The sequence below is a fragment of the Pseudolabrys taiwanensis genome (assembly GCF_003367395.1).
Taxonomy (GTDB): Bacteria; Pseudomonadota; Alphaproteobacteria; order Rhizobiales; family Xanthobacteraceae; genus Pseudolabrys; species Pseudolabrys taiwanensis.
This window is the reverse complement of the sequence record NZ_CP031417.1, coordinates 5,358,227-5,588,912: the sequence shown is the minus strand read 5'-3', so window position 1 is coordinate 5,588,912 and position 230,686 is coordinate 5,358,227. Positions and strand designations below refer to the sequence as shown.

Sequence of the window (230,686 nt, the reverse complement as noted above, 5' to 3'; positions counted from 1 at the left end):
CAGATTGCCGCCACCGACCGAGAAAATGAGAACCGCATCTTTGGCGTTGGCACGACTGACTTTGAGCCATTCGGAGAAAACGGTCGGCCAGCCTTCATCGTTTGTGCGCGCAGTCAATTCGGAGACGTTGTCCGTCGGCGCATAGGCTTCGATGCCGCACAATTTACGAAAGTCATTAACGGCGTGACCGCAGTTTCCCGCGCTACCGCCGACGCCAAGGATAAACAGGCGCCCTTCCTGTTCCCGCAATTGCACCAGTTCGTTGCACAGTGCCTCAATTTCGTCGGGCACAAGCTGGTCGGCAATCTGGGATACTTCCTGCAGGAACGTAGCGGCGTGCGTCATCAACATAGCCCCTTAGTCTTCGACACTATTGGCATGGCGGAGTATAAGCGCCCCGTGGTGCCTTAAAATTAGGCTCCCGTGTCTGCCCCGCCCGGCAAGCGCTATTAGCACACGCGATACCGCGTGCCGAGTTGTATTTGGCGGCGTTTTGCGATTTCTGAGAGATGTTAAGGCGGATTTGGTCGCCACTAACCCTCCGGGGGCCGCGTCGCCGGACCGTCGCTTTCTCACCCAATGTCGCAAAAGCATCATAGACCCGCTCGACCAATCAAGGTCAAACCGCCGCGAAGGTATCGGGTTGCATTTGGCGGACAAACCCGAAAAGTCGAAGCAGCATTGAATACCTATTTTAGGCTTATACCGATTACGACACGTGCCAGACGATGATCCTCACTTACCCCCAACTTGCATTGGTTTCCGTCGTCGGCGCGGCGATGTCCGCAGCACTTATCGTCGCTCTCCGTCCTATCCTGGTTCGCTACGCCCTCGCCCGCCCTAACGCGCGCTCCTCACACAAGGTGCCCACGCCACAAGGCGGCGGCATCGCGGTGATCGCATCGGTCGTCCTGGCGACAAGCATCTTTACCCTCGTGGCGCCGGGAGCGCCGGACCCTTCGCTGGTCGTCATCTGCATCGCAACCATCGTGCTCGCCGTCACCGGCGCGGCAGACGACATTCGTCCTCTCACGCCGCTGTCGCGGCTCATCATCCAGTCGGCGGCGGTGCTCGCCATGCTGTATGCCCTGCCTGCCGACCTGCACATCGTTCCCGCATTGCCGTGGTGGCTGGAACGCGCCGCGCTGTTCGTGGGCAGCCTTTGGCTCGTCAATCTCACCAATTTCATGGATGGCATCGACTGGATGACCGTCGCCGAGGTCGTGCCGGTCGCCATGGCGCTCGCGCTCTTCGGCTTCTTCGGCGCACTACCGGCAGCGGCAACGCTCGTCGCGCTGGCGCTGTGCGGTGCCATGCTCGGCTTTGCGCCCTTCAACATGCCCGTCGCCAGGCTGTTTCTGGGCGATGTCGGTAGCCTGCCTATCGGCCTCTTGCTCGCCTGGCTGCTGATCCTTCTCGCGCAGGACCATCTCGCCGCGGCGATCCTCTTGCCGCTTTACTACGCGGCGGACGCGACCATCACACTCGCCCGCCGCGCCGCGACGGGGGCCCAACTCACGCAGGCGCACCGCGACCATTTCTATCAGCACGCGCTCGACGGCGGCATGACCGTCATGGCGATCGTAAGCCGCGTATTCTGGCTCAACGTCGCGCTGGCTTTGCTGGCCGCGGCAACCTTGGTGAATACGTCGCTTGCGCTGCACGTCGGCGCGATCATCTTGGGCTGCGTTCTGGTCGGCCTGACGCTGCTGCGTTTCGAGCGCGCGAAAACCTAGCCCTCATCGCCGCGCAATCAGCGCCCTCATAACCGCCTCGGCCACCCGCTCCACGCCCAGCGCATCCAAACACGCGCTGTAGCTCGTGAGCCGCCGCTCGCAGCCTTCGAGCTGGCAGGGCGTGCACGGGAACGCGTGCTGCACCAGGAACACGTTGCCGCGCTGCTGGATCGTTCCGGCCGCTTCGAAGGGGCTTTCGAGCCCGCCGGCCGGCCACGGCGCCCACAGGCGCGGATCGGTCGGCCCAAAGAGGGCCACGGTCGGGCACCCAGTCGCCGCGGCAAGATGCGTCACCGAAGTGTCGGGACCGATGAATACCTTCGCGCCCGCGAGCAGGCCCGTGAGTTGCGCCCATGAGAGCCGGCCGTCGAACCGGGTGACCGGCGCTCCGGCCCAGAGATCGTCCAGATAGCGCCGCTCGTCTTCGGCCGGGCCGCCGGTGGCGACGACCGTCAGACCGTCCGCCGCGAGCTTGCCGGCCAGCGCTCGCCAGCCCTCTTTGGTCCACTGCTTGTAGCGGAACATCGGTGCGGCATGGATCACCGCATAGCCCCCCGCCGGCGCCCCCTCGAACGGTTCGGGCTTGGGCGGCACCAGTTCGGCCACCCGCGCGATGCCGAGCGCATCGGCCAGCCGCAGCATCTCCTCGACCCGGTGCAGGCCGCGCTGGACCGGCACGCTGCGCGTCAGGAGGGCACGCTTGAGGATCCCCGAGAGGCGCTGCTCGACCGGCGCCAGCGTCGCGCGCCCGGCGGCTACGGCAAAGCCAGTCGGACGGTCCCCGCTCTGCGTCGATATGGCAAGGTCGTAGCGGCGGAGCAACCGGGCCCCGAGGGCCAGACTTTGCGGGACGGACGGCCGCGACGGCATCGTCAGCACGGCGTCGACATCCGGGTTGCCGGCGAGAATTCCCGCGGTGTCGGCGAAGACCAAGGCCTCGATCCGCGCCTGCGGCCAGGCCCGCCGCAGGCTGCGGATCAGCGGCGTCGTCAGCAGCACGTCGCCCAGGCGGCGCAACGCGATGACCAGAATGCGCGGCCGCTCGCCGATCTCGATGCGGCCGGTCATGGCGTCCGTTGCGTGTCCGCCGCGCGACGTTTCAAGGCCGCGCCGCCCGCGACCCCGACGCCGATCACGTAGATCCACCCCTGCAGGAAATCGAACAGATGCGAGTTGAGTAGCGAGCCGACGATGTTCTGCACCACCAGCACGAGTCCGATCCATTCGATCAAACCACCGCTGCGGAACAGCCACAGATGCGCCAGCCACATCGCCCACAGCACCAGGGCGCCAAGCAAGCCGAGCTGAATGGCCACCGCGAAGGTCTGATTGTGCGGGTTGGTCGTCATCGACCCCATGGCGCCGTCCTGCCCCGCCGTCGCCTTGGCGAACAGCGACGGGATCGTGCCGGTGCCGTGGCCGATGAACGGCGCCTCCTTGATGAACGCGATCGAGCGTTTGGCGAACTCGATCCGCTCGCCGGACGAGTTGCGCGCGTCGCTCGCGACGTAGCTCTGGTAATCGGTCCAGGCCTGCGTCGTGCGCTCGCGCAGGTAAGGCGAGGAGAACCAGGCGACGACCAGCAGCGCGGCCGTGGCCGCGAACAGGATGAGCGTGTCGCGCCACCGCAATTGCTTCAGCGCGAACAGCGCCAGCAACACGAAAATGATGAGGAGCGCCGTGCGGCTCGTCGCCACGAATAGAATGTTGGCGAGCATCGCCAGCATGACGAATGCGAGCGCGAACATCCACCGCCATTGCCGACGCACGACGGCATCATAAGCAAGGTACGTGAAGCCGAAGATGCAGGTGACGAATTCGCCGCTCTGGCTCGGTCCGCTCTTCACCGGCACGCCGAAGTCGTTCGAGAACAGCCGCACCGGATGCGGCCACAGCACCATCACGTATGAAGCGACGAGCAGCACCACACAGGACAAGGCGAAGCCGCCGAGCACGCGCTCCGCATTGTCGCTGCGGCGGAACTGAATGAACAACAGCGGGATGACGAGCAGCTTGAGGAAGGAGTCGAGCCCCTTCCAGCGCTCGTGGAGCGACACGTCGGCCCACAACATGCCCGCGACACCGAGCACGACCAGCAGCACCGGCAGGCCGCCGGCCGGCGTGAGCAATTCGCGCCGCACCTCCGCCCAGCTCAGCGTGGGGATCAGCGCGATCAGCCACAGTGCCATCAGGATCAGCGTGGCGGAGGTCGACCACGGCACGGAAATCGCCGTCGCGACCGCGAGGCCGTCGGCCAGCCGCATCAGCTTGGCCGGTTCGAACCGGCGGGACAGGGACACGCTCGCCATCGCCTACTCCACCATCCGCTTTGCCGGCACCAACGCCGACAGGCCGCGCTTGGCGCGCACGTCATCGCTCGAGATGATGTCGGAGAGCTTCTGCTCGTTGACGGAAAGCCGGTCGCGATCGGCCTCCTTGTGCCAGAGATGGATGACGCCCGTTGCGAAGGTGCCGTCCTTCCGTTGCACCCCGGCATGCAGGAGGCGCACGATCAGGTCCGAGTCCTCTTTGCCCCAGCCGCTGTAGTCGGCATCGAAGCCGTCGATCTTGTCGAGGTCGGCGCGCCAGATGCCCATGTTGCACGAACGCGCCCCCCGCCATGCGTTGCGCCGCAGGCGGCGCAACGGCCCGAGGGGCAAATGAAACAGTGCCGACAGCCGGTTGACGCCGCCGCGGAAGCGCTCGGCGAGCCAGCGGCCAAGCGGCCAGCCCTCCGGCGCGTCGTCCGCACGCAGCACCTTTTCGGTGAGCGCCGGCGACAGCAGCACCCGGTTGCCGGTGACGAACCAGCCGCGTTCGGCGAGTTGGCGATGGGTAGCGATGAAATCGGGCCGAACGATGCAATCGCCGTCGAGAAACACGCAGTAGCGGCCACGCGCGGCCAGGATGGCGCGGTTGCGGATCTCGGCGGCGCGGAAGCCTTTGTCCTCGTGCCAGACATGTTCGACGCGGTGGCCGGCCTTGGCTTTCCAGGCCTCGACCAGCGCCGCAGTCGCCGGCCCGGAGCCGTCGTCGGCGACCAGCACCTCGAAATCCGGATCGGTCTGCCGCGCGAGCGAGCGCAGCACCGCCGCGAGCGCGTCCTCGCGGTTGTAGGTGGTGACGATCACGGAAATCAGCTCGGCCACGGGCCCCTGCTTTCTTCAGTCGGGAAAGAGGCTTAGCCGAAGTCGCCGAAGCGGACAAACCCCTAGGGCGCGCGCGGCACGCGGGGTATGGTGCCGCCGCAAAACGCCTCTCCTCACGCCCCCCGACGCCGATGCCAAAGATCACCGCCTACATCCTCAGCTACAACGAAGCCGAAAAGATCGAGGCCGCCGTGTCCACCGTGCTGTGGGCCGACGAGGTGGTGGTGGTCGATTCCTTCAGCACCGACCGCACGGCCGAACTCGCCACCGCGCTCGGCGCGCGCGTGGTGCAGGTCGAGTTCAAGGGCTTCGGCGACCTGCGCAACAAGGCGCTGGAGGCCTGTACGCACGAATGGATCTTCAGCCTGGATTCGGACGAGCGCTGCACCGAGGAGGTTCGCGACGAAATCCTTGCGCTCATCAATGGCCATGCGGCGCACGACGTCTATCTGGTGCCGCGCCGCAGCTACATGATGGGCCGCTGGATCAAGGGCTCGGGCTGGTATCCGAACTTCCGCCAGCCGCAGCTCTTCAAGAAGGGCGCCATGCGCTACACGCTCGAGCCGGTGCACGAGGGCTACGAGAACCTCTCCGGCAAACCGCTCGGCGTTCTGAAAAACGCCGTCTGGCAATTCCCCTTCCGCAATCTGGAAGAGGTCATCAAGAAGATGAACCGCTATTCCTCGCTCGGGGTGCCCAAGCTCGAGGGCAAGCGCGTGACGATGGCCAGCGCCTTCGGGCACGGCCTATGGTCGTTCATCAAGCACTACATCTTCAAGCGCGGCTTCCTCGACGGCTGGGCCGGCTTCGTCATCGCCTTCGGCAATTTCGAGGGCACGTTCTATCGCTACGCCAAGCGCTATGAGGAGACGCAAGGCTGGCAGCCGCCGCCGGCGAAGGTGATCCGGAGAAAATAGCTATTTGACATTCTAAAAACGGCGAAGCGAACATACCAACGCTCAATTGAGAGCCATTTCTAAAAGAGACTAAACTACGCTGCGCTCCGCCTCGTCGTTCAATCTTCAGCCGTCGAACGGGGCCCTTGATTCTAGCACAGGCTATAGGCATTTTCGGCCAGTCACAAGTTCCAGGTATGAGCATGGCGGCGAGCGACCTGTTACGTCAGGGTCTTGTATCACTTCAGACTGGCAATCTGGCGGACGCCGAACGCCAATTTCAAAAGCTCCTGCGCCTCGAACCTCGGAGCATTCCGGGCCTAAATCTCTACAGTGTCGTCCTGAGTCAGCTCGGCAGGTTTGAAGAGGCGGAGATCTATTTGCGCAAGGTGATCAACCTCGCGCCGCCTTCTGATGCTAGCCTCTACAATTATGCGACGATCTTGAAAGCGCTTGGCAGGCCGAGCGAGGCTATCGAGCACTTCACGCACGCACTTGCGCTGAATCCGGGCGCTGCCGACATTCTAATTAACAGAGCCGCAACATTAACCGAATTACGCCGCTTCGAGGATGCCCTCATCGACTGTGATAAGGCTCTGTCGATGGCGCCCGGACACCCCGGCGCCTTGCACAATAAGGGTAACGCCCTCGCCAAGCTTGGTCGGCTCTCCCACGCACTCGACGCCTTTGAAGATGCATTGAAAGCCGCCCCAAGGGCTCACGAAACCTTGACAAGCTATGCGATGACCCTCGTTGCGCTAAAGCGTAGCGCTGAAGCTCTCGCATGCTGCGATCGCGCACTCGCCTTGATGCCGGATTACGCTGAGGCCCTTGCTGTGCGGGCAGATATCCTCAGTGAGAACAAGCACTACGAGGAAGCCTTACGTGACTACGAAATCGCCTTCAGATCGAGACCCAAACTGCGCAGTCTTGCCGGTCACCGCCTGCACACCAAGATGCTTGTATGCGATTGGTCGCAATTGGACCAGAATGCGGCGGCAGTTATCGCTCAGATACGAAATGGAAGCACCACCTGCACACCTTTTGTCTGCGCCAGCTTAGCAACTTCGTCCGACGATCAATTGCAATGCGTGCACGCGTGGCAGGCGGACGACCCTGTCTTTAAGCCCGTCTGGAATGGCGAGCGTTATCGCCACGATCGTATTCGCCTCGCCTATTTATCTTCCGATTTTCATGAGCATCCAGTCGCGTATTTGACTGCAGGAGTCTTCGAACATCATGATCTGAATCTATTTGAGACTACAGCAATCTCATTTGGACCAAACTCCAACTCTCCTATGCAAAGGCGCCTAAAACGCTCATTCGAACACTTCATCGATGCGCGCGACAAAAGCGACGCTGAAGCAGCCGAACTGTTACATAAATTGGAAATCGATATAGCAGTAGACCTCAATGGCCTCACGAGCGGGGCAAGGCCACACGTACTCAAGCGTCGCCCCGCACCAATCCTGGTCAACTATCTCGGATACCCCGGCACTTGCGGGCCGAGCCATGACTATATTCTCGCCGACCACACCGTCATTCCCGAGCAGCAATTCGGGGCGTATAGCGAGGAGGTCGTATGGCTGCCGGATAGCTACTTACCGACCGACAACAAACGGCCAATAGCAGCATACCCTCACACACGATCTGAGTGCGGCTTGCCGGACTCGGCATTTGTGTTTTGTTGTTTCAACAATACTTTCAAAATTACTCCCAACGTCTTCGACATATGGATGCGCCTCCTACGCACGATCGATAATAGCGTTCTGTGGCTGGGCGGGGTCAATGGAATAGCGGCAAACAATCTCCGAACCGAGGCAGAGCGGCGCGGCATCTCCTCCAGTCGCCTAATCTTCGCAGACCGGGTACAACAAATTGCCCATCATCTCGCCCGACAACGGATGGCAGACCTGTTTCTGGACACCTGGCCCTATAACGCGCACACAACGGCAGCTGACGCCCTATGGTCAGGCCTTCCTGTGCTCACTTGCATTGGCAATACTTTTCCGGGCCGTGTCGCGACGAGCCTCTTGCATGCAGTCGGCCTGCCCGAATTAGTGACCACGTCGCCAGCTGACTACGAAGCATTAGCGCTGAAACTTGCACTAAATCCCGCTATGCTGGCGGACTTGCGGACAAAGCTTAAGGCGAATCGGGACACAACGGCCCTATTCGACACGGCTCGATTCACACGCAATATCGAAGCGGCTTATCTGGAAATGATGCGCCGCCTTCGTGCCGGCCTACCGCCGGCGGCCTTCAGCGTGCCTTCGTCGGAACAACTGTGCAGATAAGGCCCAGGCATACGCTCGGCCGCCCATCGACGCCGGAATAGCGAATCAAATCTAAACTGTATTGGAATTACGCGAGCGCTGGACGATCGACGTCGTCGAATGCCCCGGCACGAGGTCGACCAGGATCACCTCGCCGCCGAGCGCCTCGACGAGTTCGTGGCCGACCACGGTCTCGCGGGTGTAGTCGCCGCCCTTCACCAACACCGTCGGCTTCACCTGCGCGATCAAATCGAGCGGTGTGTCCTGATCGAACACGACGACCAGATCGACCGCCTCCAGCGCGGCCAATACCTCCGCGCGCGCCTGCGCCGGCTGCACCGGGCGCCCCTCGCCCTTCAGGCGCGTCACCGACGCGTCGCTGTTGAGGCCGAGCACGAGGCGGTCGCAGGCGGCGCGCGCAGCGGCCAACAGGCGCACATGGCCCGGATGGAGCAGATCGAAGCAGCCATTGGTGAAGCCGATGCGCAGGCCGCTGCGGCGCCACGGATCGAGATGCCGGTCGAGATCGGCCCAGTCGAACACGATCTTCTCTTCCGGCGCGAGCGAGGCCGCCGGCAGGATGCGCGCGCGCAGTTCGGCGACGCTCAAAGTGGCAGTGCCGCGCTTGCCGACGACCACCGAGGCCGCTGCGTTCGCTGCCCGCATCGCCGCCTCGAAATCGGCTTCCATGGCCAACATCGCCGAGACGACCGCGACCACCGTATCGCCGGCACCGGAGACGTCGCGGACGCGCACCGGATAGGCAGGGATGTGCACCGGCGCGCCGTCATTGACCAGGGTCATGCCGTCTTCGCTGCGCGTCACCAGGACGGCTTCGGCTTCGAGGGCGTCGCGCAGTTCGTCCGCAGCGATCGCGATCTCGTCATCGGTCTTGGCCGGGCTGTGGGTCGCCTCCGCCAGTTCCTGCCGGTTCGGCGTAATAATGGTGGCGCCGCGATAGATGCTGTAGTCGCGGCCCTTGGGATCGACCACCACGGGCTTGCCGGCGATGTTCGCGGCATCGATCACGGCGCGGATGACGCGCGGCGTCAGCGCGCCCTTGGCATAGTCGGACAACACCACCGCGCCCGCGCGCGGCAGCGCGGCAATTGCGTGACCGATCAATGCATCCTCTGCCGCCGTGTCGATCGGGCCGGCGCTCTCCCAATCCGCACGCAACAGATGCGTCGAATGGTGCTCGGAGACGAAACGCACCTTGCGGGTGGTCGTGCGCGCGGCGTCGACCACAAGCTCGAATTCGATCAACGGATGCTCGGTCAGCGCCTCGGTGAGCGCGCGCCCGGCCTCGTCATTGCCGACGACCCCGACAAAGATGCAGCGTGTGCCGAGTGAGACGAGGTTGCGCGCGACATTGCCGGCGCCGCCGACCATGAGCTCCGAGCGCTTGCACGCGATCACCGGAGTCGGCGCTTCCGGCGAGATGCGCGAGACTTCGCCATAGACGAACTCGTCGAGCATCAGGTCGCCGATGCAGAGCACCGTCTGGTCGGCCAGGTCGGAAAGATGCTTATCGAAATCGTACATTAGCCCATCCACCGTTCATTCCCGCGCAAGCGGGAATCCAGAGCCACAATTACTCGCGTCTGCATAAATGGCCCCTGGGTCGCCGCTTTCGCGGGGACGAACGGAGACAGGGGTACGCACAATTGACGGGACATTTTTAACGGAAACGGTCTTTCTGATCGAGATAGCCGGTGACGTAGCGCGCGACGGCGGTCTCGAGCGGCGTGAACGACGCATTGTACCCGGCGCGGCGCAGGTTCTCGACCGAGCTCTGCGTGAAATACTGATACTGGCCGCGAATGGAGTCGGGCATATCGACATACTCGATGTTCGGCGCGCGGCCGAGCGCCTTGAACATCGCGGTGATCATGTCGCGGAAGCTTTCCGCCTTGCCGGTGCCGACGTTGAAGATGCCGTTGACCGAGGTCGTGTCGGTAAGCCAGCGCAGCACGGCCACCGCGTCTTCGACATAGATGAAATCGCGGCGCTGGTCGCCGTCGGCGATGCCGTCCTTGTGCGACTTGAACAGTTTGACCGGCTGGCCGGCCTTGGCGCCGTCGAACACCTTGGCGAGCACGCTTGCCATGCCGCCCTTATGGTACTCGTTCGGGCCGTAGACGTTGAAGAATTTAAGGCCGGCCCAGTGCGGCGGCAGGTTGTCGTTCCTAACGTAACGGTCGACCACGACCTTATCGAACAGGTGCTTGCTCCAGCCGTAGAGGTTCATCGGCCGCAGCTTCTGCAGGGCCTCGGGCGACCAATCGTCCTCGAAGCCTTGATCGCCGTCGCCATAGGTCGCCGCCGACGAGGCATAGACGAACGGCGTGCGCGTCGTGGTGCACCAATCGAGCAGGCGCAGCGAGAGCTTGAAATTGCTCTCCATCACCAGATCGCCGTCGGTGGCGGTGGTATCGGAGATGGCGCCGAGATGAATGACGGCGTCGAGCTTGCGCCCTTCGAGCCAGCGCATCAGATCGGCGGGCGGCACGAAATCGGCGATCCGATGCTTGGCGAGGTTGCGCCATTTTACATCACCGACGCCAAGGAGATCGTTCACAACAACGTCGGCCGACCCGCTCTCGTTGAGGCTGGCGACCACGTTCGAACCGATGAACCCGGCCCCGCCGGTGACCAAATACATGGAAGTCCCTGCCCGACCCTTGAGAGGACGGCCTCCTTTGCCTCAGTCCGTCCGCCCGCGCAAATGATCGGGGCCAGCCGGCCGCATTTGGCGTTGGATATGGTCAAAAAATGCGGCTGGACAGCCCCGCCCGACGCGGGCTAACCGCTGGGCGCCGGTCCGCAGAGGCGCCGGCCGGGCGAGCCCCTCCAAGGAATGAACCAGAATTCAACCACGGCCGAGCGGCCGGTCCTGATCGTCCCGTTCGTCTGGATCGGCGATTTCGTCCGCTGCCATTCGGTGGTGCGCCTGCTGAAAGCGCAGAACCCCGCCCGGCCTGTGGATATCGTCGCCAGCAGCCTGTGCGCGCCCCTGGCCGATTACATGCCGGGCGTGCGGCGCGCGATCGTCGCCGACCTGCCGCGGCGCCGGCTCGGCCTCAAGCTCCAGCTCGACCTCGCCCGGCGGCTGCGCCAGGGCGGCTACGGCCAGGCCCTGGTGATGTCGCGCAAGTGGAAAGCGGCGCTGGCTCCCTTCCTGGCCGGCGTTGCGCGGCGCACCGGTTTCTGGGGCGAGGTCCGCATCGGCCTCCTGAACGACCTGCGGCAGGGCGAGAAGAAGCTGCCGCGCATGATCGACCAGATGGGCGCGCTGGCCCTACCGAAGGGCGCCGCTTTGCCGCCGGACTGGCCCCTGCCGGAGCTGAAAGTCCCGGCGGACGAGCTCCAGGCCTGGCTGACGGCCCGGGGCCTCGCCGGCGCGGCCCGGCCCATCGTCACGCTCTCCCCCGGGGCCGTGGGCGCCGGCAAAGCCTGGCCGCCCGAGCACTATGCCGCGCTGGCCAAAGCGCTCGCCGAGGACGGCGGCTCGGTCTGGGTGCTGGGCGGCCCCGGCGAGACCGCCATCGCGCAAGCGATCGCGACGGCCGGCGGTCCCCGCGTGCGCGACCTCACCAGCAACGATCTGCGCAATGCCATCCTCGCCCTCGCCGCCGCCGACGTCTCCGTCACCAACGATTCCGGCCTGATGCACGTATCCGCGGCGATTGGCACGCCGACCGTGGCGATCTTCGGGCCGACCAGCCCGTGGCACTGGAAACCGCTCAACCCGGTGTCCGCCATCCTGGAGCCGCCGGGCGACCAACTCGCACGCCAACGCGCGCGGCTCGAAGGCAACGACGCGGTCAGCCATCGCCGCACCGCGGATGTCGCGGTCGATACGGTGCTCGCCGCCGTGCGCCAAACGCTCACGCAAGCCAGGTAGCCGGAAGAATTAACAGGCCCGCGGGCCAAACCTGACGCGATGCGCCAAGCGTGCTATCAAGCGTCTCAAGTCGATTGGAACTGTAATGGGTATGGGAAAACTGAAGCCCGCCGACACCAGCCACGAACGCGCCGATGCCGCGATCGAGTCCGCTTTGCGGACGCTGGAAGCAGAAGGCAGTGGCATCGATGCGTTGACGTCGGCGTTACGGAACGGTCTCGGCGCCCCGTTTGCGGCGGCTGTCGAACTGATCCGTTCGGCGCAGGGCCGCGTGATCGTCACCGGTATGGGCAAATCCGGCCATGTCGGCCGCAAGATCGCGTCGACGCTCGCCTCGACCGGCACGCCGGCCTTCTTCGTGCATCCGGCGGAAGCCGGCCACGGCGATCTCGGCATGGTCGGCGCCAATGATGTGATCATCGCGCTGTCCTGGTCGGGCGAGACCGCCGAACTGAAGAACATCACCGACTATTCGCGGCGCCACAACATCGCGCTGATCGCGATGACGGCCAATGCGGAAAGCACCTTGGCCAAGAACGCCGATGTCGTGCTGTCGCTGCCGCAAGCGCGCGAAGCCTGTCCGCACAATCTGGCGCCGACCACCTCGGCGCTGATGCAGCTCGCGCTCGGCGACGCGCTCGCCATCGCGCTGCTCGAGAGCCACGGCTTCACCGCCGTCGACTTCGGTCTCTTGCATCCGGGCGGCAAGCTCGGCGCGCTGCTCAAGACCGTGCGCGACTTCATGCATGCGGGCGACGCCGTGCCGCTGGCGCCGCTCGGCACGCGCATGTCGAACGCCATCATCGTCATGACCACCAAGGGCCTCGGCTGCGTCGGCATCACCGACGCCGCCGGCAAACTGGTCGGCATCATCACCGACGGCGACTTGCGCCGGCACATGCGCAACGACCTGCTGGACGCCAAGGTCGACGACGTGATGACGCACAAGCCGAAGAGCGTGCATCCGGATCAGCTCATCAGCGAGACGCTGGAGCTGCTCAACTCCACCAAGGTGACGGCCCTGTTCGCGGTGGAAGACGGCTGCCCGGTCGGCATCATTCACGTGCACGATTTGCTGCGCGCCGGCGCGGCGTAGCCGTCATCCCGAGGTGCGAGCGTAGCGAGCCTCGAAGGATGGCGGCTTGCGAGCTTATGTCCGCTATCCTTCGAGGGCCGCCTACGGCGGCCACCTCAGGATGACGGATCACTTCTGCGGCAGCACGCGCTCGATACGGCGGTCGGGCACCAGCCACGTCAACGCCACGCACACGTAGATCGCCTGGGCGACCGACGGAAGATAGAACGCCAGAGGAATGGCGATCGCATAGGCCAAGGCGGAGATCGTGCCTTTAACGTCGCGGCCAACCGCCTTGTGCAGCAGCGAATCCCGCCCCTCCTCACGGATGATCGTCCAGGTCAGAATCGAATACGCGATCGCCGCCATCAGCAGCACGACGCCGTAGATTGCCGTCGGCAACTTGTCGAAATGATTTTCGCCCATCCAGCCGGTGGCGAAGGGCAACAGCGACAGCCAGAACAACAGATGCAGATTGGCCCAGAGCACGCCGCCGGTGACGCGGCGGCAGATGCTCATCATGTGATGATGATTGTTCCAGTAGATGCCGACATAAACGAAGCTCAGCACGTAGCTTAGGAACGCCGGTAGCAGAGGCTGCAGTGCCGCGAGATCCTCCCCGTGCGGGACCTTCAGCTCCAGCACCATGATGGTGATGATGATCGCGAGCACGCCGTCGCTGAACGCCTCAAGCCTCGTCGCCTTCATGGGGCCCTACCCTCTGGATATGATCGTCATGGCGGCCTCTTCGACCGCTTCTGCCGATGGCGGCACGCCATAGGCGCCTAGTACTTTGAGCGGTCCGCTGCCGACCGGCGCGGTCAGCTTCGGCTCGCTGCCGAGGAAGATCGCCACCAGCGGCACACCGAATGCCGCGGCGAGATGCAAAAGCCCGGTATCCACGCCGACGACAAGATCCGCCCCCGCGATCAGTTTCGCAACATCGTCGAGCGGCGCCCGCGGCGGCACCCGCGCGCGATCGAGCCGCGCCGCGATCTGCTCACTGCGCACGCGCTCTTCATCCGTGCCCCAGGGCAACACGAAGTCGAGCCCTTGCCCCGCGAGCGCCTTGCCGAGCGCGATCCAGTTTTCCGCCGACCACTGCTTCTCCGGACGGGCCGTCGCGTGGAGGAATACGGCGTAACGCGCGCCGGCCTGACGGAAGCGCGCACGGTCGAGCCCGAAGTCCGGCGCGCCCTGCGGCGTGTAGCCGAGCGCGAGACCGGTGAGGATGCGGTTGCGGTCGACGGCGTGCAGCTCGCGGCTGACACGATGACGCACGTCGTAAAACATCGAGGCGAGCGGCTCGCGAATGCTCTGGCGATCGTAGCCGTGACGGCGTCCGTGCGCGAGACGCGCGATCACGCCGGTGCGCGCGAGACCTTGCGTGTCGATAACGAGATCGTACCGACGGGCGCGCATCGCGCAGATGTTCGTGCGGATTTCGGACAGTGTCGGACCGGCAAGCCACGATTTACGCCAGCGCCGCCACGCCACGCTCACCACGTCGTCGACCGCCGGATGGAGTCTGACCAATGGCGCGTAAGCTTCCTCGACCAGCCAGGTGAAACGAGCCGTCGGCAAAGCACGCCGGGCATCGGTCAGGGCGGGCATGTGATGGATCACATCCCCGAGGGAGGATGTCTTGATGAAAAGAACGTCGGACATGAGGGCTCGCGGAACCGACATATATCGTTACCGCCCGAAGTCCGCCATAACGATTTATTAACGATGGCAGGCGGAGCAGCGCACATTAACGCTGGAGTCTAACCACTCTTTCGCGCGAAACCGCTAAGAGTGTGCGCACATTAGCAAGGGGGCGTTAACATGACGATCCTGGTCACCGGCGGTGCCGGTTATATCGGCAGCCATATGGTGCATGAACTCGTCGACTCCGGCGAGCAGGTCGTCGTGCTCGACAACCTCTCGACAGGGTTCCGCTTTCTGCTGCCGACCAGCGTGCCCTTCGTGGCCGGCTCGACCGGCGACCGCGAGCTGGTCGCCAAGACGCTGCGCGAGCACAAGATCGAAGCGATCATCCATTTCGCCGCCTCCATCGTCGTGCCCGACTCGGTGCGCGATCCGCTCGGCTATTACCGCAACAACACGATGAACACCTGCAACCTGCTGCAGACCGCCGTCGAGCACGGCGTCGGCAAGTTCATCTTCTCTTCCACCGCAGCCGTCTACGGCAACGCATCCGACGCGCCGGTGCGCGAGGATTCGCCGACCGTACCGATCTCGCCCTACGGCACATCGAAGCTGATGTCGGAGATCATGCTGCACGACACGTCGAAGGCGCACGATCTGCGCTTCGTCGTGCTGCGCTACTTCAATGTCGCCGGCGCGGACCCCAAGGGCCGCACCGGACAATCGACACCTGCCGCAACGCACGTCATCAAGGTCGCCTGCGAGACCGCGCTCGGCAAGCGCGCGAAGATGACCGTGTTCGGCACGGACTACCCGACGCCCGACGGCACCTGCATCCGCGACTACATCCATGTCAGCGATCTGGCAAAGGCGCACTCCGCAGCGCTCGGCTATCTGCGCCGGGGCGGCTCCAGCGCGACCTTCAATTGCGGTTACGGCCGCGGCTCCTCGGTGCTGGAAGTCATCGAGGCGGTGCGGCGTGCTTGCGGCCACGATTTCCCGGTCGAGATCGGCGGCCGCCGGCCCGGCGATCCAGCCTCGCTGGTCGCGAATGTCGAACGCATCCGCAAGACGCTCGATTGGCACCCGCAGTTCCAGGATCTCAGCACGATCGTCTCGCACGCGCTTGCCTGGGAGAAGCGCCTGCCCGGAAAGCGCGAAAGCGCCGCGAGCTGACACGGGGCACGGCCATCCACCGTTATTTTGAGCGGTTTGGCTTGATACGGCTTTAGACTTGAAAAATTCCCGGCGGGGGGGCAAGGAGACCTGCGTGCTTGCCGCGGCGCAGCATGCCTATGGCTTGGGCAATGGTCCAAGTGTGGCCAAAGTAGCCCGCCAAGCGAGGGTGGATGAAAGACCCCATGCCTTCAGCCGACGCTGACGAGCGCTACAGCACCTATGCCATGGTCCGGCGGCTGCTGCTCGAGCAGGGCCTCGCGCGCTGGCCGCAATACGCGATCGCCTTCACCTTGATGGCCGTCGCCGCGGGCTGCACGGCGCTGCCCGCCTACCTCATCAGCGACTTCGTCAACGAGGCCTATCTCGATCGCCGGTTCGAGACGATCGTCTGGCTCGGCGCGGTCACCATGATCATCTTCCTGGTCAAGGGGATCACCGATTACAGCCACCAGGTGATCCTGGCGCGCATCGGCAACAGCATCATTGCCGAGAACCAGCGAAAGCTCTTCGACAAGCTTTTGAGCGAGCGCATCAGCTTCTATGCGGACCGGCACTCGTCCGAATTCGCCGCGCGTCTCAGCATGGGCGCGAATGCCGCCAATCAGGTTCTCAACCAGCTCGTCACCGCGCTCGGCCGCGATTTCTTCACGGTCGTCGGCCTGGTCACGGTCATGGCGGTGCAAGACCCGAAGCTGACGCTCATCATCTTCGTCGTCGTGCCACCGGCGATGCTGTTGCTGCGCAATATGATCCGCCGGATCCGCGCCATCACCAAGGCGCAATTCACCGGCGGCACGCGCATCCTCGAGACGATGCAGGAGACGATCCAAGGGATCTCCGTCGTCAAGGCGTTCACGCTCGAAGATCAGATGCACAAGCGTTTCGACGCCAATGTCCGGGCCGTCGAATACGAATCGAATAAGTTCGCGCGCGTTGCCACCCGCTCCAGTCCGATCATGGAGGCGCTCGGCGGGATCGCCGTTTCAATCGGTCTCGTTTACGGCGGCTATCGTACCATTGTGCTCGGCGGCACGCCGGGCGAGCTGGTGTCGTTCATCACCGCCTTCCTGCTGGCCACCCAGCCGGCCAAGCGGCTGGCCCGGCTCAACATCGAGCTCAACAGCCAGTTGGTGAACGTGCGCCAGCTGTTCGACGTCATCGACTCGCCGGAGACGGAGCCGCGCGAGGACGAGAAGCCCGCGCTCAAGGTCGACCGCGCCAATATCGAGTTCTCCAATGTCGCATTCGCCTACCGGCCCGACGAGCCGGTGTTGCGCGGCCTGACGTTGACCGCCGAAGCCGGCAAGGTCACCGCCCTCGTCGGCCCGTCCGGCGGCGGCAAGTCGACGACGCTCAATCTGCTGCTGCGCTTCTACGAAGTCGGCAGCGGCACGATCACCATCGACGGGCAGAACATTGCCGATGTCTCGCGCCGCTCGCTGCGCAGCGCCATCGCCTATGTCGGGCAGAACGTGTTCCTGTTCCGCGGCACCATTCGCGACAACATCGCCTTCGGCAAGGAGAACGCCACCGACGAGGAGATCGTCGCGGCGGCGAAGGCGGCCTATGCGCACGACTTCATCCTGTCGTTCCCGAAGGGCTACGACACGCCGGTCGGCGAGCACGGTTTGCAATTGTCTGGCGGTCAGCGCCAGCGCATCGCCATCGCCCGTGCCTTGATCCGCAATGCGTCGATCATCCTGCTCGACGAGGCGACGGCGGCGCTGGATTCGGAATCGGAGCGGCAGGTACAGGACGCGATCACGCACCTGACCGAAGGACGCACGTCGATCGTGATCGCGCACCGGCTGCACACCGTGACGCATGCAGACTGCATCTACGTGATCGAGAACGGCGCGGTGGTCGAAGCGGGCGAGCACTACGACCTGTTGCGCCGCGGCGGCCGCTACACCTCGTTCTACCGCCTGCAGTTCAAGAACCAGGAATTGGCCGACCAGGTCATCGCCATGTCGTCGGCGGGCTGAGCGCTTACTGCCGCTCGTCCCCGCGAAAGCGGGGACCCGGCACGAGGGTTCAATCCTGTGAGGTCCTGCTGGATTCCCGCTTTCGCGGGAATGAGCGGTCTATGTCACCGCACCGCTGAAACGACGATGAGCGCCAAGCCGCCGACCATCGCGCTGTATTTCAGCGCATAGTAGACCCTGCGGTTCCAGTCCTTCAGCTTCCGCGCGGCGTGGTGAAGCTCGTAGAGATAGCTGAACGCCACGTTCAGCCCGCCGACCTTCTCGCCTTCGGTGTTCGGCGACTGCGATATCTTCACGACGTGCTTGTTCACCCAGCGATTAACGCGGCTCATGACGCGGTTGCTCATCGGCCGCTCGACATCGCAGAAGAAGATGATGCGGCTCTTGTCGGTCTTGTTTTCGGCCCAGTGAATGAAGGTCTCGTCGAAGACGAAGCCCTGGCCGTCATAATAGGAGCACTGCACGCCGTCGACGAAGATGCGGCAGTCTTCCGAATTGGGCGTCACCAGGCCGAGGTGATAGCGCAACGATCCGGCGAAAGGATCGCGATGGCCGCCGAGCTTCGCGCCGGCCGGCAGCACGGTGAACATCGCGCCTTTGATCGAGGGGATCGACTGCACCAGCGCGACGGTGCGCGGACAGAGCGCTTGCGCCGACGGCAGCGGGTCGTCGTACCATTTCAGATAGAAGCGCTTCCAGCCGCTGCGGAAGAACGAGTAGAAGCCCCAGTCGTTGTTCGCCGTGGCGGCGCGGATCCGGCCCTCGTCGAACAGCCGCACGGCCTCCTCGCGGATCGCCTCCCAGTTGTCGCTGATGGTCTTCAACTCGGGAAACGTCTCGACCGGCAATACCGGCTTATTGGGCACGCCGGAGAAGGCGTACATCAACACGTTGTAGGGGGCGAGGAAGGTCGAGTGATCGACGATCTGGCGGCCGAGCCGCAGCTTCTCGCGACCACGGAAATGCACGTAACCAGCCGACCCGACCAAGGCGTAAAGCGTGAGCAATTGCGGCGCCAGGAGACTCGTAAACATCGTACGGACCCGTCGATAACCAGCCTGCACGATCACCAGTGTCGCAGCGTAAATTGCAACCAACAAGAGTATTTTGTTACTGCTCTACCCTACGCGACCACCGTCGTCCGCGAGGCCGTTGACGGCCCTGCATCCGGCTGTTACCCACAGCGCGCCTTACCGGCCCGGCCATCCACACCGGGCTTTTCATCAACGAAAACAATGGCCTATTTCACATGACCGACGCCAGCCGCTACGTCATTACGCCGCCGCCGCAAGCGGCCATCGCCGTCGCCGGGACGGATAAGCAATTTCCTGTCCGCCGCATCTGGTGCGTCGGCCGCAACTATGTCGAGCACATCCGCGAGATGGGCCAGGACGAGCGTCTGCCGCCGTTCTATTTCGCCAAGCCGGCCGACGCAGTCGTGCCCGATGGCGCTACCGTGCCGTATCCGTCGCTGACCAAGGACATGCACCACGAAGTCGAACTCGTGGTCTGCCTCAAGAGCGGCGGCCGCAACATCCCCGTCGCCAAGGCCAATGACACGATCTACGGCTACTGCGTCGGTATCGACCTCACCCGCCGCGACCTGCAGATCGCCTCGCGCGACCTGAAGCGTCCGTGGGAAGTCGGCAAGGCCTTCGACTTCTCGGCGCCCTGCGGCCCGATCAAGCCGGTGAGCGAGACCGGCTATCTGACCAGCGGCAAGATCGTGCTGAAGTGCAACGGCGAGGTCCGTCAGGACGGCGACCTCAACCAGCTCATCTGGAACGTGCCGGAAATCATCTCCAACCTCTCGGAGATCGTGGAGCTGGCCGCCGGCGACATCATCATGACCGGTACCCCCGCCGGGGTCGCGGCCACGGTGGCCGGCGACACGCTGGAGTGCGAAATCGAGAAGGTCGGCAAGCTGACCGTCAAGATCGGCCCGCCGCTCAAGTAATTTCCGCCAGATTCGGCGAATCACCTACAAAAAGACGGCCGGTGGTAGGGAACCACCGGCCGTTTTGCGTATTGAGCACTTGCCTTGAGCCGGATCAGAGCTGTCGGTTTTGATTAACGGTTTGCTAACGCGTACGCAGCACACTGAGGGTGCCGGGGACTCTTCAGACTGCGGTGAGACCATCGCAGAGGAATTGAGACATGGGCGCCGCCTTCACCTCCGACCGGTATTCAGCGTCTTTCGCGTCAGATCCCGAACATATGGCGGCGCTGGTCATGCAGTATTCGCCTGCCAGCGACGCCGAGGCACTGCGCCTCCTGCGCGCCAGCTTCCCGGACTGCCCGCTGAGCGCGCGGGTCGCCGCCCTCGACTTCCTGATGCGCCGTAAGCGCGGCTTCGGCGGCTCCTACAGCCCCAAATAGGCCTGCCGCACCCTATCGTCGCCGAGCAGGGCCTCGCCCGAGCCCGACAGCGTGATGCGGCCGTTTTCCAGCACGTAAGCGTGGCTCGCCAGTTTAAGCGACACGGCGACATTCTGCTCGACCAGCACGCAGGTCATCCCCTCGCCGTTCAGGGTCTGCACGATCTTCAGCACGTTGTGCACGATCGCCGGCGCCAGGCCGAGCGAGGGCTCGTCGAACATGATCAGATCCGGCGCGCCCATCAGGCAGCGGCCGATGGCGAGCATCTGCTGCTCGCCACCCGACAAGGTGCCGGCGGCCTGGTTGCGGCGCTCGGTCAGCACCGGAAACATCGCGTAGACCTTGTCGAGGTTGCGGTCGCGCTGCGCACGGGCGCGCGGCAGCATCGCGCCCATCGCGAGGTTCTCGGCGACCGACAAGGTCGGAAACACCTGACGCCCCTCGGCGACCTGCCCGATGCCGAGGTCGCAGACCTTATGGCTCGGCCAGCCCGCGATATCCTGGCCACGATAAAGGATCTTGCCGCGCGCCGGCCGATGCATGCCGGCGATGGTGCGGATCAGCGAGGTCTTGCCGGCGCCATTGGCGCCGACGATGGCGACGATCGCTCGCTCGGGAATGTCGAGCGAGACGTCGTCGAGCGCCTGCGCGTCGCCATGGAAGACGTCGAGGTTTTCGATCTTCAGCATCGCAGAGCCTTTCCCGCTCGTCCCCGCGGAAGCGGGGACCCAGCGCTTAAGGCCAAAAGGTAAGAACTGGATTCCCGCTTACGCGGGAATGAACGGAGGATGGATCGGCGCGAGAGCATCACAGATCCTCCGCGCCGAGATAGGAGTGGATCACCGCCGGATCGCGCACCACTTCCGCCGGCAGGCCTTCGGCGATCGGCGCGCCGTGATGCATCACCAGGATGCGCGCCGCGAGCGCCATCACCGCGCGCATGACGTGCTCGATCAGCAGGATGGTGATGCCGGTCTCGCGGTTGAGCTCCTTGAGGATCGACACCATCCGATCGGTCTCGGTGGGCCTCAAACCCGCCATCACCTCGTCGAGCAGCAGCAGCTTCGGATCGGTGGCGAGCGCGCGCGCGACTTCCAGCCGCTTGCGGTCCGGCAAGGTCAGCGCCGAGGCGCGCTGGCCGCGCTTGTCGTAGAGATCGAGGCGGCGCAACACGTCGCGCGCATGCGCCTGCGCATCCTTGACCTGATGCCGGCGCTGCAGCGCGCCGACGATAACGTTGTCTTCGACGGACAGCGCCGGGAACGGACGCACGATCTGGAAGGTACGGCCGACGCCGCGCCGGCTGACCTTGTCCGGCGACAGGCCGTCGATGCGTTGGCCGTCGAACGTGATGGTGCCGTTGTCGGGCGCATAAACGCCGGCAATCATGTTGAACAAGGTCGTCTTGCCGGCGCCGTTCGGGCCGATGACCGCATAGATGCGGCCCTCCGGCACTTCGAAAGACAGTTTGTCCACGGCGAGCAGGCCGCGGAAGCGCTTGCTGATGCTGTCGACGGTGAGGAGCGCGGTCATTCGCGGCGCTCCGTCAGCTTCAGGCGCCGGGCGAGCCACGGCCACACGCCATCGGGCAGCGCCACGATCACGAACAAAAGGCAAATGCCGTAGAAGACTTGTTTCGCGCCGGGAATATCGACGCCGATCACGGCGAGCGCGCCGGTCAGCAGCTCGGCAAGACCCGTCAGGATGAAGGCGCCCAGCACCGGACCGAACAAGGTGCCGACACCGCCCACGATCGGCGCCAGGATGATCTCGATCGAGCGCGAGATATGGAAGACCTGCTCGGGAAACAGATTGTTGTAATAGAAGGCATAGACGACACCGGCGAAGGCGGTCATGCCGGCCGAGATCACCACCGCGATCATCTTGTAGCGGAAGGTGTCGATGCCGGCCGCACGCGCGGCCTGTTCGTCCTCGCGGATCGCCAGCCAGAAATAACCGATGCGGCTCTTGAGCAGCATGCGACACGCGATGAAGGCGGCGACCGTCGCGGCGAGCAGCAGATAATAGAACATCACCGGCAGACCGCGCAGCATCCAAAGATCGTTGCCGGAATACTGCTTCACCGGCAGGAACAAGCCCGACGATCCCGCCGTCCAACCGAGATGATCGAAGCCAACGCGAGCGAACTCCGCCACCGCGATGGTCAGGATGGCGAAATAGACGCCGCCGACGCGAAAGCGGAAGGCCAGAAAGCCGATGAAGGCGCCGGCGACAACCGCGATCGGCACGCCGACAAGCAGTCCGATCCACGGGCCGATGCCGAAGTGTACGAACAAGGCCGCCGCCGTATAGGCACCGAGACCGACATAGAGCGCATGGCCGAGCGATAGCTGGCCGGCAAAGCCCATCATGATGTTCCACGCCTGGCCGACATAGGCGAAGTAGAAGATCAGAATGAGCACCGTGAGCAGGTAGTCGCTGGCGAACAGCGGTGCGGCGATGGCCAGCACCAGCAGCACACCGAGCAGGATGAGCGCGCGCGCCGGCACGCCGTCGAGAAGCCGCCCGATCATGCCGTCCTCTTGCCCATGATGCCCTGCGGGCGGAACAGCAACACCAGGACGAGGATCGCGAAGGCGAACATGCTCTTGGCCGAGGGCGTGAACAGCAGACCCGCCATCGCCTCGGTGAAGCCGATAAGCACGCCACCGATGAGCGCGCCCGGCATGGAGCCGAGGCCGCCGGTGATGACGATGACGAAGGCAAGCAACGTGAAGGCCGGTCCGAGCGGCGGCGTCACATCGATGATCAGCACCAGCATGGCGCCCGCCGCGCCGACGCAGGCGGCGCCCAAGCCGAAGGTGAGCGCATAGAGATGCTTGACGTCGAGGCCGACGACGAGAGCGCCGGTGTAATTGTCGGCGCAGGCGCGGATCGCCGTGCCGATCCGCGTATATTGGAAAAAGCAGAACAGCAGCCCCGTGACGATCACGGCAGCGATGCCGGCATAGAGCTTGGTCGCATCGACGATCAGCGGGCCGACCTGAAAGCTGTCATAGGCATAGGAGGTCTGGACGTTCTTCGCGTCCGGCCCGAACACAATCAAGAGCAGGTTGACCATGATGATCGCGACGGCGACCAGCAGCAGGAACTGGGTGTGCTCCGGCCGCGTGATGAAGGGATTGATCAGGCCCTTCTGCAGCACGTAGCCGAATGCGAACAGCGCCATCGCGATCGGCACCATCATCACCAGCGGATCGAGATGGAAAGCCGAGAACAACGTCACCGCGATGTACATGGCGATGGTCATCATCTCGCCATGCGCGAAATTGACGACCCGCACGACGCCGAAGATGACCGAGAGGCCGAGCGCCATGAGGCCGTAGACGAGGCCGGTCAGGATGCCCGCGACGGCAACGTTGAGGTAGATGTCTAAAGGCACGCAACAGTCCTAGACGGTAAGTACGATCTTCTCAAAGCGCGCCCCAACCTCTCTCCGTCATCCGGAAGTGCGAGCGAGCGCAGCACGCGACTCCAAGGATGATCGGCCGGCGGCCTTAGCCAATTTTCGCCGTTCGTCAGCAGGCGTGGAACCCAACGCCCGAACCGTCTCCCTTCGGGGGCCGCGCCGTGCGCGGCCACCTGGGGGGGGAAGGCTCGGTGCTGAGCCGTTGGTACGCCTGCCTTACGCCCGCTTGTCGTACGGCTTGAGCGGCCATTCAACCTTGCCGTTGGCCGCTTCCTTCGGCGCAACGGTCAGCAGTTTGCCGCCGCGGTTCTGGATGCCGCCGCCGATGATCTTGGAGTTCTGGCCCTTGGCGTCGAAGCTGATGCCGGGACCGATGCTCGCGTTATTGGTGATGTTGGTGGTGCGGACCGCGTCGGCGAGCGCCTTCGGATCGGTCGAGCCGGCGCGCTTGTAGGCATCGGCGGCGACCAGCAGGGCTTCGAAGGTGTAGACGTGATTGGTGTTGAGGTTGACGCCGGCGAACGACTTCGCGAGCGCCGCCTCGAGCTGCTTCGAGAGCTTCTTGTTCGGGTCGTACCAGGGCGCGAAGCTCAGCGGACCGTCGGACAGCTTGCCCAGGGTCTTGAGATACTGATCTTCGTACCAGCCGGGGCCCATGCTCATGATCGCCATCGGCGACCACCGCTGCTTGACCATCTCGCGGGTCAACAGGATGGCGTCGTTGAGGCGGCTGACCATCAGCACGACTTCCGCACCGGTCGCCTTGGCCTTCGAGACTTCGACCGACAGGTCGCGCGCGGCCGGATCGTACGCGATGGTCTGCACGATCTTGTACGGCATATCGGCTTTCGCCATCACGGCATTGATGCCGCCGGCCATCGCCGTGCCGAAGGTGTCGTTGACGTGCATGAACACGGCCGTCTTCGGCGAGGCGTTGACGGCCGCAAAGATTTCCTTCTGATCGACAAAGGCGTCGCGCAGGATCATCGGCGCGGTCGGGAAGTTACGGAAGACGAACTTGTAGCCCTGCTCGGTGATCGGCGGCGCCGCCGCGATGTTGATGATGAAGGGAATGCCCTTCTGCTCGGCGACCTGGGCGATGGCGCTCGACTGGCCGGAGTCGAACGCGCCGACCAGAATCTGCGCGCCCTCGCCGATCAGCTTCTCGGCGCGGGAACGCGCGACGTCGACGTTGGTTTCGGTGTCGGCATTGATGATCTGCAGATCGGGCAGACCGAGATCCTTCAGGATAGGCGCGGCAATATCGACGCCGCGCTGGCAATCCTGGCCGATGCCGGCCTGATAGCCCGAGCGCGGCAGCAGCACGCCGACTTTCAGCGGTCCGCCTTGCGCGCGGACGATGTTGAAGGGCGCGGTGCCGGCGACGATGCCCGCAGCGCCGAGACCGGCAGCGAAGGTACGGCGATCAACGCCGCTCGAATGCGATTTGCGCTTCATCTCATGTCCTCCCTGGGGCGGCACAAAGAGCCGTTGTTTTCATGATGCCGTATTCAAGCCAGCCCTCTCAAGCCTGAAGGCGAACTGGCACGCCGGCGGGAAATAGCGAGCCCCGGCCATTTCCCCCTTTGACCGGACGCCCGTTTCTGTAACACATTGTTGACGGGGACAACAATTTTCGTCAACACCGTTGTTGCCGCGGCTGCGCCATTGGTCCCGGCGCGGTGGATTTAGAGGTCACCTGTGGCTGTCAGCAAGCGCACGCCGAACCGGCCCAAAGACGCGCCGATGCCGCTGCGCAAAAAGGATGCGCAACGCGCCAGCGCACCGGTTATCGAACTCGCCGATCTCAAGGATCGTCTCGGCTATTTCGTGCGGCGACTGCAGGTCGCGATCTTCCAGGACTTCATTCGACGGCTCGCGCGCATCGATGTCAGCCCGGCGCAGTTTTCGGTGCTGGTGGTGATCGCCGCCAATCCCGGTCTGTCGCAGTCGGAGCTGGCCAAGACTCTCGGCATCGAGCGGGCACGGCTGGTGCGCATGTTGCACGGGCTCGAGTTGCGCAAGCTCACCGTGCGGCTGCCGTCGTCGGCCGATGGACGGTGGCATGCGCTCGAACTCACGCGCGAGGGCGAAAAGCTCCTGGCGCGCGCCAAGGTGCTGGCGGCCGAACACGAGGAAGCGATGCGCGAGAAACTCGGCCCCGAGCGCCACCGGCAGATGCTCGAGCTCGCGCGCGGGTTCGACGGTTAGCGCGCGAACAGCTTCTCCACCGCGGCGGCGATCCTGAACAGACGCTTGTCGTGGCCGTTGCGCACGATCAGCATCAGGCCAGTGTTGTGACCGCTCTCGCGCGGCAATGGCAGCGAGATCGCGCAACAGTCGAAGAAATTCCAGATCGACGTGTTGCGCAGCAACAGCGCGTTCTTGCGGCCGAAGGTGGCGCGATCCTCCACCTCGGCGATGGTCGGCGCGACGATGGGCGTCGTCGGCGACACCAGCACATCGACATCGGCGAGCCGCGCATCCATCGCGGCAACCAGCGCGATGCGCGCCTGCTGCATCTCGACATAGTCGGCGGCGCCGATCTTGGCGGCACGCTCGATGCGCGCGGCGACATTGGGATCGATGGCGTCGGCGCGGCGCGCCAGACGGTCGCGATGGATCATCAAGGCTTCGGGCGGCGCCAGCCCGCCTTTGGCATTGACCGCAACCATGTCGTCGATGAGCGGCAGCTTCTCCTCCGACAGACGCACGCCGGCGGCTTCAAGGCGTTTGAGCGCGGCCGGAAATGTCTTCGCGACCGTGTCGTCGAGGCCTTCGAGCGGCAGGCCCTGCGCGATGCCGACGCGCAGGCCGGCGAGCGGCGCGGCATCGATGCCGGCATAGTCCTCACCGGCCAGGACAGCGTCGGCCTTGGCGCAATCGGCGACGGTGTTCGCCATCGGCCCGATCGAATCGAGCGAGAACGACAACGGGAAGGCGCCACCCGTCGGGATACGCTGGCGGCTCGGCTTGAAACCGACGATGCCGCAGAGCGCGGCCGGGATGCGCAGCGAGCCGCCGGTGTCCGAGCCGATGGCGATCTCGCACATGCCGTCGGCGACCGCCACGGCGCCGCCCGAGCTCGAACCGCCGGGCACGCGCGTGCGGTCGGCCGGATTGGCCGGCGTGCCGTAATGCGGATTGGTGCCGACGCCGGAGAAGGCGAATTCGCTCATATTGGTCTTGGCGACGATGACGGCACCGGCGCGGCGCAGGCGGCGCACCGTCGGCGCATCCTCGCGGGCGGGCTTGCCTTCCTCCGCGACGAGCTTGGAGGCCGCACGGGTGATCTCGCCTTTGACGTCGAGCAGATCCTTGATCGAGACGATGGCGCCATCGAGCGGCCCGAGCGAGATGCCGGCCTTCGCCCGCGCGTCGGCGGCCTCGGCGGCCATTTTCGCCTCGTCGCGATAGACCGTGAGACAGGCGCGCGCGCCCTCGCCCTTCGGATCGTCGATGCGTGCGAGCGCGGCCTGGAGCCGATCGGAAGATGAACTCATTACGTCAATCCACCCTTCTTCACGATGAAGTTCGCGATGTCATCGACGCCCTCGCCTTCGCGCATATTGGTGAAGACGAACGGGCGTTGACCGCGCATCTTCTTGGCGTCGCGGTCCATCACCCCGAGCGAAGCGCCGACATAAGGCGCGAGGTCGGTCTTGTTGATGACGAGCAGATCCGAGCGCGTGATGCCCGGCCCGCCTTTGGACGGGATCTTGTCGCCGGCCGCGACGTCGATCACGTAAATCGTCAGGTCCGCGAGCTCCGGCGAGAACGTCGCGGCGAGATTGTCGCCACCGGATTCGATCAACACCAGATCGAGATCGGGAAACTTCTGCCGCATCTCGGCGACCGCGGCGAGGTTGATCGAGGCGTCCTCGCGGATCGCCGTGTGCGGACAGCCACCGGTTTCGACACCGGCAATGCGCTCGGGCGCCAGCGCGCCGGAGCGCACCAGATATTCGGCGTCCCACTTGGTGTAGATGTCGTTGGTGATCGCCGCGATCTCGTACTTGCCGCGCAGCGCCTTGCAGAGCGCGTCCATCAGCGCGGTCTTGCCGGAGCCGACCGGGCCGCCGACACCGACGCGCAAGGGACCATTGGGATTTTTCATTGCTGAAGCTTCCTTTGCCGGCCTCACCTTTCGGGTATTCCTCCGGGCGGTGCAAGCGCTCCTTCCGGTTGAGTTAGCCAACGCTCCGCCGTCCCTGTCTTTGTTTTGGGCCCGGGATAAGCCCTCCTTCGTGATCCCCCAAATAGATGAGGGCGACGGCGCGCCAAGCGACGCGACGTTTTCTTCGTAATGCCGTGCTTCGTCGCCGAAGCACGGGCGCCTCTCGGCGCGCCATCGCGGCGTCTTCCAACGGCGGGCCGCGCTTTCAACGGAGGCCCATCGCAAGTGGTGTGGGTCCTCGGTGTCAGCGAGCTCCTCGCAGGGGGTCCTAGTGCCCCCGGGCGGGATCCGCCGCCGCTCGAGAGCTTGGGAGGTGCGTTCGTCTCCCGCCCGCGAGCGCCGCGTCCCGCTCCGCTTTATGACGCCTCATGAAGCGCCCTCAGATGAGCGGGACGATACGCATTTTAAGGCCGCGTCGGTCAGTGGGGATAAATTCTTTTTAGAAAATATAAGCAGCTGTGTTCACGAGCGATTTTCGCAAAGAGATGCGACACTCACGAGCGGAACAGACGCGTGTATTGCGTCTCGTGACGGGCGCTGGCGAGATCGGCGCGGAAGGCCGAGGAGCCGAGATCGTCGAGCGTTGCGCTGAGTGCGCGTTCGGCGGTCGCAGCGACGACCAGCTCGAGTGCGGCGAGGACGCGCTGGCCGTCGGTCTGGCCGAGCGGCACCAGCCGCACGCCGGCCGACACCCAATTGGCGGCGACGGCCTGAAGATAAGCGGACAGCGCGGCCTCCAGCGAAACGCCATGACCAGCCGCCGAGACGGCGACCGCGACCGGATAGGCCACCGGCCCGTCCCAACCCGCCTTCAGGTGATCAATCGCGGCACACGGCCATGCCGCGCGTGTCGCCTCGATGAAGGCATTGCCTTGCGCCGTCGTTTCGAGGTGACGTTCCTTTGTCGGCGCGAAGGCCGCGGCGAGTTCGGCGACATCGCGCAAGGCCTTGTCGTCGCCGGCCGCAGCGGCGCGATGCGCGTGCGCGAACAGCACGGCGTCGCAATAGCCGCCGCCTTGCGCAAGCATCACCGACAGCCACGCCTTCAGGCTCGCGGCGTCGGCAATGTCACCCTGCTCCACCGCCCATTCGATGCCGCTCGAATAAGAGAATGCGCCGACCGGATAAGCCGGCGACAGCCACGCCATCAAGCGATAGAGCGCGGGAGCTTGCGGCGCCTCAGTCATGCGCGTGCCCGTGATGCGTTCCGTGCGGCGCGCCCTCTTCCGGATCGAACGGCGCTTCGAGCGCCGTCACGTGCGCCCCGAGACCGCGCAGCATGTCTTCCAGCACGTGGTCGCGGCGAATACGAATCCTGTCGCCGACGATCTGCACGTCGGTGTGCCGGTTGCCGAGATGCCACGCGAGGCGGACGGACTCGAGCGGCGTATGCGCGGCAATTTCGATGAGCGCTTCGGGCTGTCCGGCGACCCGCACGATGGAACCGTCGTCGAGCACGATGCCGTCGCCGTCGCGCAACGCGGCCGCGTGCGGCAGATCGAGCAGGAACTCGGTTCCGCGCTCTCCTGTGAGCGCGATGCGGCGGCGATGACGGTCACCGGCGTCGAGCACGACGCTATCGATGGCGGTGCTCGCATCCCACGAACCGCCACTGCGGATTGCCGTACCTCGCTTCATCGCCACCCCGTCGACATCGTCACGGGAACATAATCACGCATTCGAATACCAGCCAAGCTGCGTTCCCTCAGGTTTCGTAGGCGAGATGTGGCCCGCCAACAAAGGCCCGACCGATTGTCGCGATCGCGCTCATTCCATGTTTGACCTGCGCGCGTGAGCAAGTAGGAATGCGCGCGGCAGATTCGTCCGGTGATTGGAACTTCATGAGCATCTCGTTCGTCCGTGCGGCGGCCGTCGCGCTTTGCGTCACTTTCGTGAACGTCCTGACGGCGTCGGCTGCCGAACCGACCGGGACGTGGCTGACGAAGAACGGCGACGCGCAGATCCGCATCGCCAAATGCGGCGCGGCCATGTGCGGGACGATCGCGTGGCTGCTCGACCCGACCGACCGCGCGACGGGACAGCCGCAGACCGACACCAACAATCCCGACCCGACCAAACGCGGCCGCAAGGTTCTCGGGCTGACGATCTTTGCGATGCAGCCGGACAGCGACGGCAACTATGCCGGCGACATCTATAATGTCGACGACGGGCAGTCCTATCGCGGCAAGATGATCCGCCGCAGCGCCACCCAGCTCGAAGTGCAGGGTTGCCTCGGCCTGATCTGCGGCTCCGAAATGTGGAGCCTGGCGGGCCGCTGATTGCGGCTGCCAAGCGACCGCCGTCACGGAACTCAAAAGAGAAAATAGCGCTGTGCCATCGGCAAGGTCTCGGCCGGCGCGCAGGTGAGCAGTTCGCCGTCGGCGCGCACCTCGTAGGTCTCCGGATCGACCTCGATATCGGGCGTCGCGTCGTTGTGGATCATGCTCTTCTTGGTCGCCTTGCGCGTGCCCTCGACGGCGACGAACTGCTTCTCGACGCCGAGCTTATTGCGCAGGCCGCCGCGCACCGCCGCCTTCGATACGAACACCAGCGACGAGGCGGTCAACGCCTTGCCGAAGGCGCCGAACATCGGCCGGTAATGCACCGGCTGCGGCGTCGGGATCGAGGCGTTGGGATCGCCCATCTGCGCCGCGATGATCGAGCCGCCCTTGATGATCATCTCGGGTTTGACGCCGAAGAAGGCCGGCGCCCACAGCACGAGATCGGCAAGCTTGCCCTTCTCGATCGAGCCGATGTGCTTCGACACGCCGTGCGCGATCGCGGGGTTGATCGTATATTTGGCGATGTAACGCTTGGCGCGGAAATTATCGTTGTCGCCATTCTCCTGTTTGAGCCGGCCGCGCTGCTTCTTCATCTTGTCGGCGGTCTGCCAGGTGCGGATGATGACTTCGCCCAGGCGGCCCATGGCCTGCGAGTCCGACGACATCATCGACAGCGCGCCGATGTCATGCAGGATATCCTCGGCGGCGATGGTCTCCTTGCGGATGCGGCTTTCGGCGAACGCGAGATCCTCGGCGATCGACGGATCGAGATGGTGGCACACCATCAGCATGTCGAGATGCTCGTCGATGGTGTTGCGCGTGAACGGCCGCGTCGGATTGGTCGAGGACGGCAGCACGTTCTTGAGCCCCGCGACCTTGATGATGTCGGGCGCATGGCCGCCGCCGGCGCCTTCGGTGTGGAAGGCGTGAATGGTGCGGCCTTTGAAGGCCTTGATGGTGTCCTCGACGAAGCCCGACTCGTTGAGCGTATCGGTGTGGATCATCACCTGGATATCGTAGTCGTCGGCGACCGACAGACAGCAGTCGATGGCGGCCGGCGTCGTGCCCCAATCCTCGTGCAGCTTGAGCGCACAAGCGCCGCCTTTGACCATCTCTTCGAGCGCGGCCGGACGCGAGGCATTGCCCTTGCCGGCGAAACCGAGATTCACCGGAAAGGCATCCGCCGCCTGGATCATGCGGCCGATGTGCCAGGGGCCCGGCGTGCACGTCGTCGCAAAGGTGCCGTGCGCGGGCCCGGTACCGCCGCCCAGCATCGAGGTGACGCCGGACATCAGCGCCTCCTCCACCTGCTGCGGGCAGATGAAGTGAATATGCGTGTCGAAGCCGCCCGCCGTGAGGATCTTACCTTCGCCGGCGATGATCTCGGTACCCGGACCGATGACGATGGTGACGCCCGGCTGAATGTCGGGATTGCCGGCCTTGCCGATGGCGGCGATGCGGCCCTCCTTCAAGCCGACGTCGGCTTTGACGATGCCCCAGTGATCGAGGATGAGCGCATTGGTGATGACGGTGTCCATGGCGCCCTGCTTGTTGGTCGCCTGGCTCTGGCCCATGCCGTCGCGGATCACCTTGCCGCCGCCGAACTTCACCTCTTCGCCGTAGACGGTGAAGTCTTTCTCGACCTCGATGATGAGATCGGTGTCCGCGAGCCGCACTTTGTCGCCCACCGTGGGGCCGAACATATCGGCATAGGCCGCGCGCTTCATTTTGACGGACATGACATTATCCCCGATCTTATCAACCGGCCCTAGAAGCCTCTTGAAACCTAAACCGACAGGCGTACGCTTTCTCGCAGATCAACCACCTTCGGCTCAGGTCGGACTTGGATGGTCGCCATGGCCGAGCAGGCGTGGAACGTGGACGTGCGGTGGCGGTAAAACGACGTCGAGCGTTTGTGGTCCATGATTGCCGGTCCTGGCTCTCAGTAGCGCGTATTCCGTATGCTGAGCCTCGCGCTCGCGTCGGTGTATGGATCCCGAGAGCTTGTGACGGGCAGACGACGGTCTGCCCGTTATGGCTTTTGGGGGTACCGCAATCATCCCATCGTCATTCCGGGACGCGCTGAAAGCACGGACCCGGAATCCAGACGCAGGCACATTGCTTGTTTCTGGATTCCGGGTTCGCCCCGCCTTCGCCCTTACGGGCTTCGGCGCGGCGCCCCGGAATGACAAATTCGATCTCACAGCTTCCCCATCACTTCTTGACGGAAACCGTAGACGGTGCGCTTGCCGGCGAGCGCGACGAGCGTGACCTCGCGCGACTGCCCCGGCTCGAACCGCACCGCCGTGCCGGCGGCGATGTCGAGCCGCATGCCGCGTGCCTTCTTGCGATCGAACTTCAAGGCCGGGTTGGTTTCGAAGAAATGATAATGCGAGCCGACCTGGATCGGCCGGTCGCCGGCATTCGCGACGGTGAGCGTCACCGTCTTGCGTCCGGCGTTGAGCTCGATCTCGCCGTCTTTGATGAACAGCTCGCCGGGAATCATGAATTTTTCTCCGTCATTCCGGGACGCGCTGAAAGCGCGGACCCGGAATCCAGACGCAAGCTCTGAAGTCGTTTCTGGATTCCGGGTTTGCCGCTTCGCGGCACCCCGGAATGACAGAGGACAGTAAACAGCTCGCCGGGAACCATCACAGCACCCCGGCGACCATGCCCGCGCCGACCAGCACGCAGGCGACGCCGGCAATGCGGATCGCCGGGCGTAGCGCGTTGCGCTGCATCAGCATCGCGAAGGCGATGCCGATCGCATGCAGCGACGCGGTCGCTACCGCGAAGCCCGCCATGTATTCGACGCCGCTCATGGTCTCCGCGACTTCGGTGCCGTGCGCATGACCGTGGAATAGCGCAAAGGCCCCGACAAGAACCGCGCCGGCCGCGACCGGCACATCCAGCGCCAGCGCGACGCAGAGGCCGAGCGCCACCACGGAGGCAAGGATCGCCGGCTCGACGAAGGGCAGCGCGACGTGCGCCAAAGAACCTGACATGCCGAGCGCGCCGCCGACCAGCATCACCCCGACGAAGACCGCCGGCCACAGCCATAGCGCGCGGCCGCCCTTGAGCGCGGCCCAGAGGCCGACCGCGATCATCACCGCGATGTGGTCGAGGCCGCCGAACGGATGGGCGAGACCGGCCGCGAAGGACGATGTCTCGCCGTGGCCGACATGGGCGAAGGCTGACGTCGGCGCCATAAGCAGAAGTAAGGCGCACAAGACTCGCAACATCCTCCGTTCACCTCCCCCCTTGCGGGGGAGGTCGACCGGCCGCAGGCCGGTCGGGAGGGGGGTAAGCCGCACGCTCTGGCGCTTGTTTCCACCCCCCTCCCCATCCCTCCCCCGCAAGGGGGGAGGGAGGAGAGAAACTGCGAGCGTGTGCGCCAGATTGCTTCTCATTGTTCTTTCCTCTTCAGCGGATCGGATTGTGCACGGTGACGAGCTTGGTGCCGTCGGGAAACGTCGCCTCGACCTGGATGTCGTGAATCATCTCGGGGATGCCGTCCATGACCTGCGCGCGGGTGAGCACATGCGCGCCGGCCTGCATCAGCTCGGCGACGGTCTTGCCGTCGCGCGCGCCTTCCATGATGAAATCGGTGATCAGCGCGACCGACTCGGGATGGTTGAGCTTGACGCCGCGCTCCAGGCGTTTGCGCGCGACGATCGCGGCCATGGCGATCAGGAGCTTGTCTTTTTCCCGGGGCGTCAGGTTCATCTCTGCCTCAGACCTTTCTCAACGCAACTTAGCAACTTATTGCAGCCAGAGCCGCGGCACGCTCGTGCCGAGCGCGGCGAGGATGGCGATCAGATCGTGCCGCAGTCGGGCGCCATCCTCCGCACAAAGCCGCGCGACCGCAATGCCATTCCAGGCGGAGATGCCGACCTCTCCCAAAAATTGTTCGTCGAGCGCACGCACGGCTTCGAGCGCGCGCTCGTCGCCGGGCGCGAGCAGCACGGTGGCCACCGCGATGCCGCCTTTGGCGACGGCGCGCTGCGCCAGCGTCTCGGAGATAGGACCGTCGAGGCGCAGCGTATCGGCATAGACAAGCTTGCCGCCGCGCCGCAGCCGCCAGCGGTCGGCGAGGAAGCCGCCGACCACCGCTTCACCCATCGCCAGACGGCCGAACACCACGGCCTCCGCCATGATCAGCGACGCGCCATCGGCGAGATCGATGTCGATATGCCGCGACAGCCGTGCCCGGTCGAACAGGATCGTCTCCTGCGGCAGCCACGCGAGATGGCCGCCGCGCGCCACCTTGAGCGACACATCCATCGCCACGTCCGGGCCCGTCGAGCGGTAGATCTTCTCGGCCGCCGTCGTCCCCGCGACGAGATGCGCGCCGTCGCCGACGGCAATGTCGACGGTGAAACGGTCGCCGCCGGTCATGCCGCCGCCGGTGTTGACGATGACGGCCTCGAGCGCGCCGGCAGTGACATTGGGAAAGCGCACGCGCAGCGACCCGGCCTCGTGCACGGTCTGGCGATGCGTGCCGCCGTCGCGCGCGGTCACCGACAGCGCGATGGTGCCGGTGGCGCGGTTGGCAAGGAAGATGTCCGAGCTTTGAGTTGTCGCGAGCACTGCCAACCCTCAGGTGTCATGCCCCGCGCACCCACATCGGGTGTACCCGATGTGGGTCCTTTGAAGTGCGGGGCATCCAGTAAACACGAACGCCGCGACCGAAGCGATAGGCTGCGGCGTACTGGGTCCCCCGCTTTCGCGGGGGACGACGGCAGAGTGTAAGGCGCGTGCAAGACATCAAATCGCCAGCGCGCGCTTGAGCGCGCTTTCGTCCAGGTTTTCCTTGTCGCTGGCATAGACGATCGCACCGCGGTCCATGACCACGAGATAGTCGCCGAGCTCCTGCGCGAAGTCGAGATACTGCTCGACCAGGACAATGGCCATCTCCTTCAAGCCCCGCAGATAGGAAATGGCGCGGCCGATGTCCTTGATGATGGACGGCTGGATGCCTTCGGTCGGCTCGTCGAGCAGCAGCAGCTTCGGCCGCATCACCAAAGCGCGGCCGATGGCGAGTTGCTGTTGCTGGCCGCCGGAGAGATCGCCGCCGCGGCGCTTGAGCATCGTGTTCAGCACCGGAAACAGCGAGAACACATCGTCCGGCACCGTGCGCTGGTCGCGCTTGAGTGGCGCGAAGCCGGTTTCGAGGTTTTCCTCGACCGTCAGCAGCGGGAAGATTTCGCGCCCCTGCGGCACGATGGCGACGCCATTGCGCGCGCGCTGCACTGTGGGCATGCGGGTCAGATCCGTGCCGTCGAGAGCGATCGTACCGCGGCTGACGGGATGCTGACCGGCGATGGCACGCAACAGGCTCGTTTTGCCGACGCCGTTGCGGCCGAGCACGCAGGTGACCTTGCCGACTTCGGCCTTGAGCGAGATGCCGCGCAACGCCTGCGCCGCGCCGTAATGGAGGTCGATGTTGGAGACTTCGAGCATTCTTTTCACCCGTCATTCCGGGGCGCGTGCGCAGCACGCGAACCCGGAATCCAGACACAAGCACAATATTCGCCGCTGGATTCCGGGTTCGCGCCTTCGACGCGCCCCGGAATGACCAGAGTGAAACTCATGCCCATCCTCACCTTCCCAAATACACTTCGACCACGCGATCATTGGTCGAGACCTGATCGATGGTGCCCTCGGCCAGCACCGAGCCTTCGTGCAGGCACGTGACCTTCACGCCCAGTTCGCGCACGAACGCCATGTCGTGCTCGACCACGACCACGGTCTTGGTCTGGTTGATCTCCTTGAGCAGGAGCGCCGTCTGCATCGTCTCGGCGTCGGTCATGCCGGCGACCGGCTCGTCGACCAGCAGCAGCTTCGGCTCCTGCGCCAGCAGCATGCCGATCTCCAGCCATTGCTTCTGGCCATGCGACAGGCTACCGGCCACACGCGAGCGCAGATGCTTGAGGCGGATGGTGTCGAGGATTTCGTCAATGCGCTTTTCCTGCGGCGCCGAGGTGGACCACAACAACGTCGCGCGCACGCCGCGGTCGTTCTTGAGCGCCAGCAGCAGATTGTCCTCGACCGTGTGCATCTCGAACACCGTCGGCTTCTGAAACTTGCGGCCGATGCCGAGCTCGGCGATCTCGGTCTCGTCCAGTTTCGACAGATCGTAAGCCCCCTGGCCGAAATAGACGTCACCCGTGTCCGGCCGCGTCTTGCCGGTGACGACGTCCATCATCGTCGTCTTGCCAGCGCCGTTCGGGCCGATGATCGCCCGCATCTCGCCGGGCTCGACCATGAAAGACAGTTCGTTGAGCGCCTTGAAGCCGTCGAACGACACCGAGATGCCGTCGAGATAAAGAAGCGCCGAAGTGGTCTTGTTCGCGTCCATCATCGCCCCTACTCCGCCGCCCGCGGCGCCGGTTCGGCCGGCGCATCGGCACCGTCTTCGGCCGCGGCGGATTTGGCGGCCGCGCGCTTGTCGAAGCCGTATTTGATGGTGCCGATGATGCCGCGCGGCAAGAGCAGCGTGACCAGCACGAACAGCGCGCCAAGCATGAACAGCCAGTACGGCGCGAGGAAGCCGGAGGTGAAGAAGGTCTTGGCGTAGTTGACGACGAAGGCGCCGAGCACCGCGCCGGTGAGCGTACCGCGACCGCCGACGGCGACCCAGATCACCGCCTCGATCGAATTGCCCGGCGCGAACTCGCCCGGGTTGATGATGCCGACCTGCGGCACATAAAGCGCACCGGCAAGGCCCGCCATGGCGGCGGACAAGGTGAACACGAACAGCTTGTAGGCCTCGACCCGGTAGCCGAGGAAGCGCGTGCGCGCCTCGGCATCGCGGATCGCCACTAGCACCTTGCCGAACTTCGAGGTGACGATGGCGCGGCAGACGAGGAAGCACAGCGCGAGTGCCAGACACGAGATGAAGAACAGCGCATTGCGCGTGCCCTCGGCCTGCACGTTGAAGCCGAGGATGTCCTTGAAGTCGGTCAGGCCGTTATTGCCGCCGAAGCCGAAATTGTTGCGGAAGAAGCCGAGCATCAAGGCGTAGGTCATCGCCTGGGTGATGATCGACAGATAAACGCCGGTGACGCGACTCCGGAAGGCAAACCAGCCGAAGACGAAGGCCAGGAGACCCGGCGCCAGGAAGATCATCAGCGCCGCATAGGCGAAGTGGTTGAAGCCGTACCAGTAGAACGGCAGCTCCTGCCAGTTCAGGAACACCATGAAGTCGGGCAGGATCGGGTTGGCATAGACGCCACGCGTGCCGATCTGCCGCATCAGATACATGCCCATCGCATAGCCGCCGAGCGCGAAGAACGCGCCGTGGCCGAGCGAGAGGATGCCGGCATAGCCCCAAATGAGATCGATCGACAGCGCGAGGATGGCGTAACAGATGTATTTGCCGAACAGCGCGACCAGATAAGTCGAGACGTGCAGGGTCGAGCCGGAGGGGACCAGCAGATTAAGCGCCGGGATCGCGATGGCGAAGGCCGCGACCAGCACGAGGAAGAGCGTGGCGCCGCGATCGAGGATGCGGATGAGCGGATGGGAGGTCATGATGCGGCCCCTCTGCTCCCCTCCCCCCGCGATGCGCAGCATCGTGGTGGGGAGGGGTCGGGGGTGGGGGGAAAAGCAATCGCGATGGTGAGAGCCTGGAAGAAAGAGCCCCCCACCCCTAACCCCTCCCCGCCGCTCGCAAGAGCTCGCGGGTGGAGGGGAACAGCGCCGCGTGTGCCGAACATTCTCATGCTTCGATCGCCAATCACGCCTCCACCGCCCGGCCCTTGAGCGCGAACATGCCGCGCGGGCGCTTCTGGATGAACAGGATGATGAAGACGAGGATCGCGATCTTGCCCAGCACGGCGCCGGCGTATGGCTCCAGGAATTTGTTGGCGATGCCGAGGGTGAAGGCGCCGACCAATGTGCCCCACAGATTGCCGACGCCGCCGAACACCACGACCATGAAGCTGTCGATGATGTAGCCCTGCCCTAGGTTCGGCGAGACGTTGTCGATCTGCGACAGCGCGACGCCGGCGATACCGGCAATGCCGGAGCCGAGGCCGAAGGTGAGCGCGTCGATGCGGGCCGTGCGGATGCCCATGGCCGCCGCCATCGAACGGTTCTGCGTCACGGCGCGCATCTCGAGGCCGAGCCGCGTGAAGCGCAGCATGCCGAGCAGCGCGACGAACACGGCCAACGTGAAGCAGATGATCCAGAGCCGGTTGTAGGTGATGAGAAGGCCGCCGAGGTCGAAGGCGCCGCTCATCCACGACGGGTTGCCGACGTCCTTGTTGGTCGGTCCGAACGCGGTGCGCACGACCTGCTGCAGGATCAGCGACAGGCCCCAGGTGGCCAGCAAAGTCTCGAGGGGCCTGCCATAAAGGAAGCGGATGATCGAGCGCTCGATGACGACACCGACAGCGCCGGCTACGAGAAAGGCGAGCGGCACGGCGATCACCAGCGAATAGTCGAACAGCGCCGGATTATGCGCGCGGATGAACTCCTGCACGACGAAGGTGGTGTAGGCGCCCAGCATCACCATCTCGCCATGCGCCATGTTGATGACACCCATGACGCCGAAGGTGATGGCGAGGCCGATCGCGGCGAGCAGCAATACCGAGCCGAGCGACAGGCCGTACCAGGTATTTTGCACCGCGCTCCAGACCGCGAGCATGCCCTGGATCTTCGACTTCGCCGCAGCCGCGGCTTGCGCCACCTGCGGCGGCGCGTCGCCGGGAATGCCGTCGAGCAGGGCCAGCGCATCCTGATCGCCGCGGGCGCCGATGACGGCGATGGCCGCTACCTTGTCCTCCGCTGACGCATCGGCCGACGTGAGAATGATAGCGGCACGCGCCTCGCTCAGCGCTTTCTTCACGCGCGCATCGGTCTCGGCGGCGAGCGCCTTGTCGAGCGCCGGCAGCGCGGCCGCATCGCGGGACTTGAACACGGCCTGCGCGGCGTCGAAACGGCGTTGCGGCTCCTTGGCCATCAAAGTGAGCGAACCGAGCGCGGCTTCGAGCGCGCCGCGCACGCGGTTGTTGAGACGGACGTTATCGGCATCGGCCGGCGGCGATGCCACCGCTTCGCCGCTGGCGGCGTCGGTCAGCTTGTCGCTCTTGTCCTTGATGAAGACTTTCTTGGCCTCGGCCGAGTACATCAGGCGCTGGTCCTGCAGCGCCTGCAGCACGGCGGCGGCGCGCGGATCGCCGCTCGCGGTCAATGCTTCGATGGAGTCGACCGTGTCGCCGAACGAGTCGGCGGTGAAGCCGACGAGCGCATCTTCATAAGCACCCGCATGGGCACTGGTGACGACGGCGGCCATGAGGCCGACAGCCACGAAGAGCGCCACGATGTGGTCGTAGACACTGCGCATTTCATTCCGCCCCGGCACGCATTTGCTTTTCTTTGAAATGGAGGCGGCGGCAGCCGCCGCCTCCGGTCGCGTCATCACACAGCCCGTCGGATCAGGAGCCCTGACCGCCGCACTTCTTGGTGACCTTGTTGTAGTTGCCGCACTTCAGCGTCACCCAGTCGGCCTCGAGATCCTTCGAGCCCGGCAGGAAGTCGGACCAGGCATCGCCCGGCACCAGACCCTTGGTCTTCCACACCACGTCGAACTGACCGTCGCCGCGGATTTCGCCGATGAAGACCGGCTTGGTGATGTGGTGGTTCGGCAGCATCTTGGACACGCCGCCCGTCAGGTTCGGCGCTTCGATGCCCGGCAGCGCGTCGATCACCTTGTCCGGATCGGTCGACTTCGCCTTTTCCACCGCCTTCACCCACATGTTGAAGCCGATCACGTGGGCTTCCATCGGGTCGTTGGTGACGCGCTTCGGGTTCTTGGTGAAGGCCTGCCACTTCTTGATGAACTCGGCGTTGGCCGGGTTCTTGATCGACTCGAAGTAGTTCCAGGCGGCGAGATGGCCAACCAGCGGCTTGGTGTCGAGACCGGCGAGTTCTTCTTCGCCGACCGAGAACGCCACCACCGGGATGTCGGTGGCCTTGATGCCCTGGTTGCCGAGCTCCTTGTAGAACGGCACGTTGGCGTCGCCGTTGATGGTCGAGACCACCGCCGTCTTCTTGCCGGCCGAGCCGAACTTCTTGATGTCGGCCACGATCGTCTGCCAGTCGGAATGACCGAACGGCGTGTAGTTGATCATGATGTCTTCGTCCTTGACGCCCTTCGACTTCAGATAGGCCTCGAGGATCTTGTTGGTGGTGCGCGGATAGACGTAGTCGGTGCCCGCCAGCACCCAACGCTTCACCGAGCCGCCGTCCTTCGACATCAGGTAGTCGACGGCCGGGATCGCCTGCTGGTTCGGCGCGGCGCCCGTGTAGAACACGTTGCGCTCGGACTCTTCGCCCTCGTACTGCACCGGATAGAAGAGGATCGAGTCGAGCTCCTTGAACACCGGCAGCACCGACTTGCGCGACACCGAGGTCCAGCAGCCGAACACGACGGAGACCTTGTCCTTCGAAATCAGCTCGCGCGCCTTCTCGGCGAACAGCGGCCAGTTCGACGCCGGGTCGACGACCACCGCCTCGAGCTTCTTGCCGAGCAGACCGCCCTTCTTGTTCTGCTCATCGATCAGGAAGAGCATGGTGTCCTTCAGCGTCGTCTCGGAAATGGCCATGGTGCCCGAGAGCGAATGAAGGATGCCGACCTTAATCGTGTCCTCGGCCTTGGCCGACTGGACAGCCCCCGAAACGGCGAATGCGAGACCCGCCGCGGCGGCGAGCCAGCGGCGAGGTGACGGTCGACCGGCGACCGCATTTCCTGCTTTCAACATGAGCGAAATCCCCTGCATTTTACGCGCACGCCGTCTCGAGACGGCTTTTGACGCAGGAGAGAAGTCGCAAAGGCTGTGCCAAGGCGTCACAAAGGCATAAGCCCCTGTTTTGCCTTATGAATCAGCAATCGGTATCGTGCTGCCTAGTTTTCGGTCAAGCGTCATTGCCTAAAATATTAGCAGACACCATTTCCGATGCCCGGCGGGTATACTCGGTGGCGACAGCGCCTAACGGACGTCCATCGCACCAAATCGGCAAAGGTGTAGTGGCCGCCACCGACTACCAGAGCTCATCCACCGTTAGGGCATGCGGGATTTGCTTCTGCTGGACCGCATAAGAAATGAGCAGTTCGAGGCAGCGACGGTTTGCCTCCTTGCCAAAGGGCGCCGTGTCGAGCCCGCCCGGCGGCACCCCGGCCGCCTGCTTCGCCGCCTCCAGCATCCGATACAGCTCGGCGACCGCCGCAGGGTTCGAGCGCTTCAGTTCGTCGGTGACGACCACCATGTGGTTGACCGGCACCAGGCCGTGCTTGGCGTACCACTTCTTGGCCTCGGCCTCCGGATCGACGATGACGCTCTTGAGGCGCTCGTCGTCCGGCATCGCCGCGCCGTAAATCGCCGCGTCCAGCTCGCCGTCGATCAGCATCTTGGTGATGTCCTTGTCGGCGCCGGCGCGGATGACGCCGGGCGGATCCCCAGCCTCGGCGACGTGACCGTCCTCGAACGTCACCCACTGCACCGAAGAGAGATCGACGCCGTAGTCGTTTTGCAAAATTCCGCGAATCCAGACGCCGGTCGTCTGGCTGTAGGATCGCACGCCGATGCGCTTGCCGGGCAGCTTGTCGGGCGTCAGCACACCGCGCGCACTGTTGTAGAGCATCGTGTGATGCTGGAAGCGCGACAGCATCGCCGCCGGCAATAATGTCAGGCCCTTGTTGTAGGCCTTGGCCTGGAGATAGCTCGTCAAAGCGAGTTCGCTGGCATCGAAAGCATGCTCGCGGATCATCGGCTTGAACGCCGTGTGCATCGCCTTCACCTCGACGAAGTCGAGCTTCAGCGTCGGCGACGTGATCTCGCCGCGCTTGAGCGGCAGCGTGTGCGGATAATTGCCGAGGCAAATGCGCAAAGTCGTGACGTCGGCCATCTGAAACCTGTCCTTTGAACCCGTGTCGGGGCCTGCCCCGGAACGCGCCGCGTCTATCCACCGGCGGCCCGGCAAGCTTGACCCGCGCGCCCAAATTGTCAACAATCTGGATAACCAAATTGTGGACCCCGATGCCCCGCCCCGCCCGCACAGCTCCTGCCGACGTGACCGCGCGCCTGCGCGACGCGATCACGCGCGGGCAGTTGATGCCGAACGAGCGGCTGGTGGAGGCCGACCTCGCCGCGACCTACGGCGTCAACCGCGCGCATATCCGCACCGCTCTCGCCATGCTCGACCAGGAAGGCCTGGTGGTACGTGAGAAGAACCGCGGCGCCCGCGTGCGCGCGATCAGCGATGCCGAGGCGATAGAGATCGCCGAGACGCGGCTCGCCATCGAAGTGATGGTGGCGCGGCAGGCCGCCGAGCGGATCACCGACGCCGGCAAGAAAGCGCTGCGCGCGATCGAAGCGGACCTCAAGCGCGCGGTGAAGGACGCCGACGACCTTGCTTATTCGCGCTGCAACGGCGCGCTGCACCGGGAAATCCAGCGCATCGCCGGCAACGGCACGGCGACGCGCATTCTCTCGACCTTGCGCACGCATCTCCTGCGGCTGCAGTTCCGGGTCATCCTGTTTCCCGGGCGGCCACAATCCTCGCTCGCCGAGCATCACGCCATCGTCGATGCCATCTGCCGCGGCGACGGCGCGCGCGCCGAGGCGGCCATGCGCAAGCACCTCACCAGTTTCATGGCCCTGCTGAAGCAGGCCATCGAATCCAGCCGCCACGGCGGCTTCTAACGGTTCACCAACGGAGTACGTAATGTCGGAGCAGAAGACCGGGCTCGTCGTCACAGCCCATCCGGGCGATTTCGTCTGGCGCGCGGGCGGCGCGATCGCGCTGCATGCCAAGCAGGGCTACAAGATGAAAATCGTCTGCATGTCCTTCGGCGAGCGGGGCGAAAGCCAGTTCGCCTGGAAGGAGCCGGGCGCGACGATGGAAAAGGTGAAGGCCGGCCGCAAGGACGAAGCCGAACGCGCGGCGGCGCTCCTCGGCGCCGAGATCGAGTTCTTCGATTGCGGCGACTATCCGCTCATGCTCACCGAAGAGCATTTCGACCGCATGGTCGACATCTACCGCGAGACCAATCCGGCCTTCGTGCTCACGCATGCGCTGAAGGACCCGTATAACTTCGACCATCCGAACGCCGCGCATTTCGCGCAGGAGACGCGCGTCGTCGCGCAAGCCATGGGCCACAAGCCGGGCGCCAAGTACAAGTATTCGGCGCCGCCGGTTTATCTGTTCGAGCCGCACCAGCCCGAGCAGTGCGATTACAAGCCCGATCTTATCCTCAAGATCGACGATGTCTGGGAGACCAAGTACAAGGCGTTCCAGATCCTCGCCGCGCAGAAGCACCTCTGGCACTACTACGAACGCGTCGCGCTCAACCGCGGCATCCAGGGCTCGCGCAACACCGGCATTCCGATGACCTACGGCGAGGCGTACCAGACGCTGTTCCCGCGCGTCGTCACGGATACGCTGGGCTGAGCCGTAGCCTCGCACGACTGCCGTCATTGCCCGCGAAAGCGGGCAATCCAGTAGTCCGAGACGTCAATGAGTACTGGTGTCATGCCCCGCTTTCGCGGGGCATGACACCGAATAGAATTGCATAGTTATGCCTGCAGGAGTGACACCATGAGAAACGTCGTCGTCCGCAACATCAAGCGCGCCGATGCGGCCGCCATTGCCACGTTCGAGAAGCTCGGCGCCTCGACCGTGCATGAAGCGCTCGGCCGCTATCAGCTGATGAAGCCGTACATCCGTCCGATCTGGTCCGGCGCTACGATCGCGGGCCCCGCCGTGACCATCCTGGCGCAGCCCGGCGATAACTGGATGCTGCATGTCGCCATCGAGCAATGCCAGCCCGGCGATATCGTTGTGCTCGGCTGCACCGCCGACAACACCGACGGCATGATCGGCGATCTGATCGCCACCTCGCTGAAGGCGCGTGGCGTGAAGGGCGTCATCATCGATGCCGGCTGCCGCGACGTCGCAACGCTCAAGGAAATGGGATTCCCGATCTGGTCGAAGGCGATCTCGTCCAAGGGCACCGTCAAGGCGACCCTCGGCTCCGTGAACATTCCGGTCGTCTGCGCAGGCGTCTATGTCGAGCCCGGCGACGCCGTGGTCGCTGACGACGACGGCGTCGTCGTGGTGCCGAAGAAATATGTCACGGAGACCGCGGCGAAGGCGCAGAAGCGTTTCGACGACGAAGACGCCAAGCGTCAGAAGCTGGCGTCCGGCGTGCTCGGCCTCGACATGTACAATATGCGCGAGCCGCTGGCGAAGGCCGGCCTCGTCTACGTCGACAATCCGGAAGACGTCTAATCGCCTAATCGCCCTCCTGCCGGCCGCGTCGCTTCAGTGCGGCCGGCCGGTGAGGACGTCGAGCGTGTAGGCGTTGGGGCAGTATTCGCGGTAGTGTTCCTTGGCCGCGCCAACCTCGAGTTCGTGGGCGCATCGCGCCTTGTGGTCGCACGCAAAGCAAAGCCGCTCGAGATCGCGGATCATGCGCGGATCGTTGAGGTTCTTGTTCTCGCGGTCGACCCCCAGGGCCGAAAGCATCTTGTAAAGCAGATCGACGGACCCGGTCGTCTTGCTGGTGAGATTCGCAAGCTCACCCGGCGTGACGTTGAGGTCGTGGGCGATACGCGCGACTTCGTCGCTACCCACTTGCGCAAGCTCCGAACGAGTCTTGGCGGCGCGGCGGTAATTGTTGATCCAGCCGGCGATCGTGTCGAGGATCGGCTCAAGCCCTGGATAATGCGATTGCGGGGTCTGTTGCGTTTGCATGGCGCTCCATCCTTTGGAACGCAGGGTCGCCGACAGCCGCCGATTCGACCTTGATCTGGGTCAAGCCAAAGCGTGCGAAAAGCGCAGGTCTTCTACGCGCCGAGGGCTTGACCCACGGCAGGAGCAATATCCAGCGCGCGCTCGTAGCAGGACAGAACGCCGTCCACCATCGTCTCGACCGAAAACGACGCGGCAATGCGCGCGCGCAGCTTCCGAGAACGCTCGGCCATGACGGCCGGCTCGTCCTGACTGATCTTCACGGCATCGGCGAGCGCCTTAACGTCGCCGGGCGGTATGAGCGCATCCGACAGCGGGCCGTAGATCTCCGGGATACCGCCGACGCGCGTCGTGATCATCGGCCGTTCGGCCGCCGCGGTCTCCAGCACCACATAAGGCAGCGACTCCGCCCGCGACGGCAGCACCACCAATTTGCCGAGCGCGAGCGCCCGGCGCATCGGCATTGCCGGAGCCAAGCGCACGGCCTCGCCGAGACCAAGCCGCGCCACCTGCTCCTGAAGACTATCCCGCTCCGGGCCGCTGCCGACCAAGGTCGCCGTGAGCGGACGCCCCTCGCCGCGCAGCGTGGCGATCGCATCGATTAACGTGTCGATACCCTTCACGTGCCGGTATTCACCGACGAAGACAATATCGGACGCATCCGGCGCGAGCGGCACCGGCGCGAACTCCGCCTGGCTGACGCCGTTGTGGATGACGCGCATGAGCCCGCGCGGCTCACCGACCTTGGCACGAAACACATCCGCGCTGTAGGCGCTCTCGAACAGATACGCGTCGCCGCGCGGCATCAGCAGCTTCTCGAGCAGGAGATAGGCCTTACCGTTCAGCGTCGCGTGATCGAGCAGCAGGCTGCCGCCGTGCGGCGTATAGGCTCGGACGATCGGCCGGCCCGCAAAAGCCAGCCGCGCATAGGCACCGCCCTTGGCGCCGTGGCCGTGCACGACATCCGCGTGCGACTCCCAAAGGCGCTTGCTCACGTGCACAACGGCACTGAGGTCGCGGGGACTCAACTGCCGCGGCATTGGTATCTGCGTGATCCCGAACTTAAGCGCGGGAGCCAGTCGCCCCAAGGTTTCGCGAGCGCGTTCGTTGCCGGTGAGGCTGTCGACGACGATGCCCACATTATGGCCGCGCGCGATCTGTCCGCTCACCAGATCGACAACGTGACGAAACAACCCGCCCAGCGGGGCGCGAAGAACGTGAATGATATTGAGTGCACGCATGTACGACAGATAGTCGCAGCCGCCCGCATTGGAAACCGGAAACGCCGTTAACAATTAATACGCGGACAACGTCAAATCATAAACACAGGCCCGATGGTAACCCCGTATGATCGCTGCAACTGCATGCGAACGACGACACCTCGGACGCAGACGTCGGCTACGCGCGCGGTGACGGTTCGCCGCACCGGCACGATAGGCAATCGCCGAACGTCGATAATGCGCGGTTAACGGCAGCGAGGCCTTTTCACGCACGCGAAGGCCGGTATTCCCAACCGCAAAATGTATAAAAAGTGCAGTTAAATTCGACGTTTCCCGCCGCTGTCTCGCACATCGGCGCGGACGCGTACCGCAACGGCACGCCATGCCGGAGCCGCAAAAGTTAGGCAAATCCTATGTCCTGCAACAAAACCTTGACCAATTGCGAAGGGCATTTTTAACGCCGCGGCGCCATGTTGCGCGCATCGAACCTCCTGGAGCCAAGACATGTCCAAGATTGTTGCGTTTCTCAAGAACGAGTCGGGTGCGACTGCGATCGAGTACGGTCTCATTGCCGCAGGCATCTCGGTGGCGATCATCGCCATCGTTCAGACCATCGGCACGAACCTGACGACGAAGTTCACGGCTGTTTCGAACGGCCTGAAGTAATTCAGAACTTCGTTTCGCTGTAAGCAAGAAGCCGCCGGCAACGGCGGCTTCTTCTTTTTTGGCTGCCGTCAGCGCCGAGGCGCACATGCTTGCCAATGAGTAACCTCGGTGCATCCAAATTCGACGATCGTCTTCATCTTCTCTTAATGCGATTTTACAGGTTCCCATAGGCAATCTTTAACGGCCGGGACCCTACGGTCCGCACGCACAAGTACAGGGAGCGTGCATCTAAATGTCCAAAATCGTTGCGTTTTTGAAGAATGAGTCCGGTGCTACGGCCATCGAGTACGGCCTCATCGCCGCCGGCATCGCGGTCGCGATCATCGCGATCGTGCAGACCGTCGGTACCAACCTCACGACCAAGTTCACCGCCGTCTCGGATGGCCTGAAGTAAGCCTTCCTGCGTCAAGCTCGAAGCAGAAGCCGCCGGCAACGGCGGCTTCTTTTTTTGGCGGTGGGTCGCCCCCGACGCTTCCAACCTTCTTCGAAATTATTCGCGGTTCGCGGCCACTTCTTTACCGCGCCTTAACGGTCTTTAAGTTGGGGATCGCAGGTATTTATTAACCCCCCGGCTCCTAGCATGTTCCCGCGTGCACAAAGGGAGCGTGCTTCAAATGTCCAAACTTGTTGCGTTTCTGAAGAATGAATCCGGCGCCACGGCCATCGAATACGGCCTCATCGCCGCCGGCATCGCGGTCGCGATCATCTCGATCGTGCAGACGGTCGGTACCAATCTCACGACCAAGTTCACCGCCGTCTCGGATGGCCTGAAGTAAACCTTCTTGCCTCAAGCTCGATGCAAGGAGCCGCCGGCAACGGCGGCTTCTTTCGTTTCAGGCGCCGTTAGGTCAGCGCGACCCGCCCCAGCAACGGGCGGAACCGCATCACAGCGAGCGCGCCGAGAACGACGAAAGCTCCCAAGACGACGGCCTGGGCAATAAGAAAGGGCGGCTCCGATCCGTTTGGCGCCAGCGCATTGAGCGCACCGATCTTCTGGAACGCCTGCACCACCAGCACGAATACGTTGAGATAGAACGCGAACAAGGCCGTCACGACATAGATCCATCGCCAGGCGCCGGCGAGCTTCCGTCCGTAAAGCGCAAAGAGCGCGACGATCAGGATCAGCGACGACAAAATGCCGACGCCCAAGGCCGGCGTGAAGGCGGTGATCGGAAACAGAAAGCCGGTCACCGTGGTGAGCACCGTCGTGATCAGGAACACCGCCGTCCAGCCGGGACTCGCATTGGCTCGCAGCATCGCGAACAGCACGACGAAGCCGGCTGCAATGGCAATCAAACTGATGACGACATGCAGCAAGGTGAAGTTCTGGATCGATAGACCGAGGACCATGGCACAAGCTCCCCCCGAGAAATGGCCGGAGGCAGCCTACGCCAATACCGCGCGGTGGGCCATGTGCCGGTGGTCATACTTTAGCGACCCGGCGGAAGCCTAACGGCCAGACGGACCAAACCGCTCGGTCTTGATCAGATTGGCGGCATGACCCAACGCCCGGAGGCTCGATGCCGCCGCTTCGACCATCGGCGTCGGCCCGCACACGAAAATACGCGGCCGCGTGTCCGGCGCGAACCCTACCTCCTCAAGCATGGCGCGATCGACACGGCGGGAAAACCCGTTCCATCCTGACGGCTGCGCGCGCGTGAGCGTATGAACGACCTTCAGCGCAGCGTCCTCCGCAGCGAGCCGCTCGAGTTCTGCGCGATAGATGATGTCCGCCTCGCTGCGCGATGAATAAAGCAGCACGGCCGGGGTCCTCACGGCGGCGTCGGCGCGGGCGCGCAACATCGCCATCAACGGCACCACGCCGGATCCGCCGGCGACCAGAAACAAGGGCCCCTCGAGCGCCGCCGTCCACACAAAGTAGCCGCCGATCGGTCCGCGCAACTCGAACCGGTCGCCGACGCGCAGGTCGCCGGCGAGATAGAACGACACTTCGCCATCCTCCAGCCGCTCGACGGTCAACGCCAACGCGGCACCTGGAGCGGAGGCAATCGAATAGCTACGTTGGGCCTGGTAGCCGTCATCCGCCGTCAACCGCACATCGACGTGTTGTCCGGCTTTGTGGCCAGGCCACTCCGGCACGTCGAGCACAAGCGTACGCACGCGCGGCGTCTCGTCGATAATGTCGCGCGCCGTTGCCGTCATCCAGCGCAGCCGCGCCGGGGCCGGCGCGTCAGTCGCCGTCATAACGCTGCTCGCGCCACGGATCGCCGTAGATGTGGTAGCCGTTCTCTTCCCAGAACCCCGGCTGCTCCTCGTCAAGGAACTGGATGCGGCGAACCCACTTGGCGCTCTTCCAGAAATAGAGGTGCGGCACCAGGAGCCGCGCCGGCCCGCCGTGCTCGGGATGCAAGGCCTCGCCGTCATACAGGGTCGCGACCATCGCCTTGCCGTCGACCAGATCCTCGGACGGCACGTTGGTCGTGTAGCCGCCGTCGCAGTGGATCAGCGTGAATGGGCCCGGCGGCTCGCTCAGCCCCGCCGCTTCGAGCAGTGTGTCAAAAGAGACTCCGCGCCATTCGGTGTCGAGTTTGGACCAGGTCGTGACGCAGTGGATATCAACCACCACGTCCGTCTGCGGCAACGCATTGAACTCGGCCCAGCTCCACGCGCCAAGCGGGGTGTCGCCATCCTCCAGCGTGAACCGCCAGCCGGAGAGATCTGGTTCCGGCGTCGGCCCCGCCGAAAGCACCGGAAAGTCCGTCACCAGATGTTGGCCCGGCGGCACGCGCGCACTTTGATCGCCGCGCCCGCGGCCGCGAAAGCCGCGCGAAATGGGAGGTTCGGTCATGGTCGTCATCCAAAGGTCCGGCCGCGATCACTGTTGCCCGGCTTTGTGGCAAAGACAATATGATAAGAAGGAACGAGTATCGTGACGCGCGCAACCATGTCGAAATTCGTCGTTGAATTCGGGAAATCGGGGACGCCGGAGCCAACGCCCGACGGCCGGCTGGACGCGCCGGCTTTCCACCGCAACGCCGCGCCGATCTGGGGCACGATCGGCGGCTTCCTGGCGGAACGTTCGGGCGACCTGCTCGAGATCGGCAGTGGCACGGGTCAACACGCGGCGACCTATACCGCGCGCACCAAGCTCCGCTGGTGGCCGAGCGACATCTACGACTCGCACCTCGCGAGCATCGCCGCCTGGCGCGCGCAGGCCGGCCTCGCCAACCTCCAGGCACCGCAACGTCTCGACTTGACCGATCCGGACTGGACCTGGACGCCCGGTGGGACGCTCGCCGCGATGCTCTGCATCAACGTGCTGCACATCTCGCCCTGGCGCGTTTCGGAAAACCTTCTGTCCGGGGCGGCGCGCTTTCTCGCGCCCGATGGGCGGCTTTTCGTTTACGGGCCCTTCATGCGCGATGGGCGACATACCGCGCCGAGCAACGCCGCCTTCGATGCCTCGTTGCGCGCAGAGAACCCCGAGTGGGGCGTGCGCGACCTGGGCGCGCTGACGGACCTCGCCCACGCGGTGGGCCTAACACTCGCGGACACGATTGCCTTGCCGGCGAACAATCTCGTGCTGGTCTTCGCACGCGCCGAACGGCACAATTGAACGCACAACAAGAAGCAAGAAGGACATCAATGCAAGCCGAACCCATCATGGATATCGCCCACCTCGGCCATCTCGAACTGCTGACGCCGGTGTTCGACAAGAGCGTGCGCTTTTTCGTCGACGTCCTGGGGCTGACCATCAGCGGCGAAAAGGGCGACAGCGTCTATCTGCGCGCCTATGACGACTACGAGCGCTACTCGCTCAAGCTCACCGCGTCCGACACCAACGGCATGAAGCACGTCGCCTTCCGCACGCGCTCGCCGCAGGCGCTGGAGCGGCGCGCCGCAGCGCTCAAAGGGTCCGGCTTCGATGTCGGCTGGACCGACGGCGATCTCGGCCACGGCAAGACCTTCGTCTGCAAGGACCCTGACGGCCATGTGTTCGAGCTCTATTACGAAACGGAATGGTACGAGGCGCCGCCGGAGCTCAAGCCCTCGTTGAAGAACCAGGCGCAGCGCTTTCCCGCGCGCGGCTGCAATGTGCGCCGGCTCGACCATTTCAACGGCCTTGCCGCCGACATCTCGGCCTGCCGCAAGTTCTTCGAGGACTATCTCGGTTTCCGCCTGACCGAGCGCATCGTCATGAACGACGGCTCCGAAGCGGGCATCTGGCTCACCGCCACCAACAAGACCTACGACTTTGCCTATACGCGCGATCACACCGGCACCAAGGGCCGCTTCCATCACGTCACCTACGCGATGAATTCGCGCGAGGAGATCCTGCTCGCCGCCGACGTGTTCCTGGAGAACGGCGTGTTCATCGAGACCGGGCCGCACAAGCACGCGGTGCAGCAGACGTTCTTCCTCTATGTCTACGAGCCGGGCGGCAACCGCGTCGAGGTGGCCAACGCCGGCGCGCGGCTGATCCTGGCGCCCGACTGGAAGCCGATCACCTGGACCGAGGACGAGCGCAGGAAGGGCCAGGCCTGGGGTCTCAAGACCATCGAGTCGTTTCACACGCACGGCACGCCGGTCGTGCCGCATAAATAGCCGAGCGCACACGCCGCGTGCACCGGCGCGCGGCGTGTGCCGGTCAAAGACGCTTTACATTTAAAATAGTCGGGCTCCTAATTGGCGAGGTTGCTTTCGCTCAACGGAGACCTGCGATGAAGCGCCTTCGTTTCCGGCTGATAGCCGGTTTGGCCATTGCCTTTCTGACAGCCAGTGTCGTACCCAGCTTCTCCGGCGGCATTCCGACTGCTGCCGGCGTCGACCATATCGGCCTCACCGTTCCCGATCTCAAGCAAGGCATCGCCTTCTTCACAGACGTACTGGGTTGCGAGCACGTCTACACGGCCGGCCCCTTCAGCGATCCGAAGGGCGACTGGATGAAGGACAGCCTCGACGTCGACGCGCGCGCCGTCACGACTCTTGCCATGATGCGCTGCGGTCCCTCACAGAATATCGAGCTGTTCGAATACAGCGCCAAGGACCAGGTCAAGACGCCGCCGAAGAACAGCGACGTCGGCGGCATGCACATCGCCTTCTATGTCGAGGACTTGCCGAAGGCGGTCGAGTATCTGAAGTCGGTGCAGGGCGTGAAGGTTCTGGGCACCCCCACGCCCGTCTCGGGCCAGCCGAACGGCGGCGAGACGATCATCTACTTTCAGACCCCGTGGGGGCAGGCGATGGAACTGCTAACCTATCCCAAGGGCCTCGATTACGAGAAGACCACGAAGGCGCGCCTTTACAGCGTGCACAAGCACTGAGGGTGATGGCGCCGGCAGATGGGTTATACGCAAGCCCCGGTTTGCGTATAATCCGGTCATGCCCGCATCCATCCCCCACACCACCCTTCCCTCCGGCGCCAAGATCCCGACCTTCGGGCTCGGCACCTGGCGCATGGGCGAAGACGCGCGCCGGCGCAAGGACGAGCTCGCCGCTCTGCGCCACGGGCTCGACAGCGGCATCACGCTGATCGACACCGCCGAGATGTACGGTGACGCCGAGAGCATCGTTGGCGAGGCCATTCGGGGCCGCCGCGACGACCTGTTCATCGTCAGCAAGGTGCTGCCGGAGAACGCCACTCGCAAAGGCACGATCACCGCCTGCGAGCGCAGCCTCAAGAAGCTCAAGACCGACCGTATCGATCTTTATCTCCTGCACTGGCGCGGCTCGGTGCCGCTCGAGGAAACGATCGAAGCGTTTGCGCATCTGGTCGAGACCGGCAAGATCTGCGACTGGGGCGTCAGCAATTTCGACATCTCCGACATGGGCGAGATCTGGAAGACGCCGCAGGGCAATGGCGTCGCCGCCAACCAAGTGCTGTACAATCTCAGTCGGCGCGGCATCGAGTTCGACCTGATGCCGTGGTGCCGGAAGCACAAGGTCCCGGTGATGGCCTATTCGCCTATCGAGCAGGGTCGATTGCTCGGCAGTCCGGCCTTGCGCGACGTCGCGGAGCGCCATGGCGCAACGCCGGCGCAGGTGGCGCTGGCGTGGCTGATGCGCCACGACGATGTGGTCGTCATCCCGAAGGCGGGAACGGTCGCGCATGTCGACGAGAATCTCGCCTCGCTCGACGTCATCCTCACGCAGGACGACTTCGCTTTGCTTGACCGCGCCTTCCCGCCGCCCAGGAAGGCGCAACCGCTCGAAATGTTGTGAGCCCTGACCCGCGCCGCAAAATCATCTAATCTGCCGCGCATAAGAACACGTCGAACATCGAAGGTTAGCCCATGTCCCGTCGCAATACGCCGCGCGTTTCGTTCATCGGTTTCGGCGAGGCCGGCCAGGCCATTGCTTCGGGCCTGCGCGAGGCCGGCATCGAGCAGATCGCGGCGTGGGACATCCTGTTTCCGGAAGCGGCCGGCGCCGCGCTGAAGGCGGCCGGCGACAAGTTCGGCGTGCGGCTCGCGGCATCGGCCGCCGACGCCGTGGCTGAGACCGACATGGTCATCGCGGCGGTGACGGCGGCTTCCAGCCTCGAGGCGGCGCGGTCGGTCGCGCCACATCTGAAGGGCAACCCCTGGTATCTCGACATCAATTCGGTCTCGCCGGGCCGCAAGCAGGCGACCGCCGCCCTGCTGGAAGGCAAGGCGCGCTATATCGACGTCGCCGTGGTCGCGCCGATCCATCCGCTCAAGCACAAGACGCCGCTTCTGATCGCCGGCCCGCAGGCCGAAGAGGTGGCGCCGGTCTTGACCGAGATGGAGATGAAGCTGTCGATCGTACCCGGCCCCACCGGCCAGGCCGCCGCGATCAAGATGGTCCGTAGCGTGATGATCAAGGGCATGGAGGCGCTCGCGCTCGAATGCTTCCTGGCCGCGCAGCGCGCCGGCCTCCTGGAAGAGGTCACCGCCTCGCTCAAGAACAATTATCCCGCACTCGATTTCAAGCAGATGGCGACCTACAACATTGAGCGCATGGCGAGCCATGGCGAGCGCCGTGCCGCCGAGATGGAGGAATCGTCGGTGACCTTGCGCGAGCTCGGCCTCGAGCCGCTCATGGTCGATGCGACGGTCAAACGCCAGCGCGAGATGGGCGCGATCGGCAAGAACGAAAAGGTGCGCGCGACGCTTCACGACGACCGCGCCGTCATGCTCGAAGCCATCAGCGCCGTCGCCAAATCGCAGCTGTGATTGCCGAAGCGCCGCTTATTCCACCGCGACGAAGCCCGACGCTTTCACGACCGAGCCCCAGCGCTCGAGATCCGAACGCACGGTCGCGGTGAAGGCCTCGCTTGTCTGGACCGCCGGCTCGTTGCCGAACTTCGCCAGGCTCTCCGCATAGTCCGCCGAGCGGGCGACGTCGCTGATCGCGGCGCCGAGCGTGCGCACCGTCTCGGCCGGCGTCCGGGCCGGCGCAAAAAAGCCGAGCCACGGCTCGACGACGACGTCGAAGCCCTGCTCCTTCATCGTCGGCACGTCCGGCAGGAACCGCGAGCGCTTCTCGCCCGTGACCGCCAGGATGCGCAGTCCGCCGGATTGCGCCTGGGCCATGCTCTCGCTGATCGGGTTGATGCTCGCCGGCACATGGCCGCCGATGAGATCCTGCAAGGCCGGCGCGCCGCCGCGATAATGCACCGGCGTCATCGGAATGCCGGCCGCGTTGGCGAACATCACACCGACAAAATGCGGCGTGCCGCCGGCGGCCGTCGTTGCATAATTGGCGCTCTTCGGATTGTCGCGGCACCACTTCACGAACGCGGCAAGCGTAGTGACGTTCGCGGGCACGGCTGGCCCCACGCTGTATGACAGCATCGACTTCGCCGCCGGCGCGACCGGAACGAGGTCGCGCAGCGGGTCGTAACTCAGCGAGCGGAAGCTGTGCGGATAAAGCGTGATCGGAAAATCGGGCGTGAACAGCAGCGTGCTGCCATCGGGCTCGGCGTTCTTGACGTAGTCGACGGAGGCGCGCGCGGCCGCACCCGGCCGGTTCTCGACGATCACCGAGGACGCGAAGGGCACGCGGACCCGTTCAGCGACCAGGCGCGCGAGAACGTCCGTGCCGCCGCCGGCCGGGAAGCCGACGATGAAGCGAACGAGCCGCTTGGCATCCTCGGCCCTTGCGGCGGTTCGTCCGAACGACGCGGCCCCGGCGGCGGCCAGCATGTGTGTGAGCAACCGACGGCGGTTTTGCATCGCGGCATCTCCTCCCTTGCGCTCCCCTCGCTCATAGGCGGCGAGAGTTGAGCCCGATCCTTGGGGATCGTTATTGTTTGCAAATAATAGCATTTGCCGTCGCCGAGTCGAAGGACGAAAAAAGAAATCCTCGACGCGCAAAAAAAGGGGCCGCTGCGTGGCAGCGGCCCTTAAGTTTCAACGTGCGCCTTTTGGACGGCGCTACTTCCCCAAAGCGGGGAACGGATAGAACTCGGCCAACTGCTCTTTGGTCAGCGGCTTATCGAGGAACTTGTTGGTAACGGCGTCGCGCATGATGCCGTCGGCGTCGGACAACGCATCCGCCTGCAGCGCGGATCGCGGATGCGACTCAGGCAGCGCCTTCTTGATGAGCGCGACCGGCACTTTCATCTTTGCCGCATACATCTCGATCGCCTTCGGATCCGAATACATCCACTCGATCGCCTCGCGATAGGCCTTCATGAAGCGCTCGATGACGTCCTTCTTCTCCCTCAGCAGGTTCGCGTTGACGATCTGCACGCGCACCGTCTGATTGCGCGTCGACGGCACGGCGCTGCCGCGTGCCAGCACGCGAATCTTGCCCTCGTCGATCTCTTTCAGGCCGAACGGCGGCGAGGCCCAGCCGATATCGATCTGTCCCGACATCACCAATGTCAGCGTCGCCGGCGGGCCACCGGTCGCCGTCGGCTTAGCCTTCAGCCCAAGCTCCTTGCCGAAGCCGATGACCAGGCTGTGGGTCGACGAGCCATTGGTGGAATAGGCGATCGTCTGGCTTTCGGTCGTGTCGGCCAGCGATTTGATCGGCGAATCCGCCTTGACGTACCAATAGAGGTCGTTGCTGCCGGTGAAGGCCGGCGCCAGCATACGCACCGGCGCGCCGCGCACGAACGCGCGCATGGCGCCCGAGGTGCCCATGCCGATGCCGATATCGGCGGAGCCCGAGATCACCGCCTGCAATGTTTCTCCGGCGCCGTTGGTGCCGAAGTTCTCGAGCACGATTCCGTGCTTCTTGAAGATGCCGGCATCCTGCCCGATCAGCGTCATCTGGTTTTCCCAGGTGGTGAGCTGCCCGACCGCGACCTTCAACGTGTCGTCGGCCAGGACCGGAGCATTCAGCGCGGCCAGCGTCGCCATGGCGGCGAGGATCCGGCGCATTGGGTCAATCTCCTATCCCTTTGACCCAAGCGGCATACGCAAGCGGGCCGCCCCGCGTCAAGGGCGGCCCGTCGCTGCATTGCAATAGAGAACTTACTTCTCCGCGCGAAGAACGATCTATTTCTTGCGCGGCGGCGTGACGATGAGCTCCGAGAGCTGCTCTTTGGTGAGCGGCTGGTCCAGGTATTTGAGCTTCACCGCATCGCGCACCGCACCGTCGAGGTCGGCGAATTTGTCGCTCTGGATGGCTTGGCGCGGCTGGAACTTCTCCATCGACTCCTTGAGGACCTCGACCGGCTGATTGACCTTTTTGGAGTACATCTCGAGCGCCTTCGGGTCGTCGTACATCCAATCAACGGCCTCGCGGTAGGCCTCCATGAAGCGCAGGATGGCGTCGCGCTTCGTGTTCCAGGCATTCAAGTTGACGATCAGCGTCCGCACCGTCTGACCGCGCAGCGACGGCACTTCATTGCCGCGCGCCAGGATGCGGATCTTGCCTTCCTTCAGCTCGCGCAGACCGAACGGGGGCGACGCCCAGCCGATATCGACCTGACCGGACATGACAGCCGTCAGCGTGCCCGGCGGGCTGCCTGTCGCCACAGGCTTGGCCTTGGAGCCGAGTTCCTCGCCGAAGGCGACGACGATGTTGTGCGACGACGAGCCGTTGGTCGAATAGGCGATCGTGTTGCTCGAGGTCGTGTCCTTCAGCGATTGCAGCTTGGAATCCGCCTTCACGTACCAATAGAGGTCGCTCGTGCCGGTGAAGGCCGGAGCGAGGATGCGGATCGGCGCGCCTTTCGAGAAGGCGCGCATGACGCCGGCCGCGCCGGCGCCGCCGCCGATGTCGGCCGAACCCGAGATGACTGCCTGGATCGTCTCGCCAGCGCCGGCTGTGCCGACCACCTCGAGCGTGAGGCCGTGCTTCTTGAAGATGCCGGCATCCTGGCCGAGCGTCGGCGGCTGGTTCTCCCAGTTGTTGATCTGGCCCATCGCCACCTTGAGCGTGTCCTCGGCCGCGGCCGGATGGGCGAAGGCGACGGGTAGCGCGACAACGAATGCTGCCGCCAACGATGTAAATGTCTTCATTGCGTTCCTCCGTAGTATCTTTTCTTTTATTGAAGCTATTAAAGCGCCCCACGAGCGGCGGCATTGAACACCGCGCGCCGCCCGTGGGGAAAGCTTAAATTAGCGGCGCTTCTTCTTGGACTTCACCGGCGCCGCCTTCTTGGCCGCCGGCTTGGCGCGCGCAGCGGCCTTCGCAGGCGGCAATCCGCCACCGGCGTTTTCGACGCGCATCGACCAGTATTCCCAGGCGCGAGCGAGACCCGTGGTCGAGGTCCCGATCTTGCTGGAGATTTCCGTTTCACCCGGTGAAAGCGTGTCGATCCGGTCACCGATGGTCATCGACTGGACCTGATAGGCGGCGTTGCGATCGGAGTAGATGGTGCGGAAGACGCAGTCGCCGACGGTGGTGCCGACAGCGGTCACGCCGTGCCGGTTCATCAGCACCATCCAGTGCTGACCGAGCGCGCGCGCCAGCGAGGCGCCCTCCTCCGGCTTCACCACCAGCATGTTGGTGTCGCCGAATTCGTCATGCTGGTCCCAATACGGCGGCTTGATGCCCCCGACCGCGCCGAGATGGAAGACGGGCATGTAGTCCGTCCGCGTCGCCAGCAGCGGCATGAAGGCGGGCGAATGGTGATGGCACACCGACATCACGTCGGGACGCGCCTTGTAGATTTCACCGTGGATGACGCGCTCCGAATACTGCGAAACCGACGGCGGCTTGATCGGCTGCGAGTCGAGATCGTACTCGATAAGATCTTCCGGCCGCACCAATTGCGGCGCGCGCGAGCGCGACAGGAAGTAGCGGTTCGGATTGTCGGGATGCCGCATGCTGACGTGCCCGAAAGCGTCGAGCACGCCCTCGTTGGCGACAATGCGGTTCGCAAGCGCGAGTTCGCGGAGGGCTTCGGCGAGCGACGGGGCCACTATGTTTTCCTCTTCCTGGTAAAAATGACAGTATACGGTAGAAGCCAAGCGACCATTAGAACCGCCCGTGCTCCCATTCAAGCCCTCCGAAGCGCCGCCGCCTCGGTTCGCAGTGCAGCAACAAAGCGCGCCGCCAGCGGCGATAATGGCTGAGCCCGCCGCGTGCGCAGCACGATTTCACGCACGAAGTGCGGCTTTGCCAGCGGAATGCCGATCAGCCGTCCCGACGCCAGTTCCAGCTTCATCAAATGCGGCGACGAGATTGTGACGCTGTCGGTGCGCAGCACCAGCGATCGCAGTGCAAGCACCGAATTGGTCGTCACATAGCTCGCCGGCCAAGCGATATCCCAGGCGGTGAATAACGCCTCGATGTGGCGCCACATCGCCGTATGGGCGCTCGGAAACACCCATCGCACATCGCTGAGTTCCTTGAGCGTGACCCGACGCCGCCGCGCCAGCGGATGGCCGCGCCGCACCATGACGACCGGGACATCGCTGAGCAGCGTTTCGCACACGACGTCGGGCGCATCCGTCTCGGCACCGGCGGGGCTGACGATGACGTCAAAGGCCCCCGTGCGCAGGCCGTGCATGAGCTGGTCGTCCGGACGTTCCTCGACTTGAACACGCACATTCGGGCTCTTGCGCTCGACCGTGGCGATCGCGTTCGGCACGAGATCGACACACGCGAGCGGCGACGCACCGATCGTCAACTGCCCTTCCAATCCCTGCCGCCGTAGCCGCACATCGTCGTTTGCCCGCGCGAGCAAAGCCGCGAGCGCCTGCGCATGGGTCGTGAGCAAGCGGCCGTATTCGGTCAGCGCCGCGCCGCCGCGGCCGCGCTCCAGCACGCGCACGCCAAGCGCCTTCTCCAGCAGCGCCATGCTGTTCGACAGCGCCGGCTGCGACACGCGGCGCGCCGCCGCCGCTTTCGTGAACGAACCGGTCTCGGCGATGCTCAGCAATTCCATAAGCCGCTTAGGATCGAGGGTCATAATCTCAAATTATGGAAAGCGCCATTGTTCATATTGGACATGATCGCCGTCCCGGCGTCAATTTGCGCGTCAGCAGGGCAGCGTCTGAACCGCCCGCGAGGAAACGACACGAAGGAGACGAGAATGACCGCGCGCAACGTATATCTGGTCGGCAGCGTGCCGATGGCCGACGCGGCCACCGTGTTCGAGACCGTGAGCGCGGCGCTCGGCCCGACGCTCCTCACCTTGCCGGACGGCGAAACCGGGGAGCGGATCGACTGGATCACCTGGCTGGAGCCGATATTCCGGGACAACCCGGCCTTCGAGCTGTCGCCCGAGACCTTTCAACTGCACGGCAAGGCCGCCAAGCATCGCCGCTATCAGCTCAAACCGGGCGTCTCCATCAAGGACGTTCGCTTCGACAACCTGTTCTATGCCGATATCGCGAAGAAGTCGTACGCCACCTTCGCGGCGCTGAAACGCGCGGGCAAGATCCCGCCGCAGGTGAAGTTCCAGATCGACCTCGTGCCCGCGCATTCGGTCATCTGGCTGTTCGTGCAGGAGGACCTGCAACGCGACATCGATCCGATCTACAACGATGCCGTGCTGCGCGAGATCGACAAGATCGCCGCCGCGCTGCCGCACGACGACATCGCCATCCAGTTCGACATTGCTTCCGCGGTCTTTGCCCGGCTCGAGCGAGACCAGCCCACGCCCTATGGCAACACCAAGGAGGAGATGCAGGAAACCTTCTCCAAGATCGTCGTCAGATTGGCGGACCACGTGCCCGCCGACATCGACCTGCTGTTTCACTTTTGTTACGGCGATGCCGGCCATCGCCACGTCATCGAGCCAACAGATATGGGTGACATGGTCGACTATGCGAACCGCTTGGCGGGACAGCTCAAGCGCCAGATCGCGCAGATACACATGCCGGTACCGCGAGACCGGTCCGATGCCGCCTACTTCGCGCCGTTGCAACGGCTCGAGCTCGCACCGACGACGCGGCTGTGTCTCGGTCTGGTCCACTACACCGATGGCATCGATGGGACGAAGCGGCGGCTTGAAGCCGCAAAACAATTCGTGCGCAATTTCGGCGTCGCCACCGAATGCGGCTTCGGCCGGCGCGATCCCAAGACGATCCCCGACCTGCTGCACCTTCACGCGCAAGCCGCGCAGCTTGGTTGAGAGCTTGTTTGCGTTGCCGCAAAAGCGGGATGTGTCCCACATCACAGGACACGATTTGTATCGGCGCGCGCTGTGACTGCTTGACAGACGCGCGCCGTTGGGGAGGCTTCATGTCATCATGAACGCGCCCGCCCAAATCATCGTCGACAACGTCAACCACATGTACCGGCCGCCGGTCGGACGGGAGGTCTTGGCGCTCGACCAGATATCGCTTTCCGTCTCCAACCGTGAATTCCTCGCGCTGCTCGGCCCCTCCGGCTGTGGCAAGTCGACACTGCTTTATCTGATCGGCGGTTTCCTGCCGGTCGAGATCGGCAGCATCACGGTCGACGGCAAAAAAGTCACCGCGCCTGGCCCCGACCGCGGCATCGTCTTCCAGCACTTCGCGCTGTTCCCGTGGAAGACGGTGCGCGGTAACGTTCTCTACGGCCTCGAACGCCAGGGCATGCAGAAAGCCGAGCGCGAGGCGCGCGCGCAACAATACATCGATCTCGTCGGCCTGTCGGGTTTCGAGGACAGCTATCCCTCACAACTGTCAGGCGGCATGAAGCAGCGCGCCGCGATCGCCCGCACTTTGGCTTTCGATCCGAAGATCCTGCTGATGGACGAGCCGTTCGGCGCGCTCGACGCGCAGACGCGCGGCCTGATGCAGCGTGAGTTGCTGTCGATTTGGCAGCGCACGCCGAAGACGGTGATCTTCGTCACTCACGACGTGCAGGAGGCGGTCTATCTCGCCGACCGCGTCGCGGTGATGTCGGCGCGGCCGGGCCGCATCAAGACCATCGTCGACACAAAGTTCGACAAGAACGATCCCGATATTTTCAAGAACAGTTTCTTCGTCGACAAAGTCGACGAGCTCTGGAACCTGGTGAAGGAAGAGGCCGCGAAGGCGCAGGGCGTCAAGCGATGAAGGCGTTCATCCGTTACAGTCCCCTGCTCATCCTCGCCGCCGCGTGGGAGCTGTCCTCGCGGCTCGGCCTCGTCTCGCCACTGGCCCTGCCGCCTCTGTCCGACGTCGTCTCGGCCTGGATCGACATGATCAAGGATGGCGAGCTTGTGACCAACGGCGTCACCTCGATCTACCGCGCCTTCGCCGGGCTCGCCCTAGCCGTCGTCATCGGCGGCGTGCTCGGCATTGCCATGGCTTGGTTCAAGCCGGTCAACGTTCTCCTCGCGCCGATCGTCGAGATCTTCTATCCGCTGCCGAAATCCGCGCTGATCCCCGTGACGGTGATCTGGCTCGGCTTCGGCGACGGCTCGAAGATCCTGCTCATCTTCCTCGGCTGCATGCTGCCGGTCACCATCGGCGCCTTCAACGGCGCGCGCTCGAGCGAGCGCCATCTCGTCTGGTCGGCGCGCAGCATGGGCGCAAGCCGACTGCGCATGTTGTGGGACGTCGTCGTGCCGAGCGCGATGCCGGAGTTGCTCAACGGCATCCGCACCGCGCTCGCATTGTCCTTCATCCTGCTGGTATCGTCCGAATTGATCGTTGCGCAGAAGGGCTTCGGCTACCTGATCGGCTCGCTCGGCGCCAACGGCACATACGATGCCATGTACGCGGTCGTCTTCACCGTGGCCTTCCTCGGCTTCGCCGCCGACCGCGTCTATCTCCTGATCACCAAGCGGGCTCTGGCATGGCGGGCATGAACGGCACGACAATCGCCGAAGCGCCGAACGGCTTCCCCGAAAAGGCCGCGCGCTTCGCCTATCGCGTGGCCTGGGGCTTCGCCCGCGTCTTTTCGGTCCTGGTGTTGCTCGCGGCCTGGGAATGGCTCGCGACGAGCGGCACCTTCACGCCCTTCCAATTGCCGGCCTTGAGCAAGGTGCTGGTCCGAATCTGGGCCGACATCACCACGGGCGATTTCTTCATCAACACCGGCCTCACGCTCTACCGCGCTCTCGCCGGCTTCCTCATCGCCGCGGTCGGCGGCGTTCTCCTCGGCATGGCGATGTCGCGCTTGCGCGTCGCGCGCTGGTTCTTCGATCCGATCATCTCGATCGGTTTTCCGATGCCGAAGATCGCCTTCCTGCCGGTGATCATTCTGTGGCTCGGCGTCTACGACGTTTCCAAGATCACCATGATCGTGTTCGATGCGATCTTCCCGGTGGTCGCCGCCACCATCGTCGGTATCCAGGGCGTCGAGCGCGAGCTGCTGTGGTCGGCGCGTAACATGGGCGCCAAGGAACGCGAGGTGCTGTGGCAGGTGGTGCTGCCCGCAGCCTTACCGCAAATCATGACCGGCTTTCAGGTTGCGTTGCCGTTGTCTCTGATCGTCGCCGTCGTCACGGAAATGCTGATGGGCGGCTATGGCCTCGGCGGCGCAATGATGACGGCTTCGCGCTTTGCAAATTCCGTCGGCGTATTCGCCGGCATCGTCGAGATCGCCGTGGTCGGCTATCTGATGGTCAAGGCCATGGCGATCCTGCGCCGTCGTCTGCTGATCTGGCATCCGGAAGCGCACGATCCGTCGACGGCATAACGCTTAAAGGCGATCCGGGAACGTGTACCGGATCGCGGGCGCGGCACGCTCTGGCGCTTGCCAAAGTCGGTTGGACCTCCGACAATCTATCAAGGGTTTATGGCGCAGCCTGCCGGCCCTAAAGCGCAGGCGCGCCAACGTCTGGGAGGACGCCATGCGATTTCTGAAATGCGCCTTGTTCGCTCTTTGCGCCGCCGGTCTGATGACCGTGTCCGCGCGCGCTGCGGAACCGGTCAAGATCCGGCTGTCGTGGGTGGTGCCGGTGTCGAACTGGGCCTCCATGATCGAGCAGAAGAAGGATCTCGCCAAGCACCTCGGCAAGTCCTACACGCTCGAGATCATCCGCTTCGCCGGCACGCCGCCGATGATCACCGCGCTCGCCAATAACGAGCTGGAAGTCGCCAACCTCACTTATCCGACCTTGCCGCTCGCGATCCAGAACGCCGGCATGGACGATCTGCGCGTCATCTCCGACGAATTCCAGGACGGCAACAAGGGCTACTACAGCAACGAATACATGGTGGCCAAGGACAGCCCCATCAAAACCGTTGCCGACCTCAAGGGCAAAGTGCTGGCCACCAATGTCGCCGGCAGCGCCGTCGACGTGGCGATGCGTGCGATGCTGCGCAAGTCCAAGCTCGAAGACAAACGCGACTATACGATCATCGAGGCGCCGTTCCCGACGATGGGCGCGATGCTGGCGCAGAAGAAGGCGGATCTCATCACCGCCGTGCTGCCCTTCTCGCTCAATCCCGATCTGCGCAAGGCCACGACCACCTTGTTCAATACCCGGGACGCGATGGGCGTGACGCAATTCTCGATGTGGGTGGCGCGCAAGGGCTTCATCGACAAGAACCGCGCGGCGATGGTCGATTTCATGGAAGACTCGCTGCGCATCGTGCGCTGGTACCTCGACCCGGCGAACCATAAAGAGGTGATGGAGATCTGCGCCAAGATCACCAAACAGCCCGCCGAGCGCTTCGACTGGGTCTTCACCAACAAAGACAATTATCGCGATCCCAACATGATGCCCGATTTGAAGACGTTGCAGAACAACGTCGACACGGTACGCGATCTCGGCTTCATCAAGGATCGGATCGATATCGCGGCTCATGCCGATTTGAGCCTCGTCCAGGAAGCCGCCAAGCGCTTTAAATAAGCGGCGAGAAAAGCCGGCCAAAACATGCCGGCGCCAGAGGGAGGATGAAATGCGTCTTGCGAAGCTCGCGGCGGCGTGCATCTGCGCGCTGCCTTTGCTCGGCATTGGCATCGCCAACGCGGCCGAGCCTGTGAAGATCCGCATGTCGTGGGTGGCCCCGGTATCGAACTGGGCGTCCATCATTCTGGAAAAGAAGGACCTGGCCAAGCATTTCGGCAAGTCCTACACGATCGAGTCCGTGCGCTATCAGGGCACGCCGCAGATGATCACGGCGATCGCCAATAACGAACTGGAAGTCTCGAACCTCGCCTACTCCTCGCTCGCCATCGCCATCGAGAATGCCGGTCTCGACGACATCCGCGTCATCGCCGACGAATTTCAGGACGGCGTGCCCGGCTACTACAGCACGAAGTTCTACGTGCGGAAGGACTCGGGCATCAGCAAGATCGAGGACATCAAGGGCAAGGTCGTCGGCACCAATGGCGGCGGCAGCGCCGTCGACGTCGCGCTGCGCGCCGCGTTGAAGAAGCACGGCCTCGAAGAGAAGCGCGACTACACCATGCTGGAAGGGCCACTGCCGGCGATGCCGGCCATGCTGTTCGAGAAGAAGGTCGACCTCATCCCGGTCGTGCAGCCCTTCTCACTCAATCCCAAGCTCAACGAGGAGGGTAAGGTCCTGTTCGAGCAGCGCGACGCCCTCGGCGTGACGCAGATGATCGCGTGGACGGCGCGCAAGTCCTTCATCGACAAGAACCGCGCGGCGCTGGTCGACTTCATGGAGGACATGCTGCGCATCACGCGCTGGTTCACCGATCCGAAGAACCACGCGGAGGTGGCGCAGATCGCCTCCAAGCTGACCAAGCAACCGGCAGATCGTTTCGGCTGGTTGTTCACCAAACAGGACACGTTCCGCGATCCCAATCTGATCCCGAACGTCGAGGCCCTGCAGCGCAACGTCGACACCACGCGGGAGATGGGCTTCATCAAGAAGCCGCTCGATATCAAGAAATACGTCGATTTGAGCCTGGCCCAAGAGGCCGCCAAGCGTCTCCAGTAATTCGGTACCGCCACCACATCTAGCGTATAGGCCCTGGCGCACGTGTGCCGGGGCCTATTTGTTGGGGCCCTCCCGGCTCGGTCGCAGATGGTTAATTTTCACTTTACAAATATGGTTAATAAAGAAAAAATAAGGCAGTTCTTTCACTTACATGGTTAACGGGGCATCATCATGAAGAACTTGTGCAAGGCGTACTTCGGCGCCCTGCTGGCCATCGGCCTGGCGGGCATGATCCTCCCAGACATTGCGGCAGCGCAGGATCGTTGGGATCCAGTCTGCAACTGCCGCCGTCCGGACTACCAATACAACACGCGCAGAGTCGTTCGCACCGCGCCGGTCGTAAACACCCGCACGCGCGTCGTCGATCACACCAACGTCGTCAACCGCACCAGGCTCGTGCAGGAAAACCGGCTGGTGGTTCACGTCCGCCCGGTGATCAACCGCACCGTCGTCGTGCATCGCCAGAACACGGTCGTGCGCAACATCACGCTGCGCAAGGTCAACACCACCAATCGCGTCGAGGCGGTCTATCGCAGCGAAACCGTCAACCGCTATGTGCCGGGCGCGACCCGCGTCGTGAACGAGACGCGCATGGTCCGCGGCGTGAACTGCAATTGCGGCCCGGAGAGCGGCCGCCGCTACGGCGGCGAAGTGGTCTCCTATCGCTACTGAGTTCTCTCATTCGCCTCGGCGACCAAGAAGCCGCCCCACCCTGCCGGTGGGGCGGCTTTTTTGTTTTCTCCGCTCGCCCCCGCGAAAGCGGGGGCCCAGCGCAACGGCGCAAATCTGCAAGGTCCCGCAGCGTTGCCGCCTTCGCGAGAGGGAGCCGAGGTCGCCCGTAGCGTAAGGCGCCAGCAAATCGATGACCTTGATGCCGGTGACGAGAATCCGCGCTTCCGTCGACTGCTCTGTCTAGGCCGGAGCGGGCTGGTGGATGGCGCGGCGAACTGGAACGCCGCGAGAGCTTCTAAAAGCCCGTCACACCTCGGCCCATTGGCGCAGGAGGTTGTGATAGACCGCCGTCAGTTCGACGACGCTCGGATGCTGCGGGTGGTCGCGCGTCAGCTTGATGATGGCCATGTCCATGTCGAACAGCAGCGCGCGCTTGCTTTCATCGCGGATCATGCTCTGCGTCCAGAAGAACGAGGCGATGCGCGAGCCGCGCGTGATCGGCGTAACGTGATGCAGCGACGTCGCCGGATAGACGATCATATCGCCGGCCGGCAGCTTCACCGCATGGGCGCCGTAGGTGTCCTCGACGACAAGCTCGCCGCCGTCATATTCATCCGGCTCCGAAATGAACAACGTCGACGACACGTCCGTACGCAGCCGCATGCCGGCGACCGAACGGATCGCGTTGTCGACATGCGAGCCGAAGGTCATGCCGGCGTCGTAGCGGTTGAACAGCGGCGGATAGACCTGCTTGGGCAGCACCGCCGACATGAACAGATTGCTGCGCGCGAGCGCGCCGAGCACCATCTCGCCGAGTTCGCGCGCCTCTGGCGAGCCTTCCGGGAGTTGGAGATTGTTTTTCACCTGAACCGACTGATGGCCCGCCGTGGCGCGGCCGTCGACCCAGCCTGCCTTTTCCATGACGGCGCGGCAGCGCGCCACCTGCTCGGCGTTCAACACGTTCGGGACATGGACCATCATGGCATCACCTCAACACCACCGTTCAACCGCACGCGCAACCCGAAAGCAAGCGCCCCCGCCTCTCCGATGCATGGAGAAGCGAGGGCGCCACTGCTGGAGGTTCGTCGCAGCAGCGTGTCTGCTACCAGCGGGTCCGCAGCGACAGGGTCGCATAACGGCCGGCCGCCGGGACGGCATGACCGCCGTAGTACTGGGCGTAATAAAGCTCGTCCGTCAGGTTATAGATGTTGAGCTGCAGCACCATCTTCGGGTTGATCTTGTAGCTCGTCATCACGTCGAAGCGCCAATAGCTCGGCACATACTCGGTGTTCACGTCGTTGGCGTAGGCCTTGTCCTGGTAGAAGGCGCCGCCGCCGACCGTCCAATCCGACGTCACGTCGTAAGTCGTCCAGAGCGTGAAGTTGTTCGGCGGCGTGTTCGGCACCTGGTTGCCCAGACGGTCGAGCTGCGTCGTATTGCGGATCTCCGACCGCAAATGCGAATAGCCGACCAGGATGTTCCACTTGTCGGTGACTTTGCCGGCGACGCCCAACTCGATGCCTTCGATACGCGCTTCACCCTGCAGCGCGTAAATGGTCGTGCTCAGCGGATCGACCGGCACGCGCATGTTCGTCTTGTCGTTGCGGAAAACGGAGCCGGTCAGGCTGAGCCGTTCCTTGAGCACGTCGACTTTCACGCCGGCTTCGGTCGTCACCGACTTCTCGGGATCCAGCAGCACGCTGTTGGTGCCGGTCGCCGACAGCGAACCGTACTCCGCCGATGGATTGAACGAGTTGCCGTGCGTTATGTAGATGCTGGCGTTCTCGACCGGATGGAAGACGCCGCCGAAACGCCAGCTCAACAGGTTGTCGGTCCGCGAGAGCTGCGTCGGAGCACTTTCATAATCGGTCTTGAAGCTGTCGTAGCGCAGCGCGCCGAGGACGTCGAAGTACTTGTTGATCTTGATCTGATCCGACGCGTAGAGCGCCACCGTGTTCTGCGTCGTCTGGTTCGGCGTCCCGTAGCCCGGGAAGGTGCCGTCCGGCGCGCCCGAATCGGGCGTCCACAAGCTGGTGCGGCAGACCGGCGAGCCGCTGCTCGCCGCCTGATAGCAAAGATTGGCGCGCTGCTGCCAGCGCGTCTCGCGCGACAATTCCATACCGGCTGAAAGCGTGTGCTTCAGACCGAACGTTTCAAACTTAAGCAGAGCGTCGGTCTGGTTGACGAGGAAGGTATTGTCAGTGTCGGTTTCGAAATGCTGCCGACCGATCGTCATCTGCGATTCCGGATAGCCGACAGGAATCGTCGAGCTCCCCGTCGCCGTATTCAGCGTGCGCGGCGCCGTCGGTCGCGCCATACGATCGACCGCGATATAGCGCGTCGTATTCGCGAGCGTGAACGCTTCGTTGAAGCGATGCTCGATCTTACCCGTCAAGATATGGGTATTGGTCTGCACCAGGTCCTTGAGATCGCCGGTGGCAAAGCCGTACCAATTGCTGCGGGGCACATCGACCGGCGTTACGGCCGTGCCGTTGCCGTTGTAGCCGCCCGTGCGTGAGCCGGTGGCCGCGTTGGTGGTCGGCGTCGGCCGCCACGGCACGCCGTAGTCCGGCACGCTTTCCTCGCCCTGATAGATATAAGCGAGCGTCGCTTTGGTGCTCTCGTCGATATCGACGACGAAGGACGGCGCCACGCCCCAGCGCTTGGTGAAAATGTTGTCGCGCGCGGCGGTGTCGAGATCTTGCGCCATCACGACGACACGACCGGCGATATTGCCGACCTTGCCGGCGGCGTCGCCATCGACGCGGAAGCCGCCCGCGGACGAGCCGGTCGCCGTCGTTTCAGCGAAGCTCGAGCCGTTGGCGAGCTTGGAAACGTTGTTGATGGCGCCGCCGGTGGCACCGCGGCCGAAGGCGAAGGCCGACGGACCCTTGTAGACCTCGACCCGCTCGACCGGAAACAGGTCGCGCGTGTACCAGCCCGGATCGCGCAGGCCGTCGCGGAAGATATCGCCGCGCGCCGACTGGCCGTTGATAATGGGGCTGTCGCCCTGCTGACCGCCTTCGCCGGCGCTGAAGGTGATGCCGGGCACGTTGCGCAGCGCCTCCTCCATCGTCGTGGCGCGCTGTTCCTGAATGACCTGCTGGGTGACGACGTTCACGGTCTGCGGCGTATCGCGCAGCGGCGTCGGCAGGCGCATGATCGATTGTTGGGTCGCCTGGTAACCGCCGCCCTGTTCGCCGCTGACGTCAATCGTCGGCAGTTGAAGGCTCTCCTGCGCCACCGCGGTGGAAGCAGCGACCAAGGAAGCGACGCTGACGGCGGTGCGCAATACCGCGCGGCTTGAGATGTAGCCGCCCCGTTCGCCAACGTTCGATCGGATGAGCTCTGGAATAGTTTGGCCGTTGCCGGCCGATACATGACGAATACTTGAAGTCTCCGAGCTCATATTTACAGCCCCCACTTGATTTCTATACTTTAGAACCGTAATAATCATGGCGATTATTCGGTTTTATTTGGAACCATGTCTGGTATTCGCCGTCAAGAATAAGTTGTTACATCCACATAACTATGGAATTAGAATAGTTCTAAACTGATATTTACTGTTTTGAATACTTATAATCTGCAACCCAAGCGTGGATTTCTATTTGCAGCACGGAGTTCGGGGGCTATAGGTCCCCCTTCGATCGACGAAGGGGCACTTCATGGCGGAAACGCGCACGGCAAAGCTTCGCCGGCTGTGGCTGAACGTTCATTTGTGGTTGGGCGTCGGCCTGGCGCTGCTGCTGATCCCGATCTCCGTTTCCGGCGGGCTTCTGGTTTTCCACGACGAGATCGACGCCATCTTCAATCCAAAGCGCTACGCGGTGAGCGGCGCGGAGGTCGCGCAACCGGCTTCCGCTTATCTGGCGCGCGCCACCGAGGCGCTGGCCAGCGAGCCCGGCAATTTCGCCGCGACGGGATTGCGTTATCCGGACGAGCCCGGCGCGCCGGTGCGCGTGATGGCACGGCCGCAACAGCGCGGGGACGGCCCGCCGCGCTTCTTCACGGTGTTTCTGGACCCCCCGACCGCCCAAGTGCTGGATGTGATGGACTTTCGTTCATCCTTCTTCGGCTTCATGCATGTGTTCCATGAGAACCTGACGCTGCCGCAGTACAGCGGTCGACAGATCGTCGGCTGGGTCGGCGTCGCCATGCTGATTCTGTCGCTCACCGGCATCTGGCTGTGGTGGCCGCGCAATGGGCGCTTCCTCATCGGCCTGCGCTGGACCCGTTCGCCGCGCTTCACCTTCAACCTGCACAACATGCTGGGCTTCTGGATATCGATCCCGCTCGCTGTCGTGTCGCTGACGGGCATCTACCTCTCGTTCCCCCAGACCGCTCGCAACATGATGTCGTCAATCGCCACCATGACCCCGCCGGGCGCCCGGCCGGGCTTTGGCAACGTGATGACGCACACCAACCTCACCGCAGACCGTGCCTTGGAAATCGCCCGGCAAACCGAGCCTTCCGCAACGCCGGTTGCGATTTTCCTGCCGACCATGGCTGGCGGCCCCGGCGGTCGAGGCCCGCAAGCCAACGCCACGCAACAGGGCGAGCGGCCGCGGCAGGAAGGCGGACGTGGACCGGCGCCCTCATGGCGCATCCAGTTGGCGCGCTCCGAAACTGAGACGATGACCGTGTCGGTCGACGATCGTGCTGGCTCGGCGGTGGTGGCGCCAGCGCGAGCGTCCGGCGACCAAGCCGCATCGTGGATCCGCTGGATTCACGAGGGCAGCCATAGCGGACCGGTGTGGAAGGTCATCGTGCTGCTGACGGGGATTTTCCCGACTATTTTCGCCGTAACCGGCGTGATCATGTGGCTGCGGCGGAGAGCCAGCCGTAAGGCTCTCGACGCAAAGCGCGGCGTGCAGTTGAGCCCTGCCGAGTGACGGCGGGACCCCATAATGTTACAATGTAACATTATGGGGCGGATTTGGAATGAAGGACGGTGCTGACATGGGTCGCTTGTTTCGTGCTCCGCTGACCGCGGGCGTTGTCGCCTTTGGTCTTTTGCTCCCCGCCATGGCCGTGGCGCAGGCGCCAAGCCCGCCGCCGGCCCAAGCACCGATCCAACAGCCCGTCCAACAATCGGCGCCCACGACGGCGATGCCGCCCGCGCCCGCGCCCACGACCGCCGCGCCGCCCACAGTCACGACCACCACACCACCAACCGGAGCACCGGGCACGGCCCCGGCAACGACCGACGCATCGCCGGTTTCCCAACCGACGGCTTCCGAGCCGGCGCCGCCGCCCGCCTCGGCGCCTGCCGCAACGCCCACGCCTGAACCGATGCACGCCGCCGGGCCCGATGCGCTCCATCTGCCGCGCGATCTGTCCCCGCTCGGCATGTTCATGGCGGCCGATATCGTCGTGAAGGGCGTGATGCTTGGTCTTGTCTTCGCTTCAGTGTTGAGCTGGACGATCTGGTTCGCCAAAGCCATCGAGCTGATGTCCGCCCGTGCGCGCATGGCGCGGGCCATCGATGCGCTCAATCAGGCGCGCACCTGGAGTGAGGTCACGCAGCGCCTGCAGGGCCGCCGCAACGCGGCTGGCGCCCTGGTCGATGCCACCAGCACGGAATTGCAGCTTTCCGCCGACAGCCTCTCGCCGGACGGCGTGAAGGAACGCGTCGCTTCGCGCCTCGAGCGGCTTGAAGCGGCGGCGAGCCGCGCGATGATCCGCGGCACCGGTGTGCTCGCCACCATCGGCGCCACGGCCCCCTTCGTCGGCTTGTTCGGCACCGTCTGGGGCATCATGAACAGCTTCATCGGCATCTCGAAAGCGCAGACCACCAATCTCGCCGTCGTTGCGCCCGGCATCGCCGAAGCGCTGCTCGCCACGGCGCTCGGCCTGGTCGCCGCCATTCCGGCAGTGGTGATGTACAACATGTTCTCGCGCTGGACGGCGGGCTACCGGGCTCAGCACGCCGACGCATCTGCCGCCATCCTGCGCATCGTCAGCCGCGACCTCGACCGCGGCGCCTTTGCCCGTGCGGCACGCCGCGCCGTCGCCGCCGAGTAACAGAGCCGAGTAAAGAACGATGTCGGTACGTCTCGATCACGGCAGCGACGAGCTCGGCGAGGTCCACGAGATCAACGTGACGCCGTTCATCGACGTCATGCTGGTGTTGCTGATCATCTTCATGATCGCAGCGCCGCTGGCGACGGTGGACGTCGCGGTCGACCTGCCCTCGGCCAACGCCGAACGCACGCAGCGGCCGGACAAACCGGTCTTCCTGACGCTGAAGTCCGATCTGAGCATCGCGCTCGAGAACACGCCTGTCGCCCGCGCCGGCATCGGTTCTGCGCTCGACGGCGCCACCAATGGCGACAAGCAGCAGCGCATCTTCCTGCGCGCCGACAAGACCGTGCCCTACGGCGAGCTGATGACGCTGATGAACGACCTGCGCAGCGCCGGCTATCTGCATGTCGCGCTGGTCGGCCTCGATAGCGCGGACAAGCCGGCGCCATGACGGACGGGCCTCTCTCCTCGTGGTTTCGCCGTTCGGGCGCGGCGCGCTGGGGTGTGTGCTTCGCGCTGGCGCTCGGCTTTCATGGCGCGGGCGCGGCCGCCTTGCTCGCGCGCTGGACCGACGACAACGCGTTGCTGCCCAATCCGCCCGCGATCATGATCGACCTCGCGCCGATGGCGGTCGCGCCGACGACGACGCCGACCGATGCGCCGCCCGATCAAGTCGAAAGCAAAGAGGTGATCGAGCCCGATCCACAGCCGGAAAAGCCGATCGAAGAAACCAAGGTCGAGCCCGAACCCGAGCAGGAAAAGCCGCCGGAGAAGGTCGAGCAGCCACCGGACAAGAGTCCGACTCCGGAGCTGGCGGTGATGCCGCCGCCGAAGCCGGAAAAGCCGAAAGAGCACAAGAAGCCCAAGCCGCGGAAAACCGCGAGCGTCGCCCGCACGCCCTCAAGCGCGGAGAACCGTGCCGACCGCGCCGCGGCACCCTCGCCCGGCGCCAACGGCAATCCCAATGCCGTGCCGAGCTGGATGTCGCAGCTCTTCTCGCACCTCGAACGCTACAAGCGCTATCCGAGCGACGGCGGCGGCGACAGCGGCATCGTGCAGCTCGCCTTCTCGATCGACCGCAGCGGCAGCGTTCACGGCGCCCGTATCATACGCTCGTCCGGATCGAGCGCGCTCGACCATGCCGCACTCGCCCTGGTTGCACGCGCGTCGCCGTTGCCGCCGCCGCCGCCGGAGAAGCCCGGCGCGAACATCTCGATCAGCGTCCCGATCCGCTACAAGCCCAACTGAGGCAAGGGCCTGATTCAGCGGTACTTTCGCCGATTTATCCGACAGCAAATGCTGACACCTATTAACCCTAAAATGACGTGAATAGGCACTTCGCGCGTCATGGTCTTGCTCGCTTTGTGCGAGCTTGGAAAAAATGCCCCCAAAAGACGGTCTTGGGGCGCCGCTATGGCCGGCACCCCGCGACCGGCGACAGAGACGGCTACGATGAGGGGGATCTCGTCCGGCCAAGCGGACGGGAGCGAAGACATGAAGCGGCCAATTGCGGTCCTGATCACGAGTGTTTTCATCGCCGGCGCGATCGTGCCGGCGCACGCCACCGGCAACCGGCAAAACGACCGCTTCGCCAACACCGAGCCGGTCGAGACCATCACCCGCAGCCGCTCGGACGCGGCGGAGGCCGCGGCTCAGGTGCCCGGCGCCGCGATGGTGCTGCTGGAAGCGCTGCGTTGGCGCGGCCGCACCGCCAAGCAACTCGGTCTGCCGACGCAACTTTGGTGCGCCGACTTCATGAACTTCGTGTTCAAGAAGGCCGGCGCCAAGGGCACGTCGTCGCGCGCCGCGCGCTCGTTCCTGCAGTACGGCAAGAAGCTCGACGGCCCGCGCGTCGGCGCCATCGCCATCATGTGGCGCAAGGGACCGAACAACGGCCATGTCGGCGTCGTGCGCGGCACCGACGGCCAAGGCAATCCGATCGTCGTCTCCGGCAACCACGGTCCGACCGTGACGCAGTCGGTCTATCCGAAACACAAGGTGCTGGCTTACGTGATGCCGCCCGATTACGTGCTCGAGGACATGGCGGCGGCTGCGCGCGCCGCGGCGATGGCCAGGCAATAACGCCGCGCACCACGTTGACTTTCGAAGCGTCCATCGTCGGGCGCTTTTTTGTTGCTTGTCCGCGCGGTTGATCGCCGCGGCATCTCCTAACAAGCGTGCTTAACGCAACGCTGGCGGGTTAATGTTAACTCCGGCAACCTCTCGACGTGCATGGCGCGAAATGCACACTTACCACCACGTTCGCCAATGAGCGGCTATCGCATGCGCGGTGCCGAACACTCGCAAACTGGCGCGACGAGGCGGCATGACCTGGGAAGTGCGGCATTACGTTGTCGGACTGACCGCTGCGACGCTGATATCGTTCGCAGCCACGCCCGCATTCGCCCTCACGCGTGAGCAGATCAAGCAATGCGAGAGCAAGGATGACGTCGCGCCCGATCAGCGCATCGCCGCCTGCACCGCCGTCATCGATTTCAAGTCCACAACCAAGCCGAAGAAGACGGACGCCTACGTCAATCGCGGCCGCGCATACCGCGCCAAAGGCGACAGCGAAAACGCGATCCGCGACTTCGGCGAGGCGATCAAGCTCGACGGCAAGAACGGCGAAGCGCTCTTCAACCGCGGCATGGCCTATCGCGACCGCGGCGAGTCCGATCGCGCGCTGCAGGATCTCGAAGCCGCGGTCCGCTACGAGAAGCGCAACTACACGATCTTCGAGACCTTGAGCCACATCTATTACGGCCGGCGCGACTACGAACGCACGATCGATGTGCTGTCGCAGGCGATCAAGCTCAATCCGAACTCCGCGCTGGCCTTCTACAATCGCGGCATGGCTTTCCGTGCCAAGGGGGAGCCCGACCGCGCCATTCCCGATTACGACCGCGCCATCAAGCTCAACGCCACCGACTCCGTGGCTTGGCACGCCCGTGGCCTCGCCTACCGCGAACTGCGCGACTATGAGCGCGCGATCCAGGATCTCGACCAGGCCATCAAACTCAAGCCGGACTTCATCCTGGCGCTCAACGACCGCGGCATCGCCTATGCCGCGAAGGGCATGTCGGATCGCGCTATCCAGGACTTCGACCAGGCCATCCTGCTCGATCCGCGGGATGCCCTCGCCTACAATAACCGCGGCCGCGCTTACCGCGATCGCGGCGAAACCGACCGCGCCATCAAAGACTACGACCAGGCCGTCCTGCTCAACACGAGCTACGTGCTGGCCTACTACAACCGCGGCAATGCCTATTACGACAAGCGCGATTACGACCGCGCCATCGCCAACTACGATCAGGCCATCCGTCTCGACGACCAATACGCGCTCGCTTATTACGACCGCGGCGTCTCGTATTTCGAGAAGCGCGATTACGACAAGGCACTGCGCGATCTGTCGCAAGCCATCAAGCTCGATCCGAAGGATGCGCTATCCTGGTACAATCGCGGCGTGACCTATGCCGCGCGCGGTGAAACCGACCGCGCCATCGCCGACTTCGACCAGTCGATCAAGATCGACGGCAAAAACGCCGTGGCCTACTACAACCGCGCGCTGGCCCTGCGCAGCAAGGGTCAGGACGAGCGCGCGATCGGCGATTTCAGCCAGGCCCTTCGCCTCGACCCCAAACACGCGCTCGCCTACTACAATCGCGGTCTCGCTTACCGCGCCGGCGGCGATCTCGACCGGGCGCTGGCCGACTTCGAACAGTCGATCAAGGCCGACGGCAACAACGCCAATGCCTGGTACGAATACGGTAAGGCGCTCGCCGACAAGCGCGACCACGACCGCGCCATCTCGGGCCTCAATCAGGCGATCAACATCAAGCCCGATTATACCGCGGCCTTTGACGCGCGCGGCCGCGTCTACGAGGCCAAGGGCGACATCGATCGCGCCATCGCCGACTACGACCAAGCGCTACGCATCGACCCGCAGTTCGCTCCTGCGCTGAGCAACCGCGGCGACGCATTCCTGAAAAAGCGCGACTTCGACCGCGCCATCGCCGACTTTGAGCGCGCGATCAAGATCAATCCGCACTATGCCGGTGCCTATTACAATCGCGGCCTCGCCTACAAGGATAAGGGCGATTGCGCACGCGCTATTGCCGATTTCTCCCAAGCGGTGACGCTCGATCCGAAGAACGCCGACGCCTTCAATGCGCGCGGGACCTGCCATCTCAGTGTCAATGACGACGAGCACGGCTTCCAGGATCTGGAAGCCGCCATCAGGCTCAACCCCAATCTCGCCTCCGCCTATCTTACGCGCGGCATGGCACGCTATACCCGCCGCGACTACGACCGTGCCATCGCCGACCTGAGCCAGGCGATGCGGCTCGATCCGCGCAATGTGATGGCTGCCAACGGCCGCGCACTGGCCTATCGCGAACGGCGGGACTATGACCGCGCCATCGCCGATTTCGACCAGGCGCTGAAGCTCGATCCTAAATTCACCGCCGGCTACGTCGAACGCGGCAACGCCTATCAGCAGAAGGGCGATTACGACCGGGCGATCCTGAATTACGACCAGGCGATCAAGCTCGATCCGAAATACGCCGCCGCCTTCACCGAACGCGGCAACACGCACGCGCTACGCGGCAAGGTCGACCGCGCTCTCCTCGACTACGAGCAGGCGATCAAGTTCAATCCGCACTATGCCGGTGTCTTCAACAGCCGTGCCTTGCTCTACCAGCGCAAGGGCGATCTCGCCCGCGCCATCGCCGATCTCGATCAGGCGATCAGGCTCGATCCCGATTTCGCGGCCGCGCTCAACAACCGCGGGGCCATCTACCAGCAACGCGGCGAATACGACCGCGCCATTGCGGACTACGACAGCGCGATCAAGGCCAATCCGCATTACGACGTGGCGCTCAACAGCCGCGGCCTCGCCTACAAGGCCAAGGGCCAGCTCGACCGCGCCGTGCGCGATTTCGACGCCGCCATTGCCATCAACTCCGGCTATGTCCAAGCACTATTCAACCGCGGCGAAACACTCGGTGTCCTCGGCCAGCATGAGCGGGCCGTCAAGGACCTCGACCAGGTGCTTAAGCTCAACCCGGCCAATGCGCAGGCTTTCAATGCGCGCGGGCTCGCTTACAGCAATATGCGCGACTACGACCGTGCGATTGGCGATTTCAGCCAGGCAATCCGGCTCGATGCGCAGCTCGCCACAGCCTACAACAATCGCGGCCTCGCCTACCGCGCCAAGGACGACACAGATCGTGCCATCGCCGACTTCAGCACCGCCACTCGGCTCGACCCGAACTTCGCGTTGGCTCTGTCCAACCGCGGCAACGCCTACGTCGACAAACATGACTATGACCGTGCCATCGCCGACCTCAATCAGGCGATCAAGCTGAACCCGGCTTACGTGCGCGGCTATTACGACCGAGCCATCGCCTATGGCGCCAAGGGCGATACCGAGCGCGCCATCGCCGATTTCGACCATGCGCTCAAGCTGGAGCCGAACAACGCGGTGGCGCTGAACAACCGCGGCCTGGCTTACCGGACGAAGGGCGATACCGAAAAGGCCATCGCCGACTTCGGCGCTGCGATCAAGCTCAACGCCAACTACGCGGCGGCCTTCTACAACCGCGGCAATACCTATTTCGACAAGGGCGATCTCGACCGCGCCATTGCCGATCTCGGCCAGGCGATCAAACTCGACGCCAAGGACGTCTACGCCTATCACGACCGCGCGGCGGCCTATTACGAGAAGCGCGATGTCGACCGCGCCATCGCTGACTTCGAAGCGCTCACCAAGCTGGTGCCTAACTACACCGTCGCGCCGACTCCGCGCGGCGAGGTCGTGCGCGGCCAGCGTGGCTATGACCGCGAAGCCGACCTGCCCGCCACCATCAAAGTGAGCCCGATCTTCGCGCTGGCCTACAACGACCGGGGCATCCAGCTCGCCGCGAAAAAGGAGGTGGATCGCGCGCTCGCCGACTTCGACCGCGCCATCAAGATCTACCCCAATTTTGCCGCCGCCTACTTCAATCGCGGCAACGCTTTCGCCCAGAAGCGAGACTATGGCCGCGCCATTACCAACTTCGACCAAGCGGTCAAGCTCAATCCAAAGGACTCGATGGCCTACTTCGACCGTGGCGTGGCTCGCTTCGAAAGCGAGGACTATGACCGCGCCATCGCCGATTTCGAACAGGCCCTCAAGCTCGATCCGAAGAACGCCTCGGCCTTCTACAATCGCGGCCTCGCGCAACATGCCCGCGGCGACTACGATCGCGCCATTGCCGATTTCGATCAGGCGCTGCGGCTCGATGGTTCGCTTGCCGCCGCTCTCACCGCGCGCGGCAAGACCTTCGCCGCTAAGGGCGACTACGAGAAGGCGGCCACCGACCTGACGCAAGGCATCCGCCTCAACGCCAAGGACGCGATGGCGTACAACGATCGCGGCATCGCCTACGGCCTGAAGGGCGAGAGCGATCGCGCGCTCGCCGACTTCAATCAGGCCGCCGCCCTCGATGCGCAATACGCGGCAACCTACAACAACCGCGCCATCGTCGCCTCCGGCCGTGGCCAGATCGACCGCGCCATCGCCGACTACGATCAGGCGATCAAGCTCAACGCCAGCTACGCCGCCGCTTTCTACAACCGTGGCAATGCGCGCTACGACAAGAGCGACTACGCCGCCGCCATCGGCGATTACGACAGCGCTCTCAAGCTGAACCCGGCGGACTCGGCGGCGCTCAACAACCGCGCCAATGCCCATGCCAACCGGCGGGATTTCGACCGCGCCGTGGCCGATCTGACGCAGGCGCTGAAGCTCAACCCCGGCTACGCCCAGGCGTTCAACGACCGCGGCGTCGCTTATGCCGCCAAGAGCGAGATCGACCGCGCCCTCGCCGATTTCGAACAGGCGGTGAAGCTCGACGCAGGCAACGCCATTGCGTTCTACAACCGTGGTCTCGCCTATCGCGAGAAGCGCGATCTCGACCGCGCCATCCAGAGCTTCGACCAGGCGCTACGCCTGAAACCGAACTACACAGTCGCCTACTTCGGTCGCGCCACCGCCTTGGCTGCGCGGCGCGAATACGACCGCGCCATCACCGATTTCGACAGCGCTCTCAAGCTGCGCCCCGATTACGTCGCGGCGTTCTACGAACGCGCGTTGAGCTACGGCGCCAAAGGCGACGCCGAACGGGCCGTCGCCGATTTTTCGGAGAGCCTCAAGCGCGATCCGCGCAACGCGCTTGCGTTCTACAATCGCGGCGTGGCGTTCCGCCTCAAGGGCGACATCGACCGCGCCATTGCGGATTTCGGCGAAGCGGCGAAGCTCGACGCGAAACTCGCCGTTGCCTTCTACCAGCGCGGCCGGGCCCTCGCGGAGAAGAACGATCTCGACCGCGCCATCGCCGATTTCAGCGACGCCGTGCGCCTCGACCCGGGCAACGAAGACGCCTATTTCCTGCGCGGCCTCGCCTTCCGCGACAAGCGCGACTTCGACCGCGCCGCCGCCGATTTCAGCCAGGCGATCAAGCTCGACGGCAAGAACGCTGCCGCTTACGACAATCGTGGCATCGCCTACCGCATGAAGGGCGATCTTGACCGCGCGCTGGCCGATGCCGAGCAGGCGGTGCGGCTCGATCCACAATCGGCGACGGCGCTGCATAACCGCGGCACGGCCTATGGCCTGAAGGGAGACGACGACCGCGCCATCGCCGACTTCTCGGCCGCGCTCAAGCTCGCGCCGGACAACGCGGTGGCGTTCAACAACCGCGGCTTTGCCTATCGCAACAAAGGCGAGGTCGACCGCGCCATTGCCGACTTCAGCGAGGCGATCAAGCTCAACGCCAACTACACCATGGCTTATTTCAACCGCGCCAATGCCTATGTCGAGAAGCGCGAACTCGATTCAGCCATCCGCGACTTCGACGCCGCCTTGAAACTCGACGGCAATTTCGCCGCCGCCTACAATGCGCGCGGCCTTGCCTACGACGCCAAGAACGCGTTCGACCCAGCCATCGCCGACTTCAGCCAAGCGATCCGGCTCGACCCAAAGAACGCGCGCGCCTACAACAACCGCGGCTTTGCCTATCGCAACCGTGGCGATTTCGACCGTGCGGTCGCCGATTACACGCAGGCGCTGGCGATCCAGCCGAACTTTGCGCTCGCCCTCTATAACCGCGGCATCGCGCAATACGACAAGCGCGACTACGAGCATGCAACGCGCGACATGAACGCGGCGATCAAGCTCAATCCGAATTTCTCGACCGCGTTCGCCGATCGCGGCCTCGCCGCTTACGACCGCCGCGATTTCGACCGTGGCGTCGTCGCCGGCGACGCCGCGCCGGCGGAAAGGCCGGTCTATGCGCTGAATACCACGGGGCGGAGCGCCAGCTACGAGAACCGGCGCGAGGGCGACCGCATCATCCAGGATCTCAACGCGCCGATCCGCAGCAACCAGTACAACGCCTACGCCTATTCGCCTGAGACGTTTGCGCCGGTCGCCAGCGCGGCGCCGGCGCCTGCTCCCGCTCCGCAGCCGGCGGCGATGCCGGCGCAGCCATTGCGCACCGCCACCCCGGCGCAGGCGGAGGCAATGTCCGATGTCAAACGGACGGTGCCGGTGCCGCAGACGCGGCCGGAACGCCCCGCCACTAAGCCGAAGGTGTCAGCGAAGCCGGTGGTCCTGCCGCGGCGCGCCGCTCTCAGCCGCGCTGCCGCTGTCCCGCTGCGTCCGGCAAAGCCGCTGCTGCGGCGGCGGTGATCTGACCCAGCATCACCAGCACGGGCCCCGGCAACTGCGCCGCTTGCATGCGCGCGACGAGTTCGCGGACCGGCGCCGTGACCACGGCTTGGTCAGGCCGGGTCGCGCGCGCAATGGCGAGCGCCGGCGTTGTCGGATCGAGGCCCTCGGCGGTCGCCTTGGCGAGGAGCTGTTCGAGCGTGCGCGTCGGCATGTAGATCGCCGTGGTCGCGGTCGGATCGGCGAGCGCACGCCAATCGAGATCGTCCGGCAGTTTGCCGTCCTTGGCGTGGCCGGTGACGTATTGCAGCTTGCGGGCATAACCGCGATCGGTGAGCGGCAGATTGAGCTTCGCCGCCGCGCCTTGCGCCGCGGTGATACCGGGCACCACCTCGACGGCGAGGCCCGCCGCCTGACAGGCTTCCAACTCTTCGCCCGCGCGTCCGAAGATCATCGGATCGCCGCCCTTGAGCCGCACCACGCGCTTGCCCTGCTTGGCCAAGCCGACCATCAGCGTGTTGATGTCGTCCTGCTTGCAGGACGGGCCGAAGCCCGTCTTGCCGACCAGCAGCTTGCGCGCCTCGCGGCGGGCGAAATCGAGCACGTCGCGCGAGACGAGATCGTCGAACAGGATCACATCCGCCGACTGCAACGCGCGCACCGCGCGCAGCGTCAGCAACTCCGGATCGCCGGGACCGGCACCAACCAATGTCACGGTGCCGTTCTCGACCGCCTGCCCGACCCCCTTCACCTCTGCGATGAAGCGATCGAAGTCGGCTTGCGACGGCGCGCTACCGGCATGCGTGACCGCATGCGCCGTGAACAGTTGCCAGAACTTGCGCCGGCCGGCGAAAGGCAGACCCGAGGCTTTCACTCCCGCTCGCCAGCGATGCGCCGCCGCGGCCCAGGCGGCGAAGCCTTGCGGCAGCAGCGCCTCGAGCTTGGCGCGGATCGCCTGCGCAAAGACCGGCGCCGCGCCGTCCGTAGAGATGCCGATCACCAGAGGCGAGCGGTTGACGATGGCGCCGAAGGAGAAGTCGCAGAACGCCGGCTTGTCGATGACATTGACCGGCACGCCCGCGACCCGCGCGCTGCGGGCAAAGATGAAGGCCGCTTCGTCGTCGTCGAAGGCGCCGATGGCGATCGCCGCGCCCTTCAAGTCTTCGTCGGTGAATGCCCGACGATGGATCGAGATTGCACCTTTCGGCGGATCACCCGCGATCAGCAGCAGCTCATCCGACGGCATTTCCGCATAAACATCGACCAGCGCGCCGGCCGCCGAGAGCAACTCGGCCTTCCACGCGGCCGCCGCGCTGCCGCCGACGACCACCGCGCGCTTGTCCTCGAGCCCAAGAAACACAGGCAGGCGCGCAAGCGGCTCCATGCGGGCCGGTCGGGCTTCGGTCGGAGTGCGGTCAGCAGCCACAGCCAGTCACCTTCGTCTGTCACATCCTTTGGCACAATGGCAGCAAGCGACGTGCCACCCACCAAGGAATTGATTTTGCTTACTATTCATCGACGGGCCAAACCCGATGATGAATATTTAGGCAGCCTCGCTCGTCCTACTCCGCCGCGACCGGCTTGGCATGCGGCTTCACGTTGGCGTGGAAATCGCGGCCATTGCCGGTCTTGGCGACCAAGCCGGCGCGGATAGTGAAATCGCCGAAGCGCTCGCCCTTCTCGCGTGTATCCGCATAGGCTTTGAAGATTGGATCGAGCGTCGCGACGATGCCGGCATGGTCAACGTCCTCCGCGTAGAGCTTGGACAGCCGTGAGCCGTCGAAGGCCGCGCCGAGATAGAGATTGTAGCGGCCCGGGCCTTTGCCGACCAAACCGATCTCCGCGAGGTAGGGTCGTGCGCAGCCATTGGGGCAGCCGGTCATGCGGATGACGATGTCGTCGGCGGAGAGGCCGTGCACCGCCAGCCGCTCGTCGAGTGCGGTCAAGAGATCGGGGAGGTAGCGTTCGCTCTCGGCCAGCGCGAGGCCGCAGGTCGGCAGCGCGACGCAGGCCATCGAATTGCGGCGCAAGCCGGACCACGGCGCCAGCAGACCGGCCTCCTGGCACAGCCAGTGAATTTCCTTCTGCCGCTCGACCGGCACATTGGCGATGATCAGGTTCTGGTTCGGGGTGATGCGAAAATCGCCGTCATGCGTCTCGGCAATCTTGCGCAGCGCCGTCATCTGCATGGCACCCGGGCGATCCTGAACGCGTCCCGCCTGCACATACAGCGTCAGATGCGCACGGCCGTTGTCGCCTTCGCTCCAGCCGTAGCGGTCGCCCATGGACGTGAACTGGAACGGCTTGGCCGGCCCCAGCAATACGCCGGCGCGACGCTCGACCTCGGCGCGGAAATTATCGAGACCGCGGTCCTCGATGGTGTATTTCAAACGCGCGTGTTTGCGGCTCTTACGATCGCCCCAATCGCGCTGCACGGTCACGACAGCTTCCGCCACCGCGACCGCATCCTTGGTTGCACAATAGCCCATCACATCGGCCGTGCGCGGATAGGTGTCGGGCTCGCCGTGCGTCATGCCCATGCCGCCGCCGACAGTGACGTTCCAACCCGTCACCTCGCCTTTGTCGTCGAGAATGGCGATGAAGCCGAGATCGTGCGCGAAGACGTCGACGTCGTTCGACGGCGGCACGGCAACGACGATCTTGAACTTACGCGGCAGGTAAGTCTTGCCGTAGATCGGCTCCTCGACCTCCTGCTCGCCGCCCGCGATCTTCTCGCCGTCGAGCCAGATCTCGCGATAGGCCGGCGTTGCCGGCAGGAGATGATCGGAGACGGCCTTGGCCAAATCCTGCGCCGCCGCATGCGCATGCGATTGATAAGGATTGGGATTGCACATCACATTGCGGTTGACGTCGCCGCAGGCCGCGATGGTGTTGAGCACCACATGGTCTATCGCCTGCAAAGTCGGCTTCAGGTTCGACTTGATGATGCCGTGGAGCTGTACTGTCTGACGCGTGGTCAGGCGCATCGTGTGGTTGGAATAGTCGCGCGCCACCTGGTCGAGTGCGAGCCACTGCGGGGGCGTCACCACTCCGCCCGGGATGCGCACGCGGATCATGAAGGCGAACGCTTTCTCCATCTTCTTGCGCGTGCGCTCGGGCCGCAGGTCGCGATCGTCCTGCAGGTACATGCCGTGGAACTTGACGAGTTGCTGGTCATCCTCGGTGATCGCGCCGGTAATCTCGTCCTGCAGTCCCTCCGCTAGCGTGCCGCGCAGGAAGTTGCTGGCGTCCTTGATGTGCTCGTTGCGGGAGAGTTCGTCGTCAGCCATGGGATGTTCCAATTGTTCGCCTGTCATCGTCCGCGAAAGCGGACGATCCAGCAACCACCGCCGTCAGCGATTTATCACAACGTGGGGGATTACTGGATGCCCCGCTTTCGCGGGGCATGACGCCGGATAGGCGGCGCCTTTCTAGTACACGTCCGTCAGGTAACGCTTTTCGCGCTCCAGCGTTGCCACTGCCTGCTCGGCGGCCTCTGGCGTGATCGCCTTTACGTCGGCATAGGCGTTCACCAACATGGCGCGGACATCCTTGGCCATGGCCTTGGCGTCGCCGCAGACGTAGAAATGCGCGCCCTTATCCAGCCACTCGACCAAGTCGCGGCGACGCTCCCAGATCTTGTGCTGGACGTAGATCTTGTCGGGCCGGTCGCGCGAGAAGGCGACGTCCATGCGGGTGAGCACGCCGTCCTTGAGCGCGTCCTGCCAGTCGAGCTGATACAGGAAGTCGTGCGTGAACTGGCGGTCGCCGAAGAACAGCCAGCTCTTGCCAGTGGCGGCCGTCGCGCGGCGCTCCTGCACGAAGGCACGGAACGGCGCAACGCCGGTGCCGGGGCCCACCATGATGATGTCCTTGTCCGCCGCCGGCAGACCGAAATGCTTGTTCGGCTTCAGCTTGACGCGAACACGGCCGCCTTTCTTGAGCCGTTCGGCGACGTAGTTCGACGCGACGCCCTTGCGGTCACGGCCGAAGGCGCGATAGCGCACCGCCGAAATCAGAAGATGCGCTTCGTCGCCCACTTCGGCGCGCGAGGAGGCAATCGAGTAAGCGCGCGGCGCGAGCGGACGCGTGAGCGAGCGCAGCTTGTCGGCGTCGAGCGCGATCGGGAACGTGGTCAGGAGATCGATGAGCTGGCGCCCGGCGATCCAATCCTTCATCTCGCCATCGGCGATGAGCTTCTTGACGTAGAGGTGGTCGGTCGCGTTGGCGTACGTCTCGACGGTCTTGGCCGACAAAGTCGTGACGTCGCGCGAGGCGATGAGCTCGGCGCGCAATGCCGCGTCGTCGGAAAGACCCGCCGCCTTGAGGAGGTCGTCAACATAGGCCGGGTCGTTCTCGGGATAAAGATCGAGCGAGTCGCCCGGCTGATAGGCCGGCGCGGGACCGTCGAAGGCCAGCGCGAGATGCACCGTCTCCTTGTCGGAGCGCGACGAGTTGAGATTGACGAGTTCGGTAATCTCGGCTTCGACGATATCGGTGTTGGGCGCGGCCGCCGGCTTGGTGGCAAAGTCGACCTCGATCACACGACCACGGCCGGCGTCCGGCGGCGCCAAGGCCTTCAGCGCCCCCTCGATCCATTTTCCCGCAGGCTCGGCGAAATCGAGATCGCAGTCGACGCGATCGACCGCGCGTTTGCCGCCCAAAGCGGCGAGGCGCTCATCGATCTTCTTGCCGACGGCGCAGAACTCGACATAGGCTGTGTCTCCGAGGGCCAGCACGCCGAACTCGACACCGTCGAGACGCGGGGCGCCCTCGCCCATCAATTCGTTATAGACGCGCGTCACGCGTCCCGGAGGCTCGCCTTCGCCCCAGGTCGCCGCGATGACGACCAACTTCTTCGCCGACGCCAGGGTCGAGAGCTCGAGATCCGCCATGTCGACGACATTCGGCTTGAAGCCGAGCTTGCGAGCATTCTTCGCCAGATCGCCCGCGAGCTTTTCGGAATTGCCGCTCTCGCTGGCGAACACGATGGTAAGCGGCTCGGCCGGCCGCGCAGGCGCCGCGGGCTGAGGCTGGGCAACACCGGCTTCTGAAAACTCCGCGCCGGCGGTGAGAACACCGGCACTGCCGGCCACGGCCTCAACGCCAGCAAGAAAGCCCGCGAGCCAGGCGCGCTGGATCGGGCTCGCCGGCCCGACCACGCGGTTCAAAAGGTCCACGTCCTCGGCGGAGAAAGGCGCGGTCTTCGGAATGGCAATGACGGAGGACATATGAACCTTCACCAACGCACGTACGGCAGGGCGGCGATCAGCAGCGCAACGAGTGCGGTGGCGACCGCAATGAGCCAGCTCTCGAGCGACAGCTCGTTGTCGATCGGGTCGCGATGGGGAAAATCGGTCATAGGGCGCTCCCACTCCTCGCCGGGAGCCCTCTAGATAGAAGACCGTTCTCTAGACCAGCAATAACCTACGGAAAATAAGAAGGTATTTCCTGCCATGAGGACCGACCCGGCAAACATTCTTCTCTTTTCGACCCGCTGTGGAGAACACAACTCTCCCTCCCTTCCGGCCCGTCAACCGTGCGAAATAGGCACTTCCGCTTAACCACGCGCCTGCGGTCTATGACCCGTCCCGCCTACCGAAAATCCCTCCGCGCCCTGCTCACCCCCGCCGAACACCGTCTGTTCGCGCGGCTCGACACGCCGCAGAAGATCCAGAGCTTCCTCGACAAGACGCCGATCAACTTCGGCGAATACGGCGACACGGCCATGTCGCCACGGCGAATGTTGAAGATGAAGATGGCCCATTGCACGGAAGGCGCCTTCTTCGCCGCCGCAGTGCTTGCCTTTCATGGCAAAGAAACGTGGCTCATGGACATCCAGTCCCTGCCGAGCGACCACGACCATGTCATCACATTGTTCAAGGAGCGCGGGCTGTGGGGCGCAATCAGCAAGACCAATCACGCGATCCTGCGCTGGCGCGATCCGATCTATAAGAGCTGGCGCGAGCTCGCGATGAGCTATGCCCACGAATACTGCCTGCCCGGCGGCAAGAAATCGATGATGGCCTATTCGCGGCCGTTCTCGCTTGCCCGTTACAAACCGGAACGCTGGCTCATCGTCGAAGAGGATCTCGACTGGCTGCTGCTCGACCTCGACCTGTCGCCCCATGTGCCGGTCGCACCGCCGGCGGCCATGCGCAAGCGCATGCGCTCGACCAAGGTGGAGCTGCTGTCGCAGGAGGTGGTCGAGTGGCCGGATCCGAGGAAGAAGCGATCAAAAAGCAAGACACGACAGTAGAGTATTGTTCGCGGGCTCGCTCATGCTCCGCTCATTCCCGCGAAAGCGGGAATCCAGCGCTGACTCAGAGCTGGGTCCCCGCTTTCGCGGGGACAAACGGTAGAGATACCGCCGTTGACTTTAATCGTTGGGCGGGCTCTTTGACGGTAAAGTCTTGGGAGATTGGCCAGCCGTGACGTCCTTCACCTACCGCCGCCCCGTCTTCGTCTCCTGGGGCGACTGCGATCCCGCCGGTATCGTCTTCAATCCGCGCTTCTTCCATATGTTCGACACCAACACCTGGGCGATGATCGCCGAGGTGCTCGGTGTCGCTGTGCCGCAAATCAACGCCACATACGGCTTGCTCGGCATCGCGCTGGTGGATGTGAAGGCGAACTTCATGAAGCCCGCGAAGTTCGGCGACACCATCGAGATCGCCTCGCGCGTTAAGGAATTCCGCAGATCGAGCTTCGTGGTCGAGCACAAAGTGACGATCAACGGCGAACTCGCCATCGAGGGCGAGGAAACGCGCGTCTGGGCGATGCCGCGCGCGGACGATCCAGACAAGATGCGCGCGGGTGAGATCCCAGCCGAGGTGATCGCGAAGTTTAGCTGACGGCGCTTGTAATTGCGCCCTCTCCCCTTGCGGGAGAGGGCATTGAGAGACCTTCCACGCATATAGATGGGTGAGGGGTCCGCCCCCTCACCCATTCATTACGTTGAAAAGCTGCGGTCGCCCTCTCCCGCAAGGGGAGAGGGCGCAAATTCAGCCGCCTCACGCGGGCGGCGATCAGGCGATCTTCACGTACTCGAATTCGCCCGGCTTGTTGTCGATGCCGACCTTCGGCGGGGCGATCCACGAGGCGAACTTGCCGGTCTCGTACTGCGGCTGCATCAGGCTTTCGATGAAGTCCTTGTCGGCACTGTTCGGCAGATAGTCGTCGCGCTTGCTCTTCCAGTCGGCGTCGTTCAGCGGATTGCCCTCGATATCCGTCTTGATGTTCGAGAACTCGCCGATGTGGCGATGGAAAGCCACGTGCGGCAGCTTGATCTCGAACGGAATGCCGAAGCTCTCGATCACCTTGTTCCAGCGGCCGACGCCGACATTGGCGTCGCCGACATAATCGTCGCGCAGCCGCATGTTGAGCGCGGATAGCGCCGGCGCGTCCTCGTTTTGGATCTTGCCGTCGATCAGACGCAGGACGGGATAGGTGCCGCTCTCGAGTTGATGGTCGTCCTTGAGCCGATCCTCGCGGAAGCGCCCCTTGAGGCCCGCGTGGAACGCGTTGGCCGCGTTGGTCGAGATCTCGTTGCCGAACAGATCGAGCGTCAGCGAGAAATGCAGGTTCGCCTTCTTCTGAATGGTCGGCAGGTCGATGACACCGAGCTTACGCACCTTCTCGATGTCGTAGGGATCGGTGATGCCGGCCTCCTTCATCGCCTCGCAGGTGCGCTGGATGACACGCGTCACGCCCGTCTCGCCGACGAACATGTGGTGCGCTTCTTCCGTCAGCATGAAGCGGCAGGTGCGCGACAAGGGATCGAAGCCGGACTGCGCCAGGGCCTCGAGCTGCATCTTGCCGTCACGGTCGGTGAAGTACGTGAACATGAAGAAGGACAGCCAGTCCGGCGTCTTCTCGTTGAAGGCGCCCAGCATGCGCGGCGTGTCGGGATCGCCCGACCGGCGCTCGAGCAAGGCTTCCGCCTCGTCGCGGCCGTCGGTGCCGAAATACTTCTGCAGCAAATAGACCATCGCCCAGAGATGGCGACCTTCCTCGACATTGACCTGGAACAGGTTGCGCAGGTCGTAGAGCGAAGGCGCGGTCTTGCCGAGATGACGCTGCTGCTCGACCGAAGCCGGCTCCGTGTCGCCTTGGATCACCACCAGGCGGCGCAACATGGCGCGATATTCGCCGGGCACCTCCTGCCAGGCGTCCTCGCCCTTGTGGCGTCCGAAGGCAATCTTGCGGCCCGGCGCCTGCGGCGCGAGCAGCACGCCCCAGCGATATTCCGGCATCTTGACGTAATCGAACTTGGCCCAGCCCTTCGGATCGACGCTCACCGCCGTGCGCAAATAGACAAGCGACTCCTGAAAACCTTCCGGCCCCATATCCTTCCACCAGTCGATATAACCGGGGTGCCACTTCTCCAACGCGCGCTTGACGCGCGGATCATCGCCGAGCGCGACGTTGTTCGGGATAAGGCCGTCGTAGTCGACTGCACCGAGTGCCATGGGGTGTTCCTCTCTTTTTCTCGCGGGCCTTAGACCCGGTCTCTTGCGTAGGTCGGCGACACGCCGGTGCCGTAGAGCTTGAGCGCACCTTGCTCGCCGATTGCGTTCGGGCGCTGGAAGATCCAGTTCTGCCACGCGGTCAGACGGCCGAAGATCTTGGTCTCCATCGTCTCCGGGCCGGCGAAGCGCAGATTGGCTTCCATGCCGGTGAGCGCATCCGGCGAGAAGCTTGCGCGCTCTTCCAACATCACGCGCAGCTCGTCGTCCCAGTCGAAGTCTTCGAGCCCCAGCGTGACGAGACCGAGTTCAACAGCCTCCTCGCCTTCCACCGCGACGCCGATCTTGGCCTTGGCGGCCTCCAGCGTTTCCGGCTCGCCCAAGAAGCGCGTTTCGAGGCGGGTCAGGCCGTTACCCATCGGATACGCGCCAAAATTAGCCTCGCCGAGCGTGATCGCGGCTGGCTGACGGTTGTCGCCTTCCCGCGTGCCGATCAGCATCAGCGAACGATCCGCGGCGAAGGCCAACTCGGCCAAGGTGCCGGCGAAGCACGAGCCCGGCTCGATCAGCGCGACGAAGCTCTTCGGCGTCACATCGATACGCTTGAGGGTGCGCTTCAAATAATGACGGATTTCGCGCATCAGCCAGTGGTCCTGCGACTTGGCCAGGAACGCATCGTGATCGAGCACGCCCTGCGCGTTGCCCTCGGTGCGCAGCAGCACCACGGCGATCGCCGCCTCGTTGGCGCGCAGATGCAGGATCGCGTCTTCCAACTCACGCGCCACCGCCAGCGGCCAGAACGCATCGCCGAGCGCCTGCGCGGCGTCGGCCGAAGCCGGTACCGGCTGCGACGGGCCCTTCACGGTGACGTTGGCGAGGCCCCGCGCGCGGTCGATCTCGACCGTGACGTTCGGATACGAGACGCGGTCGCCTTCGATCTTACGGGCGAGCGGATTGAATTTGATGCCCTTTGCATCCGTCGGGCGATCCGAGCGCGCGGCGATCTCCTTCGCGCGTGCGGCAACTGCATCTTTCCACTTGGAATTCGGCACGACCTCGTCGACCAGCTTCCACTCGACCGCCTTGGTGCCGCGAATGCCCTCCTCGATCGAGCAGAACACGTCGGCGCGATCGCGGCGCACCTTGCGCTTGTCGGTGACGCGCGTGAGGCCGCCGGTGCCTGGCAGCACCGCGAGCAACGGCGTCTCCGGCAGCGCCACCGCCGAGCGGCGGTCGTCCACCAGCATGATGTGATCGGCGGCGAGTGCCAGCTCATAGCCGCCGCCGGCGGCGTTGCCGTTAATGGCGCAGATATAGGTCTGCTTGGAGTGCTCAGACGCATCCTCGATCGACAGGCGCGTCTCGTTGGTGAACTTGCAGAAGTTCACCTTGTGGCCGTGGGTCGACTTGCCGAGCATGCGGATATTGGCGCCGGCGCAGAACACATTGTCCTTGCCGGACTTGATAACGACTGCGCGCACTTCCGGGTGTTCGAAGCGTAGCCGCTGTACGGCATCGTTCAGTTCGATATCGACGCCGAGATCGTAGGAATTGAGCTTGAGTTCATAGCCCTCGGCCAGACCGCCGGCCGGATCGACGTCCATAATCAGGTAAGCGATGTCTCCATCGAACTCGAGGCGCCAGTGGCGGTAGCGGGTGGGCTCGGTCTGGAAGTCGATGAAGGTCATGAACCATAAAACGGAACCGTTCGCTTGGGCCGGCCCGCTTCTCCCTATGCATTATTGTGCACTTCCGTAGCACCAGCTTGTGGCGGCCGCAAGACAGCGCAACGCCCGCAGCACATTTTCATATGCTGCAACGCACCATAACACATCAGAAATACGGGCATTTTATTGACGTTGCGACGCGCCGGCGGTTGCAAAGCCCGCAGCAATAGCCCATAGTGTGTTCGGCATTATATTTCATGTCGATCATCCGTATGACCAACGACCGCGTCAAACCCCTTCCCGCCCGCGACAGCGACGCTTACCTGCGCCGCCTTGGCGAACGTGTGCGCGTCCTGCGCAGCCAGCGCGGCATGACGCGCAAAGCCCTGGCGCAGCACGCGCGCGTGTCCGAGCGCTACCTGGCGCAAATGGAAATCGGCAAAGGCAACTGCTCGATCGTGCTGCTGCGGCGGATCGCGCGTGCCATCGGCCTGCCGGTGACCCAGCTCGTGCATGACGGCCCGGAGCCGCCGCTCGACCTGGTGCTGCTGTCGCAGTTCCTCGAACGCCTGTCGCCTGCCGAACTTGCCGATGCGCGGGCCTTGCTGAGCGAGCGCTTCCGCGAGCCGGAGCCCGCCGATCGCAACCGCCGCATCGCGTTGATCGGCCTGCGTGGCGGCGGCAAATCGACGCTCGGCAAATTGCTCGCCGAGCGTCTTGGCATTCCCTTCATCGAACTCGACCGCGAAATCGAGCGGCGCAGCGGCGCCAGCCTGAGCGAACTCTTCGATATGTTCGGCCAGGAGACGTTCCGCCGCGCCGAGCGAGAGGCCTTCGACGCGATCCTGCGCGAACACCCGCAATTCGTCATGGCGACGAGCGGCAGCATCGTTACCGATCCCGGTACGCTGGAGCGGCTGCTGGCCTCCTGTATGACGGTGTGGGTGCGCGCCGAACCGGAAGAGCATATGCGGCGCGTCATGGCTCAGGGCGATATGCGGCCGATGGCCAACAGCGCCCGTTCCATGCAGGACCTGGTCTCGATCCTGAAAAGCCGGGAGCCGCTCTACGCCAAGGCTGAGGTCGTCCTGACCACCACCGGCAAGTCGCCGGAGCAGAATCTGGGCGAACTGTTGCGCCAGATCGCGGTTCCCGATAATCGCATGCGCGCCAGATCGGCGTAATCAGCAACACAAGCGAAGCGGGAGCCGGCCCGGGCCGGAGGGAACGAATGACAGAGACGATCAAGACCGACGTTGTCATCATCGGCGCGGGGCCCGTCGGTCTTTTCGCCGTGTTCGAACTGGGCCTTCTGGACATCAAAGCCCACCTCATCGACATCCTCGACAAGGTCGGCGGCCAGTGTGCCGAGCTCTATCCCGAAAAGCCGATCTACGACATCCCCGGAATCCCGATGGTTACCGGCCACGGCCTCAGTGAAGGGCTGATGGAGCAGATCAAGCCGTTCCATCCGACCTTCCATCTCGGCGAGATGGTGACGACGGTCGAAAAGCTCGGCGACGCGCAATTCCGTGTCGGCACCGACGCCGGTAAGACCTTTGAGTGCAAGGTGGTGGTGATCGCGGCCGGTGGCGGCTCGTTCCAGCCCAAGCGCCCCCCGATCGCCGGCATCGAGCCCTATGAGAGCAAGTCGGTGCACTATGCCGTGCGCAAGATGGAGGCGTTCCGCGACAAGAACCTCGTGATTGTCGGCGGCGGCGACTCGGCCCTCGATTGGACGCTCAATCTCCAGCCGCTCGCCAAGAAGCTGACGCTCATTCATCGCCGCGACGACTTCCGCGGCGCGCCCGACAGCGTCAACAAAATGCGAGCGCTGGTTGCCGACGGCAAGATGGACCTGAAGATCGGCCAAGTGGCGGCGCTCGAGGGCGGCGACGGCCAACTCACCGCGCTGTCGATCAAGGGTAACGACGGCACCACGGCGCGCATCGATTGCGACGCCATGCTGCCCTTCTTCGGCCTGACGATGAAACTCGGCCCGGTCGCCGACTGGGGGCTGAAGATGGAAGACGAGCTCATCCCGGTCGACATGAGCACGTTCGAAACCAACATCCCCGGCATCTTCGCCATCGGCGACATCAACACTTATCCGGGCAAACTGAAGCTCATCCTGTCCGGCTTCCACGAAGGCGCGCTGATGGCGCAGAAGGCACACCACTACATCTACCCCGATAAGCGCCTCGTGTTTCAGTACACCACCTCCTCTACCAACCTGCAGAAGAAACTCGGCGTCGCATAAGCGGTGCCGGCTAACGCCAAGCGGAAACGAGAGATGCCCAAGATCACCTTCGTTGAACATGACGGCACGGTTCACACGGTCGATGCCGAAATCGGCGCGACCGTCATGGAGACGGCGCTACGCAATGACGTCTCCAGCATCGTCGCCGAATGCGGCGGTGGCTGCACCTGCGCTACCTGCCTGGTCCATGTCGACGACGCGTGGAGCGGCATCGTCGGCCCGCCGCATGCCGATGAAGAGCAGATGCTGGACGCCGCCTTCGAAGTGAAGCCGACCTCGCGCCTGTGCTGCCAGATCAAGGTGACGGAAGAACTCGACGGCCTCGTCGTGCACACACCGGCCTACCAAGGTCGCTGACACACAACGAGCGCTCGGCCCGGGCCGAGCGTCCGCCAAGCGACGTAATTCCAGTGTAATAGACAAAGCGGCGCGCCTCTGGTCGGAAGGCGCGCCGCTTTTTCATTTTGTCATTCTTGCGCAGCATTTTGCCGCAAGTTCCATGTGCTTTGTGAAGCCGTTCTAATTTTAACGTGCGCGCCAGGAACTCCCCTCTGGCTGGCGACTTTCCTCCCAACGAGCCCAGCTTACCGCACCGCCTCCTTGCGACCTCGGGAACCCATTGGAGCCCAGGCACATCATGAATTCTTCGCCCAGCCAAAAAAGCGGCGCCAGCCGGCGCGCTTTCCTCGCCTCAACAATGGTCTCGACCATGACTTTGACCCTGCTCGAGCGGCAACGAGCCGATGCCGCAACGCCTCCGCTGACCAAAGACACTGCGCGTGAACCGCTGCGGGTCACATTGCGCATCAACGGCCGCGACCAGCAGCTCGCGTTGGATATCCGCACGAGCCTGCTCGACGCCTTGCGCGAGCACGCCGGATTGACCGGCACCAAGAAAGGCTGCGACCAGGGACAATGCGGCGCTTGCACTGTGCTGGTCGACGGCAAACGTCATCTTTCGTGCCTTACCCTCGCGGCCGCCGCGGAAGGCCGTGACATCACCACCATCGAAGGCCTCTCCTCTGCCGATGGCACTTTGCATCCGATGCAGCAGGCGTTCATCGATCACGATGCTTTCCAATGCGGCTATTGCACGCCGGGACAGATCATGTCCGCCATCGGCTGCGTGAACGAAGGCCACGCGGGTAGCGACGCCGAGATCCGCGAGTACATGAGCGGCAATCTATGCCGTTGCGCCGCCTATCCAAACATCGTCGACGCGGTGAACGACGCCAAGACGAAGATGCAGAAGGCCTGAGCCATGCGCCCCTTTCATTACACCCGCGCGGATAATGCCAGCGCCGCGATCGCGGCCCAGCAGGCGCAAGCTTCCATCGACAAGAACGAACCATCGGTTTTCGCACGCAGCCAGTATCTGGACGGTGGCACGAACCTCATGGACCTCATGCGCATCGACGTTATGCGGCCGGAGAATGTCACCGACATCAATGGTCTGTCCCGCACGCCATCCGGAAATATCCAACTCGGCTCGAAAGGGCTCTGGCTCGGCGCCATGGCGCGGATGGCCGAGGCGGCCGACCACCCGGACGTGAAGCAGGCCTATCCCGTCATCGCTCAGTCCCTGATGCTGGCCGCCAGCGCTCAGATTCGAAACATGGCATCCCTGGGCGGCAATGTGCTTCAGCGTACGCGCTGCAGCTATTTTCGCGACACGTCTTACACCACCTGTAATAAGCGCAATCCGGGAGCAGGCTGCGCCGCGATGGACGGCGTAAACCGGATGCACGCGATCCTCGGCGTCAGCGACCAATGTATCGCTACTTATGCCGGCGATTTCGCCCATGCGCTCATCGCGCTCGAGGCGGTGGTCGACATCGCCGGGCCGAACGGTTCGCGCACAATTCCTTTCGCAAAGCTGCACAAGGCGCCGGGCGATACGCCGCATATCGAAACGACTCTCCAGCCAGGCGAACTGATCACCGCTTTCGTCGTGCCGCCGGCGCCCTTTGCCAAGCGTTCGCTCTATCTGAAGGTCCGCGACCGCGAGTCGTATGAATTCGCCCTAGCCTCCGCCGCAGTCGCACTCGACATGGACGGCGACACGGTGCGGGAGGCCCGCATCGCGCTCGGCGGGGTGAGCGCTCTGCCGTGGCGGGCGCGCACGGCCGAAGAGGCCATCAAGGGCCAAACGCTGACCGACGGCGTCCTGCAGGCCGCCGCCAATACCGCTTACGCCGAATCCAAGCCGCGCGGTGACAACAAGTTCAAGGTCGAACTCGGGCGCCAAACCCTGATGCGCGCGTTGCGCGAAGCCGCTGCAATGGAGATCTGACATGAGCCGCGCCGCGCCGCAGCCGAAGGAAAACATGGGGAACCCGGAGCCCCGCATCGATGGCCGCCTCAAGGTGACCGGCGAAGCCCGCTATCCGTCCGATTTCGCTGTCGCCAATCCGGCCTATGCGTTTCTCATCACCAGCGCGATCTCCAAAGGCCGCATCGCCAGCATTGACCTCGGCGACTCCATCGCCGTTCCGGGCGTGCTCGATATCTTCACGCACGAGACCATCGGCAAGTTGAACGAAGTACCGTTCGCGCCGGGCGGTGGCGGCTCGATCTCCTCGATGCAAGAGATGGGGCCGGACATTCATTTCGACGGCCAGATCATCGGCATGGTGGTTGCGGACACCTACGAGGCGGCGCGCGAAGCCGCCTATCGGGCCAAGATTGCCTACACCGAGGGGAAGCCCAGCGGCACCTTCGATGCGGCCGGCCTCACCGAGGAAGAGCCGTCCAAAGTCGAGGAGCGCGCCAAGAAGCTGCCGCAGGCGGGCGGTGCCGATGCGGCCATCGCGGCGGCGCCGGTGTCGATCGACGTGCGTTACGGCACGCCGACGCATCATCACAACCCGATCGAGTTGTTCACGACCACATGCGTCTGGCGTGATGGCGAACTGACGGTGTACGAGCCCAGCCAATTCGTCTATGGCCTGAAGAACACGCTGGCTCAGAAGCTCGGCATCGATCCCGAGAAAGTTCACGTGGTGAGCCCGTTTGTCGGGGGTGCCTTCGGCTCGAAAGCGCAGTTTTCGCCTCGCACCGGGTTTGTCGCGGCGGCGGCGCGTAAGCTCAACCGGCCCGTCAAATTGGTCGTGACCCGCGATCAAGGGTTCAGCGTGCAGACCTATCGCGCCGAGACCCGTCATCGTATCCGTATCGGTGCGGAAAACGACGGCAAGATCACCGGCTTTTCGCACGAAGGCTGGGAAATCACCTCGCGGCCCGATCCCTATTCCGTGGCCGGCGTCGAAGACAGCGCGCGGCTCTATAGCTTCGGTGCCGTCAAAACCCGCGTGACGTTGGTTCATGCGGACCGCAACACGCCGGGCTTCATGCGTTCGCCGCCGGTCGTTCCGTATATCTATGCGCTGGAAAGCGCGATGGACGAATTGGCCGTCAAGCTCAACATGGACCCGATCGAACTGCGCCGCCGCAATGACGGCATGGTCGACGCCACCGGCAAGCAGTGGTCGAGCCGATCGCTGATGAAATGCTATGACGAGGCCGCCAAGGCCTTTGGCTGGGACAAACGCAATGCCCAACCCGGCTCCATGCGGGACGGCGAGTGGCTTGTCGGTTGGGGCTGCGCCTCGGCGGTATATCCCACGCATGTGGGCGCCTCCTCCGCGCGCGTTCGCTTGAACGCCAATGGCCATGCCCATGTGCAGATCGCGGCGCACGAGATCGGCGTCGGCATCAACACGATCGTCGCGCAGGTAGCCGCTGAACGTCTTGGGATCCCGGTGTCCGCCGTCACGGTCGAAACGGGCGACAGCAGCCTGCCGCCCTCTCCGGTCGCCGGCGGCTCCAATCAGTCGGCGAGCTGCTGCTCTGTGGTCGTCAAGGCTTGCGATGCAATCCTGGATAAGCTGTCGCATGCATCGGGCACGACGGGCAGCGGCGACAACAGCCGCGCCCCCGATCTCTCCGCCGCTTTTGAGCGGCTTCATGTCGGCGCCATCGAGGAGTACGCCGAGTTCATTCCGCCGGGCGGCAAGCCCGACGCGCTGGCACAACTTTATAAGGGCAGACCGACGCTTGGCGGCGGCTCGCACGGCGAAAAGTTGATGTACGCGCTGGGCGCCGAGTTCGTCGAAGTTCGCGTCCACGCGCGTACGCGAGAGATCCGCGTCGCACGCATCGTCGGCGCCTTCGCAGCCGGACGCATCCTCAACCCGCGAACGGCCCGCAGCCAATATATGGGCGCGATGATCTGGGGCATTTCCTCGGCGCTGCATGAGGCGACCGAAATCGACCGGCGCAACGCACGCTATACCAACGACAATATCGCCGAGTACCTCATCCCAGTGAATGCTGACATCCGTGACCTGGACGTGATATTCGTTCCGGAGAAGGACGACTTCGTCAATCCGGTCGGCGTCAAAGGTATCGGCGAGCTCGGCAACGTCGGCACGGCGGCTGCTGTCGCAAATGCCGTCTATCATGCGACGGGCGTGCGCGTGCGCGATTTGCCGATCCGGCTGGAGAAGCTGATGGTCTGAACCGCCATGCGCGTCATCGCCGGCGTGATCGCCGTTTTCGTCGTGGCTTTCGCCGCGTTTTATGCCTGGGCGTATCAGAGCGAGATGCCGCCCGAGCGGAGCAGCGCGGCCCGTTTCGATCCCGGCGCCATCGCAAAGGGCGCGCAGCTCGCCGCAGCCGGTAACTGTGCGGTCTGCCATACGCAGCCGGGCGGCAAGCCTTACGCCGGTGGTTTTCCGGTCGAGACGCCGTTCGGCGTCGTCTACGGCAGCAACATCACACCCGACCCGGAGACCGGCATCGGCGCCTGGCCTGAAGCGGCCTTTCGCCGTGCCATGCGCTCGGGCGTCGACCGCAAGGGCAATCATCTTTTCCCCGCCTTCCCCTACGATCACTTCACCAAGATCACCGACAACGACATCTCGGCCCTGTATTCATTTCTCATGACACGCGAGCCGGTGCGGCAGGAAAATCGCCCGCCTGCGCTTATGGGCTTATTGAACTGGCGATTGTCGGCGGCGGCCTGGAAACTGCTCTTCCTGCACACAGGCCCCTATCAACCGGATCCCAAGCAAAGCGCAGAATGGAATCGCGGCGCCTATCTCGTTGAAGGGCTCGGCCACTGTGGCGCCTGTCACACGCCACGCAATGTCCTGGGCGCCGAGAAAACGAGCGAAGCCTATGGCGGCGGTGTCGGCGAAGGCTGGCACGCACCCGCGCTCAACCTCGCCTCGCCCGCGCCCGTACACTGGACGGCCGAGCAACTCGAGGCGTATTTGCGGCAAGGCTTCGCGAGCCAGCACGGCTACGCCGCGGGGCCGATGCAGCCCATCATCCGCGCCTTGCGCAAGTTGCCGGATGAGGATGTGCGCGCGATGGCGACGTATGTTGCGTCGCTATCCCGCGGTGCAGACGAAGCACAAGGCGCTCAGCGTGCACGCGTAGCGCTCGATTTCGCGCAGCAGCGCGAGGTCAAGCTATGGGGGACCGCCACCACCACGGGCGCACACGCCGACGGCAGGACCGAGAGCGACACCTCGCCCGGCGCCGCGATCTTTGCCGGCGCCTGCGCGACCTGTCACCATGCCGGCGGAACCTTTCCGATTTCGAAACCGGTGGCGCTCGGCCTGAGCAGCGTGGTGCACGCGCCGGACCCGACCAACCTGTTGCATATCGTCCTCGACGGCATCCACCCGCCGCTGGGGTCCGCCGGGCCGATGATGCCGGGCTTCTCGGGCACGCTCACCGATCCGCAGATCGTCGCCCTGGCGGCCTACGTGCGCAGCCATTTCAGCGACAAACCGGCATGGCCCGGTGTCGACAAGACGTTATCGACGCTTCGTCAGAAGCCGCAACCGCGCGCGGAGGCCCCATGATCGCCCTCAACGTGAATGGCGCGATGCACAACGTCGACGTCGATCCGCGGACGCCTCTGCTCTACGTGCTCCGCAACGATTTGAAGCTCAATGCTGCCAAATTCGGCTGCGGCCTCGGTCAATGCGGCGCCTGCACGGTGCTTGTCGATCACGAGCCGGTTTTCTCCTGTCTCACCCCCGTCTCTGTCCTGGAGAACCGCTACATCCGCACCGTCGAGGGGCTCGGCACAGCGGAGAAGCCGGGCATCGTGCAGCGTGCCTTTATGGAAGAGCAAGCGGCGCAATGTGGCTACTGCATTCCCGGCATGATGATGCGCGCGCAGGCGCTGCTCGAGCACAACGCCGCCCCGACCGATGCGCAAATTCGCGACTACATGGCGCCCAATCTCTGCCGTTGCGGCACGCAGATGCGCATTCTGCGTGCGGTGCGGCGCGCCGCCAAATCGATGACCGCCGACCTCAATGGCACCCGTGAGGCCCGGCAATGAACGCCCCCTTCGCACCGATGAGCCGCCGCCGCCTGCTGCAGACGGGCGGCGCCGTCGTCGTCAGCTTCGCGCTGATGCGGCGGAGCGTCGCGCAAGATGCGCAGAACAAGCCGGTTGAACCGCAAGCCGCGCCCCAATTACCCGGCAGTTTACGCACTTCGCCGATGCTCGACTCCTGGATCGGCATCGACGCACAAGGACAGATCACCGTCTTCACCGGCAAGGCCGAATTGGGCCAGGGCATCAAGACAGCGCTCATCCAATGCGCTGCAGAAGAGCTCGATGTCGACTTGCACGCCATCACGCTCATCACCGCCGATACTGAGCGCACCCCCAATGAGGGCTACACAGCCGGCAGCCATTCGATGCAGGATTCCGGAACGGCCATCTTGAACGCCGCCGCGCAGGTGCGCGGCATCCTCATCGATCTAGCGGCGGCGCGGCTCAACCTGCCCACGGGTCAATTGCGGACCCGAGCCGGCTCGGTGCTCGCAGATGACGGCCGCAGCGTCTCCTATAAGGATCTTGTGACCGGCCAGGACTTTCATCGGACAGCGCAGCCTGATTCGCCGCTGAAGGATCCGACGACCTTCGCCATCATCGGCAAGCGCATCGACCGTGTCGACATTCCCGGCAAGCTTACCGGCGCACCGATGTATGTGCAGGATATGCGCCCCGAAGGCATGCTGCACGCGCGCGTGGTGCGCCCGCCCGCCTATGGCGCGAAACTGACCAAGGTCGATACGGCCGCAGTCGAGCGCATGCCCGGATTCGTAAAGGTCGTGCGCGACGGCAGCTTCCTCGCGGCCGTTGCCGAGGGTGAATTCCAGGCCATCGAGGCCATGCAGGCTTTGTCCGCCACAGCGCAATGGCAGCCGGGCGATGCCTTGCCCGACCCCGCGGGCATCTTCGACGTCATCAAGTCCTTGCCCTCGAACGATAGCGTGATCCTCAACAAAGGCACACCGGTCCGGCAGGGCTACCGGACGCTGAAGGCTGCCTATCGGCGCCCCTATCATCTGCACGGCTCGATTGGGCCGTCCTGCGCCGTCGCACTCTATGAAGGGGACAAGCTCACGGTGTGGACGCACACGCAGGGCGTCTATCCGCTGCGCAACGCCCTCTCCGACATGCTCCATATGCCGCGCGAACAAGTGCACTGCGTTCAAGTCGAAGGCTCAGGCTGCTACGGGCACAATGCCGCCGACGACGTTGCGGCCGATGCGGCCCTGATCGCGCGGGCGACGCCCGGCCGTCCGATCCGCGTCCAGTGGATGCGCGAGGACGAGCATGGCTGGGAGCCCTTCGGCCCCGCCATGATCTCCGAAGTGTCGGCGACGCTCGACGCCGGGGGCAAGCTCGTATCCTGGCAATATGATGTCTGGAGCAACACGCATTCGACCCGGCCCGAAGGACCGGCCGGCAATCTGCTTGCCGCGCTTTATCTGGCGCAGCCTTTCCCTCAGCCGGCGCCGAAGCCGATCCCGCAACCCGAAGGGGGCGGCGATCGCAATGCCATCCCGCTTTACACCGTTCCCAACGGGCGTGTCGTCAGCCACTTCATCCCACAGATGCCGCTACGCGTATCGGCTTTGCGCGGATTGGGCGCGTATCACAACATCTTCTCGATCGAGAGCTTCATGGATGAACTCGCGGAGGCCGCCAATGCCGATCCTGTCGAGTTCCGGCTCCGGCATCTGGATGATCCGCGCGCGCGCGACGTGATCGAGAAAGCCGCGACCGAATTCAATTGGAAAGCGCGCCCTAGTCTGCCACGTGGACGCGGCCATGGCTTTGCCTTCGCGCGCTACAAGAACCTCGCGGCCTATTGCGCGATCGCACTCGAACTCGACGTCGACCGGGAAAGCGGCGCCGTGACACTTGGCCGCGTCGTCGCCGCGGTCGACAGCGGTCTCGCTGTCAATCACGATGGCATACGCAACCAGATCGAGGGCGCGATCGTTCAATCGGCGAGTTGGACGCTGTACGAAGCTGTCACCTTCGACCGACAAGGAATTACGAGCCGAGATTGGTCGAGCTTTCCAATGATTCGCTTTCCGCTGGTGCCCGAAAGCATCGCCGTGCATGTCATCGATCGTCCAACCGAGCGGTTCCTTGGGACGGGTGAGGCGGCGCAGGGCCCCACCGCGGCGGCTGTTGCGAACGCCATCGCTCATGCAGCCGGCACGCGGATTCGGGAGCTTCCACTGACGGCCGAGCGAATTAAGGCGACGATCGGTCCCTAAGCACGAAAAGTTCCATCATGGAACTGCCACTGTCGTGTGCACGTCTACTGCCTGGACGCCTACTGCATCGCGGCACGACCATGTGGCAATGCGGCATGATAACGCCATGTTGTGGATGATTCATTGCGTCACGTCTTGTGATCGCATTTTGCCGTCTACGGCCGTTTTCATGTGACACAGCGTCCCTAAACTACAGCTTCGAGGGGACAGCCCAGTTAGATGGAACTCGCCATTATCATTTATCGCCGTCAGGCCCCAACCATATGACGTCCATGCCCACAGTGAAGCATAAGCCCCACATATCCAGCATCTCCGACCGCGCCGCCAACGAGGCGCAGTTGCGCGAAGCGATACAGGCCAAGCTGCATTATGTGCTGGGTAAGAATCGCGATCGCGCATCGCATCACGATTGGTACTGCGCGACCGCCCTCGCGGTACGCGATCACGTCATCGACATCTGGATGAAGACCGACGAGCGCATCGCCAAACAGGAGAAGAAGCGCGTCTACTACCTGTCGATCGAGTTCCTGATCGGCCGGCTGTTATTCGACACGCTGACCAATCTGCGGCTGGTCGATGCCGCGCGCGGCGCCTTGCGCGGCCTCGGCGTCGAACTCGACGATCTGCGCCGCTGCGAACCGGATGCGGCGCTCGGCAATGGGGGCCTCGGCCGCCTCGCCGCCTGTTTCATGGACAGCATGTCGGCGCTAAGCATTCCCGCGTTTGGCTACGGCATCCGTTATGAGAACGGCCTGTTCGAACAGCGCATCGTCGACGGCTGGCAGCAGGAATTACCGGAGGACTGGCTCGCGCGCGGCAATCCGTGGGAATTCCCACGCGCCAACGCCGAATATTCGATCGGCTTTGGCGGCTCGGTCGAATATGTCGGTGGCGACGACGCCACCGCGCGCGCCATCTGGTATCCGGCCGAGACGGTGCTGGCCCTGCCTTACGACACGCCGATCGCCGGCTGGCGCGGACGTCACGTCAACGCATTGCGGTTGTGGTCGGCGCGTGCCGCGCACCCTGTCCAACTCGCGGCCTTCAACCAGGGCGACTATGTCGGCGCCGTCGCGGCGCGTGCGCGTGCCGAGGCAATTTCGCGCGTCCTCTATCCCAATGACAGCACCCCCGAAGGCCAGGAACTGCGGCTGCGGCAGGAATACTTCTTCACGTCCGCTTCGCTGCAAGACCTGACACAACGCCATGTTGCCGCCTTCGGCTCGCTCGAGACGCTACCTGACCAGGCCGCGGTGCAGCTGAACGACACGCATCCGGCCATCGCCGTCGCCGAACTCATGCGCATTCTGGTCGATGAGCACGATTTCTCCTGGGAGAAAGCGTGGACCATCACCAAGGGCACGCTCAACTACACCAATCACACGCTGTTGCCGGAAGCGTTGGAGACCTGGACGGTCGAACTGCTCGGCCGCCTGCTGCCCCGCCATCTCCAGATCATCTATCTGATCAACTGGCTGCATCTGCAGGAAACGGGGAAGCGCGGGCTGACCGATCCGACGCTTCTCGCGTCCGTCTCGCTCATCCAAGAGAGCGGTGAGAAGCGCGTGCGCATGGCGCACCTCGCCTTCCTCGGCTCGGCGAGCGTCAATGGCGTCTCGGCCCTGCATACCGATTTGCTACGCAAGACGGTGTTTCACGATCTCGCCGAAACCACGCCGACGCGTCTGGTCAACAAGACCAACGGCATCACCTTCAGGCGGTGGCTGTACGAGGCCAATCAACCGCTTACGCAATTGCTGGTGGAGCGGCTCGGCGAGCGCTTTCTCGACGATCCCCGCTGTCTCGAAGAGATCCGTGGCATCGCCGACGAACCAGGTTTTGTCGAGCATTACCGGCGCGCGCGCCTCACCAACAAGGCGCGGCTTGCGACCGTCATGCAGCAGGCGACGGGCGTCCGTGTCGATCCGCACGCGCTGTTCGACGTGCATATCAAACGCATCCACGAGTATAAGCGCCAGCTTCTGAACGCGCTGGAAACCATTGCGTTGTATCAGGAGATCCGTTCGCATCCCGACCGCGATGCTGTTCCCCGGGTGAAGATCTTCGCCGGCAAGGCGGCGGCGAGTTACGACCGCGCCAAGTTGATCATCAAGCTCATCAACGACATCGCGCACGTCGTGAACAACGATCCGCTGGTGAAGGACCGGCTGAAGGTGGTGTTCGTTCCGAACTACAGCGCCAGCCTCGCCGAGGTCATCGTGCCGGCAGCCGATCTCTCGGAACAGATTTCCACCGCCGGCATGGAGGCTTCTGGCACCGGAAACATGAAGCTCGCCCTCAACGGTGCCATTACGATCGGCACGCTCGATGGCGCCAACATCGAGATCAGCGAATACGTCGGCATCGACAACGTCATGATCTTCGGCATGACGGCGCCGGAGGTGGCAGAGAAGGTACGCGCGCATTTCCCGGGCCAGCAGGCAATCGATGCCTCGCCGCGCCTGAAGGCCGCGCTGGCAAGCCTGGAAAGCGGCATGTTCTCAGCCGACGACCCAGCCCGCTACCATCCGATCGTCCGGGCGCTGGAAGATTACGACCGCTATATGGTGGCGGCGGATTTCGACGCCTATTGGGATACGCAACGCGCCGTCGACCATCTCTGGCAGACGCCGGCCGACTGGTGGCGGATGAGCATCCTCAACACGGCCGGCACGGCGTGGTTCTCATCCGACCGCACCATCCGCGAATACGCCCGCGATATCTGGCACGTGCCGACGACCTAGGATTTGTGGCTACGGCCGGCCCGCGCGAAAGCGCGGGCCACCCGTTGCAAGCCCATGTGACCAGCCAGTTGCTCGACCGGGACTGGCAGCTTGCGCCGCCAGTTGGGATGCTCGTCGGTTGTGCCAGGGACGTTGATCTGTTCGATCTCGCCAAGGACGTCGTCGAGACCGATCACAGCCAGCTTCGAGGGCGTATCGCCGAGAAAGGACGCGATCGCCGCCGGAACCCCATCAGCCTCGCCTGCGGCGCGCGCTGACAAAGTGGCGCGCAGCATGTTCTGAGCGTGCACGCGCGCCTCATCGGTCTCTCCCGGATCGATGCCCAGCGCCCGCTTCACGCGCAAATCGTGCGCGCTCAGCCATCCCTGCAGGCTCGGCAAATCGTGCGTGTTGAAGGTCGCCACCGCATCGGTCGGATAATATTCGGGCGGCCTGAACCGGCCGTCGCCATCGCGTTCGAAGAGCATCACGCGATAGGTCCAGATGCCCCATTTGGCCGTCGTCTCGCGGAAGCCCTCCGGTACTGTGCCGAGATCTTCGCCGACCACCATGCATCGATGGCGGCAGCTTTCCTCGCCGATGACCCGTAAGACCGGCTCGAACGGATAGCGCACGTAGGTTCCTTCTGAAGCGGCCATGCCTTGCGGGATCATAAAGATGCGCTTGAGGCCCATGACGTGGTCGAGCCGGATCGCGCCGGCGTGGCGCATCACAGCGCGCATCAACTGCCGTAACGGCGCGAAGTCGTCCTGTGACAGCGTCATCGGATTGAACGGCGCGAGCCCCCAGTCCTGTCCGGCGGTATTGAATTCGTCGGGCGGCGCGCCGACACAGACCGATGCGACGATCGTGTCCTGACGGCTCCACGCATCGGCGCCCGATGGGTCGATGCCGACGGCCAGGTCGGTATAGAGACCGATTGGCATGCCGGCCTTGCGTACAGCGCTCACGCAAGCGGCAAGCTGCCGGTCGGCGGTCCATTGCATGAACTCCTGGAGCTCGCAGGCGCCGAGATGCTGCCGCCGAAACTCCGCCAAAGCCGAGCGATCCGGGTTTTTCCACGGCTGCGGCCAGTCCCACCACGGCTTCGGCGCGTGCAATTGCCGCAGCACTTCGAAGCAGGCGAACCGCGTCAGCGCCTCGCCTTGCTCCGTCCGATAGGCCTCGAAATCGGAACGCCGCTCCTTCGCAGCTTTCTTGGCAAACTGCTCGTAGGCAAGCTGCAAGGCATGCAGTTTGGCGCGCGCCACGCCGTCGTAGTCGATCAGCTCGCTTTCGCGCAGGCGGCGCAAGTCGTCGGTCAGCCCGGCCGCTTCGATGCCGGGAAACTCCGGGACCGCATCGACGTCGATGTAGAACGGATTGAGAAAGAGACGGCTGTTCGGCGCATAGGGGCTTGGTGCACCGGGCCGATCCGGAAACAACGCGTGCAGCGGATTGAGACCGATCGCGCCTGCGCCCATCGCGCCCGCCGTCTCGATCAGCTTGGCGAGATCGGTGAAATCGCCGTGTCCCCAGTTGCGCGCCGAGCGCAGAGCGTAAAGCTGAACCGCAAGTCCCCATAGACGGCGTCCATCGCCCTGCCAGCACCGCATCGGATGCTCGGGCAAGAGCGGATATTCAACCTGCGGCGGCTTGGCGCGCCCGGCCGACAGAGCCTCAATCAAACGACGCAGCGTTTGCGGGCCGGCCGGATGCCAATTGCCGAATACATCATGATAGCCGGGCTCGATGCCCCACGCCTCTGCCGAGGCAGTCAAGTCGTTCATGTTCTTCGCTTTTCGTGTGTGGCCGAGGAGAGCGCGGAGAAAGCAAATGCATGGAACTTTCGGCTCTTTACTCGGTTCTTCCCAGAGGCCAGCCAGAATAGAGACCAATGAAACAATTCGGACCGGAGCGTACGGCGATACGCATGGAGCATTCGTCTCGCCACGAGGCATGGGAGGTGTCTCCCACCGATCCGACCGGACCGCGCTTTCGCATCGAGGATATCTTCCCGAGTGTCGATTGCGGCCGGTACCCGGTTAAACGCGTTGCCGGCGAATCCGTTGACGTCTGGGCTGACATTTTTCGCGAAGGTCATGATGTCCTCGCCGCCGCCCTCCTTTGGCGCGCCGATCAAGATAAGAATTGGCATCGCGAACCGATGCTGCCGCACGGCAATGACCGGTGGCGCGGCCGATTCACGCCGCCTGTGCCCGGCTGGTACATGTTCGCCATCGAAGCCTGGACCGATCATTATGCCACTTGGCGCAAAGAGTTTCTGCTGAAGCAGGAAGCCGGGCAGGATGTTGGTCTCATGGCGCGCGAAGGCCATGAGCTCCTCGTAGAGCTAATGCCGCACGATCGAGAGGCGCGGCTGGTCGTCGAATCGGCGGTGCGCAAATTCGCATCCAAACAGGACCCCGCTGTCTTGCTCGACGATGTCGTCGCGGCAGCGATTGAAAAGAGCGAGACACGTCCCGACCTCACCCGCAGTCACATCGTTCCGCTGGTGGCCGACCGCGAGCGCGCGCGGGCCAGCGCCTGGTACGAGATGGTGCCGCGCAGCCAGGGCCGCGTCACCGGACAGCACGGAACCTTCGACGACTGCATTGCACGTGTGCCGGAAATTGCCGCGCTCGGCTTCGACGTCCTCTATCTCACGCCGATCCATCCGATCGGGCACACCAACCGCAAAGGCCGGAACAATGCCTTGAAGGCCCTGCCCGGCGATCCGGGCAGCTTCTATGCCGTCGGCAACGAGCACGGCGGCCACGATGCCGTGCATCCCGAGCTCGGCACGCTCGACGACTTCCGGCGTCTGGTCGATACCTGCGCCAAGCACGGCATGGAGATCGCGCTGGACTTCGCGGTGCAATGCTCGCCGGATCATCCTTGGCTGAAGGATCATCCGGAATGGTTCAGCTACCGGCCGGACGGCTCGATCCGCTTCGCGGAGAATCCGCCCAAGAAGTACGAGGACATCGTCAACCCCGATTTCATGTGCGCCGACCGCATCGCGCTATGGGAAGCGCTTCGGGACGTCCTGTTGTTCTGGGTCGGCCACGGCGTACGCATCTTCCGCGTCGATAACCCCCACACCAAGCCACTGCCCTTCTGGGAATGGCTGATCCGGGAAATTCGGACGCGCTCACCCGACGTAATCTTCCTGGCGGAAGCATTCACGCGGCCGAAGGTCATGAAGGCGCTGGCCAAGCTCGGCTTCTCGCAGTCCTACACTTATTTCACCTGGCGCACGGACAAGCAGGAACTGCAGGAGTATGTGAGCGAGATTGCCGGCTACCCCGAGCGCGACTACTTCCGACCGAACTTCTTCGTCACGACGCCCGACATCCTGCCGGTCCAGCTCCAGACCGGCGAAGTGTGGATGTTCAAATCGCGCGCTGCCCTCGCCGCGACGTTGTCCTCGAATTACGGCATTTACAACGGCTTCGAACTGATCGAACACGCGCCTATTCCCGGCCGCGAGGAGTACCTCAATTCCGAGAAATACGAGATCAAGACCCGTGATTGGAACAAGCCGGGCAACATCAAGGACTATCTCAAGCGCCTGAATACGATACGGCGGCGCAACCCCGCGCTGTTGCAGACGGCCGATATTCGTTTCTTGCAAGTCGACAGCGACGACGTCATCGGCTTCATCAAGGAGTCTGTGAAAGGCGACAACGCCGTTGCCGGCGCCATTTCGCTCACCGGCGCCCCGCGCGAATTCTGGCTGCATTTCGGCGATCAGCAGATCGGCCCGCCCGAGGATAGGCGCCCCGTTCGGATGATCGAGAATCTCGTGACCGGCGAGCGTCGGATGCTGGAATGGGGCGGCACGCGCCTGCGCATCGATCCCTCCGAAGACCCCGCCGTTTTGTTCCGCTGCACCCCGTAAGACCGCCATGAACGTCGTACCGACCATCGACCTCGCGTCCAAGACCGTCGAAGACGATCTATGGTTTAAGGACGCCGTCATCTACCAGCTGCATGTGAAGGCCTTCGCCGACAGCAATGGCGACGGCGTCGGTGACTTCGCCGGACTGACGGAGAAGCTCGACTATCTGCGCGACCTCGGCGTTACGACGCTCTGGCTGCTGCCGTTCTATCCAAGCCCGGGGCGCGATGACGGCTACGACATCGCCGACTACGGCGACATCAATCCGAGCTTCGGCAGCATGCGGGATTTCCGCCGCTTCATGCAGGAAGCAAAGCGGCGCGACCTGCGCGTCATCACCGAGCTCGTCGTCAATCACACCTCCGACCAGCACCCCTGGTTCAAACGCGCCAAACGCAGCCCCAAAGGCTCGAGCGCGCGCAATTGGTACGTCTGGAGCGATACCGACCAGAAATACCAAGGCACGCGCATCATCTTTACGGATACCGAGAAATCGAACTGGACCTGGGATACCGAAGCGCAAGCCTTTTACTGGCACCGCTTCTTCTCGCACCAGCCGGACCTGAATTTCGACAATCCGCGCGTGGTCAGCGCCGTGCTGCAGGTGATGAAGCGCTGGCTCGATGCCGGCGTCGACGGTTTCCGCCTCGACGCCGTGCCTTATCTGTGCGAGCGCGAAGGCACCAACAACGAGAACCTGCCTGCGACCCACGCCGTGCTCAAGCGCCTGCGGGCCGAACTCGACACTTACGCGCCCGGCAAGGTGCTGCTGGCCGAAGCCAATCAATGGCCGGAGGACGTGCAACAATATTTCGGCGAGGGTGACGAGTGCCACATGGCCTATCACTTCCCGCTGATGCCACGCATCTACATGGCCATCGCGCAGGAAGACCGCTTCCCCATCACCGACATCATGCGGCAGACGCCGGAAATTCCGGAAAACTGCCAGTGGGCAATGTTCCTGCGCAACCATGACGAACTGACGCTCGAAATGGTCACCGATGCCGAGCGCGACTATCTGTGGTCGACCTACGCCTCGGACCCTCGCGCCCGCATCAATCTCGGCATTCGCCGCCGCCTCGCGCCACTGATGGACAACGACCGGCGCAAGATCGAACTGATGAACTCGATCCTGATGTCGATGCCCGGCACCCCGATTCTCTATTACGGCGACGAGATCGGCATGGGCGACAATATCTATCTCGGCGACCGCAATGGCGTGCGCACGCCGATGCAATGGACGCCGGACCGCAACGGCGGATTCTCGCGGTGCGACCCGGCGCAGCTTTACCTGCCCTGCATCATGGATCCGGTCTACGGCTACTCGGCCGTGAACGTCGAGGCGCAGTCGCGCTCGCTGTCCTCGCTGCTGAACTGGACCAAACGGCTGATCAACGTCCGCAAGTCCACCAAGGTGTTCGGCCGCGGTACCCTCACCTTCATCCGTCCGAACAACAGGGCCGTGCTCGCTTACGTTCGTCAGCTCGGCGACGAAGCCATCCTTTGCGTCGCCAATATGTCGCGCGCGGCCCAGGCCGTCGAACTGGACATGAGCCCGTGGAAGGGCCGCATTCCGCGGGAGATGCTGGGACGCACGCGCTTCCCGCGCATCGGCGACCTGCCCTATCTCGTCACGCTGCCGCCTTACGGCTTCTTCTGGTTCCACCTGGTGAACGAAGATGAAAGGGAGCCCGAGACTGTCCTGCCGCGGGAGCTCACGACGCTGGTCCTCGGGCCCACCTGGGAAAGCGCGGTCTACGGTTGGACACGCCGTGCCTTCGAGGCCGACGTGCTGCCGAGCTTTATTCCGGACAGGCGATGGTTCGCCGAAAAAGGCTCTCGACTCATCTCGACCAAGGTCTCCGCAGCCGTCACGATCGAGCACGGCGAAGACCGTTTTGCCATGCTCCTGGTCGATGCGGAGAGTTCGCAAGGCACCAGCCGCTACTTCCTGCCGCTGACGATCCGCTGGACACGTCACACCGCGATCGATCGCGGGCCGGCCAATATCCTGGCCGCCGTGCGGCGCGGTTCACGCGAAGGCACGTTGCTCGATGCCTGCATCGAGCCGGAATTCGTGCAGACCGTGCTCGCCAAGATCCGCGAGAGCGCCGATATCGGCCAGGACCGCACGCGAGTCGAATTCCGACCGACGGACGCCTTCATGGCCATGCCAGCCCCGGAAGCCAAGAGCATCAGCGGCGGCGATCACGAACAGACCAATACATCGGTCATCGTCGACAAGCAGTACGTGATCAAGTTCCTGCGCCGCATTACGCCGGGCATCCATCCGGAAGTTGAAATGGGCCGTTTTCTTGCGGACGTGGCGCAGTTCCAGAATGCGCCGATGCTGCTCGGTACCGTCGAAATGGTCGAGGGCGAGAACCGCAGCGCGCTTGCCGTCGTGCACGCCTACATCAGCAATCAAGGGGACGCGTGGAGCGTCATCAGCGCCTCGCTAGACCGTCTTGTCGACGAGCAGCGGCTGCTACCGACCGAAGCCGTCGCCGAAAGCGCCGATACTGGCTTTCTGCTACAGCGCATGCGGCAGATGGGCAAGCGCACGGCCGAACTGCATATCGCGCTCGGCAGCCACCCAAACGATCCGGCCTTCGCGCCGGAGCCGATCACACAGGACGATATCACGGGCTGGACGAACGCGATGGCGGCACGCGCCAAGGCGACATTCGCGCAGCTCGAGCAGGTGCGCGGACTGTCGGATATGGCGGCGCCGCTTGTGACACGTCTGCTCGAGCGGAAGGATGCTATCCTGACCTACATCGAAACCGGTCGTAATGCCCGTTTTGACGGCGTCAAGATTCGGCACCACGGCGACTTCCATCTCGGCCAGATTCTCCTCGCCAAGGAGGATGCCTACATCCTCGACTTCGAAGGCGAGCCGCTCCGGTCGCTTGACGAACGTCGCCGCAAGGCGCCACCGGCGCGAGACGTCGCCGGCTTCCTGCGCTCGATCGACTATGCAGTATCCGCCGCCATCGACCGCGAACCCAACCTCAATGCCGAGGAGCGCGACACACTCAATCGGCACATCCGCGCATGGGGTAATCAATTCACGGCAGCTTACTGGGAGGCCTACCGCGAGAGCATCGCCGACGCTAGCCTCTGGCCGGCCGATGAAACCCAGATCACCGAATTGCTCGACGTCTTCCTGCTCGAGAAGGCGCTGTACGAAATCGAGTACGAGATCAACAACAGGCCGGCTTGGTTGCACATTCCGCTCGATGCGACTGTCCGCCTTCTGCAGCAGCGCGGGGTCATTCCATGACACAATTGTCGCCCGTGGCGCGGCAGGTGATTGCCGGCCGACACCCCGATCCCTTCCATTATCTCGGCCCGCATACCGAGAACGACCGCACGCTGGTCCGCGTGTTCCTGCCCGATGCCACCCAAGTGATCGCGATTGGGCGCCAGGAGGAGCACGAACTTGCATGCCTCGATCCGGCCGGCCTGTTCGAGGGACCGCTGGATAATCCGAGCTATTACCGGCTGCGCGCACGTTACGGCAACGGCGACGTGGAGTTGGAGGACCCCTACCGCTTCCCGCCGGTACTGTCCGAATTCGACCTCTACCTGCTTGGCGAAGGCAACCATCTTCGCCTCTATGACAAGCTCGGCGCTCACCCGATGACGCTCGAGGGAGTCGACGGCGTCGCTTTCGTGGTCTGGGCCCCTAACGCGCAGCGGGTCAGCGTCGTCGGCGACTTCAATCTCTGGGACGGCCGGCGGCATGCGATGCGTGTGCGGGGCAACGGCTACTGGGAGATCTTCATTCCCAACGTGCAGCCCGGACAAAAGTACAAATACGAGATCGTCACGCGATCCGGCGCGCTGCTGCCGCTGAAATCGGACCCGGTCGCCTTCGCAGCCGAGATCCGCCCAGCGACGGCCTCGGTGATCCTGGATGCCGCGGCGTTGCCACAGCCCACCCCGGCGCGCGACAACATCAATGCCCTCGACCAGCCGATGTCCATCTACGAGGTGCATCTCGGCTCATGGCGACGCAAGGGGCCTCAAGCCGAGTGGCTGACTTACCGCGACCTCGCGGAACAGTTGCCGGCGTATGCCGCGGACATGGGCTTCACCCATGTCGAGCTGTTGCCGGTGATGGAGCATCCTTTCGACGGCTCCTGGGGCTATCAGCCGACGGGGATGTATGCGCCGACGAGCCGCTTCGGTACGCCGGCCGAATTCGTCGCGCTCGTCGACGCGCTGCATAAGGCCGGGCTTGGCGTCATTCTCGACTGGGTGCCCGGCCACTTCCCCGACGATCCGCACGGGCTCGCGCGCTTCGATGGCACCGGCCTCTACGAGCACGAGGATCCGCGCCAGGGCCGCCATCTCGACTGGGGCACGATGATTTACAACTACGGCCGCGTCGAGGTGACCAACTTCCTCACGGCCAATGCGCTGTTCTGGCTCGAACGCTACGGCATCGATGGCTTGCGCGTCGATGCGGTCGCCTCGATGCTCTACCTCGATTACAGCCGGCCCGAAGGTGGCTGGGTCGCCAACAAGTACGGCGGCCGCGAAAATATCGACGCCATCGCCTTTCTGCGACGCACGAACACTGAGTTGTTCAAGGAGTTTCCGCACGCCACGACGGCGGCGGAGGAGTCGACCTCCTGGCCGATGGTGTCACGGCCGGTCGACTGGGGCGGTCTCGGCTTCGGCTACAAATGGAACATGGGCTGGATGCACGACACCTTGGATTACATGTCCAAGGATCCGATCTATCGCCGCCATCACCACGGCAATATCCTGTTCGGACTGCACTACGCGTTCTCGGAAAATTTCATCCTGCCGCTGTCGCATGACGAGGTCGTGCACGGCAAACGCTCGATCCTCGGCCGCATGCCCGGCGACGATTGGCAGCGCTTTGCCAACTTGCGCGCCTATTACGCCCTCATGTTCGGCCATCCCGGCAAGAAGCTGATGTTCATGGGTTGCGAGTTCGGCCAGGACACCGAATGGAACCACGACGTGAGCTTGCCTTGGCATCTGCTCGAGCAGCCGCGGCATGCCGGAGTGCAACAACTCATCCGCGATCTCAACCGGCTCTACCGCAATACGCCGGCGCTGCACGCGCTCGATTGCAATTCGGAAGGCTTCGAATGGCTGGTGGCGGACGACGCCAACCACTCGACTTACGCCTGGCTTCGCAAGGGCAAGAACCCGCAGGAACGCTGCGTCGTGGTGGTGAACTTCACCCCGCAGGTCCTGCACGACTATCGCGTGCGCGTACCCTTCGCCGGGACCTGGCGCGAGGTCTTGAATTCGGATGCGGCCGTTTATGGCGGCAGCAATGTCGGGAACGCCGGAGCGGTCTCCACAGTTGTGACACGCGATAGCCCGGAGATTCACATTGTCGTCCCACCGCTTGCTGCCGTCTTTCTCGTTCCTGAGATCTAACGGGCACATCTCGCCCGGCTCACCCCATCCGCTGGGCGCAACCTGGGACGGGCGCGGCACGAATTTCGCGCTGTTTTCCGCCAACGCCACCAAGGTCGAGCTGTGCCTGTTCGACCGGGACGGCCGGCGCGAGACCCAGCGCATCACCGTGCCCGAGCGGACCGACGACGTCTGGCACGTCTATCTCTCGCACGTCACGCCCGGGCAGCTTTACGGCTATCGCGTGCACGGCCCCTATGCGCCCGAGGCTGGCCACCGGTTCAACCCCAACAAGCTTCTGATCGACCCTTACAGCAAACGTCTCGGCGGGCAGTTCTCCTGGAACGATGCGCATTTCGGCTATCGAACTGGCGCCAAGCAAGCCGACCTTTCCTTCGATAAGCGCGACAACTCCCGCTACATGTACAAATCGGTCGTGGTCGAAACCGCGCACAGCTGGGCGCATAGCCGCCGGCCCGGCATCCCCTGGGAAGACACCATCATCTACGAGGCCCACACCAAAGGTCTCAGCCAGACCCGCGGGGACATCTCCGAGGGCATGCGCGGCACGTTTCGCGGCCTGTCCGAACCGAACATGATCAGGCATCTGCGGCGCCTCGGCGTCACCGCGGTCGAGCTTTTGCCGATCCACGCTTTCCTCGACGACCGCTATCTCGTCGACCGCAAGCTGCACAATTACTGGGGCTACAACACGTTGAGCTTCTTCGCTCCCGAAGCGCGCTACGCGCGGAGCGACGTTATCGACGACTTCCGCGGCACCGTCGCCGCGCTACATGATGCCGGCATCGAGGTGATCCTCGACGTCGTGTACAACCACACGTGCGAGGGCAATCAACTCGGGCCGACCTTGTGCTATCGCGGCATCGACAACGCATCCTACTACTGGCTGATGCCGGACCAGCCGCGCTACTACGATGACTTCACCGGCACCGGCAATTCGCTGAAGGTGGCCCATCCGCGCGTGCTGCAGATGGTGATGGACTCGCTGCGTTTCTGGGTAGAGACGTTCCACGTCGACGGCTTCCGTTTCGATCTCGCCTCGACGCTCGGCCGCGAACCCGCGTTCAATCGCAACGCGCCTTTCTTCGCTGCCATCCAGCAGGACCCCGTCCTCGCGAACGTAAAGATGATTGCCGAGCCCTGGGACATCGGCCTCGGCGGTTATCAGGTCGGCGGATTTCCGACCGGCTGGTCGGAATGGAACGACGTTTATAGAAAAACTGCCCGCCGCTTCTGGCGTGGCGAGGGCAACCTGATCGGCGACATCGCGCACGCGATGACCGGCTCGGCCGCGCAATTCCAGCACGACGGCCGCGGCCCGCGCTCCAGCATCAACCACGTCACGGTGCACGACGGCTTCACGCTTGCAGACCTTTACGCCTACGAGCACAAGCACAATGAAGCCAACGGCGAGGATAACCGGGACGGCTCCGACGACAATGTGAGCACCAATTGCGGCGCGGAAGGCGAGACCGACGACGCCGATATCCTGGCCAAACGCCGCCGGCTGCGGGCCAATCAGCTCGCCACGTTGTTCCTGGCGCAAGGCGTGCCGCTGTTGCTGGCCGGCGATGAAGTCGGCAACAGCCAGGGCGGCAACAACAATGCCTATGCCCAGGACAACGAAATCGGCTGGGTGGACTGGTCGAAGGCCGGAACCGAGGACGACATGTCCGATCTGGTCGGGCGCCTCACGCAGATGCGCCAGCGTTTCCCGCAGCTCAAGCCGCACCGCTGGCTCGAAGGCAAAAAGGAAGACGGCACCTACGACGTGAAATGGCTGACGCCGAGCGGCGTGGAGATGACCGAGCAGGACTGGAGTTTTCCGGACGGCCGCTTCGTCGCTTATGTCTTGGCGGCCGCGCGCGAAGGCGACGAGCCATTGTTCATCATGCTCAACGGCGCCGACGAGCCGGTCGATATTACGTTTCCGGAATGGGCGGCGGTCGGGCGCTGGCAGTGCGTGCTCGACACGTCGAATGGCCACCCCAATGCTCCCGCGAGCAAACCCGGCGATCAATGGAGCGCCCAGGCGCGCACCGTGCTCGCGTTCGCAGGCCTCGCGTGATGGCTCGACCGCAGTTCGGGCCGTTGATCGGCGCAAACGGCGTGACCTTCCGTTTGTGGGCGCCGGCGGCGCGCAGCGTCAGCCTCATCATCGACAAGCCGCACGACATGGAGCGCCACGGCGAGTGGTTCGCGCTGCAAGTGCCGCAGGCGCGGCCCGGTACGCGCTATCGCTTCAAGATCGACGACGAACTCGAGATTCCCGATCCGGCTTCCCACTTCCAGCCGGAGGACGTTCACGGCGCGAGCGAGGTAATTGACCGTCGCTACGATTGGCAATGTAAGAACTGGAAAGGCCGGCCCTGGCATGAGGCGGTCTTCTCGGAGGCGCATGTCGGCGCCTTCACCGAGCAAGGGACATTCCAGGCCGCAATCGGCAAGCTCGATCATCTTGCGGCAACCGGCATCACCGCGCTCGAGCTGATGCCCTTGGCGGATTTTCCCGGCCGCTGGAATTGGGGTTACGACGGCGTGCTGCCCTTCGCGCCGGACTCAGCCTATGGCCGGCCGGAAGATCTCAAAGCCTTGATCGATGCGGCGCATGCGCGCGGGCTCATGGTCTTTCTCGACGTGGTCTACAACCACTTCGGGCCGGAAGGGAATTATCTTCACCGCATCGCACCGACCTTCTTCTGCGATGCGCACACCCCTTGGGGTGGCGCCATCAATTACGAGCGACCCGAGGTGCGCGCCTTTGCGATCGAGAACGCGCTGCACTGGCTCGATCATTATCGTTTCGATGGCCTCCGGCTCGACGCTGTACACGCCATCGTCACCCCGGGTGAGCCGCACGTTCTGCACGACCTCAGTGCCGCCGTCGGCGAACTGGCCGCGCGAACGGGACGGCACATCCACCTTGTCTTGGAGAACGACGATAACGTCGCCAGCCTGCTCGCGCCGCAAGAAGAGCCGCCGGCCGGCCGCTATCGCGCGCAATGGAACGACGATTACCACCATGCGTGGCACGTCCTGCTGACGCATGAAGAGCAAGGCTACTATCGCGACTACAAGGCGTCCGAGAAGCAGGTCGAGCGCGTGCTGGCGGACGGTTTCGCCTACCAGGGCGATCCCTCGCCCCATCGAGAAGGCAAACCGCGCGGCGAGCCGAGCCGCGATCTGCCCCGCGCCGCCTTCGTCAACTTCATCCAGAACCACGACCAGATCGGCAATCGTCCGCTCGGCGAGCGGCTGACCGGCCTTGCCGAGCCCGCAGCTTTGGAAGCGGCTCTTGCGGTTCTACTGCTGCAGCCGTCACCGCCTTTGCTGTTCATGGGCGAGGAATGGGGGGCCGCCGAGCCGTTCCCATTCTTCTGCGACTTCAAGGGCGATCTCGCGGAAGCCGTGCGTCAAGGGCGCAAGCGCGAGTTCGCCGAGGCCTACGCCAGGCATGGCGATGAGATCCCTGATCCGCTCGCCCCCGAGACCTATCGGCGCGCCAAACTCGATTGGCAGGCGTTGGCCCAGCCGGCACATGGACGACGACTCGCTCTCGTCCGTGCGCTGCTCGAGACCCGCCGCCGACATGTCGCGCCGCTGCTACCCGCCATCACGAAGGCCGGCGAAGCAAAACACTTCGACCGGGTCTTGAGCGCGCGTTGGATCGCAGGCGACCGGACGCTGATGCTGCTGGCGAACCTTTCCGGTACCGGCCAGACCTGTCCCGACATCTCCTGGGGCACCGCCATCTGGGGTGAAACACCCGGCGCGCAACTCGTTGCATGGTCTGTGCACGCCGCCGTCGGAGACCGGTGATGGATCCGACCGTGCCGCTTGCGACCTATCGGCTGCAGTTCACCAAAGACTTCGGGTTCGATCAGGCCGCGGCTCTCGTCCCCTACCTGAAAGACCTCGGCATCAGCCATCTCTATGCCTCGCCCTTCCTGAAGGCACGGCCCGGCAGCACACACGGCTATGACATCGTCGATCACGACCGGCTCAATCCGGAACTCGGCGGCGACGAGGCGTTCCTGCGCATGAGCGATGCGCTCAAGGCGCACGGCCTTGGCCTCATCCTCGATTTCGTTCCCAACCACATGGGCGTCGGCCAGGCTGACAACGCCTGGTGGCTCGATGTGCTGGAGTGGGGTCAGAAATCGCCTTACGCCGGCGCCTTCGACATCGATTGGGACGCGCTCCCGCACCGGCGACATCCCGGCGTGCTGCTGCCGATCCTCGGCAGGCCGTACGGCGATGCATTGCAAGCAGGTGAGATCGAGCTGAAGTATGACGCGGAGAACGGGAGCTTCGCGGCGTGGTACTTCACGCACAAGCTGCCGATCAACCCGCAGCGTTACAGCGAGATGCTGCGCACGATCGTCAACGCCGCGGCCGCCGCTGACGACCCGGCTGGTCACGAACTGATCGCGCTCGCACACGAATATCGCAATCCGAACCACCCCGCCTATCGCGACGCCGCCTCACTGAAGCAGAGGCTTGCCGGCATTACCGGCGCCGCAGCCGTCATCGAGCGAGGGCTTGCGGCGTACCGTGGCGAGGCCGGCGCCGGCGCGCTGCATCGCCTGCTCGAACGGCAGCATTACCGCCTCGCTTACTGGCGGGTCGCGTTCTCGGCGGTGAATTACCGGCGCTTCTTCGACATCAGCGATCTTGCCGGATTGCGCGTGGAGGACATCAAGACCTTCCGAGCCATTCATCCGCTGGTCATGCGGCTGATTGCGCAAGACCGGCTGCAAGGCCTCCGCCTCGACCATATCGATGGGCTACGCGATCCCGCACAATATACGCGACGGCTAAGCCAGCTCGTACGGAAAGTGCGACGCGAAGCCGGCCTGCTGTCCAGCTTCTACATCATCGTTGAAAAGATCCTCGGGGACGGCGAGCCGATGCCCAATCTGCCCGGCGTGTCCGGGACGACTGGATATGAATGGCTCAACACCATCTCCCGCGTCCTGGTTGACGACAAGGGGCTTCAGCCGCTCGAACAGACGTGGCGCAGTTTCACCGGCCAGCGCGCCGGCTTCGACGAAATGCTCGATGCTGCCAAGCTTCGCGTCATGGTCAGCATGTTGGCGAGCGAGTTCACAGTGTTGTCTCGCGCTCTCGCGCGCATTGCCGCCGGCCATTTCAGCACACGCGACTACACGATCGACCGTTTGCGCCTGGCACTCCAGCTCTATGCGCGCGAATTTCCGGTGTATCGCACCTACGAGACCGCAGGCGGCGCCGGCACGCACGATCGCGACCTCATCGAGGGAACGATCGCCCGCGCCCGGGCGCGCTGGGAGGGCCCCGATCCGCAGATCTTCGACTTCTTACGCGACGCCATCACCCTCGATCTGATCGCCCAGGGCGGCTACAGCGCGCCGCGGCTGCGCAACTTTGCGCTCAAGCTGCAGCAGTTCACCGGTCCCCTGATGGCCAAAGCCCTGGAGGACACGACTTTCTATCGGCACCACCGGCTGCTCGCGCTCAACGAAGTCGGGGGCGATCCCGTGGCCCCGGCGCTCAGCCCTGCCGAGTTCCATCGACGCCAGGAGCAGCGCGTCGAGAACCACGATCATGGCCTCACCGCCACCGCGACGCACGACACTAAGCGTGGCGAGGATGCCCGCGCCCGCCTCCTGGCACTTTCGGAAATGGCCGGGGAATGGGATGCGAGCGTAAAGGACTGGGCGAGCCGCAATACCGCATTGATCCAATACATCGATGGCAAGCGACGACCGAGCAAGGGGCATGAGTACATGCTCTATCAAGCACTGGTCGGCGCCTGGCCCGGAGAGAGTACGCCCGATTTTGCCGAGCGCATGCAGGCTTACGCGCTGAAGGCCGCCCGCGAAGGCAAGGAAGAGACGAGTTGGACGAACCCCGATGAAGCCTATGAGAAGGCCCTCACGGATTTCGTCGCGCGTTTGCTCGATCCAAAGGTCTCCGAGGGCTTTCTCACTTCCTTCACGGCCTTCGCGGAGCGGACCGCACTCCTTGGCGCGCTGAATGGGCTATCCCAACTCGCCTTAAAGGCACTGCTGCCGGGCGTGCCGGATTTCTATCAGGGCACCGAGCTCTGGGACCTGTCCCTTGTCGACCCCGACAATCGCCGCCCCGTTGACTTCCCAACACGGAAGATCTGGCTCGCCGACATCCCGACAGACTGGTCGGCATTGGCCTCGCAATGGCGCGACGGGCGCCTCAAGCTCGCGCTCACGCACGCGCTGCTTCGTCTGCGCAACGAACACGCGGAACTTTTCACGCGAGGCACCTACGAAGCTCTCGACGTCACGGGCGCCGATGCGGACCATGTGATCGCCTTCCGCTGGAGACGAAACCGCAAGGAACTTATCGCAGCGATCGGGCGGCACTTCGCGCCACTCACCGACAGCGGCCGGCGATGGCCACAAACATGGAACTTTCGTGTCGAAGCAATTACGGATGAGTACACGGTCGCACTTGGTTCCGACCGGAAAGCCGCGCCAAATCTCGCGGAACTTTTCGCGACACTTCCCGTAACCGTGCTTGTCCGCACATAATTTCCGCACTTCACGAGACAATTCAACGCGACATGTTTTGTGCATTCGTTGCGAATGCGACGGAACCTCTCGCATGAATGTCCGTTAATCCACGTGGCAAGTGTGGCGCGGCAAATGTCGCGCAATAGCGGAACGCGGGGGAGTGTGCAGGTGGACATCATCGTTTCCAATCGGGTCGCGAAGGTTACGCCCGGTGGACCTGTGATGGGAGGCCTTGCCTCCGCCCTTTTGCCGGCCGTCCGAAAGTCAGGTGTCGTCTGGTTTGGTTCGAGCGGCAACGTGCGCAACGCGGTTCCCGGCGCGCCACCGTTGGTGCAAGTCGAGTCCTATGGCCGTGGCACGATCGCTACGGTCGATCTGCCCGAGCAGCATTACGCCGGTTTCTACGAGGGCTATGCGAACTCTGCCCTGTGGCCCCTTCTCCATTCGCGCGCGGATTTGTCCTGCGCATCGGCTGACGACTTCGTCTGCTATCGCGAAGTGAACGCCTACATGGCGCGGACGCTGGCTGCTTTCGGCGGCGACGACGCGACGTTCTGGGTCCACGATTATCACTTCCTTCTGTTGGCGCGCGATCTGCGCGCGCTCGGCGTCACCAAGGAAATCGGCTTCTTCCTGCATACGCCCTGGGCGCAGCGCCGCGTCATGACCCGGCTGCCACAGATCCGCGAGATCGTGGAAGCGATGCTGTCCTATAACTTGATCGGCTTCCAGACGGATCGTGATCGCGACAACTTCGCAGAGCTTTTGCGGCACGATCTGCAGATCCCCGGGCACGGCCTCACTTTCAAGACGCGGCACGGCACCTGCCGTCTCGGCACCTTCCCGATCGGCATCGACGCAGAAGCGTTCGCCGAGAGCGCGCGTAAGGCGGCGAACGACGAGGAAGTGCGACGGCTGCGCCAGAGCGTCGCCGACTCGGCGCTCGTTATCGGCGTCGACCGCGTCGATTATTCGAAGGGCCTCGTGCCGCGCATTCAGGCTTTTGACCGGCTGCTGACAACGCAGCCCGATCTCAAGCGGCGGTTGTCTTTGCTGCAGATCGCGGTGCCGTCGCGCACCAATATCGAGGCGTACCGCGGCTTGCAGCATGACCTGTCGGCGCTCGTCGGTGAGGTCAACGGCCGCCACGGCGAAGTCGATTGGACGCCGATCCGCTATCTCAACAAGGGGTACTGCCAGGCGTCCCTGGCCGGGTTCTACCGCGCCTCTTCCATCGGCCTGATCACGCCGATGCAGGACGGCATGAACCTAGTGGCGAAGGAGTATGTCGCCGCTCAGAACCCGGACGATCCAGGCGTACTGGTCCTTTCGAAATTCGCCGGCGCGGCTTGCGAACTCAACGGCGCCCTCCTCGTCGATCCACGCGACGTCGACGGCATGGCGCAGCGTCTTGTCACGGCCCTCGCCATGCCGCGCTGCGAACGTCGCGAGCGCTGGCAATCGATGATGCAGACCCTCCTGCAGCATTCGATCCATGCGTGGTTCGCCGGCTTCATGCAGGAGTTGAAGGCGCCGCAGCCGAACGTGCTGCCGCTCGCGACGGCGAAGGTCGCGGCCCTCCGCCCAAGCCCGCGTGACCAGGCTTTTGCGACACACCACTAAGCCGGCGGCAGCCTTTTAGCCCGCCGGCACGATGGCGACGATCCGCCGCGTATTCCGCGCGACAATCACAAACCGATTGGCGACGACAACATACTGGTCGTTAATATAGGCGGGCAGCGCGTCGCCGAGCGCCCGCGGCATGTCCTGCAGCGCCACGCTTTGCGGCACGGTCGCGCCCATAGACACCAAGAAGTTTGGATTGCCGGCGCGCATCGCCGAGGTCGCAAAATCCTTGACCGCCTCGATCTGTTGCGGCTCCAGGTCGGCATGGTCGGCCGTCTGCGTGGACTGCGGACCAAGCCACACGGCCGCACCGAGACCGAGCACCGCCGCAGCCGCGACGCTCCAGGCCATCACCGCACGCCTCGCCTTCGGCGCCGCGCTGCGCGAAGTCTGTTCGCTCATGAGATTTGTAGGTCCTTCCCCGCGCCGCTCACGATTGCCAATCGGCCTTAGCTCTTACGTTGTCCTCGATGACATCTCGTGCGCCGTCGCATAGGCCGGCATGAGTGCCTTCGCTAGATGGCAGTTGTGTGACGCGACGGCGGAAGATTCTCCTCGCTGGCCGACGCCAGCCCGGACCTTTGAATGGCCTTCCGATGTCGTAAACGCTCACATCCAAGCGGAACGAACATAAGGACCGACCATTAATGAACTGACACCAACCCAAAAGCCGGAGGAACCCATGGGTCTGTTCACCAAGGATATCAAGACGCTCGACAACCTGTTCGTCCATACACTGCAGGACATTTATTACGCCGAACAGCAGATCGCCAAGACGCTGCCGGAGATGATCGAGAAAGCCTCGAGCAGCCAAGTCAAAACGGCATTCAAGACCCACCTTGACGAGACCAAAGGTCAGATCAAGCGGCTGGAGCAGGTATTCAAAATGCACGGCCAGGAGCCGAAGGGCGTCGACTGCCCGGCCATCGACGGCATCATCGACGAGGCGCAAGAGATCGCGGGCAACACCGCCGACAAGCAGGTCCTCGATGCCGCCCTCGTCGCGGCGGCGCAGGCGGTCGAACACTATGAGATCTCGCGCTACGGCACGCTGATGGCCTGGGCGCACCAGCTGGGACGCGACGACTGCGCCAGCGTGCTGGCCGAAACGCTCCAAGAAGAGAAGGCTACCGACGCAAAGCTGTCCAAGCTCGCGGAGACCAGTGTCAACATGCAGGCGGCCGTCTGAGGCCGGAACGAAACGGCAAACAGCCGGTTATCCCACGAGTCCTGACTATTTCCCCCTCCCCCCAGGGCTCGACAATTCCACTGACCCCGGTCCGCGTACCGGGGTCTTTTTTTTGCTAGGGTGAGCATCGGCAAAAGGGGGGGGCACATCATGCCCGGCAAGCGCGTGACGTTCGACGAGGAGACCTGGGCCGCGCTCGACATGCTGGCGAAGGATCGCATGATGGATTTCCAGGATTTGGCCGACGAGGCATTCCGCGATCTGCTGCGGAAGCACGGCCGGCCCGGAAGCCTGAAAGAAGCGCTCCGGCGCAGCGCCGGCGAAAGCGCCACGGTCGTTTCGCTGAAGCGGAAGAAGGCGAAAAAGAAGAGGCTGTGAACTAGCCCGCCTTGCGGTGCCGCGCCGTCGAGCGTGACGACTTCTTCGCTGTCCGCGTGCCGCCACGGCGGGCGCCGCGCCGCGCCGGCGTGGCCTTGGCGCCTTTTGCACTCCGGCGTAGCGCGTCCATCAGATCGATGACCTTCGCCGGCTCCCGTTCCTTGGGCGCCTCGATCTTTTCGCCATGCTGCTTGCGCTTGATCAGATCGCGCAGCGCGCTTTCGTACTTGTCGTGGAATTTATCCGGCTTGAAGTGGCCTGCCTTGCTGTGAACGATGTGGGTGGCGAGTTCCAGCATGTCTTTCGGCACGCTCTCGTCCGGGATGTCGTCGAAATAGTCCTTCTCGTCGCGGATTTCGTAAGGGTAGCGCAACGTCATGCCCATGAGGCCCTTGCCGCGCGGCTCGAGGGCGATGATGTGTTCACGGTTGGTGAACACGATCTTCGCCAGCGCGACCATGCCTTCCTTCTTCACCGCCTCGCGAATGACGGCGAACGCCTGCGCCCCGACCTCGCCGTCTGGTACGATGTAATACGGCGTATTGAGATAGAGCTCGTCGATTTCCTTCTTCGGCACGAACTCGTCGATGTCGATCATGCGATTGGATTCGATCTCCACGGCGTCAAGCTCATCCGGCTCGACCTCGACATATTCGCCTTTGGAAATCTCGTAGCCCTTGACGATGTCTTCGGCGGCCACCTCGTCGCCGCTCTCGGCATCGATTTTCTGATAGCGGATGCGGTTGCCGGTGTTCTTGTTGATCTGGTGGAACCGAACCTTCTCGCGCTCGGACGTCGCGGGAAAAAGCTGGATCGGGCAGGACACGAGAGAAAGCCGGAGGTAACCCTTCCAATAAGCACGCGGCGCCATGACGCTACTCCACACCGAAGAGACCCGACTCAACGGATGGCAGCGAGCCTCGGTTCCCTGCGGCTTGCGGCGACAGGCTGCGTGCGATACCTCCGACCATCGCATTTTCAGGGAGCGGACGCTGCGCCCGCATCAGCCCAAGACGGTATCCGCCGCCACCGCCGCGCTGCTCGACGATTTCCACGAGCAACGGCGGGTTCGGGCGTGGTCGCTGATCATCACGCTGTATGGCGATGCCATCGTGCCGCGGGGCGGCAGGCTCTGGCTCGGTTCGCTTACCGAGATCATGGCTCTGTTCCGCATCGACGCGGGCCATGTGCGCACTGCGATGTCGCGCCTGACCGCCGACGGCTGGCTGGAGCGCGAGCGCATCGGCCGCAACAGCTACTACCGGCTGACGCGCCGCGAGGAAGGCTCGTTCATCACCGCCACGCAGCGCATTTACTTCACGCATACACCCGCCTTCGACGGCCGCTTGCGGCTCGCGCTATTGGGGCCGGGCGTCGACGACCGTCCGGCGATACGGCCGGCGCTCGAGCGCGCGGGCTTCGCGGCGCTGACGCCGACAACGTACGTCGCTTACGCCGATCCCTCGCCCGCCCTGCCCGACACCGAAGGCTTGTTCCTGGTGCATGCCAATCCCGCCGACGACATGCATGCCTTGGCGGACGCGGCCTGGAAGCTCGGGCCGCTGGCTGCTTCCTATCGGGCCTTCATCGCCCGGTTCACGCCGCTCGACATCGCCCTTGCCGCCGGCGGCCCGGTCGAGAGCAGCGACGCACTGGTCTCGCGCATCCTGCTCATTCACGAATTCCGCCGCATCGTACTGCGCGACCCCGGGCTCCCGGATGCACTCTTGCCTCCGGATTGGCCGGGAGCGGCAGCCCGGACGCTCGCCGGCCGCATCTACCGCCGGCTGGTGGCTCCCTCCGAGGCCTTCCTGAACGTCCACGCTCAGGACCAGAACGGCCCAATTCCTCAGCCACAAGAAGGCTTTAACCGGCGTTTCGCGGCCGAATGAGCCGGCTTCGGGCATTGGCCCGGGTGGCTTCGTCACAAAACATGTTACGAAATTTATTGACGTTATAAATTATCGTAACATAATGGTCACCAATAAGATCACGGCGATCGAACGCCGGCTCACAGGAGACGCCGATGTACACGCAAGCGCTCAACAGCGCCGCCGAGCCCGCCCGCACTGCGTCCGATCCGGAGCGTGAGAAGCGCTTCCAGGCGCGCATCGATGCCGAGGAGCGGATCGAGCCCAACGACTGGATGCCGGAGCAGTATCGGCGCACGCTCATTCGCCAGATCAGCCAGCATGCGCATTCCGAAATCGTCGGCATGCTGCCGGAAGGCAACTGGATCACCCGCGCTCCTTCTTTGAAGCGAAAAGCCGCGCTGCTCGCCAAGGTGCAGGACGAAGGCGGCCACGGCGCCTATCTCTACGCCGCCGCCGAAACCTTGGGCGCCGCGCGCGAGGACCTTGAAGACGAGTTGCTCAGCGGCAAAGCGAAGTATTCCTCGATCTTCAACTACCCGACGCTGAGCTGGGCCGATATCGGCATCATCGGCTGGCTGGTCGACGGCGCGGCGATCATGAACCAGATCCCGCTGTGCCGCTGCAGCTACGGCCCTTATGCGCGGGCAATGATCCGCGTCTGTAAGGAAGAGAGCTTCCACCAGCGCCAGGGCTACGAAATCATGCTGGCGCTCTGCCGCGGCACGCCGGAGCAGAAGGCGATGGCGCAGGAAGCGCTGAACCGATGGTGGTGGCCGGTGCTGATGATGTTCGGCCCGTCCGACAAGGACAGCCAGCACACCGAGACCGCCATGCGCTGGAAGATCAAGCGCTTCACCAATGACGAACTGCGGCAGAAATTCATCGACGCCACGGTGCCGCAAGGGCACTTCCTGGGCCTCACCTTCCCCGACCCGGCACTGACCTTCAACGAGACGACGCAGCATTGGGATTTCGGCGAGATCGACTGGACCGAGTTCAAACGCGTCATCGCCGGCGACGGGCCGTGCAACCGTCAGCGTATGAAGCAGATGCGCGCCAAACACGACAACAATGCGTGGGTGCGCGCGGCGGCGCTCGCTTACGCCAATAAGCGCCAACAACGCGCCGAAGCCGCCCATCGCGTCGCGGCCGAATAGGAGAGGAAATATGAGCGACAAGAACTGGCCGCTGTGGGAAGTCTTCATCCGCACGCGCAACGGGCTGGCGCATCGCCACGTCGGCAGCGTGCACGCGGTGGATGCGACGATGGCGCTGCATGCCGCGCGCGACACCTATACGCGGCGCGGCGAAGGCCTGTCGGTATGGGTTGTGCCGTCGAACGCGATCACGGCATCGGACCCGGCCGACAAGGACATGATGTTCGAACCGACCGCGACGAAGATCTACCGGCACCCGACCTTCTACGACATCCCCGACGACGTCGGGCATATGTGAGCTTCGCCCGTCGTCCTGAGGTGCGCGCCTTCAGCCGCGCCTCGAAGGAGTTCTGAGTCGGACGCGTGCGCGATTGAGAATCAGAGACCCTTCGAGGGCTTCGCTACGCGAAGCCACCTCAGGGTGACGGACCAAGGCAATGGCAACCATGACCGACGCACCGCTCTTCCAATACACGCTGCGGCTCGCCGATACGGCGCTCATCCTCGGCCATCGGCTGTCCGAATGGGTCGGACATTCGCCCGTGATCGAGGAAGATCTCGCCTTTGGCAATATGGGCCTCGACCTCATCGGTCAGGCGCGTGCGCTCTATGCTTATGCCGGTGAGGTCGAAGGCAAAGGCCGCGACGAGGACGCGCTCGCTTATCTGCGTGATGCCGGCGATTACCGGAACCTGCTGCTGGTCGAGCAGCCGAACGGCGACTTCGCCAACACGATGGTCCGGCAATTTCTCTACGCCGCCTTCGCGCATCCTTATTTTGAGGCGCTGGCCGCTTCGAAGGACGAAACGCTCGCCGCCATCGCGGCCAAGGCGGCAAAGGAGATGGCCTATCATGTGCGCCACGCCGCCGAATGGACCATCCGCCTCGGCGACGGCACCGACGAGAGCCACGCGCGCGCGCAAGACGCGCTCGAAGAGCTGTGGCCGTATACCGGCGAAATATTCGAAGTCGACCCGATTGAGCGCGCGCTGATCGACATCGGTGTCGCCGTCGACCCGGCACCCTTGCGCGCCCTATGGAACAAGACGATGGACGATGTGCTGGGCGAAGCCACCTTGGTTCGGCCGCGCGACGGCTATATGCAGAGCGGCGGACGCGCCGGGCGGCACAGCGAGCATCTCGGCCACATTCTGTCCGAGTTGCAGTTCCTGCAGCGCGCTTATCCCGGCGCAACGTGGTGAGCGTGATGGCGAGCGCCTTGCGCGATAGCGATCTGCGCGACCGCGCCTGGACCGCCGCGGCGAGCGTCGCCGATCCGGAAATCCCGGTGCTCAGCATTGCCGATCTCGGCGTGCTGCGTGACATCAGGGTCGAGAACGGCACTGTCGAGGCGGTGATTACGCCGACCTACTCCGGCTGCCCGGCGATGAACATGATCGCGCTCGAGATCGAGCTGGCGCTGGAAAAGGCAGGCTTCGCCAAGCACAAGGTCACCACCGTGCTGTCGCCGGCCTGGACCACCGATTGGATGACCGAACAGGGCAAAGCCAAGCTGCGCCAATACGGCATCGCCCCACCGGTCGCCAAAGCCGGCCGGCGCGCGCTGTTCGGCGAAGACAAGGTCGCCTGCCCGCATTGCGGCTCGAACGATACGCAGCGCATCTCCGAATTCGGCTCGACCGCTTGCAAGGCGCTGTGGCGTTGCAAGGCGTGCAGTGAGCCGTTCGACTATTTCAAATGCATTTGAGGACGCCATGGCCATCGAATTCCATCGCCTGACGGTGGCGGACGTGCGGCGAGAGACGCCAGAAGCGGTGTCGATCGCCTTCGCCGTGCCACGCGAGTTGAAGGATGCGTACCGATTCACGCCCGGCCAGCACCTGACCTTACGCACGGAGGTCAACGGCGCCGAGGTGCGGCGGTCCTATTCGATCTGCGTGTCGCCGGACGACAACGAACTGCGCGTCGCGGTGAAGAAGGTCGACGGCGGCCTGTTCTCGACGCTTGCCAACGAGGCGATCAAAAAGGGCGACGCCATCGACGTGATGACGCCGCAGGGCCGGTTCGGCGTAGCCGTCGACCCAAATGCGACGCGTACCTACGTCGCCATCGTTGCTGGTTCGGGCATCACGCCCATCATGTCGATCCTGCGCACCGTCCTGACGCACGAGCCGAAAAGCCGCGTCGTCCTGATCTACGGCAACCGCACCACCCAGAGCATCATCTTCCGCGAAGCGCTCGAGGACGTGAAGGACCGTTTCATGGAGCGCTTCACGGTGCACCATGTATTGTCGCGCGAGCGCCAGGAGATCGGCTTGCTCGACGGACACATCGATGGCGGCAAGCTGGACACGCTGTTGCGCACACTACCGCAGGGCGGCATCGATCACGCTTTTCTGTGTGGCCCCGGCGGCCTGATCGAGGACGGCAAGGCAGCACTCACGCGCGCCGGTGTGCCCGCCGAGCGCATCCACGTCGAGTATTTCTCGACCGACGGCTCGCCGATCACCACCCAGGCGCCCTATAGCGCCGCGGACGCGCAAGAGGCCAATGTCGACATCGTGCTCAATGGCTCGCACCACAGCATTGCCGTGCGCGGCGGAGAGACCGTGGTCGACGCGGGCCTGCGCGCGGGGCTCGATATGCCCTACTCCTGCCGCGGCGGCATGTGCTGTACGTGTCGGGCGAAGGTGACGAGCGGCGAAGTCCGCATGGACACCAATTACTCATTGGAGCCGTGGGAGCTCGAGGCGGGCTACGTGCTGACCTGCCAGTCGCATCCGATAACGCCGAAAGTCGCGCTGGATTTCGATCAGGTTTAGTCCCGTCATCCTGAAGTGCGAGCGAAGGGAGCCTCGAAGGATGAACGGCCGGGGCCGTCGCCCTTCGCGGGTCGCGCTGTGCGCGACCACCTCAGGGTGACGGAGAGAGGCAGTGCTGGTGGCTCAGTTAGGCGCGCGCGGTTCGCTTGGCCTTCATCGGCGCCGGCGCGGTCAGAGCGGCCGCCCCCTCGACCAGCAGCGTCGTGACCAGATCGGCATAGTCGCCGCGCGTCAGCGCCCTGCCGTCGCGGAACCACATATAGTGCCAGTTGATCATGCCGAACAGCGACATGGTCACCGGCTTCAGCAGCGCATCGCCCGCCAATGCCGGATTCACCGCCGCGATCGTGTCGGCGAACACGCGCACCAGATCGCGCTCCATGTCGGTCAGCACCTTCTGGCGCTTCGGCGGCAGCTTGCTCAGCTCGTTGAGCTGAATCTTGTGCTCGTTGTCGGCGTCGCGATAGGCCTCGAGCAATGCTCCGACCAGGCCACGCAACCGCTCTCGCGGCGGCAAGGTCTTGTCGACCGCGTGTACGGCATCGACCAGCACCTGCAGATGCGCGTGCAGGATATCGAACAGCAACTCCGCCTTGTTGACGTAGTAGTGATAGAGCAGCGCCTTCGACACGCCGCAGGCCTGCGCCACCTCGGCCATCGACGCGCGGTCATAGCCATGCTTGGCGAAGACCGCAGCCGAATGGCTAAGGATCGCCTGTCGTTTGTCGTCGTAATCCGCTGAACGTGGACGCGCCATCAGAGTTCGTTTCCGTTAGGTCGCTCCGCACTCCGCTCATTCCCGCGCACGCGGGAATCCAGCGCTGAGCCGCCAGGTCCAGCTGGGTCCCCGCTTTCGCGGGGACGAGCGGAGGATTTGCAACACTGCCGCATCGATCAATCCTTCGGTCGCTTGTCGACGACGCGCCTGGCCTTGCCCATCGAGCGCTCGATGCCGCCGGGATCGGCGACCTCGACCTCGACGCCGATGCCGACGACGCTGCGCACGTGCGCCTTCAACAGCGCCGCCTGCGCCGCACGCGAGGCTTCGTCCGCATGTTCGGCGCGCGCCTCGACATGCACGCGCACGCTGTCGAGCCGGTGTTCGCGGTAGAGCTCGATGTAGAAATGCGGCGCAAGACCGTCGCAGCGCAACAACTGCTCCTCGATCTGCGTCGGGAACACATTGACGCCGCGCACGATCATCATGTCATCGGAGCGGCCGGTCACCTTCTGCATGCGGCGCATCGAACGCGCCGTACCAGGCAGCAATCGCGTCAGGTCGCGCGTGCGATAGCGAATCACGGGCATGGCTTCCTTGGAGAGCGAGGTGAACACCAACTCGCCCTGCTCGCCATCCGGCAGCACCTGACCGGTCACGGGATCGATCACCTCGGGATAGAAGTGATCCTCCCAGATGTGCAGGCCGTCCTTGGTCTCGACGCATTCGTTGGCGACGCCCGGCCCCATCACCTCCGACAGGCCGTAGATATCGACGGCGTCCATGTCGAAGGCCGCTTCGATCTCGCCACGCATCGAATTGGTCCATGGTTCGGCGCCGAAGATGCCGATCTGCAGCGACGACTTGCGCGGGTCGATGCCTTTTGCGCGGAATTCATCAAGGATCGCCAGCATATAGGATGGCGTCACCATGATGATGTCCGGCGCGAAGTCGCAGATCAGTTGAACCTGGCGCTCCGTCATGCCGGCGGATACCGGGATGACGGCACAACCGAGCTTCTCGGCGCCGTAATGCGCACCGAGGCCGCCGGTGAACAGCCCATAGCCGTAGGAGACGTGCACCTTCATGCCCGGCCGGCCACCCGAGGCGCGGATCGAGCGCGCCATCACCGTCGCCCAGACGTCGATGTCGTTCAGCGTATAGCCGACCACCGTCGGCTTGCCGGTCGTGCCGGAGGAGGCATGGATACGCGCGATACGGTCCTGCGGCACCGCGAACATGCCGAACGGATAATTGGCGCGCAGATCCTGCTTGGTGGTGAAGGGAAACTTGGCGAGGTCTTCGAGGCACTTGAAGTCGTCGGGGTGGACACCCGCGGCGTCGAATTTCTGTTTGTACGAGGCTACATTGTCGTAGGCGTGCTTGAGCGACCATTTCAAACGCTCGGTCTGCAACGCAGCGATCTCGTCACGCGAGGCGCGTTCGATCGGCTCTAGGCCATAGGGCTGATAGGATTTGTCGAGCATGCTGTCCTCCCGAGGTCAGCGGGTAACGGCGGCTTCGCCGCTCTTTTCGAGATTGGGGACGAGTTCGCCTTCGATGGTGCGCGAATGGCCGCGAAACTCCGCGATCACCGTGCCGTCTTGGCGCGTGACGGTGATGTCGTAGATGCCGGAACGGCCGCGCCGGTGCACTTCGACGCCGCGCGCCGTCAGCCGGTCGCCGAGCTTGCCGGCGGTGATGAAGGTCACGGCGCAGTGCTGCGCCACGGTGCGCTGGTTGTAGGTGTTGCAGGCGAAGGCGAAGGTGGAATCGGCCAGCGTGAAGATGAAGCCGCCGTGGCAGATCTTGTGGCCGTTGACCATGCGGTCCGTGACCGTCATCTGCAATTCGGCACGGCCGGGACCGACCGAGACCAGTTCCATCCCCAAGCCGCGGCTGGCCTGGTCTTCGGCCCACATCGCATCGGCGCAGGCTTTGGCAAGTTGTTCGGCGTTCATGGCTCAGCGCTCCCGGCCGGTGAACACCGGCGCGCGCTTTTCCATAAAGGCCTTCACGCCCTCGGCGTAATCCGGCGAGCGCCCGGCGGCCCGCTGCAGATCGCGCTCGAGATCAAGTTGCGTCGCGAAATCGTTGGTCTCGGCGGCGTCGAGCGCGCGCTTGATTTGAGCGAGTCCGAAGGTCGGCCCGCTGCCGAATTGCGTGCAAATCTTTTCCGCCTCGGCGATGAGCTTATCGTCGTCGACCGCCTTCCAAATCAGACCCCAGCTTTCGGCTTTCTCAGCCGATAAGGGCTCAGCGAGCAACGCCAAACCGCGGGCGCGGGCGCTGCCGGCAAGGCGCGGCAAGAGCCAGGTGCCGCCGCTGTCGGGAACCAGTCCGATCTTGGCGAAAGCCTGCGTGAAGTTGGCGCTCTTCGCCGCGAGCACAATGTCGCAGGCGAAGGCGATGTTGGCGCCGGCGCCGGCGGCGACGCCGTTGACACCGGCCACGGTCGGAAACGGCAAGTTGCGCAATTTGCGCAGCAACGGATTGTAATAGCGCTCGATCGTGTCGCCTAGATCGCCCTTGGCGATAGGATCGCTCAAGTCCTGTCCTGCGCAAAAGCCCCGCCCTGCCCCGGTGATAAGCAATGCACGGCAGCCTTGCGCTTCCGCCTCGTCCAGCGCTTTCATGAGCGCGACGTGCATGGCCTGCGTGAAGGAATTCAGCCGCTGGGGGCGATTGAGCGTCAGCACCCAGAAATCCGGGCGCCGGTCGACGAGGACAGGTGTCTCGTCCATTGTTGTTTCCTCCGCGATCCGGCGCTTCTTTGGTTTCCGCCGTGGCGGAAAGGCGCCGTGACCGAATTATATTATGCTTGACTGACCGGTCGGTCGACTAATTAATATGGCCAGCAAGTCAGGGTGTCAACGCGGCCTCTCACGAAACGCGGGACGCCGGAGGAATGCCGGAGGAAATGATATGAGCTTCTTCGAAGCGCATCGTGCGCTGCTTGATCGTGCCGTCGCCGCGTGTCGCGCGCGCACGTATTGGAGCGCGTTTCCGGAAGCCGCCAGCGGCAAGATCTACGGCGAGACCGCGAAGGCCGACGGCGAGGCTGCGTTCAAGGCGATGCTCGGCAAGCCGTTCGAACTCGATCAGCCGAACGAGAAACACGCCGGCAAGGAAGTCTCTCCCTACGGCGTTGCGCTCGGCATTACCTATCCGACGGCGTCGGCGAACACCTTAATCGACGCCTCGCGTAAGGCGGGCACGGCATGGGCCGCCGCCTCGATCGAGGCCCGCGTCGGCGTGTGTCTTGAAATCGTGCAGCGCATCAACCGCCAGAGCTTCCTGATGGCGAATGCCGTGATGCACACCACGGGCCAAGCTTTCATGATGGCCTTTCAGGCCGGCGGTCCGCATGCGCAAGACCGTGCGCTCGAAGCGATCGCCTACGCCTATGATGAAATGGCGCGCGTGCCGGCGACGGCAGAATGGACAAAGCCGCAAGGCAAGGGCGAGCCGATCGTACTCGACAAAGTCTGGCGCGTCATTCCGCGCGGCGTATCGCTGATCATCGGCTGCGCCACCTTCCCGACCTGGAACAGCTATCCGGCGCTGTTCGCGAGCCTCGCCACCGGCAATACGGTCATCGTCAAGCCGCATCCGGGCGCGATCCTGCCGCTCGCTATCACACTGAAGATCGCACGCGACGTCCTTAAGGAAGCCGGCTTCGATCCGAATGTCGTGCTGCTTGCCGCCGATGACGCCGAGGCGCCGTCGACCAAGGATTTTGTCACCCATCCGGACGTCGCCATGGTCGACTTCACCGGCGGTCCGGCCTTCGGTGCCTGGGTGCGCGAGCACGCCGCGACCGATCTCGTCTTCACCGAAGAGGCTGGCATCAATCCGATCGTTATCGACTCGACCAGCGACTTCCGCGGCATGTGCGGCAACATCGCCTTCTCGCTGTCGCTCTATTCCGGCCAGATGTGCACGGCGCCGCAGAACATCTTCGTGCCAGCGGCCGGCATCGAGAGCAATGACGGCCACAAGAGCTACGACGAGGTCGCGGCCGGCATCGCCACCGCCATCGACAAGCTGCTGGGCGAGCCGGAGCGCGCCGCCGGCATTCTCGGCGCCGTGCAGAACGAGGCGACCGTCGCGCGCGTCGCCGCATCGCGCAAGCTCGGCCGCGTCGTGCGCGATTCCATCGCGGTGCCTGTGACCGGCTTCGATGGCGCCCGCACCGCGAGCCCGCTGGTGCTCGCGGTCGACGCCAAGGACGACAGCGCCTGGGGCGAGGAGCGCTTCGGGCCGATCAGTTTCGTGGTGAAGACCGCCGACACGGCCGAGTCGATCGCCCGCGCGGCGGAATCGACCAAGCGCAAGGGCGCCATCACCGCCTCGCTCTATTCGACTGACGACAAGGTGATCGATCAAGCGGCCGATGCCTTCGCCCGCTCCGGCGTCGCGCTGTCGGTCAATCTCACCGGCGGCATCTATGTCAACCAGTCCGCCGCGTTCTCGGACTACCACGTCACCGGCGCCAATCCCGCCGGCAATGCCTGTCTGACCGATGCGGCATTCGTCGCCAATCGGTTCCGCATCGCCAGCTTCCGCCGCCAGCGCGCGGCGTAAAGCCCGATGCCACGCTGAAGTGAGACGGCCGCGAACAAAGACGGCCGCTCACGAAGAGGAAACGTCCACCATGGGAGGAAACCATGACACCACGCGTCGGAAGACTTCTGCCTAGGCTGCTGGCCGCGGCCGCGTTCCTGACGGCGGCGAGCGCCGCCCACGCCGACATCAAGATCGGCGCCATTCTCTCCGTCACCGGCCCCGCCTCCTTCCTCGGCGATCCCGAGAAGAAGACGATCGAGATGTACGTCGCCGACATCAACGCCAAGGGCGGCATCAACGGCCAGCAGATCAAGCTGTTCGTCTATGACGACGGCGGCGACCCCAACCAAGCACGCACCTTCGGCACGCGCGCGCTGGAACAGGACGGCGTCGACGCGCTGCTCGCCGGCTCGACCACGGCGACGACCATGGCGCTTATTCCGCTCGCGGAAGACGCCCAGGTGCCGCTGATCAACTTCGCCGGCGCCGTGCAGGCCGTCACGCCGGTCAAGAAGTGGAACTTCAAGACACCGCACACCGACCTGATGGCATGCGAGAAGATCTTCGAGGATCTCAAGAAGCGCGGCCTCACCAAGGTCGGCATGATCTCCGGCAAGGACGCCTTCGGCGCCTCCATGCGGCAGCAGTGCATGACCGTCACCGGCAAGTACGGCATCGAGGTGCTGGCCGACGAGAGCTACGGCCCCGGCGACACCGACATGACGCCGCAGCTCACCAAGATCAAAGGCACGGCGGGAATCCAGGCCGTGGTCAATCCCGGCTTCGGTCAGGGCCCGGCGATCGTGACGCGCAACTACAAGCAGCTCGACATCAAGGTGCCGCTGTACGAGAGCCACGGTGTCGGCTCCAAGCAGTACATCTCCCTCGCCGGCCCCGCCGCCGAGGGCGTGCGGCTGCCGGCAGCGGCGCTGCTCGTCGCCGAGAAGCTGCCGGACAACGACCCGCAGAAGAAGGTCGTGGTCGACTACAAGACCACCTACGAGCAGAAGACCGGCCAGCCCGTCTCGACCTTCGGCGGTCATGCCTATGACGGCCTGATGATCCTGGTCGAGGCGATGAAGCGCGCCAAGAGCGCCGACAAAGCCAAGGTGCGCGACGAGATCGAAAAGACCAAGAGCTTCATGGGCACCGGCGGCGTCGTGAACATGTCGCCGACCGACCATCTCGGCCTCGACCTGACGGCGTTCCGAATGCTCGAGATCAAGAACGGCGACTGGGTGCTGATCAATCCGGGGTCGTGATGGAGCGCCATCCCTCCCCTGAAAGGGGAGGGTGGCTGCGAGCGAAGCGAGCAGCCGGGTGGGGTCGTTTTTCAAATAGCCCCCACCCGGTCGGCTTCGCCGACCACCCTCCCCCGCAAGCGGGGGAGGGACAGAGGTGGATATGTCCGAATTCCTGCAGTTCCTTTTCTCCGGGCTGACCGTGGGCGCGATCTACGCCCTGGTCGCGCTCGGCTTTACGCTCATTTACAACGCCTCCGATGTGCTGAATTTCGCGCAAGGCGAGTTCGTCATGCTGGGCGGCATGGTCACGGTGTTCGCGACCGCCGCCGGCGTGCCGCTGCCGCTCGCAGCCCTGCTTGCGGTTGCTGTCGCGATCGTGGTCGGGCTCGCGCTCTATTGGCTCGGCATCGCGCCGGCGCGCGGCGCCTCGGCCGTCAGCCTCATCATCATCACCATCGGCGCGTCGATCCTGATGCGCGGTGTCGCCAGCCTGGTGTTCGACAAGAACTTCCATTCGCTGAAACCCTTCGCCGGCGATGCGCCATGGATCGTCGGCGGCGCGGCGCTCCTGCCGCAGAGCGTGATCGTGCTGATCGGCGCCGGGTTGATCGTCCTGGCGCTGTGGGTGTTCGTGACCATGACGCTGACGGGCAAGGCGATCCTCGCCACCGCCGCCAACCGCACCGCGGCCAAGCTGGTCGGCATCAACACGGGTGCGGTCGTCGCACTCTCCTTCGCGGTGTCCGCCGCTATCGGCGCCATTGGCGGCGTGCTGGCAACGCCGATCACGTTGACGAGCTACGACGCCGGCACGCTGCTCGCGCTCAAGGGCATCGCCGCCGCCATGCTGGGCGGCATGGGCAATCCACTCGGCGCGGTGGTCGGCGGCCTGCTGGTCGGCCTGCTGGAAGCTTTCGGCGCCGGCTACATCTCGTCGGGCTACAAGGACGCCATCGGCTTCCTCGTCATCCTGCTGGTGCTGTTTGTGATGCCGCAGGGCCTGTTCGGCCGCGCCGGCGTGGAGCGGGTTTAGTGATGGTTCATTTTCTCCCCGCTTTCCGAAGTCCGAACCGGTCTCCGCTCATTCCCGCGCAAGCAGGAATCCAGCGCTGGGTCCCCGCTTGCGCGGGGACGAGCGGAAGATATTTCGGAGAAGCCCCATGATGCGGCGCTTCTTCGACAGCCCCTACGCCGTCGTCGTGCTGCTGGCGGTGATCGTCGCGGTGCTGCCGCTCGTCTTACCGTCGGTCTACTACCTGCGCGTCGCCGCGCTGGTTGCGATCTTCGCCATCGCCGTTGTCGGGCTTAATCTCTTGATGGGCTTTGCCGGCCAAGTGAGCCTTGGCCATGCTGGCTTCTTCGGCATTGGCGCCTACGCCGTGGCGATCGGTCCGACGCATCTCGGCATCCCGTCCTGGGCCGCGCTCATCATCGGTGCCGCGGCCGCAGGCCTGATGGCCTTCCTCGTCGGCCGGCCGATCCTGCGCTTGCGCGGTCACTATCTCGCTGTGGCGACGCTCGGCCTCGGCCTGCTGATCGCGCTCGTCTTCACCAACGAGTCTGCCTGGACGGGCGGCCCGGATGGCATGCCGGTGCCACGCCTCGAAGTCTTCGGCTTCCGCGTCTTCGGTCCACGCATGTGGTACTGGATCGCCGGTATCACTTTGGTGATCGGCGCCTGGATCGCGGCGAACCTCATCGCCAGCCCCACCGGCCGGGCCTTGCGCGCCATCCACGATAGCGAAACCGCCGCGCGCGTGCTCGGCGTCGACGTCGCCCGCTACAAGCTCATCGCCTTCGTCATCTCGGCCGTCTACGCCGCCATCGCCGGCGCCTATCTCGCGCTGTTCGACGGCTTGGTGACGCCGATCACCGCCGGCTTCCTGCGCTCGATCGAATTCGTCACCATGGCCGTGCTCGGCGGCCTCGGCTCCATCTTCGGCAGCATCGTCGGCGCGGCGCTCTTGGTGCTGCTGCCGCAGGTGCTGACCGTGTTGCACGAGTACGAACACATCGCGCTCGGCCTCATCATGATGCTGGTGATGATCTTCCTGCCGTCCGGCATCGTGCCCGCGCTCGCCGCGCGCCTGACGCGGAGGTGAGCGTGCTGGCAGCCTCGAACATCAGCATCAGCTTCGGCGGCATCAACGCGCTGTCGAATGTGTCGCTCAAGGTCGACCCGGGCGAGATCTTCGCCATCATCGGCCCGAACGGCGCCGGCAAGACAACGTTGTTCAACATCATCTCCGGTCTCTACGCGCCGAGCAGCGGCCGCGTCGCGCTTCATGGCGAGGACGTCACCGGCCTGCCGCCGCATCTTCTCGCCCGGCGCGGGCTGTCGCGCACCTTCCAGAACCTGCAGATATTCTTCCGCATGAGCGCCGCCGAGAACGTGATGGTCGGCCGCCACCTGCACGAGCGGCGCAATGTCGTCGCGCATCTGTTCACCTTGCCGTCGGTGCTCAGGCAGAACCGCGTCACGCGGGAGAAGGCCGAGGAGCTGATGGCATTCGTGGGCTTGCGTGACATGACCGAGCGCCCCGCCGGCACGCTGCCCTACGGCGCCTTGCGCCGACTCGAGATCGCCCGCGCCCTCGCCACCGAACCGAAAGTGTTGCTGCTCGACGAGCCGGCCGCCGGCTGCAATCCGGTCGAGACCGCCGAGATCGACGATGTGATCCAGAAGATCGCCGCGCGCGGCGTCACCGTCGTGCTGGTCGAGCACGACATGAAGCTGGTGATGAAGATCTCCCACCGCATCCACGTGCTCGATCAGGGCCGCACCATCGCTGAAGGCACCGCCGCCGAGGTCCGCGCGAATCCGAGCGTGATCGAGGCCTATCTCGGCAAGCACGGACAACGGGAGGCGGCGCGTGCTTAGCGTCGCCGACATCACCTGCCGCTACGGCCGCATCGAAGTGCTGCACGGCGTCTCGCTCGACGTCGGCCGCGGCGAGATCGTTACCTTGATCGGCAGCAATGGCGCCGGCAAGACGACCTTGATGCGCGTCATCTCCGGCATCTTGCCGCAGACCAAGGGCCGCATCCTGTTCGACGGCGCACCGCTCGACCGCCTGCCGGCGCACTTACGCGTCGCGCGCGGCGTCGCCCAGGTGCCCGAGGCGCGGCAGGTGTTCGCGCCGCTGTCGGTCGAGGACAATCTCAAGCTCGGGGCTTTCCGCCGCCACGCCGCCGACCTGCCGCACGCGATGGAGCGTGTTTACACGCTGTTCCCCGCGCTTGCCGGCAAGCGCCACACCGCCGCCGGCACGCTCTCGGGCGGTCAGCAGCAGATGCTGGCGATGGGTCGCGCACTGATGAGCGACCCGCGGCTGTTGCTGCTCGACGAGCCGTCGATGGGGCTTGCGCCGGTGCTGGTCGACCAGATCCTCGATACCGTCGTGGCGCTACGCAAGGAGGGCATGACCATTCTGCTGGTCGAGCAGAACGTCAACGCGGCGCTGGCCATCGCCGACCGCGCCTATGTGCTGGAGACCGGACGCATCGTGCTGTCGGGTGAAAGCGCCAGCCTGGCCCACGATCCGCGTGTGCGCGAAGCCTATCTGGGATTGTGATGATGATTGGCCGGATCGCACCCCACATGCCGCTCGTCCCCGCGAAAGCGGGGACCCAGCGCTGGATTCCCGCTTGCGCGGGAATGAGCGGCGTATGCGGCGACGCTCTTCGACCACACTAAGAGGCGTACTATGACCGACGACCTCATCTCCCGGCGCGGCTTGAGCGCGACACGCGGCGGGCGCGGCGAGAAGCTCGCGGTGCTGATCCACGGCTTAGGAGCCAACCGTGCGGTGTGGTCGCGCATGCTGGCGATCGCCGGCGATCATTGGCCCGGCCGCTGGCTCGCGCCCGATCTGCGCGGCCACGGCCGTTCCGTGATGCACGGGCCTTACGGCTATGCGATGCACGCCGCCGACATCGCCGGCCTGATCGAAAGCGAGGAGCCGGGCAACGTCACGCTCGTCGGCCACTCCATGGGCGGCGTGGTGGCTGCGCTCGTCGCAACCGGTTGGTATGGACCGCATGTGGCCGACGTCGCGGCCTTCGGCGTGAAGCTCGTTTGGACGCCGGAGGAAGAAGGCAAAGCGCGCGAACTGTCGTTGCGGCCGGCGCGTTCTTTCACGACACGTGCCGAGGCGGTCGACCGCTTCCTCAAGATCTCCGGCCTCATCGGCCTCGTCGATCCCGACTCCGAGACGGCGGCCTCGGGCATCGGCGGCAGCGAGGGACAATGGCAGGTCGCGATGGATCCGCGCGCTTTTGGCAGCGTCGGCCCTTCCATCCCCGCGCTGCTGAAGCTCGCGGCGGCGCCGCTGCGGCTAGCAGCCGGCGCCAGAGACCCGATGGTGACGCTTACGCAGATGCAGACGATCGATGCCGCGGCGCGCGCGATCGACGGCGCCGGCCACAACGCTCACTGGGAAGCGCCGGCCAAGGTGTGGAACTTCGTCAACAACAAGAACTGAGGAACGCCATGAAGCTGTCGATCTTCTCGGTCCAGGACCATTACCCGTCCGGCGCCCGTACGGTGCCGCAGCTCTATGGCGAGATCATCGCGCAGGCGGAACTGGCCGACAAACTCGGCTACGACACCTTCTGGGTCGCCGAGCATCACTTCCACGAATACGGGGTCGTGCCCAATCCGGCGATCATGCTGTCGAGCCTCGCGCAGCGCACGCAGCGTCTGAGGCTCGGCACCGCCATCTCGATCCTCACCTTTCATAACCCGCTGACGGTGGCGGAGAGCTACGCCATGGTCGACATCCTCTCGGGCGGGCGGCTGGTCTACGGCGTCGGCTCCGGCTATCTGCCGCACGAGTTCGCGGGCTACGCCGTCGACCCGGCCGAGAAGCGCGACCGTTTCGACGAGAACCTCGCGATCGTGCGGCGCCTGCTGAGTGGCGAGCGCGTCACCGCCAAAGGCAAGTTCACTGACATCGACGCCGTGGCGCTCAACGTCGTACCGATCCAACGCGAGGTGCCGATCTATGTCGCGGTGCTGCGGCGCGAGGCCGCCTTCCACATCGGTAAACAAGGCAACAACCTGATGTGCGTGCCTTATGCCTCGCTCGAGCACTTCGACCAGATCGGCGATCTCGTGGCCGAATACCGGCGCGGCAGGTCTGAAAGTAACATGGCCGACAACGGCACGTCTGCGAACGACGACGACACCGTGGTGACGCTGCACACCCATGTCGCTGAGAGCGATGCGGCCGCGCGGCGCGATGCCGAGAAAGCCTTCAACCTTTACGTCGACACCCGCCTCTACGCACGCAAGTCGACCTATGACGATGCCATGAAAAACGAGCTGCACCTGTTCGGCTCGGTCGACACCGTCGCCGATAAACTCGTGGCGCTGCACCGCATGGGCGTGCGCCACGTCTCGACGCTGCACAATTTCGGCCTCCTGGCGCAGCCGATCGTGCGCGCGTCGATGGAGCGACTGATGCGCGAGGTGCTGCCGCGGTTCAAGGCCCGCGTGGGCGAGACGGCGAAGCTGGCAGCGGTTTAGCCTGTTCAGCGGCAATGAGCGGAGGTTGGGGTGATGCTGCCGTCCTACCCATGCATTTCCGGGGCTCGCCCGCGGGCCGATAAGGGCCTAAGACGGAGGGCATGAACAAGCCTGAGACAAGCCTGCATTTTCCCCTCCCGGTCCCGCCCGAACCTGGCCAAGTCCTGGAGGTCGCCCCGGGCATCCTCTGGGCCCGGATCCCGCTTCCGTTCCGGCTGAACCACGTCAACATCTTCCTCATCGAGGACGGCGACGGCTGGGCCGCGGTCGATACCGGCCTCGGCGACGATCTCACGCGCGCGGTCTGGGAAGATCTGCTCGCCGGGCCCTTACGCGGCCACAAACTGACGCGCCTGATCGTCACGCATTATCATCCCGATCATATCGGTCTCGCCGGCTGGCTGACGCAGCGCTGCGACGTGCCGCTCGTCACCAGCGAGACCACCTACCTCGGCTGCGACAACATCTCGCTCAGCCCCGGCGCGCTGGAGGCCGATGTCTACCGCAACTTCTATCTGCGTCACGGTCTGGACGCTGAGACGACGCGGCTCGTGTCGACGCGCGGCCACGACTATCTGACCATGGTCACGGGCCTCCCGCCGACGTTCCGGCGCGTCGTCGCCGGCGACACGCTGAAGATCGGCGGCCGCTCCTTCGCGGTGCTGACCGGCGATGGCCATGCGCCCGAGCAGGTGATGCTCTATTGCGCGGAGGAGAAGCTGTTTCTCTCCGCCGACCAGGTGCTCGCGAAAATCTCACCGAACATCAGCGTCTGGGCCGTGGAGCCGGAGGGCAATCCGCTCGGGCTCTATCTACGCTCGTTGAAATCGCTCCGCGCGACGCTGCCGGAGGATGCGTTCGTCCTGCCGGGCCATCAATTGCCATTTTACCGGCTTCACACGCGCATCGACGAATTGATCGCGCATCACGGACTACGCTGCGCCGCCATCGCGGAGGCTTGCGCGGACGCGCCACATTCAGCGGCCGATCTGGTGCCAGTCGTTTTCCACCACACGCTGACGCCGCACGAGATGAGCTTTGCTTTCAGCGAAGTGCTGGCACACGTCAATTACATGGTCGATCGCGGCGAACTCGTCTGGACGGAGCCGAAGGGCGATATCCGACGCGTCATTGCCGCACGCTGAGACGCGCAACCCAAGGGTCGCCCTTCAGCCATGGGGCAAGCGTGTCGGCACTCGGCGCTGTCTTGTCGAGCACGGTCACGGCCCGCCACGCCAAGCAAAGATTGCATGACATCACCGGCGCCCCGCGCCAGCCGATCGACGCGGCGATGGGGCGGAGCGTCGGCATGCCGGTGCCCAGCATCACGATCGCATCGAGTGGCTTTTGCTCGAGCTCCTGCAAAGCGCGGCCCGCGCTCGATCCACTCAGGCTGTAGATCGGATGAAACGTACTGTCGTCGTTGAGCGTGCGAGCGACGTCCCCCACCTCGAAGCCGTGGGTCCGCCAATAGGCGATGCTCGCAGCGTTCAGATCGTCTGGATAAGGCGACACCAGACCAATGCGCCGCGCGTCCAAGGCGTGCAAGGCATCGACCACCGCCAGCGCGGCGGTGACGAAGGGATAACCGTGCCGGGCCTCGATGTCGGCCACCAGCGCCGCCTCTTTCACCCGGCCCGCAAGATACGAAGCACCGGTGCAGGCCGCCGCCGCGACGCCAATAGGCGCATTAGCGAATTGCCGCAACGAGGCATCGTATTGGTCGAAATAGTCGATCAACCGGGCGCTCAGCGACTTTCCATCGCTCATCAGCCGCGCGTTGATCATGGCGAAGCCCTCGGGCCACAGCAGGTTGAACTCCGGTTCAACCGTCGTGTTGGCCTGCGGCGTCAGCATGCCGATGAGGCCGCGCGGCGCGTATTCAAGCGACATGCTGTTGACCGTTTATTGCGGCACCTGGGCGCCGGATTCTTTCACGACCTTGCCCAGCCGCACGATGTCGCGCTTCATCATGGCCTCGAGATCCTCGGGCGTACCCGGTATCACAGTGGCAACCTGCGGCACGACGCGATCCTTGACGGCATCGCTGTTGAGCGAAGCGACATAGGCGGCGTTGAGCTTGTCGACGATCGGACGCGGCGTCCCCGCCGGCGCGAACAGACCGAACCATTGCTCCATATGAACGTCCGGGTAGCCGGACTCCGCCATCGTCGGGACGTCGGGTATGCGCGGGTGACGCACCGTGCCGCTGGTCGCCAGCATGCGCAGCTTGCCGCTTTCGATGTAGCCCGCGGACGAGATATAGGAGGAAAAGATCATGTCGACGCGGCCGGCGACCGCGTCGGTCACGGCCGGCGCGATACCGCGATAGGGCACGTGCAGGAGCTTGATGCCGGCGTGTTTGGCCAGCAACTCGCCCAGCAGGTGGCCGCCGGTGCCGATGCCCTGTGAGCCGTAGCTGAGGCCTTCAGGCTTCGATTTGGCGAGCGCGACGAGATCCTTGACCGACTTTGCCGGGCTGTCCGCCGGCACCAGCAAGATGTTGTTGAAGGAAATCAAAGGTACGACAGGCTGGAAGTCCTTGACGGGGTCGAAGGCAAGATTGGTGTAGAGCGACGGATTGACCGCATGCGTGCCGGTGTGGCCCATCATCAACAGATAACCATCGGGCGTCGCATGCTTGATGACGACGGCCGCCACATTGCCGGCGCCGCCCGGCCGGTTCTCGATGATGATCGGCTGTTTGAGGATTTCAGACGCCTTTTGCGAGGCGATGCGCATGATGATGTCCGAGGAGCCCCCGGGCGGGAACGGCACGATGACCGTGATCGGACGCGACGGATAGGCATCGTCATCTGCGACGCTCGGTGCGACGAACGACGCGAAGGCGAGCACGAGCCCCACGGTGAAGGCAGCCGAAAGCCGGACGAGTCTCGATGTCATAGATTTTCCTTTTCCCGGCAGCCTGAACAATGATGGAATGCGCTACTCGATCACAGCGGCACGTCTGAGGCCGTCAATCATCGACGATTTCAGCAAATAGGCTTTCAGCTTTGCTGAATCGGATGTGGTGCGCTGCAAGTCCTCCAGAATCGTCTGGCGCCGCGACGGGTCGCGTTCGCGCATGCGCGCGCGGTTGCGGTCGGCCTGCTGGATGATCTCTTCCGCCGCGATCGGCCGGCGCTGACGTTCATAGCGATCGAGAAGTTCGTCGCCCGCCTCTCCGCGCAACACCGCGATCAGTTTCTCGCAGAGATTGAACGCGTCGTGGATGCCGCCGTTCATGCCCATGCCGCCAGACGGGCTGTTGAGATGCGCCGCGTCGCCCGCCAGCAGCACGCGCCCGTTGCGATAGGTGTCGGCAAGCCGGCGGTGGATGCGGTAGGGCCGCGTTTGCAGCACGTCGATCGGGCCGGCATCCGGCACGATATCGTGCAACATCTCCTGCTGCGGGTCCGGCTGCAGCGCCTCCTCGGTGGACATGCCTTCCGGCGGATGCAGACTCACGCGCCAGACGTCGGGGAGCCGCAGCAGACTAAAGGTGCCATTCGGTTTCCAGCAGTACGAGACGTTCGAGAGACCGTCCAAATACTCGTGGAACGGAAAGTGCGTGGTCGCGAGGATGGTCGTTTCCGGATAGATGTCGCCGTCCATCTCGATGCCGAGGCAGCGGCGCACCGTGCTGCGCGCACCATCGGCGCCGATCACGTAATCGGCAAAGAGAACCTCTTCGCCATCGGCTGACGCGGCGACCACCTTCACCTTGTCGCCGTCCTGGGTGACATCGGTAACCTTGGTCGAAAAGCGCAGCGTCACCTCCAGCACGTCACGCAACGCGTCGACGAGGTATTGACCGAACTTCGATTGCTCGCATTGCAACCGGTAAGGATGATCGGTTTCGTCACGCAGTACGTTGAGATCGAACACAGCGCGCTCGCCCGACGGATGCATCCTTATCTGCCAGGTCGGACAGATCAGCCCCTCGGCCAGCATCCGCGCGGTGATGCCGTACGGCGCCAGCATATCGAGCGTCGGCGGATGGAAGGTGGAGGCGCGCAGCTCTTCCGACACCGCGGCTTCGGCCTCGAGCAGGGTCACCCGAATGCCGCTGCGGCCAAACAACAGGGCTGCGGTCAACCCGACCGGACCGGCACCGACGATAACGACTCTTGGCTCAGCCATGACGAATGTTCACCACCCCGCGCCGGAAGGGCCCGGCGTCACTTTGTATTATAAATGATACTAAAGAATTCGGCCGATGCAACTGTGGGCACGATGCCGCACTGCACATATTAACGTCAGGATGAGACTGATCCTTGCGCGTTCCCACCAACTGACGCGACCGCCGCAGCACCACTTCGCTGCATCCTCGCTTATTTGGTTTCCGCTCTGTAACAGGAGGGCGAGTTTGCGTCGTCACGCATAGTTCGGCCCCAATCAAATCCTCAGTGCGGCGGGTCCGTCGCCAAAGCGAGTTAAACGATGCGCCCGTTCCCGGATCGCCGCCGTCCTTTTCGACTGTCGTTATTGACCGGCGGGGTGTTGGTGGCACTGTCAGCTGTGCTTGCGCAGGCGCAAACGCCAGGCCTGGGAGGACCGCCAGGCCGGGCTCCTGCGCCCGATCCGTTCGTCGCATCGATGGCGCGTTGGGATGCGAACCACGATGGCACGCTGACCTGCGACGAATGGCGGCAATACGCGAACCGCCTCTTCACGCTGGCCGATAAGAACGCGGACGGCTTTCTGGACGCGACGGAATTCCGAAGCCTCCAGAAAATGGAGCCGCTCTTCGCCGACGCCGATATGTCCTACTTCGACGACAATCACGACCGGCGCGTGAGCCGGGCGGAGTTCGTCGACAAGCCCAGCCCGTTCTTCGCGCGCTACGACACCAACCACGATTGCCGCGTGACGCCGCAGGAGATCAGCGGCACGCCCGAGAAGGCCGCGCCCCGGGGTGGCGGCCATAGGGGCGGCGGTGGCGGCGGCATGGGTATGGGCGGCGGCCGCGGCGGATTCTAGGTCGTGACCCACTGACGTTGAAACATGCTCCGCTCATTCCCCGTGCAAGCGGGACTCCAGCGCCCAATGCGAGGCTGCCACTTCAAGCTGGGTCCCCGCTTTCGCGGGGACGAACGGAGACCGGAGCAGAGCGCCTGCGCGCCTTACTTCTGGAATTCCGGAATGTTGGGTTTGGCGCCCCATTTGCAGAAGCCCTTCGGATCGAAGGGATACTGGTGCTCCCGGTAAAGCAGCTCGTCGGCGATCGACTTCACGCCCGACGAATATTCGAACACCATGCCGTCCGGGCCTTCGAAATAAAGGAAGCGCGCCGACGAGGTCGGATGCCGGCCCGGGCCGAAAACCATGCGCACCTGCCGGTCGTTGAGGAAGTTGAACGAGCGCATCACGTCGTCGCCGCTCTCAACCTGATGGTTGATGTGCTGGATGCCTTTCGTCGGCGACGGAAACAGCGCGATGGTGTGATGTACCTCGTCGATGCGCAGAAGCGGCGCTTCACCAATGCGGTCGCTGACACGGGCATTGCAGACGCGGGTCCAGAACATTTCATCGCGCGCCGGGTCGGTGCTGCACAGGCCGATGTGACTGAAGCCGGTGATGCCGGCATCGCGCAGGCCGTGGTAGCGCTGCCCGCTATAGGCCGGCCGCCAAACGAGTTCGATGCGGTTGCCGCTCGGATCGTTGAAGGCGATGAAGTCCTTGACCTTGCGCGCCTCGGCTTCCGCCGCGGTGCCGCCGTGAACGGCATGGCCCAGCGCCTCCAGTTCACGCGCCGCGCTCTCGAGATCCTCGCGCGAGCCGACTTCGAAGGCGGCGACATGATCGCGCGGATCGCCCTCGAAGTAGAACAGGGTATGTTCGCGCTCGTCCGACTTGAAATAGATGCCGTCCTTGCTGCGCTCGGCGATTTCCAAGCCGAGAAATTCGGTGGCGAAACGCGTCGAGCCTTCGAGATCGGCCGTGCCGAGCCGAACGTAAGAGACGTCCTGCAGCTTGATCATGATCGCGCTCCTAACCCTGCAGTTCCGGAATCTCGCAGTCGCTGCCCCACGCGCAGAAGGAACCGCGGTTCTTGGCGAACTGGCGAGCCCGGTGCTTTTCTTCGTCGGCGATCTTAGCGCCTTCGGCGACATAGCTGAACAGCACGCCATCCGGGCCGGCGAAGGTGAGGAACAATTGATTGGAGGACGGGCGGCGGCCGGGGCCGTCGACGATGCGCACCTGCGCCGCCCGCAGGAAATAGCTGTTCTGCATCAGCAGATCGACATCCTCGACCGCGTATTCGATGGCGAGCGGACCGCCGCGGTTCGACGGATGGAAGGCCAGCCGATGATGCGCGTCGTCGAAGCGGATGTAGGCCGCATCGCCTACCCAGTCGCTCACACGACCGTTGAAGACCTTGGTCCACAGTGCCTCGTCCGCGCCGTTGGCGGTCGAGCGCAAAGCGACGTCTTCCAGACCTAGGATGCCCGCGTCACGCTCGGGGAAATAGCGCCAGCCCGACTGCAGCGGGCGCACCACGAGTTCGAACACGTTGCCGCTGCGATCCGCGAATGAGGCGAAATATTTGACCTTGCGCCGCTCGGCCTCCTCGGCGCTGCCGCGCGTGACCTTGTAGCCCTCGGCGGCGAGAGCCTTTTCGGCCGCGGCCAAGGTCTCGAGATCACGCAGTTCCAACGCGACGGCACAGGAAGGCTTGTCGGCGCGGACATAGACCAGCGTGTGATCGCGATAGTCGGAACGGAAAAAGACCTGGTCGGGGCCTTTGTCGACGATCTGCAGGCCGAGGATGCGCTGCGCAAAGTCGGTTGCCGCCGCAAGATCGGGTGTCCCCAGACGGACGTAACGAAGCTGCTCGATGGCAATCACGCGGCGCGTCTCCTACCCAGCCCCCATTGTTTTTATTAGCAGTTCCAGCCCGCGCGGCACCAATCTCGGGGCGTACAACACCGCGCGGTGACAGCCGTTGCTTTAAAAAAAGCCCGTCCCGCCGCGTTTTCAAATACTTAGTTCAATAATTGCTGTCAAACCGGCCGGGCCGGTTCCACAGCCGGCCGGCTATTGGACCGCCTCGCCCAATGCCGACAGGGCGGAATTGTTGACGTGCTCGATGGCCGCGGCCCGCGCCCGCCGTGCGTCGCGGCGCTGGATCGCGTCAAGCAACGCTTCGATCTCGGCGATGCTTTGCTGATGCCGGGCCTTTCGTGACAGCGACACCTTCCGCAGGCTCGACGTCCGCAGCACCAGCCGGTTGATCATATCGAAGGCGATCGGGTTCTTAGCGCCAGCACAGATGCGATCGTAGAACGTGCGCTTAGCCAGCAAAATCTCATCGAGGACGCCGCCGCGATAGGCCCGCTTCAGCCGTTCGCCTTCCTGACGCAGTTCCTTGAGCTGCGCATCATCGGCATGCTCGATGAATTGCTCGACCGCGAGCGCCTCGAGGACCGCGCGAATGCGATAGGCGTTCTTTGCGTCGTCGATGGAGATGCGGCTGACCGAGAGACCACGGCTCGAGTTGTATTCGAGGATACCCTCAGCCTGCAGTTCGCGCAGCGCCTCGCGCAGGGACGTGCGGCTGACGGCCAGTTGGTCGCACAAATCCTTCTCAATCAGCCGCTGCCCGGGGACAAGCAGGCCGGTCTCGATCGCGCTACGCAATGCAGCGATGATCTTGTTGCGCAAGGGGGCCGAAGGCTGCCGCAACGGCGCGAGACGGACGACCGGCGCGGCGGCGGTATCCCCGGCCGACTTCTGACGGGCGCCAGCGGAGCGGCGCGCTTGAGGCTCGCCTTGTCCGCTGATCGCGACCAGTCTGGTTGCCCCTTTGGCCATCTCTCTCTCTCAATCCCTCGCGCGTGCGCTCACTTCTTGCCCGATTCGACGGCGCGAACGGGCGTTTCCGGCTTCAAATTGCCATGGCGACGACGGTAAGTCGATTCGCCGGTCTGGCGCCACGCGCCGGCCACGGCCGCGTCTGCAAAGCCGCTCCACTCTTCCGACCAGTCGCCGAGCTGGTAGCCGTGCCAGGGCGATTGCGGCACGATGCGCGGCAGCCCCAACTCCTCCCAGATCGCCTTGGCCTGCGTCATGAAGGCTTCCGCCGGCAGCGCCAGCGGCGGCATGTCGTGCTTGAGCGTGGCGTCGATGAGCAGCGTGCCTTCCATCGCCGCCCGGCCGGACTTCGGCCCGTGACCGCTCGAACGATATGGCGTGACCAGCAGGTCCTCGGTGAAATCGGAGCGGTAGGCGAGCGACCAGAAGATCGCATTGGCGTTCTCCGGATCGATGTCCTCGGATACACCGATGACCAGCTTGCCGCATTGGGCCTGCAGGGTCGCGGCGCCTTGCATGCCGCGCCATACCTCCGGCTTCGGCGTGCCGCGCGCGAATTGCACGAAGATGACCTTGCGCAGGTTGGTCAGCGGCTCATGCATGACCACGCGCTTGACGCCGCGGATACCCAGCACCTGCCGCAGATGCTCGAGATACATCGGCTCATAGGCGACCTTCTTGAGCACCGACGACTCGCTCGGCGTCACCTGGCTGATGATCGAGATGAAGACGGGCTTACGCTTATGCGTGATCGCCGTCACCGTCATCGACATGTTGAAGTCTTCGAGGGCGACATGGCCGTGGCTCTCGCCGAACGGACCTTCCGGTTCCAGCAGATCCGTGTCGATCAGCCCTTCGATGACGAACTCGGCATCCGCCGGCACCACCAGATCGATGGTCTTGCAGCGCACCGTCCGCACCGGCTTGCCCATAAGACCGCCGGCCACCGCCATCTCGTCGACATCCACCGGCAGCTTCTGCGGTCCAGTGAACAGCACCGCCGGCGCGCAACCCAGGACGATCGCGCAGGGCATCGGCTTGCCCAGCTTCTTGTACTTTTCCCAATGCAGATAGCCGCCGGCGCCGCTGAGCCGCGACGCCATCCGCACGCCCAGCCGGTCGTTCGCCTTCAGCGCCGCCCGGTACGTGCCCATGTTCTGGATGTTGTTGTCGGGATCCTTGGTGACGCACAAAGTCGCCGTCAGATATGGCGCAGCGTCGAAACCCGGGGTCGAGATCGGCACGGGCAGACGCGCCAGACCTTCGGTCCGAAGCGCTTCGCCCGTCTGCACCACTTCCTGACACGGCGCGGTATCGACCAGTACCGGCGCAATGGGCTCGGCCATCGCCCGCACCCAGACCTTGCCGATATCCTCCACCGGCACGCCGAGACCGGCGGCATAGATTTCGGGCGAAGCGGCAAGCCCGCCGACCAGCACCGGGATATCGTAGTGCTCGCCCTGCGCGCCCGTCACGTTGGTGAACAGAAAGGCCCGGCGCTCCTCGTCGCGCAAGCCGCCCTGGAACTGCCAGCGTGCGAGCGGATGCAACTCGGTGTCTTTGTTGATCGGACGATCGATGCGCGTGACAAGGCCGCGTGCGGTCAGCCGGGCGAGGTGTTCCTGCAGGTCGGCTGGCGCGTCAGCCATGGCGATCGTTCCTTCTATTTATAGGACTGCGTCGTACCGAGATTGCCCAGGGCGCGGCGCGCCATCACGTGAATGAGGTGTGCGCGATATTCCTTGGTCGCGATCAGATCCTCGAGCAACCCCGAGGGATCGACCGCGAGGCCTTCGAGAGCCTCGGCGCGGAAATCCTTCGCCAGCGCCTGCTCGAAGGCCGTCACCCGGAACACGCCGCGCTCGCCCGCGCCTGTGACGGCAACGCGGACGTCTGCTCCCTTCCGCGAGACGAACACCCCGGCGATCGAATAACGCGACGCCGGATGACGGAATTTCGCGTAGCCAGCGATATCGGGGGTCGGAAACACGATCCGCGTGATCATCTCATCGGGCGCAAGCGCCGTCTCGAACAAGTTGACGAAGTAATCGTCGGCCACAAGCTCGCGCCGGTCGGTGACGATGGTCGCGCCGAGCCCCAATGCAGCGGCGGGATAATCCGCAGCCGGGTCGTTATTGGCAAGCGAGCCGCCGATGGTGCCGCGGTTGCGCACATGCCGGTCGCCGATCGAGCCCGCAAGCCCGGCCAGCACGGGAATTTTTGTCCGCACCACCTGCGACGCCGCGACATCCGCATGCAAGGTGGTGGCGCCGATGGTGATGGCGTTTGCCGATGCATCGATGCCGCGCAGGCTGTCGATCCGCGTGAGGTCGATGACGACCGGCGGCCGCGCCAATCCTTGCTTCATGGTCGGCAGCAACGTGTGCCCGCCCGACAGGAACGACGCCTCGCCGTTCGCCGCGCGCAACTCCTTTGCCTCGGCCAGCGACGTCGGACGCAGCAGGCGAAATGGCTGGAGAGCCATGGCTCAGCCCTCCACCTTGTCGTGCGGCGTCACCTCACCGTGCGCGACGGCGAGGATCGCCTTGACGATGTTGTGGTAGCCGGTGCAGCGGCAGAGGTTGCCCTCCATCTCCTCGCGCACCACCGCTTCGGTCAGTTCGCCTTTGTAGGTCTCGACCAGGTTGGCGGCGGCCATTACCATGCCGGGCGTGCAGTACCCGCATTGCAGGGCGTGCATATCGCGAAAGGCCTGCTGCATCGGACTGAGCAGGCCATCCTTGGCCAGCCCTTCGACGGTCGTCACATTCGCCCCGTCGGCATGCGCCGCCAAGACGGTACAGGATTTGACCGACCGGCCATCGAGGTGGACGACACAGCAGCCGCACTGCGTTGTGTCGCAGCCGACATGCGTGCCGGTCAGCCCAAGATGCTCCCGCAGGAAAAAAGCGAGCAGCGTCTCGTCAGGGACATCCTGCGACACCGGCGCGCCGTTGACCGTCATCGAGACGACCGTCATGCCCGCGCCTCCTTCTGCCGCTGGCGGCCGTGTTGAATGATCGTCCATACCTTGAGCGAGGTGATCGGCAATTCGAGCTCGAACGGCCTGAACTCCTTCAGGCCGTCCTCGATCGCGCTCATGATCACGGCCGGCGCCGGCGTCGTGCCGCCCTCGCCGCCGGCCTTCACGCCGAACGGATTGGTCGGCGACAGCACCTCCACGATCTGCGTCTTGAAGCTCGGCATGTTGTCGAAGCGCGGCATGCCGTAGTCCATGAACGAGCCCGCGGTCGGGATGCCGGACTCCGGATCGATATGGAAATCCTCCCACAGCGCCTGGCCGACACCCTGGGCAATGCCGCCATGCGTCTGGCCGTGCACGATCAGCGGATTGATGCAGCGGCCGACATCGTCGACCGTCGAATAGCGCACGATCTCGAGGCCGCCGGTTTCGATATCGATCTCGATCTCGCAGCAGCAGGCGCCGTTCGGAAACACCGGCGTGTGCATCTCGTTGTCGCGCCGGACCTTGAGGCCGCCGCGCAGGTCAGCCGGGATATCGGGACCGTTCGAACGGGCGGCAAGATCGAACCAGCTCAGCGAGATGTTGCGATCGGCGACGCGGAAAATGCCGTCCTCGAACGTCACCTCCTCGATCGGCACGCCGAAGATATGCGCGGCGAGCTTTTCGCCTTTGGCGATAAGATCGCCGCTGGCCAGCGCGATCACCGTGCTGGCGTGGCGCATCGAGCGGCCCGAATGCGTGCCGCCGCCGGCGGACACGATATCGGTGTCGCCGAGGGTCACGTTGACGCTGTCGAACGGCAGCCCAAGCAGGTCCGCCGTCACCTGCGCAAAACTCGTCTCGTGTCCCTGGCCCGCCGGCTGCGTGCCGATAACGAGTTCGACGCTGTCGGCATGGACGATCAGGTCGGCGCGTTCCTTGGGCGACCCGATCGAGGACTCGACGTAGTTCGAGAAGCCGACACCGAGGATCTTGCCACGGCTGCGCGCTTCCTTGCGCCGCTCCTCGACACCGGGCCAATCCGCCAGCGCGAGCAGGCGGTCCATGTTCGCTTCGTACTCGCCGCTGTCGTAGTTCATGCCGGTCGCGTTGGTGTACGGCATCTGCTCGGGCGTCACGAGATTGCGCCGGCGTAAGTCGAGACGGTCGAAGCCCAGTTCCCGCGCCGCCTTGTCGATCAGGCGCTCGATGGCGAAGGTCACCTCCGGCCGACCCGAACTCCGGTAGGCCTGCGTCGGCATGGTGTTGGTATAGACCGCCTGCGCATGCAGCGTCGCGTACGGTATGTTGTACGAGCCGGTAATGAGGCCCGACCCTTTGCTCAGCGGCGAGAGCGAAACGCAGCGCGAGCCGACATTGCTCAGGTTCGCCGTCTTGATGGCAAGAAACTTGCCGTCCTTATCGAGCGCCAGCGAAATATCGACGAACAGATCGCGGCCCTGATAGTCGGTCAGGAAGGACTCGGTCCGCTCGGCGCGGAATTTCACCGGCTTGCCGAGCTTCTTCGAGGCGTAGCAAACTAGGCCAAACTCGACGAAGGCGCGGTTGCGCGTGCCGAAATTGCCGCCGATGTCGAGCGCGATGATGCGCACATCCTTGGGCTCGACACCGAGCACGCCGGCGATCTCGTATTTCTGCTTCACCGCGCCGCCCGAGCCGGCATACAGCGTGTAGCGGCCGTCGGCGGGATCATAGAACGCAAGCGAGGCCCGCGGCTCCAGCGGCACGCCGGTGACGCGGCCGATATGCGTCTGCATCGACACGACATGCGCGGCGCGCGCGAAGGCCTTCTCGGTATTCTCCGAATCGCCGAACTTGGCGTCGACGAGCACGTTGTCCTGCATCTCGTCGTAGAGCTTCGGCGCGTCGGGACTCAGCGCCTGCCGTGAGTCGGCCACCGACGGCAGCGGCTCGTAATCGACCTCGACCGCCTCCGCCGCCGCATAAGCCTGCGCCCGCGTCTCGGCGACGACCATGGCGACCGCCTCGCCGACATGACGCACTTTGTCGGGCGGCAGTACGTCATGCGCGCCGATGAAGATCTTCGTGCCGCCGCGGCCGGTCAACTTCACGTCGTAGCGCGTCGACGGCACCGGGCTATGCGGAATGGGCTTCAGTCCGTCGGCGATGCAATTGGCACCCGTATAGACGGCCAGCACGCCGGGCATTGCCAGCGCCGCGGTCTTGTCGATGCTGTTGATCTTCGCATGCGGATGCGGCGAACGAACCATCGCGGCCCACACCTGGCCGGGCAGGTTGAAGTCGTCGGTGAAGCGACCCTTGCCCGTGAGAAGGCGCAGGTCCTCCTTGCGGCGCAGCGGCTTGCCGACGGCCTTCAGGAGGCGCTCGTTGAGCTTGAACTCACTCATAGAAGTCTCGTTGTGGCGTCCGTCACGTCCCGCTACGGGCTGCCTCGTAGAATGACAGGTCGGTATATTTGTCGAACCCGCTCAGGCGCCGGCCGCTTCCGCCCCACTGCGACCGCAGATCCAAAACCCGCTGCATGCCCTCGGGCCGGATCGCCGCTTGCGGCGTCAGACCGGAACGCGGCGACAACACGCTGGCCAGCACGGCATCGACGACACCCGGCTTGATCTCCGGCATTTTCGCCTGCAGCAGCACGGCCGCCGCAGCACGATTCTCCGGCGTCAGCGTCCACGCGAGCCCTTTCAAATAGCCGCGAATGAAGGCACGCACGGCTTCCGCATTCTCGACGGCCCAGCTTTGACGGGTCGCGACGATGCCGCCCTGATAGGCCGGGAAGGCGTCCGTGCTCTTACGCAGCACATTGAAGCCCGCTTTGGCCGCGATGCTCGTGAACGGCTCGATGGTGATCGTGCCGGCGTGCGCGCCCTCCTGGACCGACTTCCATCGCTCCGGCGTCGCGCCGACCGCAACCGGCGTATAATCCTTCGCACCGAGCCCGAGTTGCTCGAGCATCGCGTAAAGCACGAAGGCGAAGCCCGTGCCGACCGCGTCGAGCGCCAACGTCTTGCCGCGCAGATCGGCCGCCTGCTTGATATCGGGCGCGGTGATCGCGCTCAGCTCGACCTGCGTCGCGCCCATGATGACACGGAAATCGCTTGCATTGCTTAGAGGCACCGCGCCCATGCCCTCGCGATAGGCGACAATATTGTCGAAGGCCGTAAAGGCGATGTCGAACGCGCCCTCGTTGAACTTCTCCATCTGGAACACCGAGCTCGGTGTCGTCGTCAGCGCGACGTCGACGCCTTCCTCGGCGAAGTAACCGCGCTCGAGCGCCGCGAACACCGGCAGATTGGGAGCGCCGGGAAAGGCGATAACGCGAACATCAGACGGCATGAACGATTCCTCTCGACTCGAAGGGGCGATAACTCACCCTCTTGATGATCAATTTGCTTTCGCGCCTTGCAACAACAGCTTCAGTTCGTCGCCGATCCGGTCGGGGCATTCGAGCGGCGTCAGATGCCGCGCGTTGTCGAATACGGTCAGCGTCGCGCCGGGAATGAGATCCCGCATGGCTTCGGCCATGGCGACCGGCGTTGCATAGTCTTCGATGCCGACGACGATGCGGGTCGCGAAATCGAATGCCGGAAGCTTGCGCATGTCCGCCGCGCCGAGCATGCGGCATGTCTGGAGATAAGCCTGCGGGTCGTTCGCAAGGAAGACGGCAACGGCCCGCTCGATGACGTCGGGATGCTCCGCGAGAAAGCGCTCGGTCACCCAGCGCGACTTCTGGAACGGCACGAGAGCCGCCATGCCTTCGGTCACACCTTTCTGGCCACGCTCTTCCCACTGCTTCGGCGCGTCGGCGCCGTACCAGGCCGTCGTGTCGAACAGTCCCAGCCCGGCCACGCGTTGCGGATAATGCGCCGCAAAGGCGAGCGCGATGCAGCCCCCCATCGACGCACCCGCGACGACGGCCTTGTTCCAGCCGACCGCGTCGAGCAAATCGCACAAATCGTCCGCGTGCCGCTCGACGGGATGGAACCCATCCGGCTTGTCGGAGCGCCCGTGCCCGCGGCAGTCGTAAAGAAGGACGTCGGCGTAGTCCTGCACGTAAGGCAGCACGCGGTGCCAAAAGCTCGCATCCATAGCCAAAGAATGCACGAGCACGCAGCGTCCACGCCCCGCGCCCTTATGCAATTCATAACTCAGCCGGGCTCCGTCCCGGGCGGTGGCGATCTCACGCAACATTCGTTCGAACTCGGCAAAAGGGGTAGACGAATGTATTCTTGTATGACAATCATACGATAAAAGAAAGGGCCTTGTGCCGGCGGCGGCCGCACAAAGCCGCCACCTCGAGGGAGGATTCAAAATGGCGCTCTATCATCGGATGATTTGCACCGCGTTCGCTTTTCTGTGCGCGATGTCGGGCGCGGCGAGCGCACAGACTTATCCAAACCGTCCGATCCGCCTCATCGTCGGTTTTGCCGCCGGTTCGAGCGGCGACGTCGCGGGCCGCATCATCGCGCAGGCGCTCGGCAACCGGCTCGGCCAATCGGTGATCGTCGAGAATCGTCCCGGCGCGAGCAGCATGATCGCCAACGAATACGTCGCGCGCGCGCCGAAGGACGGATACACGCTCCTCCTCGCAACCATCGCGGCGACAATCAACACCACGCTGATGCCGGGCAAGGGCCCCGACTTTCAGAAGGATCTCGCGCCTGTCGTGCTGGTCGGATCGATTCCGAACATCCTCGTCGTCAATTCGCAAGTCGAAGCCAAAAACGTGAAGGAGCTGATCGCCTTGGCGAAGGCCAAGCCCAATGAGCTACTCTTTGGGGCATCCGGTTTGGGCAGCGGACCGCATATGACCGCCGAGCTGTTTCAGCAGATGGCCAGCGTTCAGATGACCGGCGTCTTGTATCCCGGTAGCGCGCAAACGGTGACGGACCTTATCGCCGGCCGCATCCAGGTCATGTTTTCGCCGGCATCGACGGTTGCCGGCTTTCTCAAGCAAAGTAGCGTCCGCGCCCTCGCTACGACCCAGGCAAAGCGCGCAAGCATCGCGCCGGAGTTGCCTACGATTTCAGAAGCTGCCCTGCCCGGCTTCGACACCGGCGTCTGGTTCGGCATCCTTGCGCCAACCGGAACGGACGCGGCGATCATCGACAAGCTTTCGAGCACGGCCAACGAAGCGCTGAAGGATCCGGAGGTGCTCAAGCAACTCCATGCCCAAGGACTCGACGCCTTGGGCGGCAGTCCGGACGACTTCCGCAAATACATCGCCAGCGAGACCGAACGCTGGGCGAAGGTGGTGCACGAGATGAAGGGACTGAAGAAGAAGTAACCGCCGCCGCTGCACGCAATTACTGACGTGATGCTCGATAACAAGACTCTCGATTTCACAATCGACCCACGTGACGAGCGTTGCGTGGACGTCCTGACAAGGGAGATGAAAATGGCTCGAACATCGCGTCCCGGCGTGAGCCGGCGCGGCTTCATGGGTGGTGTTGCCGTCGGCGCCGCCGCCGCCGCCACCGAGATCACGGCCGCCGCCGCTGCCACCGAGATCACGGCCGCCGCCGCCGCGCCGGCCGCAACGGCCTCGCCGGCCAAGCCGTCGGCGTTGCCGCCGTCGGCCAAGACCGCCGCAGCCGAGACCGCCGCTCCCGCCGATCAGTTACCGGTGAAGGGCACGCCGACCTCGGATTTCATGGTCGACGTCATCAAGACCTTCAATATCGACTACGTCGCCGCAAATCCGGCCGACAGTTTCCGCGGCCTGCACGAGTCGCTCATCACCCACGGCGGCAACAAGACGCCGGAACTCCTCACCTGCATGCATGAGGAATCCTCGGTCGCGATGGCGCACGGCTACTTCAAGATCGCCGGCAAGCCGATGCTGGTGCTCTGCCACGGCACGGTCGGCCTGCAGCACGCCTCCATGGCGGTCTACAACGCCTGGTGCGACCAGGTGCCGATCGTCATCATCGGCGGCAACGATCTCGACGCCGCCAAGCGCACGCCGCTGGTGCCGACCTATCATTCGGCGCAGGACATCGGCAGCATCGTGCGCGACTACGTCAAATGGGACGACATGCCGGTCTCCGCGCAACACTTCGCGGAATCCTTCGTCCGCGCCTACAAACTGTCGATGACCGCGCCCCACGAGCCGGTGATGATCGCGCTCGACGCCGGTCTGCAGGAAGAGGCGCTGGAAAACCGCGACAAGCTCAAGATTCCGCGCTACGCGCCGACCGCCCCGCCCCAAGGCGACACGAACGCCGTGCGCGAGGCCGCGCGCCTGCTCGCCAATGCCGAAAACCCGGTGATCGTCGCCGATCGTCTGGCGCGCACCCCGGCCGGCATGGGCCTGCTGGTACAGCTTGCCGAACTGCTCAACGCCCCGGTGGTCGACCAGCTCAACCGGCTTAACATGCCGACAACGCATTACCTGTGTCAGACCGGGCGCGCCCAGGTTCTCATTCACAACGCCGATGTGATCATGGGCCTCGAGCTGTCCGACTTCTTCGGCACCGTGAACGCCTTCGTCGACAACGGCGAATACACCCAGAACCCGAAGACCAAAGCGGGTGCCAAGCTCATCAGCATTAGCGCGCGCGACTATTACCTGAAGTCGAACTTCCAGGACTTCCAACGCTTCCAGTCCGTCGACGTATCGATCGCGGCCGACGCGGAGGCGACGCTGCCCGCACTGATCGAGGAAGTGAAGCGCGCCCTGTCCGCCGACCGCAAGGGCGCCATCGATGCGCGCGGCGATGCGATGCGCAAAGCCTGGAGCGAGACGCGTGCGCGCACGCTGAAGGCCGCCGGCTATGCGTGGGACGCGAGCCCGATCAGCACGGCGCGGCTTTCCGCCGAGCTCTGGGCGCAGATCAAGGACGCGGACTGGTCGCTGGTCGGCTCCGACCGCATGATAAGCGCATGGCCGACGCGCTTGTGGCCGATGGAAAAGCACTATCATTTCATCGGCGGCCCGGGCGGCTACGGCATGGGTTACGGCGCACCCGCCGCCGTGGGCGCCGCGCTCGCTAACCGCGCCCATGGCCGCCTCTCGGTCAACATCCAGACCGACGGCGACATGATGTATGCGCCGGGCGTGCTCTGGACTGCCGCGCATCATCACATCCCGCTGCTCAACGTGATGCACAACAATCGCGGCTACCATCAGGAAGTCATGCACGTTCAGCGCATGGCGGATCGCCGCAACCGCCCCCTCCCCAATGGCCCGATCGGCACGCAGATCGTTGGACCGAACATCGACTACGCCAAACTCGCGCAGTCGATGGGATGGTGGGCGAGCGGACCCATCAGCGATCCGAACGAACTCGCGCCGGCGCTCAAACGCGCCGTGGAAGTGGTGAAGGCCGGCGAGCCGGCCCTTGTCGACGTCGTGACACAACCGCGCTGAGGGCTCGTCCATGCAAACCAAGACATTCGTCATTGTGCTCGCTGCCGCCGTGACCGCGCTGTCGACCGCTGCGCAGGCCGCCTCGGCCGACCACGGGAAGTCGCTGTTCATCCAGAAGGGCTGCTGGGAGTGCCACGGCACGCAAGGCCAGGGCGCGGTGACCGGACCGCGGCTCGCGCCCGATCCCGTTCCGCTCGAGGCCATCAGCAACTTCGTGCGCAATTCGGACGGCCCGATGCCGCCCTATCGTCGCGAGATCCTCTCCGATAGCGACCTCGCCGACATCTACGCCTATCTCCAATCGGTCCCGCAGCCTGTGGACCCCAAGGCCACACCACTGCTGCAACAGTGGGCCGACAAGCCGAAATGACGCCGTGCGGTGCCGCGTGCCTGTCACCACCGACGGACGCGCGGGCCGCCGACGCCAGACTGAACAACCATAAAAATAGCCGATGAAGGGAACAGATCGTGCGTAGGCTGAAGTTTGCTGCTTTGAGTTTGATCGCTGCCCTGATGTTGCCGGCCGTTGCCGGCGCACAGAACCTGCCCAAGAACATTCGCATTATTGTGCCCTATCCGGCGGGCGGTGCGGGCGACGTGCTGGCCCGTGTGCTGGCGCAGTCGGTCTCGGAAAAGACCGGCTCGACGATCATCGTTGAGGACCGGCCGGGCGCCGGCTCGATCGTCGGCACCGAGTTTGCGGCGCGCGCGACCCCGGACGGCACAACGCTGCTGCTGGTCGAGAATCCTTACGTCCTGAGCGCCGTACTACATCCCAGCGTGCACTATCATCCGGTCGACAGCTTCGAACCCTTGTGCTTCGTCGCCGATACGCCGGCCGTCCTCGCAGTCGGCGGCAAGTCCGACATCAAGAACCTGGACGACTTCCTGAAAGCGGCAAAGGCGAAAGCCGGCGCCGTCACCTATGGCAGCACGGGACCCGCCTCAATCGTGCACATCGCCGGCGAACTGCTTCGCCGCGACGCCAAGGTCGACCTCACTTACGTGCCCTATGCCGGCAGCCCGCCGGCGATGAACGCCGCGCTGAGCGGCCACATCACCGCGGTGATCGCCAATTACTCCGACCTGCGTGCGCAGATCGATGCGGGCGGCCTGCGGGCAATCGCCGTTCCGGCGAACAAGCGCACGCCGCTGCTGCCCGACGTTCCCTCGCTTGCCGAACTGGGCTTCAAGGACATCGAGGCGAGCGTCTGGTTCGGCTTCGTCGCCCCGAAGGGTACGCCGAAGAACGTCACGGACGAACTCATCAAGCAGTTCACCGCCGCGATGGATCTGCCCGACGTGAAGGAAAAGGTGAAGAGCCAGGGCCTGGTCACGTCGCTGTCGTGCGGCGCGCCGTTCGGGGCCTTCCTCGCGGACCAGCACAAGAAGTACATCCAGTTCGTGCGCGAGTTCGACATCAAGGGCGAATAGACGAACGCTCTCGTCTGCCCTGAGAAGCCCAGGCGGTTCTAGCCCGCGCCGACACGAGGCGCGGGCTCGATCGTTGTCAGAGCCTTTGAGGATCGGGCCGGTAAGCCGCTGCAGCCGCAATGAGAAGACGCGGCGGTGAAGGGCTTTCGGCGCCCTTGGCGTGGCGGCGCAGAAAGGCGGCGACGTTGGCCTCCACGGCATCGCCCACTTCGACGGTCGCACCGTGCGCGACTGTGTCCGCCATCTCGAACAGCCTCGCCTGCTCGATCTGCTCTGCGCGCAGCTCGACCGCCGCGACTTCCTTGCGCAAGGCCTTCACAGCCTCGTCGGCCATCTCCGGCATCGGCTTCATCGTCTGCCGCACCGCGCGCAGCGGCCGCACGACGGATTCGTGCCAGCCCAACACGCCAGCATCGATCGCGGCCAGAGCTTCGTCGCCGAGGACAAGCTTTCGCTCCGCGCCGAGCCAGGCGCAGAACAGCAGCACGTTCACATCGATATCAAGCGCCCCTTGCAGCGCCAGACATTCCGCGCCGACGCCCGGCTGGGCATAGACCGCCAAGGAGAACCGCCAGAATGCATTGTCGCAATCGAGCACGCTGCATTCCTTTTCCGACCGCTCGTCGCCTCTTGCAGGCGGCTTGAGCGCGCCACGCTGACGGCGGCGGGCCGGCCTTAATCGGCCTTGGCCTTTTTCTTCAGTCCGCTCCAGCGCCGCACCGTGCCGAGATTGATGTCGAACAGGTCGAGCACGCGGCCGAGCGAGTGATCGACCATGTCTTCAAGCGATTGCGGCTTGGCATAGAAGGCCGGCACCGGCGGGTAGACGATGGCGCCGGCTTCGGTCACCGCCGCCATGCTGCGGATATGGCCGAGATGCAGCGGCGTCTCGCGCAGCATCAGCACCACGCGCCGCCGTTCCTTGAGCGCCACATCGGCCGCACGCGAAATAAGATTGGCGGTCACGCCGGAAGCGATCTCGGACAAGGTCTTCACCGAGCACGGCGCGATTACCATGCCGAGATTCTGGAACGAACCGCTGGAGCAGGCCGCGCCGACATCCTGGTTCGGATGCACCACGTCGGCCAGCGCCTCGATGTCGGCGACCTTCAGGTCGGTTTCCGTGGCGATCGTCATCTGCGCGGCGCGCGAGATGATGACGTGTGTTTCGATCTCCGTCTCGCGCAGAAGCTCGAGCAGGCGGATGCCGTAGATCGCGCCCGACGCACCGCTGATGCCGACGATAAGGCGTTTGGTCGGGTCGCCGGATTTTTTGTTCTTCGTCTTTTGCAGCACGGGTGTCTCGTTGTGCGATGAATGACTTATTTTAGGCGACAACGAAGGACCTGTCTTTGGCTAATCGCGCGCGAACAGCCGCCTGTTGCCTTGCACGGGCGCCTCTCACCCGCGGCCGCACCATCACTCCTCCATGAATCGGGTCGCTTCACGGCGCCGCCCCACGCGCGGCACACCATCTAACACAACGTCTGCAATCGACTGGATCAGGCTGGCGAGTTCCTGGTCGGATGGACGCCGTCACCGGCCATCACGCTCGCTTAGCGGGTCATTGATGATTTTACACCCGCGACGGCCATGCAGAAAAACCTGCGGCACGTTCCGCCTCTTCGGCCACGGGGTGGGTGTGGTGTCTGGACCCGGGGTCCGGAACACGATCGACGAGCTCAGAAAAACGAACCCGTCGAATGGTGGGCGCTGTAGGGATCGAACCTACGACCCGCTGATTAAGAGTCAGCTGCTCTACCAACTGAGCTAAGCGCCCGGATTGCCGGCCGGGGCCGAAACCCCAGAAGCGCGCGTCACTTAGCAAAGCAAAACCGCGCTGTCCAGACTTAGTGACGCCGAAGTGACGCGCCAATGCCCTTGAACCACAAAGAAAAAAGCCGCCGGGCCAAACCCGGCGGCTCTTAGGTCGGCGACGGGGCGCCCCGGGGACAAGCGCGCCCGCTCGCCGCCTGCCACGCGTGAGGGCTACTGCGCCCGCGGACCGCCCTCGGGAGCCATCGGACCGCGCTCGCCGGGGCCCTGGCCGCCGCGGTGGTGATGGCGCCAGCCGTGGTGGCGCATCATGCCGTCGCGGACGTCGAGACGGGCCAGCACCATGAAGCGGCGCTTTTGGCTGGCGTCGAGGCTCTTGTAGAGCGGGCCTGCCGCGTCAGCGAGCTTCTTCAGCGCCGTGCCGCGCTCCTGCATCATCTGGCCGCGCAAACCCAAACGCTCGATCGGGTCCTTCGGCTTTTCAGCACTGGCGCGCGCCGCAAAGCGTTCGGACCGCTGCTTGGCCAGATCGCGCATCGCGGTCTCGACCGCGGGCCAATTCTTTTCCTGGTCCGGCGTCAGCTTGAGGCCGGCTTTCAGCGCCGCGATGCGCGCGTCGCCCATAGCGGTGATGTCCTCGGCCTTCCACTGCGGCCCGCGGCGCGGCGCATCGGCGCCCGGCTGCTGCGCGTAGGCAAGGGACGCACCGGCGATCGCCAGCGCGGTCGTGCCGGCAAGAACATACTTCAACATGGCCACCTCCAATGGCGTTTTTGATGTCACCAGTAGAGAAAGGTCGCGTTGCCTTATCAAGTTAAGCTTTGGACAGATATTAACGGCAAGCAATGTAGATGTACCGCCGTTCATCGACGGCGATACACCGTGTTACGAAGATAAACAGCGTCGCGCTACAGCATACCGAGAACGCGCGGCAACCACAGCGACAGCTCTGGAATGTAAGTCACGAGCGCGAGGAAGATGAGCATCGTCACGAGCCAGGGCCATGTCGCGATGGTCAATTCGGTGATGCCCATCCTGGCGATGCCGGATGCGACATACAGATTGAGTCCGACCGGCGGATGGCACAAACCCACTTCCATGTTCACGGTCATCAGAATGCCGAGATGCACCGGGTGAATGCCGAGTCCCGCCGCGATGGGAAACAGGATCGGCGCGGTGATCAGTACGATGGATGACGGCTCCATCACGTTGCCGGCAACCAGCAACAGCACGTTGACGATCAGCAGAAACTCGACCCAGCCGATGCCGCTGCCTTTCAGCCATGCCGTCATCGCCTGCGGAATCTGTTCGCTCGTCATCAGGAACGAGAAGAGCACCGCGTTGGTGATGATGTAGAGGATCATCGCGCTCATATTGGCCGAGGCGAGCAGCACCTTCGGCACTTCCGAGAGCTTGAGATCGCGATAGACGAAGACCGCGATGATGAAGGCATAGACGGCGCTCACCGCCGCCGCTTCCGTCGGCGTGAACAGACCGGCATAGATGCCGCCAAGCACGATGACGATCAGCAGCAGCCCCCAGATCGAATCGCGGAACGCCTTGAAGCGCTCGAGCCAGGTCGCGCGTTTCATGCGCGGATAGTCGTTCTTCCAGGCGCGATAGAACGTCGTCGCGCCGAGCAAGAAGGCGAGCATCAGGCCCGGAATGACACCGGCCATGAACAGCTGGCCGACCGACGCCGACAGGACGCGCTTGCCTTCGGGATCGATCGCCATGCTGCCGCCGGTCGAGACCGCGTAGAGCACCATGACGATCGACGGCGGAATGAGGATGCCGAGCGCGCCCGAGGTGGCGATCACGCCGGCGCCGAAGCGCTTGGGATAGCCGGCATTGACCATCGCCGGGATCAGGATGGCGCCGATCGCCACCACGGTCGCCGGCGACGAGCCGGAGATCGCCGCGAACAACGCGCAGGCGACCACCGCCGCCAAGCCGAGACCGCCGTACCAGTGGCCGACCATGGAGGCGGCGAAATTGATCATGCGCCGCGCCACACCGCCGTGGGTGAGGAAGTTGCCGGCGAGGATGAAGAACGGGATCGCCATGATCTCGAAGCTCTCGATGCCGGTGAAGAGCTTGAGCGCGACCGACTCGATCGGCACCTGCGTCATGACGAAGAGGAAGGAGAGCACGGTCAGGCCGAGCGCGATCGAGATCGGCATGCCGGTCAGCATCAGCGCGATCAACAATCCGAAAATGATGGCGGCGTTCATCGCGTCAGGTCCTCGGCGGCGTGCTGGCGAGCTCTTCCGCGCGCAGATCGCGCGCGGCCGCCGGGCTTTCGACCACGCCTTCGACATGGCCGGGGTCGTGGTGGGGCAATTCGCCGGTCTGCCAGAAATGCCAGGCGACCTGGAGGAAGCGGAAGCACATCAGGTAAGAGCCGAGCGGCACGCACAGGAACACGATCCAGCGCGGCATCTCCATGTCCGGCGACACCTGGCCGGTCGGGTACAGTTCGATGACGAACTTGGCGCCCATCGTGCCGACGATCGCCGTGAACAGCGCGCCACACAGAAGGCCGAACAAGATGATCTTCTTGCGCCCCGGCGGCTCCAGCATGTTCACCACCACGTCGACGCCGACATGGATACCGGTGCGCACGCCGTAGGCGGCGCCGAACTTCGCCATCCACACGAACATGTAGATGCACAGCTCCTGCGCCCAGGTCAGGTCGATGTGGTAGACCAGCGGATAGAGCCAGGAGACGCCGACCGCATAACGCTGCACGACCGCGACGAAGATCAATAACGTCGCGGCGGCGATCAGCGTTGCGATCAGGATCTCCTCGAGCCGGTCGAGGATGCGAAGAAACATCGGCGCCTCGTGCACTGACGGGGATTGCCTCGTCACCGCGGCGATCAATGCCTGTCTGACGATTGAAGAGCGGGCCGCGCCCCTCTCGCTGCCCGCCTGTTTTTCTCGGAGCGAAGAGCCGCGGGCCCGGACCCGCGGCTCCGCTATCGCCTTACGAGCCGCTGCCGACCGTCTTGACGACATCCTCGATGAGCTGCTTGCCGACGCGCTTGCCCATGTCGTCGTAAAGCGGCGCCATCGCCTTGCGCATGTCGGCGAGTTCCGCGGCGGTCGGCGTCAGGATCGTGGTCTTGCCGGACTTCACGATGTCCGCCTTCGCGTCCTCGTTCTCCTTGGCCGACTGGTTGTTGGCGAACTGGGTCGCTTCCGCCATCGCCTTTTCAAGCTGGCCGCGCACATCGGCCGGCAGGCCGTCCCAGAACTTCTTGTTCACGACCACCACGTAGCCGATGTAGCCGTGGTTGGTTTCGGTGATGTACTTCTGCACTTCGTGCATCTTCTGGGTATAGATGTTCGACCAGGTGTTCTCCTGGCCGTCGACCACGCCCGTCTGCAGCGCCTGATAGACTTCGGAGAACGCCATCACCTGCGGAATGGCACCGAGCGTGCGGAACTGCGCCTCGAGCACTTTCGACGACTGAATGCGGAACTTCAGGCCCTTATAGTCGGCGGGCGTCTTGAGCGGCTTGTTGGCGCTCATCTGCTTGAAGCCGTTGTCCCAGTAGGCCAAGCCCACCATGCCCTTGGCATCCATCAGATGCAGCATCTTCTTGCCGATCGGACCTTCGGTCACCTTGCGCAGCGCCTGGAGGCTCGGCAGCAGGAACGGCAGGTCGAACACCTCAAATTCCCTGATGCCGATCGGGCCGAACTTGGAGTTCGACGGCGCCAGCATCTGCACCGCGCCGAGCTGCAGCGCCTCGAGTTCTTCCTTGTCCTTGTAGAGAGTCGAGTTCGGATAGACTTCGACCTTCACCTTGCCGTTGGTGTACTTCTCGGCAAGCTCCTTGAACTTCTCGGCGCCCTTGCCCTTCGGCGTGTCCGGCGCAACGACGTGGCTGAATTTGATGACGATCGGCTGCTGCGCGAACGCGGCGCCCGGCACAGCGATCAAGGCAGCCGCAGCCGCCGCAAGAAGCAACTTGCGCATAGACGTTTCCTCCGGTCGAGAGCCTCGGTTGGGCTCTTTGAACGTTTTTGTTCCGTCAAGCTGACATTAAACAGCTTGCGCGGCAAGGTAGACGAAAAGCGAAGCGTCGCGCTGCGAAGGCCAATCAATAAAAAAAGCGGCGGAAAAATCCGCCGCTACACATTTTGCAATGCGAATGAAACTGTTATCGCAGCGCAGCAACCACCGGGCCGAGACCCATCTCCTGCGCGAGGCCGTTCGCCGCCTGCATCTGCTGCATATCAAGCTTGGCGATCAACGGACGTGCCGCGACCGCGAGCCGCTGAACCGCGGCGCTGTCGAGAACCACGGACACGACCTTGCGGCTGATGCGGCGCATCAGACCGTCGGACTCGCTCGATGCTTGACGGCGCGCCAGATCGCGCAGCGCAGCCTCCACCGGCGCCCAGTACGGCTCCTGCTCGGCGGTCAGGTGCAACACCGCCTTGATGCGGGCCACGTCGATTGACGCCTTCTGCGTTTCGGCCATGCCATAGCTGGCGGCCTGAACGGGAAGTGCCGGCAACAAGCCAGTCATCGCGAGCGCGAAGGCGCTCACGCGTAAGATGCGTTTCATTCTTGTGTGGTCCCCATTGAGCGATTGCGCGTTGGAGTACTGTCACAATCCGCCGGGAGCGCGAACGAAATACGGACGAAATAAGATTTTTGGGTTCCATGGGGAACCAAATACCGAAATGCAAAACGCCGCGTCGTGGTGGGACGCGGCGTTAGGTCTTCTTACCGTTGCTGACGAGTCTTAGCCGGCATCGTTGGCATGAATACGGCCCTCGACGGACGGGGTCCGGCTGCTCTTCGAGGTGAGCTTGTTGAGCGCGCCGAGATAAGCCTTGGCCGAGGCAACCAAGGTGTCTGGATCGGCGCCGCGGGCGGTATAAGAGCGGCCGCCTTCCGACAACCGCACCGACACTTCTGCCTGCGCGTCTGTGCCTTCGGTTACCGCGTGCACCTGATAGAGCTCGAGTTTGGCCTCGTGCGGTACCAATTTATGGATCGCGTTGAAAATCGCATCCACAGGCCCGTTCCCCGTCGACTGTGTCGTGATGTGCTTGCCTTCGATGTCGGCAGTCAGGGTCGCGGTCTGCGGCCCCATGGTGCCCGCAATCACCGTCAGGGAGACGATCTTCACGCGGTCATGCGCGGTCGCAATCTCCTCGTCGACCAACGCCTCGATGTCTTCGTCGTAGATCTGCTTCTTGCGGTCGGCCAGCGCCTTGAAGCGGACGAAGGCATCTTCGAGCTGGTTGGCGGCCAACTGATAACCGAGCTCTTCCAGCTTGTGTACGAAGGCATGGCGGCCGGAGTGTTTGCCCATGACCAGCGAGGTCTGTTTCACGCCGACCGAGTCCGGCGTCATGATCTCGTAGGTCTGCGCGTTCTTGAGCATGCCGTCCTGGTGAATGCCGCTCTCATGCGCGAAGGCGTTCCGGCCGACGATCGCTTTGTTGTATTGCACCGGGAACGACGTCGCCGCCGAGACGAGCTTGGAGGCACGCGTCAGCATCGTCGAATCGATGCCGGTCGCGTAGGGGAAGACGTCGTTGCGCGTCTTGATCGCCATCACGACCTCTTCGAGCGCGGCATTGCCGGCGCGCTCGCCGATGCCGTTGATCGTGCACTCGATCTGACGCGCGCCGCCGCGCACGCCGGCGAGCGAATTGGCGACCGCCATGCCGAGGTCGTTATGGCAGTGCGTCGAGAACACGGCCTTGTCCGAGTTCGGCACGCGCTCGATCACCGTCTTGAACAGATTGAAGTACTCGTCCGGCGTCGTGTAGCCGACGGTGTCGGGGATGTTGATCGTGGTCGCGCCGGCTTTGATGGCGGCCTCGACGCAGCGGCAGAGGAAGTCGATCTCGGTGCGCGTGCCGTCTTCCGACGACCACTCGACATCATCGGTGTGGCTGCGTGCACGGGTGACCTGCGCGATCACCATCTCGTAGACCTCGTGTGGCTCCTTCTGCAGCTTGTACTTCATGTGCACCGGCGAGGTGGACAGGAAGGTATGGATGCGCTTGCGCTTGGCCGGCTTGATCGCCTCGGCGCAGCGGTCGATGTCCTTGAAGGCCGCCCGCGAGAGGCCGCAGATCACGGCGTTCTTCGAGCGCTGCGCGATCTCGCGCACCGCCGCGAAGTCGCCTTCGGACGCGATCGGGAAACCGGCCTCGATGATGTCGACGCCCATGGTGTCGAGCAGCTCGGCGACCTCGAGCTTCTCCTCGTGGGTCATGGTGGCGCCGGGGCACTGCTCGCCGTCGCGCAAGGTGGTGTCGAAGATGACGACGCGGTCCTTGTCGGACGGGGTCGGGTTCGTCATTGGAATTGTCCTTCTCAAAATCCTGCGCCGGTCTGGTTGTCGGCGCTCTATTGGGGTTTGCTCATCTAACCGCGATCCCCCGAGTGCCCAGGCGCAATGCCCAGCCGGCCCTCAGGGGCGGGTAAGGAGAAGGAGCGTGCCCAGAATAAGGGTAGCCGCCGGCTTGGCCATGGCGGCCGCCGGGTCGATCGCGCAGATGGTCTGCCGCGTCGGCATTGGCTCAAGTACCCTCAATAACGACCCTGACGGTCGCCGATTCCGGTAAAGCCCGCGTTAAGCGGCCACCGGATATTGGGGTTTCTAGCCGATTGGTCACGGCCGGCGCAAGCGGCTGATTAGGTCAGCATTGCTGACGGTTTGCGGCCAAACCAGACGCTGTCCTGCGCGTTAAATGCCGGAGCCCGCTGATGACCCCCACCTCGCACGCCAGCCCCGCCCTGAAGCGCCGCACACTGGCAAGCTCGGCCAAGTTCATCGTGGCCCTTGGGGTCCTCATCATGCTGCCATCCCTGAGCCTGCGCTACTGGCAGGGCTGGCTCTATTGGGCCCTGTTTGCCGGTTTCACGCTCGGCGGCTCGTTGTATTTCCTCAAAACCGACCCGGCGCTGGTCGAACGGCGCCTCGCCGTCGGCCCCACGGCGGAAACCGAAAAGAGCCAGAAGCTCATCATGTCGGCCGCCTCGGTCTGCGTCGTGCTGCTGTTCGCCCTGCCCGGCATCGATCATCTGTTCAGCTGGTCGCACGTGCCCGCATGGCTGGTCATCGCCGCCGACATCGCTGTTCTGCTGTCCTATGCGCTCGTCTGCTATGTGCTGTCGGTGAACAGCTATGCGGCGGCGACGATCACGACCGGCGTCGGCCAGCCCGTCATCAGCACCGGACCTTATGCTTACGTGCGTCACCCGATGTATTCCGGCGCGCTCTTGATGTTGGGACTGACGCCGCTCGCCCTCGGATCATATTGGAGCCTGCTGCTGGTCATTCCGCTGATCGCCATCTTCGCGTGGCGGCTGCTGGACGAGGAGCGTGTGCTCAAGCGCGACCTGAAGGGCTACGTCGAGTATTGCAGCAAGGTGCGCTTCCGGCTGGTGCCCGGCGTGTGGTAGCCATCCCCGCTCGTCCCCGCGCAAGCGGGGACTCGGTTCAGGATTCCCGCTTGCGCGGGAATGAGCGGAGCACGTGGCGAGCTCACGCCCTCAACATTTCCGTATCGATCGGCAGCGAACGGATGCGCTTGCCCGTCGCCGCGAAGATCGCGTTGCAGAGCGCCGGGATCGCCGGCGGCAAAGGCGGCTCGCCGAGACCGGTCGGCGGATTATTGGTCGTGACGAAATGCACTTCGACCGGCGCTGCCTGCGTCAGCCGTAGCGGCTGGAAGCTGTCGAAGTTCTCTTCGACGACGCGGCCTTTCTCGATCGTGATCTTCTGGTTCAGCGCCTCGCCGAGACCGTCCAGCACGCCGCCTTGCGTGACGTTCTCCGCCGCCGTCGGATTGATGACATGGCTGCCGACATCGCCGACAGCCCACACCTTGTTGATCTTGATCTGCCCATCATTAGCGACGGCAACCTCGACGACTTCGGCGAAGTAGCCAAGATGGCTGTAGTAAAAGCCGACGCCCATGCCCGTGCGTGCCGGCAAGGTGCGCTGCCCCCAGCCTGAGACCTCGCGCGCTTTCTCCAACACGCCGCGCGCGCGGCCGGTGCTGAAGCCGGCGCCGCGGCCCGGCAGCAGTTCGTCCTTGCCCAGCAGGTCGATCTGGAACTGCAGCGGGTCCTTGCCCGCGGCATGCGCCATCTCGTCAATGAAGGACTGGAAGACGAAGGCGAGCGCGTTCGAGCCCGGCGCGCGCAATGGCCCCGTCGGGATGCCGAACTCCATCAGCGAAGTCCCCATCGACAGGTTCGGCACGCGCCCGGCCGGGAAGATGGTCGTCTCCATATTGGCCGAGCGTGCGAACTGACCGTTGCGGCCGAAGCTGACGAAATGCTGCTGCCAGGCAACGAGCGTACCCTTGTCGTCCACGCCGCCTTTGAGGAAGTGCCAACCGGCCGGCCGGTAGAAGTCGTGCTGCATGTCGTCGACACGCGTCCACACGAGCTTCACCGGCGCACCGGCGACTTTCGAGATCCACGCCGCTTCCGCCATGAAGTCGCTGTCCAGACGTCGGCCGAAACCGCCGCCGCAGCGCGTCATGTTCACGGTCACTTTGCTTTCGGGAATGCCGAGCGTTTGCGATACGAGCGAACGCCCCGGCCCCGGATTCTGTGTCGGCGCCCACAAAGTGACGCCGTCCCCCTGCACATGCGCGGTGCAGTTCATCGGCTCGAGCGGTGCGTGGGCAATGAAGGGATAGGAGTAGCTCGCCTCCACGACCTTCGCCGCCCCCTTGAGCGCGGCGGCAACGTCGCCGTCGTTGCGCAGGCTGGTTGCCGGCGCCTTGGCGCCGAGCGCGGCGGCCTGACGCGCAAAGCCGTCGGTGCTTTGCTGGGCGGTCGCGCCCTCGTCCCAGGTCACCTGCAGCTTGCGGCGGGCTTTCTCCGCCCGCCACCAGCTATCGGCGACGATGGCAACGCCGGGCATCAGGCCTTGCAGATCGTTGCCGCCTTCGACCACGAAAGCATGACGAACGCCCGGCATCTTCTTGATGTCGTCGACGTTGGCACTTGCGACCTTGCCGCCGAACACCGGGCATTTCTGGAACACGGCGTAGAGCATGCCCGGCAGGGTTTGATCGATGCCGAAAAGCGGCTCGCCCTTGACCACTTTCGGGCTATCGACGCCCGGCACCGAGCGGCCGATGATCTTGTAGTCCTTGGGATCCTTGAGTTTGACCGAATCGAGCGCGGGCGCCGGCAGCTTGGCCGCGTCGACAGCCAGCGCGCCGTAGTCCAGCGTCCGGCCGGAGGTCTGGTGATGCACCATGCCGGAGGTCGTGGAGCATTCGCTCGTGGACACGCCCCAGCGCTGCGCCGCCGCCGTGACCAGCATCTGCCGGGCCGCCGCACCAACCTTGCGCAGCGGATCCCAGTTCATCGGCGTCGCCTGGCTGCCGCCGGCGAACTGACGCCCGTACAGTGCCGGATTGAGCGGCGCCTGGGCGATGCGCACCTGCTTCCAATCGACGTCCAATTCATCCGCGATGATCATCGGCAGCATCGTCTTGATGCCCTGCCCGATTTCCGGATTCTTGGACATGATCGTGACGATATTGTCCGGCGTGATCTCGACGTAGGCGTTCAGGACGCCGTTGCTCGCGGTGGCGCCGTTAACGGCCGCGCGCACGGCGGCGGGCAAGGTGAGGCTGAGCAGGAAGCCGCCGCCCGCGACAGCGCCGACCTTCAGAAAGCCGCGCCGCGATGTCGGCACAGCCGCCGCCTGCGACAACGGTTCCGCGACCAGAGCAGAAGCTTGGCGGTCGGAGGCGTGAGAATTGCGCAGCATGGCTCAGGCTCCCTTCCGCTGCGGGCCGAGGGCGCCGAAATCGGCGCCCGCCGCCTGCTTGATCGCCTGACGAATGCGCGAATAGGTCGCGCAGCGGCAGATGTTGCCATCCATCGCGGCGTCGATATCGCTGTCGCTCGGGGACTTGTTCTGCGCCAGCAAGGCGGCCGCCGACATGATCTGGCCCGCCTGGCAATAGCCGCACTGAACAACGTCGACGTCGAGCCAGGCCTTCTGCAGGCGCGCGCCGACCGGCGTCTCGCCGACCCCTTCGATGGTCGTGATCGACGCCTTGCCGACGTCGGATATCGCGGTCTGGCAGGCGCGAGTTGGCGCGCCGTCGAGGTGCACCGTGCAAGCCCCGCACAGTCCTGCGCCGCAGCCGAATTTGGTTCCCTTGAGATTGACCGTGTCGCGGAGCACCCAGAGTAAGGGCGTATCCTCGTCGACGTCGACGGTGTGACTCTTGCCGTTGATCGTGAGCGCATACTGCATGATCCGCCTCACTGATGTGCAACCGCCCGCGCTCACGCACGCCTGCGCAGCGCGTCGGCCGATTGGAGGCATTATAGAGTACGGACGACGACAGCCGTACCTGACATCCGCTCAAAAATTATTGATCGCGCTCGGACTCCAGCGTCTTGCGCGCCGCTTGGAGTTCCTTCAACGCCGCGCCCTCGACCTTCGGATATTCCAGCTTCAGCCCGTCGAACGCCTTGACCAGCGCGGCCGCCACGACCATGCGCGTGAACCACTTGTTGTCGGCCGGCACGACGAACCACGGCGCTTCCGGCGTGCTGGTCTCGCGAATCATCTCTTCGTAAGCCGCCATGTATTTCGGCCACAGCTCGCGCTCGGTGACATCGCTCATCGAGAACTTCCAGTGCTTGGTCGGATCGTCGATGCGCTGGAGAAACTGTTTGCGCTGTTCCGCGCGCGACACGTTGAGGAAGAACTTAAGGATCAACGTACCGTTGCGGGTCAGATGCCGCTCGAAAGCGCGGATGTCGTCGAAGCGGTCCTGCCAGATCGTCTTGCGGTCGATCTCCTTCGGCAGCCTCTGCTTCTCCAACAGGTCCGGATGCACACGCGTGACCAGGACCTCCTCGTAATGCGAGCGGTTGAAGATGCCGATGCGGCCGCGCTCCGGCACCCGCTTGGCAATGCGCCAGAGGAAATCGTGATCGAGTTCCTCCGCGCTCGGCTGCTTGAACGAGGTGACCTCGACGCCTTGCGGATTGAGCCCGCTCATCACGTGTTTGATCAGGCTGTCCTTGCCGGCGGCATCCATCGCCTGCAGCACGATCAGGACCGACCAGCGGTCGCTGGCATAGAGGCGCTGCTGCAGATCGGTCAGGCGCTCGATGCCCTCGGCAAGCAATGCCTTCGCATCGCTCTTATCGATCGTCAGTCCGCAACAATCGGACGGATCGTGATCGGCGAGGCGGAACTTGGCCGGCTTGTCGATGCGAAAACGGTCGGCGAAATTTTCGAGCTTCATGGGCCCTCCTGCGTCAGCCGGAGGTTACGCCCGATCGAAGTGATGTTCCAGAAAGGCGATCACATAGGGCGGCATGGCCGGGCGGTAATCGCGCGACCCGCGCACGATATAAATGTCCGCCAGTTCGGGCTGCTCTTCACGCGCGAGATGTTCGAGCATGCGCGCGCGCAGCGCATCGGCCGTCTCGGCACTGCGTAAGACTTTGATCTGCGCGATGCGGTCGCCCTGCCGCACCACGATCCAGCCCGGCTCGACGACGAACGCATCGATTTCGCAACCGGTCTCCTCCGCGAGTTCGCGGACGACGCTGGCGCCGAGATCGACTTTGCCGTCGAAGATGTCGTTCGGATCGGGCGTGCCGCAGGGGAAGTAGATGAGGCCGGCGTTGGCCGTGTGCGCGCCCATGACCCCGAGCAACACCGCATTGTCGGCGGCAATAATCGCCGCGGCGCCGAAGCAATTGCACACGCCGGCAGGCGGCATGCCCCAGGCGGACCACGCCGAGAAGCTGGCGTAGTCGGTTTCAAGATAAGCGCCCCGGAACGCGCCGCCATCGATCTCATGGTGGTGCAGCAAAAGTATGCGGCCGTTCCAGATGGCAGGCTTTTGCCGCTGCAGCTCGGCGAAATAGGCCGCGATCTCGTCTCGCCGCTCCTGCGCGAAGCGCCATGGCTTTTGTTCGAACCTCAGCTCAAGCCGATCAACATGGAACAACGACACGTCGGCCGTCACGTACCGAACTCCTGCACTTCGAACAGGCGCGTCGGATTGACGATCTCGTCCTGCGCGGTGACGATCTGGATCTCGCGCTCCCCCTCCTCGACGGTCTTGCTCAAAATGCCGAAGATCGCCGAGCCCGCGCGCGCCATCGCTTCTCCGATGTTGCCGCTACGCAGGTAATGCACGAAGAACATCGCGGCGATCGCATCGCCGGCGCCGTTGACACTGATCGGCAGGCACGGCGTACGCAGCAGAACCATACCGGTTTCATCGGAGGCCAGAAGATCGATCGCGTCCTCCGGCGTCTTTTCCGTGTGCAGCGAGGTGACCAGCACCACGCGCGGTCCCAGATCGTGCAGCGCTTTGACCGCGTCGCGCGCCTCGGCCACGGTGGCGCTCGCGCGGCCGGACAGGTAGTCGAGTTCGAACTGGTTGGGCGTGACGATGTCGGCGGCCGGCAACGCCTTCTCTTTCATGAACTCCGGGATACCGGGCCGCACGAACACGCCGCGGCCGACGTCGCCAATGACGGGATCGCAGCAATAATGCGCCGACGGATTCGCCCGGCGGACGGTCGCGACGGCGTCGAGGATGGCATTGCCGATATCCGCCCCGCCCATATAGCCGGACAGCACGCCGTCGCACTCGCCGAGCACGTCGCGCTCGTCGATACCGGCCACGACATCCTTGATCAGTCCGGCGCCGAATACCTCGCCCTTCCAACTGCCGTAGCCGGTGTGGTTGGAGAACTGCACGGTGTGGACCGGCCACACCTCGACGCCCAGGCGTTGTAGCGGAAACACGGCCGCCGAATTGCCGGCGTGGCCGTAGGCGACATGTGATTGGATGGAGAGGAGGTTCATTTCAGACGGGGCACTGCCATGGCCTCACCCTTCGAGACGCCTGCTCCGCGGGCTCCTCAGGATGAGGGAAAAAGTTAGGCCTCATGGTGAGAACCGTCGCAAGCGACGCGTCTCAGACCACGAGGCCTAAACAATACAGCCTTTCCCTCACAGAGAGGGATTAAATTACTTACTTCTTCGCTGCCTCGACGTACTTGTTGGTGTAGGTCTTGGACAGGTCGATATTGGCTTTGGCCACGTCCGGCGACGATTGCGAGAACACCGTCAGCACCGCCTGCGCGCCCTTCGGGTCCATCAGGCCGGTTTCCGAATACATTGGCAACGTGTTCTTGAGCGCCGCGATGTAGCCCGGCTTGTCCTTGCCGACATATTCCGGCGGCATCTTTGCGGCGATCTCCTCCGGTGTGTGGCTGTGGATCCACTTGAGCGTCGCGATGATCGCATTGGTCATCGCCTGCACTTCCTTCTCGTGACCGGCGATCCAGTCGGCGCGGGTATAGAGCGCCCCGCCCGGATACTCGCCGCCGAACACTTCCAATGTGTCGTGCTGCGTGCGCGTGTCGCTCAGGATCCGCAGGTCATTGTTCTTGTTTTGCAGAACGGTGATGGCGGGATCGAGCATGACGGCGGCGTCGATCTGCCCCTGCTCCATGGCGGCGACGGCGGTCGCGCCGAGACCGACGCCGATGACGCCCACGGAATTCGGATCGACGCCATTCTTCCGCAGGATGTATTTGAGGAAGAAGTCCGTCGACGAGCCCGGCGCGCTGACGCCCACCTTCTTGTTGGCGAGGTCCTTCACCGATTTGATGTCGCCCGTGTGCTTGGGCGAAACGACGAGCGCGAGGCCGGGGAAGCGGTCATAGACCACGAAGGCCTGGAGGTGCTGGCCCTTGGCCGCGAGATTGACGCAGTGGTCGAAGTAGCCGGACACGACGTCGGCCGAACCGCCGATCACCGCCTTGAGGGCTTCCGAGCCGCCTTTGAAGTCGACGACCTCGACATTCACGCCGGCCTTCTCGTACTCGCCGAGCGCCTTGGCCAGCATGGTCGGCAGGTAGCACAGACAGGCGCCGCCGCCGACCGCCAGGGTGACCTTCGATTGCGCGAGCGCGGCGCCGCTCGACAGCGCGAGCACCGCGGCGGCGGCAATGGTGCGCCGGATGAATTTCAGGGACATGCGTTTCCTCCGTTCAAATGCGGCCTTCGCCCCCGGGCCGTTTCGGGGCGCACGATAAGCCAGCGTACCGGCCCTGCCTAGGCGTCTCCGCCGCCATGCCCGGCCTTGTGCCGGCCATGACGATCAACGCTAGACCCGGCCCTCGCCCACCGCCGGCCGCCAGACCAGGAGACGTTTCTCCACGACGGACACCAGGAGGTCGATGACGATCACGAAGGCTGCGAGCACGAACATGCCGGCGAATACGCCGGCGACGTCGAACACACCTTCCGCCTGCTGGATCAGATAGCCGAGCCCGGCGGCGGCGCCGAGATATTCGCCCACCACCGCGCCGACGACGGCAAAGCCCACCGACGTGTGCAACGAGGAGAACATCCAGGACATCGCCGACGGCCAATAGACATGACGCATGAGCTGGCGCTCGTTCATGCCGAGCATGCGGCCGTTGGCGAGCACGGTCGGGCTCACTTCCTTGACGCCTTGATAGACGTTGAAGAACACGATGAAGAACACCAGCGTGATGCCGAGCGCGACCTTCGACCAGATGCCGAGGCCGAACCAGAGCGTGAAGATCGGCGCGAGTACGACGCGCGGCAGCGCGTTGACCATCTTCACATAAGGATCGAACACGGCGGCCGTCCTTGGCTGGCGGGCGAACCAGAAGCCGACCAGCACGCCGCCGATCGAACCCAGCACGAAGGCAAGGATCGACTCGCTCAACGTGACCCAGAGATGCTTCCAGATCACGCCGGAGACGAACCAGTCGACGACCTGTTTGGCGACGTCGACCGGCGTCGAGAAGAAGAACGGCGGCAACAGGATCTTGCCGAAGATCGGATAGGTGGTGAGCCCGTGCCACAGCGCGACGGTGACGACGGCGACGAGGATTTGAAGAACGAGAAGCGTCAGCCGCGACATGATCACGCCCCCTCCGTCTGCGCGTAGCCCTTCACGACCTCGGCCTTCAGCGTGTGCCAGATGTCGCGGTGCAATTGGTGGAAGGCGGGGTCGAGCTTGATTTCGGAGATATCGCGCGGGCGCGGCAGCGTCACGCGCCAGTCGCCGATGATCCGTGCCGACGGCCCCGCCGACATGATCACCACCCGGTCGGACAAAGCGATCGCCTCCTCCAGATCGTGCGTGACGAACAGAACCGCCTTGCGGTCGGCGCTCCAGAGATCGAGCAGCAGGTTGCCCATGATCTGCCGCGTCTGGGCATCGAGCGGGCCGAACGGCTCGTCCATCAGCAGGATCTTGGGATCGCGGATCAGCACTTGCGCCAGACCGACGCGCTTGCGCTGGCCGCCCGAGAGCATGTGCGGATAACGGTCGGCGAAAGCGCCCAGCCCGACGCGCTTGAGCCACTCGCGCGCGCGCGGCCTCGCCTCGCTCGCGGGCGTGCCGGCGGTTTCGGGCCCGATGGCGACATTCTCGAGCGCGGTCTTCCAAGGGAACAGCGCATCGGCCTGGAAGAGATAGCCGGCCTGATGGTTGAGGCCGGACAGCGACGCGCCGAACACTTCCACCTGCCCGGCGAAGGGCGTCAGCAAGCCGGCGGCGATGTTGAGAAGCGTCGACTTGCCGCACCCGGTCGGGCCGACAATGGCGACGAACTCGCCATCGGCCACCGTGAGCGTCGCACGCTCGACCGCGCGATAGGTGCCGCCTTGCGCCAGGCGGAAAGCGACGTCGACCTCGTTCAATGCGACAGCCGCTGCGCCGCTTGTCGTCTGGCTCACCATTCCCGACCGAACTCCCGTGACGCGGGCAACCTAGCGGCTTGCTCGCTCGTTGCAAACCCGGTCATGATGGACGCAATGAACCTCGACCCTCGCCTTGCGGAGGCGCTTGCACGGCTGCCCGACTATCTGGGCGGCCATGTACTCGTAAGCGTCACCGCGCTCGCCCTTGGCCTTGCCGTCAGTCTGCCGCTGGCCTTCCTGTCGATCCGTCGACCGCTTTTGCGTGGCGTGCTGCTCGCCGTTGCGAGCGTGGTACAGACCATCCCCGGCCTCGCTTTGCTGGCGCTGTTCTATCCCGTGCTGCTCGCGCTCTCGGCGCTCGCCGAGCGGGTGTTTGGCCTCGGTTTCTCGGCCCTGGGCTTTCTGCCCTCGGTCCTGGCGCTAGCGCTTTACGCAATGCTGCCGGTTCTGCGGAATACGGTGACGGGCCTGCAGGGGCTCGACCCGCGTTACCGCGAGGCCGCGCGGGTGATCGGTATGAGTCCGCGCCGGATCTTGAGCGAGATCGAATTGCCGCTGGCGCTGCCGGTGATCATGGCCGGCATCCGCACCGCCGCCGTGTGGGTCATCGGCACCGCGACGCTGTCGACGCCGATCGGCCAGACGAGCCTCGGCAATTACATCTTCACCGGCCTGCAAACGCAGAACTGGGTGTTCGTCGTGTTCGGCTGCGTCGCGGCCGCCGTGCTGGCGCTCGCGGTCGACCAGCTTCTTGCGCTCATCCAGTTCGGCGCCGGGCGGCGCATGGTTTTGCCCATCCTCGGCGGTGCGGCCGGCCTCGTCGCGCTGACAGTCGCGGCCCTCCTTCCCGGCTACGCACGGCCGCATGCGACTTACGTCGTCGGCGCCAAGACGTTCACCGAGCAATACGTGCTCGCCGCGCTCATCGACCAGCGCCTCGCGGCGGCCGGCCTCTCCGCCGAAACGCGGCAGGGATTGGGCTCCAATGTGTTGTTCGACGCGCTGGCGAACAACGAGATCGACGTCGCCGTCGACTACTCCGGCACGATCTGGACCAATCGCATGCACCGCGACGATGTTCCCTCGCGCGGCAAAGTCTTGGATGCCCTGCGGCAGTGGCTGAAAGCGACCTATGGCGTGCGTCTGCTCGGCAACCTCGGCTTTGAGAACGCCTATGCCCTGGCGATGCGCCGCGACAAAGCGGAACAACTCGGCATTCGCACCATCGCCGATCTCGCCGCCCATGCCGGCAACCTCACGATCGCCAGCGACTACGAATTCTTCGGCCGCCCGGAATGGAAGGCGTTGCGGGAGACCTACGGCCTGAGCTTCCGCTCACGCCTCGCGCTGCAGGCCGAGTTCATGTATCCGGCGATCGCCGCCGGCGAGGCCGACGTGATTTCCGCCTACACCAGCGACGGCCGGGTCGCGACCAATGACCTCGTTGTGCTCGAGGACGTCAAGCACGTCATCCCGCCGTATGACGCGATCCTGCTGCTGTCGCCCAAGCGCGCGAATGACCGGAAGCTGATCGCTGCGTTGAAGCCGCTCATCGGCGCCATCGATGTCGAGACGATGCGCAAGGCGAATGCCGAGGCCTCGAATGGCGGCACGACGGCGGAAGATGTGGCGCAGGCGCTGTGGCAAAGAATTGAGACGCGGCGCACCAGCCGCTAGCGTCGGCCTTATGCCCGGTCATGTGCCGGGCCTGACGGATCTCAGTTGCCCTCGTCCTTGCCCTCGAGCTCCAGCGCGCGGGACTTGGTCATCCGCAGCATGCAATCGCCGGCCTCGATGCGGGCGATCGTGCCCTCGCCCAAACCGTAATAAAGGCAATTGGCATCGCGGTATTGCAGCCACAGCCGCTGCGCCGTGCGGAGTTGCTCACGCTGCTTGCCTTGCGCGGCATCGAGCGCGCTCTTGTAGGCCGCGTTCAGACGCTTGTCCCACTGCGCCGTCTTGCCCTTCAGGCACTCGACCATCTCGTAGGTCGAGCCGTCACATCCCGGCTCGGGGGCGCTTTGCTCCTGTGCCGATGCGCAAACGGCCGCCCCGGTGAGGGCGGCCGCTGCAAAGGCTGCAATGCGCAGCACAGACATCAGTTCTTCGACTTGTCGACCAGCGCGCCCTGCTTGATCCAGGGCATCATCTCGCGCAGCTTGGCGCCGACCTGCTCGACCGAGTGCTCGGCGAGCTTGGCGCGCGTCGCCTTGAACGAGGTCTGGTTGACCTTGTTCTCGAGCATCCAGTCGCGGGTGAAACGGCCCGACTGGATGTCGTCGAGCACGCGCTTCATCTCCGCCTTGGTCTCGGCCGTGATGATGCGCGGGCCGGTGACGTATTCGCCGTACTCGGCGGTGTTCGACACCGAGTAGTTCATGTTGGCGATGCCGCCCTGGTAGATCAGATCGACGATCAGCTTCATCTCGTGGATGCACTCGAAGTACGCCATCTCCGGCGCGTAACCGGCTTCGCACAAGGTCTCGTAGCCGGCCTTCATCAACTCGACCACGCCGCCGCAGAGCACGGCCTGTTCGCCGAACAGGTCGGTCTCGCACTCTTCCTTGAACGTCGTCTCGATGATGCCGGCGCGGCCGCCGCCGATCGCCGACGCGTAAGAGAGGCCGAGGTCATGCGCATTGCCCGACGCGTCCTTGTGGATCGCGATGAGGCACGGCACGCCGGCGCCGCGCTGATATTCGCCGCGCACGGTGTGGCCCGGGCCCTTCGGCGCGACCATCAGCACGTCGATGTCGGCGCGCGGCTCGATCAGGTTGAAGTGCACGTTGAGGCCGTGCGCGAACAAGAGCGCCGCGCCGTTCTTCATGTTGGCATGCAGGTGATCGCGATAGATGTCGCCCTGCAGTTCGTCCGGCGTGAGCATCATCACGACGTCCGCCCACTTCGCCGCCTCGGCGACTTCCATCACCTTGAACTTCTCGCCTTCGGCCTTCTTCGCCGAGGCCGAGCCCTTGCGCAGGGCGATCACGACTTCCTTGACGCCGGAATCGCGCATGTTGAGCGCATGGGCATGGCCCTGGCTGCCGTAGCCGACGACGGCCACCTTCTTGCCCTTGATCAGGTTCAGATCGGCGTCGCGATCATAGTAGACACGCATGGTCGTTTTATCCTTCGTTCAGCCCATGTTTACTTGAAAAATTGCCCTGGCGCTGCGGTGCTTCTAAGTTGCTCCGGGAGCGGGGGCAAGCCCCTCGGCCGCATTCCTACTCCCCGCGCGCCTGCTTGATCTGCCGCCGCCCGGCATAGATCAGCGCCAGCCCCACCGCCATGCAGCCGTATTTGACGATCTCCGGCATGTAGGAGGCCTGCTCGAAGCAGTAGGCGGATTTGCTCAAAAGCTCGATCTTGAAGCAGCGCTCCGCGCCCTCGGCGTAAGGGCGCACGAATATACCGAGGAGGATGAACGGAATGGCGAGCAGCGTCAGTCCCATGGCGGATTCTCACGTGACCATGGGCACGATGCTGGCGACCAGCAGCAGCCCCATGGCGATGTTGAAGATGCGCGCGTGGCGCGGATTGCCGAGCAGCTTTCGCAGCGCAACACCAAAGCCCGTCCAGACCGTCACAGAGGCCAAGGTGGCGACGCCGTACACCGTCGCCATGATGGCGAAATCGGTCAATGCGTGATCCGGCCGCATGAACAGCGCGATGCCGCTCAGCGCGGCGAGCACGCCCTTCGGGTTCACCCACTGAAAGGCGGCCGCTTGCAGGAAGGTCAAGGGCTCACCCGCCGTTTCGGCGTCGCGATCGGATGGCTTGGCATTCGCCACCTTCCAGGCGAGCCACAGCATGTAAGCGCCGCCCGCGACCTTCAGCACGATCTGAAGCACCGGCACCGCCGTAAACACGAGCCCGAGCCCGGCCGCGCAGGCCGCAACGAGGATGAGGAAACCGATCGTCACGCCGCTCATGTGCGGCACCGTGCGGGCGAAACCGAAGTTCACGCCCGAGGCCGTCAGCATGATGTTGTTCGGCCCGGGCGTCATCGCCATGACGAAGGCGAAAACGACCAGCGCGACGAAAAGGTCATAAGGCATTTACAACCCGTCCGGGCCCCGCTTGATCGCGGCGATGCCGGTGCGCGCCACCTCGACGAGGCCGAGCGGCAGCATCAGTTCGATGAACTGCTCGATCTTGTCGCTCTTGCCGGTGATCTCGAACACGAAGCTCTCGGTCGTGGCGTCGATGACGCGCGCACGGAACGCATCGGCGAGGCGCAGCGCCTCGACGCGGTTGTCGCCCTTGCCGCGCACCTTGACCATGGCGAGCTCGCGCTCGATCGACGTGCCGTTGAGCGTCATATCGACCACGCGATGGATCGGCACCAGGCGCTCGAGCTGGTTCTTGATCTGCTCGATCACCATCGGCGTGCCCGTGGTGACGATGGTAATAAGCGACAAGTGCTTCTGATGCTCGGTCTCCGACACCGTGAGCGACTCGATGTTGTAGCCGCGGCCCGAGAACAGCCCGATCACGCGCGCGAGCACGCCCGGTTCGTTGTCGACCAGCACCGAGAGCGTATGGCTCTCCGGCTTCTGCGCCGTCGGCGCGGTGGGGTAGTGAGAGGTCGTCGTCGGAGCGTTCATGAGTATGATCCGATTCCAAGGCCCGTCATTGCCGGGCTTGACCCGGCAATCCATGAGGCATTTCCGCTAAGACAGCCTTACCTAAGGCCTTAATTCGTCGTTCTTCATCATTGATGCGCGGGGCGTAAGGGCGTTCACGTCCGTCTTCCGACGGGCTATGCCCGCGCATGACGCCGAGTGTGGGGTCACATCAACGTTCACACAGCGTCTACACCAGCATCTTGCCTTCTTCGGTAATCGCGTCTTCGAGCGCGACGCCGGCATCACCGAGCAGCATTTCGTTGTGCGCGCGACCCGACGGAATCATCGGGAAGCAGTTCTCGGCCGGATCGACGATGCAGTCGAACAGCACCGGCCGGTCGACATCGATCATTTCCTTGATCGCATGGTCGAGGTCGCCCGGCTTCTCGCAACGGATGCCGACCGCATGCATGGCGTCGGCCAGCTTGACGAAGTCCGGCAGCGCCTCGGAATAGCTTTCCGAATAACGCCCGCCATGCAGCAATTCCTGCCACTGCCGCACCATGCCCATGTAGCCGTTGTTGAGGATGAAGATCTTGATCGGCAGGCGGTATTGCACCGCCGTCGACAACTCCTGCATCGTCATCTGCACCGAGGCTTCGCCGGCAATGTCGATGACCAGCGACTTCGGATGCGCAAGCTGCACGCCGACCGAAGCCGGCAGACCATAGCCCATGGTGCCGAGGCCGCCCGACGTCATCCAGCGGTTCGGCTCCTGGAAGTGATAGAACTGCGCCGCCCACATCTGATGCTGACCGACTTCGGTCGTGATGTAGGTGTCGCGATCCTTGGTTAGCTCGAACAGCCGCTGGATAGCGTATTGCGGCTTGATCACCTCGTTTGACGGCCGGTAGGCGAGCGACTTGCGTGCGCGCCACTTGTCGATCTGCGTCCACCACATCGACAGCACTTTCTTGTCGACCTGCTTCGCGCCGGTGCGCCACAGCCGCACCATGTCTTCCAGGACGTGCGCGCAGTCGCCGATGATCGGAATGTCGGCCTTGACGTTCTTGTTGATCGACGACGGATCGATATCGATATGGATCTTCTTCGAGCCGGGGGAGAAAGCATCCAGCCGGCCCGTAATACGATCGTCGAAGCGCGCGCCGACGCAGATCATCACGTCGCAATCGTGCATGACCATGTTCGCCTCGAGCGTACCGTGCATGCCCAGCATGCCGAGCCACTGCGGATCGGCTGCCGGATAGGCGCCGAGGCCCATCAGCGTCGAGGTGATCGGGAAGCCGGTGAGCTTCACCAGTTCGCGCAGGAGATCGCTGGCGACCTTGCCGGAATTGATGACGCCGCCGCCGGTATAGAACACCGGGCGCTTGGCGTGCGCCATCAACTCGACCGCTTCCTTGATGCGGCCGAGGTCGCCTTTCACCGGCGGCTTGTAGCCGGTGTGCGGGAAATCCTTCGGCTTGGCGTAGGTGCCTTTGGCGAACTGCACGTCCTTCGGAATATCGATGACGACGGGACCTGGACGGCCGCTCGCGGCGATATGAAAGGCCTCGTGCAGGATGCGCGGCAGGTCTTCGATGCGCTTGACCAGGTAATTGTGCTTGGTGCACGGGCGCGTGATGCCGACGGTGTCGGCTTCCTGGAACGCATCGTTGCCGATGAGATGCGTCGGCACCTGGCCGGTGATGCAGACGATCGGGATCGAGTCCATCAGCGCGTCGGTGAGACCGGTGACCGCATTGGTCGCGCCGGGGCCGGAGGTGACCAGCACGCAGCCGACCTTGCCGGTCGAGCGCGCATAGCCTTCGGCCGCATGCACGGCGCCCTGCTCGTGGCGGACGAGGATGTGCTTGACTTTGTCCTGCGCGAACAGCGCGTCGTAGATCGGCAGCACCGCGCCGCCCGGGTAGCCGAACAGGTGCTGCACGCCCTGATCGGCCATCGCCTGGATGACCATTTCGGCGCCGGTCATTTCCTTTGTCATCGTCCTCGTCCTTCCGATCGTCCCGTATCGCGGCGGCAATAAAAAAGGCCCGTAAAGGGCCATGTCCGGACGCTTCCCTGCTGACCTTCTCAGGCCATTGCCAGGGGCGTCCGAACCGCTACTACGATAAGAATATTGCGCAACATAGTTCCTCGCCGCATTTTCATTGCGCGTTATAGTAAGGTCATATCTTCGGGTCAAGTCACACTTTGCCGGAAAATGCCCCTGCCCGGCCAGCCCGTCGGACCATATCTCTAGGCTGCTTGCATCACATTTTGGATACCCCATGACCGTTTTGCAGACCCCCTCTATTGCCCCCGCCGCGGCCCCGACCGGCACCCGGCTCACGGCCCGCGCGCTGCTGCTCGGCGAGCGGCTCGACACGGCCAACCTGGAACGGAGCGACGTCATTTCCACCGCCCCGCTCGCGTTCCGGGCCCATGGTGGCTACGTCGTGCTGTTCCGGTACGGCATCGTCGTACTGATCGGGCTGACTCCGGTGCAGGAGGACGAACTGGTGCGCGGGCTGCAGCCCCGGGTCATCGGTCCGCTCTCGCGGGCCGACAGCGAAAGCACGGTCATCGAGATCAATCCCGACCAGGAAGACCAGATCACCCCGGGCGGCCCTCTCAGCGTCCGCGATCTCTCGGCACCACGGCTGCTCGTGATCGCCGACGTGCTGGCCAAGAACGTCGCCCTCGCCCGCGACGAACGCGAGGTGAGCCGCGTGTTCGAGGTCACCGAACCGTTTGCCGCCGAACTCGCCAAGCGCGGCCGCTTCCCATCCAACCGACGGCAGATGCTGCGCACGATCGGCCAGGCTCTGCTGGTGCACCATCGCTTGTCGGGGCGTATCGAAGTCGAGGAGAAGCCGGACGTCCTCTGGGACCACCCGCAGCTCGAGCGTCTCCATGCGCGCCTCGTCGACGAATACGAGATCAAGGAACGCTCGATCAATCTGGCGCGCAAACTACGCGTCATCGACGAGACCGGACGCGCATTGACCGACATCATCGACACCGAGCGCAGCGTGCGGCTGGAAGCGACGATCATCCTGCTCATCGTCGTCGAGGTCTTCGTCGCCTTCTACGAGTTGCTCTTCCGCCACGCGAGCTAGAGCGTATCTCGTTTAGCTGGAATCGCCTCGCGGTCCGCTCGCCCCCGCGAAAGCGGGGGCCCAGGGGCCAAAAGCACCGATATTTCAAATGCCGCGCAGGATTCCCATCGCAAGTCGGCTGTAGCCGACTTGCGCGCTATAGGTGGCGGGAATGACCGGAGGCGCAGGTTAATCGCTATAACCACAACGAAAAACGGCGCCCCACGGGCGCCGTTTCGATGTGAGGCTCTGCTGAAGCTTAGGCGGCCGCGGCGGCGCGCGCCGGTTCGACGGCTTTCGCCTTGCGCGGCCGAGCCGCGCGGGCAGCCGGCGCATCGGACGCCTCCTCCGTGCGGAAATAGGCGACCTGCTCGTCCATCGACTTCGCCTGCTGCTCGAGCGTTTGCGCGGTGGCGGCGTTCTCTTCCACCAGCGCCGAGTTGCGCTGCGTGACCTCGTCCATCTGCGCCAGAGCCTTGCCGACCTCCTCGAGGCCCTGCGCCTGCTCGGCGCTGGCGGTGGCGATGTCGGAGACGAGCGCCGCGACCTCGCGGATCGAGTCGACGATCTCGTTCAGTGCGTTGCCGGCCTCGTTCACAAGGCCCACGCCTTCCTTCACCTGGCTGCCGCTGTTGGTGATCAGCTCGGCGATATCCTTGGCCGCCTGCGACGAGCGCTGCGCCAGGCTGCGCACTTCGGTCGCCACGACAGCGAAGCCGCGACCGGCTTCGCCCGCACGCGCCGCCTCGACCGCGGCGTTGAGCGCGAGAAGGTTGGTCTGCCGCGCGATCTCGTCGATGACACCGATGATGTCGGCGATCTTGCCCGACGACTCCTCGATGCGCGCCATCGCCTGCACCGCCTGGCCCGCCACCGCGCCGCCCTTGTCGGCGACCTTCTGCGTGCTCAGCGCCGATTGCTGCGCGCGCTGCGCGTTCTCGGCATTCTTACGCACCGTCGCGGAGATCTCCTCCATCGAGGCGGAGGTCTCTTCCAGGCTCGCCGCCTGCTCTTCCGTCCGCTGCGACAGATCGGTGGTCGCCAGCGCGATCTCGCTCGACGCGTTGGTCACCTCGCGCGCCGACGACCTGATATTGCTGATGGTCGCGCCGACCTGACCCACCATTTCGTTTACGGCGGTGATGATCTGCCCGATCTCGTCCTTGCGCTCGGTCTTGGGCAACGCGACGTTGAAATCGCCACCGGCGATCTGCACCATCACCTTCTGCACCATGAGGAGCGGATTGGCGATGCGGCGCGTGATCACCAGCAGCATCATGACGCTGACTCCCGTGGCGATCACCAGCAGACTTAGCTGGATGATCAGGTCACGCTGAGCCCGCGTATACAGATCGGCCGAATAGTCGCGTGCGACCTGCAACGCATTCTCGGCGATGCGCAGCAGGAAGCCCAGCTTGGCGACGGCCGTCTGATCCCATGCGGCGGAGTCGATGCCCGTCTTCTGGCCGGAAAGGACGGCCCTGAGGACGCGCTGCTGTTCGGCCGGATAGTCGGTAAAGAACTCTTTCTTGCCGCGCTGCAGGGCCTCGCCGAAGCTCGGCGGCAGCGGCAGACCGACCGCAAAGTCCTCGATGGCCGCCATCGCCGTCGTCGCCTGGGCCAGATAGCCGAAGTACTTGTTCATGACGTCCCCGGCCTGCTGCCCGTCCCAATTATTGGTGACGAGCGCGGCCGTATCGCCCGCGCCGTTACGCATGATCCAGGCGAGCTGCTTCAACTGCATGAGCTGGTCGATGAAGGAGTCCTGCAGCTTGACCAGATGCGCCATCTGCGACGACACCTTGTCCAGCGTCTCCATCAGCGCGGTGAGCGATTTGAAGAACTCGTCGGCAAGCGCGGCCGGCCGGGCGGACTTCGGCTGCATCACCGCCGCGTCGGACTCCTTGTGCAGGGCGATCAGCTTGTTGACCTGCGCCTGCAGATCGGCAACGGCCGTGCTGCCGGCCGGGAATTCGACCCGCCGCAACACGTCGAGACCCGTGCTGAGTGCCGCCAGCTCGGCCGCGCGCGAATTGCGCACCATCGCGCTGAAGCCGCCCGTTGCGTCGGTCTGCAAGGCGCGCACCGTGAAGGCGCGATCGACGCGCAGATTGTGCAGCGCCGTGAAAAGGTAAGCCGAGGCTTCGGCATTGTTGGCGATGCGGGTAGCGGCCCGCAGGCTCCCCCAGGAATTCCAGGCCCCGACGGCGAGCACGCCGATAACGGCGGCCGCCATCAGGCCGAAGACCGATTTCAGTAGGGCATTGACCGAGACGCGATTGATCATTCTCTCATCCACCATTCGCTCTCAAGAGCGCATTGCTCAGGGGCTACGAACGCCGCGTTCGGCGCTCATTGAATGGTGAACAGTGAACAAAACTCCTGAATGCAACTTTAAATGAGCGGAGCGCTCGCTTCCAAACTTGTTAGCGAGCTTGGTTGCTCCAGATTAGCATTCAGCACTACGGTATCGACGTCCGCTTATGCGGCCGTCCTGACGACCGAAGCCTGGACCGGGCGCATGTCGGGTTGAGCCGACCGGCGCGGGGTTGCCGCGACCCGTTCGTCCGCCGCAATCCCATCTTCCGTCCGGAAGTAGCCGACCTGCTCGTCCATCACCTTGGCCTGCTGTTCGAGCGTCTGCGCGGTTGCCGCATTCTCTTCGACGAGGGCCGAGTTGCGCTGCGTGACCTCGTCCATCTGCGCCAACGCCTTGCCGACCTCCTCGAGGCCCTGCGCCTGCTCGGCGCTGGCGGTGGCGATGTCGGAGACGAGCGCCGCCACCTCGCGGATGGAGTCGACGATGCCGTTGAGCGCGTTACCGGCCTCGTTCACGAGTTCGACGCCCTCCTTCACCTGGCTGCCGCTGTTGGTGATGAGTTCGGCGATATCCTTGGCCGCCTGGGACGAGCGTTGCGCCAGGCTGCGCACTTCGGTCGCCACGACAGCGAAGCCGCGACCCGCCTCACCGGCCCGCGCGGCCTCGACGGCGGCATTGAGCGCCAGCAGGTTGGTCTGCCGCGCGATCTCGTCGATGACGCCGATGATGTCGGCGATCTTGCCCGACGATTCCTCAATGCGAGACATGGCCTGGACCGCGCGGCCGGCCACCGCGCCGCCGTGGTCGGCGACTTTCTGCGTCGCGAGCGCCGAGTTCTGCGCGCGTTGCGCGTTCTCGGCGTTCTTGCGGACGGTCGACGAGATTTCCTCCATCGAAGCGGAGGTCTCCTCCAGGCTGGCCGCCTGCTCTTCGGTCCGCTGCGACAGGTCGGTGGTCGCGAGCGCGATCTCGCTCGACGCGTTGGTCACCTCGCGCGCCGACGCCTTGATGTTGGCGATGGTCGCACTGACCTGGCCGACCATTTCGTTCACCGCGTTGATGATCTGGCCGATCTCGTCCTTGCGCTTTGTCTCGGACAAGCTGGCCGTGAAGTCGCCCTGCGCCACCTTTGCTACGGCTTGCTGCACGAGACCGAGCGGTCTGGTGATCCGCCGGGTGATCATCATCATCACGATCGCGCTCACGGCGATGGCGACGATCAGCAGGCTGAGCTGCATCACGAGGTTGCGCTGCGCCCGCGCGCTTTGGGCAATCGCATGTTCCTTCGCGGTGTCGAGGGCCGCCTCGGCAACACCCAGCAGCGTCAGCAGCTTGCCGACCGACGAGCGCAACCACTCTTGCGGCGTCATATCCAATTTTTCCTTCGCCAACGCCTTGGTCAGGACATTTAGCCGGAGCGTCAGGTTATCGCGTGAGAAGAACTCGTCCTGCGCCTTCTGCACGGCCTGGATGAAGCGCGGCGGCATGGACAGACCGCTGGAGAACGAGCCGAGAGCCGACCAGGCCGTCTCGACGCGCGCCATATCGGCGGAGTATCGGAGCAACGTGTCCGGCGGCATCGGCAGACCGCTGACGGCATTGGAAATCATCGTCGAAGCATCGCCGCCTTTGTTGCGGGCGATCCAGGCCAATTCCTTGAGCTGGATCAGCTGATCGATGTAGGCATCGTCAAGCTTCACCAGATTGACGAGATTGGCGGTCACTTTGTCGAGCAAGCTGGAAAGCGCAATGCCCTGCTTGACGTATTCGTCCGCCAGGCCGGCCCGGCGCGCCGATTTCGGTTGAGCCAGAGCGGCGGCCGATTCCTGTTGCAGCGCCGCCATCTTGTTGAGCGCCTCTTCGAAGGTCGCGACATCGCGCGTGCCTTCGACCGGAAGCGCGATCCGCTTGAGCATGACAAGGCTCGATCTTAGCGCGGTCATCTGCTTGGTGCGGATGTCGCGCAGGATCGGCGACACGCCGATGGCGTTGTCGGCCTGCAGGTCGCGGTAGGTCGTCGTGCGATCGAGGCGCGTGGTGTGCGATCCAGCGAACAGGTCGATCGAAACCTCGGCGACCTGCGCATTGCGCTCGGCATTGCGGAGCCTGTTCCAGGAATTCCAAGATCCGATGGCGAGCGTCAAGATGATGGCGCCAGCCAAGAGACCGACCACCGACTTGAGCAGCACACTAACCGATAACCGATTGAGCATCGTCGCATTCCTACTTTTCGTCCCCGTCCCGCGGAGAGGACGGCATTACGCAAAACGCCATAGATCCGATCAGGCCGCGGCCGGCAGGGCCGAGGCCTTCAGTTCCTTCTTCGATCGCACCGGAGACGCGCGCTCCGGTTCGTATAGGGCTGCCGACGCGGCTTCCTCCGTCCGGAAGTAGCCGACCTGCTCGTCCATGGCCTTGGCCTGCAGTTCGAGCGTCTGCGCGGTCGCCGCATTCTCCTCGACCAGCGCCGAGTTTCGCTGGGTCGCCTCGTCCATCTGGGCCAACGCTTTGCCGACTTCCTCAAGGCCCTGCGCCTGTTCGGCGCTAGCCGTGGCGATGTCGGAAACGAGGGCCGCCACCTCGCGGATCGACTCGACGATGCCGTTGAGCGCTTTGCCCGCCTGATTGACGAGATCCACGCCTTCCTTCACCTGACTGCCGCTGTTGGTGATCAGCTCCGCGATATCCTTGGCCGCCTGGGACGAGCGCTGCGCCAGGCTGCGCACTTCGGTGGCCACCACGGCGAAGCCGCGACCGGCTTCGCCGGCACGCGCCGCTTCGACCGCGGCATTGAGCGCGAGCAGGTTGGTCTGGCGCGCGATCTCATCGATGACGCCGATGATGTCGGCGATCTTGCCCGACGATTCCTCGATGCGCGCCATCGCCTGGACCGCGCGGCCGGCCACCTCGCCGCCCTGATCGGCCACCTTCTGCGTTGCAAGCGCCGAGTTCTGCGCGCGTTGCGCATTCTCGGCGTTCTTGCGCACAGTCGCCGAAATTTCTTCCATCGAGGCGGAGGTCTCTTCCAGACTGGCCGCCTGTTCTTCCGTGCGCTGCGACAGGTCTGAGGTCGCCGAGGCGATCTCGCTCGAGGCATTGGTCACTTCACGCGCCGAGGCCTTGATGCTGGCGATCGTCGCGCTGACCTGCTCCACCATCTCGTTCACCGCGGTGATGATCTGGCCGATCTCGTCCTTGCGGTCGGACTTGGGCAGCGCCGCCTGGAAGTCGCCGCCGGCGATCTGCACCATCACCTTCTGCACCATGATCAACGGATTGGTGATGCGGCGTGTGATCGTCAGCATCGTCGCCGCCCCGATCACGACGGCCACGAGAAGGACACCGAGCTGCACGAACAGGCTGTTTTGCGCCGCGGCGCTCATCCGCGCGGAATGGGCCTTCGCGATATCGAGCGCGGTCTCGGCGATCTGCAGCGTTCCCTTCTGCGAGTCCGTCGCGCGCCGGTTCCAGGCCACCATGTCGACATCCAACTTCTGGCCGGTGAGGACCGTCTGAAGGATGCTCATTTGTTTGGCGTTGAAGTCGCCTTCGAAGAAGTCCCGCTTCACCTGCTGCATGTAGTCACGGAAAACCGGCGGCAACGGCAGACCGGCGGCGAAATCCTCGATGGTCGCGTAAGCCAGTTTGGCGTTCGCCAGGCTGCCGGCATAGCGCTGCATCGTCTCGTCATAGATCTGGTTGGGACTGGCCATGCTCACGACCAGGTTGGTGTCACCGGCGGCATTGCGCAGCACCCAGCCGAGCTGCTTCAGCTGCATCAGTTGATCGATGTACGGATCCTGCAGCTTGATGTGCTGCGAGATCTGGTTGGACACGGTGACGAGGCGATCCATCAACGACGACGTCGCCTTGGCGATGTCGGCGCCGAGAGTGGCGCGGCGTTGCGCCCGCGGCATGTTCACCGCGCTGTCGAACTCTTTGTGCAGGGCGATGAGTTGCTCGGTGCCGGCGCGCAGGGCCGCGACTGCCTCTTTGCCGCCCGGCATGTCGACGCCTTCGAGCGCAGCGACGCCCGCCTTGAGAGCCGGCAGCTCGGCACGGCGGGCCTCGCGTACGACGTCGTTCAAGTCGGTGATGCCCTCTCTCTTGAGAGCGTTCTGCGAGAAGGAGCGGTCCACCCGCAGATTGTGCAGGGCTGTGAACAGATAGGCTGAGGCCTCGGCCGACACGGCGATCCTGCGGGCGCTCTGTAAGCGGCCCCACGAATCCCATGCGCCGATCGTCAGCGTGACGATCAGCGCCGCCAGGATCAACCCGAAGGCCGATTTCAGCAGCGCGTTGACCGAGATGCGGTTGACCATCTTCTCTTCCATCGCTCGAGAGGCCCGGCGGCTGGGGGACCACGGGAGACGACGCGTCACCCGCTTGCTCAGGATGAAAGTGGCCTAGGTTTCTGAATACCTCTTTAACAACGGGCCGATCCGCGGCGAACGTGATCGTTTCGCTGCGGATCGGCTGTTAAGTACGTCGATTCCTGGTAAATAATTAGGCTGCAGTCCGCGCCGGCATCGCCTGCGGCTTCGCCTTCGGGGTCCGGGCTGGTGCCGTATTGCTCGCGCGCGGGGCGGCCGCCGACGTTTCTTCGGTCTTGAAGTAGGCGACCTGCTCGTCCATCGACTTCGCCTGCTGCTCGAGCGTCTGCGCGGTCGCCGCGTTCTCCTCGACCAAGGCCGAGTTGCGCTGCGTGACCTCATCCATCTGCGCCAGCGCCTTGCCGACCTCCTCGAGCCCCTGCGCCTGCTCGACGCTGGCCGTGGCAATGTCGGAGACGAGCGCCGCGACTTCGCGGATCGAGTCGACGATCTCGTTCAGTGCGTTGCCGGCCTCGTTCACAAGGCCCACGCCTTCCTTCACCTGGCTGCCGCTGTTGGTGATCAGCTCGGCGATATCCTTGGCGGCCTGCGACGAACGCTGCGCCAGGCTGCGCACTTCGGTCGCCACGACAGCGAAGCCGCGACCGGCTTCGCCCGCACGCGCCGCCTCGACCGCGGCGTTGAGCGCGAGAAGGTTGGTCTGCCGCGCGATCTCGTCGATGACACCGATGATGTCGGCGATCTTGCCCGACGACTCCTCGATGCGCGCCATCGCCTGAACGGCTTTGCCCGCCACCGCGCCGCCTCTGTCGGCGACCTTCTGGGTGCCGAGGGCCGACTGCTGCGCGCGCTGTGCGTTCTCAGCATTCTTGCGCACCGTCGCGGAGATCTCCTCCATCGAAGCCGAAGTCTCTTCCAGGCTCGCCGCCTGTTCTTCCGTCCGTTGCGACAGATCGGTGGTCGCCAGTGCAATTTCGCTCGAGGCGTTGGTCACCTCTCGCGCCGACGCCTTGATGTTGGTGATGGTCGCACTGACCTGACCGACCATTTCGTTGGCCGCGGTGATGATCTGACCGATCTCGTCCTTGCGGTCGGTCTTCGGCAGGGCGACGTTGAAATCGCCGCCGGCGATCTGCACCATCACCTTCTGCACCATGACCAGCGGATTGGCGATGCGGCGCGTGATCATCAGCATCATCGAGACGCTGACCGCGATGGCCACCGCCAGGAGGCCAAGCTGAATGAAGAGATTACGCCGCGCCTGCGCATTCTGCTCGGTGGCGTAATCCTTGGCGGCCTGCAGCGAAATCTCCGCGACCTGAAGCAGGACGGAGAGCTTGGCGACCGATTCCGGCACCCAGCTCGACGGGTCGACGTTGACCTTCTCGCCGGCGCTTACCGCCTTCAAGACCGCAATCTGCCGCGCCGCATAATCGGGCCCCAGATAATCGGCTTTCGCCTTCTGCAGCGTTTCATTGAAACGCGCTGGCAGCGGCAGGCCGGCGGCGAAGTCCTCGATCGTCGCCAAGGCGACCTTCGACTTACCGATACTGACCTGATACTGCGACAGGACGTCGGGCGCGAAGCGGCCGACCAGCGCGTTCGAGACGAACACGGCGGCGTCGCCGGCGTTCTCGCGCATCGTCCAGGCCAGCTGCTTGAGCTGCATCACCTGATCGACGAACGCATCTTTCAGCTTGATCGCCTGCACCATCTCGGTCGAGAGGCGATCAAGCTGGTCGACAGTCGTATTCGCCACCTGGAAATACTCGTCGGCGATGCCGGCACGGCGTTGCGCCTTCGGCACCGACAATGCCTGCTCGGACTCTTTCTGCAGCTCGATCATCTTGCGGATGGACCGCTCGAGATCGGCAACGGCCGTGCTGCCGGCCGGAAACTCGACCGCCTTCAGCGCCTTCAGGCTCGCGTCGTAGGCGGCAACCTCCGCCGCGCGCGTGGTGCGCAGCAGCGGGCTCAAACCGATCGGCTTCTCGTTATTGAGGTCGCGGAACGAGGACGAGCGGTCGACGCGCAGATTGTGCAGGGCCGCGAACAGATGCGTCGAAGCCTCGGCGTTGTCGACGATCTTGCTCGTGATCTTGAGGCGATCCCAGGAGCTCCAGGCGCCCGTCGCCAGCATCACGGCAATGATTGCTGCCGCCAACCCGAACGTGGACTTCAACAGTACGCTGACCGAAAGCCGGTTAATCATGTCACGTCTTCCCCTGCCCCAAGCGCTGTCCGCCGCCGGCCGCCTCAACGACCGACGACGCTCACTTCCCCACGGGCTGCGCGTGAAATTTGAAGGCAAGACCTGAACGTCAGTTTAATACCGGCGTGATGCGACGATGCGGAATAGTTATTCGATTTACTTATCGTAGATTAAGAAAAGCAGCGTCCCGGCAAAGTAAGATAGCGCTCTTATCGAGAGACAACTACTTGAGGGCCCGGAGGGCGCGTTCGAACGCATCTTCCGCCCGCACGGCCGGCCAATCGTCCATCTGATTGCGGAACCAGGTCACCTGACGTTTGGCGTAGCGGCGCGTATCCATGATGCCGCCTTCGGCCGCCTCTTCGAGCGATATCTCGCCGTGCAAGTGACGGATCAGCCACGGCACGCCATGCGCTTTCATCGCCGGCAACAGCGGATCGAGTTTGCGCGCCGCGAGCGCTCGCACTTCGTCCAGCGCGCCTGCCGCCAGCATGGCGTGAAAGCGCGTCTCGATTCGACGAACGAGCTCCTCGCGCTCGCAGGTGATGAACAGCTTCACCGCTTTGTCCGCCGCGACGAGCGGCGGCAGCCCGTCGCGATGCCAGTCCGACAACGGCCGGCCGGTCGCCAGCACCACCTCCAACGCGCGCGAGATGCGCGAGCGATCGTTGACCATCAGCCGCCCGGCCGTCGCCGGATCGCGCTGCATCAGCTCGGCATGTAAGGCTGGTGCGCCTTCGGCGACGATGCGCGCACGCACCGTGGCGCGCACATCGTCGGGGATGGCGGGCACCGCCGCGAGCCCGCTCGTCAGCGCTTTGAAATAAAGCCCGGTGCCGCCGACCAGGATCGGCATGCGGCCAGCGCCTCGAACCTCGTCCAGCACGACCCCCACGTCACGGCACCAGCGTCCGACCGAATAATTCTCCGCCGCGTCGACATGGCCGAACAGCCGATGCGGAACATGTGCCTCTTCCGCAAGCGACGGCCGCGCGGTGATGATGCGCAAGTCGCGATAAACTTGCATGGAATCGGCATTGACGACGGTACCGCCCAGGCGCTCGGCAAGACGCATCGCGAGCGCGGACTTGCCGCTCGCGGTCGGGCCTGCAATAAGCACGGCCTCCGTCATTCCGCGTCCTTGTGCATATGTCTCAAAGCCCCAGTCACGTCGCCACTCTGATCGCCGGCCGCGCCGGCACCTTGCCGGCCGCGGCGCTCGAAACCGCCCGCGATGCGCTGCCGACGGCCGCCGCGCCGGTCTGGCTCGCCGACGCGACCGCCGCGGATATTCCCTTTAGCGCGGAAGCCGGCGCCGACCAACGTGCGCTCGCCGAGCGCCTGCGCGCGCTGCTGGCCGGCATCGATGTCGTCGTGCAGCCCGCCGCCAACCGGAAGAAGAAGCTGTTCCTCGCCGACATGGACTCCACCATGATCGGCCAGGAATGCATCGACGAGCTCGCCGATTACGCCGGCATGAAGGCTTATGTCGCCGGCATCACCGAACGCGCCATGCGTGGCGAGATCGCCTTCGAGCCGGCCCTGCGCGAGCGGGTCGCGCTGCTGAAGGACATTCCGCTGTCGGTGATCGACGAGGTGATCAAGGAGCGCATCACGCTCACGCCCGGCGCCCGCGCGCTGGTGATGACCATGCGCGCCAACGGCGCCTATACCTGCCTCGTCTCCGGCGGCTTCACGCTGTTCACCAGCCGCGTCGCCGCCATGATCGGCTTCGACGAGACGCGCGCCAACACGTTGGAAGTGGCCGGCGAGAAGCTCGCGGGCACCGTGGTCGAGCCGATCTTCGGCCGCGATTCAAAGCGCGCGGCGCTGCTCGAACTGCGCGGCGCACGCAGCCTCGCCAAGGACGATACGCTGGTCACGGGCGACGGCGCCAACGATCTCGACATGATCGTCGAGGCCGGCCTCGGCGTTGCCTATCACGCCAAGCCGAAAGTGGCGGAAGCCGCCGCCGCGCGTATCGATCACGCCGATCTGACGGCGCTCCTGTACATGCAGGGCTATCGGCAAGACGAGTTCGTCGAGCGGTAGGCCACGCGTTTTCTCGCCAGCCAAACGAAAATGGCCGGGACGAGCCCGGCCATTTGACGCGATGCGCTGAAGCGGGGGCTTACTGCAGCCCGAGCGCCACGAAGGTCGGATCGCCATCCGGTGACACCACCAGCAGCACCACCGACTTCTTGCCGTCCTTCTTGAGCTGGTCGAGCCGCTTCTGCAGGTCGGCCGCATTGTTGACCGGCTGCTGCTGCACTTCGGCGATCACCATACCGGGCACAAGCCGCTTCTCGGCCGCGGCCGAATTGGCGTCGACACCGGTGATGACGACGCCCGTCTTCACCTTATCCTTGACCTTGTACTTCTTGCGCGTGTCCGCGTTGAGGTTGGTCAGGTCGAGGCCGAGCGCCTTCTTCACCACCGATTTGTCGTCGGCGGGCGCGGCTTCATCCTTCTTGGCCGCAAGCGCCGCCTGCTTCTCGCCATCCTCGAGGCGGCCGAGCTTGACCGTCTTCTTCTCTTCCTGGCCCTTGCGGATGACGACGACCTCGACGTCCTTGCCGACGGGCGTCTCGGCGACGATCTTCGGCAGATCACGCATTTCCTTGATGTCCTTGCCGTCGAACTTGACGACAACGTCACCTGGCTCGATGCCGGCCGGCTTCGCCGGACCCTTCTCGTCGATGCCGGCAATGAGCGCGCCCCGCGCGGGCTTGATCGACAGGCTCTCGGCGATCTCGTCGGTCACCTGCTGGATGCGCACGCCGAGCCAGCCGCGGCGGGTCTCACCGAACTCGCGCAGCTGGTCGATCACCGCCACGACCGTCTTCGACGGCACGGCAAAGCCGATGCCGATCGAGCCGCCGGATGGCGAGATGATCGCGGTGTTCACGCCAATGACGTCACCGTTGAGATTGAACAGCGGACCGCCCGAGTTACCGCGGTTGATGGCGGCGTCGGTCTGAATGTAGTTGTCGTAGGGGCCGGAATTGATGTCGCGGTTGCGGGCCGAGACGATGCCGGCCGTGACCGTGCCGCCGAGGCTGAACGGGTTGCCGATGGCGATCACCCATTCGCCGAGACGCAGCTTGTCGGAATCGCCGAACTTCACCGCCTTCAGCGGCTTCTCGCTCTTCACACGAAGCAGCGCGAGGTCCGTCTTGGTGTCGCGGCCGACGATCTCGGCCTTCAGCGTCGTGCCGTCATTGAGGATGACGTTCACTTCGTCGGCGTCGGCGATGACGTGGTTGTTGGTCACGACCAGGCCGGACGAGTCGATGATGAAGCCCGAGCCGAGCGAGTTCACGCGCCGCGGCGTCGGCTTCTGGCCGTTCTGCCCCTGTTGACCTTGCTGGCCCGGCTGCCCGGGGCCGCCCTGGCCGCCGCGCCGGTTCTTGAAGAACTCCTCGAAGAATTCCTCGAACGGCGAGCCCGGCGGCAACTGCGGCATCGCGTTGCTGCTCATGTCGACGGACTGCTTGGTCGAGATGTTGACCACCGCGTCGATGACCTGCTCGGCCACGTCGGCGATGCCCTCCGGACCGCGTGCCTGCGCGACGCCGGTCGAGGCCTGCCAAACCAAGGCAGCGGCAGCAAAAAGAGCGAGGCCAGCGCGAACCGCAGGCTTCGTCGAAGGACTAAAATGGGCGCCCATGGGCGTCGATTCTCCTGGGGAAAAGGTCTCTGACAAGGTGGCCCCGTCTTCGGGGCGATTCAAGGGCGCTGGCGATCAATACCGCGGGAGAGAGACCGGCATTTCGCCGCGGAATCTCGCGAAAAATGCGCCTTTTTAGGCCCGCACCAGCCAGACAAGGACCAACCCGATCACGGCCGAGGCGATCCCGATGACGCGCAATTGCGCCTCCGGGGTCTCCACCACGCTGATCATGGCCCGCTTGGCCGGTCCCGGCAGGGCGGCAAAGAGCAGGCCCTCGATGACGAAGACCAGTCCCACCGCCGCCAGGAAATCCGTCATGCGGGCTGCTTAACGGGCCGGTTGCGCTGCTGGCTGAGCTGGCTGCGCCGGCTGAGCTGCCGGGGTTTGGGCGCCGTTTGCCCGTCCCTTGCCGTTCGGATCGTTGAAGAACCGGAAGAAGCTCGAATCCGGCTTGATCACCAACCGGGTGTCCGCCGGCTTCAGACCCGTCTCATAGGCCTGCATCGAGCGGTAGAAGGTGAAGAAGTCCGGGTCCTGGCTGAACGCCTCGGCGAAGATCTGGTTGCGCTTGGCATCGCCTTCACCGCGGATCTGTTCGGCTTGCGACTGCGCGTCCGCCACCAGCACCGTGACCTCGCGGTCGGCCCGCGAGCGGATCTCCTGCGAACGCTGCGCACCGGTGGCGCGGAACTCGGCCGCCTCGCGCTGACGCTCCGTCTGCATGCGCTGATAGACCGCCTGGCTGTTCTGCTCCGGCAGGTCGGCGCGGCGGATACGCACGTCGACCACCTGGATGCCATAGGCGCCCGCCTCGCGATCGACCAGTTGCTGGATGCGGGACATCAGATCGGCGCGCTGGTCGCGCACGACATGGGTGAACGTCACCTCGCCCAACACGCGGCGCAGCGCCGAGTTGAGCAGGATCGACAATTGCGAATTGGCGCCGGTGATCGAACCCAGCGTCTGATAGAAGCGCAGCGGATCCTGGATGCGATAACGCGCGAAGGCGTCGACTACGAGACGCTTCTGGTCGGAGGCGATCACCTCCTGCGGCGGCGCTTCGAGGTCGAGGATGCGCTTGTCGATCGCGATGACGCTGTCGATGAACGGCACCTTGACGTGCAAGCCGGGCTCGCTGACGACGCGCACCGGCTGGCCGAGACGGACAACCAAAGCCTGCTGCGTCTGGTAGACCGCGAACAGCGACGAATAGCCGACGATCAACGCGACGACGACCAGGACGGCGACGACGCCACCGATGAAGTTGGTCCTCATTGGCGGGCTCCCGTCTGCGGCTGGTTGCGCGGCTGCGATCCGCGCGGCAGCTCATTGAGCGGCAGATAAGGCACCACGCCACCGCCATTGGCGCCGGCCTGGCCGGAATCGAGGATGATCTTGTCGGTCGAGCCCAGGACGCGCTCCATGGTCTCGAGATACATACGCTCGCGCGTCACGTCCGGCGCCTTCTTGTACTGCTCGTAGATCTTCAGGAAGCGCGCCGTCTGACCGGTCGCTTCCGCCACCGTCTGCTGACGATAGGCTTCGGCGGCCTGAACGATCTGCGCCACGCGGCCGCGCGCTTCCGGCACGACCTTGTTGGCATAAGTCTGCGCTTCGTTGACCGCGCGCTCGAGGTCGGCGCGCGCCGCCTGCACGTCGCGGAATGAATCGATGACCTGCGTCGGCGGGTCGACCTTCTGCAACTGCACCTGCTGCACGACGATGCCCGCGCGATAATTGTCGAGCGTCTTTTGCATGAGATCCTGCACGGCGGTCTCGATGGTCTGCCGCGCGCCGGTCAGGATCGGCTGAATCTCGGAACGGCCGATGACCTCGCGCATGGCGCTCTCGGCCACCGCCTTTACCGTGCCTTCCGGGTTCTGGATGTTGAAGAGGTATTCGCCGACGCCGGTCGGCTTCACCTTCCACAGCACCGAGAAGTCGACGTCGACGATGTTCTCGTCGCCGGTGAGCATCAGGCTTTCCTCCGGCACGTCGCGCACGGTCGAGCCGCGGCGCAGGTCGTCGACGATGCGCATGCCGATATCGATCTTGTTGACGCGCAGCGCCTTCGGCGTGAGCACGGTCTCGATCGGGTACGGCAGGTGGTAATTCAGGCCCGGCTGCACTTCGCGCACTTGCTTGCCGAAGCGCAGCACCACGCCGAGCTCATCCGGCTCGACGCGGAAGAAGCCGGAAAAGCCCCACAGCGCCACGGCGGCGAGCACCACGAGGGCAATGCCCTTGCCGCCCATATTGCCGCCCGGCAGCACGCGCCGGAGCCGGTCCTGGCCGCGGCGGAGCATTTCCTCCAGATCGGGCGGTGTCGGTCCGGACGACTGCGGTCCGGAGCCCCAGGGGCCCTTGCCCCCACCCGAGCCCCACGGGCCGCCGCCCCCGCCTTGTTGCTGCCATGGCATTCAGAATCTCTCCCGCTGCCGTACGGCGGCAGCCTGTACCTCTTTGTCGGGACAGGGTTATAGGGGAGTGCCGGGGCCATTACAACGCGCTGTCATGCCGCAACTTTGTCGGCATCGGCTTGAAATCGCCGTCTTTTTTCTGAGGCGCCGTTAATAAGCAGTGCGCGAGTCGAGACCGTGGGCCCGTCGCGCGCGCCAAGTGGCGGCGCGGCGATCAGTTGTGCTCGCTCGGCCCCATGATGACGATGCCTTCCGATGCCTCGACATGACGGACGAAGATGTACTTGTCCTCGCGGCCGTCGGAATGCTTGCGCCGGATGTCGCGGCGGACATCGGCATCGACCTTGGCGACGACGACGTAGGGCACGGCGGCGTTCAAGCCGGTGTCGCAATGCGCGGCGAACTCATCCAGATCGCGCGCCGTATAGGCGTGCTCGATGCCCGCGCCGCGCGCGATGGCCGCAATGTCGACGCGACCGGCGGTGTGCGTCGGCGGCCCGCCGATCGACTGGTAACACTGATTGTCCCAGACCACGACGAAGAGGTTCGGCGGCTGCTCGTTGGCCAGCGTCGCGAGGATGCCGAGATTGAACATCATGCCGCCGTCGGTATCGAGCGACACGATCCGCCGGTGCGGCAGACCGACCGCGAGACCGAAAGCCTGCGGCGTGACGCACCCCAGCTGCTGCTGGAACAGGCTGGCCGAGCGCATATGCGGCGCGGCGTTGTACCATTCGTCGACGCTGGCGCCGAGCGACAGGATCACCAGTTCGTCCTTGAGCCGCTCCGCGAGCACGCTCATGCAATCGAAGCGCTTCATCACCGCACCAGATCTCCGGTCAGTGCCACGGCAGAGTGATAGTAGGCCGCGTAGGACCACGTGAACGCGTCCTTGATCGCCTGCGCCACTTTCGCCTGTTCATCGACGACGCGATAAGGAATGCGCATCGCGCCGAGCAGCGGCTCCATCGTCATGCCGTGCGGCACGGCCCACCAGTTGTTCTCGCCGAGATCGCCGCGATAGCTCATCAGCATCACGACGGGGATGCCGGCGCCCATGCCCATCCGCGCCAGAGGCTCGATCGAGGCGCGCAAGCCGGAATTCTCCATCACCAACGCCGCGCGCTTGCCGGACAAAAACACGCCGCCGCAGATGGCCGCGCCCTCGCCCTCGTTGGTCACGCGAATGGTGCGGATATCCGGATCGGCGTCGAGCGCTGGATAGAGCTCCTTGAACAGCGAATCCGGCAGGTAGCAGACGACGCTAACGCCTGCTGCCTTCAGTCCGGCGATCACCGCATCGACGGCGGCTTGCTTCATGCCTCGGCCTCGCTGTGGCTATCGTGTCAGCGGAACGGCCGCGCCCGTATAAAGGCCGACGCATTCGTCCTGCAGCACGCCCTCGATCACGGTGAGATCCCAGCCGACCATCTCGGCGAACCGCTCGACGGTGTAGTCCTTGAAGTTGAACGCCAGCTTGGCGGAGTGCTTGATGTGCCGGTTGCGCGCGCCGATCACCATCGTCTTGATGCCGGAGTTGAGCACGGCGCCGCAGCACATCGGACACGGCTCGCAGGTGCAGTAGAAGGTCGCTTCGGGCAGCTCCCGCCGGCCGAGCTTCTGCGTGGCGACGCTGATGGCCCGCGTCTCCGAATGCGCCGTCGTGTCGGACATGGACACTTTCAGGCTGCGCGTCGTGCACACGACCTCGCCGTCGATGACCACCGCCGCGCCGAACGGCTGCTCTCCCATGGCGGCGCCGGCCCTCGCCTCGTCGATGGCGAGGCGCATGAAATATTCATGATCGATTGTCATCGTGATTACTTCGCCTTTGCAGCGGCCGCCGCGATGTTGCGGTCGGCTTTCGGGGGCAGGAAGTCGCGCACGAAGATCGCGCGGACGTCGGGCGCGGTCTTGATGTCGTAGGCCGCGGCGACGGTCTTGATCGAGGCCGCGAGGCGCTTGTCGTCGAGATCGCCGAGGCCGAGCTTGTCGGTTTCGGGGGTGATCATCTGGTTCTTGATGAAGTAGACGAGACGCGCCTTCTCGATATCGGTGGCGGTCAGCGGCTCAACCGTCTTGAGCAGCGCGACAGCGGCGTCGGGATCGGCCGCGACGTCGAGGATGGCCTTGTTGATCGCGCGCACCAGGCCGCGCACCGCCTCCGGCTTCTCCTTGATGAGCTTCTGCGACACGACGATGCCGTTGGAATACATGTCGAGGCCGTAGTCGCTGTAGAAGAACCAACGGAAGTCCTTCTCCGGATCGAGCTTCATGGCGACGAAGTTCATGTAGCTGGTCGCCGAGAACTGCGCGATCGCGTCGGCCTCGCCGCGAACGAGGATCTGCTCGATCAGGTTCGGCGCGGCGTTGAGCACCTTGACCTTGCTGGCGTCGACACCGTTGGCCGCGGCGAGCGGCGCGAACAGGCGAAGCGTCGCCGAACCGGCGGGCGAACTGAGCGTGCGGCCCTCGAGGTCCTTGAGCGTCTTCACCGGGCCGTCGGCCTTGACGATGATGGCGTGCGGCGCGCGATTGTAGATGAGATAGACCATGACCGGCGCATCGGCCGGGCGCGTCGCCGCATTCTGGACGATGGCGTTGATGTCGCCGAAGCCGGCATCGTAAGAGCCGGTCATCACCCGCGTGATCGCCGCGGCCGAGCCTTCGCCCTGATCGATGGTGACGTCGAGACCTTCCTTGGCGAAATAGCCTTTGTCCTTCGCCCAGAAATACCAGGCGTGCGGGCCCTGGATCTTCCAGTCGAGCGTGAACCTGATCTTCACCGGCTCCTGCGCGTGCGCGGGCGCGACGACAGCCATCAGCGCGGTGAAGAGCAGCGTGTGAAGCTTCATCCTGGCACTCCGTTATGCGCGACCAAAGCCCCGGCGGCGACGAAGCTTCGCAAGCACGGTCCGGAGCGAATAGACGGTAATTGGAGATTACGGTGTTGCCTCCACGGCAACACCTTCTCAGCGGCCGTCGAGCCGCTGGATCGCCTCGCTCAGCATCGCGGCGAGCGCCGCGGGACCGGCGGCGAGATGGGCCTTGCCGCGCGCGATCAGCATCAGCTTGCGCGGCCGCAACGAGGGATCGTTGAAGGGCACGAACACCAGTTCACCCTCCTCCAACTCGCGTTCGACGCCCACACGCGTCTGGAACGTGACGCCGTGCCCCCGGACGGCAAACGCGCTCATCAGATGAATGGAGTTGGTGACGGCAATCGGCTTCAGCTCTATTCCCGAACCGAGGATCGCCGCTTCGATCGACGAGCCGAGCGTGAGACTGGCGTCCGACAGGATCACCCGCTCGGCGGCGAACTCGCGCAGGCGCACGCCGCGACGCGCCGCGAGCGCATGCTTCGGCGGAACGAGCGCGCCGAGCCGCAGGTTGGCGCCGGCAAGCCGCTGCGTGCCCTTCGGCGGCCGTGCGTCGAACGCAATCGCCAGGTCGCATTCGCCGCGGGCGACCGCCTCGAAGGCCTGCTGCGAGCCGGTCGTCGTCACCTGCACCGCGACGTCGGGATAGCGGCTCCAGAAGCGCGACAACGTCTCGGGCAGCAGGCCGCGCGCCACGCTCTCCACCGCGGCGATGCTGACCGAGCCGCGACGCAGGCCCTGCAGGTCGTCGATGAAGGCGCGCGCCCGGTCGAGTTCGGCGACACTGGCGCCCGCATGATAGACGAGTATCTCGCCGGCGCTGGTCAGCTTCAGGCGTTGCCGCGCGCGCTCGAACAAGGGCGCGCCCAGTTCCTGCTCGAGGTGCTGGATGGTGCGGCTTATGGCGGACGGCGCGACGTTGAGCGCCTGCGCGGCGCGGCGGATCGAACCGAGGCGGGCGACGGTCTGGAAGTAATGAAGCCGGGACGAGATGAGGCCGTGGCGTGGAAGGATCATGGGCTCGTTCGCGAACGCCGCGCCGCGGCCCGGCAGCCTCAGCGCGTGCTCACATAGGTTAGCACAGTGAAGTCGGTGTCGTCCTCCGGCCCGCGCGGATGATGCTCGCGCCGCGTCTCGCGCCAGATCGCCGGATCGATCGGAGGAAAGCGCACGTCGCCCTCAGGGCTCGCATGCACGCGCGTGATCTCCAGGCGATCGGCATAGGGCAATGTTTCGGCGAACACGTCGCTGCCGCCGATGATCATCACCTCGTCCACCGCGCGCTTGCGCGCGTCCTCGCGCGCGAAGCCGAAGGCCGCGTCCCAGCTCGTCGCCAGCACGCAGCCCGGCGCTATGAGGCCGAGATCGCGGGTCAAAACGATGTTGGTGCGCCCCGGCAACGGCCGTCCGATCGACTCGTAGGTCTTGCGGCCCATGATCATCGGGCGGTTGAGCGTCACCATCTTGAAGTGCTGCAGGTCGGACTTCAGCCGCCACGGCAGTTGACCTTCGCGGCCGATCACGCCGTTCTCGCCGATGGCCGCGACCAGCACGACCTTCAATCCCATTTTCATGCCGGCGCCCCTTGCTTTGCGAACTTCGAGAGCGCCGCGCCCGACAGCCGGCAGAGCTTCCACTCACCCATCACTTTGGCGCCGATGGATTCGTAGAAGGCGATCGACGGCGCATTCCAATCGAGCACCGCCCATTCGAAACGCGCGAGGTCGCGTTCGACGCAATGCTGCGCCAGCCGCTGCATCAGCGCCTTGCCGATGCCGCGCCCGCGCATGTCCGGCCGCACATAAAGGTCTTCCAGATAGACGCCGTGCCGGCCGCGGAAGGTCGAGAAGTTGAGGAACCAGACGGCGAGGCCCGCCGGCTCGCCGTCCCACTCGGCGATATCGCAGTAGAGTCGCGGCTCGGGCGCAAACAGCGCGGCGGCGATGCTCTCCGGCGTCGCGTCGACTTCGTGCTGCAGGTTCTCGTAGTCGGCGAGTTCGCACACCAGCGCGAAAATGAGCGCGCTGTCCTGCGGACGCGCGCTGCGAACGACGAGGCTCACACCGCCACCTCACGTTTCGTCATGGCCGGGCTTGACCCGGCCATCCACGTCTTGCTCTCCGGCTGCAAGAACGTCGTGGATGCCCGGCATAAGGCCGGGCATGACGACGGATAGGCAATCGAGCGGCCCATCACACCGCCACCTCGGCCTTGATATGCGGATGCGGGTCGTAATTCTCGACCGCGAAGTCCTCGTAGCGGAACGAGAAGATGTCCTTCACGTCGGGATTGATGCGCATGGTCGGCAGCGCGCGCGGCGCGCGCGACAATTGCAGATGCGCCTGCTCGACGTGATTGAGATATAGATGCGTGTCGCCGCCGGTCCACACGAAGTCGCCGGGTTTGTAGCCGGTGACCTGCGCCACCATCATGGTCAGCAGCGCATAGGATGCGATGTTGAACGGCACGCCGAGGAAGACGTCGGCCGAGCGCTGGTAAAGCTGACATGAGAGCCGGCCCTCCGCGACATAGAACTGGAACAGGCAGTGGCACGGCGGCAGCGCCATCTTGTCGACGTCGGCCGGGTTCCACGCCGTCACGATCAGCCGGCGCGAATCCGGGTTGCGCTTGATCATCGCGATCACGTTGGCGATCTGATCGATCGTCGCCCCATCTTTCGCCGGCCAGGAGCGCCACTGGTGGCCGTAGACCGGCCCGAGATCGCCGCGCTCGTCCGCCCACTCGTCCCAGATGCGGACGCCGTTGTCGTTGAGGTATTTGATGTTGGTGTCGCCGGCGAGGAACCACAGCAGTTCGTGGACGATCGACTTCAGGTGCAGCTTCTTGGTGGTGAGCAGCGGAAAACCCGCGCCGAGGTCGAACCGCATCTGATAGCCGAACACCGACCGCGTGCCGGTGCCGGTGCGGTCGCGCTTCTCCACGCCATTGGCGAGGATGTGCTCCATCAGTTCGAGGTATTGGCGCATGTCAGAGCTCTTCGGCCGGTGTCGGAATCGGACCATGGGCCGGTTTGGCCGCATCCGCAATCGGCGTCGACCGGCTGTCAACACCCGACCCCAGGCGCATATATAATTTAATTATTTCAGATAATTAGCCGGCCGGCGGCCGCCGCCTGCGCGGCGCCGCGGGCTTGCGCTGGGCCAGCGCGCCGTAGGTTCCGACATTGACGCGCATCCGCGTCAGCAAAGTCTTCAACAAGGCAACCTCGGCCGGCGCGAGACCGGTGCAGGCGACCGCATCGACCTCGGCCGCGTGCGGCAGCAGCTTCTCGCGGAGACGGCGCCCCTTTGCAGTCAGGTGCACGCGGGCGACGCGCCGATCCTTGCCGTCGCGCACCCGCAGCACGAGGGCTTCCCGCTCCATGCGATCGAGCGCGAGCACGGTCGTGGCCGCCGTCATGCCGACACGGTCGCTCAGGTCGCGCTGACTGATCGCATCCTCTTCCCACAGCACGCGGAGGAATCGCCACATGCCGGCGTTCACGCCGTACTGAGCGATACGCGCCTGAAGATCCGCGGAAAGCGCGCGATGCGCTTCGCGAACGAGATAGGCGATCGTCTGGTCCTTCGCCCCGACGCCGCGCAAGCCATCGTCGATGGCCGCGCGCCCTTTGGTCAATCGCGATTCGGTGCCCATGGCAAAATAATTAGCTAGCTTATGATTAGTTGACAAATTAAATCGGCCGGCGAATATTTAGTTGCAAGCGCATCTAGAAGCGCCCGTAAAAAATGGGGGAAGGAAATGCCGATCCTGTGCGGACGCCGTTGTGCGCGCGTCGTTGCTGTCGCCTTTGCGGCGACCTGCGCCGCTTTGCCTGTGCACGCCGAAACGATTTTCCAACCGCATGCGACGTGGCACGAGCTCTCGGCCGCCGGGCGGTTCTTCTCGGAAGGTGTCGTCGCGGGCAAAGACGGCCGCGTCTACATCACCGACATGACCCCGTCGGTGGTGTTCAAAGAGAACAATCCGGGCGGCACGATTTATCGCTACGATCCGAAGACCAAGCAGCTCGACCCGATCATGCAGCCGAGCGGCATGGCCAACGGCCTGCATATCGACAAACACGGCGACCTGATCATTGCCCAGACCGCCGACACGCCCGCGACCGGCGGCCGCGCCATCGTCCGCCGCAATCTTGCGACCGGCACGACGACGCTGCTGGCCGATGCCTATGATGGCAAACGGCTGGTCGGCCCGAACGACGTGACCAGCGACGCGCAAGGGCGCATCTACTTCACCGACGCGCGCTACGGCGGCAACGAGCCGATGGAACTGCCGAATGCGGTGTACCGCATCGATCCCGACGGCAAGATCGTGCAGCTGGGTACAGACGTCTTTCGTCCCAACGGCATCGAAGTGTCACCGGACGGCCGTCGCCTCTACGTCTCCGCATTCAATTCGGCGCGCCTGCGCACCAACCCCAGCGGACCCGCGGCCGACAAATTCGGCCTCACCATGGGCGGCGTGGTTGCTTACGACCTTGATAGCGCCGGCAACATCTCCAATAGCCGTCTGTTCTATCGCAACGACGAACTCGGCGTCGACGGCATGACGCTCGACACCGATGGCAATCTGTATCTCGCCCTGCACAACGGCAATCCGCAGGACCCGAAGGGCCATGTCGCCGTGCTCGATCGCAACGGCAAAGAGATCGCCCGCATGGACCTGCCGGAGAAGTTCATCCCCAGCAATCTCGGCTTCGGCCGCGGCGACGATGCCGGCACGCTCTACATGACCACCGCCTTCAAATGGCGCCTCTACAGCATTCCGACCACCCGGCACGGCCACTACTTCGATTGAGCCGGCCGACGCCAGCCGCACACCACCTGAACAGGAAGACCGATGCGCATTGACGTTCACGCCCACGTCGTCGAGCAATCCTACCTCGCCGCGCTCACCGACATTCTCGGCCTCGAGCGGGTCGACGCGGGCGACAAGCTGCTTCTGCGCAAGGATGGCCACACGGTCGCTTGGACGCGGCCGGACATGTTCGATATCGCCACGCGGTTGCGCGACATGGACAAAAAGCAGGTCGACATCCAGCTGCTGTCGCTCAGTACGCCCAATGTGTATCCTTGGGCCGGCACGCAGCAAATCGCCGTTGCCCGCGCGATCAATGACCATACCGCCGGCATCTGCCGCGCGCATCCGGACCGCTTCCGCGGCCTTGCCAGTCTGCCGATGAGCGATATCGAGGCCGCGCTGGCGGAGCTCGCACGCAGCTGCGACGAGCTCGGCATGACCGGCATCGCCATTGGATCGAATCTCGCCGGCGTTCCGCTCAACCATGCAAGCCTGGAGCCGCTCTGGCAGGAGATCGACCGTCGGCGCCTGCCGCTGTTCATGCATCCGATGTTTCCGGTGAACACCGCCGGCATGGACGAATTCGAGCTGCCGTTGCGCATCGGCTTTCCATTCGACACGACCACGGCCGCGACCCGGCTCATCTATGGCGGCGTGCTCGAGCGCTATCCGAACCTCACATTCATCCTGGCCCATACCGGCGGCACATTGTTGACGCTGCTCGAACGGCTCGACAACGGCTATCGCCTATTCCCGGATTGCCGCAAATACATCACCCGTCCGCCGAGCACCTTCGCGCGCCGCTTCTATTACGACACGGCCTCGTTCTTCGCGCCGGCCATCATGATGGCGCATGCCACGGTCGGCGCCGATCGCCTGCTGTTCGGCACGGACAATCCGTTCATTTCCGGCGGCGCCGAGCATGTGCTCGACCTGCCGCTCGGCCATGACGACAAGACCGCCATCCTCGGCGGCAATGCCGCCACGCTTTTCAACATCAAATAAAACGCTGGAGGAACACCGTGCGACATCCGGTCATATTGTCATCCGGGCGCAACATGCTCGGGCTTGCGCTCAGCGCTCTCGCCTTCATCCTGCTCGCCGTGAATGCCGGCCACGCCGAGGACTACCCGGCGCGGCCGATCCGCATGATCGTCCCGCTTGCGGCCGGCGGCGGCACCGATCTGCTGGCCCGCATCATCGGCGAGGACATGTCGCAGACGCTTGGCCAACCGGTCATCGTCGACAACAGGCCCGGCGCCGGCACGCAGATCGGTGCGGAGGTCGTCGCCAAGGCACCCGCCGACGGCTACACGCTGTTGTCGGCCTCGATGACCACCTATGCCTTCAATCCCGGCCTTTACAGCAAGCTGCGCTACGACCCGGTGAAGGACTTCGCCACAATCTCACTGACGGGTCGCTTCACGCTGGTGCTGCTCGCGCACAAGTCCTTCGCGCCAAATACGCTCGCGGAATTCGTCGCCCTGGCCAAGGCGAAGCCGGGCACCATCAACTTCGCCTCGTCCGGCCCCGGCAGCCCGCACCAGCTCGCGATGGAATTGTTGGCAGCCCGCGCCGGCATCAAGCTCGTGCACGTGCCTTACAAAGGCGCCGCGCCGGCCCTGCAGGACCTGATGGCCGGGCATGTGCCGGTCATGATTACCGACTATGCGAGCTCCCGGCAGGCGATCACCTCTGGCCTCGTGAAGGTGTTGGCTGTCGCCTCGCCGGATCGCCTGGCCGAACTGCCGAACGTGCCGACCATCGCTGAATCAGGCTACCCGGGCTTCGAGGCCTCCGCCTGGCAGGGTATCGTCGCGCCGAAAGACACGCCGCAGCCGATCATCGACAAGCTCAACGCGGCCATCGTCAAGGCCCTGCAGAATCCCGCGTTGCGCGCCAAGCTCGTCGCCATCGGCATCGAGCCGATCTCCAGTACGCCCGCCGAATTCTCCGCTTACATGCAGGCCGAAATCGCCAAATGGCGTGAGGTGATCAAGGCCGCCAATATCACGACCGAATAGCCCGCTTCGAAACCTTAATGAAAGGCGGCCATTCAGGCCGCCTTTTTATTTGAAGTCGCACCCGTTAACGGCCGACATCGCGTGACCGGGCAGAAAACGATGACGGAACGGCGTTCGTTAGCGACTGTCCTCCAAATGCTACCAATGTTCGCGTCCCGTACTGGCCTCGTTCGATGAATCCCTAACGCGCCTTGCTAATGTTCTCCGAACGCGACGTCGCCAATTCAACTCGAAATCAGAAACGATCGGCGCAAGGCCGGAGACGTTCGTTCGCGTCGACGTCTTCGATTTAACAGCGTTTTATTCGAGCGGGTTGCTCGCTCTTAACATTGATCGTGCGCGTCGCCGGGTCCGCACAAACGGCGACGAGAACGCCGAACGTTAGCACTCATGATGCAAATCGTACCGGTGTTCGCCACCTGTACCACGCCCGTTCGCAAAGTCCTTAAGACGACTTGCTAATGTTCTCCGAATCCGGTGTCGCGGATTCAAGTCGAAACGAATGCGGCGGCCCGAAAGCCGCCGCATGTGTTCACGCGCGTCAATGATTTCGGCTTAAAGCCTTACATGTTCGCCTTGATGATCGGCGTCCACTTGTCGATCTCGCCCTTCACCAAAGTGCCGAGCGCTTGCGGGCCGCGGCGATCCTTGCCGGGAATGTCGCTGCCGAGATCGAGCAGCCGCTTGCGCACCGCCGGATCGTCAAGCGCCTTGTCGAGAGCGTCGGCCAGCTTCTGCGTGACCTCCTTGGGCGTGCCCTTCGGCGCGAACACCGCGTTCCAGGCGGAGGCCTGGTATTGCGGCAGCCCCGCCTCGGTCGTCGTCGGCACGTCGGGCAGCACCGGCGAGCGCTCGGGCGTACCGATCGCGAAGGCGCGGATGGTGCCAGCCTGGATCTGCGGCACGGCGTTGACGATCTGGTCGCACATGTAATCGACCTGACCGCCGACCAGCGCGTTCATCGCCGGCCCCGTACCGTTGAACGGCACGGCGATGGGCTTCACCTGCAGGATCGACGACAACAGCAGGCATGTCGTGTGCGACACCGAGCCGACGCCGGCATGCGCCATGTTCAACTTCGTATTATTGGCCTTCACATAGGCCACGAACTCCTTGAGATCCTTCGCCGGAAAATCCTTCTTCGTCAGAATGAGAATCGGCGTGCCCGCGGCGAGCCCCACGGGCTCGAAGTCGACGTCCGGCTTGTAGGAGAGATTGGCATAGAGCGCGACCGCGGCGGCGTGCGTGCCCATGTGGCCCATGATCACCGTGTAGCCGTCATTGCTCGCACGCGCGGCCCGGCCCGCGCCGGTGGTGCCGCCGGCGCCGACCACGTTCTCGATCAGGATCGTCTGCCCGAGCGTGCGCGCCATGTGATCGGACACGATGCGTGCCACGACATCCGTCGGTCCGCCCGCGGCGAACGGCACGATCATCGTGATATTGCGTTTGGGATAGTCGCTCTGCGCCTGCGCGGCCCCGAATGTCGCGACAGCGAACGCGGCCAGCAACAGGCCGCGACCAATCATTCTCCTCATCGTCCACCTCCCAGTTTTTGAAGCTTTGAGTTACGGACGACGGCAGCCTATCGGGCCGGCTAGTTCAATGAGTCCTTCGTCTTTTCTTGACGCGCATTTCGTCGCAGCCAGAGGCTGCCTTTGTGCGACCGTCGGCGCCGGTAATGGCACGCACAAATGCCAAGGCCGGCAAGATGCCGGCCTTGGGAACGGTTCAGCGATAAAGCAACTCGCTATTCTTCGACGAAGACCTCTTCGCGCCGCTTGCGGATCATCGGCAGCATGGCGATCGCGAGCAGGACGAGCGAGATGCCGATGAGCACCGCCGAAATCGGCCGCGTCAGGAACACCGTCGCATCGCCGCGCGCGATCAGCATCGCACGGCGCAGGTTCTCTTCCATCAGCGGTCCGAGCACGAAGGCCAGCACCAGCGGCGCCGGTTCGAACTCGTGCTTCGACAGCCAGTAGCCGAAGATTCCGAACATGCCGGCAATGATCACGTCGGTCGGCGAGTTGTTGATCGAATAGATGCCGATGCAACAGAACACGATGATCGAGGGGAACAGGATGCGATACGGCACACGCAGCAGGCTCACCCACACGCCGACGAGCGGCAGGTTGATGATGACCAGCATCAGGTTGCCGAGCCACATCGAGGCGATCATGCCCCAGAACAGTTCCGGCTGCTTGGTCATGACCTGCGGACCCGGCACGATGCCGTGAATGGTCATCGCGCCGACCATCAGCGCCATCACCGCGTTCGGCGGGATGCCGAGGGTGAGCAGCGGGATGAACGAGGTCTGCGCCGCGGCGTTGTTGGCGGCTTCCGGCGCCGCAACGCCCTCGATCGCGCCGCGACCGAAGCGCTCTGGATGCTTGGCGATGCGTTTCTCGAAGGTGTAGGCGGCGAACGACGCCACGACGGCGCCGCCGCCCGGCAGAATGCCGAGGAGCGAGCCGAGGATGGTGCCGCGAACGATCGGCCCCGAGGAGTCGATCAGGTCCTGCCGCGTCGGCATCAGACCCTTGATCTTGCCCTGCAGAATGTCGCGGCTCTCCTGCGACATTTCCAGGTTGCGGATGATCTCGGCGAAGCCAAACACGCCCATGGCGACGTTGGCGAAGCCGATGCCGTCCGAAAGCTCCGGAATATCGAAGGTCATGCGGCCGGCGCCGGTCTCGAGGTCCGAGCCGATCATCGACAACAAGAGACCGAGCAGGATCATCGCGATGGCCTTCGGCACCGAGCCCTTCGCCAGAACGACGGCGAAGATCAGGCCGAGGATCATCAGCGAGAAGTATTCGGCCGGACCGAACAACAGCGCGATGGACGTGAGCGGCACACCGAGCGCGGCGACCAACACCGTGGCGACGCAGCCGGCGAAGAACGAGCCGATCGCGGCGATCGCAAGCGCCGCGCCGGCGCGGCCTTGCCGCGCCATCTGGTGACCGTCGAGACACGTGACCACCGAGGTGGCCTCGCCCGGGATGTTCACCAGCACCGACGTGGTCGAACCGCCGTATTGCGCGCCGTAATAGATGCCGGCGAGCATGATGAGCGCGCCGACCGGCGGCAGGCCGAAGGTGATCGGCAGCAGCATGGCGACGGTGGCGACCGTGCCGACACCCGGCAACACGCCAACGAGCGTGCCGACCAGCGCACCGAGCAAGCAGAAGCCGATGTTGTAGGGATGCGCGGCAACGGAGAAGCCGAGCCAAAGATTGGCGAAAAGATCAGTCATCAGCGTGCTTCCTGCTCAGAAGAAAGACGGCCAAAGCTGGAACGGCAGCGCCAGCGCGTAAACAAACAGAAGGACGCAAAAAAGCGTCATCCCAGCCGCGGCCACCAGGCTCTCGATCCAACGCATCTCCGACGACGCCATGATCGAGACCATGAAGGCGACAAAGGTCGAGGGAACCAAGCCGAAGCCGGGGATGCTGATCGGCAGCCCGAGATATTCAAGGCTGATGCCGCGGATCATGCAGGCGAACAGCAGGATCGCCACGACCACGAAGGCCGGCCCCTTGAAGGCGAACTTCTCGATCGGCGGACCGTCGACGAGCAGACCGCTAATGGCGATGGCGCCGCCCATCAACGCCAGCAGAATTGCGAACATCCGCGGCGCGGTGCCCGGCCCAAAAGCAAAGCCGTGCGAACCAGCGAGATCGCGGGACGCCCAGATCGCCAGAATAGCAATCCCAATCAGCACCAGGCCGCCGTAGAACTCGCGCGGACCGCGTACTTTGAAACCGAAGCCACCAGCGTCGCGGGTGGCCTTGTTCCCCTCCGCCATTACACCCCACTCCTACTTTCTTATTATACGTACCGACAACGTGTTGATCCCTTAGCACAAGATGGATGCTGGCCGGAAGCATCGAAGTTGGGCATCGCGGTCATCCTGTGGGTTTACGCGCCCCTTTTCTATTGCGCAGTGCAGCATTGGAGGACGTTCGCGTGCCCATCGACGCGACCGCGGCAGCGGACCAAAAGTTGCAACGCAACCGGCTTTGTTCTTATGCGCGCACCGCGATCATCGGGCAGCCGATGCGGCCGCATCGCCGTTTCTATTCAAGAAGCGGATCATTGAACTGCAATGGTGAGATTGGATACGCATGCCGGTGCGCGATGGCACGCGCCGCTTCGTTCAAGCACGTCGCAAACGAAACGTTGAACTTTCACACGTTGTCGGCTTGCCGATCGCCGGCATTATTAGCGCCCCGTCCACAGGTTCGGCGCCAATCGCAAAGTGTATAGAGAGAAACGCATCTGCCGCGGAGCGTAGCAAGCATGCGCTATCGCTGGCGGACTAATGCTTCATCCCACCGACTCGACGGTGTCGGCGCGAAATTGTTGGCGCTGATGGTTGCGGAGCCTCTCGTGGCAACCGCACGCTTTCGCCGCCAAACCATCCTTGTCCAAGATCGACAGACGTCCACGCCGATATTGGATCAGCCCCTCGTCCTGCAACGCGCCGGCGATAAGAGAGACGCTGGCTCGCTGAACGCCGAGAAGTTGCGCCAGGAATTCCTGCGTCACGTACAGATCGCCGTGGCCGATGATGTCATGCGCGCGGAGAAACCAACTGCAGAGGCGCGCCGGGATATGATGGCGCGCATTGCAGGCGGCCATCTGCTGCGCCTGCACCAGCAGGTACTGCTCTTGGGCATAGAGTTGCGAACGCAAGCTTTGATGGCGCTGCGCGAGCGCGACGACATCGGCCGCATCCATGCACAAACCCTGGCCGGCGATCTGAGCGATGCACGTGCTCACCCAAAGCGGCGCACCATGGACGACCGATGCGCCGAGCGCACCGTCGCGCCCGATCATCGCCGCTTCGATCTGTTCACCGGTATTCAATTCGACGACGAGCGATAGCAATCCGGATTGCGGAAAGAAGACATACTCTATCGGAGCGCCCGGTTCAGCGAGCCGATCGCCGTGCACGAATGAAAATGGCCTCACGCATTCTTTGACGAATTCCGGCTCGCTCGCGCAGAGCGCATCCAAGATCGCATTGTTATACGATGCCATAGAACCCGCCGCTCCAAACAACTTCGGAGCAGCTCGACAGAATGCCTGGGCTCCTTGAAGGTCACGTTAGCAATTCAACATACGCACAACAACATTGGGGCGGGTTCCACCCGCGTTCCAATATCTCGCGATATGCCGGCTTTATGTGAGTTAGCGCACATAGACTTTGCGTCTCGACGACTAACCCAAGCGACCCGATCGTCGGCGTCAGACATTACCTTTTCATTCTTTGGAACCGCGCAAGTTTAAGCAGGGCGCTGGCGTAGACGCGGCGCCGATCGCGTCCGGCGTGCCCCCGCCCAGGTCGCGGCAGGACGGCGGAACGGCGAAGCGACAGGACAGCACCCGATTGGGGTCTTTTTTCCTTAACGGGAACCCCCTATATTCATTCTCGCCGGGGCAACCCGGCTATGGCGATAAACGGCCGTCGAAATAAACCCATCGGACCCGGGGGCAGTACCCGGCGGCTCCACCAGTGTCGCTCAGATTACGAGGCGCCCGTCGCGGCGGAACCTGGGTTCCAGGTTCCAAGGCCGGCGGGGCCGGTCCTCCCGAAAGGGCGGACTGCGGGGCGACACTGGCGGGGCCGAACTAGGATCGACGAGGGCGTAAAGGGCGTTCTTTCGCTCGGCATGGTTCCGCCGATATCGGGCCATTCTCATAGTTGCCAACGACAACTATGCTCCGGTTGCTCAGGCTGCGTAAGCGGTCCTGAAAAACCAAGCCTACAAGCCCTAGCGGGATAAGCTCCGTTAGGCGGGGTTCGGAGGCACCTGGCAACAGAAGCCTCCACTTCTCTCCCCTTCCGCCACCCCTATTTATGAGACACCGTCACGGCGCGTCCCGGGCTGCCCTTTCATCCCAAGGCGCGCTAGCATCGCGGCGAATCCCGTTTCGACCCGGCCAGATCACGTATGACCGACCATATCCGTTACGATCTCCTCACCCAGCAGGCCCTCCGCGGCGTCGTGCGCAGCGTGCTGACGGAAACCGCCAAGAAGAAGGTCCTGCCCGGCGACCATCATTTCTACATTTCGTTCGATACCCGCGCCGAGGGAGTCCGCCTCTCCGACCGGCTGAAGGCACAGTATCCGGAGCAGATGACCATCATTCTCCAGCACCAGTTCTGGGATCTGAAGGTCAGCGACGAAGGCTTCGAGGTCGGCCTCTCCTTCGGCGGCGCCCCTGAGCGACTCGTCGTGCCGTTCGAGGCCATCAAAGGCTTCTTCGATCCGTCGGTGCAGTTCGGCCTGCAATTCGAGGAAGTGACCGAGACCGAAGAAAGCGCCGCCGATACCAAGGACAAACCGGCGACCAAAAAGAAGCTGCCCCCCGCCCCGCAAGCCATTTCGCCAGTCGTGAGCGCGCCGGCACCGTTGCCGGCCGCACCGGCACCGATCGCGCCGGCCAAGGCCGACACGGTCGAGGACGAAACGTCCGAGAAGCCGGACAAGCCGACCGGCGGCGGCGAAGTGGTGCGGCTCGACCGCTTCCGAAAGAAATAGGCGGTATACGCTTCCGGCGGCTTGCCCCGCCGTCCGATCGGCATAGCTTCACGGCAGCGCTCCCTCGCGGCCCGAAAGCATTGCCATGACCAAGACCCGTACCGAAACCGACGCCTTCGGGCCGATCGAAATCGACAACGACAACCTCTGGGGCGCCCAGACCCAGCGCTCGCTGCAAAATTTCCGCATCGGCACGGAGCGCATGCCGGTCGAGGTCATTCACGCCCTCGGCCTCGTGAAGCGCGCGGCGGCCGAAGTGAACCGCGATCTGGGCGGGCTCGACGCCGAGCGGGCTGACGCCATCGCCGCGGTGGCGCAGGACATCGCCGACGGCAAGCTCGACGATCAGTTTCCGCTGGTCGTGTGGCAGACCGGTTCTGGCACGCAATCGAACATGAACGTCAACGAGGTGATCGCCAACGTCGCCAACGTGAAGCTGGGCGGCACGCTCGGCGCCAAGAAGCCGGTGCATCCGAACGATCACGTCAACATGAGTCAGTCGTCGAACGACTCGATGCCGACGGCAATGCACATTGCGGCGGCGCTGCGGATCGAGCGGCACTTGAAGCCGGCGCTCGCCGAGCTGTACAAGGCGCTCGCCGCCAAGGCGAAGGAGTTCGAGAGCATCGTCAAGATCGGCCGCACCCACACCATGGATGCGACGCCGATCACGCTGGGACAGGAATTCTCCGGCTACGCCGCACAGGTACAATCCGCGCTCGGCCATCTCACGCAGGCGCAGGGCGCGCTCTATCCCTTGGCGCAAGGCGGCACCGCCGTCGGCACCGGTCTCAACAGCGATCCGGAATTCGCCGGTGCCTTCGCCGCCAAGATCGCCGGCTATACCGGCCTTCCCTTCGTCAGCGCGGCCAACAAGTTCGAGCATATGGCGGCGCACGACGCCTATGTGTTCGTGCACGGCGCCATCAATGCCGCGGCCACGGCGCTGTTCAAGATCGCCAATGACATCCGCTTGCTCGGCTCGGGCCCGCGCTCCGGCCTCGGCGAACTGTCGCTGCCTGAAAACGAGCCGGGCTCATCGATCATGCCGGGCAAGACCAATCCGACGCAGAGCGAAGCGCTGACCATGGTCTGCTGCCAGGTGTTCGGCAACCAAACCACCGTGACGGTCGCCGGCAGCCAAGGTCATTTCGAGCTCAACGTCTACAAGCCGGTGTTGGCCCACTGCATGCTGCAGTCGATCCGCCTGCTGGGCGACGCCGCCCGCTCCTTCACCGCCAATTGCGTCGTGGGCATCAAGGCCAACGAGCCGCGCATCCGCGAACTGCTCGAACGCTCGCTGATGCTGGTCACGGCGCTGTCGCCGAAGATCGGCTACGACAATGCGTCCAAGGTGGCGAAGACGGCCCACGCCAATCGGACGACGTTGCGCGAAGAGGCGGAGCGCCTGGGTTTTGTGACGGGAGAAGAGTTCGATCGGCTGGTGCAGCCGGCCAAAATGACGCATCCAACGCGCCACGGCGACTGACCATCCACTAAAAATAGCTTCAGGCTATAGCGAGGCGCCTGCACTGTATTATGACAAGCGCGCGGAGGTACCGTAAGGTACTGTAATACTGGACTTTTATGTAGAATACCGCGCATTCGAGAAATCGAGACGAAATTTCATTGTATGCATTTCATATTCTCTGAGTAATTCATTCGTAAATCACAGTTTTATATGCCTAAGAGACAACCAAGGCAGTATTTACTGGAAGGTATACTGGCGCCGTTCGGTCGGTTGCGTCAGTAAAAGATCGCAATCAACTCACCGTGTATTAGACGGCTATTGTATTACCCCATAAATTTGACACAGTGATCCTTGCGGATGCGTTTCGTGCCTGGATGGGCGTCACTGGCAAACGTTGTAGGCCAAGAACTCTCGCGCCTGGACCGCCTCGCATCTCGCTACCGGAAGAACCGAATGGCTGAACTGGTCAATCTTCGGACGGTGCGCAAGCGCGCCAAGCGTCAGCAGGACGAACGGCACGCCGCTGCAAACCGCCTAATCCATGGTCAACCGAAGCATGTCCGTTCGCTGGACCAAGCCCGCGAGGCGAAGGCCGCGCGCGACCTCGACCAGCACCGGATCGACACAGGAGACGTCCCATGAAATCTCCGGTCGTGAAGCGTTCGATCGTCATCGCCGGCCACAAGACGAGCGTCAGCCTTGAGGATCCGTTCTGGCAGGGCCTGCGAGAGATCGCGGTCAGCCGCAACATGACCCTGTCGGATGTGGTCGCCTCGATCGACACCGATCGCCATGAGGGCAATCTGTCGTCGGCGATCCGGCTGTTCGTGCTCGACTATTACCGCACCATGGGCATCGAGCATCGTCGCTCCGCGGCGGCGCGCGACACGCTGCTCTCCACGCCTGTGCATTCAGTTCTGAGCGCCGACTGATACGTCGGGCCGCACCGATCGGGCCGGTCCCGGATAAGGTCGAATGTCCAACGGTGGCGGCAAGGCCGGCGCACGATCGTTATGGCGCACCGAACTCTTTGACGGATCGACGGTCGGCGTGGCCGTCGGTGTCGCCGGCGGCAACGGCGGCGGCGAGAGCGGCGGGACCGTGCTCGTCGCCGGCGTTGTGCTTTCAACCCTGGGCGCCGCCTGTTCGATGGCACGCAGGCGCTTCGCTTGGTTCTCGACTGAGCGCAAGGTGAGCCAGCCGGTCAGCGCCGAGACGTCGATCGTGCGCGTCGGCGCGGCCAGCGTGCCGCCCAGTGCCATGAAGATGTCCGGCCGCGCCCCGGCGACTTCATTGGCGCCCGATAGCACCAGCCGGGCGTCGAGCGAGCCATCGATCAGGTCGAGATTGCCGGACATCGCCAATGTCGCGTCCTTGCTCTCGATCGAGACGGTGTTCATGCGCACCTGTCCGGCCGCGATCGCCAGCGTGCCTTGCGCCTGCTTGACCGGAAGCTGACCGCTCTCGAGCGCGCGGCGCGACAGATCGGCGATGCGCGTGTTGTCGATCGGCAGCCCCTGATCGACGGCGCGCGCGACGACATCGAAAGCGCGCGGATCGATACCGGCCAATTGACCGTCGGCAAGGCCGATCGTGCCCGAGCCTTGCAACGAGCCGATCAAAGCGACGGGGCTCAGCCCACTGCCGTCGATCTCCGCCGCCAGCGACAGCGTCCCACTCACCGCGGGCCGCGGACCGGACGTGAGCAGCGCCGCCGCATCGGCGCCGGCGAGCGCGGTCTTGATCTGCATCTTCAAGCCGCCAGGATCGTCGCGGAACGCCACGCGTCCCGTGAGCTTGCCGCCGGCCAGCGTGCCGGTGACGTCGTCGACCGTGACCGCATCCTTGTCGAAGGCGACCGTGGCGCGAAATTCGCGCGCCGCCATGCGCGGCAACAGCGTGAGCTGCCGCGCCTTGAGCACCACCTTGCCGCTCGCCGCCATCATGTCGTCGAACGGCTCGCTCGACCACGTCCAGCCCGCGTCCTTCGCCGGCGGCGCCGCGCGCATGCCGATGCCGGCGGCAATCAATGCCCCGCCATCGACGGCGTCGGCATCGAGTTCGCCCTGGATACGGCGCGGCTCGCTGAGCGAGACGACGAGATGGCCGCGCACATTGGCGCCGGCGATGCCCGCATTGATGTCGGTCAGCGTCAGCGTCTTGCCCGCAAGCTGCATCCGGCCGGCGTAAGTGATGGGCAACGGCGCCGACTTCGCGCCGCGCAGCGGCGATGCATCGGCGCGCGACACGGTCAGGCGCAGATCGGCCGCCGGCTCCGCCGCGAACGGCTTGGCCGTGCCGGTGGCGCTGCCGTCGAGACCGCCCGCGGTCAGCTTCGTCTCCACGCGCAGGTCGCCTTGCGCCGGCCCGCGCGCATTGAGCGTGAACACGCCCGGCCCCGGCGTGACGGCGAACGTACCGTCGAGGCCGAGCATCGCCGTCAGCAGCTTGCCGTCGTCAGCCGATAGTTTGCCGTCGACCTGCAGGTCGCGCGCCGAGAAGGCCGCGGCATCGACTTTGCCCTGCCCGTTCAACGCCAGCCGCACCTTGCCGAGATTGCCGTCGAGCTCGATCTTGCCTTGCGTCGCGGCGGCGGCGCCCTGAAGCGAGAACTGGCCGCGCAGCTTGGCCGGCGCCATCGCGGCGGCGCGCCGCTCCAGCACCTGCGCCGTGTCCGGCGCGAAGCGGGCGAGCACCGCCAGCACCGGCTTCACGTCAGGCGCATCGAGCTCGATGCGCACGCTGCCTTGCGGCGTGCCGCTGGTGACGATGCGGCCGCTGGCGGAGAAAGCGGCCCCGCCGAGATCCGCCACCGACAATTTATCGATCTCGACGCCGTCGCCGTCGATCTTCAGACGCGCGCTGGCATCGCGCCCGGTAAAGCCCGAGACGGTGGCGCGGCCGATATCCGCGGCGATCGACATCGCATGCGGACGCTCGAGCTTCGAGCCGGCGAGCAGGGCTTTGCCGAAAGCGATCGCGCCGTCGATGTCGAGCTCCGGCGCATTGAGTTCGGCGTCGAGCCTGGCCGGCTGCTTGGCCTTGGCGAACACATAAGCCAGCCGGCCCGATATCGTCTTCCGCTCGAACTCCGCTTTGAGCCGCTCGATGGCGATACGCTCGGTGCCGAGCGTGATGTCGCCGCGTATAGTCAACGGCTTCAGATCGCCTTGGCCGCTGTCGCCGCGCCCTTCCAACCACGCCGTCAGCGCTTTCGGATCGCCAGCATCGATCTCGGCCGGGCCATTGAAAGCAATGGTGTCGCCGTCAACCGCAAGCTGACCGCTGACACGCACCTGCGTGAAGCCAGGCGCGCGGAATTCGAAACGATCGAGCGCCCAACCGCCGTCACGCCGCGAGAGATCGCCGCGCAAGTTCTGCACGGTACCGCCGGCGAGCGTGAGTTGATCGATGCCGACGCCGATCTGGACCGGAACGCTCGGCTGGAAGACGGCGGCGCCGAGATCGGCCAATTGCCGCAGCGCCGCCGATGGCGTCGACCTGCCGTCGCGCCCGCCGAGCGCACGATCGAGATCGACCTGCCGGCTCGACAGCACGCCGTCGAGTCGCGGACGCTTGCCGAACTTGAAATCGGCGGCGCCGGTGAGCTTTACGCCCTGATCTTCCGAGCCATACTGATATTCGAGGTTTTGCAGCAGCGCCGACTGCGCACTGGCCTTCAGCTTGCCGGTGATCTTCCACGGCTGCGTTACTTGCGCGCCGCGCGCGATGCCCACCGGCCGCGACACCGCGAGATTGCCGTCGAAACGTGGCGTGTCGCCGGCGAGCGCCAGCGCGCCATCGACTTCGATGGCGAGCGGCCGCGCCACCGGATCGACGTTGAGGCGAAGCTTGAGGCCGTTCTCGTCGGAGTAGCGGGCGGTGCTGATCCGATAGGGATAGAGCTCGCCATCCATGCGGACGGCGCCCTCGCCCTTGAACGGACCGACGAGAGAACGTGCTTCGCCGTTGAACCAGAGTTTGTCGAGGACGATGTTGCCGCCGTTGGCGGCGTCGACGAGCGTGACCCTGCCGTCCTCGATGCTCAGCCGCTCGATGCTCAAGGCGTCCGGATCGAAGCTGACGGCGAGGCTCGGCGCCTGCACCTGTCCCTTCGCGTCGAGCCCAAGGCTGACCTGCGGGCCGACCAGATGCATGTCGCTCGCGCGCCATTCGCCCCGCATCAGCGGACCGAGCGCGAATTCGATGCCAAGCGAGCGCGCGCGGACGGCGCGGCCGCCCTCGCCGATCTCGATGTCGTAGAGCGTGAGCTGCGGCGACGGCAGCAGCCGGGCGTCGATGGAACCCTGGACCTTGACCGGCACGCCAACGAGCTGGGTCGCTTCACGCTCGAACAGCGCGCGATAGGTGCCCCAGTCGACCAGCAGCGGGCCGACCAGCGCCGTTACCAGCGCCAGGATAAGCGCGATCGCCAATCCGAGCAGGGTCGTTTGCACGGTCACAAAACTCCGGTGCCAGACGACTCCGGCTCGTCACGGCTTATGGGATGGAATGTAAGCTATTGTGCTTCGGGTTTGGCGGCAATTGTGTGTCGCCGATGACGCACATGACGCAGCATGGTCGATAGCGGGGCGCTGGCCCCCCACCCGGCTCGCTGACGCTCGCCACCCTCCCCGCAAGCGGGGAGGGATAAGAAACTCACAGCGCCAGAATCTTCCCCGGATTGAGGATATTCTCAGGATCGAGCGCGCGCTTGATCGAGGCCATGACGGCAAGCGCCGCCGGCCCGTGCTCCGCCTCGAGGTATTTGATCTTGCCCTGCCCGACGCCGTGCTCGCCGGTGCAGGTGCCGTCCATCGCCAGCGCCCGCTCGACCAGGCGCTCCGAGAGCGCCTTGGCACGCTTGACCTCGTCGGCGTCGCTCATGTCGACGAGCAGCGTGAGATGGAAATTGCCGTCGCCGATGTGACCGACGATCGGCGCCATGATGCGGCTCGCGGCGATATCGGCCTGCGTTTCGGTCACGCATTCGGCCAGCCGCGAGATCGGCACGCAGACATCGGTCGCGACCATTTGCGCGCCGGGCCGCAAAGCGAAGTTGGACAGCGCCGCATGATGGCGCGCTTCCCACAGTTTGGTGCGGTCTTCCGCGCGCGTCGTCCAGGAGAACGGCCCGCCGCCGAACTCGGCGGCGATTTCGCCGAAGCGCTCCGATTGCTCGGCGACCGAAGCTTCGGTGCCGTGGAATTCAAGAAAGAGCATCGGCACTTCCGGCAGGCCGAGCTTGGCGTGCAGGTTGCAGGCCCGCACCTGCAACGCGTCGAGCAGTTCGATGCGCGCGATCGGGATGCCCGACTGGATGGTGGCGATGGCCGTGTTGCAGCACGCCTCCACCGACGGGAACGGACAGATGCCGCCGGAGATCGCTTCCGGAATGCCGGAGAGCTTGAGCGTCAATTGCGTGATGAGACCGAGCGTGCCTTCCGAGCCGACCATCAGCCGCGTGAGGTCGTAGCCGGCGGAAGTCTTCTTGGCGCGGCGGGCGGTGTCGATGACCTCGCCATTCGCCAGCACCACCTTCAGCGCCAGCACATTGTCCTTCATCGTGCCATAGCGCACGGCGTTGGTGCCCGACGCGCGCGTCGCCGCCATGCCGCCGAGCGAGGCGTCGGCGCCGGGATCGATCGGGAAGAACAGGCCGGAATCGCGCAGGTGTTCGTTGAGCGCTTTGCGGGTGATGCCCGGTTCGATGACGCAGTCGAGGTCCTCGGCGTGCACCGCCAGCACCTTGTTCATGTCGCGGAAGTCGAGCGACACGCCGCCCGCGGGCGCGTTGATGTGGCCTTCGAGCGAGGAGCCGGTGCCAAAGGCCACGATCGGCATTTTGTGCTGCGCACAGATGCGGACGATCTGCTGCACTTCCTCGGTCGACTGCGGGAAGACGACCGCGTCCGGCGGCTCGTTCGGCAGCCAGGTCACGGTATTTCCGTGCTGCTCGCGCACGGCCTGGGCCGTAACCACGCGGTTATGACCGAAGGCTTCGGTCAGCGCGGCAATCGCGGCCTGTCTCGATGCCGCATCGCGGGATGTGTCGGATATCGCCATCGCAACCTGCCCTGGAAATGCGGGCGACCGTGGCGGGGATGGCCGGTCAGGTCAAGCGCGACCGACTCAGGCCAGCCAGTAGACATTCGGGTCGGGTTGCGGTGCGGCCCGATCGGTGTTGGCCATGGCGACCACCCAGGCGGTGAGCGTCAGAGCCAGTAAAGCCAGAAATGCGCCTCGAGCGAGCCCTTTCAACATGGCTTCGTCTCCCTCTTTTGACCAGAGAATAGCGAAGCGATAGCGGCCCGACAGGACATCGTAAATATTTGGTTAATCTCCACACACAGCTCCGTTGGGTGGCCGTGCGCCGGCGCCGGTGGACGGGCCCGCGCCAAGCATCGTAACGTTACGCATCCGCAACCAGTTCCCGCCCGATGCTCGACCGAACCGATCCGCCGGTATTCTTTTCTCCTTTTGTTTCCTCGCCGATGGGGATCGAACCGCAGTGGATCGACTACAACGGCCACCTCAACATGGCCTACTACCACGTGCTGTTCGACCGGGCGGTGGACGAGGTCTACGAGCTGCTCGGCATGGGCCCGCAGTATCTGGAGCAGCGCGGCTGTTCGACCATGGTCGCGGAGGCGCATGTGCGCTACCTGCGCGAGATCCACGAAGGCAGCCCGGTGCGGGTGACCGTGCAGCTGCTGGCGCACGACGCCAAGCGCTTCCATGTCTTCGAACAGCTCTACCACGCGAGCGAAGGCTGGCTGTCGGCGACCTGCGAAAGCATGACGCTGCACGTCGACATGGCGGCCAAGAAGGTCGCGCCCTTCCCCGACGACATCATGGCGGCGCTCGCCCGCATGCAGGCCGCGCACGCGGCCCTGCCCGTCCCGGAAGGCGCCGGCCGGCGTGTCGCGATGCCGGAGCGGCGTTAGCGCGCGCCCGCTATAACGGCCGGCGCATCGTGCCGAAGATGATCGAGATCAGCAGCAAGACGAGCGCGATGAAGAAGATGATCTTCGCCATGCCGAAGGACGCGCCGGCGATGCCGCCGAAGCCGAGCACCGCGGCGATCAATCCGATGATGAGAAACGTGACGACAAGTCCGAACATCTGATCGCTCCCGGCGAATGCGCTTCGGTTTGCTAATGTCGCCGCCAAAAATTAGTTCCCGCGGCCCACGGCTCGCCTTGGAACCATCGCAGTTTAGCCCTGTTACCTCGGCGACGCGGATGCCATCGCGGCATTCGCACATGCTGGGAGATTTCTATGAGCGATACGGCGATCGTCGGCGAAAACGTCGAAGTCATTCAAGCAACAACCGCACGAAGTTCGTTCACCTGGAGCGTGGTGATCGCCGGCGCCTTAGCCGCGTGGGCCGTCGCCTTCATCTTTATCTCGCTCGGCACCGGCATCGGCCTGACCGTCACGTCGCCCTATTCCGGACCGAGCGCCGGCACCATGAGCATCGGCGGCGCGATCTGGCTGCTGTTCAGCGAAACGGTCGCGTTCACCGTCGGCGGCTACCTCGCCGGGCGCCTGCGCACGCGCAATCATATCCCCGGCCCCGAGACCAAATTCCGCGATGCCGCGCATGGCTTCATGGCCTGGGTGGTCGGCGCCAGCCTGATGGTTCTCGCCGTGATGTATGGCAGCGCCTTCGTCGCCAAGACCGCGGCGGATGCGATCGGCCCCGCGGCCGGCGCGGCGATCAGCGCCTCGACCAACGGCGACAGCAACGACGCCGCGACCGGGTATTATGTCGATCGTCTGTTTCGCACCGACGCCAATGCCGGCGCCGCGACCGGTGGCCAGCAGCAGAGCCTGACCCCGGAGCAGCGGTCGGAAGCGGCGCGTATCGTCGTGGCCAGCATCCGTAACGGCTCGCTGTCGGACGCGGACAAAGACTATCTCGCCCGTCTCGTCGCCGCGCGCACCGGCATTCCGCAGGATCAGGCGGTGCAACGCGTGAACGAGGTGCAGAACCAGGCCGCCCAGGCCGTGCGCGAGGCCGCCGACAAGGCCCGCAAGGCCGGCGCCTACATCTCGTTCTGGTCGTTCATGGCGCTGCTGTTCGGCGCGGTGGCGGCCACCTTGGCCGGCGTGCTCGGCGGCGAATTGCGCGACGAGCTGTAAGCGAGGACGCGATTTCAAAAGCGATCATGGCCGGGATTTCCCGGCCATGATCTGTTTATCAGCGCAGCGGATGCTTACAACTTGCAGTCCTTCGCGTAGCTGTCGGCGTTCGCCGTCAGCACCTTCTCGACGATCTCGGTCTGGAATTTGCCGTCCGGACGCTTGACGACCTTGGTCAGATAGAAGTCCTCGATCGGATAGCCGTTGACGTTGAACTTGAACGGCCCGCGCACCGACTTGAAATCCGCCTTCTTGAGCGCTGCCGCGAAGGCCGCGGTGTTCGACACGTTGCCGCCGGTCGCACGCACGGCGCTGTCGATCAGCATCGCCGCATCGTAAGCCTGCATGGCGTAGGACGCCGGCACGGCGTTGTAGGCCGCCTCGTAGTCGGCGACGAACTTCTTGTTCTCCGGGTTGTCGAGGTTCGGCGCCCAGGTCAGCGCGCCGAACACGCCTTCCGCCGCGTCCTGCAGCACCGGTAACGTCGCTTCGTCGGCGGTGAAGGCCGACAGGATCGGCAGCTTGCCCTTGAGACCGGCCTGGTTGAGCTGCTTGATCAGGCTGATGCCGAGGCCGCCCGGCATGAAGGTGAACAGCGCATCCGGCTTGCTGGCGTTGATCTTGGTGATCTCGGCCTGGAAGTCGAGATTGTTGAGCGGCACGAGCGACTCTTCGACGATCTTACCCTGATAGGTGCGCTTGAAGCCGGCCAGCGCGTCCTTGCCGGCTTGATAGTTCGGCACCACGGCATAGACCGTCTTGTAACCCTTGTCGGTCGCGACCTTGCCCAGGGTCTCGTAGATTTGGTCGTTCTGATACGACGTGACGAAGAAATGCGCGTTGCACGCCGCGCCGGCGAAGGACGACGCGCCCGCATTGGTGCTGATCAGCACCTTGCCGGCTTCGAGCACGGGTTTGTGGATCGCCACCAGCACGTTCGAGAAGATCGGGCCGACCACGACGTCGACCTTGTCGCGGTCGATCATCGCTCGTGCTTTTTGAATCGCGAGATCGGGCTTGAGTTCGTCGTCGACGACCACGAGCTCGACGTCCTTGCCGCCCATCTTGCCGCCGAGATGTTTCAGCGCCAGCTCGAAGCCGTTTTTCGACTGCTGGCCGAGAGCGGCCGGCGGCCCCGACAGCGTATAGATCAGGCCGATGCGGATCTTGTCCTGAGCGGCGGCGCTGCCGACCGTCAGCAGCAGAGCCGAAATCGCGGCAAATCCTCGAAGGCATGTCCGCATGGATATAATCTCCCCTTAAGCACCTCTGGCGCCGGCGCATCGTTGCACCGGCGCTGCGTTGGTGCAGTTTTTATGCCAACAGTTGAGCGGCGAACCCGGCGGCGAGTCAACAGGGCGGCGATAACCGTGCCGGCCGGAATCCGTTGCCGGACCAGGCCGGCAGCGCCATGATGCGACCGACGGGTACCCTGGGAGTGAGTGCGATGAAGGCGATAATCGTCGGCGGCGGCATTGGCGGCCTGACCACCGCGCTGATGCTGCATGCGCGCGGCATCGATTGCGAGATATTTGAGCAGTCGGAGCAGGTCCGCGAGCTCGGCGTCGGCATTAACACCTTGCCGCATGCAATCAAGGAGCTTGCCGATCTCGGCCTCCTCCCGGCGCTCGACCGCGTCGGTATCCGCACGCACGAGCTGTTCTATATGAACCGCACGGGCCAGGAAATCTGGCGCGAGCCGCGCGGCACCGAGGCCGGCTTCGAATATCCGCAATTCTCGATCCACCGCGGCCGGCTGCAGGCGGTCATCTATCAGGCGGTGCGCGCCCGCATCGGCGAGTCGCGCATCCATACCGGCCATCGCCTCGGCTCCTTCACGCAGGACGATGCCGGCGTAACCGCCTATTTCTTCGAACGTGACGGCGCCCATCGCGCCACCGCGCGCGGCGACATCCTGATCGGCGCCGACGGCATCCACTCGCATGTGCGCGCGGCGCTCTATCCGCACGAAGGCCCGGCGCGCTGGAACGGCACCATCCTGTGGCGCGGCGCGCTCGACTGGCCGCGCTATCTCACCGGCCGCTCGATGGTCATTGCCGGCGGCATGGCGGCCAAGCTCGTCGTCTATCCGATCGGCGAAGGCGCGCGCGAGGATCGCCCGCTCACCAATTGGGCCGTGATGGTGAAGGTCGCCGAGCCCGGCGTGCCGCCGAAGAAGGAAGACTGGTCGCGGCTCGGCCGCTTCGAGGATCTGATGCCGCACGTGCAGCGCTTCCACATTCCGTTCGTGGACGCCAAGGCCTTGATCGAAGCCACGCCGGAGTTCTGGGAATATCCCTTGTGCGACCGCGATCCGCTGCCGCATTGGTCGCACGGCCGCGTGACGTTGCTCGGCGACGCCGCCCATCCGATGTATCCGGTCGGCTCCAACGGCGCCTCGCAGGCGATCCTCGACGCGCGCTGCCTCGCCGATCGTCTGCGCGACGCCGACCACGTCGGCCAGGCGCTGTTCGAATACGAACGCGAGCGTTTGCCGATGACGGCGCAGATCGTGCAGTCGAACCGCTCCGGCGGCCCGGAAGGCGTGATCGATGCCGTCGAGGCGCGCGCGCCGGACGGCTTCGACAATATCGACGCCGTGCTGACCTACGAGCAGCGCAAGGCCATCGTGCGCGGTTACGCTTCGAAGGCGGGCTTCGCCAAGGAGCAGGTCAACAAGCAACCGCTCGGCGCACCGGCGAACGCGGCTTAGTGGGCGCCATGGGCCTCTTGGCCGTTTGTCCCCGCCCAAGCGGGAACCAAGTGGCCAAACGCTCCATCGTAAGAACTGGATTCCCGCTTGCGCGGGAATGAACGAAGGACGTACAGCGCCCGCCCTCGAGGCTTACTCGGCCGCTTCCGCCGTCACGCGAAATGGAATGGCCGCGACAACGGCATCGGCCGCGTCTTCCTGGAATTCAGCGTCAGCGCGCAATTCATCGATGGTGCGCGGCGGAGGAAAGCGCCTATTGCCGTCCCGATCTTCCCAGTCCTCGGCGGCAAACACCAAGACTTCGGCCGCGCGCCGCATCGCTTCGTCAATGGTGCCGCCAGCCGTAACGACGCCCGGCACATCGGGAAACGACACGCCGTAAGAACTGTCGGCTTCTTTATGAATGAGCGCGATGTAGTGAGGCATCGGTCAATCCTTCGGCCAGCCTGCCTGCTTGTAGATGCTGCGCACGGTCCCCTTCGGTAAGTCCCGTTTGGGATGCGCACGATCACCATTAGATGCTTCGCCCGATGGACGAATTTGTGGTGCGAGCCGCGTACCGATACGAGTTCGAAACCATCTTGCCGCAGCCGCTGGATGATATCACGGCTGTCGGTCAGCATCCATGTCCCCGCAGGCTACGCTAGCCGCGCCGCCCCTCACGCCGGCGGCGGCAGGAAGTTCACCTCGTAGCGCGCCGAGAGCGCGACGACGTCCGGCGGGTTCTGCTCCTTCATCGAGTGGATGGCCCAGAACAGGTCGTAGAGCTTGCGCGTCGGCGTCACCCAGAAGAAGCACTTCACGGTCTGGTCGGATTTGTTGAACAGGCCGTGCGGGATGCCCATCGGCAGCTTGATCACATCGCCGGCGGTCGCGGCGAAGTCGCGGCCGTCGATCACCGCGTCGAGCCTGCCCTCGAGCATGTAGATGAACTCGTCCTGCGTCGGATGGATGTGCGGCGGCACGAAGGTGCCCGACGGGAATGTCGCATGCCAGGCGAAGGACTCCTCCGAGAGCTGCTTGGGCACATAGGTCTGGCCCAGAATGCTCCACACGATCCCATCGATACCAGTGCCGGCCTTGGTGATGCCGGGCGTCATCGGCTGCATGCGTCGAACTCCTTTGTTGGCCGGCAGCTTAAAGAACGGCCCGGCAGAGTTCCAGACCGTTTCGGCGGCACCTGCGAATAGCGTTTACGCACCGCGTTAAGCATGGCGTCCGAGCCCGCTCACGGTGCCGGCCGGAGATCCGGGGCGCCGCGCCCCCTTGCGCGCCGCACGGGCCGACGCCGGACGACCCAATTCCCGCTGGCCGTGCGCGTT

General features: G+C 64.3%; 207 protein-coding genes, 1 tRNA gene, 1 other RNA gene and 1 pseudogene (1 of these 210 only partly in view). 91 read left to right on the top strand and 119 right to left on the bottom strand.

Features of this window, described 5'->3' with window-relative positions; all coding sequences use genetic code 11:
• Positions 1-345, bottom strand: the 5' portion of a protein-coding gene (locus tag DW352_RS26530; protein WP_115694618.1) for an SIS domain-containing protein. The gene continues 240 nt to the left of window position 1, outside the view; only the first 345 of its 585 coding nucleotides appear in the window; the start codon lies at positions 343-345; its stop codon lies off the left edge, out of view.
• A gap of 434 nt (positions 346-779) precedes the next feature.
• On the opposite strand from DW352_RS26530, the gene DW352_RS26525 reads away from it, so the two are divergent.
• Complete coding sequence (locus DW352_RS26525; protein ID WP_245434260.1) at positions 780-1,736, top strand: MraY family glycosyltransferase; 957 nt, start codon at positions 780-782, stop codon at positions 1,734-1,736.
• 3 nt (positions 1,737-1,739) lie between these two features.
• Here the strand turns inward: DW352_RS26525 and DW352_RS26520 are convergent, their stop codons facing one another.
• The 3 genes from DW352_RS26520 to DW352_RS26510 are packed head-to-tail and all read right to left on the bottom strand — an operon-like array spanning position 1,740 to position 4,885.
• Positions 1,740-2,804: a glycosyltransferase family 9 protein gene (locus DW352_RS26520; protein WP_162827218.1), complete on the bottom strand. Its 1,065-nt coding sequence runs from the start codon at positions 2,802-2,804 to the stop codon at positions 1,740-1,742.
• Positions 2,801-4,045: an O-antigen ligase family protein gene (locus DW352_RS26515; protein WP_115694151.1), complete on the bottom strand. Its 1,245-nt coding sequence runs from the start codon at positions 4,043-4,045 to the stop codon at positions 2,801-2,803. The genes DW352_RS26520 and DW352_RS26515 overlap by 4 nt, the downstream gene beginning before the upstream one ends.
• A gap of 3 nt (positions 4,046-4,048) precedes the next feature.
• On the bottom strand, positions 4,049-4,885 hold the full coding sequence (locus DW352_RS26510; protein ID WP_115694150.1) for a glycosyltransferase family 2 protein: 837 nt from the start codon (positions 4,883-4,885) through the stop codon (positions 4,049-4,051).
• A gap of 131 nt (positions 4,886-5,016) precedes the next feature.
• Here DW352_RS26510 and DW352_RS26505 point away from each other — a divergent pair, with 131 nt between their 5' ends.
• Both DW352_RS26505 and DW352_RS26500 read left to right on the top strand, forming a co-directional pair.
• Positions 5,017-5,802, top strand: a complete 786-nt coding sequence (locus DW352_RS26505; RefSeq protein ID WP_115694149.1) for a glycosyltransferase family 2 protein — start codon at positions 5,017-5,019, stop codon at positions 5,800-5,802.
• A gap of 182 nt (positions 5,803-5,984) precedes the next feature.
• Entirely contained in the window at positions 5,985-8,078 is a 2,094-nt protein-coding gene (locus DW352_RS26500; RefSeq protein ID WP_162827217.1) for an O-linked N-acetylglucosamine transferase family protein, read from the top strand.
• Between the two features lie 51 nt (positions 8,079-8,129).
• On the opposite strand, the gene rfaE1 is transcribed toward DW352_RS26500, so the two are convergent.
• Together rfaE1 and rfaD are read right to left on the bottom strand one after the other, a co-directional pair.
• Entirely contained in the window at positions 8,130-9,602 is a 1,473-nt protein-coding gene (rfaE1, locus tag DW352_RS26495) for a D-glycero-beta-D-manno-heptose-7-phosphate kinase (protein ID WP_115694147.1), read from the bottom strand.
• Positions 9,603-9,738: 136 nt separating this feature from the next.
• On the bottom strand, positions 9,739-10,722 hold the full coding sequence (gene rfaD, locus DW352_RS26490) for an ADP-glyceromanno-heptose 6-epimerase (RefSeq protein ID WP_115694146.1): 984 nt from the start codon (positions 10,720-10,722) through the stop codon (positions 9,739-9,741).
• Between the two features lie 195 nt (positions 10,723-10,917).
• On the opposite strand from rfaD, the gene waaF reads away from it, so the two are divergent.
• Positions 10,918-11,964, top strand: coding sequence for a lipopolysaccharide heptosyltransferase II (waaF, locus tag DW352_RS26485; RefSeq protein WP_115694145.1), 1,047 nt, complete (start codon positions 10,918-10,920; stop codon positions 11,962-11,964).
• An 85-nt stretch (positions 11,965-12,049) separates the two neighbouring features.
• On the top strand, positions 12,050-13,060 hold the full coding sequence (locus DW352_RS26480) for a KpsF/GutQ family sugar-phosphate isomerase (protein WP_115694144.1): 1,011 nt from the start codon (positions 12,050-12,052) through the stop codon (positions 13,058-13,060).
• Positions 13,061-13,168: 108 nt separating this feature from the next.
• Here the strand turns inward: DW352_RS26480 and DW352_RS26475 are convergent, their stop codons facing one another.
• Both DW352_RS26475 and waaC read right to left on the bottom strand, forming a co-directional pair.
• Positions 13,169-13,747 (bottom strand): TMEM175 family protein, encoded by a 579-nt coding sequence (locus DW352_RS26475; RefSeq protein WP_115694143.1) that lies wholly within the window; start codon positions 13,745-13,747, stop codon positions 13,169-13,171.
• A 6-nt stretch (positions 13,748-13,753) separates the two neighbouring features.
• Positions 13,754-14,707 (bottom strand): lipopolysaccharide heptosyltransferase I, encoded by a 954-nt coding sequence (waaC, locus tag DW352_RS26470; protein ID WP_115694142.1) that lies wholly within the window; start codon positions 14,705-14,707, stop codon positions 13,754-13,756.
• Between the two features lie 159 nt (positions 14,708-14,866).
• On the opposite strand from waaC, the gene galE reads away from it, so the two are divergent.
• Complete coding sequence (gene galE, locus DW352_RS26465; RefSeq protein WP_115694141.1) at positions 14,867-15,865, top strand: UDP-glucose 4-epimerase GalE; 999 nt, start codon at positions 14,867-14,869, stop codon at positions 15,863-15,865.
• Between the two features lie 185 nt (positions 15,866-16,050).
• The gene (locus tag DW352_RS26460) at positions 16,051-17,853 is read left to right on the top strand and encodes an ABC transporter ATP-binding protein (protein WP_115694140.1); all 1,803 of its coding nucleotides are present in this window, start codon (positions 16,051-16,053) and stop codon (positions 17,851-17,853) included.
• Between the two features lie 104 nt (positions 17,854-17,957).
• Here the strand turns inward: DW352_RS26460 and DW352_RS26455 are convergent, their stop codons facing one another.
• Positions 17,958-18,887, bottom strand: a complete 930-nt coding sequence (locus DW352_RS26455; RefSeq protein ID WP_115694139.1) for an aspartyl/asparaginyl beta-hydroxylase domain-containing protein — start codon at positions 18,885-18,887, stop codon at positions 17,958-17,960.
• A 215-nt stretch (positions 18,888-19,102) separates the two neighbouring features.
• Here DW352_RS26455 and DW352_RS26450 point away from each other — a divergent pair, with 215 nt between their 5' ends.
• Both DW352_RS26450 and DW352_RS26445 read left to right on the top strand, forming a co-directional pair.
• On the top strand, positions 19,103-19,810 hold the full coding sequence (locus DW352_RS26450) for a fumarylacetoacetate hydrolase family protein (RefSeq protein WP_115694138.1): 708 nt from the start codon (positions 19,103-19,105) through the stop codon (positions 19,808-19,810).
• 200 nt (positions 19,811-20,010) lie between these two features.
• Complete coding sequence (locus tag DW352_RS26445) at positions 20,011-20,232, top strand: hypothetical protein (RefSeq protein ID WP_115694137.1); 222 nt, start codon at positions 20,011-20,013, stop codon at positions 20,230-20,232.
• Here DW352_RS26445 and DW352_RS26440 read toward each other — a convergent pair.
• From DW352_RS26440 to DW352_RS26420, 5 genes are all read right to left on the bottom strand, one after another.
• Positions 20,217-20,921, bottom strand: a complete 705-nt coding sequence (locus tag DW352_RS26440; RefSeq protein ID WP_115694136.1) for an ABC transporter ATP-binding protein — start codon at positions 20,919-20,921, stop codon at positions 20,217-20,219. The genes DW352_RS26445 and DW352_RS26440 overlap by 16 nt on opposite strands.
• A gap of 118 nt (positions 20,922-21,039) precedes the next feature.
• Complete coding sequence (locus DW352_RS26435) at positions 21,040-21,765, bottom strand: ABC transporter ATP-binding protein (RefSeq protein ID WP_115694135.1); 726 nt, start codon at positions 21,763-21,765, stop codon at positions 21,040-21,042.
• On the bottom strand, positions 21,762-22,766 hold the full coding sequence (locus DW352_RS26430; RefSeq protein ID WP_115694134.1) for a branched-chain amino acid ABC transporter permease: 1,005 nt from the start codon (positions 22,764-22,766) through the stop codon (positions 21,762-21,764). The genes DW352_RS26435 and DW352_RS26430 overlap by 4 nt, the downstream gene beginning before the upstream one ends.
• The gene (locus DW352_RS26425; protein ID WP_115694133.1) at positions 22,763-23,635 is read right to left on the bottom strand and encodes a branched-chain amino acid ABC transporter permease; all 873 of its coding nucleotides are present in this window, start codon (positions 23,633-23,635) and stop codon (positions 22,763-22,765) included. The genes DW352_RS26430 and DW352_RS26425 overlap by 4 nt, the downstream gene beginning before the upstream one ends.
• Before the next feature lie 243 nt (positions 23,636-23,878).
• Complete coding sequence (locus DW352_RS26420; RefSeq protein ID WP_115694132.1) at positions 23,879-25,120, bottom strand: ABC transporter substrate-binding protein; 1,242 nt, start codon at positions 25,118-25,120, stop codon at positions 23,879-23,881.
• 243 nt (positions 25,121-25,363) lie between these two features.
• Between DW352_RS26420 and DW352_RS26415 the strand changes: the two genes are divergently transcribed.
• Entirely contained in the window at positions 25,364-25,873 is a 510-nt protein-coding gene (locus tag DW352_RS26415; RefSeq protein WP_115694131.1) for a MarR family winged helix-turn-helix transcriptional regulator, read from the top strand.
• Here the strand turns inward: DW352_RS26415 and DW352_RS26410 are convergent.
• The 4 genes from DW352_RS26410 to DW352_RS26395 form a co-directional block, all read right to left on the bottom strand.
• On the bottom strand, positions 25,870-27,165 hold the full coding sequence (locus DW352_RS26410) for an amidase (protein WP_115694130.1): 1,296 nt from the start codon (positions 27,163-27,165) through the stop codon (positions 25,870-25,872). The genes DW352_RS26415 and DW352_RS26410 overlap by 4 nt on opposite strands.
• Entirely contained in the window at positions 27,165-27,779 is a 615-nt protein-coding gene (ureG, locus tag DW352_RS26405) for an urease accessory protein UreG (protein WP_115694129.1), read from the bottom strand. The genes DW352_RS26410 and ureG overlap by 1 nt, the downstream gene beginning before the upstream one ends.
• A 554-nt stretch (positions 27,780-28,333) precedes the next feature.
• Positions 28,334-29,026 (bottom strand): urease accessory protein UreF, encoded by a 693-nt coding sequence (locus DW352_RS26400; RefSeq protein ID WP_115694128.1) that lies wholly within the window; start codon positions 29,024-29,026, stop codon positions 28,334-28,336.
• Positions 29,019-29,411, bottom strand: a complete 393-nt coding sequence (locus tag DW352_RS26395; protein ID WP_245434259.1) for an urease accessory protein UreE — start codon at positions 29,409-29,411, stop codon at positions 29,019-29,021. Before DW352_RS26395 ends, DW352_RS26400 begins: the two co-directional genes overlap by 8 nt.
• 233 nt (positions 29,412-29,644) lie before the next feature.
• Between DW352_RS26395 and DW352_RS26390 the strand changes: the two genes are divergently transcribed.
• Positions 29,645-30,118, top strand: a complete 474-nt coding sequence (locus DW352_RS26390; protein ID WP_115694126.1) for a DUF2147 domain-containing protein — start codon at positions 29,645-29,647, stop codon at positions 30,116-30,118.
• 32 nt (positions 30,119-30,150) lie between these two features.
• On the opposite strand, the gene ureC is transcribed toward DW352_RS26390, so the two are convergent.
• The 11 genes from ureC to DW352_RS26335 all read right to left on the bottom strand — a co-directional run bounded on the left by ureC (position 30,151) and on the right by DW352_RS26335 (position 42,034).
• Positions 30,151-31,860 (bottom strand): urease subunit alpha, encoded by a 1,710-nt coding sequence (gene ureC, locus DW352_RS26385; RefSeq protein ID WP_115694125.1) that lies wholly within the window; start codon positions 31,858-31,860, stop codon positions 30,151-30,153.
• 461 nt (positions 31,861-32,321) lie between these two features.
• Positions 32,322-32,627, bottom strand: a complete 306-nt coding sequence (locus DW352_RS26380) for an urease subunit beta (protein WP_115694124.1) — start codon at positions 32,625-32,627, stop codon at positions 32,322-32,324.
• Positions 32,628-32,772: 145 nt separating this feature from the next.
• Positions 32,773-33,330: a HupE/UreJ family protein gene (locus DW352_RS26375; protein ID WP_425374626.1), complete on the bottom strand. Its 558-nt coding sequence runs from the start codon at positions 33,328-33,330 to the stop codon at positions 32,773-32,775.
• A 214-nt stretch (positions 33,331-33,544) separates the two neighbouring features.
• The gene (locus DW352_RS26370; RefSeq protein ID WP_115694122.1) at positions 33,545-33,847 is read right to left on the bottom strand and encodes an urease subunit gamma; all 303 of its coding nucleotides are present in this window, start codon (positions 33,845-33,847) and stop codon (positions 33,545-33,547) included.
• 36 nt (positions 33,848-33,883) lie between these two features.
• Positions 33,884-34,711 carry an urease accessory protein UreD gene (locus tag DW352_RS26365; RefSeq protein WP_245434258.1) on the bottom strand — a complete coding sequence of 276 codons (828 nt, stop codon included), beginning with the start codon at positions 34,709-34,711 and terminating at the stop codon, positions 33,884-33,886.
• A 177-nt stretch (positions 34,712-34,888) separates the two neighbouring features.
• Positions 34,889-35,584, bottom strand: a complete 696-nt coding sequence (urtE, locus tag DW352_RS26360; protein ID WP_115694120.1) for an urea ABC transporter ATP-binding subunit UrtE — start codon at positions 35,582-35,584, stop codon at positions 34,889-34,891.
• Between the two features lie 139 nt (positions 35,585-35,723).
• A complete protein-coding gene (gene urtD, locus DW352_RS26355; RefSeq protein ID WP_425374625.1) occupies positions 35,724-36,485 on the bottom strand; it encodes an urea ABC transporter ATP-binding protein UrtD in 762 nt (253 codons plus the stop codon).
• A 5-nt stretch (positions 36,486-36,490) separates the two neighbouring features.
• Positions 36,491-37,657 carry an urea ABC transporter permease subunit UrtC gene (urtC, locus tag DW352_RS26350; protein ID WP_115694118.1) on the bottom strand — a complete coding sequence of 389 codons (1,167 nt, stop codon included), beginning with the start codon at positions 37,655-37,657 and terminating at the stop codon, positions 36,491-36,493.
• Positions 37,658-37,862: 205 nt separating this feature from the next.
• Positions 37,863-39,473, bottom strand: coding sequence for an urea ABC transporter permease subunit UrtB (gene urtB / locus DW352_RS26345; protein WP_425374624.1), 1,611 nt, complete (start codon positions 39,471-39,473; stop codon positions 37,863-37,865).
• A 91-nt stretch (positions 39,474-39,564) separates the two neighbouring features.
• A complete protein-coding gene (gene urtA / locus DW352_RS26340) occupies positions 39,565-40,890 on the bottom strand; it encodes an urea ABC transporter substrate-binding protein (protein WP_115694117.1) in 1,326 nt (441 codons plus the stop codon).
• Positions 40,891-41,170: 280 nt separating this feature from the next.
• Positions 41,171-42,034, bottom strand: coding sequence for a substrate-binding domain-containing protein (locus DW352_RS26335; protein WP_115694116.1), 864 nt, complete (start codon positions 42,032-42,034; stop codon positions 41,171-41,173).
• Between the two features lie 131 nt (positions 42,035-42,165).
• Here DW352_RS26335 and DW352_RS26330 point away from each other — a divergent pair, with 131 nt between their 5' ends.
• The 3 genes from DW352_RS26330 to DW352_RS26320 all read left to right on the top strand — a co-directional run bounded on the left by DW352_RS26330 (position 42,166) and on the right by DW352_RS26320 (position 44,419).
• Positions 42,166-42,831 carry a GntR family transcriptional regulator gene (locus DW352_RS26330; RefSeq protein ID WP_115694115.1) on the top strand — a complete coding sequence of 222 codons (666 nt, stop codon included), beginning with the start codon at positions 42,166-42,168 and terminating at the stop codon, positions 42,829-42,831.
• A 22-nt stretch (positions 42,832-42,853) separates the two neighbouring features.
• Positions 42,854-43,579 carry a PIG-L deacetylase family protein gene (locus DW352_RS26325; protein ID WP_115694114.1) on the top strand — a complete coding sequence of 242 codons (726 nt, stop codon included), beginning with the start codon at positions 42,854-42,856 and terminating at the stop codon, positions 43,577-43,579.
• A 147-nt stretch (positions 43,580-43,726) separates the two neighbouring features.
• Complete coding sequence (locus DW352_RS26320; protein ID WP_115694113.1) at positions 43,727-44,419, top strand: 4-carboxy-4-hydroxy-2-oxoadipate aldolase/oxaloacetate decarboxylase; 693 nt, start codon at positions 43,727-43,729, stop codon at positions 44,417-44,419.
• A gap of 33 nt (positions 44,420-44,452) precedes the next feature.
• Here the strand turns inward: DW352_RS26320 and DW352_RS26315 are convergent, their stop codons facing one another.
• Both DW352_RS26315 and DW352_RS26310 read right to left on the bottom strand, forming a co-directional pair.
• Complete coding sequence (locus DW352_RS26315; RefSeq protein WP_115694112.1) at positions 44,453-44,884, bottom strand: DUF6455 family protein; 432 nt, start codon at positions 44,882-44,884, stop codon at positions 44,453-44,455.
• Between the two features lie 92 nt (positions 44,885-44,976).
• Positions 44,977-46,122, bottom strand: coding sequence for a glycosyltransferase family 4 protein (locus tag DW352_RS26310; RefSeq protein ID WP_162827216.1), 1,146 nt, complete (start codon positions 46,120-46,122; stop codon positions 44,977-44,979).
• A gap of 483 nt (positions 46,123-46,605) precedes the next feature.
• On the opposite strand from DW352_RS26310, the gene DW352_RS26305 reads away from it, so the two are divergent.
• The 3 genes from DW352_RS26305 to DW352_RS26295 all read left to right on the top strand — a co-directional run bounded on the left by DW352_RS26305 (position 46,606) and on the right by DW352_RS26295 (position 47,543).
• Positions 46,606-46,767, top strand: a complete 162-nt coding sequence (locus DW352_RS26305) for a Flp family type IVb pilin (protein ID WP_115694110.1) — start codon at positions 46,606-46,608, stop codon at positions 46,765-46,767.
• A 232-nt stretch (positions 46,768-46,999) separates the two neighbouring features.
• Positions 47,000-47,161, top strand: a complete 162-nt coding sequence (locus tag DW352_RS26300; protein ID WP_115694109.1) for a Flp family type IVb pilin — start codon at positions 47,000-47,002, stop codon at positions 47,159-47,161.
• A gap of 220 nt (positions 47,162-47,381) precedes the next feature.
• Positions 47,382-47,543: a Flp family type IVb pilin gene (locus tag DW352_RS26295; RefSeq protein ID WP_115694108.1), complete on the top strand. Its 162-nt coding sequence runs from the start codon at positions 47,382-47,384 to the stop codon at positions 47,541-47,543.
• A gap of 67 nt (positions 47,544-47,610) precedes the next feature.
• Here the strand turns inward: DW352_RS26295 and DW352_RS26290 are convergent, their stop codons facing one another.
• From DW352_RS26290 to DW352_RS26280, 3 genes are all read right to left on the bottom strand, one after another.
• Positions 47,611-48,117 (bottom strand): hypothetical protein, encoded by a 507-nt coding sequence (locus tag DW352_RS26290; protein ID WP_115694107.1) that lies wholly within the window; start codon positions 48,115-48,117, stop codon positions 47,611-47,613.
• Between the two features lie 99 nt (positions 48,118-48,216).
• The gene (locus DW352_RS26285) at positions 48,217-48,972 is read right to left on the bottom strand and encodes a ferredoxin reductase (protein ID WP_115694106.1); all 756 of its coding nucleotides are present in this window, start codon (positions 48,970-48,972) and stop codon (positions 48,217-48,219) included.
• Complete coding sequence (locus tag DW352_RS26280) at positions 48,959-49,585, bottom strand: sulfite oxidase-like oxidoreductase (protein ID WP_425374623.1); 627 nt, start codon at positions 49,583-49,585, stop codon at positions 48,959-48,961. The genes DW352_RS26285 and DW352_RS26280 overlap by 14 nt, the downstream gene beginning before the upstream one ends.
• An 87-nt stretch (positions 49,586-49,672) precedes the next feature.
• Here DW352_RS26280 and DW352_RS26275 point away from each other — a divergent pair, with 87 nt between their 5' ends.
• The 5 genes from DW352_RS26275 to DW352_RS26255 all read left to right on the top strand — a co-directional run bounded on the left by DW352_RS26275 (position 49,673) and on the right by DW352_RS26255 (position 53,924).
• A complete protein-coding gene (locus DW352_RS26275; RefSeq protein ID WP_115694615.1) occupies positions 49,673-50,344 on the top strand; it encodes a DUF938 domain-containing protein in 672 nt (223 codons plus the stop codon).
• A 29-nt stretch (positions 50,345-50,373) separates the two neighbouring features.
• On the top strand, positions 50,374-51,333 hold the full coding sequence (locus tag DW352_RS26270) for a catechol 2,3-dioxygenase (RefSeq protein ID WP_115694105.1): 960 nt from the start codon (positions 50,374-50,376) through the stop codon (positions 51,331-51,333).
• A gap of 116 nt (positions 51,334-51,449) precedes the next feature.
• Positions 51,450-52,052 carry a VOC family protein gene (locus DW352_RS26265; protein WP_115694104.1) on the top strand — a complete coding sequence of 201 codons (603 nt, stop codon included), beginning with the start codon at positions 51,450-51,452 and terminating at the stop codon, positions 52,050-52,052.
• A 58-nt stretch (positions 52,053-52,110) separates the two neighbouring features.
• Positions 52,111-52,950: an aldo/keto reductase gene (locus DW352_RS26260; protein ID WP_115694103.1), complete on the top strand. Its 840-nt coding sequence runs from the start codon at positions 52,111-52,113 to the stop codon at positions 52,948-52,950.
• 71 nt (positions 52,951-53,021) lie between these two features.
• Positions 53,022-53,924: an NAD(P)-dependent oxidoreductase gene (locus DW352_RS26255; protein ID WP_115694102.1), complete on the top strand. Its 903-nt coding sequence runs from the start codon at positions 53,022-53,024 to the stop codon at positions 53,922-53,924.
• A 15-nt stretch (positions 53,925-53,939) separates the two neighbouring features.
• On the opposite strand, the gene DW352_RS26250 is transcribed toward DW352_RS26255, so the two are convergent.
• The 5 genes from DW352_RS26250 to DW352_RS26230 all read right to left on the bottom strand — a co-directional run bounded on the left by DW352_RS26250 (position 53,940) and on the right by DW352_RS26230 (position 59,041).
• Positions 53,940-54,926, bottom strand: coding sequence for a tripartite tricarboxylate transporter substrate-binding protein (locus tag DW352_RS26250; RefSeq protein ID WP_162827215.1), 987 nt, complete (start codon positions 54,924-54,926; stop codon positions 53,940-53,942).
• 201 nt (positions 54,927-55,127) lie between these two features.
• Positions 55,128-56,081, bottom strand: a complete 954-nt coding sequence (locus tag DW352_RS26245; RefSeq protein ID WP_115694100.1) for an ABC transporter substrate-binding protein — start codon at positions 56,079-56,081, stop codon at positions 55,128-55,130.
• Positions 56,082-56,198: 117 nt separating this feature from the next.
• On the bottom strand, positions 56,199-57,167 hold the full coding sequence (locus DW352_RS26240) for an ABC transporter substrate-binding protein (protein ID WP_115694099.1): 969 nt from the start codon (positions 57,165-57,167) through the stop codon (positions 56,199-56,201).
• 99 nt (positions 57,168-57,266) lie between these two features.
• A complete protein-coding gene (locus tag DW352_RS26235; protein ID WP_162827214.1) occupies positions 57,267-58,073 on the bottom strand; it encodes a class II aldolase/adducin family protein in 807 nt (268 codons plus the stop codon).
• 77 nt (positions 58,074-58,150) lie between these two features.
• Complete coding sequence (locus tag DW352_RS26230; RefSeq protein ID WP_162827213.1) at positions 58,151-59,041, bottom strand: LysR family transcriptional regulator; 891 nt, start codon at positions 59,039-59,041, stop codon at positions 58,151-58,153.
• 147 nt (positions 59,042-59,188) lie between these two features.
• Between DW352_RS26230 and DW352_RS26225 the strand changes: the two genes are divergently transcribed.
• From DW352_RS26225 to DW352_RS26195, 7 genes are all read left to right on the top strand, one after another.
• Positions 59,189-60,232: a uroporphyrinogen decarboxylase/cobalamine-independent methonine synthase family protein gene (locus DW352_RS26225; protein ID WP_115694096.1), complete on the top strand. Its 1,044-nt coding sequence runs from the start codon at positions 59,189-59,191 to the stop codon at positions 60,230-60,232.
• 118 nt (positions 60,233-60,350) lie between these two features.
• Positions 60,351-61,142 (top strand): ABC transporter ATP-binding protein, encoded by a 792-nt coding sequence (locus DW352_RS26220; RefSeq protein WP_115694095.1) that lies wholly within the window; start codon positions 60,351-60,353, stop codon positions 61,140-61,142.
• Entirely contained in the window at positions 61,139-61,879 is a 741-nt protein-coding gene (locus tag DW352_RS26215; protein WP_115694094.1) for an ABC transporter permease, read from the top strand. The genes DW352_RS26220 and DW352_RS26215 overlap by 4 nt, the downstream gene beginning before the upstream one ends.
• A complete protein-coding gene (locus DW352_RS26210; RefSeq protein ID WP_162827212.1) occupies positions 61,876-62,712 on the top strand; it encodes an ABC transporter permease in 837 nt (278 codons plus the stop codon). Before DW352_RS26215 ends, DW352_RS26210 begins: the two co-directional genes overlap by 4 nt.
• A gap of 154 nt (positions 62,713-62,866) precedes the next feature.
• Complete coding sequence (locus DW352_RS26205; RefSeq protein WP_115694092.1) at positions 62,867-63,871, top strand: ABC transporter substrate-binding protein; 1,005 nt, start codon at positions 62,867-62,869, stop codon at positions 63,869-63,871.
• A gap of 49 nt (positions 63,872-63,920) precedes the next feature.
• Positions 63,921-64,928 carry an ABC transporter substrate-binding protein gene (locus DW352_RS26200; protein WP_115694091.1) on the top strand — a complete coding sequence of 336 codons (1,008 nt, stop codon included), beginning with the start codon at positions 63,921-63,923 and terminating at the stop codon, positions 64,926-64,928.
• Between the two features lie 171 nt (positions 64,929-65,099).
• Positions 65,100-65,600, top strand: a complete 501-nt coding sequence (locus DW352_RS26195) for a hypothetical protein (protein ID WP_115694090.1) — start codon at positions 65,100-65,102, stop codon at positions 65,598-65,600.
• Positions 65,601-65,906: 306 nt separating this feature from the next.
• Here DW352_RS26195 and DW352_RS26185 read toward each other — a convergent pair whose 3' ends face one another.
• Entirely contained in the window at positions 65,907-66,581 is a 675-nt protein-coding gene (locus DW352_RS26185; protein WP_115694088.1) for a Fe2+-dependent dioxygenase, read from the bottom strand.
• 121 nt (positions 66,582-66,702) lie between these two features.
• The gene (locus DW352_RS26180; protein ID WP_162827211.1) at positions 66,703-68,865 is read right to left on the bottom strand and encodes a TonB-dependent receptor; all 2,163 of its coding nucleotides are present in this window, start codon (positions 68,863-68,865) and stop codon (positions 66,703-66,705) included.
• Positions 68,866-69,265: 400 nt separating this feature from the next.
• Here DW352_RS26180 and DW352_RS26175 point away from each other — a divergent pair, with 400 nt between their 5' ends.
• The 6 genes from DW352_RS26175 (at position 69,266) to DW352_RS26150 (ending at position 80,355) form a co-directional block, all read left to right on the top strand.
• On the top strand, positions 69,266-70,492 hold the full coding sequence (locus DW352_RS26175; RefSeq protein ID WP_115694086.1) for a PepSY-associated TM helix domain-containing protein: 1,227 nt from the start codon (positions 69,266-69,268) through the stop codon (positions 70,490-70,492).
• Between the two features lie 400 nt (positions 70,493-70,892).
• Positions 70,893-71,624, top strand: coding sequence for a tonB-system energizer ExbB (gene exbB / locus DW352_RS26170; RefSeq protein ID WP_342634886.1), 732 nt, complete (start codon positions 70,893-70,895; stop codon positions 71,622-71,624).
• Between the two features lie 19 nt (positions 71,625-71,643).
• A complete protein-coding gene (gene exbD / locus DW352_RS26165) occupies positions 71,644-72,075 on the top strand; it encodes a TonB system transport protein ExbD (protein WP_115694084.1) in 432 nt (143 codons plus the stop codon).
• Positions 72,072-72,872 (top strand): energy transducer TonB family protein, encoded by an 801-nt coding sequence (locus DW352_RS26160; RefSeq protein WP_115694083.1) that lies wholly within the window; start codon positions 72,072-72,074, stop codon positions 72,870-72,872. Before exbD ends, DW352_RS26160 begins: the two co-directional genes overlap by 4 nt.
• 246 nt (positions 72,873-73,118) lie before the next feature.
• A complete protein-coding gene (locus tag DW352_RS26155; RefSeq protein WP_210209899.1) occupies positions 73,119-73,706 on the top strand; it encodes a TIGR02594 family protein in 588 nt (195 codons plus the stop codon).
• Between the two features lie 244 nt (positions 73,707-73,950).
• Positions 73,951-80,355 carry a tetratricopeptide repeat protein gene (locus DW352_RS26150; protein WP_115694081.1) on the top strand — a complete coding sequence of 2,135 codons (6,405 nt, stop codon included), beginning with the start codon at positions 73,951-73,953 and terminating at the stop codon, positions 80,353-80,355.
• Here DW352_RS26150 and cysG read toward each other — a convergent pair.
• From cysG to DW352_RS27545, 4 genes are all read right to left on the bottom strand, one after another.
• On the bottom strand, positions 80,297-81,760 hold the full coding sequence (gene cysG / locus DW352_RS26145; protein ID WP_245434257.1) for a siroheme synthase CysG: 1,464 nt from the start codon (positions 81,758-81,760) through the stop codon (positions 80,297-80,299). The genes DW352_RS26150 and cysG overlap by 59 nt on opposite strands.
• 136 nt (positions 81,761-81,896) lie before the next feature.
• Positions 81,897-83,651 (bottom strand): NADPH-dependent assimilatory sulfite reductase hemoprotein subunit, encoded by a 1,755-nt coding sequence (locus tag DW352_RS26140; protein WP_115694614.1) that lies wholly within the window; start codon positions 83,649-83,651, stop codon positions 81,897-81,899.
• A 114-nt stretch (positions 83,652-83,765) separates the two neighbouring features.
• A complete protein-coding gene (locus DW352_RS26135; RefSeq protein WP_115694079.1) occupies positions 83,766-85,565 on the bottom strand; it encodes a diflavin oxidoreductase in 1,800 nt (599 codons plus the stop codon).
• An 8-nt stretch (positions 85,566-85,573) separates the two neighbouring features.
• Positions 85,574-85,696, bottom strand: coding sequence for a hypothetical protein (locus tag DW352_RS27545; RefSeq protein ID WP_281011364.1), 123 nt, complete (start codon positions 85,694-85,696; stop codon positions 85,574-85,576).
• A gap of 219 nt (positions 85,697-85,915) precedes the next feature.
• Between DW352_RS27545 and DW352_RS26130 the strand changes: the two genes are divergently transcribed.
• Positions 85,916-86,593 carry a hypothetical protein gene (locus DW352_RS26130; protein ID WP_115694078.1) on the top strand — a complete coding sequence of 226 codons (678 nt, stop codon included), beginning with the start codon at positions 85,916-85,918 and terminating at the stop codon, positions 86,591-86,593.
• Between the two features lie 172 nt (positions 86,594-86,765).
• Entirely contained in the window at positions 86,766-87,188 is a 423-nt protein-coding gene (locus DW352_RS26125) for an acyl-CoA thioesterase (protein WP_115694077.1), read from the top strand.
• A gap of 174 nt (positions 87,189-87,362) precedes the next feature.
• On the opposite strand, the gene boxB is transcribed toward DW352_RS26125, so the two are convergent.
• Together boxB and boxC are read right to left on the bottom strand one after the other, a co-directional pair.
• On the bottom strand, positions 87,363-88,805 hold the full coding sequence (gene boxB / locus DW352_RS26120; protein WP_115694076.1) for a benzoyl-CoA 2,3-epoxidase subunit BoxB: 1,443 nt from the start codon (positions 88,803-88,805) through the stop codon (positions 87,363-87,365).
• Between the two features lie 29 nt (positions 88,806-88,834).
• Entirely contained in the window at positions 88,835-90,490 is a 1,656-nt protein-coding gene (gene boxC, locus DW352_RS26115; protein WP_115694075.1) for a 2,3-epoxybenzoyl-CoA dihydrolase, read from the bottom strand.
• A 236-nt stretch (positions 90,491-90,726) separates the two neighbouring features.
• Between boxC and DW352_RS26110 the strand changes: the two genes are divergently transcribed.
• From DW352_RS26110 to DW352_RS26065, 10 genes are all read left to right on the top strand, one after another.
• Positions 90,727-91,653, top strand: coding sequence for a helix-turn-helix transcriptional regulator (locus tag DW352_RS26110; RefSeq protein ID WP_210209898.1), 927 nt, complete (start codon positions 90,727-90,729; stop codon positions 91,651-91,653).
• Positions 91,654-91,700: 47 nt separating this feature from the next.
• On the top strand, positions 91,701-92,729 hold the full coding sequence (locus DW352_RS26105; RefSeq protein WP_115694074.1) for an NAD(P)/FAD-dependent oxidoreductase: 1,029 nt from the start codon (positions 91,701-91,703) through the stop codon (positions 92,727-92,729).
• Positions 92,730-92,762: 33 nt separating this feature from the next.
• Positions 92,763-93,086 (top strand): 2Fe-2S iron-sulfur cluster-binding protein, encoded by a 324-nt coding sequence (locus tag DW352_RS26100; RefSeq protein WP_115694073.1) that lies wholly within the window; start codon positions 92,763-92,765, stop codon positions 93,084-93,086.
• Between the two features lie 352 nt (positions 93,087-93,438).
• Positions 93,439-93,987, top strand: a complete 549-nt coding sequence (locus tag DW352_RS26095; protein ID WP_245434256.1) for a (2Fe-2S)-binding protein — start codon at positions 93,439-93,441, stop codon at positions 93,985-93,987.
• A 3-nt stretch (positions 93,988-93,990) separates the two neighbouring features.
• Positions 93,991-95,022: an FAD binding domain-containing protein gene (locus DW352_RS26090; RefSeq protein WP_115694071.1), complete on the top strand. Its 1,032-nt coding sequence runs from the start codon at positions 93,991-93,993 to the stop codon at positions 95,020-95,022.
• A 1-nt stretch (position 95,023) separates the two neighbouring features.
• Complete coding sequence (locus tag DW352_RS26085; protein WP_115694070.1) at positions 95,024-97,249, top strand: xanthine dehydrogenase family protein molybdopterin-binding subunit; 2,226 nt, start codon at positions 95,024-95,026, stop codon at positions 97,247-97,249.
• Between the two features lie 6 nt (positions 97,250-97,255).
• Positions 97,256-98,605 carry a cytochrome c gene (locus DW352_RS26080; RefSeq protein ID WP_115694069.1) on the top strand — a complete coding sequence of 450 codons (1,350 nt, stop codon included), beginning with the start codon at positions 97,256-97,258 and terminating at the stop codon, positions 98,603-98,605.
• On the top strand, positions 98,602-99,093 hold the full coding sequence (locus tag DW352_RS26075) for a (2Fe-2S)-binding protein (RefSeq protein WP_115694068.1): 492 nt from the start codon (positions 98,602-98,604) through the stop codon (positions 99,091-99,093). Before DW352_RS26080 ends, DW352_RS26075 begins: the two co-directional genes overlap by 4 nt.
• A complete protein-coding gene (locus tag DW352_RS26070; RefSeq protein ID WP_115694067.1) occupies positions 99,090-101,339 on the top strand; it encodes a xanthine dehydrogenase family protein molybdopterin-binding subunit in 2,250 nt (749 codons plus the stop codon). The genes DW352_RS26075 and DW352_RS26070 overlap by 4 nt, the downstream gene beginning before the upstream one ends.
• Before the next feature lie 272 nt (positions 101,340-101,611).
• The gene (locus DW352_RS26065) at positions 101,612-104,083 is read left to right on the top strand and encodes a glycogen/starch/alpha-glucan phosphorylase (protein ID WP_245434255.1); all 2,472 of its coding nucleotides are present in this window, start codon (positions 101,612-101,614) and stop codon (positions 104,081-104,083) included.
• Here DW352_RS26065 and malQ read toward each other — a convergent pair.
• Positions 104,080-105,852 (bottom strand): 4-alpha-glucanotransferase, encoded by a 1,773-nt coding sequence (malQ, locus tag DW352_RS26060; protein WP_162827210.1) that lies wholly within the window; start codon positions 105,850-105,852, stop codon positions 104,080-104,082. The genes DW352_RS26065 and malQ overlap by 4 nt on opposite strands.
• A gap of 143 nt (positions 105,853-105,995) precedes the next feature.
• On the opposite strand from malQ, the gene DW352_RS26055 reads away from it, so the two are divergent.
• The 7 genes from DW352_RS26055 (at position 105,996) to DW352_RS26025 (ending at position 121,552) form a co-directional block, all read left to right on the top strand.
• A complete protein-coding gene (locus DW352_RS26055; protein ID WP_115694065.1) occupies positions 105,996-107,966 on the top strand; it encodes an alpha-1,4-glucan--maltose-1-phosphate maltosyltransferase in 1,971 nt (656 codons plus the stop codon).
• A gap of 7 nt (positions 107,967-107,973) precedes the next feature.
• Positions 107,974-111,252, top strand: a complete 3,279-nt coding sequence (gene treS / locus DW352_RS26050) for a maltose alpha-D-glucosyltransferase (RefSeq protein WP_115694064.1) — start codon at positions 107,974-107,976, stop codon at positions 111,250-111,252.
• Positions 111,249-113,396, top strand: a complete 2,148-nt coding sequence (glgB, locus tag DW352_RS26045) for a 1,4-alpha-glucan branching protein GlgB (protein WP_115694063.1) — start codon at positions 111,249-111,251, stop codon at positions 113,394-113,396. Before treS ends, glgB begins: the two co-directional genes overlap by 4 nt.
• Complete coding sequence (glgX, locus tag DW352_RS26040) at positions 113,350-115,464, top strand: glycogen debranching protein GlgX (RefSeq protein WP_245434254.1); 2,115 nt, start codon at positions 113,350-113,352, stop codon at positions 115,462-115,464. Before glgB ends, glgX begins: the two co-directional genes overlap by 47 nt.
• A complete protein-coding gene (gene treZ, locus DW352_RS26035) occupies positions 115,464-117,215 on the top strand; it encodes a malto-oligosyltrehalose trehalohydrolase (protein WP_115694062.1) in 1,752 nt (583 codons plus the stop codon). The genes glgX and treZ overlap by 1 nt, the downstream gene beginning before the upstream one ends.
• Entirely contained in the window at positions 117,182-119,947 is a 2,766-nt protein-coding gene (gene treY, locus DW352_RS26030) for a malto-oligosyltrehalose synthase (protein ID WP_342634885.1), read from the top strand. The genes treZ and treY overlap by 34 nt, the downstream gene beginning before the upstream one ends.
• A 114-nt stretch (positions 119,948-120,061) precedes the next feature.
• Positions 120,062-121,552, top strand: coding sequence for an alpha,alpha-trehalose-phosphate synthase (UDP-forming) (locus DW352_RS26025; RefSeq protein WP_115694060.1), 1,491 nt, complete (start codon positions 120,062-120,064; stop codon positions 121,550-121,552).
• A 15-nt stretch (positions 121,553-121,567) separates the two neighbouring features.
• Here DW352_RS26025 and DW352_RS26020 read toward each other — a convergent pair whose 3' ends face one another.
• On the bottom strand, positions 121,568-121,957 hold the full coding sequence (locus tag DW352_RS26020; protein ID WP_115694059.1) for a DUF1236 domain-containing protein: 390 nt from the start codon (positions 121,955-121,957) through the stop codon (positions 121,568-121,570).
• Between the two features lie 280 nt (positions 121,958-122,237).
• On the opposite strand from DW352_RS26020, the gene DW352_RS26015 reads away from it, so the two are divergent.
• A complete protein-coding gene (locus DW352_RS26015) occupies positions 122,238-122,744 on the top strand; it encodes a YciE/YciF ferroxidase family protein (protein ID WP_115694058.1) in 507 nt (168 codons plus the stop codon).
• A 150-nt stretch (positions 122,745-122,894) separates the two neighbouring features.
• The gene (locus DW352_RS26010) at positions 122,895-123,122 is read left to right on the top strand and encodes a hypothetical protein (RefSeq protein WP_115694057.1); all 228 of its coding nucleotides are present in this window, start codon (positions 122,895-122,897) and stop codon (positions 123,120-123,122) included.
• 1 nt (position 123,123) lies between these two features.
• Here the strand turns inward: DW352_RS26010 and ku are convergent, their stop codons facing one another.
• A complete protein-coding gene (gene ku, locus DW352_RS26005; RefSeq protein ID WP_115694056.1) occupies positions 123,124-123,993 on the bottom strand; it encodes a non-homologous end joining protein Ku in 870 nt (289 codons plus the stop codon).
• On the opposite strand from ku, the gene DW352_RS26000 reads away from it, so the two are divergent.
• The 6 genes from DW352_RS26000 to paaE all read left to right on the top strand — a co-directional run bounded on the left by DW352_RS26000 (position 123,992) and on the right by paaE (position 128,936).
• A complete protein-coding gene (locus tag DW352_RS26000; protein ID WP_115694055.1) occupies positions 123,992-125,014 on the top strand; it encodes a PaaX family transcriptional regulator C-terminal domain-containing protein in 1,023 nt (340 codons plus the stop codon). The genes ku and DW352_RS26000 overlap by 2 nt on opposite strands.
• 134 nt (positions 125,015-125,148) lie before the next feature.
• Positions 125,149-126,153, top strand: coding sequence for a 1,2-phenylacetyl-CoA epoxidase subunit PaaA (gene paaA, locus DW352_RS25995; protein ID WP_115694054.1), 1,005 nt, complete (start codon positions 125,149-125,151; stop codon positions 126,151-126,153).
• 10 nt (positions 126,154-126,163) lie between these two features.
• A complete protein-coding gene (gene paaB, locus DW352_RS25990) occupies positions 126,164-126,451 on the top strand; it encodes a 1,2-phenylacetyl-CoA epoxidase subunit PaaB (RefSeq protein WP_115694053.1) in 288 nt (95 codons plus the stop codon).
• 148 nt (positions 126,452-126,599) lie between these two features.
• A complete protein-coding gene (gene paaC, locus DW352_RS25985; RefSeq protein ID WP_425374622.1) occupies positions 126,600-127,355 on the top strand; it encodes a 1,2-phenylacetyl-CoA epoxidase subunit PaaC in 756 nt (251 codons plus the stop codon).
• Between the two features lie 5 nt (positions 127,356-127,360).
• Positions 127,361-127,861 (top strand): 1,2-phenylacetyl-CoA epoxidase subunit PaaD, encoded by a 501-nt coding sequence (gene paaD, locus DW352_RS25980; protein WP_115694610.1) that lies wholly within the window; start codon positions 127,361-127,363, stop codon positions 127,859-127,861.
• A gap of 7 nt (positions 127,862-127,868) precedes the next feature.
• A complete protein-coding gene (gene paaE, locus DW352_RS25975; RefSeq protein ID WP_115694051.1) occupies positions 127,869-128,936 on the top strand; it encodes a 1,2-phenylacetyl-CoA epoxidase subunit PaaE in 1,068 nt (355 codons plus the stop codon).
• A gap of 127 nt (positions 128,937-129,063) precedes the next feature.
• On the opposite strand, the gene DW352_RS25970 is transcribed toward paaE, so the two are convergent.
• The 4 genes from DW352_RS25970 to paaG all read right to left on the bottom strand — a co-directional run bounded on the left by DW352_RS25970 (position 129,064) and on the right by paaG (position 132,398).
• Entirely contained in the window at positions 129,064-129,693 is a 630-nt protein-coding gene (locus DW352_RS25970; protein WP_115694050.1) for a TetR/AcrR family transcriptional regulator, read from the bottom strand.
• Positions 129,694-129,830: 137 nt separating this feature from the next.
• Positions 129,831-131,141 (bottom strand): phenylacetate--CoA ligase PaaK, encoded by a 1,311-nt coding sequence (gene paaK / locus DW352_RS25965; protein ID WP_115694049.1) that lies wholly within the window; start codon positions 131,139-131,141, stop codon positions 129,831-129,833.
• Positions 131,142-131,156: 15 nt separating this feature from the next.
• Positions 131,157-131,615: a hydroxyphenylacetyl-CoA thioesterase PaaI gene (gene paaI, locus DW352_RS25960; protein WP_115694048.1), complete on the bottom strand. Its 459-nt coding sequence runs from the start codon at positions 131,613-131,615 to the stop codon at positions 131,157-131,159.
• Between the two features lie 3 nt (positions 131,616-131,618).
• Positions 131,619-132,398 (bottom strand): 2-(1,2-epoxy-1,2-dihydrophenyl)acetyl-CoA isomerase PaaG, encoded by a 780-nt coding sequence (paaG, locus tag DW352_RS25955; protein ID WP_115694047.1) that lies wholly within the window; start codon positions 132,396-132,398, stop codon positions 131,619-131,621.
• A 181-nt stretch (positions 132,399-132,579) separates the two neighbouring features.
• Between paaG and paaN the strand changes: the two genes are divergently transcribed.
• From paaN to DW352_RS25910, 9 genes are all read left to right on the top strand, one after another.
• Positions 132,580-134,241, top strand: a complete 1,662-nt coding sequence (gene paaN, locus DW352_RS25950; RefSeq protein WP_115694046.1) for a phenylacetic acid degradation protein PaaN — start codon at positions 132,580-132,582, stop codon at positions 134,239-134,241.
• A gap of 83 nt (positions 134,242-134,324) precedes the next feature.
• Positions 134,325-135,485, top strand: coding sequence for an ABC transporter substrate-binding protein (locus tag DW352_RS25945; protein WP_115694045.1), 1,161 nt, complete (start codon positions 134,325-134,327; stop codon positions 135,483-135,485).
• Between the two features lie 142 nt (positions 135,486-135,627).
• A complete protein-coding gene (locus DW352_RS25940) occupies positions 135,628-136,500 on the top strand; it encodes a branched-chain amino acid ABC transporter permease (protein ID WP_115694044.1) in 873 nt (290 codons plus the stop codon).
• Positions 136,501-136,630: 130 nt separating this feature from the next.
• A complete protein-coding gene (locus DW352_RS25935) occupies positions 136,631-137,569 on the top strand; it encodes a branched-chain amino acid ABC transporter permease (protein ID WP_115694609.1) in 939 nt (312 codons plus the stop codon).
• The gene (locus DW352_RS25930) at positions 137,566-138,348 is read left to right on the top strand and encodes an ABC transporter ATP-binding protein (protein WP_115694043.1); all 783 of its coding nucleotides are present in this window, start codon (positions 137,566-137,568) and stop codon (positions 138,346-138,348) included. The genes DW352_RS25935 and DW352_RS25930 overlap by 4 nt, the downstream gene beginning before the upstream one ends.
• On the top strand, positions 138,341-139,042 hold the full coding sequence (locus tag DW352_RS25925; RefSeq protein ID WP_115694042.1) for an ABC transporter ATP-binding protein: 702 nt from the start codon (positions 138,341-138,343) through the stop codon (positions 139,040-139,042). The genes DW352_RS25930 and DW352_RS25925 overlap by 8 nt, the downstream gene beginning before the upstream one ends.
• Positions 139,043-139,174: 132 nt before the next feature.
• Positions 139,175-139,951, top strand: a complete 777-nt coding sequence (locus tag DW352_RS25920) for an alpha/beta fold hydrolase (protein ID WP_115694041.1) — start codon at positions 139,175-139,177, stop codon at positions 139,949-139,951.
• A gap of 8 nt (positions 139,952-139,959) precedes the next feature.
• Complete coding sequence (locus DW352_RS25915; RefSeq protein ID WP_115694040.1) at positions 139,960-140,997, top strand: LLM class flavin-dependent oxidoreductase; 1,038 nt, start codon at positions 139,960-139,962, stop codon at positions 140,995-140,997.
• Positions 140,998-141,098: 101 nt separating this feature from the next.
• Positions 141,099-142,142: an MBL fold metallo-hydrolase gene (locus tag DW352_RS25910; protein WP_115694039.1), complete on the top strand. Its 1,044-nt coding sequence runs from the start codon at positions 141,099-141,101 to the stop codon at positions 142,140-142,142.
• Here DW352_RS25910 and DW352_RS25905 read toward each other — a convergent pair.
• The 3 genes from DW352_RS25905 to DW352_RS25895 are packed head-to-tail and all read right to left on the bottom strand — an operon-like array spanning position 142,126 to position 145,140.
• Positions 142,126-142,890: a maleate cis-trans isomerase family protein gene (locus DW352_RS25905; RefSeq protein WP_115694038.1), complete on the bottom strand. Its 765-nt coding sequence runs from the start codon at positions 142,888-142,890 to the stop codon at positions 142,126-142,128. The two genes, DW352_RS25910 and DW352_RS25905, sit on opposite strands and share 17 nt — an antisense overlap.
• 12 nt (positions 142,891-142,902) lie before the next feature.
• Positions 142,903-143,901, bottom strand: a complete 999-nt coding sequence (locus DW352_RS25900; protein WP_115694037.1) for a Bug family tripartite tricarboxylate transporter substrate binding protein — start codon at positions 143,899-143,901, stop codon at positions 142,903-142,905.
• Positions 143,902-143,943: 42 nt separating this feature from the next.
• On the bottom strand, positions 143,944-145,140 hold the full coding sequence (locus DW352_RS25895) for an FAD-dependent oxidoreductase (protein WP_115694036.1): 1,197 nt from the start codon (positions 145,138-145,140) through the stop codon (positions 143,944-143,946).
• A 300-nt stretch (positions 145,141-145,440) separates the two neighbouring features.
• Between DW352_RS25895 and DW352_RS25890 the strand changes: the two genes are divergently transcribed.
• The gene (locus DW352_RS25890) at positions 145,441-145,980 is read left to right on the top strand and encodes an EF-hand domain-containing protein (RefSeq protein ID WP_115694035.1); all 540 of its coding nucleotides are present in this window, start codon (positions 145,441-145,443) and stop codon (positions 145,978-145,980) included.
• 143 nt (positions 145,981-146,123) lie between these two features.
• Here the strand turns inward: DW352_RS25890 and DW352_RS25885 are convergent, their stop codons facing one another.
• The 9 genes from DW352_RS25885 to DW352_RS25845 form a co-directional block, all read right to left on the bottom strand.
• The gene (locus DW352_RS25885; protein ID WP_115694034.1) at positions 146,124-146,981 is read right to left on the bottom strand and encodes a VOC family protein; all 858 of its coding nucleotides are present in this window, start codon (positions 146,979-146,981) and stop codon (positions 146,124-146,126) included.
• Positions 146,982-146,991: 10 nt separating this feature from the next.
• On the bottom strand, positions 146,992-147,849 hold the full coding sequence (locus DW352_RS25880; protein WP_115694033.1) for a VOC family protein: 858 nt from the start codon (positions 147,847-147,849) through the stop codon (positions 146,992-146,994).
• 189 nt (positions 147,850-148,038) lie between these two features.
• Entirely contained in the window at positions 148,039-148,815 is a 777-nt protein-coding gene (locus tag DW352_RS25875; protein WP_115694032.1) for a GntR family transcriptional regulator, read from the bottom strand.
• 29 nt (positions 148,816-148,844) lie between these two features.
• Entirely contained in the window at positions 148,845-150,464 is a 1,620-nt protein-coding gene (locus DW352_RS25870; protein ID WP_115694031.1) for a UbiD family decarboxylase, read from the bottom strand.
• A 14-nt stretch (positions 150,465-150,478) separates the two neighbouring features.
• On the bottom strand, positions 150,479-151,300 hold the full coding sequence (locus tag DW352_RS25865) for an FAD binding domain-containing protein (RefSeq protein ID WP_115694030.1): 822 nt from the start codon (positions 151,298-151,300) through the stop codon (positions 150,479-150,481).
• Between the two features lie 3 nt (positions 151,301-151,303).
• On the bottom strand, positions 151,304-151,795 hold the full coding sequence (locus DW352_RS25860) for a (2Fe-2S)-binding protein (RefSeq protein ID WP_115694029.1): 492 nt from the start codon (positions 151,793-151,795) through the stop codon (positions 151,304-151,306).
• Positions 151,792-154,170, bottom strand: coding sequence for a xanthine dehydrogenase family protein molybdopterin-binding subunit (locus DW352_RS25855; protein WP_115694028.1), 2,379 nt, complete (start codon positions 154,168-154,170; stop codon positions 151,792-151,794). The genes DW352_RS25860 and DW352_RS25855 overlap by 4 nt, the downstream gene beginning before the upstream one ends.
• Before the next feature lie 22 nt (positions 154,171-154,192).
• Positions 154,193-155,122 carry an ABC transporter substrate-binding protein gene (locus tag DW352_RS25850; RefSeq protein WP_115694027.1) on the bottom strand — a complete coding sequence of 310 codons (930 nt, stop codon included), beginning with the start codon at positions 155,120-155,122 and terminating at the stop codon, positions 154,193-154,195.
• A 48-nt stretch (positions 155,123-155,170) separates the two neighbouring features.
• Positions 155,171-155,875 carry an alpha/beta fold hydrolase gene (locus DW352_RS25845; RefSeq protein ID WP_245434253.1) on the bottom strand — a complete coding sequence of 235 codons (705 nt, stop codon included), beginning with the start codon at positions 155,873-155,875 and terminating at the stop codon, positions 155,171-155,173.
• Positions 155,876-156,098: 223 nt separating this feature from the next.
• Here DW352_RS25845 and DW352_RS25840 point away from each other — a divergent pair, with 223 nt between their 5' ends.
• From DW352_RS25840 to DW352_RS25820, 4 genes are all read left to right on the top strand, one after another.
• On the top strand, positions 156,099-157,073 hold the full coding sequence (locus DW352_RS25840) for a tripartite tricarboxylate transporter substrate binding protein (protein WP_115694025.1): 975 nt from the start codon (positions 156,099-156,101) through the stop codon (positions 157,071-157,073).
• Positions 157,074-157,184: 111 nt separating this feature from the next.
• The gene (locus DW352_RS25830) at positions 157,185-159,158 is read left to right on the top strand and encodes a thiamine pyrophosphate-binding protein (protein WP_162827209.1); all 1,974 of its coding nucleotides are present in this window, start codon (positions 157,185-157,187) and stop codon (positions 159,156-159,158) included.
• Between the two features lie 10 nt (positions 159,159-159,168).
• Positions 159,169-159,528, top strand: a complete 360-nt coding sequence (locus tag DW352_RS25825; RefSeq protein ID WP_115694022.1) for a c-type cytochrome — start codon at positions 159,169-159,171, stop codon at positions 159,526-159,528.
• 98 nt (positions 159,529-159,626) lie between these two features.
• Positions 159,627-160,592: a Bug family tripartite tricarboxylate transporter substrate binding protein gene (locus DW352_RS25820; protein ID WP_162827208.1), complete on the top strand. Its 966-nt coding sequence runs from the start codon at positions 159,627-159,629 to the stop codon at positions 160,590-160,592.
• A gap of 76 nt (positions 160,593-160,668) precedes the next feature.
• Here DW352_RS25820 and DW352_RS25815 read toward each other — a convergent pair whose 3' ends face one another.
• The 9 genes from DW352_RS25815 to DW352_RS25775 all read right to left on the bottom strand — a co-directional run bounded on the left by DW352_RS25815 (position 160,669) and on the right by DW352_RS25775 (position 168,709).
• Positions 160,669-161,190, bottom strand: a complete 522-nt coding sequence (locus DW352_RS25815; RefSeq protein ID WP_162827207.1) for a TIGR02444 family protein — start codon at positions 161,188-161,190, stop codon at positions 160,669-160,671.
• A 77-nt stretch (positions 161,191-161,267) separates the two neighbouring features.
• Positions 161,268-161,888, bottom strand: coding sequence for a UbiX family flavin prenyltransferase (locus DW352_RS25810; protein ID WP_281011363.1), 621 nt, complete (start codon positions 161,886-161,888; stop codon positions 161,268-161,270).
• A 408-nt stretch (positions 161,889-162,296) separates the two neighbouring features.
• Positions 162,297-162,372 (bottom strand) — tRNA-Lys (locus tag DW352_RS25805).
• Positions 162,373-162,581: 209 nt separating this feature from the next.
• Positions 162,582-163,121, bottom strand: a complete 540-nt coding sequence (locus DW352_RS25800; protein ID WP_115694019.1) for a Spy/CpxP family protein refolding chaperone — start codon at positions 163,119-163,121, stop codon at positions 162,582-162,584.
• Between the two features lie 155 nt (positions 163,122-163,276).
• On the bottom strand, positions 163,277-164,602 hold the full coding sequence (locus tag DW352_RS25795) for a TRAP transporter large permease (protein ID WP_115694018.1): 1,326 nt from the start codon (positions 164,600-164,602) through the stop codon (positions 163,277-163,279).
• Positions 164,603-164,606: 4 nt separating this feature from the next.
• On the bottom strand, positions 164,607-165,206 hold the full coding sequence (locus tag DW352_RS25790) for a TRAP transporter small permease (protein ID WP_115694607.1): 600 nt from the start codon (positions 165,204-165,206) through the stop codon (positions 164,607-164,609).
• Between the two features lie 151 nt (positions 165,207-165,357).
• A complete protein-coding gene (locus DW352_RS25785; RefSeq protein ID WP_115694017.1) occupies positions 165,358-166,356 on the bottom strand; it encodes a TRAP transporter substrate-binding protein in 999 nt (332 codons plus the stop codon).
• A gap of 184 nt (positions 166,357-166,540) precedes the next feature.
• The gene (locus DW352_RS25780) at positions 166,541-166,951 is read right to left on the bottom strand and encodes a hypothetical protein (protein WP_115694016.1); all 411 of its coding nucleotides are present in this window, start codon (positions 166,949-166,951) and stop codon (positions 166,541-166,543) included.
• A gap of 180 nt (positions 166,952-167,131) precedes the next feature.
• Positions 167,132-168,709 (bottom strand): 2-isopropylmalate synthase, encoded by a 1,578-nt coding sequence (locus tag DW352_RS25775; protein ID WP_115694015.1) that lies wholly within the window; start codon positions 168,707-168,709, stop codon positions 167,132-167,134.
• A 407-nt stretch (positions 168,710-169,116) separates the two neighbouring features.
• Between DW352_RS25775 and DW352_RS25770 the strand changes: the two genes are divergently transcribed.
• Positions 169,117-169,815 carry a methyltransferase family protein gene (locus DW352_RS25770; protein ID WP_115694014.1) on the top strand — a complete coding sequence of 233 codons (699 nt, stop codon included), beginning with the start codon at positions 169,117-169,119 and terminating at the stop codon, positions 169,813-169,815.
• Positions 169,816-169,897: 82 nt separating this feature from the next.
• On the opposite strand, the gene DW352_RS25765 is transcribed toward DW352_RS25770, so the two are convergent.
• The 8 genes from DW352_RS25765 to DW352_RS25730 all read right to left on the bottom strand — a co-directional run bounded on the left by DW352_RS25765 (position 169,898) and on the right by DW352_RS25730 (position 178,159).
• Positions 169,898-172,153, bottom strand: a complete 2,256-nt coding sequence (locus DW352_RS25765) for a xanthine dehydrogenase family protein molybdopterin-binding subunit (protein WP_115694013.1) — start codon at positions 172,151-172,153, stop codon at positions 169,898-169,900.
• Positions 172,154-172,156: 3 nt separating this feature from the next.
• Positions 172,157-172,648, bottom strand: coding sequence for a (2Fe-2S)-binding protein (locus DW352_RS25760; protein WP_115694012.1), 492 nt, complete (start codon positions 172,646-172,648; stop codon positions 172,157-172,159).
• A gap of 118 nt (positions 172,649-172,766) precedes the next feature.
• On the bottom strand, positions 172,767-173,654 hold the full coding sequence (locus DW352_RS25755; RefSeq protein ID WP_115694011.1) for a polyphosphate kinase 2 family protein: 888 nt from the start codon (positions 173,652-173,654) through the stop codon (positions 172,767-172,769).
• Between the two features lie 24 nt (positions 173,655-173,678).
• Positions 173,679-174,386 (bottom strand): NUDIX hydrolase, encoded by a 708-nt coding sequence (locus DW352_RS25750; RefSeq protein ID WP_245434252.1) that lies wholly within the window; start codon positions 174,384-174,386, stop codon positions 173,679-173,681.
• A complete protein-coding gene (gene pdxY / locus DW352_RS25745; protein WP_115694010.1) occupies positions 174,383-175,237 on the bottom strand; it encodes a pyridoxal kinase PdxY in 855 nt (284 codons plus the stop codon). Before pdxY ends, DW352_RS25750 begins: the two co-directional genes overlap by 4 nt.
• Positions 175,238-175,406: 169 nt before the next feature.
• On the bottom strand, positions 175,407-176,417 hold the full coding sequence (locus tag DW352_RS25740) for an ABC transporter substrate-binding protein (RefSeq protein ID WP_115694009.1): 1,011 nt from the start codon (positions 176,415-176,417) through the stop codon (positions 175,407-175,409).
• A 129-nt stretch (positions 176,418-176,546) separates the two neighbouring features.
• Positions 176,547-177,335: an ABC transporter permease gene (locus DW352_RS25735; protein WP_115694008.1), complete on the bottom strand. Its 789-nt coding sequence runs from the start codon at positions 177,333-177,335 to the stop codon at positions 176,547-176,549.
• Positions 177,336-177,337: 2 nt separating this feature from the next.
• Positions 177,338-178,159 carry an ABC transporter ATP-binding protein gene (locus tag DW352_RS25730; protein WP_115694007.1) on the bottom strand — a complete coding sequence of 274 codons (822 nt, stop codon included), beginning with the start codon at positions 178,157-178,159 and terminating at the stop codon, positions 177,338-177,340.
• 75 nt (positions 178,160-178,234) lie between these two features.
• Between DW352_RS25730 and DW352_RS25725 the strand changes: the two genes are divergently transcribed.
• A complete protein-coding gene (locus tag DW352_RS25725; protein WP_210209897.1) occupies positions 178,235-179,797 on the top strand; it encodes an ABC transporter permease/substrate-binding protein in 1,563 nt (520 codons plus the stop codon).
• Positions 179,798-179,838: 41 nt separating this feature from the next.
• Here DW352_RS25725 and DW352_RS25720 read toward each other — a convergent pair whose 3' ends face one another.
• The 6 genes from DW352_RS25720 to DW352_RS25695 all read right to left on the bottom strand — a co-directional run bounded on the left by DW352_RS25720 (position 179,839) and on the right by DW352_RS25695 (position 184,696).
• Positions 179,839-180,219, bottom strand: coding sequence for a lysozyme inhibitor LprI family protein (locus DW352_RS25720; RefSeq protein ID WP_162827206.1), 381 nt, complete (start codon positions 180,217-180,219; stop codon positions 179,839-179,841).
• Positions 180,219-181,238 carry a ketol-acid reductoisomerase gene (gene ilvC / locus DW352_RS25715; protein WP_115694005.1) on the bottom strand — a complete coding sequence of 340 codons (1,020 nt, stop codon included), beginning with the start codon at positions 181,236-181,238 and terminating at the stop codon, positions 180,219-180,221. The genes DW352_RS25720 and ilvC overlap by 1 nt, the downstream gene beginning before the upstream one ends.
• A gap of 106 nt (positions 181,239-181,344) precedes the next feature.
• Entirely contained in the window at positions 181,345-181,572 is a 228-nt protein-coding gene (locus DW352_RS25710; protein WP_115694004.1) for a hypothetical protein, read from the bottom strand.
• 9 nt (positions 181,573-181,581) lie between these two features.
• The gene (locus DW352_RS25705) at positions 181,582-182,178 is read right to left on the bottom strand and encodes a LysE family translocator (RefSeq protein WP_115694003.1); all 597 of its coding nucleotides are present in this window, start codon (positions 182,176-182,178) and stop codon (positions 181,582-181,584) included.
• Positions 182,179-182,727, bottom strand: coding sequence for an acetolactate synthase small subunit (gene ilvN / locus DW352_RS25700; protein ID WP_115694604.1), 549 nt, complete (start codon positions 182,725-182,727; stop codon positions 182,179-182,181).
• Positions 182,728-182,935: 208 nt separating this feature from the next.
• Positions 182,936-184,696, bottom strand: coding sequence for an acetolactate synthase 3 large subunit (locus DW352_RS25695; protein ID WP_115694002.1), 1,761 nt, complete (start codon positions 184,694-184,696; stop codon positions 182,936-182,938).
• Positions 184,697-184,982: 286 nt separating this feature from the next.
• Between DW352_RS25695 and DW352_RS25690 the strand changes: the two genes are divergently transcribed.
• Positions 184,983-185,813 carry an RMD1 family protein gene (locus DW352_RS25690; protein ID WP_115694001.1) on the top strand — a complete coding sequence of 277 codons (831 nt, stop codon included), beginning with the start codon at positions 184,983-184,985 and terminating at the stop codon, positions 185,811-185,813.
• Positions 185,814-186,051: 238 nt separating this feature from the next.
• On the opposite strand, the gene DW352_RS27460 is transcribed toward DW352_RS25690, so the two are convergent.
• The 5 genes from DW352_RS27460 to miaA all read right to left on the bottom strand — a co-directional run bounded on the left by DW352_RS27460 (position 186,052) and on the right by miaA (position 195,790).
• Positions 186,052-188,079, bottom strand: coding sequence for a methyl-accepting chemotaxis protein (locus tag DW352_RS27460; protein WP_162827205.1), 2,028 nt, complete (start codon positions 188,077-188,079; stop codon positions 186,052-186,054).
• 194 nt (positions 188,080-188,273) lie between these two features.
• Positions 188,274-190,325, bottom strand: a complete 2,052-nt coding sequence (locus DW352_RS25680; RefSeq protein WP_115693999.1) for a methyl-accepting chemotaxis protein — start codon at positions 190,323-190,325, stop codon at positions 188,274-188,276.
• Between the two features lie 69 nt (positions 190,326-190,394).
• On the bottom strand, positions 190,395-192,434 hold the full coding sequence (locus DW352_RS27215; RefSeq protein WP_210209896.1) for a methyl-accepting chemotaxis protein: 2,040 nt from the start codon (positions 192,432-192,434) through the stop codon (positions 190,395-190,397).
• Between the two features lie 184 nt (positions 192,435-192,618).
• Complete coding sequence (locus DW352_RS25670) at positions 192,619-194,658, bottom strand: methyl-accepting chemotaxis protein (RefSeq protein WP_115693997.1); 2,040 nt, start codon at positions 194,656-194,658, stop codon at positions 192,619-192,621.
• A gap of 223 nt (positions 194,659-194,881) precedes the next feature.
• Positions 194,882-195,790 (bottom strand): tRNA (adenosine(37)-N6)-dimethylallyltransferase MiaA, encoded by a 909-nt coding sequence (miaA, locus tag DW352_RS25665; protein WP_115693996.1) that lies wholly within the window; start codon positions 195,788-195,790, stop codon positions 194,882-194,884.
• A 17-nt stretch (positions 195,791-195,807) separates the two neighbouring features.
• Between miaA and serB the strand changes: the two genes are divergently transcribed.
• Positions 195,808-196,710: a phosphoserine phosphatase SerB gene (gene serB, locus DW352_RS25660; protein WP_115693995.1), complete on the top strand. Its 903-nt coding sequence runs from the start codon at positions 195,808-195,810 to the stop codon at positions 196,708-196,710.
• A gap of 79 nt (positions 196,711-196,789) precedes the next feature.
• Here serB and DW352_RS25655 read toward each other — a convergent pair whose 3' ends face one another.
• The 13 genes from DW352_RS25655 to DW352_RS25595 all read right to left on the bottom strand — a co-directional run bounded on the left by DW352_RS25655 (position 196,790) and on the right by DW352_RS25595 (position 207,269).
• A complete protein-coding gene (locus tag DW352_RS25655) occupies positions 196,790-198,328 on the bottom strand; it encodes a Do family serine endopeptidase (RefSeq protein WP_115693994.1) in 1,539 nt (512 codons plus the stop codon).
• Positions 198,329-198,463: 135 nt separating this feature from the next.
• Positions 198,464-198,649, bottom strand: coding sequence for a DUF2065 domain-containing protein (locus tag DW352_RS25650; protein WP_115693993.1), 186 nt, complete (start codon positions 198,647-198,649; stop codon positions 198,464-198,466).
• 9 nt (positions 198,650-198,658) lie between these two features.
• Positions 198,659-199,606 (bottom strand): protease modulator HflC, encoded by a 948-nt coding sequence (gene hflC, locus DW352_RS25645; protein WP_115693992.1) that lies wholly within the window; start codon positions 199,604-199,606, stop codon positions 198,659-198,661.
• Positions 199,603-200,751: an FtsH protease activity modulator HflK gene (gene hflK, locus DW352_RS25640; protein ID WP_115693991.1), complete on the bottom strand. Its 1,149-nt coding sequence runs from the start codon at positions 200,749-200,751 to the stop codon at positions 199,603-199,605. Before hflK ends, hflC begins: the two co-directional genes overlap by 4 nt.
• A 214-nt stretch (positions 200,752-200,965) precedes the next feature.
• Positions 200,966-201,571 carry a thiamine pyrophosphate-dependent enzyme gene (locus DW352_RS25635; protein ID WP_115693990.1) on the bottom strand — a complete coding sequence of 202 codons (606 nt, stop codon included), beginning with the start codon at positions 201,569-201,571 and terminating at the stop codon, positions 200,966-200,968.
• Positions 201,571-202,071 (bottom strand): thiamine pyrophosphate-binding protein, encoded by a 501-nt coding sequence (locus DW352_RS25630; RefSeq protein ID WP_115693989.1) that lies wholly within the window; start codon positions 202,069-202,071, stop codon positions 201,571-201,573. The genes DW352_RS25635 and DW352_RS25630 overlap by 1 nt, the downstream gene beginning before the upstream one ends.
• Positions 202,072-202,089: 18 nt before the next feature.
• Positions 202,090-202,566: a nucleoside deaminase gene (locus DW352_RS25625; RefSeq protein ID WP_115693988.1), complete on the bottom strand. Its 477-nt coding sequence runs from the start codon at positions 202,564-202,566 to the stop codon at positions 202,090-202,092.
• Positions 202,567-202,571: 5 nt separating this feature from the next.
• Positions 202,572-203,606, bottom strand: a complete 1,035-nt coding sequence (locus DW352_RS25620) for an ABC transporter substrate-binding protein (RefSeq protein WP_115693987.1) — start codon at positions 203,604-203,606, stop codon at positions 202,572-202,574.
• A gap of 117 nt (positions 203,607-203,723) precedes the next feature.
• Positions 203,724-204,647, bottom strand: a complete 924-nt coding sequence (locus tag DW352_RS25615) for a LysR family transcriptional regulator (RefSeq protein ID WP_115693986.1) — start codon at positions 204,645-204,647, stop codon at positions 203,724-203,726.
• Between the two features lie 38 nt (positions 204,648-204,685).
• On the bottom strand, positions 204,686-205,204 hold the full coding sequence (locus tag DW352_RS25610) for a dihydrofolate reductase (protein WP_115693985.1): 519 nt from the start codon (positions 205,202-205,204) through the stop codon (positions 204,686-204,688).
• Entirely contained in the window at positions 205,201-205,692 is a 492-nt protein-coding gene (locus DW352_RS25605; protein ID WP_115693984.1) for a GNAT family N-acetyltransferase, read from the bottom strand. The genes DW352_RS25610 and DW352_RS25605 overlap by 4 nt, the downstream gene beginning before the upstream one ends.
• 130 nt (positions 205,693-205,822) lie before the next feature.
• Entirely contained in the window at positions 205,823-206,617 is a 795-nt protein-coding gene (locus DW352_RS25600; RefSeq protein ID WP_115693983.1) for a thymidylate synthase, read from the bottom strand.
• Positions 206,618-206,741: 124 nt separating this feature from the next.
• Positions 206,742-207,269 carry a MarR family winged helix-turn-helix transcriptional regulator gene (locus DW352_RS25595; protein ID WP_162827204.1) on the bottom strand — a complete coding sequence of 176 codons (528 nt, stop codon included), beginning with the start codon at positions 207,267-207,269 and terminating at the stop codon, positions 206,742-206,744.
• Between the two features lie 123 nt (positions 207,270-207,392).
• Here DW352_RS25595 and DW352_RS25590 point away from each other — a divergent pair, with 123 nt between their 5' ends.
• Genes DW352_RS25590 through DW352_RS25580 form a run of 3 tightly spaced genes read left to right on the top strand, consistent with a single transcriptional unit; the run spans position 207,393 to position 210,478 of the window.
• Positions 207,393-208,451 (top strand): SMP-30/gluconolactonase/LRE family protein, encoded by a 1,059-nt coding sequence (locus DW352_RS25590; RefSeq protein WP_115693981.1) that lies wholly within the window; start codon positions 207,393-207,395, stop codon positions 208,449-208,451.
• 42 nt (positions 208,452-208,493) lie between these two features.
• Entirely contained in the window at positions 208,494-209,459 is a 966-nt protein-coding gene (locus tag DW352_RS25585) for an amidohydrolase family protein (RefSeq protein WP_115693980.1), read from the top strand.
• 17 nt (positions 209,460-209,476) lie between these two features.
• Complete coding sequence (locus DW352_RS25580; protein WP_210209895.1) at positions 209,477-210,478, top strand: Bug family tripartite tricarboxylate transporter substrate binding protein; 1,002 nt, start codon at positions 209,477-209,479, stop codon at positions 210,476-210,478.
• Between the two features lie 563 nt (positions 210,479-211,041).
• Here the strand turns inward: DW352_RS25580 and DW352_RS25575 are convergent.
• From DW352_RS25575 to DW352_RS25560, 4 genes are all read right to left on the bottom strand, one after another.
• Positions 211,042-212,016 carry a tripartite tricarboxylate transporter substrate-binding protein gene (locus DW352_RS25575; protein ID WP_115693978.1) on the bottom strand — a complete coding sequence of 325 codons (975 nt, stop codon included), beginning with the start codon at positions 212,014-212,016 and terminating at the stop codon, positions 211,042-211,044.
• A 212-nt stretch (positions 212,017-212,228) separates the two neighbouring features.
• On the bottom strand, positions 212,229-213,737 hold the full coding sequence (locus tag DW352_RS25570; RefSeq protein WP_115693977.1) for a tripartite tricarboxylate transporter permease: 1,509 nt from the start codon (positions 213,735-213,737) through the stop codon (positions 212,229-212,231).
• Positions 213,738-213,752: 15 nt separating this feature from the next.
• Positions 213,753-214,289 carry a tripartite tricarboxylate transporter TctB family protein gene (locus DW352_RS25565; RefSeq protein WP_115693976.1) on the bottom strand — a complete coding sequence of 179 codons (537 nt, stop codon included), beginning with the start codon at positions 214,287-214,289 and terminating at the stop codon, positions 213,753-213,755.
• Positions 214,290-214,810: 521 nt separating this feature from the next.
• A complete protein-coding gene (locus DW352_RS25560; RefSeq protein WP_162827203.1) occupies positions 214,811-215,503 on the bottom strand; it encodes a Crp/Fnr family transcriptional regulator in 693 nt (230 codons plus the stop codon).
• 377 nt (positions 215,504-215,880) lie between these two features.
• Between DW352_RS25560 and ssrA the strand changes: the two genes are divergently transcribed.
• From ssrA to DW352_RS25535, 5 genes are all read left to right on the top strand, one after another.
• Positions 215,881-216,321: a transfer-messenger RNA gene (ssrA, locus tag DW352_RS25555) on the top strand.
• Between the two features lie 120 nt (positions 216,322-216,441).
• The gene (locus tag DW352_RS25550; RefSeq protein ID WP_115693974.1) at positions 216,442-217,032 is read left to right on the top strand and encodes an SspB family protein; all 591 of its coding nucleotides are present in this window, start codon (positions 216,442-216,444) and stop codon (positions 217,030-217,032) included.
• A gap of 85 nt (positions 217,033-217,117) precedes the next feature.
• Positions 217,118-218,521 carry a class II fumarate hydratase gene (fumC, locus tag DW352_RS25545; RefSeq protein WP_115693973.1) on the top strand — a complete coding sequence of 468 codons (1,404 nt, stop codon included), beginning with the start codon at positions 217,118-217,120 and terminating at the stop codon, positions 218,519-218,521.
• A gap of 435 nt (positions 218,522-218,956) precedes the next feature.
• Entirely contained in the window at positions 218,957-219,145 is a 189-nt protein-coding gene (locus DW352_RS25540) for a DUF4169 family protein (RefSeq protein WP_162827202.1), read from the top strand.
• Positions 219,142-219,435, top strand: a complete 294-nt coding sequence (locus tag DW352_RS25535) for a ribbon-helix-helix domain-containing protein (protein WP_115693971.1) — start codon at positions 219,142-219,144, stop codon at positions 219,433-219,435. Before DW352_RS25540 ends, DW352_RS25535 begins: the two co-directional genes overlap by 4 nt.
• On the opposite strand, the gene DW352_RS25530 is transcribed toward DW352_RS25535, so the two are convergent.
• The 3 genes from DW352_RS25530 to DW352_RS27540 all read right to left on the bottom strand — a co-directional run bounded on the left by DW352_RS25530 (position 219,415) and on the right by DW352_RS27540 (position 224,767).
• A complete protein-coding gene (locus DW352_RS25530; protein WP_210209894.1) occupies positions 219,415-222,960 on the bottom strand; it encodes an AsmA family protein in 3,546 nt (1,181 codons plus the stop codon). The two genes, DW352_RS25535 and DW352_RS25530, sit on opposite strands and share 21 nt — an antisense overlap.
• 202 nt (positions 222,961-223,162) lie before the next feature.
• A complete protein-coding gene (locus tag DW352_RS25525; RefSeq protein WP_115693969.1) occupies positions 223,163-224,569 on the bottom strand; it encodes an FAD-linked oxidase C-terminal domain-containing protein in 1,407 nt (468 codons plus the stop codon).
• Positions 224,570-224,635: 66 nt separating this feature from the next.
• Positions 224,636-224,767: a hypothetical protein gene (locus DW352_RS27540; RefSeq protein ID WP_281011359.1), complete on the bottom strand. Its 132-nt coding sequence runs from the start codon at positions 224,765-224,767 to the stop codon at positions 224,636-224,638.
• 176 nt (positions 224,768-224,943) lie between these two features.
• On the opposite strand from DW352_RS27540, the gene DW352_RS25520 reads away from it, so the two are divergent.
• A complete protein-coding gene (locus DW352_RS25520; protein ID WP_115693968.1) occupies positions 224,944-225,450 on the top strand; it encodes a thioesterase family protein in 507 nt (168 codons plus the stop codon).
• A 10-nt stretch (positions 225,451-225,460) separates the two neighbouring features.
• Here the strand turns inward: DW352_RS25520 and DW352_RS25515 are convergent, their stop codons facing one another.
• Positions 225,461-225,628 (bottom strand): DUF1328 domain-containing protein, encoded by a 168-nt coding sequence (locus DW352_RS25515; RefSeq protein ID WP_115693967.1) that lies wholly within the window; start codon positions 225,626-225,628, stop codon positions 225,461-225,463.
• A gap of 156 nt (positions 225,629-225,784) precedes the next feature.
• On the opposite strand from DW352_RS25515, the gene DW352_RS25510 reads away from it, so the two are divergent.
• The gene (locus DW352_RS25510) at positions 225,785-226,651 is read left to right on the top strand and encodes a hypothetical protein (RefSeq protein ID WP_115693966.1); all 867 of its coding nucleotides are present in this window, start codon (positions 225,785-225,787) and stop codon (positions 226,649-226,651) included.
• Positions 226,652-226,725: 74 nt separating this feature from the next.
• Here DW352_RS25510 and DW352_RS25505 read toward each other — a convergent pair whose 3' ends face one another.
• Positions 226,726-227,895, bottom strand: a complete 1,170-nt coding sequence (locus DW352_RS25505) for an ABC transporter substrate-binding protein (protein ID WP_115693965.1) — start codon at positions 227,893-227,895, stop codon at positions 226,726-226,728.
• A gap of 203 nt (positions 227,896-228,098) precedes the next feature.
• On the opposite strand from DW352_RS25505, the gene DW352_RS25500 reads away from it, so the two are divergent.
• A complete protein-coding gene (locus tag DW352_RS25500) occupies positions 228,099-229,364 on the top strand; it encodes a flavin-dependent oxidoreductase (protein WP_115693964.1) in 1,266 nt (421 codons plus the stop codon).
• Between the two features lie 132 nt (positions 229,365-229,496).
• On the opposite strand, the gene DW352_RS25495 is transcribed toward DW352_RS25500, so the two are convergent.
• The 3 genes and pseudogenes from DW352_RS25495 to DW352_RS25485 all read right to left on the bottom strand — a co-directional run bounded on the left by DW352_RS25495 (position 229,497) and on the right by DW352_RS25485 (position 230,473).
• The gene (locus DW352_RS25495; protein WP_115693963.1) at positions 229,497-229,790 is read right to left on the bottom strand and encodes a type II toxin-antitoxin system HicB family antitoxin; all 294 of its coding nucleotides are present in this window, start codon (positions 229,788-229,790) and stop codon (positions 229,497-229,499) included.
• Positions 229,791-229,793: 3 nt separating this feature from the next.
• A pseudogene (locus DW352_RS25490) lies at positions 229,794-229,987 on the bottom strand (type II toxin-antitoxin system HicA family toxin).
• A 36-nt stretch (positions 229,988-230,023) separates the two neighbouring features.
• Positions 230,024-230,473, bottom strand: coding sequence for a cupin domain-containing protein (locus tag DW352_RS25485; RefSeq protein WP_115693962.1), 450 nt, complete (start codon positions 230,471-230,473; stop codon positions 230,024-230,026).
• Positions 230,474-230,686: the final 213 nt, after the last annotated feature.

Bases quoted from the DNA above. Each gene is read 5' to 3' on its own strand.
- malQ (WP_162827210.1), bottom strand. From the start codon at position 105,852: ATGAACGACTTGACTGCCTCGGCAGAGGCGTGGGGCATCGAGCCCGGC.
- DW352_RS25970 (WP_115694050.1), bottom strand. From the start codon at position 129,693: ATGGCGCGTCCACGTTCAGCGGATTACGACGACAAACGACAGGCGATC.
- DW352_RS26215 (WP_115694094.1), top strand. From the start codon at position 61,139: ATGAAGGCGTTCATCCGTTACAGTCCCCTGCTCATCCTCGCCGCCGCG.
- DW352_RS25940 (WP_115694044.1), top strand. From the start codon at position 135,628: ATGTCCGAATTCCTGCAGTTCCTTTTCTCCGGGCTGACCGTGGGCGCG.
- DW352_RS26370 (WP_115694122.1), bottom strand. From the start codon at position 33,847: ATGAACCTGACGCCCCGGGAAAAAGACAAGCTCCTGATCGCCATGGCC.
- DW352_RS25870 (WP_115694031.1), bottom strand. From the start codon at position 150,464: ATGGCTGACGCGCCAGCCGACCTGCAGGAACACCTCGCCCGGCTGACC.
- pdxY (WP_115694010.1), bottom strand. From the start codon at position 175,237: ATGAACCTCCTCTCCATCCAATCACATGTCGCCTACGGCCACGCCGGC.
- paaE (WP_115694051.1), top strand. From the start codon at position 127,869: ATGGCCATCGAATTCCATCGCCTGACGGTGGCGGACGTGCGGCGAGAG.
- DW352_RS25840 (WP_115694025.1), top strand. From the start codon at position 156,099: ATGGCGCTCTATCATCGGATGATTTGCACCGCGTTCGCTTTTCTGTGC.
- DW352_RS25730 (WP_115694007.1), bottom strand. From the start codon at position 178,159: ATGGTGAGCCAGACGACAAGCGGCGCAGCGGCTGTCGCATTGAACGAG.
- DW352_RS25895 (WP_115694036.1), bottom strand. From the start codon at position 145,140: ATGGCTGAGCCAAGAGTCGTTATCGTCGGTGCCGGTCCGGTCGGGTTG.
- DW352_RS26280 (WP_425374623.1), bottom strand. From the start codon at position 49,585: ATGACGACCATGACCGAACCTCCCATTTCGCGCGGCTTTCGCGGCCGC.
- DW352_RS26515 (WP_115694151.1), bottom strand. From the start codon at position 4,045: ATGGCGAGCGTGTCCCTGTCCCGCCGGTTCGAACCGGCCAAGCTGATG.
- boxC (WP_115694075.1), bottom strand. From the start codon at position 90,490: ATGACCTTCATCGACTTCCAGACCGAGCCCACCCGCTACCGCCACTGG.
- DW352_RS26475 (WP_115694143.1), bottom strand. From the start codon at position 13,747: ATGAAGGCGACGAGGCTTGAGGCGTTCAGCGACGGCGTGCTCGCGATC.
- DW352_RS26070 (WP_115694067.1), top strand. From the start codon at position 99,090: ATGAACGCCCCCTTCGCACCGATGAGCCGCCGCCGCCTGCTGCAGACG.
- DW352_RS26200 (WP_115694091.1), top strand. From the start codon at position 63,921: ATGCGTCTTGCGAAGCTCGCGGCGGCGTGCATCTGCGCGCTGCCTTTG.
- DW352_RS25680 (WP_115693999.1), bottom strand. From the start codon at position 190,325: ATGCTCAATCGGTTATCGGTTAGTGTGCTGCTCAAGTCGGTGGTCGGT.
- DW352_RS26525 (WP_245434260.1), top strand. From the start codon at position 780: ATGTCCGCAGCACTTATCGTCGCTCTCCGTCCTATCCTGGTTCGCTAC.
- fumC (WP_115693973.1), top strand. From the start codon at position 217,118: ATGACCAAGACCCGTACCGAAACCGACGCCTTCGGGCCGATCGAAATC.
- DW352_RS25590 (WP_115693981.1), top strand. From the start codon at position 207,393: ATGCCGATCCTGTGCGGACGCCGTTGTGCGCGCGTCGTTGCTGTCGCC.
- exbD (WP_115694084.1), top strand. From the start codon at position 71,644: ATGTCGGTACGTCTCGATCACGGCAGCGACGAGCTCGGCGAGGTCCAC.
- DW352_RS26220 (WP_115694095.1), top strand. From the start codon at position 60,351: ATGAACGCGCCCGCCCAAATCATCGTCGACAACGTCAACCACATGTAC.
- DW352_RS26290 (WP_115694107.1), bottom strand. From the start codon at position 48,117: ATGGTCCTCGGTCTATCGATCCAGAACTTCACCTTGCTGCATGTCGTC.
- DW352_RS25825 (WP_115694022.1), top strand. From the start codon at position 159,169: ATGCAAACCAAGACATTCGTCATTGTGCTCGCTGCCGCCGTGACCGCG.
- DW352_RS25570 (WP_115693977.1), bottom strand. From the start codon at position 213,737: ATGACTGATCTTTTCGCCAATCTTTGGCTCGGCTTCTCCGTTGCCGCG.
- DW352_RS26140 (WP_115694614.1), bottom strand. From the start codon at position 83,651: ATGACAGGCGAACAATTGGAACATCCCATGGCTGACGACGAACTCTCC.
- DW352_RS26455 (WP_115694139.1), bottom strand. From the start codon at position 18,887: ATGTTTACGAGTCTCCTGGCGCCGCAATTGCTCACGCTTTACGCCTTG.
- DW352_RS25785 (WP_115694017.1), bottom strand. From the start codon at position 166,356: ATGCGCAAGTTGCTTCTTGCGGCGGCTGCGGCTGCCTTGATCGCTGTG.
- DW352_RS25495 (WP_115693963.1), bottom strand. From the start codon at position 229,790: ATGCCTCACTACATCGCGCTCATTCATAAAGAAGCCGACAGTTCTTAC.
- DW352_RS25845 (WP_245434253.1), bottom strand. From the start codon at position 155,875: ATGGATGCGAGCTTTTGGCACCGCGTGCTGCCTTACGTGCAGGACTAC.
- DW352_RS27460 (WP_162827205.1), bottom strand. From the start codon at position 188,079: ATGATCAATCGCGTCTCGGTCAATGCCCTACTGAAATCGGTCTTCGGC.
- DW352_RS25620 (WP_115693987.1), bottom strand. From the start codon at position 203,606: ATGAAGCTTCACACGCTGCTCTTCACCGCGCTGATGGCTGTCGTCGCG.
- DW352_RS26100 (WP_115694073.1), top strand. From the start codon at position 92,763: ATGCCCAAGATCACCTTCGTTGAACATGACGGCACGGTTCACACGGTC.
- paaC (WP_425374622.1), top strand. From the start codon at position 126,600: ATGACCGACGCACCGCTCTTCCAATACACGCTGCGGCTCGCCGATACG.
- DW352_RS25525 (WP_115693969.1), bottom strand. From the start codon at position 224,569: ATGGCGATATCCGACACATCCCGCGATGCGGCATCGAGACAGGCCGCG.
- DW352_RS26155 (WP_210209899.1), top strand. From the start codon at position 73,119: ATGAAGCGGCCAATTGCGGTCCTGATCACGAGTGTTTTCATCGCCGGC.
- DW352_RS26430 (WP_115694134.1), bottom strand. From the start codon at position 22,766: ATGATCGGGCGGCTTCTCGACGGCGTGCCGGCGCGCGCGCTCATCCTG.
- ureC (WP_115694125.1), bottom strand. From the start codon at position 31,860: ATGTCCGTCAAAATGAAGCGCGCGGCCTATGCCGATATGTTCGGCCCC.
- paaG (WP_115694047.1), bottom strand. From the start codon at position 132,398: ATGGACGAGACACCTGTCCTCGTCGACCGGCGCCCGGATTTCTGGGTG.
- paaA (WP_115694054.1), top strand. From the start codon at position 125,149: ATGTACACGCAAGCGCTCAACAGCGCCGCCGAGCCCGCCCGCACTGCG.
- DW352_RS26480 (WP_115694144.1), top strand. From the start codon at position 12,050: ATGGGTATGGGAAAACTGAAGCCCGCCGACACCAGCCACGAACGCGCC.
- DW352_RS25625 (WP_115693988.1), bottom strand. From the start codon at position 202,566: ATGACAATCGATCATGAATATTTCATGCGCCTCGCCATCGACGAGGCG.
- DW352_RS25650 (WP_115693993.1), bottom strand. From the start codon at position 198,649: ATGACGGATTTCCTGGCGGCGGTGGGACTGGTCTTCGTCATCGAGGGC.
- DW352_RS25630 (WP_115693989.1), bottom strand. From the start codon at position 202,071: ATGAAGCAAGCCGCCGTCGATGCGGTGATCGCCGGACTGAAGGCAGCA.
- ilvN (WP_115694604.1), bottom strand. From the start codon at position 182,727: ATGAACGCTCCGACGACGACCTCTCACTACCCCACCGCGCCGACGGCG.
- DW352_RS26135 (WP_115694079.1), bottom strand. From the start codon at position 85,565: ATGTCCTCCGTCATTGCCATTCCGAAGACCGCGCCTTTCTCCGCCGAG.
- ku (WP_115694056.1), bottom strand. From the start codon at position 123,993: ATGGCGCCGCGTGCTTATTGGAAGGGTTACCTCCGGCTTTCTCTCGTG.
- DW352_RS26390 (WP_115694126.1), top strand. From the start codon at position 29,645: ATGCGCGCGGCAGATTCGTCCGGTGATTGGAACTTCATGAGCATCTCG.
- DW352_RS25520 (WP_115693968.1), top strand. From the start codon at position 224,944: ATGCTCGACCGAACCGATCCGCCGGTATTCTTTTCTCCTTTTGTTTCC.
- DW352_RS25770 (WP_115694014.1), top strand. From the start codon at position 169,117: ATGACCCCCACCTCGCACGCCAGCCCCGCCCTGAAGCGCCGCACACTG.
- treZ (WP_115694062.1), top strand. From the start codon at position 115,464: ATGGCTCGACCGCAGTTCGGGCCGTTGATCGGCGCAAACGGCGTGACC.
- DW352_RS25735 (WP_115694008.1), bottom strand. From the start codon at position 177,335: ATGTCGCGGCTGACGCTTCTCGTTCTTCAAATCCTCGTCGCCGTCGTC.
- DW352_RS25720 (WP_162827206.1), bottom strand. From the start codon at position 180,219: ATGTCTGTGCTGCGCATTGCAGCCTTTGCAGCGGCCGCCCTCACCGGG.
- DW352_RS26285 (WP_115694106.1), bottom strand. From the start codon at position 48,972: ATGACGGCGACTGACGCGCCGGCCCCGGCGCGGCTGCGCTGGATGACG.
- exbB (WP_342634886.1), top strand. From the start codon at position 70,893: ATGCACGCCGCCGGGCCCGATGCGCTCCATCTGCCGCGCGATCTGTCC.
- DW352_RS26325 (WP_115694114.1), top strand. From the start codon at position 42,854: ATGTCGGAGCAGAAGACCGGGCTCGTCGTCACAGCCCATCCGGGCGAT.
- DW352_RS25915 (WP_115694040.1), top strand. From the start codon at position 139,960: ATGAAGCTGTCGATCTTCTCGGTCCAGGACCATTACCCGTCCGGCGCC.
- DW352_RS26020 (WP_115694059.1), bottom strand. From the start codon at position 121,957: ATGAGCGAACAGACTTCGCGCAGCGCGGCGCCGAAGGCGAGGCGTGCG.
- DW352_RS25705 (WP_115694003.1), bottom strand. From the start codon at position 182,178: ATGCCTTATGACCTTTTCGTCGCGCTGGTCGTTTTCGCCTTCGTCATG.
- urtB (WP_425374624.1), bottom strand. From the start codon at position 39,473: ATGCGCAGTGTCTACGACCACATCGTGGCGCTCTTCGTGGCTGTCGGC.
- DW352_RS25865 (WP_115694030.1), bottom strand. From the start codon at position 151,300: ATGGCTCTCCAGCCATTTCGCCTGCTGCGTCCGACGTCGCTGGCCGAG.
- DW352_RS25600 (WP_115693983.1), bottom strand. From the start codon at position 206,617: ATGCGCCAATACCTCGAACTGATGGAGCACATCCTCGCCAATGGCGTG.
- DW352_RS25860 (WP_115694029.1), bottom strand. From the start codon at position 151,795: ATGACGGTCGTCTCGATGACGGTCAACGGCGCGCCGGTGTCGCAGGAT.
- DW352_RS25760 (WP_115694012.1), bottom strand. From the start codon at position 172,648: ATGCAGTATGCGCTCACGATCAACGGCAAGAGTCACACCGTCGACGTC.
- DW352_RS25670 (WP_115693997.1), bottom strand. From the start codon at position 194,658: ATGATTAACCGGCTTTCGGTCAGCGTACTGTTGAAGTCCACGTTCGGG.
- DW352_RS26305 (WP_115694110.1), top strand. From the start codon at position 46,606: ATGTCCAAGATTGTTGCGTTTCTCAAGAACGAGTCGGGTGCGACTGCG.
- DW352_RS26380 (WP_115694124.1), bottom strand. From the start codon at position 32,627: ATGATTCCCGGCGAGCTGTTCATCAAAGACGGCGAGATCGAGCTCAAC.
- ilvC (WP_115694005.1), bottom strand. From the start codon at position 181,238: ATGCGTGTCTACTATGATCGCGACGCCGATCTGAACCTGATCAAGGGC.
- DW352_RS25485 (WP_115693962.1), bottom strand. From the start codon at position 230,473: ATGCAGCCGATGACGCCCGGCATCACCAAGGCCGGCACTGGTATCGAT.
- DW352_RS25905 (WP_115694038.1), bottom strand. From the start codon at position 142,890: ATGTCGCTTGAATACGCGCCGCGCGGCCTCATCGGCATGCTGACGCCG.
- DW352_RS25755 (WP_115694011.1), bottom strand. From the start codon at position 173,654: ATGAAGCTCGAAAATTTCGCCGACCGTTTTCGCATCGACAAGCCGGCC.
- DW352_RS25575 (WP_115693978.1), bottom strand. From the start codon at position 212,016: ATGAGGAGAATGATTGGTCGCGGCCTGTTGCTGGCCGCGTTCGCTGTC.
- urtC (WP_115694118.1), bottom strand. From the start codon at position 37,657: ATGACCTCCCATCCGCTCATCCGCATCCTCGATCGCGGCGCCACGCTC.
- DW352_RS27545 (WP_281011364.1), bottom strand. From the start codon at position 85,696: ATGACCGATTTTCCCCATCGCGACCCGATCGACAACGAGCTGTCGCTC.
- DW352_RS25615 (WP_115693986.1), bottom strand. From the start codon at position 204,647: ATGATCCTTCCACGCCACGGCCTCATCTCGTCCCGGCTTCATTACTTC.
- DW352_RS25790 (WP_115694607.1), bottom strand. From the start codon at position 165,206: ATGTTTCTTCGCATCCTCGACCGGCTCGAGGAGATCCTGATCGCAACG.
- DW352_RS26015 (WP_115694058.1), top strand. From the start codon at position 122,238: ATGGGTCTGTTCACCAAGGATATCAAGACGCTCGACAACCTGTTCGTC.
- DW352_RS26275 (WP_115694615.1), top strand. From the start codon at position 49,673: ATGTCGAAATTCGTCGTTGAATTCGGGAAATCGGGGACGCCGGAGCCA.
- DW352_RS25550 (WP_115693974.1), top strand. From the start codon at position 216,442: ATGACCGACCATATCCGTTACGATCTCCTCACCCAGCAGGCCCTCCGC.
- DW352_RS26160 (WP_115694083.1), top strand. From the start codon at position 72,072: ATGACGGACGGGCCTCTCTCCTCGTGGTTTCGCCGTTCGGGCGCGGCG.
- DW352_RS26240 (WP_115694099.1), bottom strand. From the start codon at position 57,167: ATGAAGACATTTACATCGTTGGCGGCAGCATTCGTTGTCGCGCTACCC.
- DW352_RS25900 (WP_115694037.1), bottom strand. From the start codon at position 143,901: ATGACATCGAGACTCGTCCGGCTTTCGGCTGCCTTCACCGTGGGGCTC.
- DW352_RS25890 (WP_115694035.1), top strand. From the start codon at position 145,441: ATGCGCCCGTTCCCGGATCGCCGCCGTCCTTTTCGACTGTCGTTATTG.
- DW352_RS25585 (WP_115693980.1), top strand. From the start codon at position 208,494: ATGCGCATTGACGTTCACGCCCACGTCGTCGAGCAATCCTACCTCGCC.
- DW352_RS25500 (WP_115693964.1), top strand. From the start codon at position 228,099: ATGAAGGCGATAATCGTCGGCGGCGGCATTGGCGGCCTGACCACCGCG.
- DW352_RS26065 (WP_245434255.1), top strand. From the start codon at position 101,612: ATGCCCACAGTGAAGCATAAGCCCCACATATCCAGCATCTCCGACCGC.
- treS (WP_115694064.1), top strand. From the start codon at position 107,974: ATGAACGTCGTACCGACCATCGACCTCGCGTCCAAGACCGTCGAAGAC.
- DW352_RS26185 (WP_115694088.1), bottom strand. From the start codon at position 66,581: ATGATGGTCCATGTCCCGAACGTGTTGAACGCCGAGCAGGTGGCGCGC.
- DW352_RS26230 (WP_162827213.1), bottom strand. From the start codon at position 59,041: ATGGAATTGCTGAGCATCGCCGAGACCGGTTCGTTCACGAAAGCGGCG.
- DW352_RS26025 (WP_115694060.1), top strand. From the start codon at position 120,062: ATGTCGCGCAATAGCGGAACGCGGGGGAGTGTGCAGGTGGACATCATC.
- waaC (WP_115694142.1), bottom strand. From the start codon at position 14,707: ATGTCCGACGTTCTTTTCATCAAGACATCCTCCCTCGGGGATGTGATC.
- DW352_RS26175 (WP_115694086.1), top strand. From the start codon at position 69,266: ATGGCGGAAACGCGCACGGCAAAGCTTCGCCGGCTGTGGCTGAACGTT.
- paaD (WP_115694610.1), top strand. From the start codon at position 127,361: ATGGCGAGCGCCTTGCGCGATAGCGATCTGCGCGACCGCGCCTGGACC.
- DW352_RS25765 (WP_115694013.1), bottom strand. From the start codon at position 172,153: ATGCTGCGCAATTCTCACGCCTCCGACCGCCAAGCTTCTGCTCTGGTC.
- DW352_RS26205 (WP_115694092.1), top strand. From the start codon at position 62,867: ATGCGATTTCTGAAATGCGCCTTGTTCGCTCTTTGCGCCGCCGGTCTG.
- DW352_RS25920 (WP_115694041.1), top strand. From the start codon at position 139,175: ATGACCGACGACCTCATCTCCCGGCGCGGCTTGAGCGCGACACGCGGC.
- DW352_RS25510 (WP_115693966.1), top strand. From the start codon at position 225,785: ATGAGCGATACGGCGATCGTCGGCGAAAACGTCGAAGTCATTCAAGCA.
- DW352_RS26440 (WP_115694136.1), bottom strand. From the start codon at position 20,921: ATGCTGAAGATCGAAAACCTCGACGTCTTCCATGGCGACGCGCAGGCG.
- rfaE1 (WP_115694147.1), bottom strand. From the start codon at position 9,602: ATGTACGATTTCGATAAGCATCTTTCCGACCTGGCCGACCAGACGGTG.
- DW352_RS26400 (WP_115694128.1), bottom strand. From the start codon at position 29,026: ATGACTGAGGCGCCGCAAGCTCCCGCGCTCTATCGCTTGATGGCGTGG.
- DW352_RS26055 (WP_115694065.1), top strand. From the start codon at position 105,996: ATGGAGCATTCGTCTCGCCACGAGGCATGGGAGGTGTCTCCCACCGAT.
- DW352_RS26105 (WP_115694074.1), top strand. From the start codon at position 91,701: ATGACAGAGACGATCAAGACCGACGTTGTCATCATCGGCGCGGGGCCC.
- ureG (WP_115694129.1), bottom strand. From the start codon at position 27,779: ATGAAAAATCCCAATGGTCCCTTGCGCGTCGGTGTCGGCGGCCCGGTC.
- DW352_RS26085 (WP_115694070.1), top strand. From the start codon at position 95,024: ATGAGCCGCGCCGCGCCGCAGCCGAAGGAAAACATGGGGAACCCGGAG.
- DW352_RS26335 (WP_115694116.1), bottom strand. From the start codon at position 42,034: ATGGCCGACGTCACGACTTTGCGCATTTGCCTCGGCAATTATCCGCAC.
- DW352_RS26435 (WP_115694135.1), bottom strand. From the start codon at position 21,765: ATGACCGCGCTCCTCACCGTCGACAGCATCAGCAAGCGCTTCCGCGGC.
- DW352_RS26505 (WP_115694149.1), top strand. From the start codon at position 5,017: ATGCCAAAGATCACCGCCTACATCCTCAGCTACAACGAAGCCGAAAAG.
- DW352_RS25830 (WP_162827209.1), top strand. From the start codon at position 157,185: ATGGCTCGAACATCGCGTCCCGGCGTGAGCCGGCGCGGCTTCATGGGT.
- DW352_RS25780 (WP_115694016.1), bottom strand. From the start codon at position 166,951: ATGAAACGCATCTTACGCGTGAGCGCCTTCGCGCTCGCGATGACTGGC.
- DW352_RS25725 (WP_210209897.1), top strand. From the start codon at position 178,235: ATGAACCTCGACCCTCGCCTTGCGGAGGCGCTTGCACGGCTGCCCGAC.
- hflC (WP_115693992.1), bottom strand. From the start codon at position 199,606: ATGAGGACCAACTTCATCGGTGGCGTCGTCGCCGTCCTGGTCGTCGTC.
- DW352_RS25655 (WP_115693994.1), bottom strand. From the start codon at position 198,328: ATGGGCGCCCATTTTAGTCCTTCGACGAAGCCTGCGGTTCGCGCTGGC.
- DW352_RS25800 (WP_115694019.1), bottom strand. From the start codon at position 163,121: ATGTTGAAGTATGTTCTTGCCGGCACGACCGCGCTGGCGATCGCCGGT.
- DW352_RS26420 (WP_115694132.1), bottom strand. From the start codon at position 25,120: ATGAAGCGCAAATCGCATTCGAGCGGCGTTGATCGCCGTACCTTCGCT.
- DW352_RS26265 (WP_115694104.1), top strand. From the start codon at position 51,450: ATGAAGCGCCTTCGTTTCCGGCTGATAGCCGGTTTGGCCATTGCCTTT.
- DW352_RS26520 (WP_162827218.1), bottom strand. From the start codon at position 2,804: ATGACCGGCCGCATCGAGATCGGCGAGCGGCCGCGCATTCTGGTCATC.
- serB (WP_115693995.1), top strand. From the start codon at position 195,808: ATGTCTCAAAGCCCCAGTCACGTCGCCACTCTGATCGCCGGCCGCGCC.
- DW352_RS25945 (WP_115694045.1), top strand. From the start codon at position 134,325: ATGACACCACGCGTCGGAAGACTTCTGCCTAGGCTGCTGGCCGCGGCC.
- DW352_RS25740 (WP_115694009.1), bottom strand. From the start codon at position 176,417: ATGTCCCTGAAATTCATCCGGCGCACCATTGCCGCCGCCGCGGTGCTC.
- DW352_RS26010 (WP_115694057.1), top strand. From the start codon at position 122,895: ATGCCCGGCAAGCGCGTGACGTTCGACGAGGAGACCTGGGCCGCGCTC.
- DW352_RS26295 (WP_115694108.1), top strand. From the start codon at position 47,382: ATGTCCAAACTTGTTGCGTTTCTGAAGAATGAATCCGGCGCCACGGCC.
- DW352_RS26255 (WP_115694102.1), top strand. From the start codon at position 53,022: ATGTCCCGTCGCAATACGCCGCGCGTTTCGTTCATCGGTTTCGGCGAG.
- DW352_RS26260 (WP_115694103.1), top strand. From the start codon at position 52,111: ATGCCCGCATCCATCCCCCACACCACCCTTCCCTCCGGCGCCAAGATC.
- DW352_RS26310 (WP_162827216.1), bottom strand. From the start codon at position 46,122: ATGCGTGCACTCAATATCATTCACGTTCTTCGCGCCCCGCTGGGCGGG.
- paaN (WP_115694046.1), top strand. From the start codon at position 132,580: ATGAGCTTCTTCGAAGCGCATCGTGCGCTGCTTGATCGTGCCGTCGCC.
- DW352_RS26250 (WP_162827215.1), bottom strand. From the start codon at position 54,926: ATGCAAAACCGCCGTCGGTTGCTCACACACATGCTGGCCGCCGCCGGG.
- DW352_RS26445 (WP_115694137.1), top strand. From the start codon at position 20,011: ATGGGCGCCGCCTTCACCTCCGACCGGTATTCAGCGTCTTTCGCGTCA.
- paaK (WP_115694049.1), bottom strand. From the start codon at position 131,141: ATGCTCGACAAATCCTATCAGCCCTATGGCCTAGAGCCGATCGAACGC.
- DW352_RS26460 (WP_115694140.1), top strand. From the start codon at position 16,051: ATGCCTTCAGCCGACGCTGACGAGCGCTACAGCACCTATGCCATGGTC.
- DW352_RS25855 (WP_115694028.1), bottom strand. From the start codon at position 154,170: ATGAGTGAGTTCAAGCTCAACGAGCGCCTCCTGAAGGCCGTCGGCAAG.
- DW352_RS25565 (WP_115693976.1), bottom strand. From the start codon at position 214,289: ATGGCGGAGGGGAACAAGGCCACCCGCGACGCTGGTGGCTTCGGTTTC.
- DW352_RS26225 (WP_115694096.1), top strand. From the start codon at position 59,189: ATGACCGCGCGCAACGTATATCTGGTCGGCAGCGTGCCGATGGCCGAC.
- glgB (WP_115694063.1), top strand. From the start codon at position 111,249: ATGACACAATTGTCGCCCGTGGCGCGGCAGGTGATTGCCGGCCGACAC.
- DW352_RS25690 (WP_115694001.1), top strand. From the start codon at position 184,983: ATGACCGTTTTGCAGACCCCCTCTATTGCCCCCGCCGCGGCCCCGACC.
- DW352_RS25935 (WP_115694609.1), top strand. From the start codon at position 136,631: ATGCGGCGCTTCTTCGACAGCCCCTACGCCGTCGTCGTGCTGCTGGCG.
- DW352_RS25910 (WP_115694039.1), top strand. From the start codon at position 141,099: ATGAACAAGCCTGAGACAAGCCTGCATTTTCCCCTCCCGGTCCCGCCC.
- galE (WP_115694141.1), top strand. From the start codon at position 14,867: ATGACGATCCTGGTCACCGGCGGTGCCGGTTATATCGGCAGCCATATG.
- DW352_RS26375 (WP_425374626.1), bottom strand. From the start codon at position 33,330: ATGGCGCCGACGTCAGCCTTCGCCCATGTCGGCCACGGCGAGACATCG.
- DW352_RS26500 (WP_162827217.1), top strand. From the start codon at position 5,985: ATGGCGGCGAGCGACCTGTTACGTCAGGGTCTTGTATCACTTCAGACT.
- DW352_RS26075 (WP_115694068.1), top strand. From the start codon at position 98,602: ATGATCGCCCTCAACGTGAATGGCGCGATGCACAACGTCGACGTCGAT.
- DW352_RS25885 (WP_115694034.1), bottom strand. From the start codon at position 146,981: ATGATCAAGCTGCAGGACGTCTCTTACGTTCGGCTCGGCACGGCCGAT.
- DW352_RS25795 (WP_115694018.1), bottom strand. From the start codon at position 164,602: ATGAACGCCGCCATCATTTTCGGATTGTTGATCGCGCTGATGCTGACC.
- DW352_RS26095 (WP_245434256.1), top strand. From the start codon at position 93,439: ATGACTTTGACCCTGCTCGAGCGGCAACGAGCCGATGCCGCAACGCCT.
- DW352_RS26270 (WP_115694105.1), top strand. From the start codon at position 50,374: ATGCAAGCCGAACCCATCATGGATATCGCCCACCTCGGCCATCTCGAA.
- DW352_RS25515 (WP_115693967.1), bottom strand. From the start codon at position 225,628: ATGTTCGGACTTGTCGTCACGTTTCTCATCATCGGATTGATCGCCGCG.
- DW352_RS25610 (WP_115693985.1), bottom strand. From the start codon at position 205,204: ATGAAAATGGGATTGAAGGTCGTGCTGGTCGCGGCCATCGGCGAGAAC.
- DW352_RS25775 (WP_115694015.1), bottom strand. From the start codon at position 168,709: ATGACGAACCCGACCCCGTCCGACAAGGACCGCGTCGTCATCTTCGAC.
- DW352_RS27215 (WP_210209896.1), bottom strand. From the start codon at position 192,434: ATGGTCAACCGCATCTCGGTCAACGCGCTGCTGAAATCGGCCTTCGGG.
- hflK (WP_115693991.1), bottom strand. From the start codon at position 200,751: ATGCCATGGCAGCAACAAGGCGGGGGCGGCGGCCCGTGGGGCTCGGGT.
- DW352_RS26000 (WP_115694055.1), top strand. From the start codon at position 123,992: ATGACGCTACTCCACACCGAAGAGACCCGACTCAACGGATGGCAGCGA.
- DW352_RS26110 (WP_210209898.1), top strand. From the start codon at position 90,727: ATGTCGATCATCCGTATGACCAACGACCGCGTCAAACCCCTTCCCGCC.
- DW352_RS25635 (WP_115693990.1), bottom strand. From the start codon at position 201,571: ATGAAGCGCTTCGATTGCATGAGCGTGCTCGCGGAGCGGCTCAAGGAC.
- DW352_RS25540 (WP_162827202.1), top strand. From the start codon at position 218,957: ATGGCTGAACTGGTCAATCTTCGGACGGTGCGCAAGCGCGCCAAGCGT.
- rfaD (WP_115694146.1), bottom strand. From the start codon at position 10,722: ATGTATTTGGTCACCGGCGGGGCCGGGTTCATCGGTTCGAACGTGGTC.
- urtA (WP_115694117.1), bottom strand. From the start codon at position 40,890: ATGTTGAAAGCAGGAAATGCGGTCGCCGGTCGACCGTCACCTCGCCGC.
- DW352_RS25505 (WP_115693965.1), bottom strand. From the start codon at position 227,895: ATGCGGACATGCCTTCGAGGATTTGCCGCGATTTCGGCTCTGCTGCTG.
- urtE (WP_115694120.1), bottom strand. From the start codon at position 35,584: ATGCTCGAAGTCTCCAACATCGACCTCCATTACGGCGCGGCGCAGGCG.
- DW352_RS26080 (WP_115694069.1), top strand. From the start codon at position 97,256: ATGCGCGTCATCGCCGGCGTGATCGCCGTTTTCGTCGTGGCTTTCGCC.
- DW352_RS25535 (WP_115693971.1), top strand. From the start codon at position 219,142: ATGAAATCTCCGGTCGTGAAGCGTTCGATCGTCATCGCCGGCCACAAG.
- miaA (WP_115693996.1), bottom strand. From the start codon at position 195,790: ATGACGGAGGCCGTGCTTATTGCAGGCCCGACCGCGAGCGGCAAGTCC.
- DW352_RS26210 (WP_162827212.1), top strand. From the start codon at position 61,876: ATGAACGGCACGACAATCGCCGAAGCGCCGAACGGCTTCCCCGAAAAG.
- DW352_RS25695 (WP_115694002.1), bottom strand. From the start codon at position 184,696: ATGACAAAGGAAATGACCGGCGCCGAAATGGTCATCCAGGCGATGGCC.
- DW352_RS26195 (WP_115694090.1), top strand. From the start codon at position 65,100: ATGAAGAACTTGTGCAAGGCGTACTTCGGCGCCCTGCTGGCCATCGGC.
- paaI (WP_115694048.1), bottom strand. From the start codon at position 131,615: ATGAACGCCGAACAACTTGCCAAAGCCTGCGCCGATGCGATGTGGGCC.
- DW352_RS27540 (WP_281011359.1), bottom strand. From the start codon at position 224,767: ATGTTGAAAGGGCTCGCTCGAGGCGCATTTCTGGCTTTACTGGCTCTG.
- DW352_RS26330 (WP_115694115.1), top strand. From the start codon at position 42,166: ATGCCCCGCCCCGCCCGCACAGCTCCTGCCGACGTGACCGCGCGCCTG.
- urtD (WP_425374625.1), bottom strand. From the start codon at position 36,485: ATGATGGACGCGAACAAGACCACTTCGGCGCTTCTTTATCTCGACGGC.
- DW352_RS26410 (WP_115694130.1), bottom strand. From the start codon at position 27,165: ATGAGTTCATCTTCCGATCGGCTCCAGGCCGCGCTCGCACGCATCGAC.
- DW352_RS26450 (WP_115694138.1), top strand. From the start codon at position 19,103: ATGACCGACGCCAGCCGCTACGTCATTACGCCGCCGCCGCAAGCGGCC.
- waaF (WP_115694145.1), top strand. From the start codon at position 10,918: ATGAACCAGAATTCAACCACGGCCGAGCGGCCGGTCCTGATCGTCCCG.
- DW352_RS26090 (WP_115694071.1), top strand. From the start codon at position 93,991: ATGCGCCCCTTTCATTACACCCGCGCGGATAATGCCAGCGCCGCGATC.
- DW352_RS26245 (WP_115694100.1), bottom strand. From the start codon at position 56,081: ATGCGCCGGATCCTCGCCGCCATGGCGACGCTGGCCGCGCTGAATGCT.
- DW352_RS25875 (WP_115694032.1), bottom strand. From the start codon at position 148,815: ATGGCCAAAGGGGCAACCAGACTGGTCGCGATCAGCGGACAAGGCGAG.
- DW352_RS25710 (WP_115694004.1), bottom strand. From the start codon at position 181,572: ATGGGACTGACGCTGCTCGCCATTCCGTTCATCCTCCTCGGTATATTC.
- treY (WP_342634885.1), top strand. From the start codon at position 117,182: ATGGTCTGTGCACGCCGCCGTCGGAGACCGGTGATGGATCCGACCGTG.
- paaB (WP_115694053.1), top strand. From the start codon at position 126,164: ATGAGCGACAAGAACTGGCCGCTGTGGGAAGTCTTCATCCGCACGCGC.
- DW352_RS26300 (WP_115694109.1), top strand. From the start codon at position 47,000: ATGTCCAAAATCGTTGCGTTTTTGAAGAATGAGTCCGGTGCTACGGCC.
- boxB (WP_115694076.1), bottom strand. From the start codon at position 88,805: ATGGCACTCGGTGCAGTCGACTACGACGGCCTTATCCCGAACAACGTC.
- DW352_RS26315 (WP_115694112.1), bottom strand. From the start codon at position 44,884: ATGCAAACGCAACAGACCCCGCAATCGCATTATCCAGGGCTTGAGCCG.
- DW352_RS26320 (WP_115694113.1), top strand. From the start codon at position 43,727: ATGAGAAACGTCGTCGTCCGCAACATCAAGCGCGCCGATGCGGCCGCC.
- DW352_RS26150 (WP_115694081.1), top strand. From the start codon at position 73,951: ATGACCTGGGAAGTGCGGCATTACGTTGTCGGACTGACCGCTGCGACG.
- DW352_RS25850 (WP_115694027.1), bottom strand. From the start codon at position 155,122: ATGCCGTCTGATGTTCGCGTTATCGCCTTTCCCGGCGCTCCCAATCTG.
- DW352_RS26130 (WP_115694078.1), top strand. From the start codon at position 85,916: ATGACCCGTCCCGCCTACCGAAAATCCCTCCGCGCCCTGCTCACCCCC.